Origin of the sequence: Onishia taeanensis (genome assembly GCF_003268885.1) — a bacterium.
Lineage (GTDB): Bacteria > Pseudomonadota > Gammaproteobacteria > Pseudomonadales > Halomonadaceae > Onishia > Onishia taeanensis_A.
Genome location: NZ_QLSX01000003.1, coordinates 169,289 through 396,228 on the forward strand (window position 1 = coordinate 169,289; position 226,940 = coordinate 396,228).

Below are 226,940 nucleotides of genomic sequence, written 5' to 3' on the forward strand. Positions count from 1 at the left end.
CGCCGCGAAAGTCGACGATGAAATGACGGCGACTCCTGGGCGGAGGATCGTCCTGGCCGGGTACGCCTCCCCAACCCTGGCGGGTATGCACCACACCGGCACGCTCGAGAGTCGGCGGATAGGCGCCGAAGGTCGAAGTGCGGTAGCGGTAGGTTCGTGACTCGCCGGCCTTGAAGGGCGCATCGGGCACCCAGTAGGCGATGATATTGTCGTTGGTCTCGTTCTCGGTGGGAATCTCTACCAGTTCCACACCGCCGGACCCCCAGTCACCGCCCTGTGGCGTTACCCACTGGCTGGGGCGCAGATCATAGCGCGCTTCCATGTCCAAATAATCGTCGAATGCACGAAGGCGTTGCACCAGGCCGAAGCCTTGGGGCGTGTCGTCGCGCAGTGAGGAGATATGCAGCTGCGAGGGATTGCTCAGCGGACGCCAGATCCACTCCCCCTTGGCGGTGTGCATCGACAGGCCGTTCGAGTCATGGACGCGGGGCCGATAGTCATCGTCGTGCACGCGCTCCAGACTCCCGTGCCAGAACATGCTGGTCAGCGGGGCGATGCCGAGCTTCTTCACGTCCTCGCGGGCAAAGAGACGTGCCTGAACATCGACGGTACTGGACTCGCCAGGGGTGATATCGAAGCGGTAGGCGCCACTGACCGAGGGACTGTCGAGCAGTGCTAGCACCTGGATATGCGTGGCGTCTGGTGCCGGCTGGACCAGCCAGAAGTCCGTGAACGCCGGAAACTCCTCGCCCTGTGGCGAGGCGGTGTCGATGGCCAGCCCGCGCGCCGATAGGCCGTAGCTCTGGTCGCGGCCGATCAGACGGAAATAGGACGCGCCGAGGAAGACCATAAATTCGTCGCGGTAGTCGCCGTGGTTGAGCGGGTAATGCAGGCGAAAGCCCGCGTAGCCGATATCGTTCCGGGCCTGGTCGTCGCTGGACTGTTTGGCCAGCGCCTCGCCGATGGGGGCCGCCGCATCGTCATAGCGGAAATACCCCTGATCGAAGGGCAGCGGTGACACGTCGACCTGGCCGCTGTTGTCGAGCGACTCGACCAGGTTCAGGCCTACCGGCTGGTTGTAGAGAAAACCGGTGTGGAATAGCTGCACCTCGAAGAGAGACTGATCGCGCCACAGGGCCTTTTCGGGACGGAAGCGAATCTGTCGGTAACGGTCATAATTTATGTCCTGCAAGGCTTCCGGCAAGGCGTTATCGTGAGCCTCGAACGGGGCCTGAGCGAGCTGTTTGGCCCGCGAGGTGACCTCGGCATACAGCGCGTCCAAAGACGCCATGCTGGTCTTGGCGCCGGTAGCTGACTGGCTTGTGGTGGCGTCGGTGGCTGCGGTGTCACTGCTCTGGGATTCCAGGCCCTGGGCGCCAGGGCTCTGCTCATCAGGGCTCTGAACATCGGAGCTTTGCGCATCAGAGCTTTGCGCATCGAGATTGGCATCTGCCGATGCATCGGCTGTCGGCGCTTCGGCCCAGGCCGGCGTTGCTATGCCGAGTCCAAGCCCAAACGAGGCGAGCCCCGTCCAGAGCAGGGTGGTGGTCAACAGGGTCGTCGCAAGACGTCCTGCCTGATCCGGGCGAGCATGGCTGGCTCGCCCTGACATCCCGCGTTGTATCAGCATTCCATGGCTCCAAGCGGTTCGGGTATAGGTAACAACGATGTTCGTTGTGTATCACGTCGTGCAACACGTTGTAGGCGGTTGGCTGAGGCTTGGCCACTACGAGAGGCCTCGCTAGGCGGCGTCGTGCCGAGGGGCGGCGAAGGTCTGTTCCGGCATTTCGCCGGGTAGCTCCTGCGGAGGTGGCCAGGGCTGCTCGCCATCTGGCACTTCTTCAGACGAGGACTGCGCTTGCAGCACAGCGGGCGGGCAGGTCTCGCTGGGCACCAGCAGCAGGCCGGCGCGGCGCAGGCTGCGGCCAAGCGTGAGGCTGCTGCTGAATCGGATCAGTGGCGCGGCCAGCATCAGGCCCAGCCACACAGGAGTCAGCCACCAGAAGAACACTGGGGTGTACCACCAAGTGACGCCGGCCCAGGCAAGTCCGACCAGACTGGCCTGCCAGGTATGCCGCCACGCCTCTCGCCACGCCACGGCGCGTCCTTCTCGGGATTGAGGGTCCCAGGCCACGGTGCGCCCGCTCAGTACGTTGATCACGAACAGGCTGTGGAACACCATCATCAGAGGCGCGATAAGCATCGCGAACAGGCTTTCGAGCACCACGCTGACGGCCAGCCGTGTGCGACCGCCGAAGGCGCGGGGACGGCGAGCCATCGCCAGACACATGCCCAGCACCTTGGGCATCAGCAGCATGGCCAGGGTGCCGCCCAGCAGGGGCATGATCAGGGGCGGTGGCGCAATCGGCCAGTCGGGAAACAGCTGGGCGTTGGAAGTGAAAAAATTGGGTTCGGCGATGGCGCGGATCAAGGCGTCGGCGGTGCTGATCACCAGGATCGACAGCCAGACCAGTGAGGAGATGTAGGCAAAGGCCCCGAACAGGAAGTGCAGCCGGCTCAGCGGGTGCAGGCCATGTCCGCCCAGCAGGCGCAGGTGCTGCAGATTGCCCTGCACCCAACGCCGGTCCCGTTTGGCGTAGTCGAGGATATGGCTGGGCATTTCCTCGAAGCTGCCGTCCAGGTCGGTCTGCATCTGCACCTGCCAGCCGCCACGCCGCATCAGTGCCGCCTCGACGAAATCATGGCTGAGGATGTCGCCTCCCAGCGGCGGCGATCCGGGCAGCTGCGGCAGACCGCAGTGGGCCATGAACGCTTCGGTGCGCATGATGGCGTTGTGGCCGAAGTAGTTGGCGGCGTCGGCATGCCAGAAGCTCAGGCCGGCGGCGAGCATCGGCGAGTAGAGCGAGGCGGCAAACTGGTTGGCTCGACCGAACAGGCTTTGCTGGTGCACAGGAATGGGGACAGTCTGCAGCAGGCCCAGCCGCGGGTTGGCCTCCATGGCGTCGATGAGCGCTGACACTGTGCTGCCGCTCATCACGCTGTCGGCATCCAGCACCAGCATGAAGTCGTAGCGCTTTCCCCAGCGACGGCAGAACTCCCCGAGGTTGCCGGCCTTGCGGCCGCTGTTGCTGTCCCGGTGGCGATAGTGCAACTGACAGGCGCCGTTCAGGCGACGCTGCAGGGCACCGATCGCAAGATGCTCCTGATCGACAATGGCATCGTCGGTACTGTCGCTCAGGACAAAGACTTCCAGCTGGCGCTGAGGCGTGTCGCCGGGCAGGTCGCGGCAGGTCGCCTCCAGCCCGGCGATGACCCCGCTGATGTTTTCATTGTGAATTGGCATCACCAGCGCGGTTTTCGATTGGGCGTCGCTGGGCGGTTGCGCTGGCTGGAGGCGGGCCAGAGTCACCGGATCGCGGCGGCACAGGCTCAGCACGAAGCCGATCACGGCACTCCAGAAGGCAATGATGATCCAACTGAACGTCAGGGCAAACAGCCCCAGGATGACCAGCTCCAGCGGCGTGATGCCGCCGACATAGAGGATCTGAAACATTGCCCAGATGCCCAGCGCGGCGGTGCCGGCGAACAGTCCGGCAAACAGGGCACGCCGGCTACGTCGCCAAGGGGGCCTGAACTGACGGCGGTTGGCGTGGGCAGAGGAACTGGGCGTCGTCGGGGCGCTGCGAAGTTCGTCAAGAGAACTCATCGGCGTACCACGCTGCGCTGCAGGAGACGGCTAGGGCTTGACTGTTCGTAGGCAGATGGCCTGGGCCGACCGACCCATGACCGACGGCGGCGCTGAGGTGCGCTGCGCGTCGAAAGTCTGGGTGCTGGGGCACCTGCTGTCCGGGGCGTACCTGCGCCGCACAGCGGGTGTTGTGGAGTCATCATCACTTCCAGTGGTTCTCCATTAGCCCCCGCCGGCAGTCCCTGCGCAATCCGGGGAGGAGATTTAAGTAAGCATCGGGGCGAGCTGTGGCATTAGGTGCGCTGTTCTTGTACTGCCCAGATGCGGATCTTGGTCTTGCCATGGTCGCGACAAACAGCGCGATTTGACGCTGAGCGAACGCAAAAAGCTTATCGGTGCTGCCTTTACCTGGGAAGCCAGTCAGGCGTGGCCGGTTCGCTCTGGCGTGGTGATGGCAACGCTCAGTGCATGTCGGACCTTCTATATTGGGCTCGTTACATCGAGCTCTGTATATCGGCTCTGTATATCGGCGCTATATCAGGATCAGGCTCGGTATAAACGCGTCTTTGTAAATAGCTTACGATCTATATTAGACGGAATCCGGCGCCGCATGTTCCCCATGCGGAGGCGTTCCAGGTGGACCCCGTTCTTCAGCACGCTCACTAAAGCCGTTTCACCACAACCACGTGCTGGGCTTGGCCGGTGCCTGGTCGGCGCGCACGGCCTTGAGGCCGATCACGCAGCGCAAGATCAGCCACAGCGCCAGCAGCGGCATGATCAGAAAGCCAATACCGATCACCCCGAGCAAAAAGGCGATGCAGCCGTAGAGAGCCCCGATCCAGAAGGTGCGGATCAGGTAGCGATAGTGTTCACGCAGCCAGGGTGAGGCATCGCCGCGGTAGACATAGGCCATGATGGCGCCGATCAGCGTGGTCACGCTGCCGGTGATCAGGCCGGCCAGATAGAGGACATAGATGATTTGAGTGACACGGGTGTCCTGCTCGGGCAGATAGGTCTGAGTCATGAGCTCTCTCGGCGTCAGTAGATGCGCGCACGGCGGAAGTCCGGGTCGCCGGCGGCTTCCTCGGGCGTCTTGCGGTAACGCTTGTATTCCCACTGGTACTGGGCTGGGTCCAGGGCGATGGCGGCCTCGACGCTTGCGTTCACGCCACTGGCCGAGGCGGTCTCGTCGGTATCAAAGACCCGTTCATCGGCGGCCAGGAAATGAAGCGCGAAGCCGCGCCCGGGGAGACGCCTGGCGACCCCGGTGACCACTCGCGCCTGGGTGCGGGCCACCAGTTTCGGCAGTAGGGTGGCGGTGTAGGCGGGGCGGCCATAGAAGGGGGCGAAGACGCCGCTGCCCCAGTCAGGCTCCTGATCCGGCAGGATACCGACGGCTTCGCAGCGCTTTAGCGCCTTGAGCAGTGCTGCCACACCGCGCGGGTTGGTCGGCACCAGCTGGGCGCCGCGCCGTTCGCGGCCATGGCGAATCACCGGGTCCAGCGGGGCGATTTTGGGCGGTTCGTACATGGCGGTGAACGGAAAGTGGCCCGAGAGCCAGAAGTTCAGCACCTCCCAGTTGCCAAAGTGGGGCGCCAGCACAATGACTCCTCGCCCCTCGGACCGGGCCTCATCGAGCAGTTCGCGGCCATGCACTTCGACGATCGATGCCTCGACCCGCTCGGGGTCGCCCATCCAGGCAAACCCCAGTTCGAGCATGGTGGCGGTGGAGTGGGTAAGGCTCTCGCTTGCCAGCCGGCGTCGCTCGGCGTCGCTTGCCTGGGGATAGACGACCGTCAGGTTGGTCTCGGTGATCTGGCGCTCGCGCTTGCTGAAACGGTGCACCAATGGGCCTGCGAACGTCGACAGCCGCCACAGGGTGCTCAGCCGGCGCCCGGCCAGACTACGCCACAGGGCGGTGATGGCGGTGGCCTGGAGGCGGTTGCGGCGGGAGGTGTCTTCACTCATCGACAATTCAGACCAGCCAGGTGGTGATATTGGCGGGTGGGCGTTGCTCCTGCAGGCCCTTGAAGCCCTTAACACAGCGGATGATCATCCACACCGCCAGAGCGATCAGCAGCGGGACGCCGATCACCACCAGCGTCAGGAGCGTAGCGATTAGGCCGTACAGCAGGCCGATCCAGAAGGTGCGGATCTGGTAGCGATAGTGTGCCTCGAGCCAGTCAGGCCCCTTGCCGCGGTAGACATAGGCGATGACCACGCCAATAAGCGGCGTGAAGCCAATCACCATGCCAGCCAGTAAGAGGCCGTAGACCACCATGGCCATGGTGGTGTCTGCCTGTTGAGGGGAGGGAGGCATCTCGGAAGGAGGCGTCTCGGGTGCGGGCGTCTGGGGCATGACATCGTCCTTGAATGAAACGGTTTGAGTGGAAATAGGCGAAAAAGCGAGCCTGGGCAATATGATACCTGCCCAGACAGGTGTTGCCATCACCGACGCGGGCGGGTGATCTCCAGCAGGTTGCCTTCCGGGTCGCGCAGATAGAGCGAGTCCACCGGCCCCTTGCCGCCAGCCCGGGCCACTGGACCAAGCTCCACTGGGATAGAAAGGGCGGTCAGGTGGCGCTCGACCTCGTCGAGCGGCAGGCGACTGGCGAAAGACAGCTCCATGCCGCCGGTGGCGGGCGTCGCTGCCTTGGGCGCAGCGGCGCTATCGGTGAGCTGCAGGCGCAGGGTCAGGTTGCCGAGGTGCAGGTCGGCATGGCCGGCGTCCTGCTCCTTGGCGTCCATGTCCAGGACGCGGCTGTAGAAATCCACGGCTCGCGGTAAGTCATCGACGTACATCACCAGGTGATCCAGAGCTGACAGCATGGGGTTCCTCCTTGGGTCGCCTGGGCGATCAGAGTAGGCTTGGCGGCGAATATTTTCATGAGCATACGACGATGACCCAGCCTCTGTCCTGCCCGCTGTGCGACGCGCCTGATGCGGTGGCCTACCATCGGGATGCGCGGCGCGACTACCTGCAGTGTCAGGTCTGCACCCTGGTCTTCGTGCCGCCTCATCAGCATCTGGATGCCGATGCCGAGCGTGCGGTCTATGACCAGCACCAGAATTCGCCGCAGGATGCCGGCTATCGACGCTTCCTGTCGAGGCTGCAGGCGCCCCTGCTTGCGCGGCTGACGCCCGGCGCAGAGGGACTCGATGTCGGCAGCGGCCCGGGGCCGACGCTCTCGGTCATGTTCGAGGAGGCGGGTCATCCGATGGCCATCTTCGACCCCTACTACGCTCCGGACCCGGCGCCGCTGTCACGAAGCTTCGATTTCATCACCGCCACCGAGGTGGTCGAGCACATGGCAGCCCCCGGTGACGAGCTCATCCGCCTGGCCGGGCTGCTGCGTCCAGGCGGCTGGCTGGGGCTGATGACCAAGCGGGTCACCAGCCACGAGGCCTTCGCCGGCTGGCACTATATTCTCGATCCCACCCATGTCTGCTTCTTCAGCGAAGCGAGCTTTAGCTGGCTCGCCGAGCGACTCGCCATGGACGTGACCTTTCCCGACCATGACGTCGTTCTCCTAAGGCGGTCTTCTAAGACTCTCTTCTAAGAATCTCTACTAAGACGTATTGATCAGGCGCACTGCTGAAACGTGCTGATTAAGCGTGTTGCCTCGGCGCCATGATCGTGCATGAACGAAGACGCAAATAGCGCTTGGCGACGAGCCGGGCCAAGCGTATATTCGCCGCGCGATTGCCCACATTGCGCCGGTGATGGCCGGCTTCTAGCCTGATGACGAGGTGGTGGAAACTTCCCCGCCGGCAAGATGATTATCGCGACTCACCCGCCGGGAGCGGCGGTGTTTCCCTCTCGTAGATGCGAGGCATGTCATGTCCCGGCAATTGCTTTCCTTGGCCCTTGCGCCCCTGCTGGGGCTCTTCATTCTCTGCATCGGCAATGGCTTCCTGGCCTCCCTGATCACCCTGCGCCTGGACGCGGCGGGTGAGTCCGCCGTGGTGATCGGCTGGGTGTCGTCAGCCTACTTCATCGGCTTGGCGCTGGGGGCGCTGTTCAATGACCGCCTGCTGCTTCGCATCGGGCACATCCGCGCCTATGGCTGCTTTGCTTCGCTGGTCGCGGTCACGGTGCTGCTGCAGGGCCTGTGGCTCGACCCTGTCAGCTGGTTCGCACTGCGCCTGATTGGCGGCTGGGCCACGGTGGGGGTCTATCTGGTCATCGAGAGCTGGCTGCTGGCCAGTGCCGATACCAAGGTACGTGGTCGCCTGCTAGCCATGTACATGATCTCTCTTTACGCCGCCGGCGTGATTGGTCAACTGCTGCTCGGCGCAACCAACGCCATGAGCGATGCCGCGCCCTTCATGGTGGTGGGCATGCTGGCCTCGCTGTCGGTGCTGCCCATGGCGATGATTCCGCGGGTATCGCCGCTGATCGAGCACGCCGAGCCGCTGTCACCGCTGCGGCTGATCACGCTGACGCCCACCGGGGTGATGGGCTGTTTCGGCTCGGGACTGGTCGTGGCAGCGGTTTATAGCCTGCTGCCCCTCTACCTACAGCGCAGCGGTCTGGGTGTCGCGCAGATCGGACAGATGATGGCGGTGGTGGTACTCGGGGCCATGCTGCTGCAATACCCGATCGGGCGCTGGTCGGACAAGCACGACCGTCAGTTGGTGCTGATCATCATCGGCGCCAGTACGGCGGGGCTGTCGATGGCGCTGCTGATGGTGCCGGGGGAGTCGTGGCTGACGGGCGGGCTGCTGTTCCTGCTGGGTGGTGGCGTCTTTTCACTGTATCCGGTCGCGGTCAGCCATGCTGCCGACCGGGCCCCGGCCGGTGCCCTGGTGCGCATGAGCCAGGGCTTGCTGCTGATCAATGCGTTGGGGTCCACGGTCAGCCCGCCGTTGATCACTCCGGTGATGGCAGCGTTCGGCGACGGAGGCCTGTTCTGGTCGATGGGCGCCGTGGGGCTTGGTCTGGTCGGCTTTTTCGTCTGGCGACGCAGCGTCCGCCCGGCGCCGCTGCCCATGGCGCCCTTCGTGGCCACCCAGACTCAGACCCTGGCAGGGGCTGAGCTTGGCGTCACCGACGCGCAGATACAGGGAGCCGTCGAGCACGAATACCTCGAGGACCTTTCTTTGGCAGTGCCGGATGTCGCCGTCGCCGAGCCTATCGTCGGCCCGCCGCCGGCCGATGAGGCGCATATCGCCTACTACGACGATGCCGACCCGCAAGATGTGTCGGAGGAAAAGCCGCATGGGATGTCCGGTGATGGCGGGCCGATCCGCAGTGAGACCGCGTCGAGCTCGCATTGAGATCAACGACTGAGGTCGACTATTGAGATCAACGACACGAGGCCAACGACAGTCGCTGCGGCTTTCGCCTAATGGCTTAGGTCCCGGTCGCCAACCTACTATCGCGGTTAACCTTTTCTCAAGAGATGCCCGCGATGACGCCCTATCACGCTCCGCTGCGCGACACCCGTTTCGTGCTCGAGGAACTCCTAGAGCACACCTCTCTCGACCTGCCCGGCTTCGAGGACACCAGCCCCGAGCTGCTCGATGCCGTGCTTGACGAAGCCGCTCGGCTGGCCGGTGAGGTCTGGGCGCCGCTCAACCTGCCCGGTGATCGCCAGGGCTGCCGCCGCCAGCCGGATGGCAGCGTGACGGTACCCGATGGCTTCATCGAGGCCTATCAGGCCTATGCCGAGGGCGGTTGGAACGGCATCGGCGTCGCCGAGGCCCAGGGGGGGCAAGGGCTCCCCGAGGTGGCGGCCAGTGCGGTGCAGGAAATGCTGCATGGTGCCAACATGGCGCTGGGGCTGTGTCCGATGCTCACCGCCGGTGCTATCGAGGCACTGTCGCATCACGGCAGCGAGGCGCTCAAGGCGCGCTACCTGCCGAAGCTGATCGAGGGCGTCTGGACCGGCACCATGAATCTCACCGAGCCTCAGGCGGGCTCGGACCTGTCTCGGGTTCGCACCAAGGCCATTCCCTGTGCTGACGGTGAGGGCGACCACTATCGCCTCCACGGCCAGAAGATCTACATCACTTGGGGCGAGCACGAGGCGGCCGAGAACATCATCCATTTGGTGCTGGCGCGCACCCCGGATGCTCCTGAGGGCAACAAGGGCATCTCCCTGTTCCTGGTGCCCAAGTTCCTGGTCGATGATAACGGTGCGCTGGGGGCCCGCAACGATGTCACCTGTGCGTCTATCGAGCACAAGCTCGGCATCCACGGCTCGCCCACCTGCACCCTGAGTTTCGGCGAAGGCGAGGGGGCTATCGGCTATCTGGTCGGTGAGCTCGGCCGCGGGCTCAATCATATGTTCACGATGATGAACGAGGCCCGCCACAAGGTCGGCATCCAGGGCATCGGCGTCGCCGAACGCGCCACCCAGCAGGCCTTTGCCTACGCCGCCGAGCGCAGCCAGGGCCGTGCGCCTGGTTCGCGCGGCGGCGAGTCGGCCGCGATCATCGACCACTTCGACGTGCGCCGCATGCTGCTGTCGATGCGCTCGCGCACCGATGCCCTGCGCGCTCTGGCACTTTATTGTGCAGCGCAGATGGATGTTGCCCGCCATCACGGCGATGCGGCGACCCGCGATGCCGCTCAGGCACGGGTCGACGTGCTGATCCCGGTGGTCAAGGCGTTCTCCACCGACCAGGCCGTCGATATCGCCTCGCAGGGGATACAGGTGCATGGTGGCATGGGCTATGTGGAAGAGACCGGTGCCGCTCAGCTGTGGCGCGACGCCCGCATTGCACCGATCTATGAGGGCACCAACGGTATCCAGGCGCTGGATCTCGCCGGGCGCAAGCTGGCCCGGGATGAGGGGGCCGCCCTTGCGGCTCTGCTCGATGAGGTAGAAGCCACCGCCGGGCAGCTCGCCGATAAGCTGGCGCTCAGCGCCCAGGGCGCCGCGCTGAAAGCCGGTGCCGATGACCTGCGAGCCGCCACGGCAGTAGTGCTGGCCGCCGGTCGCGATCCGGCTCAGGGCGCGGATGCCGTTCAGGCCTACGCGACTCCCTTTCTGCAACTGACGGGGCATGTGCTGTGCGCCTGGCAGATGGGACGCGCAGCGCTGGCCGCTGAGGCCGCGCTTGCCGCGGGGTCTGACGATCAGGCCTTCTATCGCGCCAAGTTGGCGAGTGCCGACTTCGTCCTGCGCCACTGGCTGCCAGTGGGGCGAGCCAACCGGGCGGTGATCGAGGCGGGGCTCGAGAGCCTGGCGATGGTGGGGCTCGATCACTGAGCACCTGCAGCATTTGGCACTGCAGCATTTTCCACAGAGAGGTAGGCTAGAGAGGATTGGGCGATGTGAGGCGCGTCGCCCGCCTTCTTGTTCCTGTCGGCGCCTCTGGCAGCAGTCGCTGCCAGCGGGGCGGCATCACGGAGACCCTCAACATGAGCATTTCCCGCATCGGCGTCGTCGGCGCCGGCACCATGGGCCAGGGCATCGCCCAGGTGCTGATCACCAGTCACCATCAGGTCGCGCTTTATGATGTCAGCGATGATGCCCTGGCAAATGCCAAGGAGAAGATCGGCAAGGGCCTGGCCCGGCTGGTCGACAAGGAAAAGCTAAGCGACGAGGATCGCCAGGCGGCGCTCGATCGCCTTACCCTGACCACCAGCCTCGACAGTCTGCATGATCGCGAAGTGATCATCGAGGCTGCCCCGGAAGACCCGGCGCTCAAGGAGAAGCTCTTTGCTGATCTGAGCCATCTGAACCATGAGGCGATTCTCGCCTCGAACACGTCTTCGCTGTCGCTCACTCGTCTCGCGGCGGTATGCGAGCGCCCCGAGCGGGTAGTGGGCATGCACTTCTTCAACCCGGTGCCGGTATTGGGGCTGGTCGAGGTGATTCGCGCCGAGCAGACCAGTGACGCCACCGTCGCGAGGATCGAGCAACTGACCGAGGCGCTGGGCAAGACGCCGGTGGCCATCGCCGACTCACCGGGGTTTGCGGTCAACCGCCTGCTGGTGCCGATGATCAACGAAGCCGCCTTCCTGGTGCAGGAGGGCGCCGCCAGCCCAGAGGCCATCGACGAGGCCATGCAGCTCGGTGCCGCTCACCCCATGGGCCCGCTGAAGCTCGCTGACCTGATCGGGCTGGATGTATGCCTGGCCATCATGGAGGTGCTGCAGGAGGGCTTTGGTGATCCCAAGTACCGCCCCTGCCCGCTGCTCAAGCGGATGGTGGCCGCGGGCTATCTGGGCCGCAAGAGCGGTCGCGGTTTCCACGTCTACGAGTAGGATGATGGTGATGCGCGCTTGCCGGGCCGCCTGAGGTCGGCTCGGCGCAACCTGCGGGGCTTCAGTAGCCGATTTTTCGCTTGCACAAGACCTTGTTCAAGACAAAGGTGGGATCGTTTGCCAACCGAGCGCTTGCTAGGTTGGACAGCATCGGCCCTCGGTGCCCGGGGGCGAGTCCTACCACACAGGAGTCATCATGAACGACGCACCGATCCATCTGGCCATCGACGCCGGTATTGCACGCCTGACCATGAACCGTCCCAAGGCCCTCAATGCCCTCAATTCGGCGTTGCTCAGCGAGCTTGCCGGCATCCTCGATGACCTGGAGGCCCGCGATGACCTGCGGGCGGTACTGATCACCGGCGAAGGCGAGAAGGCCTTTGTGGCCGGTGCCGATATAGCCGAGATGCGAGACAAGACCCCTGATGAAGCTCGCGCCTTCGCCAGCCAGGCGCTGACCACCATCAAGCGTCTGGAGCGTCTGCCGGTGCCGGTAGTCGCGCTGGTCAACGGCTTCTGCCTGGGCGGCGGCTGCGAGCTGGCGCTGGCTTGCGACTGGGCGGTGGCCAGCGACAACGCCGTGTTCGGCCAACCCGAAGTGTTGCTCGGCGTGATTCCCGGCTTCGGCGGCACCCAGCGCTTGCCGCGCCGGATCGGTCCTGCCATGGCACTGGATCTGGTCACCACCGGGCGCAAGATCGATGCTCAGGAAGCCCTGCGCATCGGCCTGGTCAATCAGGTGATGCCCCAGGCCGAGCTCGAGCAATACGCCGAGACTCTCGCCAAGCAGCTCGGCGGCAACGGCCCGCAGGCCGTGCGCAGCGCCAAGCAGGCCGTACACGACGGGATGGACCAGGATCTCGACAGCGCCTTGGCCCTGGAAACCAGCCTGTTTGCGCTGGGCTTTGCCGGTAGCGAGCAGAGCGAAGGCATGAGCGCCTTCCTCGAGAAGCGCAAGCCGAGTTTCTAGGCGGCAAGCGCCTTCCAGCAAACGTTAACGGCCGTGGTGATAACACCACGGCCGTTTTTTATGCGCTGGGCATTATTTTTGCCACGTTATGCCATGCCTGCGTCGATCACGGCTTTTGGGGGGCGGCGGGCCGCTTCCAGCGGAGCATACGCGTTGCAATGGCGGTGCCGATCAGCGTGATCGCCATGCCGGCCAGTATTTGCAGGCTGAGTACCCCATCCAGCAGCAGATAGCCCCATAGCAGCGCACTCACCGGCACCAGAAAGGTGACGGTCGACGTCGCGGTGGCCCCGGCACTCGACAGCAGGCCGAAATACAAGAGGAAGGCCAGCGTGGTGCTGAAGGCCGCCAGTGCCAGGCCGTTGCTCCAGGCCACGGCGCTGATCGGCTCTGTTGGCCACAGCAGCAGTCCGGGAACCAACAGTATCAGCGCCGACATGGCGGTACTGCCCGCCGCCAGCACGCGCACCGGAAGGTGAGACAGATAGGTCTTCGAATAGTTGGTGGCGACCCCATAGCAGAAGGTCGCACCCAAAGCCGAAAGGATGAACCAGCCATCGCCGCCCAGGGCGAAATCCAGCCGATTCGCCGAGAGCACATAGACGCCGAAGAAGGCCAGGGCCAGGCCGAGATACTGCTGGCGCTGCACGGGCGTGGTGAAGAACAGCGCGCCCAGCAGGGCGGTGAAGATCGGCGTGGTGGCGTTGATCAATGAGGTGAAGCCTGCCTCCAGCCGGGTAGTCGCCAGGGCTAGCAGGCAGAACGGCAGCACATGATTCACAAGTCCAAGCAATAGCAGGCGGCCCTTGTTCTCCCACACCAGCTTCAGGTAGCCCACCCCTAGCAGCAGCGGCACCAACAGCAGCGCGCCCACACCCATGCGCACCAGAATCAATGGCACCGGACCGAATTCCGGCACGGCTACCCGCATGAAGATGAATGACATGCCCCATAGGGTAGAGAGAAAGACCAAGCGAAGCGTATCGGCGGGTGACATCCAGCATCCTTGTGTCGGCAGGGGGAGGCAGCAGGTTACGGCCGATAGGGGGCTAACGGAAGTCTGTTTCGACCAAAGCGATGCTGGCGGTGGAACGCCGGATGACCTAGCGTAATAAGCTGATGGACAACATTCGACTATCCGGCAGAGGCGGCGACGCCTCTGCCTTTTTTTGTTGCTGAATTCATGCATGATCTGGCCATGATCATGAATGCCACGCTAACCATAGCCCATCGCAATGCAACGAGTGGCCCGGCTTTGCATTGACGCCTTGTTACCCCTTACGTCTGTCCCTTTCTCCTGGCGATATATGTCTACGCCTCTTATCCCCGCTCCATCAGGCGTTTGAGATCGCTGACCATCGAAGGAATCGGATCACTGTTGCGCATCAGCAGGCGAGCGTCGCCTTGTTCGTTGAAGACGAAAATGCCGCTTGAGTGCGAGACGTCATAGTTGCCGTTTTCGTCCTTTTCGCCATAGCCGTAGCTGACCCGGTAGCGGTTGGTCAGCGCATCGAGTTGGGCGGTGCTGCCGGTAAGGCCGATGAACTGTGGCCCGAATACGTCGGTGTATTGCCGGAGCCTCGCCGGGGTATCGCGCTCCGGGTCTACGGAAACGAACAGCACCTGTATATCGTCACGAGCGGGTTCATCAAGCTTCTTGATAGCAGCCGTCATCCGCGCCAGGGATGTGGGGCAGACATCCGGACAGTGCGTGTAGCCGAAGTACAGCAGGGTGGTCTTGCCGGTATAGGCGTCTTCTTCGACCTGCTGGCCGTTCTCGTCCATCAGGCTCAAATCAAGGGCCGGCATGATGTCGGAGATATCCGAGGTGTGCCAGTTGGGGTCTTCGCAACCTGCCAGCAACACTGACAAGAGGATCGGAGAAAGCCACTTGAGCATCAGGGGGCTCCTGGACGTGGTCAGTGCATGGTCACGGGGGAAACGACCTCAAAAGTGGCAGGCAACTGCTGGCCGTCTGCGAAGAGCAGCACCACCTCGACGTCATCACCCACTTCCAAGGGGGCGACGCGGTTCATGAACATAAGGTGATAGCCTTTCGGCGCAAACTCAAAGCTTTTACCGGCGGCAATGTCGATTGCCGGCACGGCCTGCATGCTGGCCATCCCGTCCTTTTCCATGCTCATGTGAATCTCGGTATTTTTGAAGGCGTCGGTCTGAGCGCCCACCAGCGTCACGTCTTCAGCGCTATCGTTTTGCAGGCTGAAGTAGCCGGCGCCTGGCATATCGCCCGGCAGAAGGCTGAGCCGAGCATCCTGAAGGGAAAGCTCTTGTGCGTGCGCCATGCCGCCGGTCAGCAGTAGTGCCAACAGTCCGCAGGCCCACTTGCCACGCGCGTGTGTCAGAGCACGGGTTCTTTGCTTGTTCGCCATCAGGATGTTCTCCGCTGGGGTGGTGTCAACGCCATGCCATGATGATACGGCGCTTCAGGGGGATCTCGCCGATCCAGACCTGACCGACCACTGTGAAGGTTTGGACCGGCAGGCCGGACAAGACAAGCGTATGTCGTGAAGCCGGGTAGTCGTTTCTTGATCAGCAGATAGCCGACAGGCCACAGTTCGAGGTGTATTCGCGCGAGTTCACGTCGAGCGTGAGGCGCTTACGACTGGTGTCGTAGAAAAAGGAAGCATAGCCGTCGTCGTCTGCCGTCTTGTAGGCGCCGCAGATGCCATAGCCGTACTGCACTTCCTGCAGGTTTTGCAGTTCGATCGCGCTGGAGGTATCGAGGGAGGTGGCCAGCGCCTGCTGGATTTCGCCGTCCACACTGTCGTCAGATATGGCTTGGCCGCCAAAGATCAATGCTGCGAGGGCAATAGTGCCGATCACAGGGACGATGATCATGAGTAAAAACGGGCGTGAAATAGTCATGACGAGCATTTTATGGAGAATCCAGCAGGCCGGGCAAGCGGGCCGCTATGCGGCGGATTGTCCTACCTGACGTTCGGCCATGACAGGCGCCGGTCGACAAGGGTAGCGTGGAGCTCTACGTCTTAAGCCCTAAGCCAGGAGGCGATGATGAACCATCCCGAACTCGACATGGACGACGTGCAGCGTCGCTTGCTGGAACAGCGTAAGCAACTGGTGGAAGAGAGCGATGCCAGCGCCGATAGCCGCGATACGGTGGCGCTTGACCAGACCAGCACCGGGCGACTGACGCGTATGGATGCGTTGCAGACACAGGCCATGGCGCAGGCTGCCCAGCGGCGTCGTGAGGCGGCGATTCGCTTCATTGACCTGGCGCTCAAGCGTATCGACGACGACTGCTTTGGTGAATGCATCGAATGTGGTGAGTACATCGCGACCAAGCGACTGGGGCTGAATTACGCCACCCTGAAGTGCATCGACTGCGCTGAATAGCGCGCTGCGCCTGGGCAACGACATGGCGTCAATGATTCAATAGCGCCTCTGGATCGCACTTCTGATCGCGTTGCTGACAGAAATGTTGATCGCGCTTTGGTTTCAACCTCTTCAGGACGCTTCTCATGCCTATTCCTCCACCTTCCAAGCCCGGTAGCGACGAGACTGCTCGCACCATGTTGCGCCTGCTCGGCGGTTTCGCTGCGCCGGCGGCCATCTATCTGGTTGTCTGGGAGGCTGTGGCACGCTGGGTGTTGCCCAATATTGCCGCAAGCGGCAAAGGCTTCGTTATCGACCTGTCTAGCGTGTTGATTCCCTGCGTCGGCGTGCTGGCAAGCATCTTCATCACGGGCGTAAAGGCCGGCCGGATGCTGGGCGGCGGCGTGATGGCGGTGTTCTTCCTGATCCTGTATTTCTCGTCCGGCGTGGCGTTCAGCTGGTCGCCGGTCGGCCTTACCTTCGCGGGCATCGCGTTGGCATGGGGGCTTGCTCGCTTCTGCCCGACGATGAAGCCTGATCTGAGCACCGCGTTTGGCTAGTCCGGGCCTCAATCCGCTATTTCCAAGACACCTACACGACAATCTCAACACACGCCCAAGCACGCATCAGACCCTCCTGGCGCCGGCAATCAGCTGCTCATCTAAGTATCTAAGTATCTAAGTATCTAAGTATCTGAGCAGCTGGGCACCATGCATCATGGCAATCAGCGGCGTTGGCAGGACGGTAACGCTCGCGCCGTCATTGCTCTTCGCGAACGGACGCCAGTCCCTCAGCGGAGATATAGCCGTGCGCCTTGGCATGCTCGGCCATGCTGAGGCTGCTGTCGGCGAGGACCAGCGTGCAGCCGGTATGGCTGACCTCGGCGGCCAGCCGCTCGATTGCGGCATCGCGTTTGGGGTCGTTATCCACCTTGCGGATGTATATCGCTAACACTCGCTCGGGGTGCTCCTTGACGATCTCGGTGTAGACCTCGGGGTCTCGCTGACCGCTATCACCGATGAGAATGAACGGCAGGTCGGCGTAGAGCGAGAGCATGTTGCGAATGACGTCCGACTTGTGGTCCTCGGCCTTGCGGGGCCACGGGCGCGAAAGGCGTAGTCCCCATTCGCGCAGGAACAGGATCGGCCCCACCGGTATCCGGTTGAGGTTGAAGAACAGGTCGAGCATTTCATATATGCACCAGGGGCCTCGCGACACGTAGAGCATCGGACGCTTGCGGTTGCCTTCGACGCCCCCATAGAGTGCCTGATAGAAGGCGGCGACCCCGGGAAAGGCCGTGCGTCGCTGCGCTTTTTCCATGAACAGCCGGTAGAGCATCTTCAGCTTGTTGGCGACGCCGGTGTGCATCACCGTGTCGTCGATATCGCTGATCACGATCAGGTCGGCGTTGGCTGGCGGGATATAGACCTGCGTCTGGGTGCTGATGGCGTCTTTTTCCGAGAGCACCTCCAGGCTGGCCGTATGCCAGACCCTGTCAGTGGGCAAGGAATGATTGATGTCGATGTGGGCGTAAAAGTAGCCATCCCGGTCGGTAGTGACGATGGTCTTGGCATCGCCAAGACGCATGATGATGCGGGCATCGCGCACACCGCGACGAATGATGCGTCGAGCGACATCCACCAGGTCCCGCGTGGTACCGCCTTCCTCCCACCGTTTGCCGGTGCTTGGCTGACGAAAGACCCGCCCCATGACGAAGGCTTCCTTGCGGGAGCCGTAGCCGCGATAGGGCTGGACGATGACGCCACCGCGGCCCTTGTCTCTTTTCATCGGCCGTGTGAACAGGCGCACCAGTTTTTTCGTGAAGTGCAGCAATTGGGCGATCAACAGGCGCCTCACTAGTGGTCTGAATAAGCACGCTATCGTGGCGGGAACTGACGGGATATCGGCGACCCGGGCAGGCCGCTGGGCTCATTATGCGAAGTGCAGGGCTATCCTGCAAAAGTCTGACAGCGAAAAACCCATCGCCGGGGCAGCGATGGGCCTAGAGAAGTGAACCTGCGTGTAGCGCGTCAGGTCAATCAGGCGTGCTGGTGGCTATGACGCCCTTCAGCCATTTCCTCCAGCAGCTTGCCATTGAAGGCATCGAGGTCTACCGGCGTGCGGCTGGTGACCAGGCCGCTATCGACGACGACCGGTTCGTCCGACCAGTGAGCGCCTGCGTTCTTCAGGTCTTGGGCCACCGAGGGTACCGATGTCATACGGCGGCCTTCGACGACGCCTGCGTTGATCAGGATCCAGGGGGCGTGGCAGATCGCGGCCACTGGCTTGCCGGCCTCGAAAAAGGCCCTGACGAAGCTGAGTGCCTGTTCGTTGAGGCGCAGCGTGTCCGGGTTGAACAAGCCACCTGGCAGCACCAGCCCGTGATAGTCCGCGTGATGCACGTCCTCGAGGCGTTTATCCGCGGCGTAGGTATCGCCCCAATCGGTTTCGGCCCAGGCACGGATGCCGTTGCCGTCAGGGGTGATGACATGCACCTCCACGCCTTGGCCTTGCAGTGCCGCCCTCGGCGAGGACAGTTCCGATTCTTCGAAACCGTCGGTGGCGAGAATGGCGACGCGTTTTCCGTTCAGTTGCTGAGCCATCGTGACCTCCAGGTCGTGATGTTGCCGTGAATGACGAGCCGATGGGCTATCCCGGTCCATCTATTGGCCTACTCATGACCTTGGGATAGCTCGCCGCCAGTTCAAGGGAGCCCTGGCGAATGATTAGAGCGCCATAGGCTGGGTGTCAGGCGCTGGCAGTCTGGCGCTCGCGTCGTGCGTTGCTCAGGTAAATCAGGAACAGCGCCCCGGCAAGCAGCACGATGGCAGCCAGACGTGACGGGTCCAGCGGCAGGCGGTCATTGTCGAGCCAGCCGAAATGATCGACCAGCAGGCTCATGATCAACTGCCCGGAGATTACCGCCACGGTAGCGGCCGCAGTGCCCACGCGCGGCACGGCGAAGACGATTGCCAGCATGTACACCACGCCGAATAGCGCCCCGGTAAGCTGCCACTTGGGGACGCTGAACAGGGTGGCTGAATGCGCCGGCTCAAAGAAGAACACCAGCAGGAAGGTGACGACCGCGCCGATGACGAAGGTCAGCCAGGCGCTGGCCAGCACCCCGACCTTGGCCCCGAGGCGACCGTTGACGGAGGACTGTGCGGCGAGCACGGCGCCGCCGAGCAAGAGCAGCGGGAATACCAGAGTGAGCATCATCCTGACCTCCTTAGTAGATCAACCAGAGTGCGAGAAAAATCAGCGCCAGTGCCAGCAGGCGATAGCCATCGATGGCGCGGCGTTCACTGCCGAGCAGGCCAAAATGGTCAATGATCAGGCTGGCGCCGATCTGCCCGCACAGGATGCCGACCATGGTCATGCCGACACCGACAATGGGGGTGGTCAGGGTCAGCACGACCACATAGATGGGGCCCAGGAGTCCGCCTGTGAGTAGCCAGCGCGGTTGCTTGAACAGCGTGGTCAGCGGCGGCCGTCCGATGAAGACCATGGCGAGAGTCAGTAGCAGCCCGCCGACCAGGAAGATCGAAAGGGTGGCCGATAAGTGTCCGACCTGCTCGCCCAGGGGGCCAAGCAGGCCCGCCTCCACCGATAGCCCCATACCCGCGCATAGAACGAAGAGAAGCGTGGCAATTTGCTGCATCGTGTTTCCTTCGATGTGAAAAGCGGCCACAGTACTGCTGTGCTATAAAAGGCACAATGGCGGTTTATGGCAAAGGTTTATTGCGATATGAGCAATTCTGTCACCCTGATTGCACTGCGACTCTTCGTGCGGGTGGCCACTTCGGGAAGCTTCGCCGAAGCGGCGCGCCACTTCGGCCTGCCGGCGTCGTCGGTCTCACGGCGGATTGCCGGCCTCGAAAAGGCCCTCGGTCATCGCCTGTTGTATCGGCACACGCGAGCGGTGCGGCTGACCGAGGTCGGCGAGGGGTACCTCCATCAGGTTCGCGAGGCGCTGGAGAGCCTGGACATGGCGTCCGAGCAGGTCAGCGGTGCCGCGACCCACCCGCAAGGCCTCTTGCGCGTCAATGCCCCGGTGGCCTTTGGGCGTCTCCACGTGGCGCCGCTGCTGGCGAGCTTCCAGGCGCTGTATCCCGACATCGACATCGAACTGACCCTCACTGATGCCTTCGTTGATCCGGTGCAGGAAGGGGCAGACATCGTCATTCGCATCGGGGCTCTCGAAGATTCGAGCCTGGTGGCCCGCGAACTCGCTACCCAGCGTTTTGTGGCCTGCGCCGCCCCCGGCTATCTGGCCGCGCATGGCGAGCCGCAGAGCCCAGATGATTTACCCGCGCATAACTGCCTCGTCTACAAGGGAACCCGCGGCGTGCAACCCTGGTTTTTTCGCGCCGCTAGTACCACGCCGTTTCGGGTCGTCGAGGCTAGGGGGAATCTTCGCAGCAACAATGCCGAGAGCCTCGTCGAGGCGGCGCTGCAGGGTCAGGGCATCGTGCTGTTTCCCACCTGGCTGCTGCAGCAGTATCTGAAGGCCGGCAGTCTGGTACCGGTGCTTAATGACTGGGAAGCGGCCGGAGAGCCGACTCTGCAGGGCATTCACGCCATCTACCCGAGAATCGGCTTCGCTCCTCAAAGGTCAGCGCCTTCCTCGAGCACCTTCATGATCATTCACAGTCCCTGACGGACGGGGCTTAGAGGCTGCTTGGTTCAACTGACTTATTCTACTGAATTGCTCAACTGACTCGTTCAATTGACCAAGCTGAGTGATCAGCTCGATCAATTGGCCAGGCTGCGTGATCAGCTCGATGGCTGTATCGGCTGCGGCTGTTTGTCTCTTGCCAGCTGTCCGCTTCGAAACCCCGGCGACGTCTTGGGAGAGGTCGCGGCGGATGGGCAAGATCAGCCGTGAGGGCATGGTCTGGGGAAGACGCTGGCGCCCGCCTGTCTGGCGGGCGCGTGTGATCATTGCCCCTTGCCCACGAAAGCCGCTACTCAGGCGTTAGTGGGGCGGGTTGCGCTGAAGCTCTCTCTGGCCAGAATGCGCTCTAGCCAGCTTGCCAACTGGGGGTGGGCCTGGTGCCAGGCGATCTCCGGCAGGCGGAAGGCCAGGTAGTCCAGCGCCACGGCGATGACGATGTCGCCAAGGGTTGGCTGTTCGCTGGATAGACTCGTCACCTGGCTTTCGAGGCTGTCGATGGTGCGCAAGACGGCGTCGTGGCGGCGCTGAACCAGGGATTCGGTGTTGGTGCTGTCGGAGTGAAACTTGTGAAGCATCACCGTGTGGAAGGCGGCATCCATGAGTCCCTGACCGAGGCCGGCAAGCGCCAGCACCTCGGCTTGCCGTGGTTCGGGCACCCGCGATGTCGTTGGTGCCTCCGCGATTCCCTCCAGGTAACGCGCGATCAGCAGCGATTCGGTGAGGGTTTGGCCGTCGTCGGTGACCAGCGCCGGCACTCGGCTGAGCGGGTTGGCCGTCAGCAGGGCGGGGTCGGTGCTCCACGGGTCGACCCGAGAGAAGGTGATACGATTCTCCAGGCCTCTTTCTGCGACCACCACGCGCACGGTGCGTGCGTAGGGGGACGTGGGGCTATATAGCAGCGTCATCATGGGCGTTTTCCTGGTTGCCGGTTGTTGCTGAGTGGATACGGAGTCATGCGTTGATTTGGCCTGCGCGGCGCCATGCCGCAGGCGGCGAGTGGGGCCTTGGGTGGAGTGGCGGCGCCAAAACGGGTAGGCTTGCCGGCCTTCGTGCCTCTCGGCGGTATAGCGAAAGGGATATCTCAGTGGGGCGCGACCCCACCTGATGACCAAGCTCTATTTGCCAAGTTCTATCTACCAAGCTCTATTAACCAAGCCCTAGCGATAAGCCTTTTCTAAACCTTATTTGTTGAAGCCCCACACGACCAGGACTGAATCATGAGTGATCTTCCCAACTGCCCGTCATGCGATGCCGACTACACCTACGAGGACGGCGCCATGTTTGTGTGCCCGGGCTGCGGCCACGAGTGGGCCCAGGACGCCGCAGCTGATGCCAGCGATGACTCGCCGGTCTATCGCGATGCCAACGGCAACGTGCTGGAAGACGGCGACAGCGTGACGGTGATCAAGGATCTCAAGGTCAAGGGCGCTTCTTCAGTGGTCAAGGTCGGTACCAAGGTCAAGAACATCCGCCTGATCGAAGGCGACCACGACATCGACTGCAAGGTCGATGGCATTGGCCCGATGAAGCTCAAGTCCGAGTTCGTCAAGAAGGCTTGAACGTCTGCTGGATGAGGTATCTGGGCTTGGCGGCCGGCGGTGATTCGCATCAGCATAGCCCGCTAACTTGGTCTGCCAACATGGTCTGCCAACCTAGTCAGCTCACATAGCCTGCATAAAAAACCGGCCGGGTCCGTAATGGCCCCGGCCGGTTGCATGTTAGCCAAGCGGCAGCCGCGAGGGCTTAGAGCTTGACCAGCATCTTGCCATGGTTGGCACCTTCGAAGAGCTTGAGGAAGGCATCGGGGGTGCGCTCCAGGCCTTCTTCGATGGTTTCCTCGTAGTCGATCTGGCCATTTGCGACCTGCGGGCCGACTTCTTCGAGGAAGGCGGGATAGTTCGCCCAGTGATCGAAGACGATGAAGCCTTCCATACGGGCACGGCGGATCAGGATCATCGCCAGGTTGCCCGGACCGGCGCTCGGCGCGTCCTCGTTATAGCGGGCGATCATGCCACAGACGGCGATCCGCGCACCCACCCTCAAGTTGTTCAGCGCCGCTTCCAGGCAGATGCCCCCGACGTTTTCGTAGTAGACATCGAAGCCCTCGGGGCAGGCCTCGCTGAGCGCTTCGGTCAACTGGGCGGCGCTCTTGCCCTTGTAGCTGACCGCCTTCACGCCCTTGGACTCAAGCCAGTCAAGCTTTTCCTGGGACCCGGCGATGCCCACCACGGTGCCACCCTTGGCCTTGGCCAGCTGCACGGCGAGCGAGCCCACTGCGCCGGCGGCACCGCTGACCAGTACGTTGTCACCTTCCTGCATCTCGGCGATGCGGTTGAGGCCGGTCCAGGCGGTCATGCCCGGCATGCCGAGCACGCCAAGGTAGGCCTGATCCGGCACCTCGAAGGCGGGCAGCGGCTCGAGCTGATTGCCCGGTAGTTGGGCAATATCGCGCCAGCCTGCCATGTGGCGAACTTTGGCGCCCACCGGGAAGTTCGGGTCGCGAGATTCGATGACCTCGCCCACCGCGGCGCCTTCCAGTGGCGCATTCAGCTCGAACGGATCGATGTAGGTCTTCACACCGCTCATGCGACCGCGCATGTAGGGGTCGACTGACAGCCAGGTGTTGCGTACCCGAACCTCACCATCGGCCGGGGCCGCAAGCTCGGTCTCGTGAAGTTCGAACAGATCCCGCGCCGGGGTGCCCTGTGGATGGTCAGTGATGGTGATATAGCGGCTTTGCATCGGCTGTCTCCCTGAAAGCTTGTCGTTAAAGGGTAATGAACGTTGAGTGGCAAACCCTTGCCGGGCTGCACCGAGGAATGGGTACAGACTAGTGCACTATCGTCATATCAATCCAATGCATGTTGCTTAATCGTGCTATGCGTTTAAGTGATAGTGTTTGCCCTTGAAGCCCGGAGCGTCGTCTCCAACACCCTTTTCGGAGTTTGCATGCACCTCGCTGATCTCGCCCGTCATGACCTCAATGCCCTGGTCACCCTGCATGCGCTTCTGGATTCGCGAAGTGTGTCGCGGGCCGCCGAGCGGCTCAACCTGAGCCAGCCGGCAGTATCGCGGACCCTGGCCAAGCTGCGCCAGGCCTTTGATGACCCTTTGTTCGTTCGCACCCACCGCGGCCTGCGCCCCACGGCCCGTGCCGAGGAGCTTGGCCCGCCGCTGGCAAGGCTGCTGCAGGAGCTGGGTGCGCTGCTGGCGCCGCCGACCTTCGATCCGGCCAGCACCACCCGGCGTTTCAGCCTGGCCAGCACCGACTATGGTATGCATGCCTTTCTGGCACCCCAATGGCGGGCACTGAAGGAGGAGGCGCCGCATCTGCGCCTCGAGATCGAGAGTTATCGTGGCAGCATCGAGCACCAGTTGGACGAGGGTGGCCCCGAGCTTGCAATCAGCGTGCCCGGCGAGCGGGTGCCGGCGAGCGTGCATGGCCGCGAGATCGGCGCTGATCGCTTCGTCTGCGTGATGCGCGAGGATCATCCTCTGGCCGCCAAGGAAGCGCTAGGCCTGGACGATTTTCTGGCCGCCGATCATCAACTGGTCAGCATGGGCGGCGATGACCGAGGCGCGGTGGACCTGGCGCTGGAGCGCGAGGGGCTAGCCCGCCGGGTAAGCCTGCGTCAGCCGCACTTCCTGGCGAGTTTCTCCACCACCCAGCACAGCGACCTGCTGCTATGTGTGCCGGGCTGCCTGGCGGCTAGCGTGATCGATCACTGGCCCCTTGCAGTGCGCGCTCTGCCGGTCGCGGTACCGGCGTTCTCCTATTGGCTGGTCTGGCATGAGCGCCATCACGCCGATGCAGGGCATGCCTGGCTGCGCGAGCGGCTGTTTCATGGCCTGACGGCGCGGCACCGAATGCTCAGCGAGCGCCTGGCAGCGTGACAGGCGCGTGCCGATTTTCCGACTCACTCGATTCAGACACACTCGACCGACAAGGACACCCCATGATCAAGCACATCGTGCTCTGGACCCTGCATGAGCAGGCCGAGGGCCGCACCAAGGCCGAGAATGCCGCGCAGGCGAAGCGTCAGCTGGAGGCGCTGAACGGACGTATCGAGGGCCTGCTGAGCCTGGAGGTTGGCATCGACCTGCTGCACACGGACAGCTCGGCAGATCTGTCGCTTCTGGCGACGTTCGCCTCCCTCGAAGCCCTGGAAGCCTATCAGCGGCATCCCGAACACAAGGCGCTGATGCCGTTCATGGCCGCGATCCGCTACGACCGGCGCGTCATCGACTACGCCTTGTGAGGCCGCTCCCGGTTGCTCAGAACGTGGTCATCGGGCCGGGTCGACCAGGCCGTTGAGAGAGGCGTTGCGTCGGAACCAGCCGGCGATGCTGGCCCGCGGCCGTCGGGTCGGCAGTACTTCGTGTGGGACCGTTTCCGAGAGAAAGCAGACGAAGGTGCCGGCCTCGGGGCGGATGCGCGTAAGCTCGCGCTCCGGCTTGGCAGGATCAAATACCGCCATTTCGCCACCGCCGTCGTCGGGCCAGTCGCTGTTCAGGTAGAGCACCGTCGAGACCACTCGGTTGGCGCGGCCGCGGAAGCTGTCGACGTGTTTCTGGTAGAAACTGCCCGGCGGATAGTGGGCGAAATGCGCCTCAAACTCGAATAGCCCCAGGTAGAGCTCGATATTCAGGGCGCGTTGCAGGGTGTCCATGGCGGACAGGTACTGGCGTTGCGGCAGACTTTCCCGGTTGAGCCAGTGGATGGCATCACCGCGGATGTCGCGGCGCAATTCGTGAGCCTCGCCGCGGCCGATGCCGGCGGCGCGCAGCGCGTCGCGTGCCGCCAGGTCAGTGAGCTCGCGTTGTAGGGCAAGGCACAGGGCAGGATCGATGAAGCCCTCGGCCACGCACCAGCCGTGCTCGACCAGGCCATCGACCAGATGTGTCAGACCGGCCGGGTCGAGCAAGGGAGTGTCGGAAATCATGGCGCCCTCATACGACGTTCGGGCCGGTAGCATAGCTCTCCCGCCGGGCGCTCGAACAGGCTGATCGGCATCGCGAAGCCTTCCGCCAGCAGCTCCACCAGCATCATCGCCGAGAGCCCCCAGATCACGTGATCATCGTCTTGCGGATTGCCCTCCTGACCCTGAGTGCCCTGGGTGTTGGGCATCCCGTGGTGGGGCACCCTGTCGCTAGGCCCGCTGTTAGGAACCCGGTAGCTAGGAACATAGTAATCGCGGCCGTCGACCCGGATCACGTCGGTATGGGTGCGCTTGTCATCGAGAAAGTGCGTCAGCGGCACCTCGAAGATGGCATTCAGCTCGCCAAGCTCCGGGACTAGCGGCAGGTCGGCGGGAATCAGCCCCACATAGGGGGTGACGCGAATGCCGTGCAGCGAGATGACATCGCTGAGCCGTCCCAGCAGCTGTACCCGATCAGGGGGCAGGGCGATTTCTTCTTCGGCCTCGCGCAGGGCGGTATCCAGCAGGTCGTCGTCGCCGTGTTCCCACTTGCCGCCGGGGAAGGCGACCTGGCCGCCGTGCTGCTTGAGATGATCGGCGCGGCGGGTGAACAGCAGCGTAGGTTCGGGACGATCCACGATCGGCAGCAGCACCGCGGCGCGGGGCATCTTGAGGGTAAGCCGTTGCGGGACATGTGCTTGCAGGCGATCGCGAAGATTCTCTAACATGGGTCTTCCACAGGGTTTATATCCTTGTAACCAGCCCCCGTAAGAGCGTCAAGTGGGCATCCCACAGGCCGCGTGAGGACCGTCATGAATTTCTGCAGCCAGTGCGGGCAAAATGTCCGTTTTGCCATCCCCGAAGGCGATGACCGCCCACGCTTCCTGTGCGATGCCTGCGGTACCATCCACTACCAGAACCCGCGCATCGTCGCCGGCACCCTGCCGGTGAGCGGCAGCAAGGTGCTGCTGTGTCGGCGTGCCATTGCACCGCGCAAGGGCTACTGGACACTGCCGGCTGGGTTCATGGAAAACGCCGAGACTACCGTCGAGGCCGCGGCCCGTGAGACCCGCGAGGAGGCCTGCGCCGAGGTCGAAATTCACGATCTCTATACCATGATCAACCTCCCGCACATCGACCAGGTATTCATGATCTTCCGCGCCGATCTCACCGGCGGCTTCGGTGCCGGCCCCGAGAGCCTGGAAGTGGCGCTGTTCGAAGAGCACGAGGTGCCCTGGGAGGAACTGGCCTTCCCGACGATCGAGCGCACCCTTCACCACTTCTTCAACGATCGGGTCGGTGCGCACTACCCGCTGCATATCAGCGATATCACGCCCGAGGATCGTGAACGTTACTTTGGTAGCGCCTGATTCTAGACATGGCCTGATACAGACAGCGCCTGATGAAGTACCCCGCCTGAATCCATGGCCGACCTTGCAGTCGGCCTGACCCGATTTTCGCCCCGGCGCTTTTCTAGCGAGCCCCTCTTCCCGCTCGCCTGGATGCGCCTTGCTCTCTAGCTGGGCCAGTGCAGCAGCAGCGCGATCACCGCGAAGTGCCCCGGATACCAGGCAAGCCATAGCCGCCGTGGCATCGCGTAGATAACTCGTGGCACCCAGCGCCAGGCACCGGCGGCCAGCATCACCAGGGTTAGACTGGTCGCCACGGTGAACCCCTTGGCCATCTCGGAGCTGTTCATCAGGCCGGCGTTGAGCAACACCGGCAGTGCGGATGCCGCCGCTGCCAGGCCTGTCAAACGGCCTGTGCCGGGATCGCCTAGCCCCGCGAAGGCCAGCATGTAAAGCGGAATCATCGCCAGGCCAAGGTGGCCATATTCTACCCAGTTCCCCAGCACCCACCAGGCCAGGCCGAGCATTATCAGGCTGGCGATCGCAAGACCAGGGGGCGCCAAGGCTTTCCGGGGCTGATCGAGTGGCCTGTCGTGGTGGGGATGGTGCTGAAACGCCCCGCGGTAAAAAGACCGGTCCCGAAACACCAGATCACGTAGCAAGATGCCGGCAGCAAGCCCCGCCGCCAGCGTGAAGCAGATGTTAAGCTGAAAGCCGTCACGCGGCATGGTCATGTAGGGCAGCTGAGCGATCAGGCCGATGATCAGGATGCGCTTCGCGTAGCGCAGCGGGCTTCTGGTATTGAAGAGGCCGTGCCAGGCGACCATGGCAGAGAACAGCGGGAAGGCAATGCGGCCGATTGACGAGCTGGCCCAACCGGCATCCCAGCTGTCGGGCAGCAGGTAACGGGTGATGTGATCCACTGTCATGGTGATCAGCGCCAGCCACTGGCCCCAGCCGGTCCAGTGAGACATCGTCGCCCGCTTGGAAGGTGGTCGCCTGGTGCTGCGCTGGCCGGCCGCTTCCCGACCGAACCGCTCAGGCACGGTGCCGCTCATCGTCGAAGACCTCCATCAACTCGCTGCGAACATCGTCGACCCAGGCACCGGGTTTCATGTAGACCCAGGCGCTGTGCCGCTGGCCCTGATCGTCGGTGATGGCCAGGCGGCGACGTCGATAGCCGTCGTGGTCATTGATGCGTTCGAGTCGATCGAGAGCATCGAGGGTATGGCTGTCGACCCGGTAGAGCTCCCCCGCCACGAGGTAGCCCTGGCCCCTGGCTTCGACCAGCACCGGCCGAAAGTCCTCACCATGCAGCACCAGCGGATAGGCATCGCAGGTCGTGCCAATATCGACGAACTCGGCGTCGGCGAGATGGTCGGCATGATTCGCGAACCCTCGCTTCAGGGTGCCGTAGACGAACATCAGATGAGGCATGGTAGCTCTTCCTTGTGCGTGGCGGTGCTGCACCAGCAGCTTTCTTTCCATCACGATATCACACCACCACACAGCGCCCGCCACTCAGATCAGTCGCCAGGGCTACTCGAAAGGATCGTCCTTGATATGACCGTCCTTGATACGACAGTTCTTAATATCAAAGTGCCCGGCCATCGCGTTGCTTCTGCTGATGGCCGGGCACCGTCACCTTCTTGCTGCCTGCAAATCGTCGGTTCTTCAGGGTTTGCCGGCGCGCAGCAGGCGCAGCCCGTTGGCTACCACCAGCAGGCTGGCCCCCATGTCGGCGAACACTGCCATCCACAGGGTCGCCTGACCGGTGAAGGCCAGCGCCATGAAGATGCCCTTGAGACCGAGGGCGATGGCGATGTTCTGGATCAGTACGCTTCGGGTGGCCCGTGACAGCTTCAGGAAGGTGGGCAGCTTGCCCAGGTCATCGTCCATCAGCGCCACATCGGCGGTCTCGATCGCCACGTCGCTGCCGGCGGCGCCCATGGCGAAACCGATGTCCGCTCGGGCGAGCGCCGGTGCATCGTTGATGCCGTCACCTACCATGCCAGTCACGCCATTTTTCGAGTGGGCCTCGATGGCGGCCAGCTTGTCTTCGGGGAGCAGTTCGCCTCGGGCTTCGTCGATACCGGCTTCGGCGGCGATGGCGGCAACGGTATGGCGATTGTCACCGGACAGCATCAGGGTGCGCACCCCGAGCTCATGCAGCCTGCTGATGGCTGCGAGGCTGGTGGGTTTCAGAGGGTCCTGAACGGCGAACAGCGCCAGCACGCGAGTCGTGTCGCCGAGCATCACCACGCTGGCACCCTGACGCTCCAGAGTCTCGAGGCGCACTTCGAGGGCGTCGCTTGCCAGGCCGTGTTCGGTCAGCAGCCGGCGGTTGCCAAGCCATAGCGAGGTGCCTTCTAGCTCACCTTCCACTCCCATTCCCGGGCGTTCGCGAAAGGCATCGATATCCTGTTCTCCGACGCCTGCTGCAAGCTCGCCATGAATGGCCCGGGATACGGGGTGCGTCGAGCGTGCGGCGAGGCTGGCTGCCTGGCGGGCCAGCCGTGACCGGTTGGCGCCGTCCTGTTCGTCATTCGACTCTTCACCCAAGCCGTCATCCAGAGCGGCCCAATGCGTCAGGCGAGGCTGTCCTTGGGTCAAGGTGCCGGTCTTGTCCAGCGCCAGCCAGCTAAGTTTTCGGCCCTGCTCGAGAAAGCGGCCGCCTTTGATCAGGATGCCCGATCGGGCCGCGGCAGAAAGCCCGCTGACGATGGTCACCGGTGTGGAAATCACCAGCGCACAGGGGCAGGCAATCACCAGCAGCACCAGTGCCCGGTAGACGCCGTCGAGCCAGGCGACCTGCATTGAGGTGAAGAGCCCCAGCAGTGGCCAGGCCAGTGCGGTGAGCACGGCGATGGCCAGTACGGCCGGGGTGTAGTAGGCGGCGAAACGGTCAATGAAGCGCTGGGTGGGCGCACGGCTGGCCTGCGCTTCTTCCACTGCATGGATGATGCGGGCCAGGGTGGTGTCATTGGACGGCCGAGTGGTGCGATAGTCAAAGTCACCATGGCGGTTGATGGCACCGGCGAAGACCGTCTCGCCGGGCCCCTTGTCCCGGGGCAGGCTTTCGCCGGTGATCGGTGACTCATCCAGCGTCGGCTGGCCGCGGACGATCTCGCCGTCCAGGGGCAGGCGCTCGCCGGGCAGGACGCGAATCACTTGACCCACGGCGACGGCCTCGGCGGCCACCGTCTCCCATTCGCCGTTTGGTGCCTGACGCCGTGCCTTGTCGGGGGCGGTATCCAGCAGGTCGCGGATGGCTCGGCGAGCGCGGTCCAGGGAGCGGGCCTCGATGCGTTCGGCCAGGGTAAACAGCACCATCACCATGGCCGCTTCGGACCAGTGGCCGATCAGTATCGCACCGGTCACCGCCACGCTCATCAGGGCGTTGATGTTGAGACTACGATGGCGAAGCGCAACCCAGCCCTTGCGCCAGGTGGGTAGGCCGACCAGGCCAATGGCAGCAAGCGCCAACAGCGGCGAGAACCAGGTCGCGGCGGTTGGACTGATCCAGCCCGTAAGCTCAGCCCCCAGCGCCAGAGCCGCGGCGATTAGCAGCTTGCCCCAGCGGGCGGCGAAAGATTCTGGGGCGCTTTCCGAGCCCTCTGTGGCACCGTCGGCATCCAGGGGCTGGGGTGTCATTCCTAACTCACGAACCCGCGCTGCCAGGGCATCAGGGTCGCCATCGACATGGTGGATGCTCAGTACCCGCCCCATCAGGTCGAAGTCCAGAGCGGCTACTCCGGGGGCTTCGGCCAGTCCCTTGCGCAGCAGGGCCTCCTCGGTGGGGCAGTCCATTTCTTCGATGCGCAGGCGCAGGGTCTTGCTGCCTGGCGGCGCACCCTTGGGCTGTTTGCTGCCTTGATCCACTGACGACGCCCCGCAGCAGCCGCCAGCGGCATGGTCGTGTCTATCGTCATGGCTGGGGGCATGGCTATGGTCGTGCTTGTGATCATGAGCAGGGTGGTGAGAACTGTTTTGAGAACGATCGTGAGCGTGTTGGTGGGCGTGCTCATGTACGTGATCACCGGACATCGTGAACTCCTTGGGTCGTATCTTGCCCCATGACAGACCCTATAGGCAGTATAGGGTCAAGCCGTGTAGGAAAGTCCCTCATCCCGGCCCTTCATTCAAACCCTTCATTCCAGCCCCAGGAGAACGCGACCATGAAGATCGGTGAACTGGCGAAGCGCAGCGGCTGTCGCGTCGTCACCATCCGCTATTACGAACGCGAAGGACTGTTGCCCGAACCCGCACGCACGGTGGGCAACTACCGGCTCTACGGCGAAGCCCATGCCGAGCGGCTGGCCTTCATCCGTCATTGCCGGGTGCTGGACATGACCCTGGACGAGATTCGTGCCCTGTTGGAGTGCCATGACCACCCGGACCAGCCTTGCCACGAGGCCGATGCCCTGATCGATGCCCACCTGACCCATGTGGCGGACCGCATTGCCAAGCTGCAGGCCCTCGAACAATCGCTCGTGGCACTGCGGGCACGCTGTCAGGGGCAGCGCCCTGCCAGTGAATGCGGGATTCTCAAGGAGTTGGCTCGGCCCGCGGGGGACGAGGCCGGTCTGGTTTCGAGGGAGGAGGGCGGTCATGTGCCGGGGGTGCATCCGCCCGGGGTGCACCCGCGGGTCTGAATGGCCAGCCGAGAGACCGGCCGCTGGCAGATGTCGATACAAAGGCAAACGGCCCCGAGCGTATCGGGGCCGTTGTCATGCCAGGCAATAGGTGAGGCTCTCGCGTCGAGGCTTACTTCCCGCCGAAGTAGTCGTTGTAGATGTCTTCGTAAGTGCCGTTGTCCTTCAAGGTGGACAGGGCCTCGTTGAAGGCGTTGGCCAGGTCTTCGTCGCGCTGGCGGAAGGCCATGCCGAAGCCGTCACCGAAGTATTCCTTGGGCTCGGTGATCATCTCGCCGATCACCTTGTAGTTGCCGGCATTGCTGTCGATCAGCGTGGCCTTGCCGACCGGGAAGTCGAGGAAGACGATGTCCAGGCGGCCGGCATCCATGTCCAGCACCATGTCGTCGGCGGTGGCATAGCGGTTCACGTCGGCCACGTCGCCGAAGTTGTCGGTGACGTAGTTGTCTTGCAGGGTGCCGCGCTGGACGCCGATGGTCTTGCCTTCCAGGGTCTGCGGGTAGGGCACTTCGATGTCGCTTGCGACCGGGGCGAACCAGGCGGACGGCGGTGTGAAGTACGGATCGGAGAACAGCACTTGCTTGCGGCGATCGTCATTGATGGTCATGGACGACATGATGGCGTCGTACTTGCGGGCCATCAGACCGGGGATGATGCCATCCCAACCCTGCACGACCCACTCGCACTGAATGCCGACTTCGGCGCAAAGCGCATTGCCAAGCTCGATGTCGAAGCCGGTTAGCTCGCCATCGGGCGTGCGGAATTCCATCGGCTCGTAGGGGACGTCAACGCCGATGCGGATGTCGCGGACGTCGGCGTTGGCGCTGCCGGCGAAGAGGGTGGCGCCGATCAGGCTGATGCCGAGGACTGTCTGGATCTTCATGGAGGATGTCTCCGTTATTGTATTGAATCACCTTGTGGGTGATGGTCCGCCACCCAAGATAGCGCACCCCGGGAGCGGCCGGAAGGGGAAAGCAGGCCTTATGCTGCCCTGCTTTCCAACGCTTGTTTGACGCTAAGCCGTTATTGACTCGACGGTTTGAGGTGTGCCAGCAGGCGCTTCTCGAGATAGCGGAACAGGAACAGGATGGTGAACGTCAGGCACAGATAGATCGCTGCCACGAACAGGAAGGCATCGAAGGGCGCGTAGAAGCGCGCATAGACGAAGCGCGCCGCCCCGGTCAGGTCCATGATCGTGACCACGCTGGCGATGGCGCTGGCATGCAGCATGAAGATCACCTCGTTGCCGTAGGCCGGCAGGGCACGACGGAAGGCGCTGGGCAGCACGATGCGTCGCATCATCAGCCACCAGGACATGCCATAGGCGCGGGCCGCTTCTATCTCGCCGCGGGCGGTGGACTTGATGGCGCCCCGGAAGATCTCGGTGGTATAGGCGGCAGTGTTCAGCGTGAAGGCAATCAGCGCCGGCACGAAGGGTTTCTCGAGCAGCACCCACAGCCAGGTGTCCTGAATGCCATCGATGAACACCACGCCGTAATAGATCAGATACAGCTGCACCAGCAGCGGCGTGCCGCGGAACACATAGCAGTAGAAGAAGATCGGCATCTTGATCCACTGATGCTTGGAGCCGCGACCGATCGCCAGCGGTACCGCCAGCACCAGACCGATGATCAGCGAGAGAAACACCAACTGGACGGTGGTCGTCAGGCCTTCGCCGTAGTAGGAGAGGGTCTGCAGGGTGAAGATGGTATTGTCGGCCAGCAGCCCCTCGATCCAGGTCGTGAGCGATTCCATTAGTTGGTCTCCCCGAAGCCGACGTCATAGCGTTTCTGCAGCCGTGCGAAACCCCATTCGGAGACACTGGCGATCAGCAGATAGATGCCGGCGACGATCAGCATGAAGGTAAAGGGCTCGCGGGTCGCCTTGGAGGCCTCGGCGGCCACGCGCACCATATCCGACAGGCCGATTACCGATACCAGAGCGGTGGTCTTGAGCAGCACCATCCAGTTGTTCGACAGGCCCGGCAGAGCGTGGCGCATCATCAGCGGGAAGCGGATGCGCCGGAACATCAGCCAGTTGGTCATGCCATAGGCGCGACCGGCCTCGATCTGGCCGTTATCTACCGCCATGAAAGCACCGCGGAAGGTCTCTCCCATATAGGCGCCGAAGATCAGGCCGATGGTCAGTACGCCCGCCACGAACTCGTTGACGTTGATGAAGATGTCAATATTGAACTGGTAGTAGAGCCAGTCGGTGACCTGGTTGATGCCGATCTGGCCGCCGAAGAACAGCAGCATCATCAGCACCAGGTCCGGCACGCCACGGATGATGGTGGTGTAAAGGGTGCCGATGCGGTGCAAAAGCCAGCTGCGCGACATCTTCGCGCTGGCGGTGAGCAGGCCGAGTATCACCGAGAGGATCAGCGACAGCACCCCCAGCTGAATGGTGATCATGGCGCCTTCGAACAGGCGCGGGCCGTAGCCATGCAGGTCGATCATGTGTCTCTCCTTGTCCCGAGGCGGCGCATCAGTGCTTGGGCGCCAGGAACTGCTTGAGGCGCTCGGACTTGGGATTGCCGAGTACCTCATCGGGCGGCCCGGCTTCTTCGACCTGACCCTGGTGCAGGTAGATCACTTCGGTGGAGACATCGCGGGCGAAGGCCATCTCGTGGGTGACCACGATCATGGTGCGGCCTTCCTTGGCGAGATCGCGCATGACCTTGAGCACGTCGCCGACCAGCTCCGGGTCCAGCGCCGAGGTCGGCTCGTCGAACAGCATCACTTCCGGGTCCATGGCCAGCGCCCGGGCGATGGCGCCGCGCTGCTGCTGGCCGCCGGACATCTGCGCCGGGTAGTAGTCGGCGCGCTCGGCGAGCCCTACGCGCTCGAGCAGCTGCTGGGCGTGGGCGATGGCGTCCTGACGGGACTTGCCGAGCACATGCACCGGTGCCTCGATGATGTTTTCGAGCAGCGTCATATGGGCCCACAGGTTGAAGCTCTGGAAGACCATCGACAGCTTGGCGCGCATGCCCACCACCTGTTTCCAGTCAGCCGGCTCTCGCCCGTGCTTGGTCATCTTGAAGCGGATGTCCTCACCGTGGACGACCAGGTCGCCTTCGTCGGGCTGTTCGAGCAGGTTCATGCAGCGCAGGAAGGTGCTCTTGCCGGAACCGGAGGCACCTATCAGGGTGATGACATCGCCCTTCTTGGCCTTGAGCGACAGGCCTTTCAGCACTTCGGTGTCACCGAAGCGTTTCTTGATGTTACGTACTTCCAGGGGAATAGGCGTAGCGGCCATGGATTCGAGCTCCAGTGCAGGGGGCCTCGTGCCGGGGATGACGGCAGGGCGGGGAGTCAGCGTGGCTGGCGCGAAAAAGGGGCGATTCTATCAGCCCAAGAACGGCGTTTCAGAATCGATCTTAGGTGGTGCGCTACGACTTTTGTCTAGATGGGAAAGGTGGGGAGACATGGAAGATTCCTTTAACTTGTTGTTTTAATGAATGTAATTCTAATGATTCTGAATCAGATGTTTATTTTGTAGTCTATCGGTCGTCGTCGACAGGCGTCGGATTCCTGGTGGTGTTGATCCTTCCGCCGGGCTCATGTCGGCGGCACCACCTCGACGACCAGCAAGGCGGCCCGCGCGCCGATCTCTACCTTGGCATTGGGGAAGACCACCCGCTGCGGGTGCTGTCCGACCACGTAGTCACCGGCCTTGGCGTCACGGGCGAGGCATTCGCCGGGGGAGAATTCGTTGAAGTTCGGCGTGGCCTCATCGAAACACAGGGCGAAGTCCTCGGACTCACGCATGAGTTCATGCTCGACGCGAAAGAAGCTCATGGCCTTGGCCGGCGCCCCCGGCGGCTCATGACCTTCGGACAGGGCCTCCAGCAGGGCGCGCATGGGGCGCAGGGCGCTCAGGTCATTCTCGCCGAACGGGGCGACGCGACCAAGCTCCAGAGTAAACGCCTGAGCGCCATGATAGTGGCGCGAGTAATGAGAGAAGGTCCAGCTATGACAGTGCTGATGGAGCACCGCCTGGATGCCGGCCCGGGACAGCCACTGCCACTGCGCGGGCTCCGTTGTCACCTGTTCGGTGTAGGGCTCGACCGCAAAGCGCGGATAGCGGCTGTCGCGGATCGCCGTATGCAGATCAAAGTGCAGCGGTGGCAGCGTCGCATGGCGGGTGAAAAAATCATCCACAGCGCTCATCAATGTGCGGGCCCGATCCGGCTCCTCGCCGCTCGCGGTCAGGTCGCGCTGGAACAGCCGGTTGAGGTTGGTGGTGATGAAACGCTCGCCAGCCCGCAGTGCCGGCGGGTTGCCGATCAGCACCAGCACCGGTGCGCCGAGGCGAACCAGGCCGGCCTCGAGCCGAGAGAGCAGCTCGCCGACGAGCTCCACCGGCGCCGTCTCGTTGCCATGCACCGCTGCCGACAGCACGCAGGCCCGGGCGCCGGGCTGCGTCTGATTGGGAATAAGCTCGAGGATGCCGGGCCCGTGCAGCCGATAATGGCCGAAGGGCAGGCGGCCGTGGTCGCTTGATGGCGTGACGTCATCAAGCAGTTGGTCGAGCCAGTTATCCAGCATGTGGGGATCCAGCATGGTCAGCATGGCTGTCGGTAAGGACGGTGATCGCGGTCAGCAGCGGCTGACAATAAGAAGCGGGAGCGTGCGAGTGGAAAGTCATGAAGACGCCTGCTTGTCGGATTGTTGTCATGATGGCCGTCATAAGAGGGTCGCCGGACGACAGTTGATGACTACCTTCCGAATCCATTGCGGTGGCGACAAGGCCAGACGTCGAGCTGATGAAAATGATCGGTGCGATCGTGAAAGCCAGGGCAGGTGGTGGTGGGGCGAGATGGGCAGGCAAAAAAGCCGGGCATCCGATGCGGAGTGCCCGGCTTTGGGGTCATGGCGCTTTCGGTGGCATGACCGGCGTCACGTTCAGATGCCGCGGGTGCCGGTATAGATCGTATAGATCGATTGACTGGCGGTCATCAGCAGCCGGTTGCGGTCATCGCCAACAAAGCAGACGTTGGCGCAGACTTCCGGAAGCAGAATGCGACCGATCAGCGCCCCATCCGGAGCGAAGATGCTGACGCCATCGACTCCTTCCCCGCCAGATGTGCCGACCCACAGGTTGCCATCCATGTCGACCGTCATGCCGTCATAGCCTTCGCTTTTACTGGCCACCAGGCGATGTGCGTTTTCGAGACGCTTGCCGTCGTCGGCGAGGGTGAAGCGGTTGATGGTGGCGGGCTGGTCGGGATAGTGAGAAGGCGCCGTATCGGTCACATATAGCGTTTTACCATCCGGCCCCAATGCAATGCCATTGGGCTTGTAAAGCTCCGTGGTCAGCACCTGAGGCTGGTCCATGCCGTCTTCCCAGTAGTAGACGGCGGTATCGAGCTCCAGTTCGCGGCGATGTCCCTCGTAGTCGACGTGAGCACCATATCCCGGATCTGTGAAGATGATACCGCCACTTTTCAGTGCCACGAGATCATTCGGAGCGTTGAGACGCTTGCCGTTAAACTGGTCGGCCAGCACGCTGACGCTGCCGTCCCATTCGTAGCGAACCACCCGCGCGGGTGAATGCTCGCAGGCCACCAGCCGCCCCTGGGCATCGAAGGCATTGCCGTTGGAATGACCGACCTCGTGGCGCAATACGCTGACCTGGCCGGTGGCCTCGTCCCAGCGCATTTGGCGAGCCCTGGGGATATCGCTGAACACCGCATAGCGCCCCACGGCGTTCCAGGCCGGCCCCTCCAGCCACAGCCCACCGCTCCAGTGGCGTTCGAGTGGCGAATTGAACAGCATGTAGCGGTCGAAGCGGTCGTCGAGAGATTGCCAGGCTTCGACCGGATAGCGTGATGGCGGGGCACCGGTAAGGCCTCCTGCCAATAGGGTCGGGGCGGTCATGGCCGCGCCGAGGGCGGCCGAGGTGGCGAGAAACTGACGTCGTCCAAGTGTCATAAGCGAATCCTTTGCTATGAATGGGCCGAGCATGCCGGCGCCATCACTAGCTTATGTTGGATACAGGTCTTCGTATGTTATACATTTTGCCTAGTCGGTAGTCGCCGAGGAGGAGATAAGCCGCCGTTGTCCTCTTTTCCGCCCTCTTGCGGTGGTCTGCTCGGCGGTCGCGGCGTCGACCTTCAGGCCTTTCCCGAGTGGGCTCCCAGGCCCAAGGCCTCAGGAAGCCGAGACGCGTCAGGTACCTTGGCGATAGGGAGCACAGGCCCGGTCCTGCTCGACCTCGATCAGGTCGTCGACGGCAAAGTCGAGCTCGGCTACGCGGTCCACCAGCGCCTGGTAGGTGTCGGGGGCCATCGTTGGGGTGCGGGCCAGGATCCACAGGTAGTCGCGATTAGGGCCGACCACCAGGGCGTGCTGGTAGTCGGGGTCGAGTTCCAGCACGTTGTACCCCCCATAGAAGGGGCCGAAGAAGCTGACTTTCAGACGGGCAACGCTCGGTTCATCGATGAAGTAGGCCTTGCCTTCGGCCACGCTGGGCTCGCCGGTCTCGAGGTTCACCCCTGCGTTGATCACCTTCACCCCGCCGTCATCGCGCATGGAGTAGTCGGCGGTAACGCAGTCGAGCCCTTCTTCGAAGCTGTGATCGAGGCGCGCGATCTCGTACCACTGACCGAGATAGCGATCCAGGTTGAAGTCTTCGACTGCCTGGGTGCCCTCGGGGATGCCGGTGCATCCGGCGAGCAGCCCCGAGGCAACGAGGGGCAGGGCAATGGTGAACGGGTGACGCGAGGGACGGTGCGCCGGGCGATGAGTCAGATCACGAGGCGGCATGGCGGCTCCTGGACGGTAGGTAATGAATCTTCATCATAAGCGATTCATGGTATGGCGCCAGGGCCGCCGGATGCCTTGCTCGTATCAACCGGCGGCGATCCTCGCGGCAATCGCCTGGCCCAGCGCCTGGGTTGAACCTGAGCCGTTAAGGTCAGGTGTCAGTACTGTGGTATCTCCCTCGGCGAGGACGGCCTCGAAGGCGGCAACGATGGCATCGGCGGCCTCCTTGTGGCCCAGGTGTTCGAGCATCATGGCGCCGGACCAGATCTGGCCGATGGGGTTGGCGATATGCTTGCCGGCGATATCCGGGGCGCTGCCGTGAACCGGCTCGAAGAGGCTCGGGAAGGTGCCTTCCGGGTTGATGTTGGCCGAGGGGGCCACGCCGATGGTGCCGGTGCAGGCCGGGCCCAGATCGGAGAGGATGTCGCCGAACAGGTTGCTGGCCACCACCACGTCGAACCAGTCCGGGTGCAGCACGAAATTGGCGGTCAGGATGTCGATGTGGAACTGATCGACGTTGACGTCGGGGTAGTGCTGGCCCATGGCTGCCACGCGCTTGTCCCACCAGGGCATGGTGATGGCGATGCCGTTGGACTTGGTCGCGGAGGTCAGCTTTTTTCTGGGGCGGGTGGCGGCCAGGTCGAAGGCGTACTTGAGTACCCGGTCGACGCCGTGGCGGGTCATCACCGTTTCCTGGATCACCACCTCGCGGTCGGTGCCCTCGAACATGGTGCCGCCGACGCTTGAGTACTCGCCTTCGGTGTTCTCGCGCACTACGTAGAAGTCGATGTCACCCGGTTCACGGCCTGCCAGCGGGCTCTTGATGCCGGGCAGCAGGCGGCAGGGGCGCAGGTTGACGTACTGATCGAACTCGCGGCGAAACTTGAGCAGTGAGCCCCACAGGGAAATGTGGTCGGGCACCTTGTCCGGCCAGCCGATGGCGCCATAGAAGATGGCGTCGAACTGGGCGAGGGTCGCGTGCCAGTCGTCCGGCAGCATCTGGCCGTGTTCGAGATAGTAGTCGCAGCTGGCGAAGTCGAACTGCTCGAGCTGAAGCTCGATGCCGAAGCGCTTGGCGGCAGCTTCGAGAGCGCGCACGCCCTCGGGCATGACTTCGGTGCCGATGCCGTCACCGGCGAGTATGGCGATGCGATGGCTCATGGGTGCCTTCCTTGAATGGGTTGAGTGGCGATGCCTTCAGTCTACCCGCTCCAGTTCGTTGCATAATCAGGCTATAATGCAAGTTATTGTTGCGTTTAAGTAGAGAATCTCATTGTGGCCCAGCTCGATGACCTGGCGTTCTTCCTGCGGTTGGCGCAGTGCGGCAGCTTGACCGCCACCGCACGCGAGCTGGGCCTGTCGCTGTCGGCGGTAAGCAAGCGCCTCAAGCAGATCGAATCGCGCCTGGGGGTGGAGCTTGCCACCCGCACCACGCGTCGCCTGACGCTGACCGCCGAGGGCGAGCTCTATTGCCGGCGCGGTGCCCTGATTCTCGACGAGCTCGGTGAGCTGGAAGAGACCATCGGCGACCGGCGTGCCGATCTCTCGGGTCGCCTGCGTATCAACGCCACTTTCGGCTTCGGTCGCTGTCATGTCGCCCCCCTGCTCTCGTCGTTCTGCCAGCGTCACCCGGCACTTTCCGGTTGGCTGGAGCTGACCAACTTTCCCATGAACCTCAGCGACCAGGGCTTCGACATCGGCATCCGGGTGGGAGAGCCGCCGGATTCGCGACTGGTGGCGCGGCGAATTCTCGCTAATCGTCGACTGCTGTGCGCGGCACCTTCCTATTGCGAGGCCATGCCGCGGCTCGAGACGCCGGCGGATCTGGGGCACCACCGCTGTCTGGTGATCCGCGAGAATGACAGCGACTTCGCCCTGTGGCGCTTCGAGCCCCGCGGCGAGGCGGGGCAGGCGCGCAGCGTGAAGGTCAGCGGCGAGATGGCAAGTAACGACGGTGAAGTGATCACGCAGCTGGCGATCGATGGTCATGGCGTGATGCTGCGTTCCTGGTGGAACGTGCATGAACACCTTGCGGCGGGGCGGCTGGTTGAGTTGATGCCCGGCTGGCAGGGCGTCAGCGCCGATTTTTATGCCGTCTTCGACCAGCGCCGCCATGTGCCCCAGCGGATTCGCACCTTCATCGACTATCTCGAGCAAGCGATGGCCGGGCGGGTGCCGCCACTGCCCGAGCACCCTCAGATGCCACCGATAGGTTCCCTTGCCCTTGAGGGCGCGGCGTTGCCATGATCGATGTCATGATTCCCGCCTGTTCCTGACGCTTGCTTAGGCAATGGCGAGTGCGATCAGGTTCGTATGGGGTGTATGATCTGCGCCGTCGTGTGCCGTCTGGGTTTTCTTACAGCATCGCCTATCTTGAGGAAGGCGAGGCCATGCAAGGATAGGCGGCCGGCGCATCCAGGAAACGCTGACGAGGGAGTCTATGGCGTGAATGTGCTGATGTTCACCAACACTTACTGTCCAATCGTGGGCGGGGTCAGTGAGTCCGTTCAGCGTCTGAAAACACGGCTGCAGGCCGAGGGGCACCGGGTACTGGTAGTGGCCCCCAAATTGACCGGGCAGCCAGAGGACGAGGACGACGTGGTACGCGTCGCCGCCGTCCAGCATTTCAATGGCAGCGACTTCTCGCTGCCGGTACCGATTCCCGGTCAGCTCTATGAGGCCATCGAGGCCTTCGACCCGGATATCGTGCATTCGCATCACCCCTTTCTGCTCGGCGATACCGCCGCGCGGGCCGCCGAGACCTACGGGCTGCCGCTGGTGTTTACCCACCACACCCTGTACGAGCACTACACCCACTACGTGCCCGGCGATTCGCCGCGCATGCAGCGCTTCGCCGTGGCCCTTTCCACCCAGTACACGCGGCTTTGCGAAGCGGTGATCGCGCCCAGTGAAAGCATCCGCGAGCTGCTCTTCGAACGGGATGCCAATCCGCATGTCTGGGTGGTACCCAGCGGCGTCGATACCCGGCGTTTCGCACAGGGTGACGGTGCCGCGCTTCGCCGTGAGCACGGCATTCCTTTGGACGCCTATGTGGTGGGGCATGTGGGGCGGCTCGCCAAGGAGAAGAACCTGCCCTTCCTCACCGAGGCGCTGGCACGGATGCTAGAGCAACTGCCCGAGGCACATTGCCTGGTGGTCGGTGATGGCGATGCCCGGGAAGCAATGAAGCAGGTCGCCGAGCGCTTTGGTGTGGCCTCACGTCTGCACTTCACCGGACGCCTGCAGGGTCAGGCGCTGATCGATGCCTACCATGCCATGGATGTCTTCGGCTTCGCCTCGCATAGCGAGACTCAGGGCATGGTGGTCGTCGAGGCCATGGCCACCGGTTTGCCGGTAGTGGCCGTGGCTGCCCCCGGCGTGCGCGAGGTGCTCAAGGATGGTCGCAATGGCAGGCTGCTGCCCAACGATGACCGCGAGGCAGTGGCCGACGCCATGGTGGCGCTTGCCGATACTGAGTGCCGGTCGGCGATGGCCGAGGGGGCTCTGGCCACCGCCCAGGCCTTCGATGAAACCGCTTGCGCTCAGCGCTGTCTGGACGTTTATCGTCAAGCCATCGCCGTGGGTGGCCCCTTCAGCCACGCCGATGACGGCACCTGGGATCGAGTGCGCAGCCGCCTGGGCGCGGAGTGGCACATGCTGCGTCACCGTGGCCGGATACTGCGCTCTATCTTGCAGGATGAGTGGGAGCATGCTGACTGGCAGCCGCTGATCGGGCGCGGCCACGAGGACGACGAGGCGGAGTCGAAGGAAGTCACTCCCAAGTAGCAGTCCTGACGCTTGAAGGTCAAAAGCCGGTAGCCGGAATCACCGGCCAGTAGAGCGGAACACATAAGCGGGCACCGACCTCAGCAGAGGCCGGTGCCCGTTGGCGCTAAGGCATGAGAAGGCGCTTTATGAGTTAGCCGAGTCGCCCTGTTCTTGTGGCCTGGTTGGCGCGTCCGGGATGTCTGCTTCTTCTGGGGGGCGCTGTGCGTGAGCAGGGCGGGCCGGTTCTCGTTGCTGGCGGCGCGTGGCATAGCGCTTGAGACCGACCAGCACCAGCACCCCGAGGGCAATGCCGCCCAGCGAGATGGCGATTTCGCCTTTGTTGTTGGCGGTGACCAGTTGCCCCAGCTGGCTACCCAGCAGCGTGACCCCGACAAGCCCCGGCACGATACCGATGACCGAGCCGATCAGGTAATCGCGGAAACGCAGGTGAAAGGCGCCGGCCAGCATATTGGTCAGCGTAAAGGGCGCCAGCGGCAGCAGGTTGACCACCGTCATGGTGCGAATGCCGCGACCTGCCAGATAGCGCGACAGCCCCTTGAGATGCCGGCCGCCATAGCGCATCAGCGCCTCGCGGCCAAGCCGCCTTCCTACTCCGTACGTCAGGATCGACGCCGCCAGCGTGCCCGCCAGGGCGTAGCCGAAGCCCCACCATGGCCCGAATAGCAGACCTGTCACCGCTACCAGCAGGCTCAGCGGGAACATCACCAGTGACGCCGCTGCATAGACTGCAACCACCACCAGAATCGCCCAGGGGGCCTGTGTCCAGGCCACCGAACCCGCCGCGATAGCCTGTAGACGTGCCACCGTCAATACATCGTGCATGGCCAGCCACTGCCACAGGCCTCCCATCGCCAGCAGGGTGACGAGCAGGAGCAGAATCATCAGTAGAGGGCGGGGCATGCGCACAAGATCCTTGCAGGTGGTGGTCCAAATGACGACACAGCATACGACAACGCGCCCGGCGGCCAAAGCGGCACGCCGGGCGCGACGGTCTATCCTGCGCCGCGCTTAAGGAGTTGAGCGCGGGCCAGGCCGAGGGCCGTTACAGCGCCAGAGCATCCTGCACTTGGGGCCAGGCTGGCTTGCCGTCACGGTCGGTCACGCCCTCAAGCATGGCCTGGATACGCTCGGGATGATCCGCTATCCACTGTTGGGCAACGTCTTCTACGTCTCGTTCCTCCTGGCCGTACTCGTTGATCATCCAGCTCTGCTGGTCAGCGCTGAAGGTGAACTGAGTGAAGAAGTGCTCAAGGTTGGGGTGGGACTCGGCGTAGCCCGTCCGCATCAGGGTTAGCACCTCGCTCTCACCATTGTTCTTGCCGAACAGGTCTTTGGGGTCCTCGAGGTAGCGCATCGGCAGTTCGAGGTTCATCCAATGGGGCGTCCAGCCGACCCAAACGATGGGCTCCTCGCGGCTGATGGCGCTGCGTGCCGCACTGAGCATGCCGACGACGCTGGTATCCACCAGTTCCCAGTCGCCGAGCCCCCAGGCGTCCTCGTCGATGGCCTGATGAAGAATCTCGCTGGCGGCGGAGCCGGCGCCGAAGCCATAAATCTCGCCATTGAAGGCCTCGCGCTGCGCGTCCAGGTCAGCGAAGCTGGTGATGCCCTGCTCGTACAGATACTCCGGGACCGCCAGCGTCATCTGAGCGCCATCGACGTTGTTGGCCACTCGCTTGAGGCTGCCATCTTCCACGCGCGGTGTGTAGAGATCCTCCTGGGCTGGCAGCCAGGCGCCGAGGAAGAGATCAACGTCGCCGCTCTGCATGCCCTGGTAGATGACCTGCATGCCAAGTGATTGCACTCTGGTGTCATAGCCCAGCGGGCCGAGCAACTGGCTGGCGATTTCTGTCTTGACGGTGATACCCGGCCAGGCGGGAACGCCGAAGTCCAGGGTCGCATCGTCGGCCTGGGTCGGCAGGGAAAGCGTCAGTGCGGCAGGAACCGACAGTGCGGTAAGCGTGGTGCGCAGTACGGTGTTCATGAGCATCTCCTTGCGTGGTCTATTGTTTGGGCGGCCGTCGCTCCGCCTATTGGGTGAGCCGTGGCGCTGCTTGTGCAGTCGGGCTGTGGCGTCGCCACGGCGTCAGGGGAAAAGGAGGTCAGTCGGGGCGAGACAGCACCCGCAGACGCGATTCCAGCATGTCCAGATCCAAGTAGGTGCCCTGCAGGTGGCGCCGACCGGTGCTCGGGTCGAAGGCGCGGCGGCCATGCAGCACCCGGCGGTTGTCGAAGGCGACCATCTGCCCAGGGGCCAGGGCGAAGTCGAGCTGGTGCTCCGAGGAATGCAGCAACTGCCAGAACTGGCGATAGGCGTCGTACCAGGCATCGATGACGTGGGTCGGCAGGCGCAGGCTGTCGCGAATCCAGTTGTTGAAGCGCACCTCGATCAGCTGGCCGTCGTGATCAAGCGACAGCACCGGCGCGCGGGTGCTGATGTCCTGCTCCTCGTCCTGGAAGCGGAAGTCGATCGGCGTTTCGCTGAGGATGCGGAAGGCCTCGGGATTCTGCTGGCGCAGCGTTTCGGCCGCCGCGAAGCCGTCGGCAAAGATCGATTCGCCACCCTCGGCTTCATTCTCCAGGCAGTAGAGCAGTTGAATGTCCGGCGGCTGTCGCCAGTTGGGCAAGTCGGTGTGCAGCGCCAGGCCGATGGCGGTGTAGGCGGCATTGTTGGGGTTGGGCTTGGAGCGTACGTCGAAGCGGGCCCCGAAGTTGGTCGGACGCATCGGGCCGATGCGTTCGGCCAGGCGGCTGACTTCCTCATCGGCCAGCGGGCCTGCGTCGAGCAGCACCAGGCCGTCGCGCAGCAGGGCCTCGAGCCAGGCACGCTCGCCGGCGGCGTTGCCCACGAAGTCGGCATGGGCGACGCACTCGGGGGCATAATCGGCTGCCCAGGGGCGACGCGCCGGGATGACTGACGCCGGCTCCTGGCCGGGGCGGCGCTGATGCAGCCAACCGGCATCGAAGTCGCTCACATGGCCATCCTGCCAGGTCAGGGTCAGGTTGCCGTCGTGAAGTGTGGCCTCGGGGGCGGCGGTGACCGGCGTCAGGGGGACGTAGAGGCGCTCGCGGGTGACCGTGTGGCGACAGGCCTCGCAGGGGCAGTTGTCGCGCAGCCAGGTGAGCGGGAAGTGAGCCTGGGCGCCATCGCCCCAGCTGAGGGTGACACGGGCGCCGCTGGCCAGGGCATCGGTGAGTGCCGGCGCATTGGCATACGCCGACAGCTCGCCCATCGCGATGACGGTGCGTTGCGTTGCGGGGGCGGAAAGCGTGGTGTCGGTCATGGGGCACTCCTGCTGGCCAGTGGCCTGTGACGAGAATATGCCGCCTATGCTGGCGATTGCGCCGCCCCGCGACAAACGATTAATCTGGCCCCATTGCCCTAGCTGTACTTATCACAGGGTTTTTCATTAAGGCGTTGTCATCAGGCGCTTGGTAGGAAGGTTCTGACATGCAGGTTTTGACATGAAGGGGCTGCCCCCGCTGATCTGGCTGCAGGCATTCGAGGCTGCCGCCCGCACCATGAGCTTCACCGCCGCCGGCCAGGAGTTGGGCGTGACCCAGGCGGCGATCAGCCAACGCATCCGACTGCTCGAGGATCGCCTGGGTCAGAAGCTGTTCGTGCGCCACCCGCGCAGCCTGAGCCTGACCCCGGCGGGCCAGGCTTGGCTGCCAAGCGTGCTTGAGGCCTTCTCGCGGTTGGCCGAGGGCACCGCCGAGGTGTTCGGGCCAAGCCCCCATGCGCCAGTGACCCTGCGTACCACGCCGGTGATGCAGCAGAACTGGGTAGCGCCCCGGCTGCTGGCTTTTCATCGTGCACATTCGGCGGTGGCGGTGCGCCTGGTCAGCGCGATCTGGCCGGAGGATTTCGGGCCGGAAGGCGCCGATCTCGAGATTCGCTACGGCTCGGGGGACTGGACGGGAATGGAGGCTCTGTCGCTTGGCGATGAGGCGATGGTGCCGGCCTGTGCGCCAGAAGTGGCCGCACGGCTTGAGGCACCCGGGGATATCGCCGGTGAAACGCTGCTGCACGCGGCGGGGTTTGCGGTGGGCTGGCCGGCCTGGCTGGAGCGGGCGGGCATCGCCGGGATCGAGAGCGATTGCCCGACGCTGATCTGCGATACCCAGGTCATGACGCTGACACTGGCTGCCGCCGGGGGAGGGATCGCCCTTACCCATCGTCGGCTGGTCGAGAGCCGCGAAGACCTGGTTCAGCCGTTTGTGCTGTCGGTCCCCAGCGCTGAGCGCTTCTGGCTGGTTCGCCCGGCCAACCGTCAGCCGCGGGAGGCGGCCGAGGCGCTGTGGGCCTGGCTATCGGACGGGCTTGAAGAGCGCTCTGTCGGTGACTCGGCGTAGAAGTCCAGGTACCAGTCGACAAAGGACTGGACGCCTTCCTTGACCGGGGTTGAGGGCGTATAGCCCACCGCTTGTGCCAGCGCCGAGCTGTCGGCGAAGGTATCCGCGGCATCGCCGGGTTGAAGCGGCAGCAACTCGCGGATCGCCGCTTTGCCCAACGCTTCCTCGATGGCGGTGATGTAGTCGCCAAGGCTGGTCGGCGCCTGGTTGCCGATATTGAAGATCCTGTAGGGCGCATCGCTGCTGGCCGGTGCCGGGGCATCGCTGTTCCAGTCAGGGTCGGCGCTGGCGACCTGGTCGCTGGCTCGAATTACCCCTTCGACGATGTCATCGATATAGGTGAAGTCGCGGCTGTGGTGGCCGTGGTTGTAGACCTGGATCGGCTGCTCGGCCTGGATGCTGCGGGTGAACTTGAACAGCGCCATGTCCGGCCGGCCCCAGGGCCCGTAGACGGTGAAGAAGCGCAGCCCCGTGGTCGGAATTCGGTAGAGGTGGCTGTAGCTGTGGGCCATCAGCTCGTTGGCACGCTTGGTGGCGGCGTAGAGCTGCAGCGGATGATTAACGCCCTGATCCTCGCGGTAGGGCATCTGGGTGTTGGCCCCATAGACGCTGCTGGTGCTGGCGTAGGTAAGATGGGCGACCTGCTGGCGACGACAGGCTTCGAGCAGCACGCAGAAGGCGGTCACGTTGCTCTCGACGTAGGCCAGCGGCGCTTCCATGGAGTAGCGCACCCCGGCCTGCGCGGCTAGGTGGATGACCCGGTCGAAGGCGTGCTCAGCGAAGCAGGCATCAACCGCTTCGACATTCGCCAGGTTGTCGCGCACGAAGTGATAGCTGCCGGCGCTTTGTGCGGCCACGGCATCGAGGGTCGCGAGTCGGGCCTCCTTGAGCGCCGGATCGTAGTAGTCGTTCACGCTGTCGAAGCCCACGACGCTGTCGCCGCGCTGCAGCAGGGCTCGCGCCACATGGAAGCCGATAAAGCCTGCGTTACCCGTGACCAGCACCTTCATTTGCCTTCCTCCTCTGGCGCTTCTGACACGCCATCCTGACCGGGGCGAGTACCTGGCTGGGGCCCGGCTGATACGGGGCCCTCAACCGTGGTCGGAGCCACGAACAGCGGCGCTGCGGCGGTATCTCCCTCGCAGGACGCGAAGGCCGGCCCCGGGATCAGCCACCAGTGTTCATTGTTCTGCAGGCCAAGGTCCCTGGCCTGGTTCAGGTCGGCACAGGCGATCTGATCTTCCTTGCGCTGAGGCACTAGCATCCAGCGCTCGTCAGGAGCCTGGGCGAGCCAGTCAAAGGCCTTCAGGAACTGGGCATCCTGATCGGTGTGAAAACCAAAATGCACGCTGGGCTGTTGCGCCTGGAGCAGGAATTCTTCATCGAAGTCGGGTTGGGCCAGCCAGGCCGAAGGGCCGGTAATCTGGACCACCCGCTGCATCATGTCCCTGGGCGAACGGGTCTGGTCGAGCTGTTGGTAGCCAAAGGTGGACCACAGCGCCCAGAACACCGCCAGCCAGGCAGCCAGGCCCAGCATGCCGCGGCGCGGCCGCAGCCAAATGAGCAGCCCCGCCGCCGAGACACCGAGCAGGATCCACCAGGTCCAGGGCATGACGTCATACTTGGCGGCAAGCTCAGTCAGCGCCGGCAGTCCGAAGGCGCCCAGCAGGCCAGCAATGAGGAAGATGCCGCCGAGCAGGGCCAGCAATCCGGTGGCAAGCCAATGCAGGCCCCGCTTGCAAAGCAGGCCGGGCAGCAGCGGTGCCATGGCCAACACCAGCAGCGGAGAGGTCGGCAGCATATAGACGCCGCGCTTGCCCGGGGACAGCGAGAAGAATACGACGACCAGTAGCGTGCCGCTGAGTGGTAGCAGCACTCGGGCATCCATGCGGCGGATACGATGCCACCAGGACGGCACCACCCAGGGCAGCCCCAGTACCAACGGCAGCCAAGCCCAGGGCAGCACCGAGACAATGTAGTAATGCCAGGGTTTGACATGGTGCCAGGCGGTGGCCAGGCGCTTGCCGGTCTGCTTGAAGAGGATGTTGTCGCGATACGCGGTCATCCCCGGTTCATCGCCGAAAGTGGTAATCAGCGCCATCGGCACCACCCAGAGTGCCGCGACGCCCAGAATCATCGCCAGGCCGAGCCCCAGTTCCTTCAGGCGCAGCGGCGTGGCCTGGCCGCGCCAGGCCAGCAGCGCCCAGGCAGGCACCATCAGCAGCGGCAGGAAGCCGACCCCCTTAGTGATGATGCCAAGTCCCATCGAAGCGCAGCCCAGATACCACCAGCCTCTCGCCGGACCGAGCAGCGCATGTCGCATCAGTCCGTAGGCACCCAAAGTGATCCACAGCGTGACCAGCATGTCGATCTGGGCGGTCTTGGCCTGCAGCGCGAACTGCACGGTCGACAGCAGTGCGGCGCCGGACAGCAGCGCTATCCGGCGGCCATAGAGGCGATTCGTCAGGTCGGTGACCAGCGCCAGGGTGCCCAGCGCGGCAATTAGCGAAGGCAGCAGAAAGCCGAGCCGTACCGAGCCGGTGATGGCGATCGATACGGCGGTGGCCCACATGAAGATCGGCGGCTTGTCAGGATAGAGCTCTCCGCCGCGATGCGGCAGCCAGAACTGGCCGGTCTTGAGCATTTCTAGGGCGTTGAGCGCGAAGCGCGGCTCATCGGCGGGCCAGGGGTCTCGCAGGCCAAGGCCGAGAGCCAGCAGGCCCAGGGCCACTAGGGCTAGCCACCAGAACCCGTGACGGTAGGTGGCATGCAGGTAAGCAGGACGTTGCATCGAGGAACTCGCGGCAGATATCGAAACGAAAAGACGTGGTTCAGGACTGGGCAGACTCGGACTCGGACTCGGACAGAACCTTGGCCTCACGACGGATCAGCATCAGATTGCGGGTATAGATCAGCAGGCCAGCGCCCTGGCCGGCGATGAATACCGGGTCTTTGCGATAGATGGCGTAGGCCAGCAGCGTGACGCCACCGGCAAGGCTGAAGAACCAGAACGCCAAGGGAACCACGCTGCGCTTGGCCCGCTCACTGGCCAACCACTGCACAAGAAAACGCCCCGAGAACATTGCCTGCCCAAGAAAGCCGACGCCGATCCACAGCCATTCGGTGTTCATCGTGAGGCTTCCCGCGCTGAGGTGGGTGTCGGGGCCTCGGCAGAGTCAGCGCCCGAGCTTTGATCGCTTGAACTATCAGGGGTCAGCTTGGAAACTGCGGCTGGACTCGCCTCGAAGGTATCCAGCGGTGCCGGCAGGCGAGTGCGCTTGCGCAGCCACATCACCCCGAGGATATCGAGCAGGCCTGCCCACAAACGGTTGTTGAGGCCGTAGTGGGACTCGCCGGCGCCGCGAGGACGATGGTTGACCGGTACCGACACACAGCGACCGCCCTGTGCCAGCACGAGAGCCGGCAGGAAACGGTGCATGTGATTGAAGTAGGGCAGTGCCAGGAAGGCTTCGCGATGGATAACCTTGAGGCCGCAGCCGGTATCCGGTGTGTCATCCTTGAGCAGTGCCGAACGCACCTTGTTGGCCACCCGTGAGGATAGCCGCTTGAGCCAGTCGTCGCGGCGAGTGGTGCGGTGGCCGGCCACTAGCGTGACATCGCCGCGCTGAGCGCGTTCGAGCAGATTGGGCAGGTCGGCAGGGTCGTTCTGACCGTCGCCGTCGAGCGTGGCGAGCCAGGTGCCCCGGGCTGCACGAGCGGCCTGCCAGACGGAGGTGCTCTGGCCGGCGCTCTTGTCATGGTGCAAGGGTCGCAGGCGGGGGTCTTCGGTGGCGCGACGAGTCAGCATGGCCCAGGAGCCATCCTGGGAAGCATCGTCCACGACCAGCACTTCGTAGTCGGTGCCGACGAGAGCTGCGTCGACCTCGTCGAGCAGCGCAGGCAGGTTGCCTGCTTCATCCTTGGCAGGAATGACGATCGATACCAGCGGTGTACTCAAGATGATGTCTCTTTGCTTCCGTAATGTCTTAGCAGCAGGCCGCGTAGCCTGCACTCTTTTCCTTAAGGGAGCCTTAAGACTACAGACAGTTGGCTCAATAGTGAATGTGACGTGGGGCGCAGGGTCCCTCAATCCATGGGCAATCCAATCTTATGACTTGGGCCCTCAATGAGATCCCGTCTCACTTTATGAGGCTAGAAGCTGCACGGGGGTTTGGCCAGCAAATAGGCGCCGTTGTGATGCATGAACGGCTGTCAGGGTAGTGCTATCTGGCATGCTCATGGCCATTTTTCAGGACGCTTCTCAGGACGTTTCTCAGAGCTTTTATCAGGGGTTATTAGAGTTTTCCAGGAATTTTCACAGGACTCTTCCAACCCTTTACCCCTGAATTCAGGACCAAGGGCTCTTTTCAGGACCTTGCCGAGACTCTTTTAACGGCGTTTTCCGGGCCGTTTTCTAAATGCGTTTTAGAATGCCTGGAAGGACGCTATTTAAATCACCCTTCATGACGCTTTCCTGGATACCTGTGAGGCGTCAATTGAGACCCGTTTGGGCTCTCGTGGGAAACGCCTTGTGAGCCTCTCGATGACATGATGGTAGCACCGATCAGGGCTGAGAGGGCACCGGTAGGCGTGCTAGCGGATCTTGTTGGAAGTAGCGGGAAAGCAGCGAGTAAAGCGCCGGATAGGCCTTGTCTAGCAGGTCCGGCGCGCTGAAAAAATGCTCGCAGCAGACGGCGAAACATTCCCCGGGGTGGCTAGCCGCATAGTCGTCAATGGGAGTGTCCTCACCGCGCTCCAGGTGCGCCTGCAGGTCGTCCCAAACCGCGGTGAAGACTTGGTGCCATTCACTGGCGGCCATGTCCCGCGGCAGCGGCGGGAAGCCATCGGCATCCCGTGAGTTGCCCATATCGAGCTTGTGGGCGAGTTCGTGGATCAGCACGTTGAAGCCACTGAAGTCGCCACTTGCCATCAGTTCCGGGTAGGCCACCACCACCGGCCCTTGAAAAGAGGTCTCGCCGGCTCGCTGATCGGCATACTCGTGCATCACCCCTGCTTCATCCATTTCTTCGACCTGGCGCGCGAAGGCACCTGGCAGGATCAGGATCTCGTGCACATTGGCGAAGGCTTCCTGATGCTCGGCCTGCGACCAGCCCAGGGTCAGCAGACACGCCTGGCCGGCCAGTGCCAGCCGCGCCGGTTCGTCAAAAGGCATATCGGCCAGGGCAGGGTGCAGCGACAGACGTTTGTCATGCACAAAGGCCCAGGCTCGCTGGCCCAGGCGCTCGGCGTCTTCATCGCTCAAGGCGGCAAGCAGGGGCAGCCGAGCCCGAGCCTCGCGCCAGGTGTCGGCGGGAAAGGGATGGCGGGCGTTAAAACGGGCGGCCCGCCAACGCCGCCAGCGTTCGAGCATGGATCAGTTGTCTTCCTGGCGGGACCCGGACTTCCATGACCAGTCGCGCCAGCGCAGGTCGAAGAGATCCTTGCGGCGGTCCTTGAGATTGGTCACCGAGCCTTCGTTGCGCAACACCGTGAGTCGCTTCAGGTCGAGATCCGAGAACATGATCATCTCGGTGTTGGGTGTGGTCTCGGCCAGCACGGCGTCATGGGGAAAGGCGAAGTCAGAGGGTGAGAACACCGAAGACTGGGCGTACTGGATCTCCATGTTCTCGATGGCCGGCACGTTGCCGACGCTGCCACACAGCACGACGTAACACTCGTTCTCGATGGCGCGGGCCTGGGAGCAATGGCGTACACGCAGGTAGCCATTCTTGGTGTCGGTCCAGAAGGGCACGAAGAGGATGTCCATGTCCTGATCGGCGAGCAGGCGCGATATTTCCGGGAACTCGACGTCGTAGCAGATCAGGATGCCGATTCGGCCGGCATCGGTGTCGAATACCTGGAGGTCATCGCCCCCCTCGATGATCCAGTCACGGCGCTCCTGGGGGGTGATGTGCAGCTTGGCCTGGGCTTCGATGTCGCCGTCGCGGTGGAAGAGATAGGCGATGTTGTAGAGGTGGCCGTCTTCCCGCTCCTCGATCATCGAACCGGCGACGATGTTGATGTTGTAGGACACCGCCATACGCGACAGCTCGGTCTTGAAGCGTTCGGTGAAACTGGCCAGGAAGCGGATAGCCTCGATCTGATCCTGCTGGGCGGCGCGGTCCTGCAAGCCCATCAGCGGTGCGTTGAAAAGCTCCGGGAATACCGCGAAGTCACTCTGGTAATCTGACAGCGCATCGACGAAGTATTCGGCCTGCTGCAGAACCGCTTCCACCGAGGAGAATTCGCGCATCTGCCACTGCACTGCACCCACTCGTACCTGGGTCTTGCGGGTGTCGAGCACCGATTCAGCAGGCTCAAAGAGGATGTTGTTCCACTCGAGCAGGGTCGCGTAGCCCTGAGACTTTTCATCTTCCGGCAAATACTTGCGCAGCAGTCGCTTGACCTGGAAGTCGTTGGCCAGCTGGAAGGAGAGAATCGGGTCGTGAATCTCCTTGCGCGAGACCTGATCCAGGTACTCGGCCGGCGCCATCTCGTGTGCGTACTGGTGGTAGTTGGGGATTCGGCCGCCGGCAAGAATCGCTCGCATATTCAAGGATTTGCAGAGATCTTTGCGAGCTTCGTAGAGGCGCCGGCCAAGCCGATACCCCCGGTAGGCCGGATCGATCAGCACGTCCAGACCGTACATGGCGTCGCCTTCGGGGGCGTTGAGGATGATCTCCCGCTGATCCATCAGGTCGTCGTAGCGGTGCGGGTTGGAAAATTCCTCGTAGTCGACCCGGGCCGTCAGGGCCACGCCGATGAGGGTCTCGTCGTCCTCGATGACGATCTGACCCTCGGGGAATTCGCTGATCAGCCGCTCGATGGTGCGCTGTGGCCAGGCGCCGCCGATGTCGTGATAGACGCGGTCCATCAGCGTCTTGAGCTGAGAATAGTCGTCCAGGGTGAGGTTGCGCAGCGTCAGGTGGAGATCTTCTAGGGACATGTGTGCCGGGGCTCCCGCCAAGAGTAAATCGTTGCAGTCTAACATGGGGCCGACCGGCGCATGATGCAACGGTGCGGCAGAGCGACACCAGGGCTTATTCCCGCCAGTGTCGGCAACGATGATTCCCTTGGTTTCTACATATTAAACGCCGGGCCCCTCCATGCCCGCGTGATGACTATTCCATCAACACGTAGCGCCCGGGCGCATCGTCTAGCGGAGGATAGTCGTCCGACCCCATCGACGGCGGCGCCTGGGGATCGCCTGAATGTGCCGCCAGCCACTCCTGCCAGGCCGGCCACCAGGAACCCGCGGTCTCCGGGGTGCGCTCAAGCCAGGTCTCCGGGTCGACATAAGCATCGCCCTCGCTGGCGGTGGCCATGCGGAAATGGTGCCGGGTGTCCGTTGGCGGGCAGACGATGCCTACATTGTGGCCGCCGCTGGTCAGCAAGAAGGTGATCTCCTGGGTGTCGGCGAGCAGATGGATCTTGTAGGTCGAGCGCCAGGGGGCGACATGGTCCCTTTCGGTGCCCACCGCGAAGATTGGCACACGGATGTCGCTGACCGTTATCGGACGGCCTTCGACCTTGAAGCGGCCCTCGGCGAGATCGTTGTCGAGGAACAGCTGGCGCAGGTATTCGCTGTGCATACGATAGGGCATGCGAGTGGCATCGGCGTTCCAGGCCATCAGGTCGTTGATGGGGCGGTGCTCACCCAGCAGATAGTCGTTGATGAGGTGCGACCAGATCAGATCGTTGGAGCTCAGCAGCTGGAAGGCGCCGGCCATCTGCTTGGTGTCGAGCACGCCCTGTGTCCACATGGTGTCCTCGAGGAAAGAGAGCTGCTTGTCATCGATGAACAGCATCAGCTCGCCGGCCTCGCGGAAGTCGGTCTGGGCGGCGAGCAGCGTCATCGAGCCCAGGCGGTGATCGCGATCTCGCGCCATGGTTGCCCCGGTGATAGCCAGCAGCGTGCCGCCAAGACAGTAGCCAACGCTATGTACCGGTGCTCCGGGGCAGACCGACCCGATTACCTTGAGGCTATCCATGATGCCCAGGTGCTGGTAGTCATCGAGCCCGAGGTCGCGGTCCTCTCCCGTGGGGTTGCGCCAGGAGATCATGAAGACCGTATGGCCCTTGCCGACCAGATAGCGCACCAGCGAGTTATCCGGTGACAGGTCGAGGATGTAGTACTTCATGATCCAGGCGGGCACGATCAGTACCGGTTCGGCATGCACCTCGTCGGTTGACGGGGCGTACTGAATCAGCTCGATCAGGTCATTGCGATAGATCACCATGCCAGGCGTCAGTGCGACCGCCTGCCCGGGCAGGAACTGCTCGGCTCCGGCCGGCTTCTGGCCCGTCATCTGGCGCTGCAGGTCGTCGATGAACTGTTGGACACCCTTCATCAGGTTGGCCCCGCCGGTCGAAAGCGTCTTGTCCAGCACCTGCGGGTTGAGGAGCGGGAAATTGGCGGGGGAAACCATGTCGAGTAGCTGGCGCGCGCCGAATTCGAGCGCCTGTTCGTGATGTGGGGACAGGCCGGCAAGGCCGGTGGTGGCATTGCACCACCATTGCTGCTGCAGCAGGAACGACTGGTAGATCAGGTTATAGGGAAAACGCTGCCAGGCCGGGGCGCGAAAGCGCCGGTCCTGGGGCAGGGGCTCGATGCAGGGCGCCGCCTCGGCGTCGAGCGCCGAGCGGCCGGCCCACATCGCCAGCCTCAGCTGTTTGTCCATCGCCTTGCGCGCAAGGGTTGCCTGCTTGCCCGGTGACATCGCCACGCTGGTCAGCCAATCGACGTAGGTCAGAACCACCGCCGACGGCGAGACGCCGGATGTCAGCCGTGCCAGCGACGCCCGCATCAAGCGGTCGGTGCTCTCCTCGAGGCTGGTTTCCGCACGGGTCGGGCTGGTGCTACTTATGCTGGGGTCAGGCTTGATCATCGCGGTTTACCTAGAGTCGGCGGGGCGTGCTCGGCGGGCAGTGGTCGGGGGGCGTCTTGGTCGGTTCGCCCTGCGTGGGCACCCACTTTTCCTTAATCCCTGCTGGCTGATTTTCTTCCACATCTTCCGCCACCTTTTCTGCGCCCTCTTGCAGCTTGATGGCCGGGAATTCGTCGGCGGTCAGGGTTTCGCGTTCGAGCAGCAGGGTCGCACCTTCTTTCAGGGTGTCGCGGCGCCTGATGAGAATGCGTTGTGCCTCGCCGTAGGCCTCCTCGATCAGCGCGCGCACCTCCAGATCGATTTCCCGCGCGGTGGCCTCTGAATAGCTTCGCGGGCTCAGCGTGCCGTAAGTGTCACCGAGGAAGGCCTGGCGCTGTTGCTCGTAGACCACCTGGCCGGTGTCTGCGGTCATGCCGAAGCGAGTCGTCATGTGGCGAGCGATCTCGGTGGCCTTGGCCAGGTCGTCGGCGGCGCCGGTGGATATTTCGTCGAAAATCAGCCGCTCTGCGGCCCGCCCACCCATCAGCACCGTCATGCGGTCCTTGAGCTCGCCGGTGGTCTGCAGGAAACGATCCTCGGTTGGGCGCTGCATGGTGTAACCCAGCGCCCCCACGCCGCGGGGAATGATCGACACCTTGTGTACTGGGTCCATACCCGGCAGCGCCGAGGCTACCAGGGCGTGTCCCATCTCATGGTGGGCCACCACCTCGCGCTCGTGGACATTGAGCAGTCGGCTCTTCTTCTCGAGTCCCGCCACGATGCGCTCGATGGCATTGGTGAAGTCCGCCATGCTGACCTGGTCGCTGTCGTGGCGCGTGGCCAACAGCGCCGCCTCGTTGACCAGGTTGGCGAGATCGGCCCCGGTGAAACCTGGGGTTAGCGCGGCGATATGATCCAGGTCCACGTCTGGCGCCAGGTGCTGCACCTTGCCGATATGCACCTCGAGGATCGCGCGGCGCCCCACCCGCTCCGGTCGGTCGACCAATACCTGACGATCAAAGCGGCCGGCGCGCAGCAGCGCCGGGTCCAGTATCTCCGGGCGGTTGGTGGCGGCCAGCAGCACGATGCCCTCGGAGGGGTCGAAGCCGTCGAGCTCCGCCAAGAGCTGGTTCAACGTCTGCTCTTTTTCGTCCTGGCCACCCATCATGCTGGGCCCTCGCGCCCGGCCCAGCGCATCCAGCTCATCGATGAAGATGATGCAGGGCTTGGCCTTGGCGGCCTGCTCGAAGAGGTCGCGGACCCGGGCGGCGCCGATGCCAACGAACATCTCGACGAACTCAGAGCCCGAGATCGAGAAGAAGGGCACGCCGGCTTCCCCCGCCACTGCTCGGGCCAATAGCGTCTTGCCGGTGCCCGGCGGTCCGACCAGCAGGATGCCCTTGGGAATGTGCGCGCCGAGGCGGCCATAGCGCTCCGGGTCGCGCAGGAAATCGACGACCTCCTTGAGCTCGGCCTTGGCCTCGTCGACCCCGGCGACATCTTCGAAGGTCACCTTGGTTTCGGTCTCGACGTACACCTTGGCCTTGGACTTGCCCAGCGTCATCATTCCGCCGAGCCCCTGGCTGCCGGACATGCGGCGAATCACGAAGCTCCAGATCAGAAAGAAGAACAGCAGCGGCACCATCCACGACAGCAGGATGCTCAGGAAGGTGTTCTTGGCCGCCCCGGTGTAGGTGACATCGTACTGGGCAAGCTTGTCGGCAAGGGCCGGGTCGACGGGGCGGGTGCTGAAGCCCGTACTGCCATCGTCGTGCGGATTCTGATAGGTGCCGGTGATACGATCCTCGCCAATTTCCACCGAGGCGATCTCACCGTTATCCAGCATTTGCATGAACTGCGAATAGGGGATCGACTCCGTGGTGCGCTGGTGGCTGATCAGGCTCTGGAAGGCCATCACCGCCAGAAAGGCGACGATCACGTAAGTCAGGTTGATCTGGTGCTTCTTTTCCATGCGACACCCCGTCACGCCGTGCGGCTCGCAAGGCAGCCTGCCTCGCGATCCGGCCGATGTTTCTCAGTGTAGCCATCCCACGCTGTGTCACGGCGCAACCGGCTTGATCCAGCGCAGGGTTTTACTCGACGGATGCCCGCCATTCCCTTTGCAATCCATATTCGGGTTCGCTTAACTGGCCTTTCATGCACCTAGGCGCCCGACTGATGGCCAATAGTGCTCGAGTGTTGTCGCGGCTTGGCGGCAGGCGTGATGGGTGTAACCCCTGCTGCGCAGGCGTTTATTCTTGAATCCACAAGAGGTCTCCCAATGCCCCTGCACCAAGGGCTTTCTTATCGCCAGCAGGGCCTGCTGCTGACGGGCGGCGGGGCGCTGGTCATGTCCCCGGATGCGCTACTGATCAAGCTGATCGACCTGCCGGATGCGCAGATGCTGATGTGGCGAGGCCTGGTCTCGGCGCTGGGATTTCTGCTGCTGGTAGTGGCGCGACACGGTCGCAATACGTTGGCGGCCTATCGACGCTGCGGCGGCACCGGCATTGTGGTGGCGCTGCTGTTCAGCCTGACCACCTGCGGCTTCGTGCTCGGCAATCAGTACACCCGCGCCGGCAATGTGCTGATCATTCTCGCCTCGTCGTCGATCATCGCGGCGGGGCTCTCCTGGGTGATCCTCAAGGAGCGCCTGCCGCGTCGCACCTGGCTTTCGATCGGGTTGTGCATGACAGGCATCACGATGGTCGTGGCGGATGACGCTGGCGCCGGCTCGCTGGTGGGCAATGGCTTTGCCCTGCTGGCGGCCACGACCCTGGCGCTGAACTTTACTCTGTGTCGCCGCCGGCCGGGGGTCGACATGAGCCCGATGCTGACCTTCGCAGGGCTGATCGTGGGGCTGGGTGGGGCCCTGGTAGCGAGTGCCGGGGGCGAGCTTACGCTGCCGGATGGCGAGCGCTTGCTGATGATCGTGGGGCTGTGTCTGGGTATCGTGCCGTTGGGCGTGACGCTCTTGCAGCGCGGGCCGCTGTACCTGCCCGCGGCCGAGGTAGGGCTGCTGTTATTGCTTGAGGTGGTGGTGGGCACGCTGTGGGCATGGGGCATTCTCGGCGAGCGCCCCACGCCCATCGCCTTCGTCGGCGGAGCCCTGGTGCTGGGCACTCTGGTAGCTAAGGGGCTCTATGAGCGGCGCCTTGAGCTCAGGGTGCAAAAGGCCACGGCAGGCGAGGGCCGATAGTAGACGTAGTTGGCTGCCTTGCCGCGTGTGTTGCTCGAGCCTCTAGCGAAGCTGGCTGTCCTTGCTGCCACGGCGGTTATAGCCGCTGACCGCAGAGCGGTGCTTGTCGCGCTCGCTCTGGCAGTTGATGCACAGGCGCACGCCCGGCACCGCCTCGCGCCGCGCCTGTGGAATCGCTTCGTCACATTCCTCGCAGTATGCAAGGCTTTCCCCGCGGGGGAGCTCGCTGCGTGCCCGTTCCAGGGCGTCTTCTACCGTGCTGTCGATCTGCTCTTGCACGGCGCCATCTTTCGACCATCCACCGGCCATGCTCTTCTCCTTCGGCGCGACTGCGCCGGCCTGGTGTTTCGCTCGCGCTCTATCGACTTCTTCTCTGGTCTTCTCGGGCTGTTCTCGGCTGCTGCCTCATCTCCGATGTTCGTTCAGTCTGGTGCATCGGCGGGCGGCGCGCCATGGGCTGGCGGGTCGTCTCTTTTCCTGCACGACCTTGCGCACGACTGCCGGGCTGGCAAACGGGGGCGCTGTGAGGCGCGAGACATTATCCCGGGCGATGCATCTCGAAGCGCTGCTCGGGAGTGATCTCGAAGTAGTCCGCAGGACCGCCGCCGCGCAGGATGGGGCCGGCGTCGGCTGTCTGGTAGACGCCATCCTTGAGGAGGGTCTGATCGATGTGCACGCCGACTACCTCACCGAGCACCAGCCAGGTGTCGACGGCATCGCCTGCGGCGGAGGTGAGCTGCAGGAGCTGGCTTAGCCGGCACTCGAAGACCACCCGTGCCTCGGCGACGTGGGGGACGCTGACCACGCGAGAGTTCGCAGGAGTGAGGCCGGCCAGAGTGAATTCATCCACCTCGGCGCCGACCGCCGAACAGCTCTGGTTCATGGGCTCGGCCAGTTCGCGAGTTGATAGCTGCCAGCAGAACTCGCCGGTTGCTTCGATGTTCCGCACGCTGTCCTTGTAGCCGACGCTTGCGAACCCGATGATCGGCGGCGTGTAGTTGAAGGCATTGAAGAAGCTGTAGGGCGCTAGATTGCGGGTGCCATCGGCGCTCTGCGAGGAAATCCAGCCGATGGGTCGCGGTCCGATGATGGCATTGAAGGGGTTGTGGGGCAGGCCGTGGCCGTCATCAGGGCGGTAGAAATGCACGTTGTCGGGCATGAAACCTCTCCGGGCGTTGGCGGGTGGTGTATAAGGCGAGTCGTCAGTATGCCGCCGGATGGTCAAGGCTGGCAAAACGAAAAAACCCCGGCATGGCCGGGGTCCAACGTATCAGCAAGGGGGCTGAAACTTAGTTTTCGTTAGCGGAATCTACGCCGCTATCCGGGGCGACTTCGCCATCTTCCAGCGTCGCATCGCTATCTTTCATCTCGATGTCGTTGGCGCTGTCATTGCCGCCTTCTTTGACCATTTGGCCATCTTCCAGTTTTGCATCACTCTCAGATGACATATCGCTGACTTCATTCGCTGAGTCGACGCCGGTCGGGTCGGCCATCTTGTCTTCATGGTGCTCAGCGAGAGCGGCGCCTGACATCATCATCATCAGTGTCAGGGCTGAAGCTGTGGTCACAATGCGTTTCATAGTGTACCTCTCGTCCAGTGAATGGCACTTCAATGCATTCATGTGGCTGTACGAATGCTATACACAACTTATTCAATAATTAGGTAGCATGCAACCATTTCGTGCATGACGGGTTTTTATAATCGGAATTGCACACGGTAATGGCGCTCGGCGTCACACCGTCTAAGACTAATAGAGCGGGTGAGAATTCCACCATCAAGGGGTGGCCAGCGAAGACTCTTTGTTCGGCGCGACGTCCTTGATCAGCGCACAGTCATGCCTTGAAGCGCGAGGAGGCGATCATGAGAGACATGCTAAGCAAGGGGAGCTGTACGTTAGGCGGCGCGGTGCTGCTAGGTGTCGGCTTGGGCCTGTATTTTCTGGAGCAGTCGGGGCTGGCGTTTTTGGGCGCCTTGATGTCGGGGTTGGGGGCCGGGCTAATGCTCATGGCTGGTGGATCCAGCGGGAGTGATTGACGCGTAAGTTCAGTATCTCGACAGCATCGTATCGATTGCCACTATGTGGCGGGCGGCCGGTGCTCATTGTCGAGACAAGTCGCCAGCAAGGCGTGATCTTGCAGCAGGGCAGACAAGCGGTGGCGTATATCAGCGGTGTAGTAAAAGGCGCGACGAAAAAGGGCCCCGCAGCTCTAGGCTGGGGGCAAGGGGAGAACCGGAATAACGTGTTGGCGGTGCGTGCTTAGCCCAGGGCGGCGATGCCTGCCTTGGCGACCTGTACGTCCTGATCCGGCTTGACGCCGGAGACGCCCACGGTGCCGGCGATTTGGCCGTCGTGTAGTACCGGGACACCGCCTGACAGGGTGGCGGTCAGCGGGGCGGACAGGAAGGCGGTGCGGCCGTTGTTGATCATGTCCTCGAAGGCCTGGGTTTCCTTGCCGCCCAGCGCGGAGGTGCGGGCTTTCTCGGAGGCCACTGAGGGAGTCATCGGCGCGGCGCCATCGAGGCGGCGCAGGGCCAGTAGATGGCCACCGTCATCGGCAACAGCGATGGTCACGGCCCAGCCGTTGGCTTCCGCTTCTTTCTGTGCGGCGTCGAGAATGATGTTCGCATCTGCGAGGGTCAGTACGGATTTGGTCTGCATGGAATGCTCCTATGGGGTGTGGGACATGTGGTGGTTGAGCGGCGCCAGCCAGATAGGGCTGGCGCCTGCATGAATCGCGCGGTGACGCTCCTTCATTAGGTACGTCATGTCAGCGCCTCATCGACGATTTCGATCCAGTGGCGAACCGGCGTGCGGCCAGCCCCGGCCAGGTGGGCCTGACAGCTACATGCGTGAGCGCCGTGACGATCCTCTGTCGAGTGCATCACGTCAGCGCCTCATCGACGATTTCGATCCAGTGGCGAACCGGCGTGCGGCCAGCCCCGGCCAGATGGGTCTGACAGCTACATGCGTGAGCGCCGTGACGATCCTCTGTCGAGTGCATCACGCCAGCGCCTCATCGACGATTTCGATCCAGTGGCGAACCGGCGTGCGGCCAGCCCCGGCCAGATGGGTCTGACACCCAATGTTCGCCGTGACGATCATCTCCGGGTCGCCGGCTTCCAATGCGTCGAGCTTGTTGTCTCGCAGCTGGGTGGCCAGTTCTGGCTGGGTGATCGAATAGGTACCTGCCGAGCCGCAGCACAGGTGGCCATCCTGAACCGGGGTTAGCGAGAAGCCCAGCCGGCTGAGTACGCCTTCGACGCTGCCCGCTAGCTTCTGTGCATGCTGCAGCGTACAGGGGCAGTGAAAGGCCAGCCGCTTCTTGTCCTGAATGCTCAGGGCGTCCAGGTCTTCGTTGGCCAGTAGTTCGCCGAGATCCTTGGCCAGTGCGCTGACGCGGGCGGCTTTCTCGGCATAGGCCGGATCGTTGGCCAGCGCTTCGCCATATTCCTTGACCATGGCGCCGCAGCCGCTGGCGGTCTGAACAATGGCTTCACAGCCCTCTTCCAGGTGCGGCCACCAGGCGTCGATATTGGCGCGCATGCGCTCTCGCCCGGCGTCCTGGGCATTCAGGTGGAAATCGATGGCGCCACAGCAGCCGGCCTCGGGCGCTGGGGTCAAGCCGATGCCGAGCTTGTCCAGCACTCGGGCGGTGGCGGCATTGGTGTTGGGCGATAGGCCAGGCTGTACGCAGCCTTCGAGAATCAGCATCTGGCGAGCATGGCGCCTGCCCTCGGGGCGCTTGCCGGCATCCACCGGCGCCGGCGGCATCTTGCTGCTGAGCCGGCCCGGCACCAGTGGCTTGAAGGCAGTACCCAACGCGAGCAGGGCCTTGAAGCGGGCGGGCTCGACCAGCGCCTTGCGCAGCCCGAAGCGCAGGGTTCGCTCCGGCAGGCTTCTCGGCACGCGGCGCTCGATTTCGGCGCGGCCGATGTCGAGTAGCTTGTGGTACTCGACGCCGGAGGGGCAGGTCGTCTCGCAGTTGCGGCAGGTCAGACAGCGGTCCAGGTGCAGCCGAGTCTCCTCGGTGACCCGGTCGTCGTCATCGCGGCTCTCCAGCAATTCCTTCATCAGGTAGATGCGACCGCGGGGCCCATCGCGCTCGTCGCCGAGCAGCTGGTAGGTCGGGCAGGTGGCATTGCAGAAGCCGCAGTGCACGCAGCTGCGCAGTACCCGGTCGGCCTCACGGATATGCGGCTTCTTGAGATCGTCTTGGCTGAAATGAGTCTGCATCGGGCTCTCTCTTCGGGCTATCTCTTCAGGCGTTCCCGTCGTGCTGCTCTTTTGGGAGTTCCCTTCGAGCTGTTACCGAGCTCAGAAGTCGCCGTAGAGGCGGCCAGGGTTGAAGATCCCGTTTGGGTCGAGTTCGGCCTTGAGCCGACGGTGGTACTTGGCGATGACCGGGGCCAGCGGCGTGAAGGGCTCGGCTGTTCCGGGCGTCAGGCAGCTGGCGTGGCCACCGGCGCTGCTGGCGGCGGCGCGAATCTCATCGGGATCGGCATCGCTCTTCAGCCAGCGCTGGGCGCCAGCCCAATCGAAGAGCGTTTCTCCGGCCAGTGAAAGCGGCGGGGTATGGTTGGGCAATGACAGCCGCCACAGCGGGCGTGAGTCTTGGTTAAAGAAGGGCAGGTTCAGGTCGCGCAGCGCCTGCCAGAAGCCGTCCTTGAGCTCGTCGCCGCCGAGGCGCTCGCGGGTCGCGGCCACCGAGCTGGCGCCGCCCTCCAGGCGCAGGTGCAGGGCGCCGGCTGCGTAGGCCGCAGCGGTGATCGGCAGCGGCTGGCGGCCCCATTCGGTGAGCCGGTCCAGGGCTTTCTCCAGCGGCATGTCCAGGTGCAGGCTGGCACTTGCGGCGGGCTTGGGCAGCACCTTCATCGACACCTCGCTGACGACACCGAGGGTGCCCTGGGCACCGACCATCAGCCGCGACAGATCGTAGCCGGCGACGTTCTTCATCACCTCTCCGCCGAAGCGCAGCTCGCGGCCGGCGCGATCGATCACGCGGGTGCCGAGAACGAAGTCGCGCACCGCGCCGGCCCAGGGACGGCGCGGGCCGGATAGCCCGGTGGCGATCATGCCGCCGACGGTGCTTCCCTCACCGAAGCGAGGCGGTTCGCAGCCGAGCATCTGGCCTTCTGCTTCAAGCGCTGCCTCTAGCTCCGCGAGCGGCGTGCCGGCACGTACCGAAACGACGAGCTCGACCGGGTCATAGTGGGTGATACCGCGATGGGCGGCCAGCGACAGTGGCGTGCCGTCCATCGTTCGGCCGTAAAAACCCCGGGTGTCGCCACCGACGATTCTCAACGGCGAGCCAGCGGCATCTGCCTGGCGGATCTGCTCGCCAAGTTCTGCGCTCGCGTCCTGATAGCGGGGTGATACGTATTTCTCAGACATGATGAATCCTTCTGGGTCTCGCCAGCTCCGCGGCGGCCTCTAGCCGCCGCGGCCGCCTTGATCAGAACCGTGGAAGCTCTCGATTAAAACCGCGGAAGCTCTGGATGCGGCAGCTCGTTGTTGTGGACGTGCATGGCACCGAACTCGGCACAGCGCTGCAGGGTCGGGATGTTCTTGCCCGGGTTGAGCAGTCGCTGCTCGTCGAAGGCTGCCTTCACCGCATGGAACGCTGTGATCTCATCGGGCTGGAACTGGGCGCACATCTGATTGATCTTCTCGCGGCCCACGCCGTGCTCGCCGGTGATGCTGCCGCCGGCCTCCACGCACAGCTCAAGAATCTTGCCGCCGACTTCTTCGGCAAGCTCAAGCTCGCCGGGCTGGTTGGCATCGAACAGGATCAGCGGATGCATATTGCCGTCACCGGCATGGAAGACGTTGGCAACACGCAGGCCCGATTCCTCGGAGAGCCGGGCGATGCCCTTTAGCACGCCTGGCAGGGCCCGGCGCGGGATGGTGCCGTCCATGCAATAGTAGTCCGGAGACATGCGCCCCACGGCGGGGAAGGCATTCTTGCGACCGGCCCAGAAGCGCGCCCGCTCGGCCTCGTCGCGGGCCTGCTGGATATCTGTGGCGCCGGCGGCTTCAAGCACGCGGCGCACCGTCTCGCAGTCGTCGGCCACGTCGGCTTCCACGCCGTCGAGCTCGCAGAGCAGAATGGCTTCGGCATCTACCGGGTAGCCGGCCTTGACGAAGTCCTCGGCGGCGCGGATCGCCAGCTTGTCCATCATCTCTAGGCCGCCAGGGATGATGCCCGCGGCGATGATCTCGCCCACTGCGCGGCCTGCCTTCTCAACGTCGTCGAAGCTTGCCATCAGCACCTTGGCGGTCTCGGGCTTGGGCAACAGCTTGACGGTGATTTCGGTGATCACGCCGAGCATGCCCTCGCTACCGGTGAACAGGGCCAGCAGGTCGAAGCCCGGCGCGTCGAAGGCCTCGGAGCCCAGGGTCATGCGCTCGCCTTCGATGGTAATCACCTCGACCTTGAGCACGTTATGCACCGTCAGGCCGTATTTCAGGCAGTGCACACCGCCCGCGTTCTCGGCGACGTTGCCTCCGATCGAGCAGGCAATCTGCGAGGAAGGATCGGGAGCGTAATAGAGACCATGGGGCGCGGCGGCTTCGGAGATCGCCAGGTTGCGAACACCGGGCTGCACTCGCGCGACGCGGGCCTCGGGGTCGACGTCGAGGATGCGCTTGAAGCGCGACATCACCAGCAGCACGCCCTGCTCTAACGGCAGGGCGCCGCCGGAAAGGCCGGTGCCGGCGCCGCGCGTCACAACCGGCACGCCCAGGGCGTTGCAGCGGCGCATCAGCGTCTCGACCTGATCAAGGGTCTCGGGCAGCGCCACCAGCATTGGCAACACCTGGTAGACCGACAGGCCATCGCACTCGAAGGGTCGCAGGTCTTCCTCGTGGTGCAACAGGGTCATGCCCGGAATGGCCCGACTCAGGTCAGCGAGCACGTCGGCCTTGTCATGGGGCGCAATCGCGCCGTCGAGATGTTCATCGTAGAGGATGTTCATGGTCGTGCCTCAACTGGGTCGTGGCCACGGGCCACGGCAAAAGCTAGTCCTCCAATCTGCGCAATCCTTGGAAGCCTGTAAAGCCTCTTGGGACGATGGTATGACCAATGGATGAGATAAAATGGAAATATTTTCCATCTTTTCATTGTGTCCGGGTCATTGTGTCCAAGGGCATGGCCGGTTGCCCAGCGACGAATGACGCATTCATACGCCGAAAGCAGTCAGGAAGTGGCTTGATAGAGGCAGGCAATAACGAAGGGAGCAAAGCAAGATTAGAAGGAGCGCAGTACAAGGGCCAGTAAGCACGACGCCCGGCTGGGCGCGGGCGTCGTGATGATGGCTTAGGGTGCCGGCCCCTTTAGCCCAGGCCGAGCAGGCCGTCGCTGATATTGAAGCCGTAAAGCGCTATCAAACCGATTAGACCGGCGGCGGTCACGTAGTAGATCGTCGGCAGGATCGTCTTGCGCAGGGTGATGCCTTCTCGACCCAGCAGGCCGACGGTTGCCGAGGCTGCGACCACGTTGTGAATGGCGATCATGTTGCCGGCGGCGGCGCCGACCGCCTGCAGGGACACCATCATGGCGGTGGATAGCCCCAGCTGCTGCGCGACGTTGAACTGGAAGTCCGACAGCATCAGGTTCGACACGGTATTGGAGCCGGCGATAAAGGCCCCCAGGGCGCCCACTGCCGGTGCAAACAGCGGATAGACATGGCCCATGCTGTCGGCCACAAACTGCGCCATGGCGACCGGCATCGAGACCAGGTCTGCGGTATTGACGCCGGAGTTGATCAGGATGCGCACCATGGGAATGGTGAACAGCAGCACGAAACCAGCGCCCAGCAGGGTCTTGGACGACTCGTGGACGGCGGCCTTGACCTCTGCAATACGCATGCGATGCAGGGCGACGGTGACCAGCACGACCGCGATCAGAATGCCGCCAGGCAGGTAGAGTGGCTGGATGCTGCCCGACACGCCGGCCTCGCCAAGAATGTTGCTCCAGGACAGGCTGAGCGAGGTCAGCGCCTGCTTGAGCGGCTCGATGGTGCGCGAGGCGACTAGGAAGATGGCCAGCAGCACGTAGGGCACCCAGCCCATGAAGGTAGACATCGGCGCTTTGCCGCCGACGTTATCGAGCTTGATCTCGAGCTTGCCGATCCACTCGTCAGGCCAGGAGCTGGACTCGGGGAAATCCCAGGTGTCTTTCGGGATCAGGAAGCCACTGCGAGCGGCCGGCACGACGATGGCAAGGCCTACCATGGCGCCGATCATCGACGGGAACTCCGGCCCCAGCAGCACGCCGGCCAGCATGTAGGGCACCACGAAGCAGGCACCGGCGAAAAGGGCGAAGGGCGCAATCGACAGGCCTTCCTTCCAGGAGCGATTGGCGCCGAAGAAACGCACCATCATTAGCACCAGCAGCAGCGGCATCAACAGACCGATGATGCCGTGAATGATGGCCACCTCAGAGGTGATCAGCCGAAAGTACTCGAGCCAGGTGCCGCCGCCGGCGGTCAACTGCTCGGTGATGCCGGCCTTGTCCAGGCCACCGCTAACGCCGACCACGATGGGCGTGCCCACGGCACCGAAGGATACCGGCGTGGACTGGATCATCATGCCGACCATCACCGCGGCCAGCGCCGGGAAGCCGAGCGCTACCATCAGCGGTGCGGCTACGGCGGCAGGCGTGCCGAAGCCCGAAGCACCTTCGATGAAGCAGCCAAACAGCCAGGCGACGATGATCGCCTGAACCCGGCGGTCCGGGCTGATGCCCGAGAAGCCGTTGCGGATCGCTGCGATGCCGCCGGAATGCTTCAAGGTGTTGAGTAGCAGGATGGCGCCAAAGATGATCCACAGGATCGCCACCGTTAGCATCAGACCCTGCAGGGTCGAGGCCAGAACGCGGTTGGCCGTCATGTCCCAGGCAAACAGGGCGATGGCGGCAGTCACCACATAAACGATGGGCATGGCCTGACGCGCCGGCATACGAAAGCCGATCAGTAACACGCCAGCCAACAACAGTGGCATGAAGGCGAGCAGGGCGAGTAGGGTTTGACTCATGAGGCAGCAATCCTTGTTTTCATTGGGTGGAAGGGAGGTGCCGAGGACATAAGGTGGTTAGGTTAGTAACCGATACTACGGCTTGGCACCATAAGGTTGGATTGATGCTTTGGCTATCGGTGGATAATTGGTATGACCATTGGTGTTATGCTAAATAAGATTCTCCATCTCTTTGATATACAAGAATTGTTAGCGCCAATATGGCCCCTTTTTACGAAAGTTCGTGGTGTTTTGGGGCGCAATTTTTAGACTAATGGACAGGTGAGGAGACCACATGAGCCGAGTGCTTTATGAACTGTGCGGGATTGATGACGAGCTGCTCTTTTCGCCCTTCTGCTGGCGGGTGCGCTATGCGCTTGCGCACAAGGGGCTTGATGCCGAGACACGGCCGTGGCTCTTTTCCGAGAAAGACGCCATCGCCTTCTCGGGGCAAGGGCTGGTGCCGGTGTTGGTCGACGGCGATGAGGTGGTCAGCGACAGTTTCGAGATCATGCGCTATCTGGATCGGGTCTATCCCGACAAGCCGCTGCTGGGAAGCCCGGAAGCCGAAGCGAGGGCTCGCTTCTTCAAGCACTACGCCGAGCGTTCGCTGGCGCCGGGCATGATGCGCACCATCGTCATGGATCTCTACAATGCGATCCATCCCGATGACCGGGAGTACTTCCGTACCACCCGCGAGAAGCGTTTCGGCCGCACCTTGGAGGAAATGCATTCGCCGGCCAAGGGCCTGAGCATGCTCGACCAGGCGCTGGCCCCGTTGCGGGGGCGCCTTGAGGAGAGCGACTTCATGGATGGCGAGACCCCCGGTGCCGCGGACTACCTGCTGTTCGGCAACTTCATGTGGGCACGCACGGTGTCGACGGCGGACCTGCTGTCCAACGCTGACCCCGTGTATGGCTGGGTCGAGCGCATGCTCGATGCCCACGCCGGTCTGGGCCGCAACGCCAAGCGTATCGTCGATATCCAGGGCGCCTACGACAAGTGATGCTGTCATGAGCGCCAGACGACGTCTTCGGCGCCGCATCGCCAAGCAACGTTAGCTGGCTTGCATAGAAAACGCCCCGCTCTGATGAGCGGGGCGTTTTCATGTGCGAGGTGTCAAATGTCAGCTTAGAACGTCAGGCCGACGTGGGTCTGAAAGCTGGTGTGCCACTGATCGTCGATCGGCGAGCCAAAATAGTTGAGGCCGTTCTTGTTGGTAACGATATCGAACCAGGCGTAGTAGGGCCCAGCGGTGAGCTTCATGCCCAAGTCGTTGACCACGGGGTTATCCCGGTCGCCAAAGCCGCCGTTGGCCGGGGTGAAGTCGCCTGACGGATCGATCATGCTTAGATCGTTGTAGAAATAGGCATTCTCTACCGGACCCCAGTTGACGTCCATGCTGTAGGCTAGGCTTGCCGAGTACATTTCACCTTTGGCGGGGATCAGGTAATTGAAGTTGAACGCCCCGATCTGCATGACATTGTCAGAGATTTCGGAGGCCGATTCCGCCGGATTTTCCGCATTGTATGCGTAGGTGGTGGCCTGCAAGCGGGTCATCCAGCTGCCGTAGTTGCCACTAAGGCCCACGGCCGCCTGCCAGTTGTCGCCGCTCTCACCAGTCTTGGTGTTGTAGAGCTGTCCGCCTTTGGCCGACAGGTTGACTTCGGTGGTGTAATCGCTGCCTTGGCCGAGGGTGTAGGCGACGCGAGCGGCAAGCTGGTTTTCTTCGCTGTTGCCCTGAGCGCTGCTGCCAACGGCATTGGCGCCGTAGTGGGCGTTATCGTCGCCGAGCTGGTCGCTCTTGAAGAAGGCAAGCGACGTGTCCCAGGCGCCTTGGCTGTGATCCCACTTGATACCCGCATTCTGGTTGTCGTTGAAGCCAGCAATGTAGGGCAGGGTGCCGTACCAACCCAGGTAGCCGTAATCCATGTTACCGAACGGAGTCTGTACCAGGCCAAGCTTCAGACTGTCGTTTTCTGATACGTCATAGCCCATCCAGCCGTGCTGGAGGAAACGATAGCCGTTGTAGAAGCGATACTGGAAGGAGTAGTTGAAGGCCCCTTCGCCGCCGCTGATGCCAAGATTGAACTTGCCGAAGTCGAAGTCGCCGACGGTGTCCTTGTCGCGCTGATCCCAGTCGTTGAATACCGAGCCGAATTCAAGCTGGCCGCTGATGGTGGTCTGCTGGGCGGCTTCGATGAGGGTGCGGTTTTCTTCGGCCAGCTCGCGTGTTTCCTGGCCGCTGGCATCCTCGGCCTGTGCTGATGTGCTCTCTTGTTGCTCGAGCTGATTCTGCAGTTGCTGCATTTCGTCGCGCAGGGCGTCCAGTTGGCGCTGGACGTCTGCGGTATCTTGGCTGTCCTGAGCCAGTACCGGGGTGGCAACGGCGAAGAGCCCCATGGTCAAGCCAACGGCCTTGAGTGATCGCTTGCTCACATTTTCTCCTTGGTAAAGATGTCAGGAAGAAAACAGGTGCTACCTGTCTTTTTTGAAGTGATTGTCGCTTTTTGGCGACAGCACACTATCAAAAATAACGACAGGTTAGAAATTTGGACGTGCAATCAACTTAAGAGGGCTTACTGGCAAGTCGCGTGGGGTGGTCGGCCATCACCTCGGCCTGGCGCTCGAGGGTCAGCGACAGGCGCTCGACCAGTCCTTCGAGCAATACGTGCCAGTCCCTGGAGATACCGCCGTGGGTGGCGAGGGCGTCATCCAGTGCCTGGCTCGCCTCGCGAATGCCGCGAGGCGACTGGCCCCGAGCGCTTTCCTCGAAGGCCTTGGCAAGCACTGCCAGCAGCTCATGCAGGGCCTGGCGGACCGGGGGTGCGGTATCGTCGAGGCGATGGCGCAGACGCAGGCAGGAGCGGCCGAGGTCGAGGCCATTGAGGCCGATCATGAACAGGTGTCGTTGATCCTCGGGCAGCATGTTGTCGTGGCGGCCGAGCTGCAGCAGGCGATCCGCCATGCGGCCGCTGAACGTGGCCTCTGCTTCGTGTAACGGTGGCGTACCGATGTCGCGCAGGTCTCGGCTGATGGCGCTGACCAGACGGCGGCGCTGAACGGGAGCCCCTAACCCGGGTATCAGCCGAAATGCCATCACGACCGCACTCAGACCGATAATCACGGCAATCGCGCGGTTGGCAAAGCTATCGAAGGAGAAATCCATGCCGTTGCCGGGCATGGTCAGCAGGATATTGAAGATGGTGAAGGCCAGGCAGTAGCCCATCAGCTGTGGCTTGGCGGCCCCCAGAAGCCCCAGGAAAAGCGGCGTGAAGAGCAGCATGGCCAGCATCGGAAAGCCGTTGGCCTGGGAAAGCAGTACATGGCCGAACAGGAAGGCGCTGGGCAGGGCCACCAGCATGCCTTTGAAGAACATCATGCAGATCGTGACCGGGTTATCGCGGCTGGCGAAGAACGTCGAGAACAGGGTGCCCAGCAGCATCGCGACCTGGCCGTTGGACCAGTGCGTTTGTAGCCAGAAGGTCGCCAGACAGGAAAACACCAGCCCGGCACGCCCGGCATTGAGCAGTGCCGCCAGGTGGTCCCGGTGCCAGGAGAGGGCGCCGGCACGCAGGCGCTTGCGGCCGGGGTGGGCGATGGCTTCTCGGGCGTCGAGCATGATCATGGCGCTGCCCAGCACCTCGCGCAGGCCAAGCAGCAGGCGGCGCTGCAGGGGGGCGAGATCGGCGTCCGGGCAGGCATGGGCCTGATGGCGCAGGGCCTGCAGACGCTCACGGGCGGCTGGTACCCCGCTGACATCCGCGGCATCGCGAAAGGCCTGGGCGCTCTCGCCGGCGAGCTGTCTCAGCGGTGCGTTGATCTGGCCGGCCTGGTTCTGCAACAGCTGATGCAGCGCGCTCAGGGTGGCAAAGAAGCGGAGCGTGCGCTTGGTCAAAAGGTGAGTCGCGCGGACGCGGCCGGCACTGCCCGGGCCCTCGTAGCGTGCCGATTGGCTGTCGATTTCGAGCGTCATCAGCGGCTCGAGGCTCTGGGTCAGCGATTGCTGGAGCTCGCTCATATCGTCGCTGGCATTCAGCCGCTGGGCGGCATGGGTAAAGGCCTGATTGACGACGCTGTCGGCCTGACGAGCCAGGTGTTCCTTGACTGGCGTGGGCCATAGTAAGGCGTTGACCAGGGTCGCACAGATCGCCCCCAGGCCGAGCTCTGAGAGCCTGGCCACTGCGATGTCGAAGACACCGCCGGGCTGGCTGTGTCCGATGACCACCACCAGCATCGCGGTCACGGCGCCCATGATGCAGCCGTAGGAAAAGTTGTTGCGCAAAAGGGAGCTTGCGTAGGCGCACAGCATCAGCCAGAGCGTGAGGGTGATCAGCGCCGGCACCCTCGCCTGTGAAAACAGGGCCATGATTCCGATGCCGACCAAAGCACCGATCAGGGTGCCGCCGATCTGGCACAGGCCTTTCTCGATCACCATACCGCTCATCGGCCGAATTTGCAGGAAGGCGGCCGAGATCAACGCCCAGTAGGGGCGGTCGAGATCGAACAGTAGCGCCACATAGAGCGCCAGCACCATGGCGAGCGTGGCCTTGGTGGCAAACTTGAGGGCGGATCGAGACGGCGTCAGGTAGGCATCGATCCAGGGTGACAGGCGGCTCAAGGCGACGGTGCCTCGAGGATGCGCACGGTTGCAGTCATGCCGGCACTCAGCAGGGTGTTCTCGGGGATCTCATCGAGTTCGATGCGCACTGGGATACGCTGCGCCAATCGCACCCAACTGAAGGTCGGTTCGACCTGGGGCAGCAGCTGGTCGTTGGATGAGGTATTGCTGTCGGCGATGCCACGGCCGATGCCGGCAACATGGCCTTCAAGCGGGGTGTCGCCGCTCATCAGGGTGACGCGGGCGGGATCGCCGAGGGCGATGCCCGGCATCTTGGTCTCCTCGAAATAGCCGGTCACGTAGTAGGAATCTGCCTTCACCAACGCCATCACCGGGTTGCCGGTATTGACGTAATTGCCTTCGCTGAGCTTGAGATTCAGGACGTGGCCATCGGCCGGCGCGGTCACCGTGGTGCGTTCGAGGTCGAGCTGCGCGCTTTCAAGCTCGGCCTGGGCCTGATCAAGAGTGGCCTTGGCACTGCGGGTCTCAAGGTGTGCGAGATCCAGATCCTCGTCGCTGATCGCCTGGTTGCTAAGGCGGCTGCGGCGGGTCTCTTCATGCTGCTTTGACTGCCACTCTGCCTGCCTTTGTGCGACCACCGCCTTGGCCTGCTCAACGGCCGTTGCATAGCGCTGGCGGTTGATCTGGAACAGGACATCGCCCTTGCCCACTGCCTGAGTATCCTCGATAGACAGCTCGCTCACCCAGCCGGAGACATCCGGTGCGATGGTGATCACCTCGGCCCGTACCCGGCCGTCCCGGGTCCAGGGCGTATAGAGATAGTAATGCCATAGCCAGGCACCTGCGGCGAGGGCCAGGGCCACGATCACGAGCGTGGTCAGCATGCGAAGCAGTTTGCGCATCATAACGATCCGGTAGCAGAAGAAGAGAGAAAGGCGATGGCTGCGGTGATGATCACGAACAATGCCGCGTCGAACCAGGCTTCATACCAGAACACCCTCGAGCCCACCAGGCGATGCAGCAGGGTGCGGACGAGCAGTGCGCCGAGAAAGCCCAGCAGGGCGTATAGCAGCAATGGGCTTACGTAGATGCCGCCGAGGGCGATTTCCTTGAGGTCCATGCTGTCTCCCTTTGGTCGGCAGTCGGGCACTGGTGGGTAAACGCAATATGTTAGCACGCTATCAAAATAGTTACATGTGGCCCCTCTGGGCGCTGTTCGAGAAGCCCGCTGGCACCGTTGACAGGATTGCGCTCAGACATTTTGTTTAATGTTTAGGCTACGCTTATGCTGCGATACAAGGGCCTTCACGATGTCAGTGTCGCGCTCGCTAACGGACTGTCAATAATGAACAATCAAGGTCAGCAACAGGAGACGTTTACCATGATCGTCAAGAAACCATTAATCGGGGCCATTTCCGCCATGGCGATGGCGACAAGCCTCGCGGCCACCGCCGAACCGCTGAACGTTGGCGTGCTGGTGCCGCTGACCGGCGACCTGCAGAGCTATGGTGAGCCGTCGCTGCGCGCGGCTGAGCTGGCGGTCAAGGAGATCAACGCCGACGGCGGCGTGATGGGTGAGCCGATGGAAATCAGTGCCGGTGACACCCAGACCTCGCCGCAGCCCGGCGTGGCAGCGGCTCAGAAACTGGTCAACGTGCAGGGCGTGCATGCCATCTTCGGCGCGCTGTCCAGCGGCGTGACCATTCCGGTGGCTCAGAGCGTATCCAAGCCCGAGCAGGTGCTGCAGATCTCCAACGCCTCTACCTCGCCGGTGATCACTAGCCTGGATGACGACGACTTCCTGTTCCGCACCGTGCCATCAGACGCCTTCCAGGGTGTGGCGCTGTCCGAGATCACCGCTGCGAAAGGCTACAAGACCGTCAGTGTCATCTACGTGAACAACGATTACGGCAAGGGCCTGACCGATGCCTTCAGCAAGGCCTTCGAGGCCCAGGGCGGCACCGTGGCAGCAAGCGTGGCCTACGAGCAGGGCCAGGCCGCCTATCGCGGTGAACTGCAGCAGGCCGATACTGGTGGTACCGAGGCACTGGTGCTGATCGGCTACCCAGAGAACGGCGAGACCATTCTGCGCCAGGCCCTCGAGGGCGGTTTCTTCCGCGACTTCGTGTTCACCGATGGCATGAAGGCGCCGGAACTGGTCGATAACCTTGGGGCCCAGGCCGTGGAAGGCGCCATCGGCACCGTGCCTCAGGCTCGCGGCGATTCGCCGGGTGCCCAGCACTTTGCCAGCGCCTATGACGGCGAATACGGCGAGGTGCCGCCCAAGCCCTACCTGGATACCGCCTACGATGCACTCTATGTCATCGCGCTGGCTGCCGAGCAGGCCGGTTCCACCGATCGTGTGGCGATCCGTGACAGCGTTCGCATGGTCGCCAATCCGCCGGGCGTGAAGGTCGGCCCGGGCGAGTTTGCCAAGGCCGTAGAGCTGATCGCTGCCGGTGAGGACATTGACTACGAGGGCGCCTCGGGTTCGGTGAACTTCGACAGTAACGGCGACGTGCCGGGCACCTTCGGTGAGTGGACGTTCAAGGATGGCGAGATCATCACCAACCGCATCTTCGAGCCCACCATGCCCGAGTGATGCCCTGTCCGCTGTGAGATAGCTCCAAGTAACCGCCCCGGCCGCGCGCCGGGGCGGTTTTTTTTTGCGGGCGACGTATCGGCGGCCGGTAGGCGAGGTTGCCCGGCGGGGCGAGCGGGCCTGTGCCTTGGGGCAGCCTCGTCGCTATGGAGACGGAGTCCTAAAGAAAGCCCCGGCGCAAGGGCCGGGGCGGTGGGAATATGAGCGGGAGCGTGCCCGCCCGTCTCGTCGAGGGTTACTTCTTGCGGGCGATCAGCTTGGGTGGCTTCTCGGGCAGAATGCCCTGCGGCCGAGTGACCAGTATGACCTGCAGAAGCACGCCAATCAGCAGCACCCGCAGGGCGGCGGCCTGAGTGGCGTACTCGGTGGGCAGCAGGTCGGTGGCGAGCTCGGTCAGCGTCCACACGCCCCACACCACCACAGCGCCGAGGATCGCGCCGCGGTTATTGCCGCTGCCACCGGCGATCAGCATCACCCACACCAGGAAGGTGCCGTAGAGCGGCATGAAGGCCTCAGGGCTCAGGAAGCCGAAGAAGTGAGCATAGAGGCCGCCGCCCAGCCCCATGATGGCTGCACCAAGCACGAAGGCCTGCAGGCGGAAGCGGGCGATCGACTTGCCCGCCGCGGCGGTCGCCGGTTCGTTCTCGCGGATCGCCCGCAGCACCCGGCCCCAGGGCGAGGCATAGGCGCGTTCAAGCAGGAAGTAGACCAGCACCACGAAGGCCACCACCACCAGCAGATAGCCGAAGGGGCTGTCCAGCGGTGTGCCGGCGAAGGGGCGCTCGATGCCGGCGATGCCGCGCACGCCGTTGGTCAGCCAGTCTTCGTTCTTGATGAACAGGCGAATCATCTCGGCGATGCCAATGGTGGCGATGGCCAGGTAGTCGGTGCGCAGCTTGGCGGTGATGCGCCCGATCACCAGGCCGATCAGCGCCGAGGCAAGCGTCGCCCCAATCAGGCCGACCAGGAAGGGCATGCCCAGCCCGCCGAGATAGGCGGGGCTTTCCGGGGTAGTGAGAATGGCGCTGGTATAGGCCCCTACAGCGAAGAAACCGGCGATGCCGATGTTGAACTGACCGGTGAAGCCCCATTGGGTGTTGAGGCCCATGGCCAGCACCGCATAGATGCCGGCGAAGGTCAGAAACGAGACCAGGTAAGCGAACAGGCTGGCGAGTTCCATCACAGTGTCCCCTTGAAGATGCCCTGAGGCCGGAAGATCAGCATCACCACCATGATGGCGAAGGCCACGGCCGGCTTGTAGGCGGCAGAGATAAACAGTGTCGACATCTCCATCGAGATACCGATGATCATGCCGCCAACGATGGCCCCATAGGGTCGCCCGATGCCGCCGAGAATGGCCGCGGCGAACACCGGCAGCAGCGTTGTCCAGCCCATCACCGGGTGTAGGCGAGTATCGATGCCGAGGAACACCCCGGCTGCCGCCGCCAGGGCGCCGCCGATGATCCAGGTGACGATGATGACCCGCTCGGCCGGAATGCCGCTGACCAGCGCCAGGTCCATGTTGTCGGACATGGCGCGCATCGCCTTGCCCATCCGGGTGCGCGTCAGGAACAGATGCACGCCGGCCACCAGGCCCAGCGAGATCAGCACGATCCACACATGATCAGGCTTGATGCGCAGACCGCCGAGCACGTCGAGGCGCCAGGGGAACTGGATGCCACTGGCGTAGGTCTGGTTTTCGGAGCCCCAGATCAGCTGGATCAGGCTGCGCAGGATCAGCGCCATGCCGAACGAGGAGATCAGTAGAATGACCGGTTGGGTGCGGCGGATGCGCCGGTAGAGCAGTTGGTCGATGACCACGGCGACCACGGCCATGCCGACCATGGCTGCTGGTAGGGCGAACCAGGGGCTTAGCCCCATCACCCCGATGAAGGTCAGGCCGATATAGGCGCCAAGCGTCATGAAGTCGCCGTGAGCGAAGTGTGCGAAGCGCAGGATGCCGAAGATCATCGACACCCCGATGGCGCCCATGCTGAGCACGCTGCCCAGCACCATGCCGTAGATCAGGATCTGTATGATGTCATTCATGGCTAGCCCCCCAGGAACATTTCAGCGACTTCCGGGTTGGCCAGCAGATTGGGCCCGGTGTCCTCATGGCGATTGGCGCCGGTGGCAAGCACATAGCCGCGGCTGGCGATAGCCAGCGCCTGCTTGGCATTCTGCTCGACCATCAACACGCCGATGCCCTGGGCGTTGATCTCCTTGATGCGCTCGAAGGTCTCGTCGATCAGCTTCGGTGACAGGCCGGCAGTGGGCTCATCGAGCATCAACAGTTTAGGGTCGACCATCAGCGCACGGCCCATGGCGACCAGTTGGCGCTCGCCGCCGGACATCAGTCCGGCAGGCTGGCGGCGGCGCTCGGCGAGCTTGGGAAAGAGATCATAGATCATCTCCATCCGCGGCCCGAGATCGCCGGTCATCAGATAGCCGCCCATCTCGAGGTTTTCCTGTACGGTCAGCGAGGGGAAGACGTTCTGCTCCTGAGGTACGTAGGCGATACCCCGGCGCACCATCTGTTCCGGCTTGGCGTTGGTGATGTCCTCGCCCTGAAAAAGGACCTGGCCCGTGCGGATCTTCACCAGACCGAAGATGGCCTTCATGGCGGTGGACTTGCCGGCGCCGTTGGGGCCGACGATGACCACGATTTCGTCTGCGTTGGCGCGCAGGTTGGTGCCCTTGAGGATGTCGGCACCGCCATAGCCGCCGTAGATATCGCGGGCATCCAACAGGGTGGTGGTCGAGCTGCTCATGCGTCTTCCCCCATATGGCCACTGACGCCGCCACCCAGGTAGGCCTCGCGGACCTCGGCATTCTGGCGAATCTCGTCCATTGGGCCAGAGGCGATCAGCTCGCCGTTGGCCATCACGTGTACCGGGTCGCAGAGTTGCGAGATCAGGTCCATGTCGTGCTCGATCAGACAGAAGGTATAGCCCCGCTCGGTGTTGAGGCGACGAATCGCCTCGCGGATCTTGCCGAGCAGGGTGCGATTGACGCCGGCACCGGGCTCATCCAGCAGCACCATCTTGGCGTCGGTCATCATGGTGCGCCCCAGATCGAGAAGCTTCTTCTGGCCACCCGAGAGATTGCCGGCTAGCTCGTCGGCGACGTGCGAGATTTCGAGGAAGTCGAGCACTTCGTCGACCCGCTCGAGTACCTTGGCATCTTCCTTGCAGACCTGGCCCCAGCGCAGCCAGCTGTTGAAGAGGTTTTCACCGCTCTGTTCAGGGGGCACGACCATCAGGTTCTCGCGCACCGTCATCTGCGAGAACTCATGGGGAATCTGGAAGGTGCGCACCAGGCCACGGTGGAAGAGCTCGTGGGTAGGCAGGCCGGTGATGTCCTGGCCGTCGAGCACGATGCGGCCGCTAGTGGGCGGGAAGAGGCCAGCGACGATGTTGAACAGGGTGCTTTTTCCGGCGCCGTTCGGGCCGATCAAGCCGGTGATGCTGCCCTGGGCAACCTCGAAGGACACGTCCTTCACCGCCTGCAAGCCGCCAAAGGACTTGGAGACGTTTTCGATTCGGATCAAGGTGGGAGCTCCTGCCTTGAGATTGTTCTTGAAATTGTGGTGGAGCGGGCAGCGCTCGCCCGAAGGCAGGCTCGCCCAATGCAACGACAGTATCGCCGTGCACGAGGCGCATCAAGGCGCTGATCAGACGCGGTTTAAACGCTTGAATCAAAGTGTGGTCATCTGACCGGAATCTGTTCGTCAGCAGCGGTTCAATGCCCCGCACCGAGGCTGACGGATGGGCGTCAAATAGAGACACACAAGAAGCATGAAATCGATGTTGCGGCGCAGCAAGTGCTTTGCTATGTTGCAATGCAGCGAGGGGCAGGATGCCTCTCCATTCGAAACCGTTCGCTAAGAGGTGGACCATGAGCAGCACTAATTTTGATCAAGTCACCCAGCAGTTCGAATCCATGTTCTTCGGCCCGGCTCGCGCCTATGCCGCGATGAGCCTGGACTACTCCGAAAAGCTGATGGCCGCCCAGTTTGATGCCGCCAAGGCCTACAGCGATCTCGGCCTCAGCCAAGCGCGCGCCGCCCTGAACGTCAAGGATGCCGAAGGCCTGCGCACCTACGTCGAAGGTCAGCAGAAAGTGGCCAAGGACGTCGGTGAGCGCGTCAAGGCCGATGCAGAGAAGGTAGTCGCCATGAACCAGGAAGTGGTTCAGCAGGCACAGAAACTGACCGAAGAGAGCGTCAAGAGCGCCTCCAAGGCCGCGACTACCGCGGCCAAGCCGGCTGCCAAGTAACGGGAAAAGTAACGCCACTTGGCGGGTCGTCGGCAGGGCGTTTCCCTCGCCGACGAGCTAGATTAGCCAAACGCCGCTGCCCCTTGGGGCGGCGGCGTTTGGCGTTGGGGCATGGCTCTGGAGCATAGAGCTGGTGCGAGATCAGGGGGCTTCCGTGCCTCCTGCTTGGTCCTGCATATAGCGCCACAGGGCTCGGGCCTCGGGAGCGGCGCTGTCGCGCAGCCCGGCTGCGACTCCGGCCTGGTCGGCGGCGCTGCGCTGCTGGCCGAGCTTGGCCTTGCCCTGGAGCGAGGCGATGGGGAGCCGGAAGCCGACGATGCCGGCCAGCAGCCGGTCGCGGAAGGCGTCGTCGAGCGTCACCTTGTCGTTGAGCAGGCCGGGTTCGAAATGGGCCAGGCTGCGCTTGATCAGCGCGGCGGTGGCGGCCCCGTCGAGTCGTTCGAACCGCCCCTCGGCGTGCACGGCGGCATAGTTCCAGGTCGGTACGGCCGGGCGGGTGGCGTACCAGGTGGGCGACACATAGGCATGGGGACCGCTGAAGATCGCCAGCACTCGGCGACCCTCCAATGCCTGCCAGTGCGGGTTGGCTCGGGCGAAGTGGCCGTAGAGAGTGCCGAATTCGCCTTCGTCGCGGCTCAGCTGCAACGGCAGGTGGGTTGCCTGCAGGTCGTCGCCAACCAGCACGCCGAAGGGATGCGCCTCGATCAAGGCCTGGGCCTTAGGCGTGGACATCCGCAGCGCGGGGGATACGTACATCGAGTGACTCCTCGTCGTGACAGGGATCAGCCGTGTCTTTAGGTGGCCGCCAGCGCCGCCTCGGTCAGTTCGCGGAGGGAGCGGTGCTGGCGGCCCCGGGCGTCGAAGTTGTCGGGAGCGAGCCAGCACGCGAAGGCGCGCTCCAGTGCCGGCCAGTTACCGTCGAGCACCGAGAACCAGGCCGTGTCGCGGTTGTGGCCCTGCACCACCCGGTGCTGGCGGAAGATGCCCTCGAAGCGAAAGCCCAGCCGTTCGGCGGCGCGCCGCGACGGCGCGTTGAGGGCGTCGCACTTCCATTCGTAGCGCCGATAGCCCAGCGCGAAGGCGTGTCCCATCATCAGCACCATCGCCTCGGTAGCGGCGGCGGTGCGCGCGAGGCGCGGCGAGAAGTGCAGGTGGCCGACCTCTAGGCTGCCGTGTTCGGGCACGATATTCAGGTAGGCAGCGATGCCCAGCGCCTGGCCGCTGGCGGCGTCGACGATGGCGTAGAAGCATGGATCAGCACTGGCCGCTCGGTCGGCCAGCCAGGCGTGACAGCCGGGGCCGTCGTCGAAGGGCCGCCCACCCAGATAAGTCCAGCGTGCCGCCAGGGCGTCGCGCGTTTCCGGTGCCGCGTTGGGCGCTTGCCAGGCCGTGAATAGGGCGTCGGCGTGGCGGTCGGCGTCGAGGGGCTCGACGCGCACCCTTTGGCCCGTCAGCGTGATGGGGCTGAGGCTTGCAGCGCCCTGCCAACCCGGCACGGGCCGGCCCACCGGCTGGTTATAGGCATTGGTCGTCGTCATTCGGTGATCCTCTCTTTAAGCGCCATCTCCAGGTGCTATACAGGTGCCATCTCAGCGAGCCGGGGCGGTCGGCAGCGACAGGACGTAGTGATCGAAGGCGTCGTCGCGGCGCCAGCCCAGCGAGGCGTAGAGCGCCTTGGCACTGTGGTTCTCCACCTGCGTCTGCAGCCGCAGCTGGGCGATGCCGTGAGATTCGGCCAGGCCGCGGGCGGCGTTCATCAGGGCCTTGGCGACGCCCTGGCGGCGCGCCTCGGGGGTCACGAAGAGATCGCCGAGGATCCAGCGCGGGGCCAATTGCACCGTCGACAGGGTCGGGTAGAGCTGCACGAAGCCCCGCAGCGTGCCGTCGGGGCCGGCCTCCACCAGCAGATGCGAATCGCCGAGCGCCAGGCGGCGCGCCGCGAAGTCGGTGGCGGCAGCGAGGTCCGCCGCCTGGCCGTAGAAGCGGCGGTAGCCGTCGAGTAGCTCGGCTAGGGCAGAAAGGTCATCGTGGGTCGCGGGACGCACGGGCATGGCGGTTCTCCTGAGGTTTGGGGTGACCGAATGCCAGTCTGGCGGCATAGTGGTTCCAGAATAAGAACCGGTTTTGGGGAAAATCATGGAACCGCTTTCATCGCAGGCCGCGCTGGACTGGGTCATCGATGCCCTCGCCATGGAACTCGCCGAGGCCGCATCGGGGCCGCTCAGTCGGCGGCTCTATCTCGGGCTGCGCGAGCGCATCCAGGCGGGACGCCTGGCCCCGGGCAGCCTATTGCCGTCCTCGCGTCGCCTGGCCAGGGAGCTGTGCCTGGGGCGCAATACCGTGCTGGCCGCCCTCGAGCAGCTGGTCGCCGAGGGCTTCCTGGAGACGCGCCCCGGCGCCGGGACCTTCATCGCCGATCTGCCGCGACTGGCCGGGTCTTCGCCTGCATCAGGGCTGGCATCGGCGCCGGCCTGTGCGGCCCCCGGGACGGCAACGGCCGTCGCGCTGTCGTCCCGGGGTACGCGTCTGCTTGGTTACAGCCCCGGTTCAAACGTGCGTCCCGGCGTCTTCACGCCCGGGTTGCCGGCGCTGGATCGCTTCCCCCAGGCGCTATGGCAGCGACTGATAAGACGGCATTTGCATCGGGCGCCCACTGACTGGCTGGGCTATCAGGCCCAGGGCGGCGTGCCGGCGCTGCGCGAGGCGCTGTGCGACTACCTGCGGCTGTCGCGCTCGGTGCGCTGCCGGCCCGAGCAGATCCTCATCGTCCAGGGCGCCCAGCAGGGGTTCGAGCTGATTGCGCGGCTGCTCACCGACCCTGGTGACCGGGTCTGGGTCGAGGAACCCGGCTACGGCGGCGCCAAGGCCTGCTTCGAGGCCGCCGGGCTCGAGCTATCCCCGGTGCCGGTGGATGACGAAGGCCTGCGAGTGGCAGCAGGTCTACCCGCGCCGCGGCTGATTCAGGTCACGCCTTCGCATCAGTATCCCAGCGGGGTGACCATGACCCTGGGGCGGCGCCTGGCCCTGCTCGAGGCCGCCGAGCGGCATGGGGCCTGGATCGTCGAGGACGACTACGACAGCGAGTTTCGCTATGGCCAACGGCCCATCGCCGCGCTCCAGGGGCTCGATAACGGCGGGCGGGTGCTCTATGTAGGCACCTTCAGCAAGGTGCTCTACCCGGGGCTGCGGCTGGGCTATGTAGTGCTGCCCGAGCTCCTGGTGGACCCGTGTCGGCGGGCCAACGCCCGGCTGCATCGCGAGGGGCAGTACGTGGTGCAATCGGCGCTGGCCGAGTTCATCGCCGCTGGCCACTTCTCGCGCCATGTGCGGCGCATGCGCGACTGCTACCGCGACCGCCAGGCGCGGCTGCGAGAAGCCTTGGCGCCGGCGGTCAGTGGGGGGCTTGAGCTGTCGGAGGGGCAGGCCGGCATGCACCTGGTGGCCTGGCTCGACGACCACGCCACCGAGGCGGCGCTGGTGGCCCGCGGCGTCGACCAAGGCATCGGGCTGTCGCCGCTGTCCACGTATTACCTTACGCCACCCGGCCGGCCCGGCCTGGTGCTGGGCTACGCCGGAGCAAGCGAGGCGGAGATCGCTAGGGCCGGCGGCTGGCTGTGCCGGGAGTGGCTGGCGCTCAGGGAAGAACGAGGCGTTAGGGACGCCAGCGGGCCGGGTGCTCGGGCTTGAGCACACCGTCCTCGTCCCAGTCGTCCCATCCCGCGAAGGCGATCGGGGTATCACCGTCAAGTGACTTAAGGCGACTCACCCAGCGCGCCTTGTCGGCTTCCAGCTGGTCGCGAAAGGTGGCCTCGGACTGGTAGCTGAGCCCACCGCCCTGAATGCCGTAGTTGAGTTGGGGCGGCAGTACCTCGAGGCCAACGTAGTAGAGCGAGCAGTGGATGGGCCACATCAAGGCGGCGATATCCCCGCCGCGGCCATCCCGCGAGAATGCGGGCGCCGGCGAGCCGGTGGTCACCGAGCATAGGACCCGTTTGCCGCGCAGGCGGCCCCGATCGTAGCGCATGCGGCCGCTGTAGATTCCGCCGTAGACGAAGACGCGATCGAACCAGCCCTTGAGCATCGCGGGCTGCGCATGCCACCACAGGGGGAACTGCAGGATCACCAGGTCCGCCCGTTCGAGGCGCGCGATCTCGCGTTGCACATCTCGTGGCAGACCGCCGGTCTCAACGGCATGTCGCTGTTCGTCGAGAGGCGCGAACCGCTCATCGTCGCGCCGCGCGGCGAAGTGCTGGGGGCGTTCCACCGGATCGAAGCCCTCCGCGTAGAGGTCGGCGACTTCTACCTGGTGGCCGAGCCCCTCCAGGGTGTCGACGGCGATGTTGGTGAGGGCCGCGTTGAAGGAGCGGGGTTCGGGGTGGCAGTGGACGATCAATACCTGCATGGCGTGTCTCCTGGGGTGACGTTAGGGTCAGGAGTAGCCTAGGCTTTGCACTGATGAAACAACATTCTCCATAACTGATAGATAACTTTGCATGGATGAACAGAACGTCCGCTGGGACGACCTGCGGGTCGTATTGGCCATCCACGCGGCGGGCTCCTTGTCTGGTGCCGCACGCCGCCTGGGACTCAGTCACGCCACGGTGTTTCGCCGCCTGGACGGCATCGAACGGCGTCTTGGCGTCAGCCTCTTCGTGCGCGGTCGCCGCGGCTACACGCCGACGCCGGCCGGCGAGGACATGGCCGCCACCGGCGCCCGTGTCGAGCGAGAGGTGCTGGGGGCCGAGCGCCGAGTCGCGGGGCGTGATTTGAGACTGTCCGGCACGCTGCGGGTGACGACCACGGATACCTTGCTCGCCGGTCTGTTGGCGCCGCTATTGGCGGACTTTCGCCGGATGCATCCGGATATCGTGCTAGAGGTCGCCGTCTCCAATCAGTTGTACAACCTGACCCGACGCGATGCGGATGTGGCGGTGCGGCCTTCGTCGACGCCGCCGGAGATGCTGGTCGGGCGCCGTATTGGCGAAATTGCTCAGGCCGTATATGGCTCACGTGAGTGCCAAGCCAATAACGCCGCTGAGCAGGATTGGCATGGCTTGGACTGGGTGGGGCCCGATGCCCAGTTGGGCTATTCGGCGCTGGAGGCCTGGATGGAGCACCAAGCGGTGGCGGCGACTTGTCGCTACCGACTCGACAGCATGCTGGGCATGTTCAGTGCCGTTCGCGAAGGCGCCGGTGTGGCGGTACTGCCTTGCTATCTCGCCGATGCCGATTCACGGCTGGTAAGGCTCAGCGAGCCATTGGCGGAGTTGAGTACCGATTTGTGGCTGTTGACGCACCCCGACTTGCGCCGGGTGGCCCGGATTCGCGCCTTCCTGGATTTCATCGCCGAAGCGGTGATTGAGCGCCAAGAACGGATGAGCGGAAAGAACGCTTGATCGGAAAGCACGGTTGAGCGGGCAAAGCTAGTGCGCTGAACTGCTGCGCCGTCGGCCCGGCCATTCAGCCAGCCTAGCCCTTGGGCGTGCTGAGTCGATCCAGTCGCAGCCGCTCGCGCTCATCGAACAGACGTCGGCTGGTGGCGGCAACGGCGGCCAGCGTGCCGAAGCCGGTGCCGGCGGTGATGATGAACATGACCAGGATCTGATATTTCACCGCCAGGGCCGGGGCACTGCCGGCGAGTATCTGGCCGGTCATCATGCCCGGCAGGCTGACGACGCCGGCGGCAGCCATGGCGTTGATGGTGGGGATCATGCCGCTGCGCATCGCCTCACGGCGCACGTCACCGATGGCTTCCTGCCAGGGCTGGCCCAGCATCAGCCGATTCTCGATCACGCTGCGCTGCTGCCAGACGTTCGTGGTGAGACGGTCCATCGCCAGCGACACGCCGGTCATGGTGTTGCCGAGCAGCATCCCTAGCAGCGGGATGGCGTACTGGGGCGCGTACCATGGCTCGGGCCCGACGATTACGGTCAGGGTCAGCACCGTGACGCTGAAGGAGGACAGAAACATCGCCAGAGTGCTGATCCCGAAGGCCCAGCCGCCGCGCAGTCGCCGTCGTTGGCGCGTCATCACCTCGCGCCCGGCGATCAGCAGCATGGCCACAGCCATCATCGCCACCCACTGAAAGCGTGCCGAGGCGAACAGCGCCTCCAGCACCAGGCCGATCAGCGTCAGTTGCACCGCCGTGCGCGCCGCGGCGATCAGCAATGGCCGGCCGATTTCCAGGCGTGCCAGCGTGGTGCAGGTCGCAAGGGCTACGACCATCAGCGCCGCTAGGCTCAACTGCCACCATTCCAGGGCGATCACGTTCATGGGGTCGTCTCCAGGCGGGAGCCTGTGATCCGGACATGATGCTGGGCGACTCGCTTGATCTGCTCCGGGTCATGGGCGACCCACAGCATCGGCATGCCGAATTGGCGGGCCTGTTCGCCTAGCCAGGCCTCGCAGGAAAGGGTGGTGGCGTGATCCAGGTTGGCGGTGGGTTCATCCAGCAGGAGAGCACGAGGCCGTCGGGAGAGGGCACGCAGCAGGGCGAGCCGCTGCTTTTCGCCGGAAGAGAGCCGCGCTACCTGCCAGCCGAGGGTTTCCGGAGAAAGGCCTAGAGCCTCGAGACCTGCTTGGCAGTCGCGGTCGAAATGCGCCCCGACATCCTCTGCCCACCATTGGCTTTCCGCCGGCACCAGCATCACCGCCCGGCGCCAGGCGTGGCCGGGCAGCGTCGCCTGAGCTTGATCACCGAGTCGGATGTCGCCTTCGTGAGGTTCGAGGTCGGCAATGGCGCGCAGCAGGCGGCTCTTGCCACTCCCGCTGGGGCCGGACAGACAGGTGATTTCGCCCGGGGCGAGCTTAAGGGAAACATCTTCAAGGGCGCCAACGGCGACGGCCTCGAGGCTCAGGGACGTCGCTGCCTGAGTGTCGGGTGGGGCTGGCATCCGGTAGGTACTCGCTGATGGTTGGACAAAGACGCGGCCCTCGATCGGCGGCATCCTGCGCATCGATCAAGAGCCGTTCATGTCGTCCAAAGCGTCAAGCATAGCCGATGCAGCGTTGTGAACGCGTGACTGTCCGCAGGTTAGCCGTAGACGCCCTGGCTCTTCAGGTAGTCGTCATAGCTGCCGCTGAAGTCGACGATCTTGTCGCCGCTCATATCGAGGATGCGCGTGGCAAGCGATGACACGAACTCGCGGTCGTGGCTGACGAATACCAGCGTGCCCGGATAGTGATCCAGGGCCAGGTTGAGGGCCTCGATGGATTCCATGTCCAGGTGGTTGGTAGGCTCGTCCATCAGCAGCACGTTGGGCTTTTGCAGGGCCAGCTTGCCAAACAGCATGCGGCCCTGTTCGCCACCGGAGATGACCTTCACCGACTTGCCGATATCGTCGTTGGAGAACAGCATGCGACCGAGCGCGCCACGGATCATCTGCTCGCCGCCGTCGGTCCATTGCGCCATCCACTCGTAAAGCGTCGCCGGGTTGGCGAAGTCGTCGGCATGATCCTGGGCGAAGTAGCCGATCTCGGCGGCATCGGTCCATTTCACTTCGCCGGCATCCGGGGCCAGGTGGCCACTGAGGCAGCGTAGCAGGGTGGTCTTGCCGACGCCGTTGGGGCCGATGATCGCCACTCGCTCGCCAGCCTCGATCTGCAGGCCCAGCTTCTCGAACAACGGGCCTTCATCGAAGCCCTTGGCCAGCGACTCGACCTGCACCGCACCGCGGTGGATCTTCTTGTTCTGCTCGAAGCGAATGAAGGGGCTGACGCGGCTGGACGGCTTGACCTCTTCGAGCTGGATCTTGTCGATCTTGCGTTGACGCGAGGTGGCCTGCTTGGCCTTGGAGGCGTTGGCCGAGAAGCGGCTGACGAAGGCCTGCAGATCGGCGATCTCGGCCTTCTTCTTGGCGTTGTCGGCGTGCAGGCGCTCGCGGGCCTGAGTGGCCGCGGTCATGTAGTCATCGTAGTTGCCCGGGAACAGCTGGATCTCGCCGTAGTCCAGGTCCGCCATGTGGGTGCAGACGCTGTTGAGAAAGTGGCGGTCGTGGGAAATGATCACCATGGTGCTGCTGCGCGCGGTGAGCACGCCCTCGAGCCAGCGGATGGTGTTGATATCCAGGTGGTTGGTGGGCTCGTCGAGCAGCAGCACGTCCGGGTCGGCGAACAGCGCCTGAGCCAGCAGTACGCGCAGCTTCCAGCCCGGCGACACTTCGCTCATCGGGCCGAAGTGCTGGGCCTCTGGGATGCCGAGCCCCAGCAGCAGCTCGCCGGCGCGGGCCTCGGCGGTGTAGCCATCGAGCTCGGCGAAGCGGGTCTCGAGATCGGCAACGCGCATGCCGTCCTCTTCGCTCATCTCCGGGTTCGAGTAGATGCGTTCGCGCTCGTCGGCGACCTCCCACAGCTCGGTGTTGCCCATGATCACGGTGTCGATCACTCGGTGCTCTTCGTAGGCGAACTGATCCTGGCGAAGCTTACCCAGGCGCGTCCCGGAATCGAGCATTACCTGCCCGCCGGATGGCTCGAGATCGCCGCCAAGGATCTTCATGAAGGTCGACTTGCCGCAGCCGTTGGCGCCGATCAGGCCATAGCGGTTGCCGTTGTTGAACTTGATCGAGACGTCTTCGAACAGGGGCTTGGCCCCGAACTGCATGGTGATGTTGGCGGTGGAGATCAAAGGGGGGTCCAGTCGAAAGGGCTCAGCGTGCGCCGAGCGTGGGAGTAAGCAACGTTTCGGGCGCGCATTGTAGCGCCTAGCTCGTTCCTTCCCAACCGCTGTCAGTGGCGTCGGCGCTCGATCAGCAGGTTATTGCCCGATACGCGCTTGGCATGACACTTGAGCTCGGAGAGTCGGTCGGCGATGGTCAAGGCGCTATTGAAACGACCGGGCTTCACCGGCAGTGCGGCCAGCGTCAGGCTGATGAAGGGAAAAAACTGGCGGTTACCCTGGCGGTCTTCGCCGCAGATGCCACCGGCCGCCTGGTCGGCGGGTCGGTAGAAGCCGGGTGCCATGGCCTCAAAACGGTTCAACACCTGCTCACAGTGGGCCTGCCAGTCGTCACCGCTCAACAGCAGCATAAAGTCGTCGCCGCCGATGTGGCCGACGAAATGACCATGCTCAAGCAGGGTGTCCTGCAGCAGGTTCGCCACGGCGATAATGACCTCGTCGCCATGGGCATAGCCGTAATCGTCGTTGTAGGCCTTGAACTGGTCCAGATCGCAGTAGGCGGCGACGAAGTCGCGTCCCTCGGCAAGGTGAGAGGCCAGCGCGTCGTTGATCAGGGCATTGCCTGGCAGGCCGGTCAGGGGATTGGCATGGCGGGCCTGGCGCACTCGTTGAGAGGTGATTTCACGAAGCAAGTCGATGATATTGCCCATGCCCTGGTAAAGCCCGTCCTCATCAACAATCACGAAGTCTTCGTGACGGCCGCCATCGGCTTCCGTGACCCACTGGCTCAACTGTTCGAGGGAGGTGTTACTCCGTGCCACGATCATCTGCCGGTCGGCGAGCTCTTCCAGGCTGCTCTTGGCGTACAGGGAGTGAGCGAAGGGGTTGGCGAATAGCGTCAGGAAGTCGTTGCGACGAATGACGCCGACCGGGCGGCCTTCACTCACCAAGGCCACGCAACGCAGCCCGAGATCATGCTTGAACCGATCGAGTAGCGTTGGCAGCTTGCACTTGGTATCGATAGCGGCAATGGGATGGCTGATCGAGGCGGCGATGTGGCTTGCCGCGGGCTGGCGCTGCGGAGTGTACCTGAGGTTGTCAATGTCATGCGGGGGCGTTTCGCTGGGGCGTGCGAAATGATAGCCCTGCAGGTAGGTCAATTGCATTTCCCAGAGGGCGTGATATTCCTCGCGGGTCTCGATACCCTCTGCGATCAACTGGCAGCCCAGGTTACGAGAAACGTCGATGATCGAGCGCAGAAACTGCTGCTTGAGGCAGTCCGTGTCGATGCTCTCGATGAAGTGGCGGTCGATCTTGACGAAGTCCGGGCGCAGCTCGGCCCAGTGGCGTAGCCCGGAGTAGCCTGCGCCAAGATCGTCCAGCGCCACCTTGAAGCCCATGTTGCGATAGTGGCTAACCGCTTTACGCATCAGTTCGTAATCATGGATCGGCGCGTGCTCGGTCAGCTCGATTACCACCCGGTCTGGCGAGAGGCCTGCGTGTTTCAGATACTCGATGGTGGCTCCTTCGCGGAAGTCCCATTCGAGGATGGTGGCCGGCATCACGTTGAGAAACAGGCGCGCCGGCAGCGCTAGTTCAGCGAAGCGCTGGATTGCCAGCCGACGACATAGCAGATCGAGTTCGACTAAGCGTCCTTCGTGCTCGGCACTGCCAAATAGCTTCAGAGGAGAATGTAGCGGGGAGTCTGAAGGGCCACGGACCAACGCCTCATAGCCAAAGATCAGCTGGCTTTCGCCATCGACAATGGGTTGAAAAAGCACTGTCAGGGCGTTGGCCTTGATGATCTCATCAAGCCACTGGGCATCGCTTTGCTGCATCAGGGTCTGCGTGGAGAGCGGCATTGTGTGAAAATCAGCCTCGTCGGGGATGGCGCCATACCATTTAGACTGAATCAGTATCATTGCACTGATGTGACATCTTGGCATGTCGCCGGGATAGGAGGCCGCCTGCTGCGTTGCCGGCCCAGGTAAGCGGTGATGATATGCCCCTCCTGCACCTTTGATTTTTTGGGTATACGGATTTAATGGTTGATGGGGCACCTTCACCCCATCAATCTGATACCACCCTCAGATGGTTGATAGATCGACTCCGTAGTTGAGTTCCTCTGCGAAGTCCGGCAGTCCGTAACCGATGGTTTTCTTGTAGAAAGGAGAGACCTTCGCAGTCGGTGCCTTCTTCTTGTGCTTCGTGGTGTAGAGCATTCGTGCCCGCATCACCTCGAAGGAGTAACCGCGCCCTTCACGGTTCTTGTCCTTGGCCAGTCGGTTGATGGACTCCGTGTAAGCGTTGGTGACGGGCATGTCCGTCTCGAAGTAGGTCATGGTCTCTTCGCGCCAGTTTCCCACTGCCCTGACCAGATCGCTCCAGACTTCCTTTTGGCCCTTCGGGATGGTGGCTATCCACTCGTCCAGGGCGGCTTCTGCCTGGAGCCGTGTGGTGGCGTCCCAGATGCCGTAGAAGCGCTCCTTGTGCTCGTAGGCGGCCAGCAGTTGCGGGAACGCGCCTGTCCAGGTCTCCATGATGAGGCGCTCCCGGTCTGAGACTTCGTGAGCGCGTTTCAGCAGGATTTTCCGGTCTCCCTTGAGAGTCCGGCTCTGGGACGGTTTCAGCTCCTTTCTGAGGCCCTTGCGCACTCTCTCTAGGGCATCGTTGGCCATGCGCACCACATGGAACTTATCGACCACGATACGGGCCTGGGGCAGCACAGCCTTGACCGCTGCCCGGTAGGGGTTCCACATGTCCATGCTGACGATCTCGACCTTCTGCCGGTCTTTCAGCTTCATCAGGTAGTTGGTCACCACGTCCTGGCGGCGGGTGGCCAGCAGGTCGAGCAGGGTTCGCTCCTCAATGTTGGTCAGAATGCAGCGGTAGCGCTTGTTCAGGTATAGCTCGTCAATGCCCAGGATGCGGGGCGTCTCGAAGCGGTGCCAGCGCCCCAGGAACTCGGCGCGGGCGTTGAAGATGTCGCGCACCGTCTTCTCGTCCAGGCCGGTCTGTGCCGCCACAAAGGTGTAGGGGTGGTTGAAGGATTCCTTCTCCACGTACTCATGCAGCCGCAGTGTCATACGGAATCCGTCCACCATCTCCGGTAGCTGGGGCCTGAATGTTGTCTTGCAGGCCCGGCAGGTGTATCGGCGGCGGACCACCCAGAGAGTGACCCGCTTGCCGTGGATGGGCAGATCACGATAGGGAACGTCACGCTTGCCGAACCGTACGAACTCACCCTGCACGCCGCATTCCTCGCAGGCGATGGGATCGGGCACGTCCACCTGGAAGTGCATTTCGTCGTCGGTTGATTTGCAGCCCAGTACTTGGTATTGCGGCAGGTGAAGGATGTTGTCGGGAAGTTCGGTCATGGTGTTGTATAGGCGTAGGTGTCAGTCAGATCCATCCGGCTCGGCATTGGTGTTTGCTTTTTTACCCAACAAGCTGCTGGAAACGAAAAGTAAGGCACCGAGGACAATTGCAATATCAGCCAGGTTGAAGGCCGGCCAATGCCAGTCTCGCCAATAGAAATCAAAGGAATCCACAACATAGCCGCGAAAGACCCGGTCAATCAGGTTGCCCATGGCGCCACCGAGGATAAGACTGTAAGCGATGGCTTCTCCTTTATGACGATTTTCAAGGATCAGCTTGATCAGAAAAATCGAGACCACTACCGCGATTCCGATAAAAAAGTAGCGCTGCCAGCCTCCACCATTCGCAAAAAGACTGAATGCGGCACCGGTGTTCCATAGGTGCACCCAGTTAAAGAACGGGGTCACCGAAACATACTCGCCATAGGCCATTGATTGCTGCACCAGCCACTTTACAGCCTGATCAGACGCTGCCAGCAGGCCCGATATGGACAATAGGGCATACGGCGAGAGCTTTTTGCCAATAATGAGCATTATTTAACCCTTCAACGCCAAAATGCGTCTGGCACCGTTAAGTACAATGCCCCCCGCGATGGTGCCGATAATCAGATCCGGATAATTGGAACCGGTCCACGCGACCAGGGCGCCGGCGGTGATGACCCCCAGGTTGATCACCACGTCGTTGGCCGAGAATATCCAGCTTGCCTTCATGTGCGCCCCGCCTTCCCGATGTTTGGATATGAGCAGCAGACAACTGGTATTGGCAATCAATGCGACGAATGCGATAGCCATCATCACCAGCGATTCAGGCTCACTACCGAATACAAAGCGTCTCACCACCTCTACGAGCACGCCCACAGCCAAGATCAGTTGCAGTACACCAGCAAGATGCGCGGCACGTACCTGCATTTTCACGCTATGTCCAACCGCATAAAGGGCAAGCCCGTACACCGCCGCATCGGCAAAATTGTCCAGGGATTCTCCAATCAGGCCGGTGGACTGGGCGATCAGACCGGCAGTCATTTCCACCACGAACAGAAGTGCATTGATGCCGAGCAACCAGCGCAGGGTCCCGGATTCTTGCTTAGCAGAAGCTGCCGAAAACTCGGCGGCCTTGATGGTCTCCGGATTTGCAGCGACGGTTTCCTGAAGCGAGGCGCCTAGCCCCAAGGTCTTCAGTTTCGAGGTGACGGGCTCGACCTCACCGTCATGCACGACCTTCAGCCGGCGGTTCGACAAGTCGAAGGACAGCGCCCGAATCTCCTCAAAGCCGTTCAGGGCTAGGCGAATCATTCGTTCTTCTGATGGACAGTCCATCTTCGGCACGGCATAAACACTGACCCATCTCCCTGGCGCCTCGGAGGAGGCCTGTATATCGGTATCCGCTGCGGACGTTGCATCACCGCCACAGGCGCCACCACAGGATTTGCTCATGATACGACTCCACTTGAACAATGTTGTGGTACCATTTAAAACTATAAAGCTACTATAAGGTCAATAGAGTAAAGAATCCGTTGGGGAGGAGGCTGATGCGCATTGGTCAGTTGGCGCAGTTGGTAGGGGTCGAAACACAGACGATCCGCTTCTATGAACAGCAGGGCTTGTTGCCGCCGCCTGATCGGCAGGACAACGGTTACCGTGTCTATACCGAGAAGCATGGTGAGGGGCTGGCCTTCATCCGTCGCTGCAGAATCCTGGGCCTGTCACTGGCTGAGATTCACGAACTACAGAGCTATCAGGACGACCCTCATCAGCCTTGTACCGCCGTCAACGCCTTGCTCGATGATCACATCTCTCATGTGCGGTCGCAGATAACCGCTCTGCAAGCGCTTGAGAAACAACTCGTTTCACTGAGAGCGAGTTGCAACGATGACCGGGAAGTTGAGGCGTGTGGGGTTCTTGCTGGAATTAGCGAAGGAAACATGCACCAGCAGTAGGTGAAGCATCAACCAGATAATCCGATGAGATGCCGGTCTGTCTCACTCTCATGCAAAGGTAAGATCAACCATTTAATCCGCTTACCCGATTTTTTGATCTCTATTTTCAGACAAGGATTTCGCTATGCGAGTGTTGTCTCGCCAGCTTGCCCAGTGGCTGCTGGTCCTAGGCCTGGCTGTCGCGCCAGCCGTCATGGCCGCTGACGTGCCCCGCATTGCCGTGGCGTCGAGCCTGCAGTTCGCCCTGACCGAGATCGCCAAGGATTTTCATAACGCCAGCGGCCGTCAGGTCATCCTCAATATGGGCTCGTCCGGCAACTTCCGTCGTCAAATCGACCAGGGCGCGCCCTTCGAGCTGTTTCTCTCGGCCAATGAGGGCTATGTGCAGGCGCTACATGAGGCCGGCAAGACCCGTGATGCCGGGGTGCGCTACGCCCGGGGGCGGCTGGTCTGGCTGCAGCGCAAAGGCTTAGAAGAAGGAAGGGAAGGCGAGGAACGTCCGGACAGCCAGATGAAAGAGCAGTCCTCCTCTAATGCGCCGCTGGCCGCCGTGAAGGCGGCTGTGCAGGCCTGGCAGGCCGATGGCAGCCGGGCTCGCTTCGCCTTGGCGAACCCCGAACATGCGCCTTATGGCGTGGCGGCGCGCCAGGCACTGGCGCATGAAGGCCTGTGGGACACCAGCCAGCCCCTGCAGGTGCAGGGTGAAAACGTCGCCCAGGCGGCTCGTTTCGCGCTGTCTGCCGATACTCGCGGCGGCCTGGTCGCTTATTCACTGGCATGCTCACCGTCGCTTGCAGGGAAAAGCCGCTATGTGCTGATTCCCGAGGCCTGGCACGCGCCGCTCCACCAGCGCATGGCCTTACTGCCGGGCGCCGGGGAAACGGCTGAGGCCTTCTATGCCTACCTGCAGAGCCCGCCTGCGCGGCAGGTGTTTCGCGACTATGGCTTTGCCGTGCCGGCTTCGGACGCGCCCTGATGGACTGGAGCGCCCTGTTCGTTTCGCTGCGACTGGCGTTCGGCACCTGCCTGATCCTGCTGCCGGTGGGGCTTTGGCTGGGGCGGCGCCTGGCCCGGATGCAACGGCGTCGGGCGCTTGTCGAAGCCCTGGTGGCGCTGCCACTGGTGATGCCACCCACGGTGCTGGGCTTCTATCTGATGCTGGCCTTCGCCGGGGACGGTCCCGTGGGAGGCTTCTGGGCCTCGTTGACCGGTACCAGCCTGAACTTTTCCTTCACCGGCATCTTGCTCGCCTCGCTGGTGGTCAACCTGCCCTTCGCCGTCCAGCCGATTCAGCGTGCCTTCGAGGCGGTGCCAGAGACCCTGCGCGAGGCGGCCTGGTGTAGTGGCTTGTCGACTCGTCAGACCTTCTGGCGCATCGAGCTGCCGCTGGTACGCTCGGGCGTGGTGTCGGCGTTGGCGCTGACCTTTGCTCATACCCTTGGCGAGTTCGGGGTCATTCTGATGGTGGGCGGCGCTATCGACGGCGAGACCCGCACTCTGGCGATTGCGATCTATGACCGCGTGCAGGCTTTCGACGAAGCCGGCGCCGGCCGCATGTCGGCGCTGCTGTTGGGCATCTCGTTTCTGACCATCGGTGTGGTCTATGGCCTCTCCAGGCGAGGAGGGCGCCGCCATGGTTGAGCATGGACACGTCGGTTTCCCCGACCAAGGGCTGGATGCACAGGCGCGTGACGCCGAAGGGCTGAGCGTCTCGCTGCATCAGGCCGGGCCGATTCCGCTGGCGGCTGACTTTGCCTGCGCGCCCGGTGAGCTTCTGGGCCTGGTCGGCCCCTCCGGCAGCGGCAAGACCACGCTGCTCCGGGCGATAGCGGGCCTGACTCGGGTGGCCAGCGGGTATATTCGCTGTGGCGGACAGAGCTGGTTCGATGCCGCGCGCGGGCACTCGCTCAGCGTCCAGGCCCGGCGCATCGGCTTCGTCTTTCAGGACTACGCCCTGTTTCCTCACCTCAGCGCTCGGGACAACGTGCTGCTGGCGGTGGAAGGTGAGAGCGGGGAGGAGCGGCGCACCACGGCGGAGGCCTGGCTGTCGCGGGTGCGTCTCGAAGGGCTCGAGGAGCGTCTGCCTCATCAGCTCTCGGGCGGCCAGCGTCAGCGGGTGGCGGTGGCTCGTGCGCTGGCGCGCAAGCCCCAGGTGTTGCTGCTCGACGAGCCTTTCTCGGCGGTGGATCAGGTCACCCGTCGGCGCCTGCAACGCGAGTTGGCGCTATTGCGCGAAACGCTGACCATTCCCATGGTGCTGGTCACTCATGACCTGGAAGAGGCCAGTGCCCTGGCCGATCGGCTGTGCGTGCTGCATGGCGGCAAGACCCTGCAGAGCGGCACGCCGGAGACCCTGTTTCGCACCCCCGATACGCCACAGATTGCCCGGTTGCTGGATCGGCATAATGTCTTCAGCGGTGAGGTGGTCGCAGCGCATGGCGAACGGCGGCTGGCCTGGGGGCCCTATCGACTGGAGGTCGGACAAGGGCTTGCGGCATTCGCACCCGGTCAGTCGCTGCGTTGGTATCTGCCGCCCTCCGATGTGGTGCTGCACCGGCGTGGCAGGCCGTCGAATGGCGAACGCGAAAATCCGGTCGAAGGCCGGGTGCGGGAAATGGTGGCCATGGGCGGTGTGACCCAGATCACGCTGGCCTTCGATCATGGTACGGAGACGCTACGCTTCGAGATCACCACCCACGCCGCCCGTCGCAATGCGCTGGCGCGAGGGGAGGTCGTACAGGTCTCGCTGCTGGCCGACGCCATTCATCTGATGCCAGGCGCATCCTCATGACTCGAGAGGTTTACCCATGAAGACTCCCCTAAGTCTGAGCCGCCGTCGTGTTCTTTCAGGCCTGGCCGCCGTCGGCAGTGTCGCAGGCGCCATTGCCTGGCTGCCGTTGGCCGCTTGGCCGGCAAGCACAGCCCGCGCAGCCAAGCTTCACTTCGCGTCCGCGACCCTGGCCATTCATGGCGATCAGGGGCCATCGCGTCTGGAGGTGGAACTGGCCGAGAGCCCTCAACAGCGCGCGACCGGGCTGATGGGGCGCGAACAACTGGGGGCGGAGGCCGGCATGCTGTTCGTGTATCAGCGGCCTCAGTCGCCGGACAGCGGCTTCTGGATGTATCGCACCCTAATCCCGCTGGATATCGCCTTTATCGACCGCAACGGGCGCATTGCTGCCATCCGGCAGATGACGCCCTGTGGCTCTGATGTATCAGCGGATTGCCGCGCCTATAGAGCCGGTGTCGCCTATATCGCGGCACTGGAGGTCAATGCCGGGTATTTCGCCGCACGCGGCATTGAAGTGGGTGACTGCGTGAGCCTGCCCGGTTCGGTAGCCCCGCAGAGGGGGCAGTGCGCGCCGTGATGCGTTACTGGTATGTGGCCTGAGTGGCGCGGGTAGCGGCCAGGCGGTGCTCATCCAGCTCAAAACCAAGACCAGGTGCCTCGGACAGGGTCAGCCAACCCTCGCCATCCGCCAGCAAGGGCGTCGTCAGCGGGAAATCGCGCTTTTCGGGCGTCCATTCGGGCGGGTCGAACGGGTATTCCAGATAGGGGGCGCCGGTCGGCCCGACCGCGCCCGCAGTCAGGTGCAGGTTGGCGATCACGCCGATGCCGTTGCCCCAGGTGTGAGGCGTGAAGAGTTTGCCGGCGGCGACGATCTCGCGGGCCAGTCGGGCCAAGCCCAGCATGCCCACCGAACAGACGGCATCGGGCTGGTAGACATCGAGGCAGCCCTGACGCAGCATTTCTCTGAACTCGTAGGGCTCGCGCGTCATTTCGCCGCCAGCGATCCGCACTTCAGTCTCCTCAGCGAGCTTAGCCATGCCGGCGTAGTCGCCGCGATATAGCGGCTCCTCCATCCAGTAGACATCCTGGCGCTCGAGTTCCCGGACCACCTCCAGTGCATGGGCATACTGCCAGGGTGTCTTGACATCCCAGGGCATCCGCCAGCCCTGGTTGCAGTCGACCATCAGCTCGAGTCGATGACCGACGGCCTGGCGGACGGCACCCAGTACAGCCAGGTCATCTTCCAGGCGCGGGCGCCCGAAGCGCAGTTTCAAGGCCGGGATGCCGGCATCTTGTACCTGCCTGGCCAGGGCCACCACCTCCTCCAGAGGGCGATGGGTGCCACTGGAAGCATAGGCGCGCAGGCGGTTCGATACGCCGCCCATCAAGCGCCACACCGGGGTATCGAGGATCTTGCCGGCTAGATCCCAAAGGGCCACCTCCAGCGGCCAGCAGCGCCCGGCATGAAAGCCGATGTTGTCGATGACACCGGCATGGCGCTCCAGGTCCAGCGGGTCTTTGCCGATGAAGAGGTGACGGAAGTCATCAAAGCCGTACATCACGTCGCCCGAGCCAACACCCTCGCGTCCTTCGCTGTCGATCACCCGGACCAGTGTCGCGGGGAACTGTCGGCGCGGCTGGCTATCCCAGGCGGCGGGGAAGGGCGGATCGAGCTCGAATTGATGATGGCTGATCTCGATGCGGGCGATGTGGCTCGCTTGGCCGGGATCTGAGAACAGCGGGGTACGTTCGTCGTTCAACGGTGCCGTCATGCCATTGCCCTCTCTTGCGTGGTTGACCCGGCTCGCAGGCCTGCCTGGCGATGCTGGAAGGTGGCCACGGTGAGCTCCGCCAGATGTTGCCAGTCGTCTCCCTCGGGGATGCGGGCGGCATTGTTGGCCATCGGGGCGTTCTCTTCGGCCTGCATCACTTCGGCTAGGGCCGTGGCGTCCATCTCCAGGTTGGCGAACGGCGCCAGGGCCTGGTCGAAGGCGCTGGCATCTGCAAGCTCGGTGACCAATTCAGGGAGCGCTTTCGCCTCGCTGCCGGCCATCAGGGCATGGGCGCTGGCGGCGAAGGTGGCCTCATGGCCTTCGATCGACCAGGCCAGCGAGGCCTCGACGGCGATCGCCACGGCCACGCCGTGCGGCAGGTGGTAGAGGCTGCCGAGGGCATGGCCGATGTTGTGAGCGATACCGGTGCCGCCGTTATCGATGGCCATGCCGGCCAGGCAGGCGGCTTCCTGCAGCTGTTGGCGAGCCTCGAGGTTATTCGGTGTCTGGACCGCCTCGGGCAGGGCCGCGCCAACCAGGCGAATCGCCGCCAGTGCCTGGCTCTCGATCAGCCGGTTGCGATTGCGTCCGGTGGTGGCCTCCAGGGCATGCACGAAGGCATCAAGCCCGGTGGCGGCGGTCAGTGGTGCCGGCAGCGAGCGAGTGAGTCGCGAGTCCAGCAGAACAGCCTCGGGCAGGAGTTCATCACCCCAGGCCCATAGCTTGCGACCCGTCTCATCGGCGAGGATTGAGGTCCGGGTGACCTCGCTGCCGGTGCCCGATGTGGTCGGGATCATCACGGCGGGTGCCTTGCCGACCCAGGGGGTGCGTGCCAGCAGGTAGGCCTCCATCGGACCCGGGCTTTCGGCCAGCGCCGCCACTAGCTTGGCGATGTCCAGAGCGGTGCCGCCGCCGATGCCAAGCACCAGCGGGGCTTGCAGTTCGCGGACCACCTGCGCTGCCTGGTCGACGGTTGCCACGCTGGGTTCGCCGGCGGGGGCAATGAAAGGGACGATGTCGGCATCCTGCTCCAGTTCGGCCAAGTATGGCTTAAGCAGGCCGCTGGCCTCGAGGCCGGCATCAGTGATCAACAGGTAGCGTTCGGCGCCGTGCTGCCGGCGCAACTCCGGCAGGCGCGCCAGGCAGCCTGGGCCGGCAATGACGGGGGCCTGGCGGCCAGTCTGGTAGTCCTGGTGCATGCTTGGCTCCTCAGATTTCGATCCAGGTCGTCTTGAGTTCGGTGTACTTGTCGAAGGCATGCAAAGACTTGTCGCGGCCCTGGCCGGATTGCTTGAAGCCGCCGAAGGGGGCATTGATGGAGGTGTGGTCGTAGCAGTTGACCCAGACAGTGCCAGCCCGTAGCGCCCGAGCGGCACGGTGACCATCGCTCAGGTTCCGGGTCCAGATGGCAGCGCCGAGGCCGTAATCGGTGTCGTTGGCGATGGCGAGTGCCTCGTCCACCTCGTCATGGGTGAGTACCACCAGCACCGGACCGAAGATCTCCTCGCGGGCGACACGCATGTCGTTGGTGACCTCATCAAGTATTGCTGGGGTCATGTAGTAGCCACCGCTCTCGTGGCGGGCACGCTCGCCGCCAAAACGCAGCCGTGCGCCTTCGCGCTGCCCGTCGGCCAGGTATTCACGAACCTTCTCCAACTGAGGCTCTTCGATCATCGCGCCGATCTGGGAATCCGGGGCAAGAGGGTCGCCGGGTTGGAGCTTTTCCGCCCAAATTTCCAGACGTTCCAGCAGCGCTTCCTTGATCTGGCGGTCGACAATCAGGCGGGTACCGGCATGGCAGGTCTGACCCTGGTTGTACCAGACGCCATAGGCCACGTTCATGGCGATTTTGTCCAAGTCCTCGACGTCGCGGGTGACGATATGCGGGCTCTTGCCGCCACACTCCAGGCCGATACGCTTCATGTTGGATTCCGCCGAATAAGCGAGGAAGCGCTTGCCGATCTCGGTGGAGCCGGTAAAGCCCACGGCGTCGATGTCCATGTGCCGGCCCAGCGCTTCGCCAGCCTGGTGGCCGAGCCCGGTGACCACCTGGAAGGCCCCCTCGGGAATGCCGGCTTCACGGGCCAGGGCGGCGACTCTCAGGGTGGCCAGGCTCGACTGTTCGGCGGGCTTGATGATCAGCGAGTTGCCGGCGCCGAGTGCCGGACCGATCTTCCAGCCAGCAATGATCAGCGGGTAGTTCCAGGGCACTACGGCGGCGACGACGCCGACCGGTTCGCGGTCGATCATGCACACGCTGTCGGGACCATTGGGTGCCGTTTCGCCGTAGAGCTTGTCCAGCGCTTCGGCATAGAACCGCAGGCCGCCGATCAGTCCTGGCACGTCGATGCTGGTGGTCTGAGAAATGGGCTTGCCGGTCTCGAGGGTCTCGAGCAGAGCGATCTCGTCCAGGTGGTCTTCGATAAGCGCAGCCCAGTCGAGCATGCGCGCCTTACGCTCTGTGGGTGCCAGGTCGCGCCAGGTGCCGGCGTTGAAGGTGCGGCGGGCCAGGGCCACGGCGCGATCGACATCCTCGGCCTGGCAGGCAGCAATATGCGTCAGCACTTCGCCGGTTGCCGGGTTCTCTGCGGCGAAGGTCGCGCCGCTGGCGGCGTCGCAGAATTCACCGTTGAGGTAGGCCTGGTGCGGCAGTGTCAGGTTGGCGGCGTACTGCTGCCAGTCGGATAGAGTGCGATCTGTCATGAGGTCAGTCTCCGGTAATGGGCACCAATTTGCGCAAAGCCTAGGGCGGACCGGGACGCGACAACAAACGAGGATTATGCACCTGTGGTATTCGTAAAAGTCATGCGGCATGCTGCCTTGGCAGGCTAGAACCGGCGTATTGCCCCAATACCACGATATTTTCTACTTGAGAGATTCGATGCCACGTTCATTGCCTCCACTCAATGCGCTCAAGGCCTTCGAGGCTGCTGCAAACTGTGAGAGCTTTACCCTGGCCGCGGAGCGGCTCTGCGTGACGCAAAGCGCAGTGAGTCGCCAGGTCAAGCTGCTCGAAGAGCAGCTCGGCGTCACCCTCTTCGAGCGTGGCGCCGGCCGGTTGCGACTGACCGATGCCGGACGGCGCCTGCAGCCGGTGTTGCGTCAGTCCTTCGACCGGATCGCCTGGACCGTGGGCGGGCTTCGAGATCATGAGGCCTTTCCCCGCTTGACCATCAATGTCCCGCCCACATTTGCCAGTCGCTGGCTTGTGCCACGGTTGGGGCGACTCAATGCCCTATACCCGGATCTCGAGCTCACCGTCACTACTCGCGCCGAGGATGACCTGACTGCCTACAGCGACCTGGACTGCGCGATACGTTTCGGGGACGGGGAGTGGCCCGAAGTCGAGGCCACTCTGTTGATGCAAGAGAGTCATGTGGCCGTCTGCGCCCCGCAGTTGCTGGCGGGGCGGCGTGGGCGCGAGGTGGATTTGACCCGTCATACCCTGCTGCATGTGCTGCGCGGCGAAGACCGTTTCCATACCTGGGAGCACTGGCTGTCGGCGGCCGGTCTCGAGGGGGTGGAGACCCGTGGTGGCATGGAGTTCGATGTGCTGGAGCTGGCCATTCAGGCTGCGATCAATGCGGTGGGCGTGACTATCGCCGATCGTCAGATGATCCAGCGGGAGCTGTTCCGCGGTGACCTGGTTCAACTGCTCGACGTGGAAGTCACCGGCCATCAGTCCTATTGGCTGGTGACGAGGCCGGGTCAGACCGAGTCGGCGAACCTTGGCTTGTTTCGCCGTTGGCTGACGCAGGAGATCAATGACCCGCCCGGCTAGTCCGCGTCGGTCGCTTCGGACTCGGCTACGATCAGCTCACCCAGCAGGGTGATCAGGTCGTCCCCGGCTGGGTGCTGAAAGCTGGGTGAGCGATGCAGTTCCAGTTGAGCCGGTGGCAAGGGGGGCAGGCCGTCTGCCTCACCCAGGATCCGCCAGTCGGCGGGCAACGTGCGGCGATCGGCGACGGTCACCGCATTGCGCTGATTGACCGCCATGCGCAGGCCGGTGGGGCTCTGGCTGGTGTACTGCAGTGACCACTGACGGCCTTGGCGGGTCAGGCTATCCAGGGCGCGTTGACGGTAGGGGCAGTGGTCGGGAAACAGGGCCAGGGGCAGCGCTACCTTTGGATCCTGGCAGAAATCGCGATGGGCGGCCCAGACCAGCGTCTCGGCTCCCAAGGGCTCGCCATTGCCATGGTTGGTGTGGCGCACCGTCATCGCCAGGTCGAGCTCACCGCCTTCCAGTGCCTCGATCAGCTCACTGGACATCCGGCAGTGAATATGAGGCCGAATGCGCGGATGAAGCCGTGCGAAGCGATCGAGCAGGCGGGGTAGCCAGGCTTCAGCATAGTTTTCCGGCAGTCCAAAACGAATCACCCCCTCCCGGTCGCCATTTCCCAGTGCGCTGATCGCTTCCCGCTGCAGTTGAAGCAGACGACGCGCGTAGACAAGGAAGGTCTCTCCATCCGCCGTCAGGCTCACTTGGCGGCTGGTGCGATGCAGCAGTGACACCTCGACCCGCTCCTCCAGCGTGCGGATGCGCTGGCTGATCGTCGACTGCGTCTTGTGCAGTTGGCGGGCCGCTGCCGTGAACCCGCCGTTTTCTATGACCGCGACGAATGCGCTGAGCAGTTCGGTGTCGAGGATCGGCAAGTTAGTGCAATCGGGTTTGTCGATGGAATTCATCGGAACGAATCGTTTCCTCGATGCTTCAGGGTTCTCCACTATGCCGCCCATTACGAGACGAGACCAGCATTGGCTGGTCGACGCCGTTCCGTGCCGACTGAGGAGTTCCTATGTTGACTGCCATGCAACTTGCCGATGCCGAGCGTCATGACCTTTCCGGCTTGGTGGATACCGAGCGTTATCCGCTTGACCGGCCCGATGATTCAACACTGCTGGCGACGATTGAGCAGGCCCGAGCCGATCTGGATCGGGAAGGCTGTGCAGTGTTGCGTGGTTTCCTGCGCGAGGATCGCCTGACCCAGCTGCGAGAAGAGTGTCAGGAACTGGCGAACAAAAGCTTCTTCAACACCCGAGAGGTCAACGCCTATTTCACTGCAGATAACCCCGCCTTGCCCGAAGACGATCCGCGTCGTCTGTTCATGACTCGCACCAGTGGTTTCGTGACCCGCGACATGATCACTGCCGACCGCATCATGCAGCGGCTGTATGTCTCGCCGGCCATGAAGTCGCTGGTGGCTCGCTGCCTGGGTGAGAACCAGGTCTACGAATATGCGGACCCTTACGCTGGGCTAGTGCTCAACGTGCTACCCGAAGGCACCGAGCAACCCTGGCACTACGACACCAACGAATTCATCGTCACCATGATGACTCAGGACGCTGAAGAGGGCGGGAGCTTCGAGTATTGCCCCGATATCCGCACTCCCCAGGACGAGAACTACGCAGGCGTCGGGGCGGTGCTGCGTGATCAGGACCGCGACCGTGTTCGTCACCTCAGCCTTCGTCCCGGCGATCTGCAACTGTTCAAAGGCCGTTTCAGTCTGCACCGGGTGACCCGTGTTAAGGGCGATACTCCCCGCTTGACCGCCATCTTCGCCTACTCCCAGACCCCGGGTGTGGTAGGGCGACTGGAGCGCACGCGTCAGCTCTATGGGCGGGTATCCGAGCAGCACATCCAGGCCGAGGAAGGGCGGGCAGAGCGCGCCGATGGCCTGATCGACTGAGGCTTGAACCTGCCAATTTACCGATACGGAGAACCCCTGATGAACATGGATCTGGACGCGCTGGGCATCCTGGCCCCGACCCATCGCCCCGAAGACTGCGAGCCCACAAACGCCGAGATCGAGCAGGTCCTTTGCGACCGGCTGGCCCGCGTGCGCGCCGAACTCAGAAAACGCGACATCTCTGCCGCCGTGCTATTCGACCCGGCACACGTGCGCTATGCCACCGGCTCGCGCAACATGCAGGTCTACAGCTCCCGCAACCCGGCGCGTTATGCCTTCGTGCCGGCCGAGGGACCGGTGGTGTTGTTCGAGTTTTCCGGGTGCGAACACCTGGCCGCGCATCTGCCGACCATCGACGAGATCCGACCGGCCAAAGCCATCTCGTACTACTTCAACGAACGAAACACCCATGCCGTGACGGAGGCCTGGGCCGACGAAATCGACGATTTAATCCAGCGGCAGTGCGGTGGTGGCGCCAAGGTGGCACTGGAGAGCGCCACTCCTCAGGCGGCCTTAGTCCTGCAGGAGCGCGGCTATCAGGTACTGGATGCTCAGGAGCCGGTGGAGCAGGCCCGGGCCTACAAAGTTGACAACGAAATCAAGATGATCCGTTCCTCGCTGCGCGCCGTCGAGAATGGCGTTCACAAGCTGGAGGCCGCCATCGTCCCGGGCGTGACCGAGAATGCTGCCTGGTCACGGCTTCATCAGCACATCATCGAAACCGATGCAGATTTCGTCGAGACGCGCCTCATGAATTCTGGGCCGCGTACCAACCCCTGGTTCCAGGAGTGCTCCGACCGTTGCATTCAAGCCGGGGAGCTTGTGGCACTAGATACCGATGTCGTCGGGCGCTATGGCTACTATGCCGATTTCTCACGCACCTTCCTGTGCGGTCGAGACGAGCCCACCCGGACCCAGAAGGACCTGTATCGCATGGCCTACGACCAGATCCGCACCAACATGGAGAACCTCAAGCCTGGCGTGAGCTTCAAGGAGTATGCCGAGCGCGCCTGGCAGATTCCGCCTGCTTACAAGTCGCGCCGCTACTTTGCTCTGGCCCATGGGGTGGGGATGAACGGTGAGTATCCCTATATCGTTCACCGCGAAGACATCGACGACAAGGGCTACGACGGGATCATCGCGCCGGGCATGACGTTCTGCGTGGAGAGTTTCATCGGTCATGAGTCCGGTGGCGAAGGTGTCAAGCTCGAGGAACAGCTCTATGTTCGCGATGACGGTCAGGTCGAGCTGCTGTCCGATTATCCTTTTGATGCCCGGCTCCTCGGTTAGGCGATTCTGCGCCATCGCAGGGGAGCAGATATAGGGTGACGGGGATCGTTCGTCAGCTTTGCCTCGCCACCTAGGTATTCTTTTATCTCATGTCGTGCATGAGAAATGGTGGCCAAAAACCGGCGAAGGGTCATGCTAGGCTGACCTTTCTGAATTGCGCGAATAAAAACTCAGGGAGATTGACCATGAAGACTTTACCCTCAGTGCTGCTGGCGACGGGCTTGATTACCGTGGGCGGCCTGGCGCAGGCCCAGGACAAATCATTGGTCGTCGGGACCAATAACTGGGCCGAGAATATCGCTGTTGCCAATATGTGGAAGATCCTGCTCGAAGAAGAACACGGCTATGACATCGAGCTTTCCAATATTGGCAAGAGCGTGCTCTACAGCGGCCTGTCCAACGGCGACTTCGACCTGTCGTTCGAGATATGGTTGCCCACCACCGATGCGCCCTTCCTCGAGCCGCACCGTGACGAGATTGACGTGCATGATGTCTGGTACGACGGCACCGGCCTTGGCCTGGTGGTTCCAAGCTATGCCGACATCGACAGCATCGACGAGCTGCGCGATCAGGCCGGGCGCTATGAGTATCAGGGGCGTCCGTCGATTCTGGGCATCGACTCCGGTTCGGCGATTGCTGGGTTGACTGAGGATGCCATCGAGGCCTATGAGCTGCCGCTCAATCAGGTCAACAGCTCAGGCCCGGCAATGATGGCGGCACTGGACAGTGCCTATCAGCGTGAAGAGCCTATCGTCGTGACCCTGTGGAGCCCCCACTGGGCCTTCGCCGAGTATGACCTCAAATACCTCGAAGACCCGCAGGGCGTCTATGGCGAAAACGAGAGCATTCACTGGATGTCGCGTAAGGGACTGGCCAATGAAGACCCCTGGCTTGCCAGCGTCCTGGATGCCTGGAAGATGGACGACGACAGTCTCGGAGGCCTGATGGCGCGGATCGAGAAAGTCGGTGATCCGGTCGAGGGGGCCAAGGCCTGGATCGAAGATAACCGCACACTGATCGATAGCTGGTTCGACGCGGCCGAGAGCTAAGGCGATTTACGCCAAATCACGTCAAGGCAAACCAAGTCCTGTTGCGGGGCGCGATCTTATTGATAAGGTCGCGCCCCGCGGCGTTCTGGCCTCAGGTGCCTGCCTGCTGGCGGGGCGGCTGAAGAATGATCAGTGCGAGCCCAGCCAGTACCAGCCCGCCGCCGGCCAGTTTGTAAATGTTCAGGCTATCGCCGAGCAGCCAGGCGCCAAGCAGCACCGCGCCCACCGGCATCAACAGCGTCAGCGGTGTGACGCGGCTCACCGGATGGCGGCGTAGCAGGCCGTACCAGATGCCGTAGGCGACGATCGATGACATCACTGCTGTGTAAACCACCGCGCCCCAGCCCGCCCAACCGGCGTTCTTGAGCGCCGCGAGATGATCCGTCTCGAACCACCATGAGCCCAGCGCCACCTGAGGCACCGAGAACAGCGCGATCCAACCGGCCAGTGCCAGTGGTGGAATCTTGGGGCCGCGCTTGATCAAGAGCTGCGAGATGGCCCAGCCCAGAGCGCTGAGCAGCAGCAGCGCCAGTGGCAGCGGCGCGGGCAGGGTAGGGCCGCCAGCCAGGACCATCACGCCACCGAACGACAGCAGCAGGCCGATCAGGCGTCTGGCGTCCAGATGTTCTCTCAGGAATATGACCGCCAGCACCGTGGCGAAGGGAGTGCCCATCTGCACTAGCAGGGCGCCGGTGCCGGCCTCCGCCTGGCCGAGGCCGATGAACAGCAGGGCAAAGTGCAGGCTGCCAAAGGTCAGCGATAGCAGGAGCAGGAAAGGCAGCTGGTGTCGATGAACCGGATGAAAGGGCACCAGCAGGACGGCCACCAGTGCAAAGCGCAGGGTGGTCAGCAGCAGCGGCGGCAGGTCGGCTACCCCAAGCTTGATAACGATGATGTTCAGCGCCCAGATGGCGATGACAAAGAGGCCCAGTAGCAGGTCGCGAAGTGGCACGGCTCGTCCTTCAGGTTGGTCGATGGGCGAAAAGGTTAGCAGCATAGCAGTTTGTTGGTGCGATGATCCCGCCGATAGGCTGGCGCGATGCTTCCGCATGCAGATAGGGATGTCACAGCCGCCCCACTCATACCTTGGTTTGGCATCATTTACGTTGTGTTCTCATTACACTGCTACAGGATCTGCTGATTGATCGATTGCCATATCCACATCGATAGCCCTAGCCATACCAATAACGAAGGCCTAGCCCCTTGGACTGACCATCGGGTGATATAGCGCCTCAACAAGGACACGCAATGATGACGTTTCGTTTTTCCCGTTTGACGACGATTCTGGCCGGAACCGCCCTCCTGTGCACGGCACTGTCAGCACAGGCTCGCGAGCTTTCGGTCTCGACGGTGCTGTCGGATGCCTTCCCCTGGGGCCAGGCGGCGGAGAAATGGGCCGAGCTGGTTGAGGCCCGCTCCGATGGCCGCCTGACGCTGCGGGTCTACCCCAATGCCCAGTTGGTAGCTGGCGATCAGACCCGTGAGTTCTCGGCCATGCGCTCGGGGCTGATCGACCTGGCGGTGGGGTCGACCATCAACTGGTCGCCGCAAGTGCCGGAACTCAACCTCTTTTCGCTGCCGTTCTTCATGCCCGATTATGCAGCCGTCGATGCGGTGACTGGCGGAGCGGCTGGTGAGCAAGTCTTCGCAGCCATCGAGGCGGGCGGTGTGGTGCCGCTAGCATGGGGGGAGAATGGCTTTCGCCAGCTTTCCAACTCCAAGGGGCCCATCGATGAACCGAGCGACCTGGAGGGGTTGAAAATCCGTGTGGTGGGCTCGCCCTTGTTTCAGGACACCTTCGAGGCCCTGGGGGCCAACCCGACCCAGATGAGCTGGGCGGATGCCAAGCCGGCGCTGACCACTGGCGCCGTCGATGGCCAGGAGAATCCCCTCTCGGTCTTCGACGTGGCGCGCATCGATCAAGTTGGTCAGACGAACCTGACGCTGTGGAACTACATGAACGATCCCTTGGTGTTTGCGGCCAACCAGCGTGTCTGGGGCTCGCTGTCTGCTGAGGATCAAGACCTGCTGCGCCAGGCCGCCGTCGACGCCGGCGAGTGGGAGATCGCCATGACCCGCGATGAAGAAGGCAAGCGCCGCGCGGCCATCAAGGAACGCGGTGTCGATATCGTGGAGCTGACCGAGGCGCAGCATATGGCTTTTGTGCAAGCCACTCAGAGCGTCTACGCGACCTGGGTCGATAAGATCGGCGAGTCGTTGGTGAAGGCTGCCCGAGATGATATGGCGGCTGACTGAGTATAAATCCCTGTCAGCTGAAGCAGCGAACGCCTGTGTGACGAAAGCTTGTGTAAATTGTGCTGGTACTGATTGACCGGCCCTAAAGGGGCCGGCTTTTGACGTTTGAGGACTCCATGAAGAGCCAACCCGATGCCAGACCCGAGCGGGTGCTGGCGACCCTTTCGCTGGTAATCATCGCGTTGATCAGCCTGGCGAATGTCGTCGTGCGCTACATCACTGATGCTTCCTTCGCCTTTACCGAGGAGTTTTCGGTCTTCCTGCTGGTGGTGCTGACCTTTGCCGGTGCCTCGGTGGCGCTGCGCCGCAATGGGCATATCCGTATCAGCCTGCTGGAGCGTGCCTTGCCGGCAGGGCTGCGGCGCATATTGATCGTTTTTCAATGGCTCTGCGGTGCCACGGTGCTGAGCCTGGTCATATGGTTTGGTGGCAAGCTGGCCTGGGAGGAATATCAATGGCAGTCGCTGTCGCCGGGGCTTGGCCTGCCCCAGTGGTGGTACATCGCTTGGCTGCCGGTGCTCGCTGCGTTGATGCTGTTGCGCCTGAGCCAGCAGTGCCTTGATCGCCTGCGCGGGGGCCTTTCCGATGAGCCCTGATGTGTGGATGATTCTGGCCTTTGCGGGGCTGTTGATCGCCGGTGTACCGGTGGCGTTTTCGCTGGGGCTCTCTGGGGCGGTGGGGATCGTGATGGGCCTGCCGGCGACGATGCTGGCGACCCTGGGCACCAACACCTACAACAGCGTCGCCAAGTATCCACTTATCGCCATTCCGCTATTCATCCTGACCGGGCTGATCTTCGAGCGTGCGGGGGTTGCGGCTCGGCTGGTGCGTTTCGCCCAGGCGCTGATCGGGCCTCGCCATGGCGGGCTTGCGCTGGTCGCAGTGCTGGTCTGCATGATCATGGGCGGGATGAGTGGTTCGGGTCCAGCAGATGCGGCGGCGGTGGCCATGGTGATGCTGCCGAGCATGACCCGTGCCGGCTACCCGAAGCCTTTTTCGGCAACCTTGATCGCGGCATCTGCCTCCACGGCGATCCTGATTCCGCCGTCGGTGGCGCTGATTCTGTACTCGATCGTGGTGCCCGGGGTCGATCTACGTGCGCTGTTTGCCGCCGGGCTTTTTCCGGGCATGCTCGCCGGCGCGGCCCTGCTGGTGCCCGCCTGGTGGCTGTCACGGCGCTACGGCTGGGAGTCGCCGCAGAGCGTACCGCGCCCGGCGCTGGGAGAGAGCTTCCGTCAGGCGCTGCCAGCACTCTTCGCGCCGGTGCTGATCCTGGGTGGACTGCGCTCGGGATTGTTCACGCCCACCGAGGCGGCCGTGGCGGCGGTCACCTACGGAGTCATCGTGGGGATCTTTCTCACCCGTGAGCTGAACTGGCGGGAGCTGTGGCGATTGTTCGGCGAGGCGGCGGTGATCACCGGGGTGGTGATGCTGATCATCGCGCTGGCGGGGATCTTTGCCTGGGCCGGCACCATGCTGGGCACTTTTCGGCATCTGGCCGAATGGATCATCGGCCTGTCCGACAGCGGCGCATTGCTGCTGTTGCTGATCATGCTGGCGGTGCTGCTGGCGGGGATGGTGCTGGACGCGATTTCGATCTATCTGATCATGATGCCGATTCTGATCCCGGTCATGGACCATTTTGGTTGGCATCCGGTGTGGTTTGGCATTCTGCTGGCCATGAATATCGCCATCGGCCAATTTACCCCGCCGGTGGCGGTGAACCTGATGGTCACCACGGAAGTGGCGAAGATTCGTCTCGAGCAGACCGTGGGGTGGGCACTGGTCTTCGTGGTGGCCATGGCCGCTGCCCTGGCGCTGGTGGCGATCTTTCCGTCGATCGCCCTTTGGTTGCCGGGCCTACTGGGCTATAACGTCTAGCCAAACGAACAGGCATGGTTCTAGGGAACACGGTCTGGGAAATAGCCGCTAGGAAATAGGGCCAGGTAATAGACGGCAGTAATTTCCCGCAAGACAGCCGTCGAATATCAGCAACCACAGGGAAGTGGCTTGGATGAACGTAGTGAAACCAGCGGCGTATCTGCGCCATGCAACGAAGCAGTATGCGGTCCTGAACCGCCTGGGGGTGTGCCTGGTGCTGGCCGGTTGGGCAGTGGCCGCTCAGGCAGAGATCTATTCCTGGCAGGATGAGACGGGCCAGTGGCATTTCGCCGATCACTCTCCCGAGGGTGGCGGCGGCGAGCCACGCACCCCCGATGAGCTGTCGGATATCAATAGCATGCGACCGCCGGGGGCCTCTCCCTATCGCCCCTTGCCGTCGGCGCGATCTTCGCGTTCCAGTGGCAACGTACAGCGCAATGCGAGTGGGTCGAACCCGCGTTGCAATAGGCTCGAGCAGCGCCTCGAGTCCATTCAGCAGCAGTTAAGGGCGGGATACGAAGAGCCTCGTGGCAATCGGCTACGCGCCGCTCGGCGGGAGCTTACCGCGGCCTATCGCCGCGAGTGCCGAAACTAGATGCGGGTTTACTGAGTCGGCTTCCTTCAGGCCGCTATCGGGTTCATCAGTCTGTCGGGGTGCGGTCTAGCGCCGGCTGGTTGAATTCGGTGACCGCAACCGTGAAGCGGCTAGATTAGATCAGTTGGCTGGCGGCACGATGCAACTGGGCGTGGCGCTGGGCCAGCGCCTCGAGATCCCGGTCGTAGCCGCCGCCGATCACCGCTGCCACCGGAATCTGGGCGTCGCGACAGGTTGTCAGCACATAGTGGTCCCGGGCGAACAGTCCGTTATCCGTCAATTCCAGGTGGCCCAAGCGATCATCGGCATGCACGTCGACGCCTGCGTCATAGAGCACCAGGTCAGGGGCGAACTGCACCAGCAATGGCGGCAGGCTAGCCATGAGCTGATAAAGGTAGGCGGCATCGTCCGTGCCCCGGGGCAGGGCGATATCCAGATCGCTATGCTGCTTGCGGGCCGGGAAGTTCGCTGCGCCGTGCATCGAGAAGGTGAATACCCGCTGATCGTGGCGAAAGAGGCGTGCGGTGCCGTCGCCCTGATGTACGTCCAGGTCGAGGATCAGAATGCGATCGGCCCAGCCGTGGGCCAGGGCATGAGCCGCGGCCACCGCCAGGTCATTGATCAGGCAGTAGCCGCTGGCGGCATCCGCATGAGCATGGTGGGTGCCGCCGGCGGTGTTGCAGGCAAGCCCGGTGGCCAGCGCCGCTTCGACGGTCTCAAGCGTGCCGCCGACCTCGAGCAGGGTGCGCGCGACCAGCGCCTCGGACCAGCGGAAACCACTACGTCGTTGGGCCGCCTCACTCAAAGAGCCGCCGAGAAAGGCCCGCAGGTACGCTGGTGTATGGATGCGAGCCAGGCTTGTCTCGTTGGCCGGTTGCGGGGTGATCCACTCAGCACTAATCCCGGTCTCTTCGACGGCCAGGATGTTGCGCAGCACGCGAAACTTGGCCATCGGGAAGGGGTGGCGTGGGGGCAGTGCGATGGTGTAACCGGGATGGTGGATCAGCGGCAGCGGCATGGCGGGCGTTAGGGTCATGAGCTGTGGGTGAGAAAGGCCTCACTCTACCCGCCGGCTGGGCCCGCGGCCACCGCAGACCGACTCAGGGCGATGCCGCGTTCTCGAGCAAGGTCAGGGTCTGACGATAGAGCGTCAGGCTCGCGGCATCGTGGAGGACGAAACGTACCCGGCGCAGGTGGCGGCAGTGCGGGACCTCCGTCAGTACCGTGGTCAGGGCCACCCGGGTGGCTTCGTTCATGGGGTAGCAGAAAGCGCCGGTGGACAGAGCGGGAAAGGCGAGAGAGGCGAGCCCGTGACCCTCGGCAAGGGCGATGGCCTCTCGGTAGCAGGTGGCAAGCAGCATATCCGATGGCTCGTCGCGCCCATAGACCGGCCCCAGGCAGTGAATCACGTGTCGGTTGGGAAGCCCATGGGCGCCGGTTATCACCGCCTGGCCGGGGCGAATCGGCGCCAGCCGGTGACACTCCTCGGCGAGGCTTGGGCCGGCGGCTTGGTGCAGGGCGCCGGCGACCCCGCCACCCGGCATCAGCTGCGCATTGGCAGCGTTGACCACAGCGTCCATGTCGGGTTGATGGGCGATATCGCCCTGACGGCATTCGATCTCGACGGTGGGTGTCATGTGGTCCTCCGCTCGCTGGGTCCCTTCCTTTCAAGTCTATCCGCGATGCTCGTAGATATCAGGCTTCGTCGGTACATGTTGACCGATGCCAACATGTTTCAACGGCAAAGAGGACTAAGATGTTGGTCGTAAATAGCTGAATCGTACAGTTGTTTTGATCTAAAGTAGTGCATAATCATATGCTGTAGGAGTCAGTGGAACTGAACGCTGAAAGCGCAACGTCGCCAGACCCGCACAGGCAAGCTATACCTGATACATCGAATGCGATGATCAAAAAGGGTACATCGTCATTCTGGGTATGCGCGCCGACGCAAGACGGGCGACGATGTCGCAGAGGTGGCAATGCCACCCAACATCAACAATACCAAGAGGTGTCTGAATGAAACGCCATGCAATCACTGCTGCAGCCGTCTCCGGCATGCTGATGGGTGCCGCCATGTTCTCCTCGCCGGTCGTGGCGCAGGAGCGCTTCATCACTATCGGTACTGGCGGTCAGACCGGCGTCTATTATGTCGTCGGTCAGTCGATCTGCCGTCTCGTGAACCGTCTCGAAGACTCAGATATCAAGTGTAACGCGCCGTCCACCGGCGGTTCTGTGGCCAACATCAACGGCATCAAGTCCGGCGAGCTGGACATGGGTGTGGCTCAGTCCGACGTGCAGTACCAAGCCTATAACGGTACCGGCAACTTTGCAGGCGACGCCTATCCCGAGCTGCGTGCGGTCTTCCGCGTGCACGGCGAGCCGCTGACGCTGCTGGCTCGCGCCGACTCCGGCATCGAAACTCTCGATGATCTGGAAGGCAAGCGCGTCAACATCGGTAACCCGGGTTCCGGCCAGCGCAACACCATGGAACAGGTCATGGAAGCCAAGGGTTGGACCGAGGACACCTTCTCGCTGGCGTCTCAGCTTGATGCCGCAGAGCAGGCTGCCGCCCTGGCCGACAACAACATCGACGCGATGGTCTATGTGGTGGGCCACCCCAACGGTTCCATCCAGGAAGCCACCACAACCGTGGATGCCAAGCTGATTCCGCTGGATGGCCCGGCTATCGACGGCCTGGTCGAAGAGTATCCGTATTACTCCAAGGTGTTGATCCCGGGTGGTCTCTACAAGGGTAACGACGAGGACGTGACCACCTTCGGCGTGGCAGCGACCTTCGTGACCAAGGCCTCCGTGGATGAGGACATCATCTACCAGACCGTCAAGGCGGTGTTCGACAACTTCGATCGCTTCAAGCGTCTGCACCCTGCATTCGCTAACCTGAAAGAGGAAGAAATGGTCACCCAGGGGCTGTCGGCTCCGCTGCATCCGGGTGCGGCTCGCTACTATCGCGAGCGTGGCTGGATCGAGTGATCCCGGTCTAAACGGAGTTCAAGGCTCCTGACTCGATGCGCGGCCGTTCCAGTAGGAAGGTCGCGCATTATGGTTTCTAGCCCCGGGGTATGGCCCGGGAGCCCAGGCTTTTCCGGCGATGGATGGCAAGCAGGATGATTTCATGAGCGAAGACAAAACAAGGACCTCAGCCTCGAGCGTCGATCTCGAGGACATGGTGGCGTCCTCGGACTCCGGGGCGCGAAAGCCGCCCGGACTGCCTGGCAAGGTGCTGGTGATTACGGCAGCGGTCTGGTCGTTGTTCCAGCTGTGGATCGCTTCACCGCTACCCTTCGTGCTCGAGTTCGGGGTGTTCAATGCCACCGAGTCGCGCTCGATTCACCTGGCATTTGCCCTGTTTCTGGCCTACATGGCCTATCCGGCTACCAAGAACTCCCCGCGGGACCGTATCCCCATCCAGGACTGGGTGCTTGGCCTGCTGGCGGCACTTGCCGGTGCCTACATGTTCATTTTCTACGAGCAGCTGGCCCAGCGCCCGGGGGCACCGATCATGCAGGATGTGATCGTCGGCGTCATCGGCATTCTGCTGCTGCTCGAGGCCACGCGCCGGGCGCTTGGCCCGCCGCTGATGATTGTGGCTCTGGTCTTTATCGGCTATTCGCTGGCCGGGCCCTATATGCCGGGCATTCTGTCCCATCGGGGGGTCAGCGTCTCGGGCTTGATCAACCACCAGTGGCTGACCACTCAGGGGGTGTTCGGCATCGCGCTGGGGGTATCGACCAGCTTCGTGTTTCTGTTCGTGTTGTTTGGTGCGCTGCTCGATAAGGCTGGCGCCGGTAACTATTTCATCAAGGTGGCTTTCTCGCTGCTCGGCCACTACAAGGGCGGTCCGGCCAAGGCGGCGGTGGTTGCTTCAGGCATGACTGGGCTGATTTCTGGCTCCTCTATCGCCAATGTGGTGACCACCGGTACCTTCACCATTCCGATGATGAAGCGGGTCGGCTTCTCCGCCGAGAAAGCGGGGGCCGTTGAGGTCGCCTCATCGGTGAACGGTCAGATCATGCCGCCGGTGATGGGCGCTGCGGCCTTCCTGATGGTCGAGTACGTGGGCATCTCCTATGTGGAAGTCATCAAGCATGCCTTCCTGCCGGCGCTGATTTCCTACATCGCACTGGTCTATATCGTCCACCTCGAGGCCCTCAAGGCCAATATGCAGGGGCTTGAGAGCAGCAACCCGCCGAAGCCGCTGGTACGCAAGGTCATTGGCTTCCTGGGCGGTCTCTTGCTGATGATGATCACCGCCCTGGTGGTCTATTACGGCTTGGGCTGGCTCAAACCGGTACTGGGCGAGGCAACCCCCTGGGTGGTGGCTGCGGGGCTGTCGGTAATCTACATCGCCTTGCTCAAGGTTGGCTCCAGCTACCCTGAGCTCGAGACCGATGATCCCAATGCACCGGTGGTCAAGCTGCCCCAGACGCGCCCGACCGTGATGGTGGGTCTGCAGTTCATCCTGCCAGTGGTGGTGCTGGTCTGGTGCCTGATGGTCGAGCGACTGTCGCCAGGGCTGTCGGCCTTCTGGGCCACGGTGTTCATGACCTTCATCATTGTCACCCAGCGCCCGATCATGGCGATCTTCCGCGGTCAGAGCGATTTTACCGCAGACATCAAGGCAGGCTTCCTCGACCTGTGGGATGGCCTGGTCACCGGTGCCCGCAACATGATCGGCATCGGTATCGCCACTGCCACTGCCGGCATCATTGTCGGGGCCGTATCGCAGACCGGCGTCGGCCTGGTGCTCGCCGACGTGGTCGAGATCCTGTCGATGGGCAACCTGATGCTGATCCTGATGCTCACCGCGGTGCTGAGCCTGATCCTCGGCATGGGCCTGCCGACTACCGCCAACTACATCGTGGTCTCGGCGCTGCTGGCGCCGGTCATCGTGACCTTGGGTGAGCAGAATGGCCTGCTGGTGCCACTGATCGCCGTGCATCTGTTCGTGTTCTATTTCGGCATCATGGCCGACGTTACGCCACCCGTGGGGTTGGCATCCTTTGCTGCCGCTGCCGTATCGGGGGGGGACCCGCTGCGTACCGGTTTCCAGGCGTTCTACTACAGCCTGCGGACTGCTGCGTTGCCTTTCCTGTTCATCTTCAATACTGACCTGTTGTTGATCGACGTGACCTTCCTGCAGGGCATTCTGGTCTTCGTGGTGGCGACAATCGCCATGCTGATCTTTGCCGCGGCGACCCAGGGCTTCATGCTCACCCGCAACCGCTGGTACGAAAGTATCCTGCTGCTGCTGGTGGCCTTCACGCTGTTCCGTCCGGGCTTCTGGATGGACATGATCCACGATCCCTACCAGTCGATACCGCCGAGCCAGTTCGTCCAGGCCTTGGGTGAGATGGATGATGACAGCACGCTGCGTGTGCAGGTGGCGGGTAAGGACGCCTATGGTGATCCACTGACCACCTACATGACACTGCCGGTGCCGGAAGGCGAGACGGGGGAAGAGCGCCTGTCCAACTTCGGCCTGGAGCTACTGGTCAAGGATGAAAGCCTGGTCGTCGATATGGTCGCCTTCGGCAGTCAGGCCGAGAAACTTGGCTTCGACTTCGATCAGAAGATCATCGAGGTGCTGGCGCCTGTGGATCGCTGGTCCAAGGAGTGGATGTGGATTCCGGCCCTCGGGGTCTTTGCGTTGATCGTGCTTATGCAGCGGCGTCGCCGCGATGGCTCGGCCAAACCGGCGTCCGCCTAACAGAGGGTTAGACCATGTATCAGAAAATCCTGCTGCCGCTGGATCTCAACGAGGAGGCGTCCTGGGAAAGGGCGCTGCCCACCGCCTTGGCCTTGTGTCACACCTTCGGCGCCTCGCTGCACCTGGTGACCGTGCTGCCTGACTATCGCATGCCGCTGGTCGGGTCCTATTTCCCCGCTGACTTCAGTGAGAAGGCACACAAGGCGCTAACCGATGCTCAGCACGCGTTCGTGCAGCAGCACATACCCAGCGATATCAACGTGCAATGTGCTATCGCCGAGGGCTCGCCCTGGGAAGCGATCATCGAGACCGCCAAGAAGCTCGATATCGATCTGGTGGTCATGGCCTCGCACAACAAGCGCAAGTTCGCCGACTACGTACTCGGCCCCAATGCCGAACATGTGGTGCATCACAGCAAGATGTCGGTGATGGTCGTGCGCTGATTCATCGACGGACACGCCGCTAAGCAAGTCGCCAACCCCCGAACGGTTCTGCCGTTCGGGGGTTGGCGTTTCTGGGACCTGCCAGGCACCCGTGGGTCGACCCTGATCGAGGATAAGCGCCGGTAGGGGCAACTCTTCACCCCCTCGTCTACATTGAAAAAAGCACTATTGAAAAAACGTTAGGAGATCTTGCCTTGCAGGCCAGTGCGCTCCCGTGGACGTCGCCGGGTGCGGCGCCCGGATAAGGCTTGAGGGTGACCATCTTCGCGACCGGTTGAGGGGTATGCCATGAATGCAGCTGCCACGAAGGGCCCCAAGCCTTCCGACTACAGCGTCAAGATCAGCATCAATCCGGTGGGCATGGATAGACCTAGAGCCTGGCTGGTTTCCGGTTTTCAGGACTTTCGCGATGCCACGGTCGTCAGCTTGGCCTATGGCATGTTCTGGGTGGGCCTTAGCCTGGCGACGACCCTGGCGGCGTTTACCCTCGACCTCTGGCACTGGCTGCTGCCGTTGGTGGCCGGCTTCATGTTCCTTGGCCCCCTGGTGGCGGTAGGTGCCTACGGGATCAGTCGTGCCCTCGAGGAACACCGGACACCGACCATGGGCGATGCCTTCGGTGCCTGGAGCGCCCATACTGGGCAACTGGCGATGATGGGCCTGATGATGATGATCTTCTTCCTCGCCTGGATTCGGCTGGCGACGCTGCTGTTCGCGCTTTTCTTTGGTTTCGAAGTGCCAAGCCCCGATACGCTCTACACCTCCTTGCTGACCACCTCAGAAGGGCTGAGCATGCTGCTGGTCGGCACGGCGGCGGGTGCGGTACTGGCCTTCGGAGCATTCTCGATCAGTGTCGTCGCCATTCCGACACTGATGGATCAGGACCTGACCTTCATGGAGGGCATCGAGGCCAGCCTCAAGGCCGTGGCGCAGAATTTCCGTCCCATGCTGCTATGGGCGGCGATTCTTACTGGCAGCGTACTGCTTGGCGTGGTGACCTTCTACATAGGCCTGGCCGTGATCCTGCCGGTGCTGGGTCATGCCAGTTGGCATGCCTACGAAGACCTGGTAAAGGTCGAGATCATCGAGCCTCCGACCCCCTGAGTGTTTAGGCAACTGGCCCAACATTGGCGGTCTTCGGTAAGCTATGCAGGCGAATCTCGTTGACGATGTCGTGTGGCGTCGAGCGTAGAGCGCTCCACGCCATGCTTACTCCTGCCAGCAAGGACTGCTTGCCATGACCACCTCTTCCCTGCGTTTGTCTGCTCTTTATCGCTATCCGCTCAAGTCTTGTGCTGGAGAGGCGCTCGAACGTGCCCAGGTGCATCAGGAAGGAATTGTTGGGGATCGGCGCCTGATGTTGGCTCGGCCCGATGGGCGCTTCATCACGGCACGGACGCATCCCCGACTGGAGCTGATGCAGGTTCGGCTAGGTGAAAGAACAGTGGTGCTGCGTTTCCCCGGGCATCAGGATATCGAGCTGGTCCGGGCGGATTTCGCTCTGGCACCATTTGCGACCGAGGTATGGGGTGACCGCTTCGAAGCGCTGACGACCTCGCAAGAAGCCGATGCCTGGTGCAGTGAGGTATTGGGTGAGGCGGTCCAGCTGCTATGTATCGGCGAGCGTTCACCGCGCTATCGCCAATCGATCGACCAGCGGGTCGGGTTCGCCGACGGCTACCCGCTGCTTCTGATCGGTCAAGGGTCACTTGCCGACCTTAATGCCCGCCTGGCTCATTCACAGGGAACGTCAGAGGGTAAGCCTCACATCATGGCCCAGTTTCGTCCCAACCTGGTGGTGGCAGGTAGCGATGCCTTTGCCGAGGATGGCTGGCAGCGGCTGCGTATTGGGGAGGTAGAGCTTGGCGTTGCAGAACCCTGCTCGCGTTGCGCGATGATTACCGTCGATCCGGCCACTGGGACCTTTTTGCCTGGCAAGGAACCGCTCAAGACGCTGGCGACCTATCGACGAGGTGAGAAGGGAAAAGTGCTGTTTGGTCAAAATCTGGTGGTGCTGAAAGAAGGCCGTTTGGCGCTCGGTGACGAGGTCGAAATCCTGGCATGATTCGGCCCCTGACCCGCGTGCAACGATCGCGTAGGGTGGGAGCATGCATTCTGGACCGTCGGAGGTTTTGTATGAATCCGATCGCCCACTCCCTGGCCTGGTGCCTGCTTGCAGGCCTTAGCGTTCTCCCCGCTCACGCCGATCCACTGTCCTTGCCCAAACCTGAAGGAAAGGTGCTGCTCGAAATCAGCGGCGACATTCGCTACACCAACGCCGGCGACAAGGCCCGCTTCGATCGAGAGATGCTTCGTGCGCTGCCTAATCGGGTCGTGAGTACCCACACACCCTGGACCGACCAAGAACGGAAATTCCGTGGCCCGCTGATTCGGGATCTGTTGTCCCGTATAGGCGCTCACGGCGACCAGCTGCGAGTCGAAGCCCTGAACCATTTCTCGGGACAGATACCGGTCAGTGATGTTCAGGATTACGCTGTGATCCTGGCCATGACCATGGACGGTGAGCCATTGGCGATTCGCGACTTCGGGCCACTCTTCGTGTTATACCCCTTCGATGAGAACCCTGAGCTCAATACCGAGAATATCCGCTATCGAAGTGTATGGCAGGTTGCCAAGATCCATGTCCACTGAGCAGTATCGATACCCTCCATCCCAACGGCATTCGGCGTCATGCTTCGCTACCCGCTACGCCTGAAACTCGGCGCCGCCGCGGTGCTGGTATTCTTCATGGCCGCGGTGGTCGTTGCCGGCATGGTCGTATGGCGACAGGAAGGCCTGGCCGCCAGCGTAGGCGGGGATGCGACCTGGGCAGCCTACAAGCTGGACCGGGATGCTATCCAGCTACGCGATCGGCTCAACGAAGCCGAGGATCTCGAGTCGTTACACGTCAAGTTCGAGCTGCTCTATAGCCGGCTCAACCTTCTGCAACGCGGTGAGATTAGTGAGCTTTTTAGGCGTATCGACGACCAGGCGGGCCTGGTACCTGCCATCGCAACCCAGATGGATATTCTGGACCTGCAGTTTGGCGGTCTAGAGCGCCTGGACGAAGCGTCGCGTCGGTCGCTGCAGGCAGCGCTTGATCCCTTGATCGATCTCAGCCAGCAGCTGGTAATTACGACCAACACCTATCTGGCTGACGCCAAGCAGCAAGAGCGAAAAGCCCTGCAGCTGCTTCACTGGGTGCTGCTTGTCATGCTGGGGTTGATGAGCCTTTCGATCCTGATGGTGACGCGGTTTCTCTTTCGCGAGGCCCGGGAGAATGCGGCGTCTCGGCGCGACCAGGAAGTGCTGAGACGCCGTCTCGAGGAGGCGGCGCAAAAGTCTCAGGCTGCTAATGAAGCCAAATCCGAGTTCCTGGCCACCGTCAGTCACGAGATTCGCACGCCGCTCAATGGCGTGATCGGCATGAGCGAGATGCTGCGCGGCCGACCACTGGATCCTTCCTCGCGACGCTATGCCGAGATCATCCATGACAGCGCTGACAAGCTTCTCGTATTGATCAATGACATTCTCGACTTCTCCCGCATCGAATCCGGTCGGCTCGAGCTCGAGCAGGTCGATTTTTCGCTGCAGGAGCTGATCGATTCAGCCGTTCGCCTCTTCGAGCCGCGGGCCACCTACAAGAACATCATCCTGACGGCTCGGCTTGCCGAGGACGTGCCCGAGCGGCTGAAGGGCGACCCAGGTCGGCTTCGGCAAGTGCTCCTCAACCTGCTTTCCAATGCTATCAAGTTCACTGAGCAGGGCGAGGTCTCGGTGCTGGTGGCCTACTCGTCTTTGCAAGAACGACTGCATGTATCGGTCAGCGATAGTGGCCCAGGGATTCCCAGCAGCCAGCAGCATCGCCTGTTCGAGCCCTTTCGGCAGGGCGATGCCTCCACCGCGCGCCGCTTCGGGGGCAGCGGTTTGGGGCTGGTGATCTGCAGGCGCCTGGTGAGCGCCATGGACGGAGAAATAGACTTCGTCAGCCGAATTGGCGAGGGTAGCTGCTTCTGGTTCAAGGTGCCATTGCCGCGCGTCCCTGTGCCTGAGGGTGCGAGGGAAAAAGACACCCAGGAGGTTTTGCCCGCCTTGCCACCTGGCCAGCGGCTGCTAGTCGTCGAAGATAACGAAATCAATCAGCAGGTGGCGCATATCATGCTGTCGCGTCTGGGGTGTCAGGTCGATATTGCCTCGTCGGGTGATGAGGCGCTCAGAATGACCCAGGCCGAGCCCTATGCCTTGATTTTTATGGATGTGCAGATGCCGCTGATGGACGGGCTTGAAGTGACGCGACAGTTGCGCAAGCGCCGCGACTGGTGTGCCGAGGTGCCGATCGTTGCCATGACGGCCGGCACCTTTGGTGACGAGCGGTCGCGCTGTCTGGAGGCGGGCATGAACGACTATATGGTCAAGCCGCTTGCCAGTGCTCAACTGCTCAAGACGCTGCATCTCTATATTGGCCAGTCAGCCGAGCCCGCGACGGGGCAGGCGGATATTGAGGATGCCAGCGAACAGCCTGTCAACGAAGCGGCTGATCCAATTGATGCTAACGCAGAAGGCCATCATTGGCTGGCACTGGAGGCACTCGATGAACTGCTCGAGCACATCGAGATAGAGGGCGCCAGACAGTTGGTGGGCATCTATCGTCGCCAGTTGCCGGATCGCCGGGAGGCCCTGTTGACGGCTGTCGGCGATGGACAGGCCGAGCAAGTCATGCAGCTTGCGCACTTGATGAAGGGCGAAGCGCTCAGCCTTGGCCTGGTGCAGGTCGGGGAGCGGGCCAGGGCGCTTGAAGCCGCGGCAAAGGAATCACGGCACGTTGAGATGCCAACGTTACTGCTCGCGCTTGATCACTGCCTGGCTCCTTCGCTCGCCGCCTTGGATGCCTGGCTTGACGGCATCGACAGCCGCCAGTCGTCAACCAGCCAGACCAGTTCGCCGAGGGGCGGTAATGAACCGACCTGAAGTCGGAAGTCTGAAGCGGGAAATGTCACCAGCATTGGCCTGAAGGGCGTTCGTGTCGCTCACCCGCCGGGCGGCAGCCGCCGGCGCAGGGCGCGTTCCACCACCACCTGGCCGGGGTGATAGTCGCCATGGGCGGCGGCGATGGCGCGATCGAGCGTCAGTTCGGCGATCCGGTCATGCTGCTGAGGCAGCGAGTTAACCGGCAGCGGCAGGAAATCCAGCAGTCGATCATCGCCGAAGGTGGCCAGGCGCAGCGACGGCGGCAGGCCACCGCTCTCCAGAAGCTCATCCAGCACGCCATCGAGCAGCGTATAGGAGGCGGTGACCAGCGCGTCCGGCATGCCCTCCTTGAGCAGCTCGCGCATCAGCCGCGCGCCTTCCTGGCGGTCATAGCGGACCGCGCTGCGGGTCATGGCCTGGCAGTGGTGGCCCTCTAGGGCCTCGTGGAAGCCCGCCAGTCGCTCGGTGCTGATCGATAGTTGAGGTACGGCGTCGAACCAGGCAACTCGCTCGAGCTCCGGGGTGAGAACCGAGCGGGTCAGCGCCTTGGCAGCCGACTGGTTGTTGCTGACCACGCTGACGAAGCGTTGCGGATCCAGCGCACGATCGACGGCGATGACCGGCAGGCCGCCGTCCATCAGCTCAGCATAGAAGGGGTCGTCCATCGCCAGGCAACTGGCCACTATCAGCACCTCGCAACGCTGGGCACGCAGGGCGCGAGCCAGCTCGCGTTCGCTTTCCGGATTATCTTCGGAGCCGGCGATCAGCAGCTGATAGCCCCGGCGTCGCGCCCCTTGTTCTAGGCGCTTGGCGAGCAGGGCGTAGCTCGCATTCTCCAGGTCGGGAATGATCAGCCCAATGGTGCGACTGGCGCCGCGGCGCAGCGCCGCGGCCTGGGCATCGATTCGGTAGTGGTGCTGCTCGACCACCGCCATGACCCGGTCGACGGTCTCCTGACTGATGCGTCGTTCCTTGGCCTTGCCGTTGATGACATAGCTTGCCGTGGTCCGGGAAACGCCGGACAGGCGAGCGATTTCTGCGAGCGTCATGGTGATCCCTTGTGTGCGATGCGGCTCATTCTACTCCAGCCCTTGGCATCACCGGCTACGCCCAAGGTCGTAGCCGATCCTGCTTGATAAATGGCCTGACTCGATCCAGCATTGTACGAAACCTTAGGTGACACGATTCAGCCATGGGAAAGCAAGGTTGGCAAGGCCAGGTGCACCGGCCGCCAGCCAGCGGCCGGCACTCTCGCTGCCCGCCCCCAGGCACAGGAGGCTAGTATGTTGACACTCGGACAGGACGATATCCTGCTCGACCGCAAGGCCGATGACTGGCGCGCGGCTCTCGATCAGGCGTCTTCGGCGCTGGTTGAGGCCGGCCTGGTGGCGCCGGGCTATCGCGATGGCCTGCATGCCCGCGAGGCGCAGTCATCCACCTTTCTCGGCAACGCCATCGCCATTCCCCATGGCACGCCTGAAAGCCGTACTCACGTCAAGCGCACCGGCGTGCGGGTGCTGCAGTTCCCCAAGGGCATCGACTGGCACGACGGCAACCGGGTGCATGTGCTGGTGACCATCGCGGCTCAGAATGATGAGCACCTGGACATCCTGCGCCAGTTGACCCACGTGCTGGACCGCGAGGGCGTGTCCGAGCGACTGGCCGCCGCCGGCTCCCGCGCCGAGGTGGCCGGGCTGTTGTCGAAGGCCGTCGTCGAAGCGCGCCTCGATGACGATACCCTCTGCCTCAATTTCCCCGCCCGAGACCGGCTCGAGCTTGCCCTGGCCGCTGCCGCTCGACTGCGCCAGGCGGGCTGCGTCGGGAATGACTTCGTTTCCGACATCGCCTCTCAGTCGCCGCTGTCGCTGGGCCAGGGGCTCTGGTTCGCGACCAGCGCGAAAGATGTGAAGGCCCCGGCGCTGTCGCTGGCCACCCCGGAGGTCGTCATCGGCCAGGGCGATAGCGCGGTCAGCGGCGTCTTTTGTCTGGCTGCCCAGGGCGATGCGCATCGCAGCCTGCTGGAACGGTTAACGGCCCTGCTCGAACGCGGTGAGGGCCATGATCTGCATCAGCTGTCTGCCGAGAACGTGCTGGCGCGCCTTTCCGGCGAGTCGGCCAGTGCCCAGACCGCACGTGCCCGAGTGCTAAACGCCCACGGCCTGCATGCGCGTCCGGCCAAGCAGCTGATTCAGGTAGCGCGTCGTCAGAGCGTCGCGGTCCGGGTGCGCCTGGCCGATGGCAGTGGCGAGGCCGTGTCTGCGGCCAGTCTGACCAAGGTTATTGGTCTTGGCGCCCGGCGTGGCCAGCAATTGGTGTTCTCGGCAGAAGGCGAGGGTGCCAGCCAGGCTCTGGACGCCATGTGTGAGGCCATGCTGGACGGCCTGGGTGAAGTGGTCCAGCCCTTCGAGGAAGGCCGTGAGCACGTGGCCAGCACGCCTCCCGAGGGCGCCAAGCCGCCGGAGCCGCTGCCGGCCGATACCGCCTATCAGGCGGTTGCCGCCTCCCCGGGCATGGCCATCGCGCCGCTGTTCGTAATGCGCGCGCCGCGCTTCGAGTACCCCGAGCGGGCCGGCGATGCCGGTGAACAGAAGCGCCGTCTGGATGCGGCCATTCGTGAAGGCGCCGAGCAGCTTGAGGCGCTGGTGCAAAGTGCCCAGGGTGGCGAGGTCGCCGAGATCCTGTCGATGCACGAGGAAATGCTCGACGACCCGGAGCTGCACCAGGCCGCCCGCGAAGGCATCCAGGAAGGCTATTCCGCCGAAGCGGCCTGGTGGACCGCTATCGAGACCGCCGCCCGGGCCCAGGAAATGCTTGCCGATCGCCTGCTTGCCGAACGCGCGGCCGACCTGCGAGACGTGGGCCGGCGGGTGTTGGGGATCCTGTGCGACATCAGCCTGCCCACGCCGCCGGATCATCCCTACATCCTGGTCATGGACGACGTCGGCCCCTCCGATGTGGCCCGTCTCGATACCAGCCGCGTCCGCGGCCTGCTGACCGCCAGAGGCGGTGCGACGGCCCACAGCGCGATTCTGGCCCGTGCGCTGGGCATCCCTGCCGTCGTGGGGGCCGGCGAGCGAGTGCTGACGCTTGAAGATGGCGTTGAGATGATCCTCGACGGCGAGCGCGGGCGCATCACGCCTGCGCCGTCTACCGAGCGCCGCCAGCGCGCCGAACTGAGTCTCAAGGAGCATGAGCGCCTGGAGCGTGAAGCCTGGGCGGCACGCTTCGAGGAAGGCCGTACCCGCGACGGTCATCGCGTCGAGGTCGCCGCCAACCTGGGCAACACTGCCCACACCGCGGACGCCGTCGAACGTGGTGCCGAGGGCGTGGGCCTGCTGCGTACCGAATTCATCTTCATGGCGCATTCCGAGGCGCCTGACCTCAAGACCCAGATCGGCGAATACAAGGAGGCCATGGATGCCCTCGATGGTCGTCCGCTGGTCGCTCGTACCCTGGATGTGGGCGGTGACAAGCCACTGCCCTACTGGCCGGTGCCTCAGGAAGACAATCCCTTCCTCGGCCTGCGCGGGATTCGTCTGGCCCTGACCCAGCCCGAGGTGCTCGAGACCCAGCTGCGCGCTCTGCTGATGGCCGCTGCGGGTGGCGACAATACATCGGGTCGGCCGCTGCGCATCATGCTGCCGATGGTCAAGGATATCGCCGAGTTCCGGGCCGCCAAGGCGATTTACGATCGTTTGCTCGAGGAGATCCCGGCCGAAGAGCGCGCCACCGACGTGCAGCTCGGCGTGATGATCGAGGTGCCCTCCTGTGCGCTGCTGGCGCCGACGCTTGCCGCCGAGGTCGACTTCTTCTCGGTGGGCACCAACGATCTGACCCAGTACACCCTGGCCATCGACCGCGGCCACCCGGCGCTGTCCGCTCAGTCCGACGGCCTGCACCCGGCGGTGCTGCGCCTGATCCAGATGACCGTTGACGCCGCCCATGCCCAAGGCAAGTGGGTCGGGGTATGCGGCGAGCTGGCCTCGGACGCCCAGGCGGTGCCGGTGCTCGTTGGCCTCGGTGTCGATGAACTCTCGGTCAGTGCCCGCCAGGTGCCGATGGTCAAGGCGCGGCTGCGCGATTTCGATCTCGCCGAAGCCAAGGCCCAGGCCGCGCTGGCACTGGCCCAGGCGACCAGCGATGACGTAAGAAACGCGCTGGAGGTGCGCTGATGGCCAGGGTGCTGACGATCAGTCTCAATCCGGCGCTGGATCTGGCGATCGGCCTGCCGACGCTGACCCTTGGCGAGGTCAACCGGACCGATGCCACGCAGCTGAGCGCCGCCGGCAAGGGCGTGAACGTTGCCCGGGTGCTGGCGGCACTGGGGCATGAGGTCGTGGTCTCCGGGTTTCTGGGGGCAGACAATGATGGCCCCTTCCGGCGCGCCTTCGAGGACATGGGCGTCGAGGATGGCTTCCGACGCGTGCCCGGCGAGACCCGCATCAATGCCAAGCTCGCCGAGCACAGTGGCCGCGTCACCGACGTCAACGGTCCTGGCTTGGTCATCGATGCTGCCACCTTCAAAGACCTTCTGGATGATCTGGAGGCGCTGGCGGCCGACCCCAGCCGACGTCCCGATGCGGTGGTGATCGCCGGCAGCCTGCCGCCGGGCATCGACGCCGACGATCAGGCCGCGCTGATCACGCGCCTCAAAGCGCATGGCCTGCCGGTATGGGTCGATACCAGCGGTCCGGCGCTGACCCGCGCCATTGCGTCTTCCCCAGCGGCGGTCAAGCCCAACGAGCTGGAACTGGCCGAGTGGGCCGGCGAGGCCCTGGACAGCGACGCTCGCCGGCTGGCGGCGGGGCTTCGCCTGCATCAGGCCGGCATCCAGGAGGCGCTGATCTCTGCCGGTGCCGACGGCGTGCTGTGGGTCAGCCATCGCGGGGCCTGGCACGCCACGCCGCCGAAGATGACGGTCGCCAGTACCGTGGGTGCTGGCGATACCCTGCTCGCCGGTATGTTGCACGGCGTCCTCGAGGGCCATGCCCCCGATGCGGCGCTGCGCTTCGCGACGGCCTTGTCCGCCGAAGCCGTACGCCATGTTGGCGTGGGCAATCCCCACGCCGATGACTTCCCTCACCTCCAACAACAGACCCGCGTGCGTCGCCTGAACGACGTGGACGCAGGGGGAGCGCTCGCATGAATGTGATCCTGATTACTGCCTGCCCGAGTGGCATGGCCACCACCTTCCTCGCCGCGCGGCGCCTTGAGCAGGCGGCCAGCCGGCTGGGCTGGTCCACCACGGTAGAGATGCACGGTGAACTGGCGCCGGTGGAACCGGCTTCTGCCGAGTCCATCGCCGCGGCTGATCTGGTGGTGGTGGCCGCCGATGCGGTGCCCAGTCCACAACGCTTTGCCGGAAAGTCGCTTTACCAGGCCCCGATCGCCCAGGCACTGCCCGATCCCGCCGGCTTTCTCGAGCGGGCTCAGGCTCAGGCAGCCGCCTATACGCCGCCTGCCGATGATGCCAAGCCGGCGGTAGCCGATACGGCCGGCGCCAAGCGAATCGTCGCCGTGACCGCCTGTCCGACCGGGGTGGCACACACCTTCATGGCTGCCGAGGCCTTGAGTGAAGCCGGGCGGGCGTTGGGTCACCAGATCCGCGTCGAGACCCAGGGCTCGGTGGGCGCCCAGGACAAGCTGACCGAAGAAGAGATCGCTGCCGCCGACGTGGTGCTGCTGGCCTGCGACATCGAGGTCGACCCGACCCGCTTCGCCGGCAAGCGCATCTATCGCACCTCCACCGGCAATGCGCTGAAGAAGCCTCGTCAGGCCATCGAGGCTGCCCTTGCGGAGGCCGATGTGGAATCGGCCGGCAGTGCTGCCAGTGGCGGCGAGGCCAAGAAGAGCGTCAAGGACAAGGGCGTCTACAAGCACCTGCTGACCGGGGTGTCCTTCATGCTGCCGATGGTGGTGGCCGGGGGCCTGTTGATCGCCTTGTCCTTCGTGTTCGGCATCGAGGCCTTCAAGGAAGAGGGCACCTTCGCCGCAGCACTGATGCAGATTGGCGGTGGGACCGCCTTCGCGCTGATGGTGCCGGTACTGGCCGGCTATATCGCCTATTCGATCGCCGACCGGCCGGGCATCGCCCCGGGTATGATCGGCGGCATGCTGGCCTCGAACATCGGCGCCGGTTTCATCGGCGGTATCCTCGCCGGTTTCCTTGCCGGTTACGTCGCCAAGGCGGTCGCCCAGTACGTCAAGCTGCCCTCGAGCATCGAATCGCTCAAGCCGATTCTGATCATCCCGCTGGTGGCGAGCCTGATCACCGGTCTGACCATGATCTATGTGGTCGGCGAGCCGGTCGCCGCCGTACTTTCTGCGATGACCAACTTCCTCGAGAACATGGGCTCTGCCAACGCCGTGCTGCTGGGTATCCTGCTTGGGGCCATGATGTGCTTCGACATGGGCGGGCCGGTCAACAAGGCGGCCTACACCTTCGGCGTGGGCCTGCTGGCCTCCGAGACCTATGCGCCGATGGCTGCCGTCATGGCCTCAGGCATGGTGCCGGCGATCGGCATGGGTATCGCCAGCTTCGTTGCCAAGTCGAAGTTCTCCGAGCCTGAGCGGGAAGCCGGCAAGGCGTCCTTCGTGCTCGGCCTGTGCTTCATCAGTGAAGGGGCGATTCCGTTTGCCGCCAAGGATCCGCTGCGCGTGATTCCCGCCTGCATGGTCGGCGGGGCGATCACCGGTGCCATCTCGATGCTGGTGGGTGCCAAGCTGATGGCGCCGCACGGCGGCATCTTCGTGCTACTGATTCCCAACGCCATCACGCCGGTGTTCCTGTACCTTGCCGCCATCGTCATCGGTTCGCTGGTCACCGGTCTTGGCTACGCGCTGATCAAGCGTGGCAGTCAGGAAGTGTCGGTGGCCGCTAACGCGTGATCGCCGACGGCTGACCCGTCGCCAAAAAGCCCCGGTATCCTCGCGGATATCGGGGCTTTTGCATGTGGGCGAGTGTGGCCGGGTAAAAACGCCGTGGAAGTTGAAAGATGCCCTTGAGATGCGACCTGGAGTAGCAGGTTAGCGAAATGAGTAAGCGAAACGCATTAGAGAATCGAGTTAGAGCGACGAGTTAGAGACAAGCCTATGAGGCTTGCCTTTCGGGCTCTCCCTCACGCTGGCGCTGCGGGTCCTTGATCCTGAAAACGGCGGCTTCTGACGGCGCCAGAAGCGCTCGTCTTAGGATATGATCGGCGGCTTTCTCGGCGATCATGATGGTCGGGGCATTGATATTGCCGTTGGTCACGGTGGGCATGATCGAGGAGTCGACCACCCGCAGTCGTTCGATGCCACGAACGCGGCACTCGGGGTCGACCACCGCCATATCGTCAGTGCCCATGCGACAGCTGCCGCAGGGGTGATAGGCGGTTTCGGCGCTGTTGGCGACCCACTCATCGACCTGCTCGTCGCTGACGACGTCTTTCCCGGGCGATAGCTCATCGCCGCGATAGGCATCTAGGGCCGGCTGGGCGAAGATTTCACGAGTCAGGCGCAGGCCGTCCCGATAGGCCTGCTTGTCTTCTTCCTCGTGCAGGTAGTTGAAGAAGATCTTCGGCGGTGCGGCGGGGTCGGAGGAGGCAAGCTTTACCCAGCCGCGACTCTTGGGCTTGTTGGCGCCCAGGTGTACCTGGAAGCCGTGCCCCTCGGCGGCGCTGGAGCCATCGTAGGCGATGGCACCGGCCAGGAAGTGATACTGCAGGTCGGGCCATTCAAGGCCCGGGCGGCTGCGGATATAGCCGTTGGACTCGAAGTGGTTGGTGGCACCGAGGCCTGACTTGAATGCCAGCCAACGCAGGCCGATCAGCGCCTGGCCGATAGGGTTGAGCCAGCCGTTGAGGGTGATCTTCTGCTTGCAGCTTTGCTGCACCCAGACCTCGAGGTGATCGTGCAGGTTCTGGCCGACTCCGGGCAGGTCGTGGACGACCTCGATGCCGTGTTCCTTGAGGTGCTCGGCAGGACCGATGCCGGAGAGCATCAAGAGCTTGGGTGAGTTGAAGGCGCTGGCCGAAAGGATGACTTCACGACGGGCCTGGACCCTAAAGGTCTTGCCACTCTGTGTGTATTCAACGCCGACGGCCCGCTTGCCCTCGAACAGAATCCGCGTGGTCAGAGCATGCATTTCCAGCTGCAGGTTGTCGCGGCTGAGGGCGGGTTTCAGGTAGGCATTGGCGGTCGAGCAGCGCACCCCGTCACGCACCGTCATGTCCATGCGGCAGAACCCTTCCTGGCGATAGCCGTTGTAGTCCTGAGTCTCGCCGTAGCCTGCCTGGCGGCCTGCCTCGATGAAGGCCTTGTACAGCGGGTTCTGCATGTTATTGCCGTTGCACACGCCAAGCAGGCCGTTGCCGGAGCGGTAGTCATCATCGCCATACAGGCAGCCTTCGGCACGCTTGAAGTAGGGCAGTACGTCGGCATAGTTCCAGCCGACGGCGCCGAGTTCGGCCCATTCCTCGTAATCGCCGGCGCAGCCCCGCACATAGGCCATGCCGTTGATCGAGGATGAACCGCCGATCACCTTGCCTCGCGCCTGGTGAAGGCTGCGCTCGTTTAGGCCCGGCTCCGGCTCGGTGTGAAGCCCCCAATCGAAGCGTGGCTTGTTCAGCGGGATCGAGAAGGCGGTCGGCATCTGGATGAAGATGGAGTTGTCCTTGCCGCCGAACTCCAGTACTAGCACCTCCAGGTCGCTCTCCGCGCTGAGGCGGTTGGCCAGCACCGAACCCGCTGAGCCGGCGCCGACGACCACGTAGTCAACGCTGCGGTCGAAGGATTGTTCACTCATTTCATCGCTCCTAGGGCATAAGGCCTTTAGTGGCGTGATACTTAGTGCCGAGATCATTGATGTCGCGATCAGTGATGTCGGGCGTGACGGTCAGCGTCCTGCGGAAGCCGGGTCGTCGGGCATCTCGGTGTGGGTGCCGGGCTGCTCGCGCTGAATATGCAGGAACAGCAGGTGGCGCTCGTACTGATCGAGAATATCGGCGATCAGCTGCTCCTGGGTGTAACCATAGATGTCATAGCCCTGGCCCCCTTCGATGATGTGAACCTCCAGCCGATAGTAACGGGTGCCGGCGTGGGTGTCGCGAATCGAGAAGGCCGGCATGGCGCACTGGCGGGGCCAGACCTGATAGGTAAAGTCCTGTTCGCTGCCAAGGCCCACGTTCAGCGCCAGGTGCTCATCTGCCTTTTCACCCTCGACGATCTCCACGGGGTAGCCCTGCTCGCTCAAGACGCTGCAGATCTCTTCCATGGCCGGTTTGACGACGTCACCGAGGAAGTGACTCACCTGCTCACGCTTGGGGAAGCTCACGGCGCGGGACAGCCGCTGACGCCAGTTGCGATTCGCGCTCTCGCCGGGCAGGGTGCGCCCCGAAAGATGGCCCGCCATGCTGCGTTGCAGGCTGTCTTCCTTGAGGCCCTCTACTTCCAATGCCTTGTAGAGCCCCAGCATCATCAGAAACAGCACGAAGGCGAAGGGCAGGCCCGTGATCACTACCGCGCTCTGTAGCGCTCCCAGGCCACCGGCCATCAGCAGCGCCAGGGTCAGCACGCCGATGATCGCGGCCCACAGCACTCGCATCCAGGCCGGGGCATCATGGTTGGGATCGCGCAGAATCGAGGTCAGGTTGGACAGCACCAGCGAGCCCGAGTCGCCCGAGGTCACGAAGAAGACGATCGCCAGCAGGGTCACGACCACCGTGGTCAGGCCGACCCAGGGCAGGCTCTGAAGGAACAGGTAGATCGCCGAACCGGGGTTATTCATGGCCTGCTCACCGAAATCGGCCACTCCGGTACCGTTCATCACCATGTCGATGGCGCTGTTACCCATGATCGACATCCACGCCATCATGAAAGCCAGGGGCAGGATCAGGGTGCCGGCGACGAACTGGCGGATGGTGCGCCCACGCGAGATGCGTGCCAGGAAAAGCCCCACGAAGGGCCCCCAGGCGATCCACCAGGCCCAGAAGAACACCGTCCAGCCGTTCAGCCAGTCGGTGGGCGGGTCGAAGGCATAGGTGTTCATCGACAGAGAGACGAAATGGGTCAGGTAATCGCCTACGTTCATCACCAACGCATTAAGCAGGAACACGGTCTTGCTGGTGAACAGCACGAACAGCAACAGCAACAGGGCCAGCAGCATGTTGAACTCGGAGAGCCTGCGGATGCCCTTGTCGACCCCGGTTACTGCGGAAATCGCGGAAAAGATCACGATCAGCACAGCCAGCACCGCCTGGGTGGTCGTGTTCTCCGGCAGGCCGAACATGTAGCTCAGACCGAAGTTGAGCTGGATAATGCCGATGCCGAGGCTGGTGGCGATGCCGAACAGGGTGCCCAGGACGGCGGCGATGTCCACGCTATGGCCGATGGCGCCATGGATGCGTTTACCAAAGATGGGGTAAAGCGCGCTGCGAATGGTCAGCGGCAGGCCGTGGCGATAGCTGAAGAAGGCCAGTGACATGCCCACCAGCGTGTAGACGCCCCAGCCGGAGAGTCCCCAATGCAGGAAGGTCAGTTCCATGGCGCGACGTGCCGCCGCGACGGTAGAGGGATCGCCGTCGGGTGGCGCCAGGAATTGGGTCACCGGCTCGGCGATGCAGAAGAAGATCAGATCGATGCCGATCCCTGCGGAAAACAGCATGGCGGCCCAAGTCACGACGTTGAAATCCGGCGTGGAGTGCGCCGGGCCGAGTCGCAGCTTGCCCAAGCGAGAGGTGGCGATGGCGATCACGAATACCAGGTAGGCCACCACCGCGACGAAGTAGAACCAGCCGAAGGTATCCGAGATCCAGCCCAGCACGGCATTGATCGCCGCGCTGGCGGAGTCGGTGAAGACCATCGTCCATAGCGCAAAGGCCACGATACCGATGGCCGAGCCATAGAAAACGACGGGATTGATGCGGTCCTTGTGCAGATCTGTCTGCAAGTCATCCTGGGCGGTTGCCATGCTCAACTCCTGGTTGAAGAGGGAACGCCTTTCAATAGCGGCGGCAGTGCAGCATCAGTAACGGTTCAGTACCGGTTAACAAGCCTTGTTGCGGCAGGGGTGGCGGGAGAGATGGCCGATGAACGCAACGCGTGCATCACCAAAACGGTGATGATCCTTGCAGCAGTGGTCGCTATGTCTCCAAGACATCGGGACGTTATGAGGTATAGATGTTTGCGAGTAAGTACGTACAAACGCTGTCACCCTGGTGTTTCAACGTTACTCGCAGGTGCCTTTCATCGGCAGGGCCGTGCCTCCTTTGCGTGTCGCGACCCAATGTGGACGATGCCTGACGGTGTGCTGTGGTGATGCCGTATCATGCTCAAACCTCAGGAACCTCGGCAGACAAGGGAGCGTCATGATTGATTTGTTGCTTTTGGTGGTGGTCACCTTGATGGCGGGCCTGGCCATGCCGTTGGGGGCCTACTTCGCCCGCATCGAACATATCCACTCAAGTTGGCTGGAGCAGGAGCTTCGCCATAGCGTGCTGGCCTTCGGCGGCGGAACGCTGCTTTCCGCGGTAGCGCTGGTACTGGTGCCCGATGGCATTGAGATCACGTCGCTGCCGATGGCTGCGCTATACCTGTTGCTGGGCGGGGGGATATTCATGCTCGTCGACATGGCGATGGTGCGCTGGCAACTGCCGGCCAGTCAGTTCCTGGCCATGCTGTTGGACTTTATCCCGGAGTCCATCGTCGTCGGCGCTATCTTCGCCATCCGGCCCGAAGAGGCCATGCTGATTGCCGCGCTGATCGCCTTGCAGAACGTTCCCGAAGCGTTCAATGCCTATCGGGAGTTCCTGCAGTCAGGGCACTTCGGTGCCAGTCGGGTCATCATGAGCTTTTCTCTGATGGCGTTGCTGGGCCCGCTGGCGGGTCTTTCCAGCCACCTGTGGCTTCGGGACGATGAGGGCATCGTGAGCGCCATCATGCTGGTGGCCTCGGGCGGCATTCTCTATTCCATCTTTCAGGACATCGCCCCAGGGGTGAGGCTGGAAAAACACTGGGCGCCGCCGATGGGCGCGGTGCTAGGCTTCGTGTTCGGGGTGGTCGGGCTGATGGTGATCGGCTGAATCTACTGGGCATGACGGGCGCTTTTGGGCGGGCATTCCATGGGCTGACATATTTATATCGCCCGGTGATTCATAAGGAGGTGAAAAACGTCATGTCCATGATGGCGAGCGTGACCGAAAGGATTCGCCAGTGGGGGCGGGGTTGGGCGCCGGTATTTAAGGTCATGGCGGTGCTGTGGCTGGTGTTGGCCGCCTTCATGACGGTGCCTTGGGTGGTGCTGCTGTTCGAGCAGGACCCTGACGCCGAGGCCTTTGCGCTGTCGATCGGCATCGTGCTTGCCATTGTGGCGGTGACGGGCCTGGCGACCCGGCACACCCAGGTGGCTCTCAAGACCTGGCAGATGTTCGTGGTGACGACCCTGAGCTGGGCCTCTATCAGCGGTCTGGCGAGTCTGCCGCTGGTGCTGGGGGCGCCACAGCTGAGCTTTACCAACGCGGTCTTCGAGTCGGTCTCGGCCATCACCACCACGGGCTCGACGGTGCTGGTGGGTATCGAGGGGCTCTCCGATGGTCTCAAGCTGTGGCGCGGCATCATGCAGTGGCTTGGTGGCATCGGCATCATCGTGATGGGCATCGCCATCCTGCCTTTCCTCAAGGTCGGTGGTATGCGGCTGTTTCACACCGAGTCTTCCGACTGGTCGGAGAAAGTCATGCCGCGCACCGGTGGCATCGCCAAGGCGACGCTGGGTATCTACTGCGGTTTTACCCTGCTGGCCGTGGTCAGTTACTGGCTGGGGGGCATGTTGCCGGTGGATGCGGTGGTCCATGCCATGTCGTCGATGTCCACCGGCGGCTTTGCTAACTCCGATGCGTCCTTCGGAGCCTATGCCGACCAACCGCTGCTGCTGTGGATGGGAAGCCTGTTCATGCTGTGCGGGGCGCTGCCGTTCGTGCTCTATATTCGCGCCTTGCGTGGCATGCCCATGGCGATGTGGCGGGATCAGCAGGTGCGAGGCCTGCTGGGCTTTCTGGCCATCGTCATCCTGATGCTGACCGCCTGGCGAGTGTGGGTGGGCGCGCCGCTCTTCGAATCCCTGACCCAGGTAGCCTTCAACGTGATTTCGGTGGTCACTACCACCGGCTATGCCTCGGATGATTATACCCAGTGGGGGCCGCTCGCCGTGGTGGCCTTCTTCTACCTGACCTTCGTCGGCGGCTGCAGCGGCTCGACCAGCGGCGGGCTCAAGATCTTTCGCTTTCAGGTGGCAAGCGTGATGCTGCGCAACCAGCTGCGCTTCCTGACCCATGCCAGCGGCGTCTTCGGCTCCCGCTACAATGGCCAGGTGCTGACCGATGACATCACCCGCGGCGTGGTCGCCTTCTCGTTCTTCTTCTTCCTGACTATCGCCGGGCTGGCGCTGGGGCTTTCCCTGCTGGGCCTGGATCTGGTGACGGCGCTCTCCGGGGCGGCGACGGCGGTGGCCAACGTCGGGCCGGGGCTTGGCGACATCATCGGCCCATCGGGTAACTTCGCGTCCCTGCCGGATACCGCCAAATGGCTGCTGTGCCTGGGTATGCTGATGGGGCGCCTGGAAATCCTTACCGTACTGGTGCTGCTGACGCCGCTGTTCTGGCGTGGCTGACCTGGTAGACCTAGTAGAAAGCCTGACGGAAAACGGGACGAATGCGTCCGGGCCCGTGGCAGTGCTTGGCATTCGGGTATACCTTTTGCATCTTCAAGGGCGTAGGGCCTTACCGGGCCCGAGCTCATGTCGGCATACCCTACCCGGGCAGCCGCGTATCAGGAGATAACCCATGTCTACCGAACCCGTCACCCTGATGGTGGCGCGCCGCGTGGCTCGCGGCCGTTACCGTGATTTCACCGCCTGGCTCGACGAGGGCCGCGAACTGGCCTGCGATTACCCAGGCTACCTGGGCTCCGGGGTGCTGGCGCCTCCCCATGGCGACGATGAATATCAGATCATCTTCCGATTCGAGGATGCCGAGACCATGCGCGCTTGGGAGCATTCTGCATCGCGCCGCGCCTGGCTTGGCCGTGGTGAGGGGCTCTATGAAGCGCCCCAGGAATACCGGGCCACCGGGATTGATCGCTGGTTCCAGGATGCTCAGGGCAATACCCCGCCGCGCTGGAAGCAGGCGGTGGCGATCTGGCTGGCTTTCTTCCCGGTCTCGCTGATGTTTCAGCTGTTGTTTGGGCAATTGCTGGCCGGTCTGCCGCTGGTGCCGCGGGTGCTGGTCAGTACCCTGATACTGACTCCGGTGATGGTGTTCCTCTTCATTCCGCTCTCCACGCGCTTGCTGGCCCCCTGGCTGCACGGTGAGGTGACCATAATGGCGCGGCTGGCCCGCCTGTTGCCCCATCACCGTGCATGAGGCGCGCCATGCTGGGCGAGTTTTCGCGTTGTGAGCCTGGCCAGGCGCGGCATACACTCGGTGTATTATTGACCGACGAGTGCCTGCCATGTCCGAAGTGCCTAGCTCTGTTGCCGAGGCGCGCCCCCGGCCCGCCAAAGATGAACCTCTGCGGGTCGCCTACAGTGAGGCCGATGATCCGTGTGCCGTCGCCGGGGAACTGGCGGCGGCCCTCTGTCATCCGCAACTGGGTTGCGTGCTGTTCTTTTGCAGCGCGGAGTATGATCTCGGCGCTCTGGGGCGGGCACTGGATGAGGCCTTCGGCGCGGTGGCCATGGTCGGCTGTACCACCGCCGGTGAGATCACACCTCTGGGCTACGGGCGGGGCTGCATCGTGGCGATCGGCTTCGATCAGCGCCATTTTTCGGTATCGCAGGCGCTGATCAGCGACCTCGAAGGCTTCGACCTGATTGGCGCCCAGCGCTTGACGGCTAATTTGCTGGATGACTGCCGGCGCCAGGCCTTGGCGCCAGTCGGCGGGCACTGCTTTGCGCTGACGCTGCTCGATGGGCTGTCCAGCAGCGAGGAGCAGGTGCTGGCGAGCCTGGACGCAGCGCTGGGCAGTATCCCGAGCTTTGGCGGCTCCGCTGGGGACGACAATCGCCTGGCGCATACCTACGTCTTCTACCAAGGGCAATTCCACAGTCAGGCGGCAGTGGTGGTAATGATCAACACCAGGCTGCCGTTCGAAGTCTTCACCACCCACCATCTTCGGCCGCGACGCGAGAAGCTGGTGGTGACCCGCGCCGATCATGAGCGTCGTCAGGTCATGGAGCTCAATGCCGCCCCGGCCGCCGAGGAATACGCACGATTAGTCGGGTGTGCCGTCGAGGCTCTCGACGAGCAGGTTTTCGCCCGCGTGCCCTTGGCGGTCCGGATCGGCGATGCCCACTACGTACGCTCGATCCAGCGGGTCAACGCCGACGGCAGCCTGACCTTCTACTGCGCGGTGGAACACGGCATCGTGCTCACCGCCATGCAGCCGGCGCCGATTCTCGAGGACCTGGATGCGGTGTTTGCCGCCTTGCAGGAGCGCTTGGGTAAGCCGCAGTTGATCATCGGTTGCGACTGCTTCCTGCGTCGGCTCGAGATCGAAATGCTCGACCAGACCGCCTTGGCCTCGCAAAGGCTGCGTGAACAGCGGGTGATTGGCTTCAATACCTACGGGGAGCAGCACCATGGCATGCACGTCAACCAGACCTTCACGGGGGTTGTCATTGGGCGACCCGGAGGAGCCCGAGGCGCTTGAGGCCGCCACGCCGCGTGAGCGGGCGCTAGCCGAGGAGAATGCGCGCCTGCGCAAGGTCTGTAGCGCGCTGATCGAGCGGGTGGAGTCCAGCGGGGCCGCCGGTGGCGCGCCCTATGCCGCCTTCGAGCATGCGGTGCTACTGGCCGAGCAGGTGCGTGAACGCACCGAAACCCTGCACCGCACTCTAGATGAGTTGGGCCAGGTCAATCTCCAGCTGCGCGACGAGATTGCGGTGCGGGTCGAGGCCGAGCAGCGCTTGCGCGAGTCCAAGCGTGAGGCGGAAGCGGCGAATCTCTCCAAGACCAAGTTCCTCGCGGCGGTCAGCCATGATCTCATGCAGCCGCTGAATGCCGCGCGTCTATTCACCAGTGCCCTTGGCGAGCAGGCGGTGCCAGAGGCCTCCCAGCGGCTGGTGGGCAATATCGGCCGTTCGCTGCAGGACGTCGAGGCCCTGTTGGGCACCCTGGTCGACATCTCACGGTTAGATGCCGGAGTGCTGAAGCCGGATGTCGCCGCCTTCCGCGCCGCCGATCTGCTTGACGTGATGGCCGAGGAGTACCGTCAGATCGCCGCGTCACGGGGGCTGACGCTGCATTACGTCGGCACCAGCGCTGTCATCGAGTCGGATTTGGCGTTGCTGGCACGAGTGGTGCGCAACTTCCTGACCAATGCGATTCGCTACACCCGCCAGGGCCATCTGCTGCTGGGCTGTAGGCGCCGCCCGGAAGGGTTGGAGATCCTGGTGGGCGATACCGGAGCCGGTATCGCCGAGTCACAACGCGAGGCGATCTTCGTCGAATTCCAGCGTGCCGAGAGTGGACACGATGCCCAGGATCGCGGGCTGGGTCTGGGGTTGGCTATCGTCGATCGGATCGCCTCCATGCTGGATCATCCGCTACGACTGGCCTCTCAGCCGGGGCGCGGTTCGCTCTTCTCGGTGCGGGTGCCCTATGGGCGGCTACCGGCGTCACCGACGCGCCCCTCGACCGCGGCGTCTTCCTCGCAGAGTGACGTCCTGTCGGGCATGCGGGTATGGGTCATCGACAATGACCCCGGAATCTGCGAGGGAATGGCGGCGCTGCTGGAAGGGTGGGGGTGCCGGGTAAGGACCGCGATCTCCCTGGCTGCCCTGGAGGCCGACCTGGACACTCAGGCGGCCATTGAGACCGCAGACGTGCTGTTGGTCGACTATCACCTGGACGCGTCGAACCCCGATGGACTGGCCGTGGCCGCGCACCTTCGGCGTCGCCAGCCCGGCTTGCCCGTGGTGATGATCACCGCCAATCACGACGCGGCGATCAAGAGCTTGGCCCGCCAGCTGGGCTACGGATGTCTGCTCAAACCCCTGAAACCGCTGCGGTTGCGCATGCAGCTGGTCGGCTTGTTGGGCGACGGCTCAACGTGAGGGTTCGTGCCGCTCGGTCAGCAGGGCGTCGAGGTCAACCGAGCCGGCGGCGAGGATCGCCTGGACCCGCCCAGTCACTCCGAGCTTGCGCAGAATCGCCGAGACATGGGTCTTCACCGTGGTCTCGGCAATATCCAGTTCACGGGCGATCACCTTGTTGGAGGCGCCGTGGGTCAGGCGGATCAGCACCTCCAGTTGCTTGCCGGTGAGCTCGGAGAGGCGCCGCCTGATGTCCTCGTCTACAGGCGGTGTCCGCTGAGCCTCGGACGGGGGACGACGCATGATGTCTGGGGGCAGGTAAAGCTGCCCCTCCAGAATGCGTGTCAGGGCGGCAAGCAGGTCTGGGCGCGGCGTCGATTTGGTGATGTAGCCCACCGCGCCCAGGTCCAGGGCGTCGAGGATGGTGCGTCGGTCCTGATCGGCGGAGATAATCGCGACCGGCAAGTCGGGGCGCCGCTCGCGTATTTGCCTTAGACCCGAGAGCCCTTCGGCGTCTGGTAGGCCAAGATCAAGCAGAACCAAGTCGACTTCCTCGTGTTCCTCCGCCTTTAGCAGGGCGCCTTCCAGGCTATCGGCCTCCAGCAGCAAGCTGTCGGGTAGTCCGGAGGCGATCACCGCGCCGATGGCCTCGCGAAAAAGCGGATGGTCATCGGCGACCATCAGGGTGTACATGGGCAATACCTCGTGGAATCGTCTCGTCTCCTACCGAAGAAGGAGGTCGTCTCCTGCTATCAGAGTATGTCGCAGAAGGTCTCGCTGACCAAGACTGGAGAGTGCGCCGCTACAACGACATCACTCTCGCGGCCGATAAAAAAGGAGATTCGACATGGAAGCAACGATGAGAGCCGCCGTGGTACGCCAGTTTGGCGAACCGCTGACCATCGAGGAGGTCCAGACGCCTCGGCCCAAACGGGGAGAAATCCTGGTCAAGGTGGCGGCGTCGGGTGTCTGCCATACCGATCTGCACGCCGCTCATGGTGACTGGCCGGTCAAGCCTGAGCCCCCCTTCATTCCCGGTCACGAGGGCGTGGGCCATGTTGTGGCGGTGGGCGAGGGGGTCACGCACGTCAAGGAAGGGGACCGTGTTGGGGTGCCTTGGCTGTACTCCGCCTGCGGTTGTTGCGAGCACTGCCTGGGCGGCTGGGAAACGCTATGTGAATCGCAGCAGAATACCGGCTACTCGGTCAACGGCGGTTTTGCCGACTACACCCTGGCGGATGCTGGCTATGTCGGACGCCTACCCGATAACATTGGCTTTATCGAGATCGCCCCGGTGCTGTGCGCCGGCGTCACGGTCTACAAGGGGCTGAAGATGACCGACACACGCCCCGGCCAGTGGGTGGTGATCTCCGGGATCGGCGGTCTGGGTCATATGGCCGTGCAATATGCCAAGGCCATGGGACTCAACGTGGCGGCCGTCGATATCGATGACGGCAAGCTGGCATTGGCGCAGCGGCTGGGTGCCACGGTAACGGTCAATGCGCTGCAAACCGACCCGGCCGCTTTCCTCAAACGCGAGATTGGCGGTGCCCATGGCGCGCTGGTGACGGCGGTTTCACCCAAGGCCTTCGGTCAGGCCCAGGGCATGCTGAGGCGCGGCGGCACGCTGGTGCTGAATGGATTGCCGCCAGGGGATTTCCCACTGCCCATCTTCGATACCGTGCTCAATGGCATCACCATTCGGGGCTCTATCGTCGGCAGTCGTCTGGATCTTCAGGAGTCGCTGGACTTCGCCGGTGACGGCAAGGTCAAGGCGACGGTGAGCACCGACAAACTGGAGAACATCAACGATGTCTTCCAGCGCATGATCGAGGGCCAGATAGAGGGTCGCGTGGTACTCGACATGACGACCTGAGCCGCCCGCTAGACCACGGCAAGGCGCGATGCGAATCGCGCCTTTTTTTATGCGGGTTAGGGGGAGTGTTACTCGCGTTCTTGGCGGTAGCGCCTCGCCTCCTACCGAAGGAGGAGGGCGTCTCCTGCCATCGATGTATGTCGCGCCCGGCATAACTGGCCAACACTGAGAGTACGGTATTCACGATCCGTCCATAACGATGATTCGTCCATAACGATAATAGTCAATTCAGGAGTCACGCCATGATCTATGCCAACCCCGGTAGCGCCGATGCGCTGGTATCGTTTGCCGAGCGCTACGGCAACTTCATCGACGGCGAGTTCGTTGCCCCTATCAAGGGGCAGTATTTCGATAATGTCAGCCCGGTGAATGGCGAGGTGTTCTGCCAGATCCCGCGCTCCACGGCCGAGGACATCGATCTGGCGCTGGATGCCGCTCACCGTGCGGCCCCGGCCTGGGGGCGTAGCTCGGCGGCCGAGCGAAGCAACATTCTTCTGAAGATCGCTGATCGCATCGAGCAGAATCTAGAGGCTCTGGCCGTGGCCGAGACCTGGGACAACGGCAAGGCGGTGCGCGAGACCCTCAACGCCGATTTGCCGCTGGCGGTGGATCACTTCCGCTACTTCGCTGGCTGCATCCGCGCCCAGGAAGGCACCGCTGCGGATATCGACAACAACACCGTTTCCTACCATTTCCACGAGCCGCTGGGGGTGGTGGGGCAGATCATTCCCTGGAACTTCCCGATCCTGATGGCCACCTGGAAGCTGGCTCCGGCGCTGGCCGCCGGTAATTGCGTGGTGCTCAAATCGGCCGAACAGACGCCGGCCTCGATCCTCAAGGTGATGGAGTTGATCCACGACCTGTTGCCGCCAGGCGTGGTCAATGTCGTCAACGGCTACGGCGCCGAGGCCGGTCAGGCGCTGGCCAGCAGCAAGCGCATCGCCAAGATCGCCTTTACCGGCTCCACTCCGGTTGGCTCGCATATCCTAAAGTGCGCCGCCGAGAACATCATTCCCTCCACCGTTGAGCTCGGCGGCAAGTCGCCGAACATCTACTTTGCCGACATCATGAATGCCGAACCCGCCTTTATCGACAAGGCGGTGGAAGGGCTGGTGCTGGCCTTCTTCAATCAGGGCGAGGTCTGCACCTGCCCCTCTCGGGCGCTGATTCAGGAGAGCATGTACGACGACTTCATGGCGAAGGTCATGGAACGTACCCTATCCATCAAGCGCGGTAACCCGCTGGACACCGAGGTTCAGGTGGGCGCTCAGGCCTCCAAGGAACAGTTCGACAAGATCCTCTCCTACATGGAGGTGGCCCGCGAAGAAGGCGCCGAGTTCCTGACCGGTGGCCATGTGGAGCATGTCGAAGCGGCGTTCGACAAGGGCTTCTACATCCAACCGACCCTGCTCAAGGGCCACAACAAGATGCGGGTCTTCCAGGAGGAGATCTTTGGCCCGGTGGTGGCAGTGACCACTTTCAAGGACGAAGAAGAGGCGCTGGCGATCGCCAACGACACCGAGTTTGGCCTTGGCGCCGGGGTGTGGAGCCGCGACATGAATGTGGCCTTCCGCATGGGCCGCGGCATTCAGGCCGGGCGGGTGTGGACCAACTGCTATCACCAGTACCCGGCCCATGCCGCCTTCGGTGGCTACAAGAAGTCCGGTGTCGGCCGTGAGACTCACAAGATGGCGCTCGAGCACTATCAGCAGACCAAGAACCTGCTGGTCAGCTACGATATCAACCCGCTGGGCTTCTTCTGAGGCCATGCGCCGGGCCAGGAGACCCGGCTGCCCTCGTTGCCGATCTTGGCGCACAGGTGCAGCTAAAGAGAAAGGGGCGCGACATCGGTCGCGCCCCTTTTTCTGTGGCTGAACCATATGTCTGGCAAGTGCTGCTACAGACGGTCAGGGTCGTCAGGCCACCTACGCCTCCTTCTCAGGCCAAGCCTTGATGCACGTCATGGCTGCGTTAGGCAGCGCGGCTATCCTTGTAGTAGCGGGCGCATCATGGGGCCCATTCGAGCGGTGACAGCCGGGCCACGTCTTGGGCCCGCAGGAGAGGCGATCATGAAACGACAAGAGCGGCGCCGCTGGACGCCCTGCCTGCTGGCACTTGCATCAGCACCAGTACTTGTAGTGGCGCTGGGCGTGGGCAGTGCGTTTGGTCATGGCGGGGGAGAGGGTGTGCGAGATGATGGGACAGAGGGCGTGCACCACGGCATGATGGGCGGAGGTTATGGTCAAGGGTATCGCCAAGGTCATCGCGAAGGTCATGGCGAAGGCTATGGCATGGGGCCCGGCATGATGGGCGGTCGTCAAGGTGACCAAGACGGCGGTTACTATGGCGGCCGGCATGGCGACATGATGGATGACATGGGGCCGGGGCTTGGTATGGGTCCCGGTATGATGTCTGGCATGCCGGGGGGCATCTTCTTCGATGGTTTGAGCGCCGAGCAGGTGAAACAGGTTCGCGAGCTGCTGCGCGCGCATCGCAGCGCCCAGTTCGCGCGCATGGAGGAAATGGCCGAATTGCGTCTGGACCTGAGTTTACTGCTGCAGGATCCTCGCCCTGATCCCGACCAGGCCCGGACCCTGAACCAGCGGCTGGCCGAGCTGCACGGGGCCATGCTTGAGGAGCGGCTGCGGTTGCACAATGCCCTGCAGGACCTGCTGACGGCCGAGCAGCGCGAGCAACGGGGTCTGCCGGATTCCTGAGGGTCGCTGGAGCGAGTGATCCGCCTGTGGTGGCTAGTTCAGCCGCGCAGCGCTAACCAAAAAAACGGCGACTCCGTAGAGTCGCCGTTTGGCGTTCTGGGGCTCGAGGTTCATGACGCAGGGCCCCGGAGGATCATGCCGTGCTTGCGCTGGCGCCTTAATTGGCGCTGGGCATGGTCTCCATGTCGCCGATCGAGCCCGGCATTGCCGGCACAGCACCGGCTTCTCCGGCCGTGCTCAGGAACTGCAGGTGGCGCTCGTACTCGGCGAGCACGTCATGCACTACCTGATTGCGGGTGCAGCCGTTGAGATCCTGTCCCAGGGCACCTTCGGCCAGATAGACGTCCAGGCGCAGGTAGTAGTCGTCGTCCACCTGGAGGAAGCTCGGCGTGCGCAGGCGCTGGGAGCGAACCTCGTAGACAAAGCTCGGTGCTTCTTCGAGGTCGACCTGCAGGGTCACACGTGGCAGCGGTTCGCCATCGATCTGAGTCTCGCTGACGTAAGCGGCCTGGCCACGGCTCTTGAGCTCCTCGGCGAGCTGAGTCAGCGCCGGACGAATGGCGTGCTCAATGGTTGCCGCGGTACCAGCCCGGTTCGAGGTGTCCAGTGCCCGGTCGAGGCGCTCGCGCCAGTCGCCCTGAACGGCGCCACTGCCAACCTGCTGGCGGGCGTCGGCCTTGTGGGTCTCCAGACGCAGGGCGCGGGTCAGGCCGGCCATGATGGCGAAGATCACCAGAGAGAAGGGCAGGGCGGTGATCACCACGGCACTCTGCAGTGCATCGAGACCGCCGGCCATCAGCAGGGCGATGGTGATCAGGCCGATGACCGCGGACCAGAAGATACGCAGGCGGATCGGCGCATCGTGGTTCACGTCCGACAGGATGGTGGTGAAGTTCGCCAGCACCAGAGCGCCGGAGTCGGCGGAGGTGACGAAGAACACCACGCCCAGCACGGTGACCACCGAGGCGGTGATGCCGATGTACGGATACTGCTCGAGGAAGGTATAGATGGTGGTCTGTGGGCTGTTCAAGGCCTGTTGACCGAGTTCCACCAGCCCCTGGTTGGCGACCATATCGATACCGCTGTTACCGAAGATCGACATCCAGGCCATCATGAAGCCGAGCGGGATCAGGAGGGCACCGGTGACGAATTCACGGATGGTACGACCGCGGGAGATGCGTGCCAGGAACAGGCCGACGAACGGCGTCCAGGCGATCCACCAGCCCCAGAAGAAGATCGTCCACCAGCCCATCCACTGCTGGGCATCTTCGCCGGCAAAGGCGTAGGTGTCGAAGCTCTTGGCAAGGAAGCCACTCAGGTAGTCACCGGCATTCAGCACCAGCGCGTCGAGCAAGTGCAGGGTCTGGCCCTGGAAGAGCACGAACAGCAGCAGCGCAGTGGCCAACAGCATGTTGAACTCGGACAGGCGACGGATACCCTTCTCGACGCCGGTTACCACGGAGATGGTGGCGAGGATCACGACCAGCACGATCAGAATGATCTGGGTGGTCAGGCTCTCCGGCACGTCGAACAGGAAGGTCAGGCCGTAGTTGAGCTGGATGACGCCGATGCCGAGGCTGGTGGCGATACCGAATACCGTGGAAATCACGGCGGTGATGTCGACCGCGTTACCGATCGGACCATTGATGCGGTTGCCGAGCAGCGGATAGAGCGCGCTGCGGATGGCCAGCGGTAGGCGATGGCGATAGCTGAAGTAGGCCAGTGCCATGCCCATCAGCACATACATGCCCCAGCCGGTCAGGCCCCAGTGGAAGAAGGTCTGGGGAACGGCTTGACGTAAGGCAGCGGCACTCTCGGGCGCCAGGTCGGGCGGCGTGAGATAGTGCGACAGCGGCTCGGCTACGCAGAAGAACAGCAGATCGATGCCGATGCCCGCGGCGAACAGCATGGATGCCCAGGAGACCAGCGAAAATTCCGGGCGCGAGTGGTCAGGGCCCAGGCGGATCGAGCCGGCCCGTGAAAAGCCGATGACTACCACGAAGACCAGATAGGCCACGGCGGCCAGCATGTAATACCAGCCGAAGGTATCGTTGATCCATGCCAGGCCCGCATTGAAGATGGCGCCGGCTTTTTCGGTGAAGGTCATGGTGAAGATCAGGAACAGCAGGATGCCGGCTGCTGACCCCATAAAGACGACGGGGTTGAGGCGATCTCGTCGTTCGGTGGCTTTCATGTCTTGCGCCATAGTGGGCAGACTCCCTTGTGTCGTTGAAGAAGGTGCTTCATTTATTTTGATTGAACGACCAATCAATAAAATAACGATAAACGTGACGCATCGCACACCGCGGATGAGGCGGGGCGCGTTCTGAGCTGTTTTCGCCATGGTGATGGTGACATGCCATGACGGCTTTTTATTGATTGACCGTTCAAATAAAATACAGGCTTCTGAATTAACCTTCAACCGTTGACGGCGATTGGCTTGGGAAATGGCGCCTGATCCTTGCGTGGTGCTTGCGTGATAAGAGCAAGGCGCCATGTGGCCACAGACACGGTGTCGGCGGGAGTGGGGGCCTTGCAGTGCTGGGATCCAGGAAGGGGCAGGAGGTGGGCTGAAACGTGAGGGTGGGGCTGGGCCAGGCGCGGGAAAGACATTTCGAAGTCGCGGCCTGGTTCTGAGGTTGGTTCTGAGGTGAGTTGGTCAGATGTGCGATGCCCGGCAAGGGGCCGGGCATCAATATCAGCATCCAAACGTCGAGCGTGGTGGTATCGGGCCGGTTTGCACCTGTCGACTGCTAGCGAGGATCAGCCGTTGCCGTTGGCCTCGGCGGTCTGCCGGGGTTCTCCCTGGTAGCTGCCTTTGTGTTCACCATGCCGCTCATGACGATGCTCACCCCCTTCGCCACCAAGGTGGTCGCGCGAGAGTTTGTCGTGGTGGGGCATCATGAATACGACCAGAGCGTGACGCTGTGCTTCGTTGAGTACGTCGGCCAGCGCCGCTTGATGTTCCTGGCGCAGGGCCTCGACGGCGGCACGCTTTTCCTCGCGGCTGTCGTATGTCGCATCGTGCAGGGCACGCATCTTGTCCATCAAGGCCTGGCGTGCGTCGTTCAGCGTAGCGCGATCTTCATCGCTTAGTGACCAGCTGTCGAGCAGTGCATCAAGCCTTACTTGCTGACGCGCCTGGCGCTGATCATGGCGCGCTGCACCGTGATGCCGCTCAAGGGTTGCCGACAGGCTGGCGCGCTGCTCCTCGGTGAGGATGTCGTCGATGGCGGTGCGTTCTTGCTCGCGCAGTGCCTGATGCTCTTGCCGGAAGGTTTGACGTGTTTCCTGCAGGGCATTGCGCTGCTCATCGGTCAGGTCGAGCTCTGCCATCATTTCCAGGCGCGGCCCCTGATGCGGGCCCATCTCTTTGAGCGTATTCGATGGCATGCCGGCCATGGCGGTCAGCGGCAGGGCGAGGCTTGAGACCAGGCTGATAGCGAGCAGGTGGCGTTTGAAATGGTTCATGCGGACACTCCTGTCTTGATGCTTGGCGTTCCGGGCCGACGATCGACCGCGGATAAGAAGAGTATCCGCCGGCATTGTGGCGCCGTTGTGCAGCGATCAAGGCGCAAATCAGCATGATGGTGCCCCGGTTCTGACTGCTGTACGTCAGTTGCTGGTTTCAGCGCTTGGGTGTCAAGCCTAGTTTCAGTCCAAGGGCTCGGGCTCGTACTTGTAACCCACGCCATAGATCGAGCGGATCACCTCACGCTCGGGCCAGACACCAGCAATCTTCTTCCTGAGCTTCTTGATGTGGGAATCCACGGTGCGCTCGGACACGATGCGATGGTCGCGATACATGTGATCCATCAGCTGGTCACGGGAGAAGATGCGCCCCTGGGCATCCATCATCACCTTGAGGAGCTTGTATTCGACGGCGGTCAGTGCCAGGTCCTGGCCGTCGGCCAGCGCCTGCCAGCCATCCTCGTTGAGCACTAGTGCACCTTGAGTTCCGGGTGCGCCGGGTCTGTCCTGCGGCAGGGCCTGGCTGCGCCGCAGCACCGCCTTGATGCGGGCGACCACTTCGCGAGGGCTGAAGGGCTTGCAGATGTAGTCGTCGGCGCCGAGCTCGAGGCCCAGCAGGCGGTCGACCTCCTCGACGCGGGCGGTCAGCATGATCACCGGCAGCTGCGGCCAGCGGTCGCGGATCTGGCGGCACAGCACCAGGCCGTCGGTGCCGGGCAGCATCAGGTCAAGCAGTACCAGGTCGGGCTGCTGATCGTTGAGCCAGGGCATGACCTCATCGCCATGGTCTAGGTGGTGTGGCATGTAGCCGCTGCCGGTAAGGTAGTCGCCGATCAGGCGGGCGATCTTGGGTTCGTCTTCGACGATCAGGATGCGGCTGGGGGAAGCCTCAGTCATGCCGATGTCTCCGGGGATTCCGTGGGTTCAGTGGGGCCTGGTTTTCAAGTATCAGTATTCAGGTATCAGTTTTCAGGCATTAGGTGTCAGGCATTAGGCATCAGGGGAAAGTCGATGGTCCAGCATAGCCCGCCAAGGGGGGAAGGCGTGGCATGCAGGGTCCCACCGTGGGCGCTGACCAGCGCCGCGGCGATCGAGAGCCCGAGTCCCGAGCCGCCGCTCTTGCGGCTGCGGGACCCTTCAACGCGATACAGCCGCTGGGTAAGCCGCTCAAGTTCCGCCTCCGGCACGTCGGGTGCGCTGTCTTCCCAGGTCAGACGTGCCATCTGGCCTTGCCTCTCTAGTGTGACCCGAAGCTGTCCCGGCGCCGTGGTGTAGGCCAGGGTGTTATCGATCAGGTTGCTCCACAGCTGGCGCAGCCGCTGGGCATCGCCGCGAATCATCATGGGGGGGGGGATGTCGCTTGCAAGGGTGATGTCGTGCTCGGCGATCCAGCCCTTGGCATCGTCCAGGCGCCCCCTGAGGCTGTCGGCCAGGTCCAGAGGGGCCAGCGAGACCTCCAGGGCCCCGGCATCGCTTTGGGCGAGTAAGCGCAGGTCGCCGACCAGGCGTTCGAGCTGGCCGACTTCCTGGGATAGCGAGTCCAGATTGTCCTGGTCCAGCGGGCGGATGCCGTCCTGCATGGCCTCGATCTCGCCGCGCAGCACCGCAAGCGGGGTGCGTAACTCGTGGGCGATATCCGTCACCCAGCGCTGTCGCGACTCGCGGTTGGCTTCGAGGGTCGCGGCCAGCACGTTGAAGTCCTGGGAGAGGCGCGATAGCTCATCGCGACCGCGTTCGGTGAGGCGAGCGCCATAGTCGCCCTGGGTGAGGCGGCGGGTGGCCAGCGCCATGCTCTGGGTGCGTCGACCGAGCCACCAGGACAAGCCGCCTGCCAGGAGCAGGGAGGCCAACACCAGTGAGGCGACGATGATCCCCAGGTTGCGCTGCTGCTGATCGAGGAAGAGCTCGTCCAAGTGTTCCATCAGTTGGTCTGGCGGCACATAGCCCAGTGTGCCGACTTGGCGACCCTCATAGCGGATCGGCACCCACTCAAGCCTCGCCGGCAGTCTGTCACGGCGAGGAGGCAGGCCGATCACCGGCAGCCCGTTCTCGTCATGCAGCACGAAGTCCCGGTCCCGGGCCAGATCGCGCTTGATGCCGATCTGAGGTGGTCGGCCATCCGGCCACAGCTGACGGCGCACCAGTTCTCGCCAGCCTCGCGGATCGGTGCGCAGCCACTGCCAGTTGCCATGGCGTCCCCACTCTTCGCCGAGGGCGTTGGCGAGGTTATTCACCAGCTCAGCCTGAGTGGTCTCTAGATAGTCGATGAAGCCGTTATTGATGCTTCGCGACACGCCGACGAAGACCAGCCCGGAAATCGCCACGTTGACGATCAGGATAATCGCGAACAGCTTGAGGCCCAGCACCGAGAGAGCCGGGCGCGCCAGGCGGCGTTTTGCAGGCAGAGCGTCATCAGTCATGGCGACTCCAGGTAGGGGGTTTCTCCATCAGGAGACTGCGCGCTGTGGTCGTCCGTATCGTGCTCGTCTGCTTCAGTGCGCCGAGGCATGCCCAGGGTTCGGCGGGCATCCTCGATCAGCAGGTACAGCGAGGGAACCAGCAGCAGCAGGATCAGGGTAGCGAACAGGATCCCGAAGCCGATCGAGATCGCCATCGGGATCATGAAGCGCGCCTGACGGGAAGTCTCGAAGATCATCGGCGCCAGACCGAAAAAGGTGGTGAGCGTCGTCAGCAGGATCGGGCGCAGCCGGCGCAGGGCGGCCGCGGTCACCGCACTGCGCGGATCTTGCCCGGCCCGGCGGTGCCGGTTGGCGGTGTCGATCAGCACCAGGGCGTCGTTGATGACGATCCCCGATAGCGCCAGCATGCCGAGCAGGCTGATCACCGACAACCCATAGCCCATCAGCAGGTGACCGATCACCGCGCCGATCAGGCCGAAGGGAATCGCCGCCATGACCAGCAGCGGCTGCAGGTAGCTGCGAAAGGGAATCGCCAGCAGCAGATAGAGCGCGGCGAGGGTGAACAGCAACGACGTCTGGAGGCTTTTCAAGTTGTCGCTGGTCTCCTGCTGTCGACCGCCAAAGCCAATGTTAAGTCCGGGTATGTCGGCGCGTAATTGGGGAAAGACCTCCTCTTCGAGGCTTGTGATCACTTGATTGACCGCCGTCGGCGGAGTGGCGTTGGCGGTGACGTCGATGACCCGCCGCCCATTGATGCGGGTAATGGTCGACGCGGCGGTGTCGGTGATGATCTGGGCGACCCGCGACAGGGGGACCTCGACGCCGTCCGGCGTCAGCACGCTGAGCCCCTCGAGCTGGGCGAGGCTGGTTCGGTCGCTCTCGGGCAGCAATACCTTGACCTCGACCTCATTGCGGCCCTGCTGTTGCTTGAGGGCGGTAGCGCCTTGCAGGGGGCCGCGCAGCTGGCTCGCCAGGTCGCTACCATCTAGCCCCAGGGCACGGCCGGTGGCGGTCAACGACAGGCGCAGCTCACGCTTGCCATTCTCAAGGCCGCTGTCGATGTCGGAGAGCGGCTGGTAGTCGGCGAGCCGCTCGGCAACACGCTTGGCGGCCTTTTCCAGCGAGGCGCTGTCAGCGGCAGAAAGACGTATCGTCAGGCCGGCGCCACTGCCGGGGCCGCCCACGTCGGATTCGAACAGCAGGGTGTCGGCGCCGGTCGGGTGGCCGACCTCCTCACGCCAGGCGCGGCTGAGTTGGCCGGTAGACCAGTTGTCGTCGACCTCGGTATCGAGGAAGGCCACTACGCTGAGGCTATCGGCATCGATGGTGGCGCTGCTGGCAGCCAGTACCGGGCCATCGTCACGCTGTTCCACCCGTTTGAGGGCGGCCAGCAGCTGGTTGCGCAGCGCCCGGTCGTCGGTGATCGGGCTGCCCGCCGGCAGGTTGGCGGTGACGCCGGCCTGGTGGGATTCTACCCGCGGCATGAGGGTAAAGCCGAGTCGGCCACTGCCCAGCCAACCGAGCGCCAGGACCAGCATTGCCATGGCCAGCGCCACGGTCAGGCCGCGGTAGTCGAGGCTTCGTTCCAGCAGTGAGCGAAAGGGGCCCTGCGTAAAGCGGTCGAGGCTGCCCTGTACCCGGCGACGCAGTCGGTCAAGCGGAGCTAGCAGGCGGTTTGGCGCGCGACTCGCATGGCTCAGGTGGGCGGGCAGAATGAACACCGCTTCGATCCAGCTCAGGGCGAAGATGCAGATCACTACCATCGGAATGATGCCGAAGATCAGGCCGAGGAAGCCGGGCAGAAACAGCAGCGGCAGGAAGGCGACGATGTTGGAGAGAATCGCGAAGGCCAGCGGCACGGCGATCTCACGGGCACCGAGGATCGCCGCCTCCCGGGGGCTAGCGCCACGCTCCCGGTGGGCGTGGATGTTTTCCCCGACGATGATGGCGTCGTCGACCACGATGCCTAGCGCGATGATGAACGCGAACATCGAGATCATGTTGATCGAGACATCCATCAGCGGCAGAAACAGCAGAGAGCCCAAAAAGGCGGTGGGAATGCCCAGGGTGACCCAGAATGCCAGACGCGCCTCGAGGAAGAGCCCGAGCAGCACCAGCACCAGCGCCAGCCCCAGCCAGGCGTTCTTGAGCAGCAGTTCCAGGCGGTCCTGATAAATCTCCGAGTCATCGTCGGCGACGCTCAGCGAGAGTCCCTCGGGCAGGCTTGCGCGCAGGGCCGGCAGCAGCGCCCGGGTCACGGCCGAGAGTTCGGTCGGGGTCTGGTCGCCGACCTGATAGATATCCAGACCGATGGCGGGTTGGCCGTCGTAGAGTACTTCGCTGTCGCTGTCGGCGAAGCCATCCTTGATGGTGGCGATATCGCCGAGGCGGATCACGCTGCCATCCTGGGTCGACATTACCGGCAGCCGAGCGAAGTCCGCGGCGCCCTCGCGGCGTGCCTCGTAGCGCACCATGTATTCGCCGTCCCGGGTGTCGAGGCTGCCGCCGGCGAGGTTCAGGGCCTCGTTGCCGATGCGGGTTGCCAGGTCGCCATGGTCGAGGCCGTAGCGGCGCAGCGCCGTCTGGTCGAGGGTCACCTGCACCTGTCGGTCCCGAATGCCGGATAGCTCGACCTTGGTGATGCCGTCGCCCGACAGCAGTTCGCTGCGCAGCCGTTCGCCCACGTCACGCAGTGTCAAGGCATCGGTGTCGCCGTGCAGCATCAGTTCTATGACCGAGCGGGAATGACCGCTGAGCGAATAGCGTGGCGCCTCGGCCGCGTCGGGCAGGGTGGTCAGGCCATCGATGGCCTGCTGGATATCCTGATAGGCGCGCATCGTCTCGATGCCGTCCTGCAGCTCGATCGACAGCGAGCCGCTGCCTTCTCGGGCGGTGGCGGTGATCTTGTCGGTGCCCTCGACATCCTGCACGGCCGATTCCATGGCCAGCAGCAGGCTCTGCTCGACTTCTTCGGGCGTCGCGCCCGGGTAGCTCACCGATACATTGACGTTTTCCAGCGTGAAGCGTGGGAAGACCTCCTTGGTGATCAGGGTCGAGCTCCACAGGCCGCCGAGGATCAGACACAGCATCAGCAGATTGGCGGCTACGCCGTGATCACGCATCCAGGCGATAGGGCCGCGGATGCGACGGTGATCAGGGGTCTGGCTCATGCGTTGCCCTCCTGGTGGGGCGTTGCTGCTGCGTCGCCGGAGGGGCTGTCTGTGGATTCGGCCATCTCGCTGTCACGGGCCTTCAACGCCATGCCGGCCTCGGCATTGGCCAGGTTGCCCAGTATCACACGCTCGCCGTCGTTCAGGCCCGACTCGATCAGCGCGACTTCGTCGCCTCGATGGGCGAGTTCGACATCACGCATTCTCAGGTGGTTGTTTTCATCGAGCAGCCAGACCCTGCGGTTGCCGCGCAGCGCCGAGACCGGTATGCGGATCAGTTGGCGGGTCTGCGCGGGATACAGCCGTGCTTCCAGCAGGTCACCCAGGCGCAGCGCCGGAGCGCCTTCATGTTCGAGTGCCAACGGGTCATCCACCGCCACCATCACTTGGGTCATCAGGCCGCTTTCCTCGAGGCTCGGCAGCACACTCCACACTTCGCCCTCACGGATCTGGCCGTCGGGCCAGGCGGGGCTGTCGAGCTCCACGCGGCTGCCGTGGCCGTCGGCAGTGTGAGTGTCAAGCCAGGTCAGCGCCTCCTGAGGCAGGTTGAGGCGCACCCAGAAGCGCTCGATGCCGACCAGGCTGAGGATGTCGGCATAGGCGCCAAGCCCGGCCCCTTCGCCGACCAGCTTCTCCTGAATCACGGCATCGAAGGGGGCGGTAACCTCAGTGCGTGCCAGGTCGGCCTGAGCGCGGTCGCGCTGGGCGCGAGCGGTTTCCACAGCGGCCTTGGCCGCCTTGAGCTGGGGCTCGCGCAGTACCAGGGCTCGCCTGGCCGGGGGAAGGTCGCGGCCAAAGGTCCTGTACTCGGCGGCGGCGCGGATCTGCTCGCCCTGTTCGGAGGCAAGATCCGACTCGGCGCTGGCAAGCGACGCCTCTGCCTCGCGCAGGGCCAGTTCGTAGTCGGTGCGCTCGAGCCTTGCCAGCCACTGCCCCTTGGCGACCCGGCGGCCCGGTTCGACCTGCGGAGCGAAGGCCTCCAGGCGGCCGTTGATAGAGGTCGACAGAGTCGTTTCCCGGGCGGCCAGCACGCGGCCATGGGCGTTCAGCACCGGTGCCTCGGCCTGGTGCTCGACCGTCATCACCTCGACGCGCGGCACCGGGCGTTCGGCTGGCGCGCGTTTGGGCGCCTGGGGACGATGCGTCAGCCAGTAGCCAGCCACGGCGACGGCGAGCGCCAGTATCGCGATAGCAGACAGCCGCGCCAGCCATGGGCGGCGAGGAGGATGAGATGGTGAGGCAGGAGGGGCAGACATGAATACTCCAATCATCGGGGCGCTGAGAGAACCCAGCTCACAGAGCTTCTTTTCTAGAGCTTTAGTCCCAGAGCTTGGTTTCCAGGGCTGGGATGCTAGGACCGGGTTGCTAGAACCTGGCTTCCAGAGCAATGCTTTTTTAACGTCCCTAAAGAGCTCTGTTGAAAGAGACGTGCTGTCAGAGGGAGGCTCTTCTGTAAGAGGTGTTGCAATACGAGTAACGGCAGGTGGCCATGATCGCATGTCGGGCATTGGGGAAGAGGGGAAAGAACGTGCAACCCTGGCAGTCTCGCAAGAGGTGACGCGGTGGCTTGAGGGAGCCGAGAAGTGCGAAGCGTCTTGTGTCCAGAACTAATCAAGAACCATCCAAGAACCTCCAAGAACTAGCCAATAACCTAGCCAATAACCTAGCCAATAACCTAGCCAAGGCCCTAGTCATGGCACTGAGAGGGCAGCGCTCTCTAAGGCCGGGCTCTCCAGCGTCTCGTTATTAAGGTCAGCATTTTTACGGGCAGGTGTCGCCGAGAATCAGCTCGGTGTGCAGCATGCAGTCTTCCCGAGGCGCCAGCCCCAGGATCATACGTGCGGCGATGCGGCCCTTCTCATGGCTGTCCTGGCGGATGGTGGTCAGCCGCGGATCCCGGTTCTGTCCCTCGGCGATGCCGTCAAAGCCGGTCAGGCGCAGGTCTTCGGGAATGCGCAGGCCCCGCCGCTCGGCGAGGGTGAGCACGGTCAGGGCGATGCGGTCGGACATGCATAGCAAGAGGTCGGGACGTTCGTCGTCGGGGAGGTCGAGAATCTCACCGATCACTGGGGCGCAGACATCAAAGGTGTTCTCCTCGATGTTCCACATCGGCACCGTGGCCGGGTCAAAGCCCTGCCCCTCAAGGGCGCGATGAAAGCCGGCCAGCCGCGAACGGGTGATGGTTTGGCCGGCGGCCAGCAAGGTGTGCTCGGCGGTGACCCTGCCGTTGCAGGGCGATTCTGTCAGGCGCAGGTTGATGATCCCGGGGCGCTTGGGGCGCGCGGTCAGAGCATGGCTGGCAACGGCATAGCTGGCGGGTTCGTTGTCGACATGCACGCTGGGACGCGACTGGATATTGAAGTCGACCGCCACCATAGGACGCTGGGCCGGTATGTCGTTCAGCACCTTGAGGCTTGGCATCAGGCCATAGACGATAAAGCCATCGGCGATGTTGGCCGAGCCGGGGGCCTGGGAGACATGCTGTCGGCCCGAAAGCAGCAGCAGCGTATGACCGTGGACGTCGAGCACCTCGGCGATGCCGGCCAGCAACTCGCTTGCCACGGCGTCATTGAGGCTGTAGGTCAGGGTTTCGGCGAGCACCACGGCGATGATCCGCGAGCGACCGGTACGCAGGCTGCGCGCCTTGGCATCGGGGCCTGAGTAGCCGAGTCGCTGTGCCTCGCTGAGAATGCGTTCGCGCAGCTTGGGCGACAACTGGTCGGGGCGGTTGAAGGCGTTGGAGACGCTGGCCGTTGATACGCCAAGCTCCCGAGCCAGGTCTTTCAGGGTGATGCGGGGTGGGGCAGCACTCACAGGCGGTTCCATGACGATAGGATCTCGGCTCGATGATACCGCTCGTGACAGGCTGGTGACAGACCGGTGAAAGGAGTGCCCGCCACCGTCAGCCGGTGGCGGGAGCGCTATGGGATGTCGGGGTCTCAGGCGGCCGCAGCGGCCTTGGCGAGCCCCAGGGCCCGGTCGCTTGAATCGAACAGGTGCACGTGTTCGAGCTGTGGTACTAGGGCGACCTGCTGGCCAACCTGCCACTGGCTGGGGGCTTCGCTGCGATGAATCAGCAGCGCCTCGCCGGCCTTGGGCTCGAGATAGACATAGACCTCATTGCCCAGGTACTCGACGTTGACGATCTCGAAGCGGTTGTCGCCCTGGGCCTCGGCGAGGCTCAGATGCTCGGGACGCACGCCAAGGGACAGGGCAGCCCCCTTGGCCTGAGCGCTTGCGTCCTGGGGCAGGGCCAGCTCACCCAGTCCCTCGGCGCGTACTCGGCAGCCCTCGTCGCCGCCCGAGACCAGCTCGGCGGGCAGGAAGTTCATGGTTGGCGAGCCGATGAAGCCGGCAACGAACTTGGTGGCGGGTTGCTGATAGAGCGTCTGGGGGCTGCCGACCTGTTCGATGCGACCGTCCCTCAGCACCACGATCTTGTCGGCCAGCGTCATGGCTTCGACCTGATCGTGGGTGACGTAGATCATGGTCGAACCCAGCCGATGGTGCAGCCGGGCGATCTCGTTGCGCATCTGCACGCGCAGCGAGGCATCCAGGTTGGAGAGCGGCTCATCGAACAGCAGGATGCGCGGCTCGCGGGCCATGGCACGGCCCATGGCCACGCGCTGACGCTGGCCGCCGGAGAGTTCCTTGGGCTTGCGCTGCAGTAGCTCCTCGAGCTGCAGGATGCGGGCCGTTTCCATCACCCGTTGCTCGATGCTCTGCTTGTCGGTCTTGGCGAGCTTGAGACCGAACGCCATATTCTCGTATACCGTCATATGCGGATAGAGCGCATAGGACTGGAAGACCATGCCCACGCCGCGCTCCCGGGGCGGCAGGTCATTGACCAGGTCGTTGGCGAAGTGCATGTCGCCGTCGGTGATCGACTCGAGCCCGGCGATCAGGCGCAAAAGGGTCGACTTGCCACAGCCCGAGGGGCCGACGAAGACCACGAACTCACCATCGCCGACCTCAAGATCAAGGTCCTTGATGATGTGGGTGCTGCCGAAGATCTTGTTGATCTGTGTGAGGTTCACGCTTGCCATCTTGCGACTCCCTGCCGGCGCCTCAGGCGCCAGCATATGAAAAGGGGTTAATCGAGCGAGATAAAGGCGGCCTGATAGGCCGGCAATGTCAGCTGCGATGCCTCAAGGCCCGCCTGGAAGCCGGGGCCGTCGAGCAGCCGGGCGTGCTCGCCGAGAGAGGCCGGCAGGGTGGTCTCCTGGGGCTTCCCGGTCAGGTTGAAGACGCATAGCAGTCGTTCGCCGCCTGCCCGTTCGTCCGCCTCGCGGATGAAGCCGAGCAGATCCTCGCCGACCTCGACCAGCGACAGCTCGCCGTCGATCAGCGCCGGATGATCGCGCCGGAAGGCCAAGATCGCGCGGGTAGCGTTGAGCACCGAGTCGGCGTCATCCTGCTGACGGGCTACCGAGAGCAGCAGGTGGCGAGTCTCTACCGGCAGCCAGGGCTCGACCGGGGAGAAGCCGCCTTGGAGGTCATCGCTCCAGGGCATCGGCGTGCGGCAGCCGTCGCGACCCTTGAATTCCGGCCACAGCACCTTGCCATAGGGGTCCTGGATACGCTCGAAGGGCACGTCGGCCTCCGGCAGTCCCAGTTCCTCGCCTTGGTAAAGGCAGACGCTGCCGCGTAGCGACATCACCATGGAAAGCGCCACCTTGGGGTAGGCGATGGGGTCCTCGTCGGCGCCCCAGCGGGTCGCACTGCGCATCACGTCATGATTGGACAGCGCCCAGCACGGCCAGGCATCGCCGGCCAGGCGCTGGAAGCGTTCGATCACCTCGCGGATATAGCCGGCCGAATGCGGGGCATTGAGCAGATCGAAGCCATAGGCCATGTGCAGCTTGTCGCCGCCGGCGGTGTATTCGGCCATGCGCTCAAGCGGGTTGTCGTCGCCGATCTCGCCCACCGTGGTAGTACCGGGGAACTCGTCCATCAGGGCGCGCAGGTCCTTGAGGAAATCAAGATTCTCCGGGCGGCTCAGGTCATAGACGTGGCGCTGCCAGGTGTAGGGGTTGGTGGCCGGCGCCCCCAGGGTCTTGGCCTCGCCCGCCGGTACCGGCGGATTGTCGCGAAGCTCGAGGTCATGGAAGTAGAAGTTGACGGTGTCGAGACGGAAACCGTCGACACCGAGCTTGAGCCAGAAGCGCATGTTGTCGAGCTGGGCCTGGCGCGCCGCCGGGTTGTGGAAGTTCACGTCCGGCTGGCTTTCCAGGAAGTTGTGCAGGTAGTACTGCTGGCGGCGCGAATCGAAGGTCCAGGCCGAGCCGCCGAAGATCGACAGCCAGTTGTTGGGCGGCGTGCCGTCGGGCTTGGGGTCCGCCCACACGAACCAGTCGGCCTTGTCATTGGTGCGGTCCTGGCGGCTCTCCTGGAACCAGGGGTGCTGATCGGAGGTGTGGCTGATCACCTGGTCGATCATCACCTTGAGACCCAGCGCATGGGCACGCTCGAGCAGCGTCTTGAAGTCCTCGAGGGTGCCGAACATCGGGTCGACGTCGCGGTAGTCGCTGATGTCGTAGCCGAAATCGAGCATCGGCGAGGTGAAGAAGGGCGACAGCCAGATACCATCGACGTTCAGCGAGGCCACATAGTCGAGCTTGTCGGTGATGCCCGGCAGGTCGCCGATACCATCGCCGTTGCTGTCCATGAAGCTGCGCGGGTAGATCTGATAGATGACGCCGCCGCGCCACCAGAACGTTGATTCTTGCATCTTGGATTCCATCGATGACATGAGCGTTATCCTTTGACGGCGCCGGCGGTGAGGCCGGAGACGATGCGGCGCTGGAAGATCATCACCAGGATGACCAGCGGCACGGTGACGGTGACCGACGCGGCCATGATCGGCCCCCAGGGCAGCTCATGCTGGCTACCGCCAGAGATCAGCGCGATGGCGACCGGCACGGTGCGCTGGCTGTCGGTCAGGGTGAAGGTCAGGGCGAACAGGAACTCGTTCCAGGCGGCGATGAAGGCCAGCAGGCCGGTGGTCGCCATGGCCGGCCACATCAGCGGCAGGAACACCTTGGTGAGGGTCACCCAGGGGGTGGCGCCGTCCATGATGGCGGCCTCCTCGAGCTCCATCGGCAGCTGACGCATGAAGGTGGTCAGCACCCAGACGGTGAACGGAAGAGTGAAGATGGTGTAACTCAGGATCAGGCCGCCGGGGCTGTTGTACAGGTTCAGGGTGCGAATGACCTCGAACAGGCCCGAGAGCACCGCGACCTGCGGGAACATCGACACGCCGAGGACCACCAGCATCACCGTGGTGCGGCCGCGAAAGCGCACCCGCCCCAGGGCATAGGAGGCGGTCACACCCAGCAGCAGGGCAATGAACACCACGCTGATGGCGACCAGAATCGAGTTGCCGATGGCCTGAATGAAGCTGTCCTGGGAGAAGATCTCTGCGTAGTTGCCAAAGTCCACCGAGGACAGCCAGTAATCGACCTGGAACAGCTCGCTCGAGGGTTTCAGCGAAGTGATCACGGCGTAATAGAAGGGGAAAATGGCGTAGACCATGATCACGGCGATCAGGGCCCACTTGCCGACCTGCTTGGCGAGCTTGATCTGCTGATAACGGTTCATTCGTCGACTCCCAACTGGCGGCGGCCCAGATACAGATAGAGGATGGTCACCAGCGCGATGATCAGGAACAGCAGGGTCGAGGCGGCGCTGCCGTAGCCCACGTCCTGGAACTCGACCAGTTGCTGACGGGCGTAGATCGACATGGTCATGGTGTTGGTGGAGTTCGAGGTCAGCACATAGATGACGTCGAACACGCGCAGGGCGTCGAGCAGGCGGAAGATCACGGCGACCAGCAGGGCCGGGGTGATCAGCGGCAGGGTGACCCGGAAGAACACCTTGACCGGGTGGATGCCGTCGACCTCGGCGGCTTCATAGCAATCCTTGGGCAGCATCTGCAGCGCGGCCAGCACCAGCAGCGCGACGAAGGGAATGGTCTTCCAGACGTCGACCATGATCACCGCCCACATCGACAGGGTTGCATCGGCGGTCCAGGCCAGGGGCGCATCGATCAGGCCCATGGCCATCAGCAGGTGGTTGATGATCCCGAACTGGTCATTGAGCATCCAGGCCCACATCTTGGCCGAGACGATGGTGGGGATGGCCCAGGGAATCAGCACCGCGGCACGCACCAGCATGCGGCCCTTGAATTCGGCGTTGAGCAGCAGGGCGACGATGATGCCGAACACCACTTCGAGGGACACCGATACCACCGAGAAGAACAGGGTGTTCCACACCGACTGCCACCATACCGGGTCGGTGAGGATGCCGTACCAGTGGCCATCATCGAAGACCAGGTAGTTCTCGATGCCGATCCAGGCGGCACCGGCGGTATCCGACAGCGAGGCGTCGGTGAAGCTGAAGTAGAAGGTCCGCGCCAGCGGCCAGCCGGCGACAAGCGCCAGGGTGATCAGCATCGGAATCAGGAACATCCAGGCGGCGCGAACCCGCTGGCGGCGGACCTTGGTGCCTCGATAGCCCGCCTTGGTAGAGCGCGCCCCCACCCGGGAGGCGCTTTCGGTTGCAGGAGTGGACATGACGACCTCCGGTTACCAGCGACGACGCTTGATGCGCGACAGCTCGCTATCCAGCTGGGAGACCGCCTCGGCGCCGGTCTGGTTACCAGACAGCACGCTGTGTGCGGCATTGAAGAAGCTGTTGCTGACGCGGCCGTAGTTGTCCCCGGTGGGGGCAGAGGGGCGGGCGACGGCATTGGTGAATGTGTCGTAGAGCGTGCCGAAGAAGGGCACGGCCGCCAGTACTTCCTCGTCGTCATAGAGGCTGGCGATGGTCGGGTTGTAGGCGCCCTGGATGGCGCGGCGCTTCTGCTCGGCCTCGCCTGTCAGGAAGGCCACCAGCTCGGCCGCAACCTCGGGGGACTCGGTGTACTTGGAGACCGCCAGGTTCCAGCCTCCCAGAGTCGCGGCGCTCTGGTTTTCGCCGCCCGGCCCCGCGGCGTTTTGGCCATCGGCCCCGCGGGGCAGCTTGACCACGCCGACCTGATCGCGCACGTCGCTGTCCTCGCTCTGTGCAAGCGACCAGGCATAGGGCCAGTTGCGCATGAAGACCGCATTGCCGGACTGGAAGACCCCGCGGGCCTCTTCCTCGGTGTAGTTGAGGGCGCCTTCCGGTGAGATGTCACCGATCCAGCTTGCCGCCAGGTCCAACGCTTCGGCGGCCTTGGCATTGTCGATGGTGATTTCGCCGTCGGCATCGACGATGGTGCCGCCGCCGTTGCTCGCCACCCATTCCAGGGCATTACAGGTCAGGCCCTCATAGGCGCGGCCCTGAAAGACGTAGCCCCACATGCGCTCGTTGCCGGCGGCCCGCTCGGCGTCCTGGATTTCCTCGGCGATCGCGGTCATCTCTTCCCAGGTCTCGGGCGCCTCATGGCCGTATTTTTCGAGCAGATCCTTGCGGTAGTAGAGCACGCCGGCGTCGGTGAACCAGGGCATGGCCACCAGGCGGTCGTCGATGGTGTTGTTGGCGACGATGGTGTCGAAGTGGCCGGCGGCGGCGTCCTCGCCGAGGACTTTTTTCAGGTCGAGCAGGTGGTTGGCGAGTAGGCCTGGCCAGACTACGTCGATCTGCATCACATCGATGTCGCTGGACTGGGCAGACAGAATCTGCTGATAGAGCGAGAGACGTTCGGTAGAAGAGTTGGGCGTCGAGACGATGTTGACGGTGTGGCCGGTTTTGTCTTCCCAGGCCTTCACGCCTTCCTCGCACAGGGCCAGTTCGGCGCCGACGGCACCGCAGGAAATGGTCAGCTCAGCGGCCTGAGCCTGGGTGGTGGCGGTGCCAGCGATGCTGGCCAGTGCGATGGCGGGAATCAGTTTCTTGATCATCAGGCATTCCTTGTCGTGTTGTTGTTGTCTGAATGGGCGAATCCTGGTGGCAAACCAGGGCGACTGGCGGTGATTAAATGCAAACTTAATCGTTTAAGTTGGATGATAAGGAAACACTAGCCCCGGCGTTGGTTGCCATCAACCTAGACTTTGGGTGTACCCCCGGCGGTCGGGCTTCTGGGTGGATATGACGCTGCTTTGGTCATGCAGGTGCTTGCCAGGGAATACCCAGAAAAGATACGGCAGAAGGTTGATGGATGCGGCTGGCTGAAATTTCCTTCAATACGAAGCACTGGTGGTTAGCCAACATGGGGCCATCGTGTCTCGTGGAGTCGTCCCATGTCCTTGTCGGTATCTTTATTAGTGTCCATGTCTGCCTTCGCTGTGGCGGCGTCCGTTTCTCCTGGTCCGGTGAATCTGCTGGTGCTATCAACGGCCATTCACGTAGGTTGGCGCGGTGCTATGCCGCTGGTAATGGGGGCCAGCGCTGGTTTCACCCTGCTGCTGTGGTTGATTGGGATCGGCATGGTGGAACTGTGGCAGCAATGGCCGTTGCTTCGCCATCTGGTGCGCCTGGGCGGGGTGGCCTTTCTGATCTGGCTGGCCTGGAGGCTAGCGCGTAGCGATGGTGAGCTCGACATGGATCGGGTAGCCGAGCCGGCGGGGGCGTGCACTGGCGCTTTTATGCAATGGATAAACCCCAAGGCCTGGTTGGCATCCGTTGCGGGAATGGGGGCCTTCGCGGCAGATGGCGATCCGGCGCTGGTGACAGTATTCGCCGTGCTGTGGGGCAGCCTGTGCGCGTTATCGATCAGTCTGTGGGCGCTGGCGGGGGGGCAGTTGAACGGTTGGGTATCGTCGCCCCACCGAATGCAGTGTATCAATCGTGGGTTAGCGGGACTGCTGGTGCTAAGCGCAGGTCTTGTGTTGCTGGGTTGAGGGGGCAGCGGCTAGCGGCGTCCCAGATAGTGCCCCGGTGTTGTCGCCAGCAGACGCTTGAAGGTGCGTTGCAGGTGAGCCTGATCAGCGAATCCACAGGCCTGGGCGACGTCTGCGATGGAAGTACCCAAGCGCAGTTGTTGGCGCGCATGGCGCACCCTCAGGTCGATCAGAGCGGCGTGGGGTGTCAGGCCGTGATGCCGGCGAAAGGCGGCGATCAGACTGGTGGCGCTGCACTCGGCGGCCTGGCATAGCTCTTTGAGTGTCAGGTCTCGGTGCCAATCGGTTGCCAGTAGGTCCAGTGCACGAGCCAAATGTACCGGCGGGATAGGCGAATGGCGCTGGGGATGGAGTACTTCCTGTATGCGCTCTGCCATGAGTTCGGCGCGGCTTTCTCGTTCCATGCGGGGAGTATCATGATCGGCGAGAGCAAAACCCAGCGCGATGATGGCCTGGTGGAGGCGAGGGTCACGGCTGACCCGCGCGGCGAACATCGGCACGTCCGCCTGGTCATCAGCGTGCAGTGAAGGACAGCGTGCGGCCAGCCATTGGCTATCCAGATACAGCATGTGATAGCCCCAGGACGTGTCTTGAACAGCATTGCAAGCGTGGCGGTCCTCTGGGTTGATGACCACCACATCGCCAGCACTGACCTTCTGACCCTGGCCACGGCTCCAGTAGTGCGAGCATCCCGAGGTGATGGCGCCGAAGGAGTGACAATCGTGACTATGGAGAGCATGGCTCAGGGCATTGCCATCAGCCACCAGGCGCGCCTCAATGAAGGGGAGCGCCGGATCACGGAGAAAGCAGGAAGAAACGGGGGCAATGGTGCTCATGGTGACTCACTTCCAGCAATCCCCCACGGCCTGGACGGGGGCATTTTTCAGGCTGATGCGAATAGCCTACGCTACCTTTTGGGAAAATCACCTCGGTAGTATTGTGACATATCCGCTTCGGTTAAACGCCCGTCCTCCCTCGCTCTTGGGAGAATTTACAGTGACAGCAGGAACAGGATCAGCGGCGGTGAAAGCAGCGATAGGATGAAGCCGCTGACCACGGCGATGGGCACGCAGGCCACGCCGCCATGCTGCTGGATGACCGGCAGGGTGAAGTCCATCGAGGTAGCGCCGCCATAGCCGATGGCGAGCGGTGTGGCGCGATGAATGACCAGCGGGATCAGAATGAAAGCCATCAGTTCCCGGGCCAGGTCGTTGAAGAAGGCCACCCCGCCGAGTAGCGGACCCAACTGGTCGCCGATCAGGATGCCCGACAGCGAATACCAGCCGAAGCCGGCGGCCATGGCCAGCCCCTCGTTCCACTCAAGCGACATCAGCGGGGCGGCGATCAGGCCAGCAGCCAGTGAACTGACCGCGACCGTGGCGGCGATCGCCAGGCCGTGGCGGTTGAGCAGGATCTGCCTGAGCGACATGCCGGAGTTGCGCAACTGGCAGCCGATCAGGGCTAACAGCACATAGAGCACCCACTCGGCGAGTGTTTCGGCGCCGCCATGCAGACCGTCGATGGCCAATGCCTTGCCGGCCAAGCCTAGCAGCACCCCCGCGATCACCACTGCGACCAGCAGCAGCGAGCCACCCATGGCCGCCAGCTTGCTGGTCGGTGCCCCCTTGACGACCGTTGCGCCGTTAGCATGCAGGGCGCTGCGTCGTGACAGCCACCACAGCGCAGGCAGATTGCAGGCGGCGGTGATCAGGAACAGCAGCAGGGTCTGGCCCCCCAGCCGTGACAGCTGCCCGCCCAGGTTATCCAGGCCGGCGAGGCCAACGCCCATCAGTAGCAGGATGACGTAGATGGCGCCGTTGACGGCGCGGTTGACCGCCGCCAGCAGGCTTTCATGTTTCAGCGGCACCAGGTAGCCGAGAATCAGGGGCAGCAATACGATAAGCAGGCCGGACAGCATCGGTCCTCCATTAACCAGCGGGTCGCCGATGTGGCGACCAGGAGGCGCTACTGTAACCAGACTCTTATATGAGGAGAAATGATTTTCGCTGATGGGGAATCAGCGAACGTAATGATCGTGAGCGTTGCTTAGCGGGATTGTCTCTCTGTAGCTGGCCAGCCCGAGTTGGCCGCTCCTCAGTTGGCCTTGGCCAGGTCGTTGAAGCGCAGCCTTCTCAAACGCAGGTGGCTCGTGCGTTCGCCGTTCTTGAAATAGTCGGCCGCCAGCAGCAGGCCCGGCACCTCTGGGCTGAAGGTCAGGCGAAGATCGCGATCGGGATGTTCGCCGCGCCACAGGGCAATGGTCACCGCCGGGAAGTTGCCGGCCGGCAGGTCGAGGGTGGTGGTCTCGAGGCGGCGGTAGTGAAAGCTCTTCGTCTCGCCCTTGTAGTTGGTATATCTCAGGGTGCAGGGCGCTACCTGAGGGTGCCAGCAAGAGACCTGGTCGGCCTGTCGCGAGAGCTCGAACAGTGCCGCCTGGCGGTCGGGCCAGGCGGCAAGCTCACTCTGGCCCATATGGTAATCCTCGCCGATGCCGAGCAGCGAATAGCCGCCGGCGTATTCGCTACTGGTTACTCCGTCGTCACCGAGGGTGAAACGGCCACGCTCCCAGCCATTGGCCACGGCAACGGAGGCGCGCATCTCACTGACCCAGGCCCCGCCCTGACGCTTCAGGCTGTGGCTGATGTCGGCATCCGGCCAGCCGTCGATTTCCAGACGGTAGGTGGCCTCGAAGGTGCGCGGCGCGGCCGCATCGTCGGCCGCAAAGGCATTGAAGGAGGCGATGAGCAGTAGAGCGAACCCTGATAGTAGTCTCATCAGGTGTCGTTGGCGCCTCGGTGTGGCGAGGTTCATCTGCATCTCTCCCGAGTCGGGGCTTCAGGGGTGGTAGTCGAGCCGTCATGCTGAAATCATCATGGTTGTGATAGGTGGTGGGGGGAAAGGTTCCGCGGCTATCGTTGTAATGAATTGCGCGCTAACCTGATTCCTCAGCACCGCCGACGGCTGCGCGTGTCTGCGGTTGCTTGATGCCCCGTCACTTATGGATAAGAGGATGCTCTCTATGGCCAAGCTATTGTTGATTGCCGGCGACTTCGTCGAGGACTACGAAATCATGGTGCCCTTTCAGGCCTTGCAGGCCATGGGGCATCAAGTCGACGCCGTCTGCCCGGACAAGCGTGAGGGCGATAGCGTCAAGACCGCTATTCACGACTTCGAGGGCGACCAGACCTACACCGAGAAACCGGGACATAATTTCGCGCTTAACGCCACTTTCGCCGAGATCGACCCCGCCGACTACGACGGTCTGGTCGTGCCGGGCGGTCGGGCGCCGGAATACCTGCGTCTCGACGAGCGAGTGCTTGAAGTCGTGCGCCACTTCTTCGATACCGACAAGCCGGTGGCGTCGATCTGCCACGGTGCCCAACTGCTGGCAGCGGCGGTGTCTCTCGACAAGCGGCGTGTCTCCGCCTACCCGGCCTGCGCTCCCGAGGTTCATCTGGCCGGTGGCGAATTCGCCGATATCGCGGTGACGGATGCCATCACCTGCGGCAAGCTGGTGACCGCGCCGGCCTGGCCCGCGCACCCGGAATGGATCAAGCAGTTCAACGCCCTGCTGTAAGCACGTCACCCTCGGGCCACACTTTATGACCAATCCCGCCCCGCCGGCGCCTGCTGCCGGGGCGGTTCGTATCTCCCGGTTCCCACCTTCCCGGTGCCTTGCGTATCATGATCTTGTACGGTCTATCTGTGCTGTCCGCTTTTGGACAGTTTCCCCTGTTTCATCCTTTCATGACTGCCCGTTCGATGACCTCCAAGCATGCCACTACCCGCGACACCCTGATTCAGGTCGGCGCCGAGCTGATTGCCGAACAGGGCTACCACGCCACCGGCATCAATGCCGTACTCAAGGCATCAGCGGTGCCCAAGGGCTCCTTCTATCACTATTTCTCGAGCAAGGAAGATTTCGGCCTTGCCGTGATCGAGGCCTTTGCCGACACCTATGAGCAACGCCTGGACGAGCTGCTCGACGATGATCGCCCCCCGCTTGAGCGGCTGCAGCGCTTCTTTGCTGCAGGGCGTGCCGACATGGCCGACTGCGACCACAGTCGTGGCTGTCTTATTGGGAATCTGGGCCAGGAACTGTCGGCGCGGAACGCGCTGTTTCGCGAGCGGCTGGACGGCATTCTCAAGGAGTGGGAGCGTCGGCTGGCTGTCTGCCTGGAGAAGGCCCGGAGCGCAGGCGACATTGCGCCAGACACCGATAGCGAGGCCCTGGCGAGCTTCATCCTGGCCGGCTGGCAGGGGGCGCTGCTGCGGGCCAAGACTCTCAAGTCGGTGACGCCCATGCAGCACTTCGAGGATATTCTTTTCGCCCGAGTGCTGCGCTGACCCCTATGTTTCTTGGCGCCCGTTTCTAAGCCCCCGTCAGGCCGATAGTGACCTTCAGCTTATTTTCGTTCAGGTTCTTGGACGGGGTCGCCGCTCTGGCTCAGTAGCCCGCGGCGGGGTCGACGCTTGGCACCTGTTCGCCGGCCTGCCAGGCCTTGAGGGTGTCTATTACCTGCTCAAGGGCTGCATCACGCGGCGTGGGGGCGGCCATGTGCGGGGTAATCAGTACGCGCGGGTGTCGCCACAGCGGGCTATCGGCAGGCAGCGGCTCGTACGCAAAGGCGTCCAGCACCGCGCCCCGTAGCCGTCCGGTGTCGCCGTTTCCGTCATCTTTTCCGGACCTGGTCTCGGCGTCGACGGGCCCCAGCGCTTCAAGCAGGGCGGCCTCGTCGATCAGGCTGCCGCGTCCGGGGTTGATCAGGCTGGCGCCAGGGGGCAGGGCGGCCAGGGTCTCGGCGTTGATGATGTCCCGGGTCGCTGGCGTGTTCGGCAGCAGGGTGACGAGGCTCTTGACCTGGCCAAGCAAGGTCGCGAGGCCTTCCTCGCCGTGATAGCAGCGGATGCCGTCCAGCGCCTTGGGGCGGCGGCTCCAGCCGTGAACCGGAAAGCCATCGGCAGCCAGCGTCTGTGCCACTCGCGCGCCGATAGCGCCAAGCCCCAGTACGCCGATGCCCCATTCGGCCTTGGGGGCCAGTGGCTGTTCCTGCCATTGGATGCGTGCCTGCTGGCGAGCGTAGCGGTCGAAATCGCGCTGGAAGTGCAGCACGGCGTAGCGTACGTAGTCGATCATCGGATCGGCCATGCCGGCATCGCGCAGCTTAACGATCGGTACACCCGCCGGCAGGGCCGGGTTGTTGAGCAGGGCGTCCACGCCAGCGCCGAGGTTGATGATGCCCTTGAGCCCTTTCTGCTCCTCGAACAGCCAGCCGGGTGGCTGCCAGGCAACCAGGTAGTCGGCGTTATGGCGTGCCTCCAGGGTGACATGGCTGGAGATGACCGTGGCCGTTGGCAGAGCCTTGGCGATGGCTGTTTGCCACTGCTCGGCATCGGCGGAGTGGATGAGAATCTGCATGGCAATCGGCTCCTGTGCGGTGGCTCTAATGCGGGGCTTGGGCGGGCTTTTACGATCCGGCAAGAAAAGACAATAAAGCCTTTGACGGAGGGCTCAACGCCGGTGCTAGTATCAGCACTAGGTCAATGACCGATGATTGTCATAATCGAGTGTCAAGCACTTGATAGCAATCACTGTTTGTCAGTAGCAACGACATGTTGGTGGCGATAACACGCCCTATGGTCCCGGCCTTGGTCAGCAAGGCCGGTTTTGGTGATTCTTTGATGGCGAATGGCCCATGATTCAGGTATCCCTGCCCTTCACCCGTGAGGAGTACGCAAGCCGGCTGTGGAAGGTGCGTGCCGAGATGGCCAGCCGTGGTATTGACGTAATAATCGTCAGTGATCCCTCCAATATGGCTTGGCTAACCGGCTACGATGGCTGGTCGTTTTATGTGCACCAGTGCGTGCTGGTAGGGCTCGAGGGCGAGCCGGTCTGGTATGGCCGGCGAATGGACGCCAACGGCGCCCTGCGGACCTGCTGGATCGATCCGGAAAATATTACCTACTACCCGGATTACTACGTGCAGAATCCGGATATGCATCCCATGGACTACCTGGCTCAGACCATCCTGCCGTATTACGGCTGGCATCAGGGCGTGGTGGGCATGGAGATGGACAACTATTACTTCTCGGCCAAGGCCTACCAGAGCCTGCTGCGCGAGCTACCTCACGCCCGCTTCATCGATGCCAATGCGCTGGTCAACTGGTGTCGGGCCATCAAGTCGCCACAAGAAGTCGAGTACATGCGCGTGGCGGCGCGGATCGTCGAGGGAATGCACTCACGTATCCTCGAGATGATCGAGCCGGGGTTGCCCAAGAGCAAACTGGTCTCCGAGATTTACCGGGTCGGTATCGAAGGCTGGCGCGATGACCAGGGCAAGATCTTCGGCGGCGATTATCCGGCCATCGTGCCGATGTTGCCGACGGGCAGCGATGCCGCAGCACCGCACCTGACCTGGGACGACACCCCCTTTCGCAAGGGGGAAGGCACCTTCTTCGAGATCGCCGGTGTCTTCAAGCGCTATCACGCGCCGATGTCGCGTACCATTTATCTGGGCACACCGCCGCGTGACTTCATTCGCGCCGAGTCGGCATTGCTCGAGGGCATCGAAAATGGTCTGGCCGTCGCCAAGCCCGGCAACCGCTGTGCGGACATCGCCATGGCCCTGGGCTCGGCCATGGACAAGTACGGCTTTGACCGTGGCGGCGCTCGCTGCGGCTACCCCATCGGCATCAGCTATCCGCCGGACTGGGGCGAGCGGACCATGAGTCTGCGCCCGTCTGACGAGACCATTCTTGAGCCTGGCATGACGTTCCATTTCATGCCGGGGCTATGGGATGAGAACTGGGGCCTGGAAATCACCGAAAGCATTCTGATCACCGAGACAGGCTGTGAAACGCTGGCCGACTTCCCACGCCAGCTGTTCGTCAAATAAGGAGACCTTCATGAGCATGTCAGCCAGCCGAGTGCGGCCAAGCCCCATTTCCGCCACGGTCGACTTCGAGGCCGAGGGCGTTCAACACGGTTTCCTCAAGCTGCCGATCTCCAACGACGAGTCGGCCTGGGGCGCGGTGATGATCCCGATTACCGTGATCAAGCACGGAGAGGGCCCCACGGCGCTGTTGACCGGCGGCAATCATGGCGATGAGTACGAGGGCATGACCGCGCTGATGAAGCTGGCCAACGGGCTGGATGTCGAGCAGGTCCACGGTCGGGTGATCATCGTGCCGATGATGAATACCCCGGCCGCTCAGGCCGGCCGACGGACCTCGCCAATGGACAGCGGCAACCTCAATCGCAGTTTCCCGGGCAATCCGGATGGCGGAGTGACCGAACAGATCGCCGACTACTTCACCCGCTATCTGGTGCCGATGTGCGATGTGGTGCTGGACCTGCACTCGGGGGGGCGCACCCTGGACATCGTGCCCTTCGCCGCCTCGCATCAGCTCGAGGACCAAGACTTGCAACGCCGCGCCCTGGATGGCGCCAAGGCCTTCGGCGCGCCCACGGCGATGATGATGTTCGAACTGGACGCCGAGAAACTCTTCGACACGGCCGTGGAACGCCAGGGCAAGGTGTTCGTCGCCACTGAGTTGGGCGGTGGCGGCACCACAACGCCGGAGCGCCTGAAGATCGCCGAGCGTGGCGTCAACAACTTCCTGATTCACTTCGGTCTGATCGATGGCGAGCTCGAGGGGCCGGCCGAGCCTCAGGTCTACGTCGATATGCCGGATGCCTCCTGCTACGTGCAGAGCGAGCATCAGGGGCTGCTGGAACTGACGCTGGCGCTGGGTGAGCCGGTCCGCGAGGGCGAGGTAATCGCCCGGGTCTATGACATGAGCCGCACCGGCACCGCGCCGATCGAGTACCGCGCCGAGCGCAGCGGCCTGCTGGTGGCGCGTCGCTTCCCGGCCCAGGTGTGTATGGGCGATACCATCGCGGTCATCGCCGATATCGTCGACGCCCTGGACGGATGAGACCACGATGAAGCTCGATCGTTATGATCTGAAGATCCTCGAGATCCTGGCCGAGGACGGCCGCATTACCAAATCGCGACTGGCCGAGGCGATCAATCTTTCGGTCAGCCCCTGTTGGGAGCGGGTGCGGCGACTGGAGAAGGCCGGCATCATCGAAGGGTACGGCGCGCGCCTCAATGCCCGGATGGCGGTGCGCCGGACGCCGGTCTGGGTGCAGATCGAGCTCAAGTCGCATCATGCGGGCGATTTCCAGCGCTTCGAGGCAGAGGTCATGGCTACCCCCGAGGTCACCGAGTGCGTGGCCGTGGGGGGTGGTGTCGATTATCTGATCAAGGTCGAAGCAGAGACCATCGATGCCTATCAGCGGCTGATCGACGGCTGGCTGATGTCGGAGATCGGTATTCAGCGCTATTTCACCTATATCGTCACCAAGACCGTCAAGCATACGGCCCCACCGATTGAGCTTGCGTCTGATTAAATGGCGCCCGTGTAAATCTCGTGGATTCCACTTCACGCAAAACTGACATAAGCTGGAAACGTAGCGAGCAGTTTGGCGATATCGCCTACTACGAGGGTGATTGGCGCACAAGGCGACCAATCGTTTTTAGGCTATCGCAATGCAGAGGTTCGCATGTCTTATTTTACGATTGCAGGGGTTCAGCTCCAGGCACCCCACCACGGTGACAACACCGATGCTATGCGCGCTCGCATCGAAATGCTGGTGGCGCGCTTCCCCCATGTTCAGATGGTGGTGTTCAGCGAGCTGATGGCTCATGGCGCTTCCCCACTGAACGCGCAGCCCATGCCCAGCGGTACCGAGGCCATGTTCTGTGAGCTGGCCGAGAAGCATCGCCTGTGGCTGATTCCAGGCTCGATGTTCGAACAGGTCGGTGAGCTGGTCTATAACACCCTGAGCGTGATCAATCCCCAGGGGCAGGTGGTCAATCGTTTCCGCAAGATGTTCCCCTTCCGTCCCTACGAGGCAGGTGTTGAAAGCGGTACCGAGTTTGTGGTGTTCGACGTGCCTAACATCGGTCGCTTCGGCGTCTCGATTTGCTACGACATGTGGTTCCCGGAAACCACGCGTACCCTGGCAGCCATGGGCGCAGAGGTGATCCTGCACCCGACCATGACCGACACCATCGATCGTGATATCGAACTGTCCATCGCGCGCACCAATGCGGCGGTCAACCAGTGCTATTTCTTCGACATCAACGGTGCTGGTGCGCTGGGTAACGGCCGCTCGATTGTGGTCGGGCCGTCGGGGGATGTCATTCACCAGGCGGGCATCGGCGAAGAGGTCATGCCGATCGAGATCGATATGACACGGGTGCGTCGCGAGCGTGAGGCGGGGCTGCGGGGACTGGGTCAGCCACTCAAGAGCTTCCGTGACCGTCAGGTGGACTTTTCGCTGTACCGGAGCGAGACCCGTTCCACTCCCTTCCTCGACACTTTGGGCCCGCTTGCGAAGCCAGCGCGTCAGGATATCGAACCATACTGATCGCCTCTCGCGTTGATGGGCGGCGTGTACTGAAAAGGAGTTCATGGTGGTAACCCCTATTATTCAAGGTTTACGACGTCTGTTTTCTCGCCTGATGAGTCACAAAAGCGCCGCCCAGAGTGGCGGCGCTTCACCCTCCGCCTCGCAAGCAGCGCAGGAACGTCACCCAAAAGGAGCCAGCTCCATGACAACAACACTAACCAGCATCTCCGATGTGCGCCGTTTCTTTCATAACAACAAGGAGCCGGTCTACTTCATTTCGGCGACCAACTTCAACCTGCTGGGGATCGGCGACTGGGTGGGTAATTTCCGCCACATCAATTACATCAACTGCTTCGATGACAAGCAGAAGAACGTTTTCGTGCCCAAGGAGAAGTTCCCGCGCGACTTCGAGAGCATCGAGGACATCAACAACTATCTGCTCGAGCATAAGGAAGTCATCGACTATATCCGTTCTCGTGGCGAGCAGGGGGTGGCTGCCTTCCTGATGTTCGACGAGCACACCGAGGAAATCTGCGAACAGCTGGGGCTGCGGGTGGCCTTCCCGCCGGCCAAGCTGCGTTCGCGGATGGACAACAAGATCGAAACGGTGCGTATCGGCAACAAGGTTGGCGTACCCAGCGTGCCCAACGTGCTGGCCAAGGTCGACAGCTATCAGCACCTGATGGAAGTCAGCAAGGAGCTGGGCACCAACGATCTGGTCATCCAGTCGGCCTATGGCGACTCCGGCCATACGACCTTCTTCGTTTCCAATGAAGACGAGTACTACCGCCACGCCGAAGAGATCGAGGCCGAGGAAGAGGTCAAGATCATGAAGCGCATCAACTGCCGCGGCTCGGCCATCGAAGCCTGTGCGACGCGCTGTGGCACCGTGGTGGGCCCACTGATGACCGAACTGGTCGGCTTCAAGACGCTGACACCCTACAAGGGCGGCTGGTGCGGCAACGAGATGTTCGCCGGTGCCTTCACCCAGGAAGTGCGTGACAAGGCCCAGGAATACACCAACAAGTTTGGCGAGGCGCTGCGCGAGGAAGGCTATCGTGGCTACTTCGAACTCGACTTCCTGATCGACATGGACACCAACGATGTCTATCTGGGCGAACTCAATCCGCGGGTTACCGGTGCCAGCTCGTTGACCAACGTGGCTGCCTTCGCCCATTCGGATGTGCCGCTGTTCCTGTTCCACCTGCTTGAGTTCTCGAGCCAGGATTTCGATATCGACATCCAGGCCGTCAACGATCGCTGGGCACACCCTGATAGCATCGATAGCTGGAGCCAACTTGTGATCAAGCACACCGATGAAACGGTGGATCTGCTGACACAGGCGCCGCAGTCCGGCGTCTGGCGCATGGCGGTGGACGGTAGCATCGCATTCGATCACTACGATTCCCACCCACATGCCGCCGAGAGCGAGCAAGAGGCCTTCTTCATGCGCATCAGTGGCGTTGGCGACTTCCGCTATGAGGGCGCGGACCTCGGCATCCTGATCACCCGTGGACGACTGATGGATGATGACTTCCAGCTCACCGAGCGCGCCAAGGCCTGGATCGATGCCATTCGTGGGCAGTATGCCGGTCAGTCGGTGCAGGATCCGGTGGTGGAGCAGGTGGCCGTGAATCATGCGGTAGGCGGCGGCAACTTCAAGATCCTTTGATGATGGATTCCGCTATGGGACGGGCCGGACGCCAGTGGGGCGCTGACGCGGTCAAACAGCTGGCCTTTCGCACCGTCCATGAACCGCAGGCTGGCGCGAAGTGGCAATCGCTGTTTGAACTCCACTGGCCGGCTTATGAGCGCTGGTTCTTGTCGGAAGGCGAACGGGAGCGGCCAGGGTACCTGGCCGGCTTCAATGCCATGCGACGCCACATGCCCGAGCTGCTGCCGACCTACGAGCGTTTGTGTGAGCTCGCTGGCGGCGGTGATCTCTCCTCGCGCATGCTGAGCCTCTATCGCCCGCCAGCCTATATCACCGGTTGTTCACAGGCTGTGCTTGCCAACGGCAACAGCAATCTGCTGGTGCGCAACTACGATTACCCGCCCGAGCTGTGCGAGGGCACCATCCTGTCCTCGTGCTGGAACGGGCGGCAGGTGATCGCCATGACCGACTGTCTGTGGGGTGTGCTTGACGGCATGAACGACAGCGGCCTGGCGGTGTCGCTGGCCTTCGGGGGGCGGACCGTGGTTGGCGACGGCTTCGGTGCGCCGATGATCCTGCGCTATATCCTCGAGTTCTGTGATACCACCCCCGAGGCGGCCGAGGTGTTGGCGCGGGTGCCGACGCACATGGCCTACAACATCACCGTCGATGATGCCCAAGGGCGTTACATCACGGCGATGATTGCGCCGGATCGCAAGGCCACCATCAAGCGCGTGCCGGTGGCGACCAACCATCAAAAGAAGATCGAGTGGTATGCCCACGCGTTGGCGTCGGAAACGCTGATCCGCGAGCGCCAGCTCTCGATCCTAGTTGATGACGACGCCACCACCGAGGAGCGTCTGGTTTCTGCGTTCTTCGCGCCGCCGCTTTACCGTACCGACCACCGTCGCGGATTGGGCACCGTTTACACCTCGGTGTACCGGCCCTTACAGGGGCGCGTGCAGTTTCATTGGCCGTCGCACGACCTCGACCTGAGCTTCACGCACTTTCCCGAGACCAATTTCATCATTCACTACGGGCCCCGGCACCACGGTGCCGGCTAGCCTATCGATTACGCTGCTTGCGGGCAGAATGCCCGTGGCAGTTGCATAATGACAAGCAGCACTGCTGGGGACGCACCATGAGCGATACGATTGGAACAGACACGCCGTATACGGCCCTGGGGTTCTACCATAAGATCTCCCAGCTTCGTGCCGATACCTGGAATGCTCTCAAGCGAGATCTTGGCAAGCTGATTCACCTCAAGGACGACGCCCAGTCCCGTAATTTGGTCAAGGCCGTCGACATCAAGCTGACCCGCCTGGAGATCATTGAGGACTATCACGCTTTCCCCTCCAAGGAAGACTTTCGCCACCTTTGGCACCTGTTCAACCGCCAGGAATATTCGCTGCTCGAGAAGGTGGTCAAGCGCCTGGTGCGGGCGATGATCAGCGAGTCCTACCGTCGTCGCCAGGTCGATCTCAGCGAGACCGACGCCGATGCGGAAGACCTTGAGACCCTGGATGCCCTGGCGCAGCTGCGTCGCGGTCACCCGACCTCCAACAGCTCCTCGCAGCCCTACTTCGAGGTGTTGATCGTCGATGCCATGTCGCTGCAGGAAGAGGAAGTGGTGCGCGAAGCGTTCCATAACCTGCGGCGCCCCGAGGACAAGTTCGTCTACGATGTGGTGACGGTGCGCAGCTTCGAGGATGCGTTGATCGCGATCCTAGTCAACCCGAACATTCAGGCCTGCCTGATTCGCTACGAATTCCCCTACAAGTCGAAGTACAATCTGAGCGCGCTGCGCAACTATCTCGAAGGTATCTCCGAAGTCGAACTCGAGACCAAGTCCGAGGCCGAACGCAGCATTCTGCTGAGCTCAATGATTCGCGAGATTCGCCCGGAGATCGATCAGTTCCTGGTCACCAGTGGCGATGTGGAAGTCACCGCCAGCCGAGATATCCGTCACTTCAACCGGATTTTCTACCGCGAAACGGACTATATCGAGCAGCACCACACCATCCTGCGTGCCATCGACAACCGCTTCCGCACGCCGTTCTTCGATGCGCTGCGGGAGTATAGCCGCAAGCCCACCGGGGTCTTCCATGCCATGCCGATCTCCCGGGGCAAATCGATCACCCGCTCCCACTGGGCGGGGCAGATGATCGACTTCTACGGCATCAATATCTTCCTGGCGGAGACCTCGGCGACGTCCGGCGGGCTGGATTCCCTGTTGCAGCCCTATGGGCCGATCAAGAAGGCCCAGGAGTACGCGGCCCGCGCCTTTGGTTCGCGGCAGAGCTTCTTCGTCACCAACGGCACCTCGACGGCCAACAAGATCGTCGTGCAGGCGCTGGTCAAGCCGCGCGACATCGTGCTGGTCGATCGCGACTGCCACAAGTCGCACCACTACGGCATGGTGCTGAGCGGCGCTCACGTGGCCTATTTGGATTCCTATCCGCTCAACGATTATTCGATGTACGGCGCCGTGCCGCTGCGCGAGATCAAGAAGACCCTGCTGGAATACAAGCGTTCGGGGCAGCTCGACAAGGTCAAGATGCTGCTGCTGACCAACTGTACCTTCGACGGCGTGGTCTACAACGTGCGTCGGGTCATGGAAGAGTGTCTGGCCATCAAGCCTGACCTGGTCTTTCTGTGGGACGAGGCCTGGTTTGCCTTTGCCACCTTCAACCCGACCTATCGCCCGCGCACCGCGATGCATGCCGCGCGCCATCTGCGCGACCGCTATCGCAGCGAGGAGTATGCGGCGGAATATGCCGCCTGGAAGGAAGAGTTTGATCAGCTGGATCCGGATGACGATGCCACCTGGCTCGATCGGCCGCTGATGCCGGACCCGGAAACCGTGAGGGTGCGTACCTATGCTACCCATTCGACCCACAAGACCCTGACGTCACTGCGCCAGGGGTCGATGATTCACGTCTACGATCAGGACTACCGCCAGAAGGTCGAGGCGCCGTTCCACGAAGCCTACATGACCCACACCTCGACCTCGCCCAACTACCAGATTCTGGCCTCGTTGGACGTGGGACGCATGCAGGCTGAGATGGAAGGTTTTGAGCTGGTGCACTCCCAGGTCGAGGCGGCGCTATCGTTGCGCGAGCAGCTCTATACCAACCCGTTGTTGAAAAAGTATTTCGAGGTGCTCAAGAACAGTGATCTGGTGCCTGCCGAGTTCCGCCAGTCAGGGGTCGAGACCTACTACGACCCCAATGCGGGCTGGAACAAGATGGAAGAGGCCTGGGCCCAGGATGAGTTCGTGGTTGACCCGACGCGCATCACCCTGTCGATCGGCAAGACGGGTATCGACGGCGATGCCTTCAAGAACGACTACCTGATGAACCAGTACGGTATTCAGATCAACAAGACCTCGCGCAATACCGTGCTGTTCATGACCAACATCGGCACCACTCGCGGCGCGATCGCCTATCTGCTGGACGTGCTGATCAAGCTGGCCAAGTCTTTCGACCGTCGCTGGGAGGAAAGCAGTCGCCCTGAACGCAAGATCATCGAGCATCAGGTCAAGTCGCTGACCCACGACCTGCCACCGCTGCCGGACTTTAGTCGCTTCCATGATGCCTTTAGGCCGCATGTGGAGGCTGGCACGCCGGATGGCGATATTCGCCGTGCCTACTTCCTCAGCTACGATGAGGAAAACACCGAGTACCTGCGCTTCGACAATGGCGAACTGCAGCGTGCCATGGTGGCGGGTCGCGACGTGGTCTCGGCGAGCTTCGTGATCCCCTATCCGCCGGGCTTCCCGGTGCTGGTGCCGGGTCAGGTGATCAGCGAGGAAATTCTCTACTTCCTGCAGGCCCTCGATGTGAAAGAGATCCACGGCTATCGCCCGGAGCTTGGCCTGATCGTGTTCACCGAAGAGGCGCTGCTGGCGACTTCCGAGGGTGCCGACTGACGCCTACTGATCGTTCTTAGACCCACCACTGACTGCCAAGCAACGCCTTCGCCCCGGCCATTCGGCCGGGGCGAAGGCGTTTCTGGCCCCCCCTTTTTTGCCCGGCGTATGTCCGCCTCTGTTGCCCAAGAGAGTATCCAACAGAAGATTCTGCTGCTTTCGTCCTTAACACGAAAAAAACCTGGCGCTGACGGCAGTCCAACAAAAAGTCTCGTCCTCCTCTACCCCTTACGCTGTAGGCATCAGGCGGCGGCTGCCGTCCGACCCTATTGCATGCGTTAGCGCCATGGGCGCTGCTTTTCCAGGAGGTGTTTCATGAAAGTGTCCACGACGGTGACTCAGCGACTCGACGATCCCCGCCTGTTCCGCCAGTACGCCTATGTCGACGGCAAGTGGACCCATGGTGATGGTGGCCGCGAAGAGGCCGTGACCGATCCGGCCACTGGTGAGGTCCTGGGCCATATCCCCTGGCTGGAAGCCGACCAGATTCGCGGCGCAGTGGATGCCGCCGAGCGTGCCTTCGTCCAGTGGCGTGCGCTGCGTGCCGACGAGCGCGCCGACCGTCTGCTGGCCTGGTACGACCTTCTGCAGGCGCACCGCGAAGACCTGGCCATCCTGATGTCCATGGAGCAGGGCAAGCCGCTACCGGATGCCCGCGGCGAAGTGGAATATGGCGCCAGCTTCATCAAATGGTTCGCCGAGCAGGGCAAGCGTACCTTCGGTGAAACCATTCCGAGCCACATTCCCAATGCGGCCCTGGGCACCATCAAGGAGCCGATCGGTATCGCCGCCCTGATCACGCCCTGGAACTTCCCGCTGGCGATGATCACTCGCAAGGCGGCTGCCGCCATGGCCGCCGGCTGCCCGGTGATCGTCAAGCCGGCCGGCGAGACGCCGTTCTCGGCGCTGGCGCTGGCCGAGCTTGCCGAGCGGGCCAGCATTCCCGCGGGTATCTTCAACGTGGTACTGGGCGAGCCTGCCGAGGTGTCCTCGATTCTGTGCAAAGAGGAGCGCGTCAAGGCGCTGTCCTTCACCGGCTCCACCCGGGTTGGGCGGCTGTTGCTCGAGCAGAGCGCCGGCACCGTCAAGCGTGTCTCGCTGGAGCTTGGCGGCAACGCGCCCTTCATTGTCGGCCCGGATATGGACCCGCATGAGGCCGCCCTGGCAGCGGTTGCTGCCAAGTTTCAGACCGCCGGCCAGGATTGCCTGGCGGCCAACCGCATCCTGGTACACGAGTCGATCCATGACGCCTTCGTCGAGCACTTCGCCGAGCGCATGGCGGCGCTGACCGTCGGCAACGGCCTGCAGAGCGAGGTCGATCTCGGCCCGCTGATTCACGGCCAGGCGGTCGAGAAGGCCTCGAGCATTGTCGACGACGCCATCTCCCGGGGCGCGACCCTGGTGGCCGGCGATCAGTCGGCGGCGCCCGGACCCAACTTCTTCATGCCGGTGCTGCTGACCGGTGTGACCCGCGAGATGAAAGTCTGGCGCGAAGAGAACTTCGCCCCGGTGGCCGGCATCACCGCCTATAGCGACGACGATGAAGTCATCGCCATGGCCAACGACACCGAATACGGCCTTGCCGCCTATGTCTACACCCACGACATCCGCCGCATCTGGAAGCTGATGCGGGCGCTGGAATACGGCATGGTCTCGGTCAACTCGGTCAAGATGACCGGGCCGCCGATTCCCTTCGGTGGCGTCAAGCAGTCAGGGCTTGGGCGTGAAGGCGGCGTCAGCGGCATCGATGAGTACCTGGAGACCAAGTACTACTGCCTGGGCGCCCTGGGCTCAGTGTCAGGAAGCTAGCCAGGCCATCGAACGCACAGCACTCAAGACACAGCTCTCAAGACAGAGCTCCCAAGATTAGTGGTCTTGAATAATTGATCTGAACCTTCTCCCCGGTGGGATGCCGGGGAGCACGAGAAAAGAGAGAACGAAATGAGCCAGCAGCACCAGGAGCTGATCGATCGCGACCGCAAGGTCACCTTCCATGCGTCCACCCACCTGCGTGACTTTGCCCATGGCGATGCGCCGGGCCGAGTCATTACCGGTGGCAAGGGCATCAATATTGTCGATATGGATGGTCGCGAGTTCATCGACGGCTTTGCCGGCCTGTACTGCGTCAACATCGGCTATGGCCGCACTGAGGTGGCTGACGCCATCTACAAGCAGGCCCTGCAGATGTCCTATTACCACACCTATGTGGGGCACTCCAACGAGGCGCAGATCGAGCTTTCCGAGAAGATTCTCGAGCTGGCCGGTCCCGGCATGTCCAAGGTCTACTACGGCATGTCAGGCAGCGATGCCAACGAGACCCAGCTCAAGCTGGTGCGTTATTACAACAACGTGCTCGGCCGCCCGCAGAAGAAGAAAGTCATTTCGCGGATGCGTGGCTATCACGGCTCCGGTATCGCATCGGGTTCACTGACCGGTCTGAAGGCGTTTCACGATCATTTCGACCTGCCGATCGATACCATCCGCCACACCGAGGCGCCGTATTACTACCACCGTGCCGCCGAGCAGGAAGGCATGAGCGAGCAGGAATTCTCGGCCTACTGCGCGACCCGGCTCGAGGAAATGATTCTCGCCGAAGGCCCCGACACCGTGGCCGCCTTCATCGGCGAGCCGGTGCTCGGCACCGGTGGCATCGTGCCGCCGCCGGAAGGCTACTGGGCAGCGATCCAGGCGGTGCTCGACAAGTACGACGTGCTGCTGATCGCCGATGAGGTGGTCTGTGGTTTCGGGCGTATCGGCACCAACTTCGGCAGCCATCACTACGGCATCAAGCCGGACCTGATCACCGTGGCCAAGGGCCTGACCAGCGCCTACCAGCCGCTGTCCGGGGTGATCGTCGGCGATCGGGTATGGAAGGTGCTGGAGCAGGGCACCGGTGAATACGGCCCGATCGGCCACGGCTGGACCTACTCAGGTCATGCGCTGGGCTGTGCGGCGGGACTTGCCAACCTCAAGATCATCGAGCGCGAAGGCCTTACCGCCAACGCCGCCGAGACCGGCGCCTACCTGCAGCAGCAGATGCAGGCGACCTTCGGGGACCACCCGATCGTCGGCCAGGCTCGCGGTGTGGGCATGCTGGCCTCGCTCGAGTTCTCCGCCAATCCGGCCAAGCGCGCTCACTTCGATCCGAGCCTCAAGGTTGGCCCGCGGATCGCCGCGGCGGCCTTCGAGGAGAACCTGATCGCGCGTGCCATGCCGCAGGGCGATATCCTCGGTTTCGCGCCGCCGCTGATTACCACTCCCGACCAGGTCGACGAGATCATCGCGCGCGCCAAGCGCGCCGTGGACAAGGTGACCGACGAACTCACCGCATCGGGCGATCTGCGCTGAGCGAGGCCAGGTCAGGCAAGCGCCGACTGAGAACCAAGCGCGCCGCCCACTGGGCGGCGCGCTTGGTTATGACGGTTGCTATGACGCTGGTTATGATGGCGGTTACCGCTATGGTTATGGTCATCCGGTGAAGGATGAAAGGATAAAGGAAGAGCCCATGTCCCACCCCATTCATGGCGTTACCCTAGCCGAGCTCTATAAGGCTCGCAAGCGCATCGCCGGCCAGGTGGTGCGCTCGCCGCTGGTGCGCTCGGCGCCCCTCTCGCGGCGCTTCGAGGCCGAAGTGCTGCTCAAGCTCGAGACCTGCCAGCCCACCGGCGCCTTCAAGCTGCGCGGCGCCACCAACATGATTGCCGCCCTGATCGAGCGCCATGGCCGCGAGGCGTTGGCCCGCGGCGTCACCACCGCGTCTACCGGCAACCACGGCCGGGCGGTGGCCTTCGCCGCGGCACGCCTGGGCGTGCCGGCGACCATCTGCCTGTCGACTCTGGTGCCGGCCAACAAGATCGCCGCCATCGAGTCCCTGGGCGCCACTGTCACACGCATCGGCGCCAGTCAGGACGAGGCCTTCAAGGAAGTGGCGAGGCTGGTCGACGAGGAGGGTATGACCCTGGTCCCGCCCTTCGACGATCCGCTGATTGCCGCCGGTCAGGGCACCATCGGCCTCGAGCTGCTGGAAGATGCCCCCGGTCTTGATCGGGTCTTCGTCGGGCTCTCCGGTGGCGGCCTGCTCGGCGGCATCGGCGCGGCCATGAAGGCCATTCGCCCCGAGGCCCAGATAACCGGGGTCAGCCTCAGTCGCGGGGCGGCGATGTGGAAGAGCCTGGAAGCCGGCCATCCGGTGACGGTCGAGGAGGCCGAGAGCCTTGGCGATTCGCTGGGTGGCGGTATCGGCCTGGATAATCGCTGCAGTTTTGCCCTGGTCGACGAGGTGATGGACGATCACTATCAGGTCTCCGAGGCCGCCATCGCCCATGCCATGGTCGACATGCTCGAGAACGAGAAACTGCTGGTCGAGGGCGCTGCGGCGGTCGGGCTGGCGGCGATCGAAGAGCACCACATCGATATCCGTGGCCAGACGGTTGCGCTGATCGTCTCCGGCAACGGGGTGTCACTCGAGACCCTTGATCGGGCCCGGCGTCTCGTAGGACGCTAGTGCACTTGATTCCCTCATCACGACATTCCCTCATCAGGAGAGGCTCATGCAGCTATTCGACCGGGCGGCGATCAGCGCGGCCGTGACGCTGGATCAGGACGCCCTGAGCGCCGTGGAAGCGGGCTTTGCGGCCCTGGGGCGCGGCGAGGCGGTGCAGCCGCCGATCCTGTCCATGGCCATCGAGGAGGCCAACGGCGAGGTCGACGTCAAGACCGCGCATATTCGCGGCTTTTCCCGTTTCGCGATCAAGGTAAGCCCCGGATTCTTCGATAATCCCAAGCGAGGGCTTCCCAGCCTCAATGGTCTGATGATGGTGTTCTCGGCCCAGACCGGCTTGGTCGAGGCGGTGCTGTTCGACGAGGGCTATCTGACCATGGTGCGTACCGCCCTGGCAGGCGCCATTGCCGCCAAACACCTGTCGCGGACCGACAGTCGCCGGGTCGCGGTGCTGGGAGCCGGTGAACAGGCTAAGCGGCAGGTCGAAGCGCTGCGTCTGGTGCGCGATATCGAGGCCGTTGATCTCTGGGCGCGTCGGCCGGAGGCGGCGAATGACTGCGCCGAGCAACTGCGCGCCATGGGGCTTGCGGTGACGGTGCATGAAAGCGTCCGGGCCGCCTGCGCCGAGGCCGACATCATCGTCACCACCACACCGTCCCAGCAGCCGATTCTCAGTGCGGCGGACCTGCCCGAGGGTGTGCACGTCACCGCCATGGGCTCGGACAGCCCCGAGAAACGCGAACTCGATGCCAGCGTGCTGACCCGCGCCGATGCCTTCGTTTGCGACAGCCGAGCCCAGAGCGAACGTAACGGCGAGCTCAAGGCCTTCGCCGGGTCCGCTGATGGACCTTCGGCCGGGAGCGGGGCCGATGGAGAGTTGCCTTTCAAGGTCTTCGAGCTGGGCCAAGTGATTGCCGAGGGCCAGCGCCTGAGACTGACGCCGGCGACCATTACGGTCTGTGATCTTACCGGCACCGGTGTGCAGGACACCGCCATCGCGGATTTCGCCCTCAGTCGCTTAACCTGAGCCGTCTGGGCTTAGCCGTTTGGAATGAGTCCAGCGCTGGGGATATCTGCTAGGCCTTGGCTTGTCGCCAAGACTAAATGCTACCAAGCTGTTGATCCGCTATTGATGCTGAACGGTTCTTCAGGACGCTTCTTCAGGTCGCTTTCTTAGTATTAAGTACAAGTTCTAAGGTCTCTTTTTAAGTACTAGACACAAGGATGCACGATGAGCAAACGCGTATTGGCCTTCGACGTCTATGGCACCCTGATCGATACCCACGGCGTGATCGCTGAACTGGAAGAGGCCCTGGGTGAGCGGGCAGCGGCCTTCTCTCAGCGCTGGCGTGACAAGCAGCTGGAGTACAGCTTCCGGCGAGGGTTGATGGGGGCCTATGCGCCTTTCTCCGACTGCACTCGTGAGGCGCTTGAGTTTACCGACCGTGCTCTGAGCGCTGGCCTTAGTGAGGGGCAGAAGGATCGCCTGATGGCTACCTACGGCAAGCTGCCGGCCTTTCCCGACGTCGCCGAGGCTCTCGAGCGCTTCACTCGGGCCGGGGTGACCTGCGTGGCCTTCTCCAACGGCACCCGCGAGGCGGTCGATGGGCTGCTGAGTCAGGCCGGGCTGCGCGATCACTTCGACGACATCGTAAGCGTCGATGAGATCAAGCGATTCAAGCCCGATCCTGCGGTCTATTCCCACCTGCGCGACCGCATGGAGAGCGAGGCCCAGGACACCTGGCTGATTTCCAGCAATCCCTTCGACGTGATCGGGGCCCGCCATGCCGGCCTGCATGCCGCCTGGATAAGGCGCAGCGCCGAGGCACCCTTTGATGCCTGGGGCGGCGAGCCCGACTTCACGGTCGGCGATCTCTGGGAATTGGCCGATCGGCTTATCTAGGCGTCATGCAGCAACGACCGCCCCGGCCTCGCGCCGGGGCGGTCGCTCAGGCTAGCCGTCAGCCATCGACGATGGATCAGCGCCGGGTTGAGGTGTCGTCACCTTCGTCCGCGGGCGGCTCATCGTCGAAGCGACGGCCGGCCTGGTGCAGCAGGTCGAACTGGGCATTGCAGTGGCGACAGGCACGACACATGCCCAGGTGAAAGCGCAGCGAAAAGCGCTCGCCAAGGCTGAGTGTGGCGTCCAGACGCTTGGACATCAGCCGGGTCGCTTCCCGGCACATCATCACCTTGATCATTTTTCTTGCTCCGACAGGCCGTGCTCCGAGAGATAGCCGCGCTCGATGCAGGCCCGCAGGCGCAGGCGAGCACGGTGCAGGATCACCCAGCAGTTGTTCTCTTTGAGCCCGGTCTCCTTGCAGATGTCCGCGGTGGAAAGTCCCATCAGTTCGCGCAGCGAGAAGACGCGGGCGATGTTCTCCGGCAGGGCAATCATGCAGGTGTCAAAGACCCGCCAGAAATGCTCGTTGGCGAAGGTGGCTTCCGGGTCGCCCCAGTCCGAGGGGCGGGCGGCGAGCTGCCAGTGCCCGCTCTGTTGAAACTGCCGGTCGATGGCCTCGTCGTCGCTTTCGTCGTCGAAGGGCTGCCACTTGCCCTGGCGGCGCTGGGCGCGCAGGGCATCTAGGATCTTGTACTTGAGGATGCCGAACACCCAGGTCTCGTAACCGGAACGCCCCGCGAAGTCGTCGTCCTTCTCGATGGCTGTGGCCAGCGCTTCCTGCACGGCATCCTCGGCCAGTGCCGGTTCCCTGAGCTGCAGCCGTGCGAAGGACACCAGCCGAGGCCGCACGGCCGCCAGGCGCTGCATCCTTGCGTTGGTGTCTTGCGTTGTTCCCGCCGCCATGTCATCCCCTGTCGTCGATCGCTCTTCGTAGCATGATCCGCCGATGCGAAACATCAAGGCGAGGTGTCTTGGTTCTGCCAGCGGGCCACATCTTCGGGCCGATCGACGTCCCATACCTTGGCAGGCTGCGCGAGTCGCCAGCCCAGGCTGTCGGCTCGGGTCAGCGTCTGGGCAAGCACTCGATCACTGCCCCAGGCGATATCCGTGAAGAATGCCTGACAAGGCGCCCGCAGCCCCACCAGTGCATAGCCGCCGTCCTCGGCGGGCAGTAGCACGCCGTCATGGTGGGCCAGTGCCGCGTGACAGTCGGCCAGCAGTTGAGGCGCCAGCACCGGGCAGTCGCTGCCCACCAAGAGTCCCGGGGCGCCCATGGCCTCGAGCGCCGTGAACATGCGCACGCCTAGGTCGCCCTCAGGCTGGGGGCGCAGGCTGATGCCATGGCGCTCGGCGAATTCCACGAACAGCGGGTGGTCATGCTCGAGGCTGGTCCACAGCACGATGCGGTGGGCCGGAGTGGCGGCCAGTGCGACCTTCAGGGTCTGACGTAGCAGCTGCTCGTGCAGCCTGGCCGCGGTCTCGGGGGCGAAGGTAGGGGTCAGCCGCGTCTTGACCCGTCCCGGCACGGGGGCCTTGGCGAGAATCGCCAAGGGGAAGCCGTCGTTAAGCGGATCAGCGTGCATGGCGGTACTCCTCGGCCAGCCGTTGGCAGTCCTCGCCGCGCCAGTAGCGATAGCGCAGCCGCCACATCAGCAGCATGGTGACCCACAGGCCGTTGTTCTCCCAGCGTCGCCCGGAACTCACCACCCGCGCGCGCAGGCAGGCCGGCCTCGATAGGTGTTTCAAGCGTTTGCTGATCTCGATGTCCTCCATCAGCGGTTGATCGGGATAGCCGCCCACGGCCTCGAAGGCGGCGCGGGTCATGAACAGGGCCTGGTCGCCGGTGGCGATGCCGGTGAGTCTCGAGCGCCAGTTCATGCAGAAGGCGATGACACCCAGCATGCTCTGCTCACCTGATAGGCGAATGTCGAAGCGCCCCCAGCAGCGTGAGCCAGACAAGGCCTTGGCGATCAGTCGGTCGGCACGGCGGGGCAGTTTCGTATCGGCGTGCAGGAACAAGAGCTGCTCGCCACGACTGGTCCGGGCGCCCAGGTTCATCTGCCTGGCGCGGCCCGGTTCGCTGGATAGCACTCGGCTGGCGTGGCGCTTGGCAATCGCCACGGTGTCGTCCTGGCTGCCGCCATCGACGACGATCAGCTCGACGCCGCACACCCACAGGCCGAGCAGGGCGGTCAGCTGGCTTTCGATGCTGGCCGCCTCGTTCAGGGTGGGAATGATGATGCTCAGGCGCGGGGGGCGGGAGAGGACTATGGATACGGGCATGGTCACTGGCTTGGACGAGGCATGGATAGGGTCAATGCATGGATGGGGTCAAGGCTGGGCTCCCAGCTCGATGACCGGACCGCCGGCGGCCTTCGCATCGGCCGCATCGTGGGTCACCATCAGCGCCGGGAGGCCAAGGCGCTGCACCCGCGTGAAGACCAGCGAACGCATTTCTTGGCGCAGCGAGGCATCGAGCTTCGAGAAGGGCTCATCCAGCAGCATGGCACAGGGCTTTGAGAGCAGCACCCGCATCAGCGCCACCCGTGAGCGCTGGCCGCCAGATAGCGTGGTCGGGTCGCGGTCGGCGAAGCCGGCCATTCCGATTTCTTCGAGCGCTGCCTCTATTTTCTCGTGTCGTGCCCGCCGAGTCTCTTTCCGGGACCCTTTCCCGGATGCATTCAAGGACTCCTTCCGGGGCATGCCGAAGGCCAGGTTGCCGCCGACGCTCAGGTGGGGGAAGAGCAGCGGGTCCTGAAACAACAGGCCCAGCTGGCGCGCCTCGGCCGGCAGGCGAGTCAGGTCGCTGTCATTGAGCAGCACCCGCCCCTGGCCGGTGAAGGCGGGCGCCAGGAAGCCGGCCAGGTAGGCAAGCAGGGTCGACTTGCCGACGCCTGACGGGCCCATCAGCGTCAGCACCTCGCCCGGGGCGATGCGGGCATCCAGCGATAGCAGCGGGCGGCCGCCCTGGTCGATGCGTATGTCCTCGAGGATCAGGGCATGCCCGGTGGAAAGGCGGCCGTCTGACGTGCGCTCAGCGCTCGTATGGATAGCCCCGCTAGGGGAAAGGGTATCGAGAGGGGTCACGGATTGAGTACTCCACTTCGGTGACGCATCAGCAGGCGGGGCAGGGCCAGGGCCAGGGTGAAGCCCAGGGCCGGCAGCAGCAGCTGCATCAGTGCATAGACGGCGGTCAGGCGGCGGTCGCCACCGCTTGCCAGGCTTACCGCCTCGGTAGTCAGCGTGGACAGGCGACCGGCGCTCATCAGCAGAGTCGGCAGATACTGGCCGACGCTTACCGAGAAGCCGACCGCCGCGGCGGTCAGGATCGGAACCGTCAGCAGCGGCAGGCGTACGCGCACAAAGAGGCTGGCCGGGGAATGGCCGAGGCTCGCCGCCACCTGTGCCCAGCGAGGGTCCAGACGCCGATAGCTCTCGGCAAGCGACAGGAAGACATAGGGCAGCACGAAGAGGCTATGGGCCAGAATCACGGCCAATGCTCCCGGGGCCAGGCCGGCCTGAACCTGCAGCTGGACCAGACCGAACAGGAAGGCGACCGGCGGTACGACTAACGGCAGATACAGCACCAGTTCTGCCCAGGCGGCCATGCCACGGTTGCGCAGATGCTCGGCCTCCAGAGCGCCGACGGTCAATACCAGCGACAGCCCGGTGGCGGCCAGGCCGATCAGCGCCGTCTGTGCCAGCGGGTCCTTGAGGCCGGGCAGCGCCCCCTGCCAGGCGTGCAGGCTCAAGGGGTTTGGCAGCGCTGCCGGGAAGGGCCACCAGGCGGCCAGTGACCACAGCACCAACCCCACGAGGCTGCCGCCGAGCAGCAGGACGGCCAGCAGGGTGGTGAGCCCGCCGGCGCCGGCCCACAGACGGTCGCCGGCCTGGCGGCGGCCGCTGGTCAGGGCGGTCCGGGTCAGGCGTGCGACCAGTCGTTCGCCGAGCCACCACAGGCCGAGCGCCGCCAGGGTCACGCCGAGCTGCAACAGGGCCGCCGCCGAGGCGACGAAGCGCATGGAAAGGTCCGGGTCGTTGATCCAGCGCACCACCGCCACTGCGAGCGGCGGCGGGGTGGTGGGGCCGAGGATCATGGCCACTTCGACATTGGCGGAGGCGAAGGCGATCACCGCATAGATCGGCAGGCGAATCAGTGGGTAGAGCCCCGGCAGCACCGCCTTGGCGAAGGCGGTGACTGGCGCATAGCCCAGCGAGCGGGCCAGCCGCAGCCGTGCCTGGGCCTGGCACTGGGGCAGGGCGGCCAGGCTCATCAGTAACAGAAAGGGCACCTCCTTGATGACCAGGCCGATGGTGAGGCCCAGGCCCCAGGGGTCGCCGGGGAAGAGATAGTCCGGCGGCGTGTCCCAGCCGCTGGGCCAGGGGGAGATCATACGGCTGGCGAGCCCCGAGGGGGTAAGCAGGAAGGCAATGCCGATGGCGGCAGCGGCATGTGGCACCGCCAGCAGGGGCGACAGCAGTCGTCTCACCAGGGCCAGGGCCCGTGTCTCGGCGAAGGCGCCGAGAAACAGCATGACGATGGCCAGCGAGATCAGCGAACTGGCAAGCCCGGCGCTCAGGCTCAGGCGCACCATGTCGGCAAGTCCCGGCGTCGCCACCAGGGTCCGCCAGTGCTCAAGGGTCAGTTCATCGCCGCCGAGTGCCGGCAGCCAGCCCAGCGCCGGGGCTAGAATCCCGGCGAGTCCCCCGGCCACCGGCAGGCTGAGCAGGGCCATGGCGAGCCAGGGGATGGTGCGGATGGTCGGTGAGAAGAGGCGCATCGGGTCACTGGCTGCCGTAACGCTCGAGCCAGGCCGCCTCGAGGCGTTCCATCCAGCTCGGGTGCGGCTCGGGAAGCGTCTTCGACAAGGCGCCGGCGGGCAGGGCGGCCGGGTTGTCACTGTCGTCGATGAAGGTCGCGCGCACCTCGTCGCTCACTGCGTCCATATCGAGTACCGTGCGATCGCCCCACACGGCCGGGTCCTGCTTGTGTGCCTGGGCTTCCGGCGAGAGCAGGAAGTTGGCGGTCACCAGGGCGCCGGCCTTATGGCTTGCATTGAAGGGAATGGCGACGAAGTGCACATTGCCCAGGGTGCCAGCGTCGAGCACGTAGCTGCGGGTGGTGGGCGGCAGCTGGAAGTCGGCCACGGCCGCGGCCGGCTCGGAGGGGATGAAGGTAAAGGCCAGGCTCAGCTCGCCGTCGCCCATCAGGCGCTTCATTTCGGGGCCGCTGGTCGGGAAGTTGCGTCCCTCGCGCCACAGATAGGGGTGCAGAGCGTCGAGATAGTCCCACAGCGGGGCAGTGACGGTGGCGAAGTCGCTCTCCTCTACCGGCTGATAGAGCGGCGCGGTGTCCGGGGTCAGCTCGATCAGGGCTTGTTTGAGGAAGGTGCTGCCGGTGAAGTCGGGCACCAGGGGATAGGTGAAGCGACCCGGGTGGGCGCGTGCCCAGTCGAGCAGTTCTGCCATGGAGCTCGGCGGGGTCTCGACGCGGGCGCTGTCGTAGTAGAAGGTCAACTGCGCCTTGCCCCAGGGCGCCTCGAAGCCTTCGGTGGGCACCGTGAAGTCGACGCGCACTTCCGGGTTGGCATCGGCACGAGTCAGGGCGTAATGAGGCAGGGCCTCGGCGAAGGGGCCAAACAGCAGGTCGTTGTCCTTCATGGCGGCGAAATTCTCGCCGTTGATCCAGATCAGATCGATGGCACCCTCATCGAGGTTGCCTGCGGCCTTCTCCGCGATGACCCGCGAGACCGCCGTGCCGGTATCGCTGAGCTTGACGTGTACCAGTTCGATGTCGTGGCGTGCCTCGAGCTCGTCGGCGACCCAGGACAGGTAGTCGTTGGTGCGGCTATCTCCGCCCCAGGCGTTCCAGTAGACCGTCTGTCCCTGGGCGGCCTGTTCGATGGCGGTCCAGTCATCCAGCGCCAGCGCGTCGTCCTGGGCGAGGCTCGGCAAGGCGGTGGCGAGGGCAGTGGCAGATAGAGTAGCCACGGCAATCGAGCGGCCGAAATAGCCAGTGAACGAGCGCGAGCGGGCAAGGGGGGCAATCCGGTGCATGGCGAGAGTCCTTGTGTTGAACTGATACGGCGATGATCTTTTACGGTGATGAGCATTGCACAGTAAGGCGCTTGGTCAGGCGCTTGAGAAGGCGCGTCAGGCCAGGCCGCTGTCATCGGCCAGTGCCCGCCACTCATGCCGAACCCGGGCAATGACATCTGGCGACAGATAGTGCTCGACCCGGTCGGCGACATGGGCGATCAGCGCTGGATCACTGAGTTCCGATGACCAGTCTTCACCCGCAGCGCTGGCGTCTCGGGCCCTTCGCTGCTCGGCCTGCCACTTGGCGCACCAGGTCACCGACCACAGCCACATGGCGCGGCGACACTGCAACAGCTCGTCGGCGTCGATGCGGGCGCCGTGCTCGGCCATGGCGGCAGCCCAGGCACGGTGGAAAGCGCGCACCTCGCCAAGGCTCAGTTCGGCATGGCTGTGCGGGTCCCAGGTGGTCGAGGTGTAGAGGCTCGCATGGGCCAGGTCGAAGCCGGGCAGGCTGTAGCGGCATTTTTCCAGATCGACGAGCATCGCGCGGCCGTCGTCCTGGATCAGGAAGTTGCCGGGGTGGGCATCGAAGCTGATCAGCGACTGACTGGCTGGCGGTGCCCGGCGGCGCCATTGCTCAAGGTCTGCCAGATCATCAGAGAGCTGACGGCGAACCTCGGTGGTGATCTTGGCTCGATCAAGATACGCCGCCTGCTGATGAAGTTCCGTGAGCATGGCCGCCCAGGGGTCGGTCGGTGCCTGCAAGGGTATCCGCTGAGAGGCCGGTGGCAGCGGCTGTGCATGCAGGCTGGCCAGGGCCTTGGCGATCGCCGGCAGGTCCTCGGGCAGCCGGGCGTGGCGGCCGCGGATCGCCGACACCAGCAGGCCGCCTCGCGGCAAGGCGTCGCTTACGGGGAGCACGGCCTTCAGGGCCGGAGTGTGGCCGCCCTGGCTCGCCCGGGTGAAGCAGGCCGCCTGATAGGCGAGGTTGTCATCGGCGGCAAGGCGCATCTGGCTCTGCTTGGGCAGCCGCGCCACCCAGTCCTCGCCGTTCTGGCGGGAGAGCCACAGGTGGGCGTGAGCCAGGCCGGTGTCGGCCATCGGGGTCAGCGCCGTTAGCTCACCATCGAGGCCCGCCTCGATGAGCGCCTGACGCAGCGGCTGGCACAGCGAGGCGATGGCCTGTGTCGAGGCAGCGGTGTCCGTGTCGAGCATAGCGGTCTCGGGTCAGGAAAAGAAAGGGTAATGGCACTTGGTCGGCCGTCGTCGGGCAAGCTTACAATCTTTTTGTCACAGGACCTTACCCCATGCCAGCGGAGTGGATCACATAATCTTGGCGCCGTCTGAGGTGAGCCCCGGACTGGTGTTGTTCACGATGCTTGCCGGGCGATGCGGGAAGGCCCGCTGGTCGTGGATAGGTAGTGGTGGGCAGTGGTAGGTAATGTAGGTAGTGGATAGGTAGTGGATAGAAGACAGTGAGCGATCACCAGACCGCAGGACAGCGCGGTCGTCCTGCATAGAAAACCGCTGCATGAAAATCCGGCGCATGGAAATAAGCGCCGCGACGGCATGATGATCCAAGCTTGAGCCGCGTGAAGCGACTAAGGTAATGGCATCACCCCCGGTTCATGGATGTCGCCATGTCGTCTGTCTCTTCAGTGTCCTCACTACCTCACGTTGCCGTTGCAGATGATCGCGCGCTGGCCTTTCAGCGCTATAACCGACCGGAGCTTTTGCGCATCGGCCTGGTACTGCTCGATACCGACTACACCCTGGAGCGTGACTGGCATCGGCTGGTCGGTGACGACATGGAGCTGTTCTGCACTCGCATGCCCACCCACGCCGAGGTTACCCCAGCCGCCCTCAAGGCGCTCGAGGCGGGCATTACCCCGGCGGCGGCGACTCTGGTGCCGGGGCTGCCGCTGCACACCCTGGCATTTGGCTGCACCTCGGCGGGGCTGTTGATTGGCGATGTGCCGATCGCCGAGCGCCTGCATGCAGTGCGCCCGGAAGTGGCTGTTACTCATCCCTGGCTCGCCATCCGTGCCGCCCTGGAGGCCCTGGAGGCCCGACGCATCGCCGTGCTGACGCCCTATGTGCGGGAGGTCGATGACGCCTTCCTTGACGCCTTCACGGCGCTGGGAATCGAGGTCGCGGCCATCGGCGGTTTCCGTCTTGATCATGATCCGGACATTCCGGCGGTGGACCCCGCCTGCCTGGGCGATGCCCTGGCGACGCTGCTCGACGGCGCGGGGCCAGTAGATGCGGTGGTTCTGCCCTGTACCAACCTGCGCGCGCTGGATGTGCTCGACGAACTCGAGCAGCGCTTCGGCGTGCCCTGCGTCTCAAGCAATCAAGCGCTCTATTGGCATGCTCGATGGATCGCCGGCCGGCCTACCTGCCAGGCGGGTTTCGGCCGGCTTTTGGCTGGAGTTTGAAAGTAGGGATATGGAAGTAGGGATCTGAAAGCAGGGTTATGAAAGTAGATGAAGGCGAGGCTATGAGGATGAGTCTATGCAAGAGAGAGGCATGAGGACGGCGGGCATCGCGCGGCTCTGAGCCTGACTATTCGGCCCGGGTCGGGGTTATCTTGACTATGTTGTAAGGGGGCTAGCCGGATGTGCGGTACAGGCAGACGGTGAAGGAAGCCTTCGCCTGGACCGGAGCCGCTGGATGCCAGGGAGCAGGGAAGGGGGCAGGTGTCATGCAGGTCATTACATCCCATCGCATACGACGCCGTTGGCTGTGGCCGAGCCTCACGGCTCTGCTGCTCGGGGCGATGCTTGCCTGGCTGGGGCCGGTTCTTGCCCAGCAGGATGTGCGTGATCGTCTGGGCCTGGTGATGACCCTGGATGGCGCCGTTGGTCCCGCCACCGCCGACTACTTCATTCGTGGCCTGCACCGGGCCCGGGATGCTCAGGCGGAGCTCGCGATTCTTATCCTGGATACGCCCGGTGGGCTCGATGCTTCGATGCGCGACATGATCAGCGAGATGCTCGCCTCACCGGTCCCGGTGGTGGTCTATGTCGCACCCGACGGCGCGCGAGCGGCCAGTGCCGGCACTTATCTCTTGTATGCCAGCCATGTGGCGGCCATGGCGCCCTCGACGCATCTGGGGTCGGCCACTCCGGTGAGTATGGGCGGTGGCGGTCTGCCCGGCCTTGGCGACGAGGCCCCCGCGACCGGTGAGGAAGATGCAGGGAATGCGGCGCCGGACAAGACCAAGGGTGGCGAGGCCGCGACGAGCGCCGGTGCGTCGGGCGGTGCCGGCGCTGCCAAGAGTGCCGATACTCAGGTTTTAGACGCCCGGGCTTCAGACTCTCAGGCCTCAGGCTCTCAGGGCTCAGGCTCTCAGGGCTCAGGCTCTCAGCCGGCAGAGGACTCCGCCGCCGACGCCCCGAAACGACGGGGCACCACCGCCATGGAACGCAAGGTGCTCGAGGATGCGGTGGCCTATATCCGCAGCCTCGCCGCGCGACACGGGCGCAACGCCGACTGGGCCGAACTCGCCGTGCGCGAGGCTCGCACCCTGACCTCCCAAGAGGCTCTCGAGCAGGGCGTGATCGATGTGCTGGCCCGCGACCTCGACGACCTGCTGGTGCAGATCGATGGTCGGACCGTGGTCATGGCCAACGGCGAGCGGGTGCTGGACAGCGCCGGCCTGACCCTCGAGCGCTTTGATCCGGACTGGCGTACCGAGCTCTTGTCGGTAATCAGCGACCCCAACGTTGCCTACTTCCTGATGATCATCGGCTTCTACGGGCTGATCTTCGAACTCGCCAACCCTGGCAGCCTGGTGCCAGGCACCATCGGCGTGATCTCGCTGTTGCTGGCGCTGTTCGCCTTTCAGGTGCTGCCGGTCAACTTTGCTGGCCTGGCGCTGATCCTGGTTGGTCTGGGGCTGATCGCCGGGGAGGCGCTGATACCCAGCTTCGGCATTCTCGGCATCGGCGGCATCGTGGCCTTCGTGATTGGCTCGGTGATTCTGATGGATGCCGAGAACCTGAGTGTTTCGCTGCCGCTGATCGGCGGTGTGGCAGGGCTCGCCGCGGCCCTTTTGCTGTGGATGATGATCCATTTCATGCGCCTGCGCCGGCGCCCTGCGCGGACCGGAAGGGAAGAGATGTTGGGCGCCGAGGCCAGCGCGCTGGAGGACTTCGATGGCGACGGTCATGTGTGGCTGCATAACGAACGCTGGCGGGCTCATGCATGCGAGCCGGTGCGTAAGGGGCAATCGCTCAGGGTGGTGCGCCTTGACGGCCTGACCGTTGAGGTCGAGCCGATCAAGGAATCATCACCCGAGACCTAGGTGTCGTCTGAAGGAGCGTCGAGCCTAGGCATTCATCAGATGGAGCCGAGCCATTGGGGCCGGTTTCATCCAAGGAGGTGTGAGCCATGTGGATTTCTTATCTAGTACCGGTGGTGCTGCTGATCATGCTGCTGGCGGCATCGATTCGCATCCTGCCGGAATACAAGCGTGGTGTGGTGTTCTTCCTGGGGCGCTTCCAACGGGTCATGGGGCCGGGGCTTTTATTCATTATCCCCGCCGTCCAGCGGATGCAGGTGGTCGATCTTCGGGTGATCACCATGGATGTGCCGGAGCAGGATGTGATTTCTCAGGACAACGTCACCGTCAGGGTCAATGCGGTGCTGTACTTCCGGGTAGTCGATCCGGAGAAGGCCATCATCCAGGTCGAGCACTATGTCAATGCCACCAGCCAGCTGGCCCAGACCACCCTACGCTCGGTGCTTGGCAAGCACGAACTCGACGAAATGCTTTCCGAGCGCGACAAGCTCAATAAGGACATTCAGGAGATAATCGACAGCTCCGCCGAGGGGTGGGGCATCAAGGTCGCCAACGTCGAGATCAAGCACGTGGATCTCGACGAGAGCATGATCCGCGCCATCGCCCGCCAGGCTGAGGCGGAGCGCGAACGGCGCGCCAAGGTCATTCATGCCGAGGGCGAACTGCAGGCCTCGAAGAAACTGGTCGAAGCCGCCAATGTGATGTCTGAAAACTCGGCAGCGTTGCAACTGCGCTACCTGCAGACCATGAGCGACATGAGCAACAAGAATGCCTCGACCATCTTCTTCCCGCTGCCCATGGATGTCATGCAGGCCTTCCGGGACATGGGTGAGTACCGGAAGCCCCCGGCACCGCCCCGGTCCGACTAAACAAGCGAGGTCGGCAGTCAGTGAGTGGCGGGCAAAATTTTGAGCAAGTGTTGAGTAGGTATTGAGTAAGTGTTGAGTCAACCGTGAGCTAAGCGGCCGGTGTGGCGAGCCCCCCGGCTGTCACGTTAGCCCAGGTCGTCACCTCTCCCAGGGGTGCAGGTCGCGCAGTCAGCTGGTAGAATCCGCCGCTTGTCAAAAGACGTTGATAACACCAAGGTCGAGGGTCGCCGAGACGGTCCTTGCCTGCGAGTGACGGGATGATTCACTGTGACAGCAGATACGATAGTTACTACTTGGCATAGCCTGCCAGTCACTGGCAGCACCCCGCCCTAGCGTTCCCTTTCCCATCCTGTCGCTGTCTTCATGGCAGCGTCATCGCTTGGCGTCATCCTGACGCCAACCGTGCTGATTAGCGACACGCTTCGCCGCGTCTCCGGTCTGCCCTTGCTGGCAGGCCGAGTTTAGCGTCGCGCTTCAGGCGGCTCCCATATCTCGACGTCATCGCGCGCCACGCGCTCCGCGCCTTCGGGCATGACATGGACCCACGACTGGACCGCAGAATGATCCGATCAATCAAGCAAGACTGGTTTTCCAACATCAAAGGCGATTCGCTATCAGGAATCGTGGTGGCGCTGGCGCTGATTCCGGAGGCCATCGCCTTCTCGATCATCGCCGGCGTCGACCCCAAGGTCGGCCTCTACGCCTCCTTCTGTATTGCCGTGATCATCGCCTTCACCGGCGGTCGGCCGGGCATGATCTCGGCGGCGACCGGCGCCATGGCGCTGCTGATGGTGACGCTGGTCAAGGAGCATGGCCTTGAGTACCTGCTGGCGGCGACCCTGCTGACCGGGGTGCTGCAGATCGTGGCCGGCTATTTACGGCTCGCCGATCTGATGCGCTTCGTGTCGCGTTCGGTGGTCACCGGCTTCGTCAACGCCCTGGCGATCCTGATCTTCATGGCGCAGCTGCCTGAGCTCACCGACGTGACCTGGCATGTCTACGCCATGACGGCCGCGGGGCTCGGCATTATCTACCTGTTCCCGCTGATCCCGATGATCGGCAAGACCCTGCCGTCCCCGCTGGTGTGCATCCTGGTGCTGACCGTGGTGTATATGGTCTCGGGCATGGATATTCGCACCGTCGGTGACATGGGGGATCTGCCGGATACCCTGCCGGTGTTCCTGTGGCCGGACGTTCCGCTGAACCTCGAGACGCTCTGGATCATCCTGCCCTACTCGGTGATGCTGACCGTGGTGGGTCTGCTCGAGTCGATGATGACCGCCACTATCGTCGATGACCTGACCGATACGCCTTCCAACAAGAACCGCGAGTGCAAGGGCCAGGGTATCGCCAACATCGGTGCCGGCCTGCTCGGCGGCATGGCGGGCTGCGCGATGATCGGTCAGTCGGTGATCAACATCAAATCCGGCGGGCGTGGGCGCCTGTCGACGCTGGTGGCCGGCGTGGTGCTGTTGATGATGGTGGTCTTCCTGGCCGACTGGGTCTCCCAGATTCCCATGGCGGCGCTGGTGGCCGTGATGATCATGGTCTCCATCGGTACCTTCAGCTGGACCTCGATCCGTGATCTGAAGAAGCATCCGCTGAGCACCAATATCGTGATGCTGACGACCGTGGTGGTGACCGTCAGCACTCATAACCTGGCGATGGGGGTCTTCGTCGGTGTGCTGCTGGCCTCGCTGTTCTTCGCCAACAAGGTCGGCAACATTCTCTACATCGGCTCCGAGGCCACCGAAGACGGCCGCGGCCGTCGTTATCAGGTCGTCGGGCAGGTGTTCTTCGCCTCCGGCGAGCGCTTCATGGACGCCTTCGACTTCAAGGAAAGCGTCGAGCGCGTGGTGATCGATCTATCTCGGGCACACTTCTGGGATATCACCGCCGTCGAGGCGCTGGACAAGGCGGTGCTCAAGTTCCGCCGTGAAGGCACCGAGGTCGAGGTGATCGGCCTCAATGAAGCCAGCGCGACCATCGTCGACCGCTTCGCGGTCCACGACAAGCCGGACGCCGTCGACAAGCTGATGGGCGGCCACTGAGCCGCGAAGTGCGCCGGTCCTATTCAGCGCCGGCGCATTGCGGTAGAAAGGCGATAAGCCAGACGCCACACACCTGCCAAGGACCTGCACCATGACCGATCAAGTGATGGCAGCCATCGACGGCTCTCACTTCTCCACTGGCGTATGCGATTACGCCGCCTGGGCGAGCCTTGCCATGGCTGCGCCGCTGACTTTTCTGCATGTGGTCGACAATCACCCGCAGGTGGCGGAAGCCAACCTGACCGGCAATATTGGCCTGGGCTCTCGGGAGCACTTGCTCGAGGAACTGACGAGCCTGGATGAACAGCGTGCGCGGCTGGCCCAGGAGCACGGCCGTGTGACACTCGAGGCCGCCAAGGCCCGCGCCGTCGAAGACGGTGTGACGGAGCCTTCCTCACGCCAGCGCAATGGCGAGCTGGTCGAGACCCTGACCGAGCTCGAAAACGACATCCGCCTGCTGGTGATTGGCAAGCGCGGCGAAGCCGCCCATCAGGCGCCCGAGCACCTGGGGTCCAACCTCGAGCGGGTGGTGCGCAGCCTGCATCGCCCGATTCTGATGGTGCCCGATGAGTTTCGTGCCCCCAAGCGCGTGATGATTGCCTTCGATGGCAGCAAGACCACCCGCAAGGGCGTTGAAATGATCGCCCAGAGCCCGTTGTTCAAGGGCATCGACTGTCACGTGGTGATGGTTGGAGCAGAGGTGGCCGATGTGCGCTCGCAGCTCGACTGGGCCTTGAAGACTCTCTCGGATGCTGGCTTCGAAGCCCACGGCGAGATTCGCGCCGGTGAGGTGGAAGCGAGCCTGCGCGGCTACGCCGAAGAGCATGACATCGACATGCTGGTGATGGGCGCCTATGGCCACTCGCGGGTGCGCCACCTGCTGGTGGGTAGCACGACTACCACCATGCTGCGCCGGGCCAGCCTGCCGGTGCTGCTCTTGAGATAAGCTGATAGATAGCCCTTGGAGATAAGGATTTCCAGATGGGCTCTGCAGCCGAGATCGGCGCAGAGCTCAGGATGCGTGGTGGTCAGGCTAGTGGCTTGGCCCCGACAGGATCTGGCCCCGCCCCGGCGGGGCCATTCACGTTCTGAGTCGCTAACCGGAGGCCGCATGAGCTACCGCACCCTTCTGAGGGACCATCGGGGACTGCTCGGCATCGCCTTTTTGGCCATGTTCTCGTCGAGCCTGGGGCAGAGCTTCTTCATTGGCCTCTTTCAGGTTCCCATCAGCGAACGTCTGGGACTGTCCACCGGTGAATTCGGCACTGCCTATTCCCTGGTCACCCTGGCCAGCGGCTTCGCTATGCTGCGTTTCGGCCCCAGTATCGACTGGGTGGCGCCACGTCGCTTCGCCCTGACCATCCTGGCGGCACTTCTCACCGGCATCCTGCTGCTTACGCTGTCGCCCTGGTGGCTGGTCGGCCTGCTGGGGCTGGGTCTGGTGCGCCTGTGCGGCCAGGGCATGATGAGCCACCTGGGCAATACGCTGGCGGGACGCGAGTTCACCGCACTGCGCGGTCGGGCCTTGGGGCTTGTCGGCCTGGGGCTGATGCTTGGCGAGACGCTGCTGCCCCCCATGGTGGCGGCTCTGCTGGTGTGGTTCGGCTGGCGCGAGCTGTGGTGGAGCCTGGGCGCGGTGATCGCCCTGGCGTGGATGCTGATGCTGATAGGTGCCCCCTGGCCGCCGTCGCCGCGCTCGCGGCGAGACCAGCAGGCGATCGATGATGGCCCGCGTCCCTTCCGCGAGGCGCGCTTCTGGCGACTCCTGCCGTTGCTGATGGTCCTGCCGGTCACCATGACGGGGCTGTTCATCTACCAAGCGCAACTCACCGAGGCCATGGACAGTTCGCTGGCCATCTATTCCCTGGCCCTGACCGGCATGGGGCTCGCCAAGCTGCCCGGGGCCCTGCTCGGCGGTCACTGGGTCGACCGGCTGGGCCCGGTGCGCCTGGCGCGCCTCTATCTGCTGCCCTTCGCCCTGGCCCTGCTGCTGGCCATCACCTTGGGCGGTCACCTGGCGGTGTTAGCCCTGATGACGGGGGGAGGGCTGGCGATGGGGGCACAGGAGTCCATTGCCACTAGCTTGCTGGTGCGCCTGTGGGGCGCCGAGCACTTGGGTGCGGTCCGCGCGACCCTCAGCGCAGCCATGGTGTTCTCCACCGGTATCGCTCCGGCGATACTGGGAATGGCGCTTGACCTGGGCGCCTCCTTCTCCCTGGTGCTGGTGGGCATGCTGGCGTTGCTGGTCGGCAGCTGGCTGCTGGCGCAGCCGGTGTTGGGCAGCCCTGAGGCCCGGGGCGCCGGTTGTTAGGCAGAGGGGGGGACGTCACCGCGAGTGAGTCGTGAGCGTTGCAGCCAGACGGACAGCAGCTGGTCCAGCGATAGTCGTCCGGGGCCGCGCAGCAGCAGGGTCAGTAGCCCGCCGGCCCAGAGCCCATGGGTCACCCAGGCATCGGGATAGACGAAGGTCTGGATCGCCAGCGTCATGACGAGCAGCCCCATGGCGGCCAGTCGCGTGGCCAGTCCCGTCCAAAGCAGCAGCGACAGGCTGAACTCGGTGAGCGTGGCCAGATAGGCCGCAAGCACCGGCGGCACTAGCGGTAGGGCATACTCGTGCTCGAACAGGAAGAAGGTGCTCTCGCTGATCGAGAGCCCCTCCACCTTGGTCAGCGCCGAGAGGAAGAAGACGCTGCCCAGAATGCCTCGCAGCAGAAGCGCCACCGGGTCGAAGGGCAAGCGGTCCAGGCCTGGCGTCAGGCGTTGGTAATAGAGTTCCAGAGGAAACAGCAGCTTCTTCATGGGGCCTTCTCCTCGGTAGTGGTGAGTGGCCGGCGCGAGGTGACTCGACTTAGCGCTCCCTGGCCGAGCAAGCTGCCGAGGGCGTCGGCGGCTCCGGCCTCGCCATGGGCCTCGGCAATTACCGTCAGTGCCTCGCCGAGGTTTGTCTTGCCCGTCAGGGCCCGATAGAGCCCGCGCATCGCCGGGGTGGCATGGATCGGTCTGATCTGGTGTCCCTGGCGCACTACCAACCAGTCGCCGGGCCCGCCCTCACCGATCCGCGTAGCGGTCTCGCCTCGCTCGAGAGCATGCCAGAGGGGCTCGATGTCATGGCGGCAACCGACCAGGCGGGTCGCGGCCCTTGGTGCGAGGACCAGGCCCTCCGGGTCTGGGTGACCGGCCAGTTCCTCGGCTGTGACGGGTGACTCCTCGCGGGCATGGCTGACGTCCAGGCGTGCCCGTTCGAGGCGACAGATATCGCCGACATAGGGGTAGTCGGTTACTGGGGGCAGGCGCTCCAGAAAGTCGGCGAAGCCCTGGCCATAGTGCATCAGGCGCGGATCGGTAGGGGGGTGTTCGCCCGCATAGTCGCCGGCCGCGGCGGCAAAGTAGCGCGCGCCGAGCAGGGTTCGGGTATGGGGAAAGGCCGTGGCGAGGGCTTCGATCAGGCTCTGGCGGATGTTGTTGCGGTAGACATTGAGGCCGTCGACCCGGCCGAGGTCGGTGTCCGTCTCGGTCTCGGTCTCGGGCCGGCGCATGGCGGTGATGAAGCGCCTTTGCCACTCGGCGAGAGTCTCCATGGGGGCCTCCTGGCCGTCCAGGCTATGCCTGATAAGTGCCTTCGATCGGCAATCCTGCGTTAACAATCAGGCGAAGAGCCGTCGTTTACGGCTTGTATACGTGCGTCTTGTAAAGGCCGCTTTTGCCACTGATTGTTGCCTTGTCCAGCCTCTGCTCGTCGAATCTCCGCCACAGCCTAGTCGTCGACGGCAGCGCAGGTCGTCTCGCCTCGATAGGCCCTGGCCCGCTCGACCTCTTCTAGCCAGCGAGACAGGGAGGGGACACGGGTATCCCACTCGATCAGGGTAGGCACATCCGGCTGCTGGCGGGCGAGCTGGGCGTAGAGGGACCACACGGCCTCGCATACCGGCCCGCCGTGATCATCGATTCGTAGCGGTGGGTCCACGGCCATGTCGAGGCTGTGGCCGGCCAGGTGAAATTCGCCAATGGCCCCCAACGGCAAGCCGGCCAGGTAGTCGTCGAGGTCGCGGCCGAGGTTGAAGGCGCTTATAAAGGCGTTGTTGATGTCGAGCAGCAGTCCGCAATCGGTGCGCTCCACCAGCGCGGCGAGGAACGCCGCCTCGTCGATGGTGTTAGCGTCCAGACCGATGTAGAGGCTGGGGTTTTCAATCAACAGGCGGCGGCCCAAGGCCTGCTGCACGATGTCGATGTTGCGTGCCACCAGCGACAGGCTCTCCTCGGTGAGCGGGACCGGTAGTAGGTCGTTGTAGTAGTCGCTGTCCAGTCGGCTCCATGCCAGGTGCTCGGAGACCAGTGTCGGGGTAAGTTCCCCCACTAGGCGAGCAAGCCGGCGCAGGTGGGCGGCATCAGGGCGTTCGGCACCGCCCAGCGACATTCCCACGCCGTGTACCGAGAGAGGGTAGCGTGCGGCGATGGCGTGAAGCCGTTCGCGCTCTGGCCCCCCGGGTCCCATGTAATTCTCGGCGTGGAGTTCCAGGAAGTCTACCGGCCGGTTAGCCGTGAGCAGCGTCTCAGCATGCTGGTGCTTGAGGCCGATGCCCAAGGCACCGCGAGCAAGAGAAAGAGGCATGGTGATCTCCTCGACGGGGCGGCCCGCCGGCCGGCGGGCCGGGAAAGCCTCAGGGACGATCGATCTCCGTCAGACTGCCGTTGCCGTGGGGCGTCTCGATGCTGGTGCAGGTGCCTTCCGGAACCAGTTTCCAGGCATTGCCCTGATAATCCACGGTGGATGTGCCGGCGCAAGTGGTGCCCGGTCCCGCCTTACAGTCGTTTTGGCCGGCCAGGGCGACGCCATAACACTTCTCCATCGCCTCGCCATCCGCAGCCTGAGCGGTGGCCATGGCGCTGGCCTGTGCCAGGGCGGTAGTGAGGACGGCGGCCATCATGGTGGAACGCTTCATGGTGTTTCTCCTGTTGTTGGCTGGGCTGCGATACCGACGTGCATCGTGTCGATGCGTCGATATCTCTTAATGAGTCGAACGGCGTCGCGAATGCTTACAGGCGTCGCGAAAAATTCGTCATCCCCGATGGGAGAGTCCATGAACCATCCCACGGTGAGGAGGTTGTCGCGCATGAGTGCCCTCAAGGGCCAGGGCAAGACCAAGAAAGAGTGTCGTACCCTGTCTCTGACGCGCGTCGCTGCGCCCTTGGCGCGGATTATAAGCATGGCGAGAAGGGAGAGGAAGAAGAGCAGAGAGAGTGTATTGCCTGTGGCGAGGAGATCGATGCCCGGCGCCTGTCGGGAGATCCTGTGGCATGGACGTGTACCGACTGCGGCGAAGAGATTGCTCATATCATCGGCTTTCCCCCCTTATGATGGGTTATCATTTTGCCCCATTTCCAGCCAGGAGACGTACCGATGACTATTGTTCGACACGATACCAAGACGCGCATGAGCCGCGCGGTGATTCATAGTGGGGTGGCCTATCTGTGTGGTCAGGTGGCCGGCCCCGAAGCACGTCACGGCGATATCGCCGAGCAGACCCGCAGCATGCTAGAGCGTGTCGAAGCGCTGCTCGAGGAAGTTGGTTCCAACCGCGAGCACCTGCTCTCGGCGACCATTTATCTCAAGGAAGGCCACGATTTTGCCGCCATGAACGAGGTCTGGGACGCCTGGGTGCCCGAAGGGCATGCCCCGGCGCGGACCTGCATCACCGCACCGATGCCAGCCGATGAGCTCAAGGTCGAGATCACCGTTACCTGCGCCATCAAGGGCTGAGCGACATCCCACCCTTCCGGGGAGCGTCTTCTTCGCTCCCCGCCTTGTCCTCCTGCTCCATTGCCGAACCGGTCGCGGTATCCTCCAGGGGTTCCGAGGCGGGCGTTTGCCCCGTTGCCAGGGGCTCGTCGGTTAGCCAGTTCACCAGCCAGGGCACCAGGCTTTCGTTGACCACTTCCTTGGCATCAGTCAGCCGAATGGTGAGGGTGTCGCCGCTGGTGATGGCCATGTCCAGGCGCTCGATTCGCTCGCCGCCAGAAAGGGTCAGGGTTGTCAGCGGCAGCTCCAGGCCCAAAGCCCTAGGGTGAAGCGATACTTGCCATGCGTCGCTGTCACCGGAAAGGTCGAGCCGGTAGTCCTCATCGAGCGCTGAAAAGTGCCCGCCGATTAGATCGACCATGTGGCGCTGAAAGGTCTCGCGCTCGGGTAACAGTGCCTCGATGTCGGTTTCTACGTCGTTTGCGTCGGCAGTTGGCCCATAAGCCACCTGGCCCGGCGTGAAGCTCAGTACCTGACGACTGGGCGACTCGAAGAGCCAGATCAGCTGTCGGTCACGCTGATACAGGAAGCGGCCTTGGCTGTGCAGGCGGACTTCTCGTTCGGCCAGCCAGTGGAGTTGGCGAAAGTGGCCTTGCATCCGCTCGGGAGTGGCCAGACGTTTCTCCAGTTCATCGAGATCGAAGGCATGAGCCGGCAGGCTTGCAAGCACCAGAGGCAGCAGCAGGGCGAGCACTCTGGCGTTCATGATCTCTTCCGGGGCGCGGCGTAGTTCATCGGGCGTTCTCTTGCGTCTGTATGCGGGAGGGCCGTCAGTGTAACGCAGCACGTGACCGACAGCCGCCCTCGGCTACTGCAGGCGTTCCGTGCAGCCCTCAGGATGCATCCGAATCGGTCGGGAAGCGGGTCGGCTGCAGGCTTTCCTTGATCTTCTTCAGGTGGTCGAGGAAATCCTCGCCGCGGCGCAGGGTCACGCCGGTGGCCAGCACGTCGATCAGTGCCAGGTGGATCATGCGCGAGGTCATCGGCATGTAGACATCGGTATCTTCTGGCGTCGTGACCTCAAGGGTCTCGGTGCATTCCCTGGCCAGCGGCGAGTCAGGGGCGGTGATACCCAGCACCACGGCGCTGTTGTCACGGGCCAGCCGGGCGATCTCGACCAGCTCTCGGGTACGTCCGGTATAGGAGATGATCACCACCACGTCGCCGGTATGGCAGGAGGCGGCGACCATGCGCTGCATCAGCACGTCCTCGTAGGCCATCACCGGCAGGTTGAAGCGAAAGAACTTGTGCTGGGCATCCTGGGCCACCGGCCCCGAGGCCCCGAGGCCGAAGAAGTGAATCTGCTTGGCCTGAATCAGGTAATCGACGGCTCGCTCGACGCGCTTGGCATCCAGCTCGCGGCGGGCCTCGTCGAGGGCGGCGATGGTGGCGCCGAAGATCTTGTCACCGTAGTGGGCGGCATCGTCGTCGCGCTCGACGTTTCGACTGACGTAGGGTGTACCACCGGCCAGACTCTGTGCCAGCTTGATCTTGAAATCCGGGTAACCCTTGGCCTCGAAGTTACGGCAGAAACGGTTGACGGTCGGTTCGCTGACCGAGGCCGCTTGTGCCAGGGTGGCGATGCTCATGCCGGTGGCAGATGCCGGGTCCTGCAGGATGACGTCGGCCACCTTGCGCTCGGAGCGATTGAGCTCGTCCAGGCGAGCGCGGATGCGGGCGATCAGATCGTGACTGGCCATGCTGAGGGAAAGTCTCCGTAGCGACGAACATGACGAGGCGGCATGATGGGCAGGCTGTGCCGCACTGGCGGAGCGATCCGCGGCGCGGTCCCCGTCATGTAGTGATTTAACTACATTATGCAGGATATGCTAGCGTGAGCGGCAGGTGTGCGCCAAATCATCGCCATTGCCATGCCGAGTAAGTGGTAAAGTTACTTATAAATATTGCTTTTTGTCGCGCGAATAACGTATTTTGTGCGTAAGTTAACCATATTTCAGGGAGCGAGGCATGACCCGCGATACCCGTTCTCAGAACACTGGCCACCTGGATGTCGACCTGGCCCTGTTCGGTGCTTTGGGCGATCTGGCCCTGCGAAAGCTGTTTCCAGCGCTTTATCAGCTTGATCGCGAAGGGCTGATGCCCGCCGATACCCGCGTGCTCGGTCTGGCGCGTCACGAGCTGGATGTCAGCGACTTTCGCGACAAGGTGGCCGAGGCCCTGAAGAAACGGGTCAAGCCCAAGGAGCAGGACGCCGAGAGTCTGGCTCGCTTCCTCGAGCGTATCGACTACGCCAAGGTCGACTTCGCCAAGCCCGACGATTATCAGGCCGTGCGCGCCTGGCGAGAGGGGTCGCCACGGCCGATGGTGGTCTATCTGTCGGTGCCGGCGAAAATCTATGGCGACATCTGCCGCAACCTCGACACCAGCGGCAGCCTCGATGACGAGTCGCGGGTGGTGGTCGAAAAGCCGATCGGCTATGACCTGATCTCGTCTCAGGAAATCAATGACGTCATCGGCGAAGTGTTCCCGGAATCGCGGATCTATCGCATCGATCACTACCTGGGCAAGGAAACCGTTCAGAACCTGATCGCGCTGCGTTTCGCCAACCCGCTGTTCGGCACCCAGTGGAACCAGAACCATATCTCCCACGTCGAAATCACCGTGGCCGAGGAAGTGGGTATCGAAGGGCGCTGGGGCTACTTCGACCAGGCAGGCCAGCTGCGCGACATGGTGCAGAACCACTTGCTGCAGCTGCTCTGCCTGACGGCCATGGATCCGCCCTCGAATCTTGACGCCGATGCTATCCGTGACGAGAAGGTCAAGGTGCTCAAGGCCCTGAAACCCTTCACCCATGAGTCACTGGACAGGGACGTGGTGCGCGGTCAGTACACCGCCGGCACCAGCGCCGGTCAGGCAGTGCCTGGCTATCTCGAGGAAGAGGGTGCCAACACCGAAAGCCATACCGAGACCTTCGTGGCCATGAAGACCGAAGTGGCCAACTGGCGCTGGGCAGGGGTGCCGTTCTATCTGCGCACCGGCAAGCGCTTGCCAGACAAGCTGTCGCAGATCGTCATTCATTTCCGCCAGCAGCCGCACTATATCTTCGACCCCGACCAGCGCAGCTTGGCAGCCAACAAACTGGTCATCCGCCTTCAGCCTGAAGAAGGCATTGCCCTGCAGGTGCTGACCAAGGATGCCGGGCTCGACAAAGGTATGCGCCTGCGCACCGGCCCGCTGCACCTGGATTTCAACAGCGCCTTCCCCAAGACGCGGATTCCCGACGCCTACGAGCGCCTGCTGCTCGAGGTGATGAAGGGCCAGCAGTACCTGTTCGTGCGTCGCGACGAGATCGAATATGCCTGGCGCTGGTGCGATCAACTGATCGCCGGCTGGGACGATCGTGGCACGCCGCCCCGCCGCTACCCGGCGGGCTCCTGGGGGCCGGTGGCCTCGATCGCCATGATCACCCAGGACGGCCGTAGCTGGTACGAAGACTATTGACCCGGTGCCCCGCGAGCGGGGCGCCATGTTAACTGCACGAGGATGCAACATGAGCACCAGTCGCGAACATTTGGCCCAGCAGTTGGCTGAGGCCGTGGCCGAAGCGCTGCGCGCCGATCTCGCCCATCAGGACAGGGCCTTGCTGGTGGTCTCCGGCGGTTCCACCCCGGTGCCGTTCTTCCATGCGCTGGCCGCCAAGTCGCTGCCGTGGTCGCGTATCGATGTGACCCTGGCCGACGAGCGCTGGGTCGCCGAGTCGGCCTCCGACAGCAATGCCCGGCTGGTGCGTGAGCACCTGCTGACGGCAGAAGCGGCTGCCGCCAATTTCGTGCCTCTGACCACCGACGATGCCAACCCTGAGCAGGGCGCGGCGGTCGTCGGCGAGCGTCTGGCGGGGCTTAGCTGGCCGGCGAGCATGGTCATTCTCGGCATGGGCGACGATGGCCACACGGCCTCGCTGTTCCCGGATAGCCAGGAACTGCCGCTGGCGCTGAGCACCGAAGCGACGGTCGTTGCGGTGCGCACTCCCAGCCAGCCCCAGGCGCGGATCACTCTGAGCGCCGATCGGCTGCATCAGGCCAAGCGCCATGTGCTACATCTCAACGGCGAGGGCAAGCGTTCCAAGCTGGCCGCAGCCCTGAGCGGCGATGACGTGCAAGCGCTGCCGATTCGCGCCTTCCTTGCCTGTCCGCTGGCGATCTACTGGGCGCCCTAGGAAACACTGGATGAATGCCTGCGCGTTTCAATCACTGCGTTGCGCGGTGCTCGGAATCCTCACATATACCGCATATGCTCCGGTTCCTGTGCTCCGTGCGCCTTGTGCTTGAACCGCTCGACGATTGATTCAGCGCTTCCTTGATTTTTTGGAGACCATCATGACCATTGACAAGCAGCTGCCTTCCACCCGCACGACCGAACTCGACAGCATCTGTCTCAAGGCCGAGGTGATCCCGGTGATCACCATCGAACGCATCGAGGATGCCGTCCCTCTGGCGCGTGCTCTGGTCGAGGGTGGCCTGCCGGTGCTGGAGATCACCCTGCGTACCGACTGTGCGCTTGAGGCCATCCGTCGCATGCGGGAAGCCTTGCCCGGCGCTAGCATTGGCGTTGGCACCGTGCTGACGCCGGCTCAGTACCGTCAGGCCGAACAGGTCGGGGCCGATTTTGTGGTGACACCCGGGGCGACCGAGGCCCTGTACCGCTATGGGGTCGAGAGCCCGGTGCCCATGCTGCCCGGTATCTCCACCATCTCCGAGCTGATGACCGGCTGGCAGTATGGCTATCGTCGCTTCAAGTTCTTCCCGGCGGAATCCAGTGGCGGTGCCAAGGCCATCAAGTCCTTCGGCGGCCCGATTCCCGAGGCGCGCTTCTGCCCGACCGGCGGCATCACCGTCGACAATGCCGAAGACTACCTCAAGCTGCCTAACGTGATGTGTGTGGGCGGCTCCTGGCTGACGCCCCAGGCGCTGGTCGAGGCCGAGGACTGGGACGGCATCCGCGAGCTGGCACGCCAGGCCGCCGAGCGTTTCCACCACTGAACCGGCCGCCGGCAGAGTGCTTCATCGCTAAACGTTTCTCTCTCGACAGCTCTGCTGTTGTTCGACCCGCCGCTGGCGGGTCTTTTTTTACCTGCCGAGTCGCTTCCCATCGCTATCGCTACCGGCGGTACTCCCTGCCGTAAGGCTATCTGGGCAGGCGCTAGGCCATCGCCGCTTGCTGCTGGCGATGCCAGTCGGCGAAGGCCTCAGGCGGCAGCGGGCGGGAATAGTAGTAGCCCTGAGCGGTCTCAAAGCCCAGCTCGCGGAGCAGGGTCGCCTGGGAGGCTTGCTCGATGCCTTCGGCGACCACGTCGCAACAGAAGCTGTGCGCCATGGCGATGACGGTGGCGGCCAGATTGCGGTCCTCTTCGCTATCCGGAAGAGGACTGACGAAGGCGCGATCAATCTTCAGGGTGCTGACCGGCAGGGTCTTCAAGTAGGCAAGCGACGAGTAGCCGGTGCCGAAGTCATCGATGGCGATACGAGTGCCGGCGCGAGCGAGGATGGTGAGCTGCTCGCGGGCCAGGCCGACATCCACCATCAGCCCCGATTCGGTGACTTCGAGTCCCAGGCTGGAGCCGGGCAGGTCGTACCAGCGCAGACGTTCCAGCAGCCGCTCGGCGAAATCCTGTCGCGACAGTTGGCGGGCCGCCACGTTGATGGCCAGGTGGAAGTCCTCATTGATCCAGGCTTCCTGGCGCCACGCCTTGAGCTGATCGAGCGCCGCATCGATGACCCAGTCGCCGATGGCGAGGATATCGCCGCTGGCTTCGGCCAGAGGGATGAAGTCGGCCGGCGAGACCGTTCCGAAGTCGGGATGATGCCAGCGCAGCAGCGCCTCGGCACCGACTGCTCGTCCGCTGGCAAGATCGACCTTGGGCTGGAAGGCCAGCTCGAGCTCGCCCCGTTCTCCTGCACCGCGCAGAGCCTGTTGCAGCCTTAGGCGACGGCGCTGTTGCTGCTCAAGGGTCTCGGAATAGTACTGCACCATCGGCGAGTAACCATGAGGAAGGGCCAGTGCGGCCTGGTGGATCAGACGCTCGGGTTCGAAGCGGCTGGCCTGGCAGATGCCGACTCGCGCCTTGATGGACAGCAGCAGGTCGCCCACGGGGTGGTCCTGATGAATCAGGCGACACAGACAGTTGGCCAGCTCAACGAGGGTTGCGGTATCCACGGGATCGGGGCAGATCACCAGCCACTCAGTGCCTCCCCAGGGACCGACGACATGCGAGGGCGGCAGCTTGGCCGCGAGTCGCTGGCCGAGCTGTTTGAGCAGCCCTTCGATGGCGCTGTAGCCATGCAGGCGCACGATGTCATCCAGCTCGTCCAGGGCGATGAAGAGGATGCCGGTGGGGTCGCTAAGCGTTGCGCGCTGTTCTAGCACCTCACTCAATCCATGGCGGTTGGGCAGATCGGTCGTCGGATCGGTGCGCGTTTGGCGTTCGAGCGCCTGGGTGCGCAATGACACCAGGTGTTCGAGGGCTTCCGCCTGCTGATCTCGGACCTCGAAGCGGTGTTGCACCGAAAGGACATTATTGATGCGCTGCAAGACCTCATCGTGGCGAAAGGGCTTGGTCAGGAAGTCACGCGCGCCTAGAGACAGGGCTGTTTGCCGGGTCTCATGATCGTGCTGGGCGGTGAGCACGATCACCGGTGGCGCCTGGGAGTCGAAGCGTTCCGTGAGAGCACTCATGACGCCATGGCCGTCAAGGCCCGGCATGCGGATGTCGAGGAGGATAAGATCCGGGCAATCGGCCTCGCAGAGCGACACCACGCGACTGCTGTCGCTGGTGCTGGTGACGTTTTCGAAGCCGTGATCGTCGAGCAGATCGAGCAGCAGCTCGACGTTTGCCGGATTATCGTCAACCACCAGCAGGCGCTTATGGGTCAGGGCGGTGTCATCCGTCAACGTAGGGCTCCTTGAATCGCGGGCATCATGTGAGCATCAGGTATCGAGCATCAGGACAGCAGGCGAGCCAGCGTCTCGCTAAATGTGCCTAGATCTAGCGGCTTGGTGAGATAGGCATCGAAACCGGCCTTTTGGCCGGGTTGCTGGTCGCAGGCCATGGCATTGGCCGACAGGGCGATCACCGGCAGATCGGCATGCTCGGTGGATTGGCGCAGCACGGCCAATGCCTGATAGCCGTCCATGCCCGGTAGGTGCAGGTCCATTAGCACCAGATCCGGAGGGCAGTGGCGGATCAGCTCGAGGCCGACTTCAGCACTGGGCACCACCTGCAGGCTGAAACCTTCGAGATCCTCGATGATGTCCTCCATGAGACGCTGATTGGCGGGGTTGTCTTCGATGTAGAGCAGTCGATGACCCGTCAGGCGGGTGTTCGTCTCATTTGCATCCGGCGAGGCGTCATGTTCCTTGGCTGCGCCATTAACGGCCAGCGGCAGTTCGAACCAGAAGTCGCTGCCTTCGCCGGGGGTGCTGTCGACGCCGATGGAGCCCTGCATGTGCACAACCAGCTCGCGGGTGATGGCCAGGCCAATTCCGGTGCCCTCGATAGCACTGTGTTCGGCGGTAAGTCGTTGAAAGGGCTCGAACAGCTCTGCCTGATGCTCGGTAGGAATTCCATGGCCGGTGTCACTGACGGTGACGCGCACGCGAGAGTCGATTAGCGTGACGTACAGCTTCACGTGCCCGGCTTCACGGTTGTACTTGATGGCGTTGGACATCAGGTTCAACAACACCTGCTTGGTGCGGGTATAGTCGGCAATCACGGCAATATCCGGCTCGGGTGACCTGGCCATCAGTTTGATCCCGGCATTCTCGGCGATGCCTGCCAGGGTGTCTCTGGCATCCACGATAAGGCTGCCCAGCGACAGGGGTTCCAGGGATAGCTGCAGGTGTCCTGCTTCGATCTTGGCGAGATCCAGTACTTCATTGATCAAGCCGAGCAGATGATGGCCGCTCTTTTCGATCTGGTGGACCTGACGCTGCTGGCGTTCGTTGAGCGGCGCTTTGCGGCTATTGGCAAGCAGCTGGGCGAAGCCGAGAATCGCGTTGAGCGGGGTGCGCAGTTCGTGACTCATCGAAGACAGAAAGTCGCTCTTGGCCAAGTTGGCCTTTTCAGCCTGGTCCCGGGCGGTTGCCAGTTCGGCGATGATGTTCTCGCGCTGTGCTTGCTGGCGATAGAAGTTGATCAACAGCGCACAGGTCGCCGTAAAGGGCTCGAGCCAGTCGAGCAAGGCCTCATCGAAGCGCTGGGGGCTGTTGGCGATGGCATACATGCCGATCACCTGGTCGCCGTCGTGAATCGGCACGCCGAGATAGTTGTGGATGGCGGGATGACCGGAAGGAAAGCCGCCGCGATGAGGGTGCGAGGCCAGGTCATTGGTCATCACCGTTTCGCCGTGGGCGAACACCCGGCCAAGCAGGCTGTTGGGATTATCCAGCGTCATGTCGCCACTGCGCAGACGCAACATCAAGGCCTTGGATTCCTCGCTCCAGCTCAGATCGGTGATGGCGTGGATCTTCAGCGCCGGATGCTTGTCGACCTTGATGACTTCGCCGATCAGCGCATAGTCGCTGCCGGTGAGTTCTCTTAGGCCATCCATCAGGAACTCCCAGAGTCGCTCCCCCGACATTAGCGCCTGGTAGTCGGTGATGCCCTGATGAAGCACCTTGAGCAGCGCTGCCTGCCGCTGAGCGGAGGTGATGTCGTGGGCGACGCCGACGGTGCCGCGAATGGTGCCCTTTGCATCGCGCAGTGGCGATACGGTTACATCAAACACGGTGTCGTTGAGCGGTGGCAGGATGAAGCGCTCGGGTTCGCCCTGGCGCATGACTGACTGCTCGGCGGCAGCCAGGCGCTCGGCGATTGGTGTGGGGAGATGAGCCTCGATGTCTTGAGGATCCTTGGGAGGCGCATAGAGCCCCAAATGGGCGAAGCAGGCGCTATTGGCGGTCAGGTAGCGCCCGCGCGTGCTGCGAGCATAGATGGGATCCTTGCTGCCATCGAGAATGGCGCGAAGCAGTGCGCGCTCGCGCACGATATCCTGGCGAACCGAGTGGATCTCTGTCAGGTCGGTGAGTATGCCGAGGAACTCGCTGATCTCGCCTTGCTCGTCGTGCAGCACGTTGACCGCCAGGTGCACCGGAATGGCATGGCCGTCACGATGCTGGGCCTCGACCTCGCGGCCGATGCCGACGATTCTCGGCGCCCCGCCGGCGAGGTAGCGAGCGAGGAAATCGTCGTGTTGATGGCCAGTCGACGAGGCCATCAGGCAGGCCACGTTCTTGCCGATGATGGCCTCGTGAGCATAGCCAAGCAGCGACAGTGCGAAGGGATTGACCTCCTGGATGATCCCCTGGCGATCGATGCGCACGATGCCCGTTGGTGCTTCCTCGACCAGCGCCTCATAGCGTCGCGCGATTTCTTCAAGCTCCGTCAGGCGCCGTGCGTCGCTATCGGGGGAATCGGGGTGCGTCATTGTCTCTCCGTGATCGCTGGCCTGCGCCAAGCGTCTGTTGGGCAGGCGGTCAACGTATCATGGAGTATCGGCTGAATATCGCCCGGCTTTATCCCTACGCGCTAGAAGGCTGCCAGCTCGTGGGCGGTGGGCAGGGCCGCATAGGCGCCGGGGCGAGTGACCGCATGGGCACCGCAGCGGCAGGCGACGTCCACGGCACGACGCAGCAGGGCCTCGTCGTGCCACCAGTCGTTGCCGGCTTGTTGGGCAGACAGGTCCTGGTTGGCAAGAGTGGCCAGCAGACCCCCGATGAAGGCATCGCCGCCGGCGGTAGTGTCTACCGCGGTGACGCGAGGCGGGGTGACCGTGAAACAGCCATTCACGGTGCGCACTTCGACCGCGCCAGGACCATCGGTGATCAGGATCAGGCGTACGCCGGCGGTCAGGCGCTCGGCCAGCCAGTCCTCGGCGGGGTGGTCCCCGCGCAGGAAATCGAGTTCCTCGCGGGCCAGCTTGAGCAGGGCGGCACGCTCGATCAGCTGCGTCACCGGGCCGATCTCGGCCTGACCGGTCGACCAGAGGTTGTGTCGCAGGTTGGCATCGACGCTGACCAAGCTGCCGCTCTTGGCCGCCATGTCGGCGAGACTCAGGGTAGTCTCGGCGATGCCGTCTTCGGTCAGGCTGTTGCTGCACAGGTGCAGGATTGCCGGAGTCTCGAAGACCCCGGGCGGCAGGTGCTCGAGGCGGTACAGCAGGTCCGCCGCCGGTGGCCGGTAGAAGTCGAAGGTGCGCTCGCCCGCCGCATCACGAGACACGAAGGCCAGCGCCGTGCGCGCTTCGCGGGTGCGCACCACGCCCGAGGTATCGACCCCATGAGACTCGAGCTCTGCGGCCAGGAAGTCGCCGAAGTGGTCATCGCCGAGCATGCCGAGAAAGCGGCTGGGCACACCCAGACGGGCGCAGGCCACGGCGACATTGGCCGGCGCTCCGCCGGCGTAGGGGGTGAAGGTCTCGGGGCCCTGGGCATCGTCGCCCAGGCGGCTGGAGAGCATGTCGACGAGGGCCTCGCCGAAGGCAATGATGGGTGTCATGAGGAAGTATCCTGCTTGGCCGGTGACTGGGTGGCTTTGGCCTTGGCGGTATTCTTCTTGGTGCCTTCAGCAGCCTTGGCCTTTGCGGCGGTACCGCTCTGGCGCTCGCCGAAGTGGCCGCGTACCAGGGCCAGCAGCCCCTGGGTCGAGGCATCGAAGTCCTGGCTGTTCTCGTCGATGCGCTCGCTGATCTCGCCGGCGATGCGCTTGCCGAGCTGAACGCCCCACTGATCGAAGGAATTGATGTTCCAGATCACGCCCTGCACGAACACCTTGTGTTCGTAGAGCGCGATCAGTGCGCCCAGGTTCTTCGGCGTCAGTTCATCCAGCAATAGGGTGCTCGACGGACGGTTACCCGGGCAGCTGTAGGGGTCGAGCTGGCTGCTGTCCTGGCTGCCTTCCATGAAGGCATTGGCCTGGGCGAGCATGTTGGTCAGCAGCGCGAAGTGGTGGTCTTCGAAGCCGGACTCGGGCTTCAGCGAGCCGATGAAGTCGATCGGTACAAAGCGTGTGCCTTGGTGCAGCAATTGGAAGAAAGCGTGCTGGCCGTTGGAACCGGTCTCGCCCCAGACGATCGGTCCGGTCTTGTAGTTGACCGGCTGGCCGAAGATATCCACGGATTTGCCGTTGGACTCCATGTCGAGCTGCTGCAGGAAGGCGGGCAACTGATGCAGGGCCTGATCATAGGGCACGATGGCCTGCGTCTCGGCACCGTGGAAGTTGATGTACCAGATGCCGATCAGTGCCATCAGCACCGGCATGTTCTCGGCGAAGGGGGCCTCGATGAAGTGCCTGTCCATCTCTTGGGCGCCCTCGAGCAGCTCGATGAAGCCCTCGAATCCGATGGACAGCGCGATGGGCAGGCCGATCGATGACCACATCGAATAACGCCCGCCGACCCAGGCCCAGAACTCGAAGACGTTTTCTTCGCGAATGCCAAACTCCATCGCTGCCTTGCGATTGGTCGAGGCAGCGATGAAGTGAGCGCCCACGTCGGCGTCTTCGCCGGCACCATCCAGGAACCAGCGCCTGGCGGTCTTGGCGTTGAGCAGCGTCTCCTGCGTCGAGAACGTCTTGGTCGAGACGATGAACAGCGTGGTCGCCGGGTCGAGGCGCTTCAACACCTTCTGGATATGGGTGCCATCGACGTTGGAAACGAAGTGGAAGTTGAGCTCGGGATGACGATGCTTGAGCAGCGCCCGACAGGCCATGTTGGGGCCGAGATCCGAGCCGCCGATGCCGATGTTGACCACGTCCTTGATGCGCTCGCCGCTGTAGCCTTTCCACTCGCCGCTGCGCACCTCTTCCGAAAAACGCTTGATCTGCTCGCGGGTCTGGTGAATCTCCGGCATCACGTTCTTGCCATCCACGTAGACCGGCTCGTCGCTCAGGTTGCGCAGGGCAGTGTGCAGCACCGGGCGGTCTTCGGTGACATTGATGATGTCGCCGGAGAACATCTGCGCGCGGCGCTGCACTAGGGCGGAATGGTCGGCAAGCTCGATCAGCGTCTTGAGCACCTCGTCGGACACCTGATGCTTGGAGTAGTCGAGGAAGAGTCCACCGACGCGCAGGCTCATCTTCTCGAAGCGCTCGGGGTCAGCCGTGAAGTAGTCGCTGATGCGATCATTGGCGGTCTGCTGGTGCAGGCGCTCGAGGGCCTGCCAGGTGACGCTGCGGGTCAGTTGGAACATGCCGTCCTCCGGGATCGTGGGTGGCGTCATTGTTGTGGTGGTTGCTTGTTATCATGGTCGTCGATTGGATGAATCGAGTCACCCGTGGCGGATGTTTCTCTGTCAGCGCTCGTATCGGCACCCAGACCGCTCAGGCGACGCGGTGGCTGCGAGCCTCCTCGAGCAGGGCAAACCAGGTGGGGCGCTCCAGGTTCAGGTTGGCGCCGGTCAGCAATTCATCGATGCGGCTGGGCCTCAGGGTGCCAATCACCGGCACCGGGCGCTGGGGCAGGGCCCTGAGCCAGGCGAGGGCGAGGCCGGCGGAACTGGTCTCGAGGTCCTCCGCGATCCTTGAGAGCGATTCGCCGAGAACGTCCTCGAAGACGATGCCTCCGCCCAGCGGCGACCATGCCATGGGCTGCAGGTTATCGGCGATCAGAGCGTCATAGCGTCCGTCGAACAGCGGGTCAGGGTAGGCCAGCGACAGCTGCAGCTGGTGGCCGACCAGCTTGTGCTGCATGGCGTGCTGCAGTCGACGCCACTGTTCGGGCAGGAAGTTCGAGACCCCAGCGGCGCCGATCTTGCCGGCGTCAATGGCGGCGTCCAGTGCGCGGGCGGTGTCCTCGGCATTCATCAGCGGGTCGGGGCGGTGGAGCAGGAAGTGCTCGAGGCGCTCGACGCCGAGACGATCCAGGGCGTCGTCGATGGCCTGGGTGATGTACTCAGGCGAGCTGTCGTAGTGCTTGACGCCCATCGGCGAGAGATCGCGCCCGGGGGTGACGATGCTTGCCTTGGTGACGATCTTGACTCGCTTGGCGAGCTCCGGGCGGGCGCGCAGCGCCTGCCCGAACAGGGTTTCGCCCTGACGGTCGCCGTAGATGTCGGCATGGTCGAACCAGTTGAGGCCCTGGTCGAGGCGCGCCTCGATCCAGTCGGCCATGGCGTTCGGCTGGTGCAACGCCTCGTCTTCATGCAACCGCATCATGCCCAGCAGGAAGGGGGCATCGCGAAAAAGCTCGGTGCTCATCAATCGCTCTCCGCACGTGACAGGGTAGTGCCCAGCAGGTGCTGGGCACCGGGAACCAGCCAGACCGGATCGAGGCGCGTGAAGGCTGACTCGACGCACAGGAAGTGGCGACCGGCCTGCGCTGAGGTGTCGGCCGGCAGGTCATCGCCCGGATGCCAGACCACCGTCGAGTCGCTGCCCTGCTTGGCGATAGTGAGCTGGCGCTCGCCGTCATCCAATACCAGTGGCCGGTTGGAATGATAGATGCGATCCAGAGGACCACGGATGCCAAGCTCGCCCTGCTGCTCACGTTCGGCGAAGCCGGCGCGTTTGTCGAGATAGCGAGCACCCGCAAGGCCAGTAAGGCGGCAGCCCTGTACGTTGGCCACGGCCAGGTAGCTGTGCAGGGCGGCGGTCAGCTTGACCGGCGTTTCACCGACATGCTCGCTGATCAGCTCCACGTGCAGGCGCTGGGCATTGGCCTGGATCACCGCTCGCACCAGCAGCTGAGAGTGCAGGCGCTGAGTAGGCGAGAGGTGCAGCTCGACGCCTTCCTCATGCTCGTCCACGGCGTCCAGGTGCCAGTCCGTCAGGCGTGCCGGGCCATGCATGGGGCCGGAACGGTCCGGCGACTCATCGGCGGTATGCTCGTCGGCGAACCAGGGCCAGCATAGCGGGATACCCCCGCGAATCGCGCCCGGCCGCTGCTGTGGCGTAGGGGTGACCCAAAGCCAGCCACCGGGCACAAGGCCGCTTTCATCGGCGTCCGCCGCCGGAGATTCCGCTGCTTCTAGCGCAGCATCGGGCGTCTGAGTGGCGGGCGCTTTTCGTGCGGCATTGGGCGCGGGTGAAGCGCCTGCGGCTCGCCCGGTTTCGGGCGTCTGAGTGGCGGGTGCTTTTCGCGCGGCATCGGGCGCGGTTAAGAAGTGCAGCACCTGGGCGCCTTGCAGCGATACCACAAGCTCCCCCCAGGGCTCACGGGCCAGCCACAGGGTGCGCCCCTGCCATTCGGCTTGGCGCTGTCCATGAGTGGAATCCAGCAGTTCGCGCAGGGACCTTGGAATCATTCGACCTCCTCGTTGTGCAATGCCTCGGCGGCGCCCAGCAGCCCCGTCCAGGGTGCGGTCACCACCCAGCTCGGGATGTCGGCATTGTAAGCGCTCATCCGGCCCTTGTCGGCAAAGGCAGCACGAAAGCGGCTATCCGGCAGCCAGTCAATCAGCCGTGGCAGGATGCCACCGCACAGGTAGACACCGCCACGGGCACCGATGGTCAGGGCCGCATCGCCGCACACGTCTCCGAGGATCTTGAGGAAGCGCTGCACGGTGTCCACCGCGATGGCATCGCTTTCGGCGGCACCGGCCGTGACCTCGGCGGGGCTCTGATAGTGCGGGTTGACGCCCTTCAGGGAGGCATGGGCGCAGTAAAGGTCCAGAAGCCCCTGCCCGCAGAGGATGCGCTCCACCGAAACGCGGCCATAGCGTGAATGGAAATAGCGCAGCAGGTTCTGTTCTCGCTCGTCGGTGGGCGCGAAGGTCACATGTCCCCCCTCGGTAGGCAGCGGAATCCAGGCGTGCTGACCGGGGAAGACCCCGGCTACGCCGAGGCCGGTGCCGGGGCCGATCACCAGGCGGATGCTGTGTGCCTGGGCCGAGCCGCCGCCCACCGGGACGAGATCCTCGGTGGCGACATGAGGCACGCCCAGCGCCTGGGCGGTGAAGTCGTTGATGACTTTGAATAGCTTGAGGTTGAGCGACTGCTGTACCTCGGCTTTCGAGAAGGCCCAGGCATTGTTGGTCATCTTGACCCAGTCGTCGTGTACCGGGCAGGCGAAGGCCAGGCAGGCTTCCCGCGGGGCGCGCTCGCCACCATGGCCGACCCGCACCAGATAATCATCGACGGCGTCCACCAGGCTCGGATAGTCGGCGCAGGGCAGGCTCAGGATGTCGTGGGGCGCGAAACTCCCCGGCGTCACCAGCGCAAAGCGTGCGTTGGTGCCACCAATATCACCAATCAGGGCAGGGCGGGTCATGTATCTGCCTCCGGCGTTCGAAAAAGGGCGCCGCCGCTTTCGGCGGCGGCACCCATCAGAGCGGGGCGGGTCACTAGGCGTCCTCTTCCTGAATCTGCTGTTGCTGGCGCGCCAGGTCGTCGGCTTCGAAGCCGCCGAACACGCCGGCACCTTCTTCGGCGCCCATGGCCAGATGGCGGAAGCCGGCAAAGAGCTCGCGGCCAAGCCCAGAGTGGTAGTGCTCCAGGTTGGCGTCAGCCAGGGAGCGCTTGGCCCACTCATCGGCCTTGACGAGTACGCTGAGCTCGCCGCGGTTGGCGTCAAGGCGCACCACGTCGCCTTCCTTGAGCTTGGCCAGTGGGCCGCCGTCGATGGCTTCCGGAGTCATGTGGATGGCCGCCGGCACCTTGCCCGAGGCGCCTGACATGCGCCCGTCGGTGACCAGGGCGACCTTGAAACCACGATCCTGCAGCACGCCGAGGAAAGGCGTGAGCTTGTGCAGTTCCGGCATGCCGTTGGCCTTTGGCCCCTGGAAGCGCACCACGACCACCACGTCTCGGTCGAGCTCGCCGGCTTCGAAGGCGGCCTTGAGCTGATTCTGATCATCGAAGATCCGCACCGGCGCTTCCACCAGCCGGTGCTCGGCTTCCACGGCAGAGACCTTGATCACCCCGCGGCCCAGATTGCCGTCAAGTACGGTCAGGCCGCCGGTCGGGGCGAAGGCCTCAGATACCGGACGCAGCACATCGCGGTCGAGGCTCTCGGTGGGGCCCTCGTGCCAGACCAGCTTGCCGTCCTCGAGGAAGGGCTCCTGGGTGTAGGCGCTCATGTCGGTGCCGAAGACGGTAGCGATATCCTGGTGGATCAGCCCGGCGCCGAGCAGTTCGCGAATCAGCAGGCTCATGCCGCCGGCGGCCTGGAAATGGTTGATGTCGGCCTGACCGTTGGGGTAGATGCGCGTCATGCTCGGCACCACGGCGGAAAGGGCAGTGAAGTCGTCCCAGGTGATGGTCAGCCCCGCCGCGGCGGCCATGGCCACCAGATGCAGGGTGTGGTTGGTCGAGCCGCCGGAGGCCAGCAGGCCGACCATGGCGTTGACAATCGCCTTCTCATCGACTTGCTTGTAGAAGGGACGATAGTCGCCGCCGGCCTCTGTGTTGCGGATCGTCTGTTCGGCCGCGTAGCGGGTCAGTGCCTCGCGCAGCGGGGTGCCCGGGTTGATGAATGAAGCGCCGGGCAGGTGCAGACCCATGATCTCCATCATCAACTGGTTGGAGTTGGCAGTGCCATAGAAGGTGCAGGTGCCCGGGCCATGGTAAGAATCGGACTCGGCCTGCAGGAGATCTTCGCGGCCGACTTTGCCTTCGGCGAACAGCTGGCGGATACGGGCCTTTTCCTTGTTGGGGAGGCCACTGGTCATAGGGCCGGCCGGCACGAAGGTCGACGGCAGGTGGCCGAAGCGCGCGGCGCTGATGAACAGTCCTGGCACGATCTTGTCACATACACCGAGGAAGATCGCACCGTCGAACATGTTGTGCGATAGCCCCACGGCGGCGGCCATTGCGATCACCTCGCGGGAGTAAAGCGACAGCTCCATGCCAGGCTGGCCCTGTGTGACGCCGTCGCACATGGCCGGTACGCCGCCGGCGAACTGGGCGGTCGAGCCCATGGCGCGGGCGGCATCCTTGATGGTTTCCGGGAAGGATTCCAGCGGCTGGTGCGCCGACAGCATGTCGTTATATGACGAAATGATGCCGAGGTTGGCACTGTTCATCATCTTGAGCCGACCCTTGTCGGTATCGCCGCACGCGGCGAAGCCGTGAGCCAGGTTGCCGCAGGACAGCTCGCCGCGATGCACACCGCGGCCATGCTGGTCGGCCATGCGGCGTTCATAGAGAGCCCGCCGCTCCTGGGAGCGTTCGCGAATGCGTTCGGTGACCTGGCGGACGACGTCGTTCAGAGGGGTATCTTGTGTAGCCATGGGCAGCCTCGCTGAGGGGTGGTGGGTGGCAATGTTTGTAAATTTAGCAAAAAATTGCCTTGAATGTCGTCATGCTTTGGGCCAAATTGGGGCGCAAATGTAAGATTATTTCACTGGGGGTCGCGGCGGTATTTCGACCGTCTCTCGTATGCTTCGGGCAATGTTCCTGCATATGACCCTCGATTCAAGCAGACGCCAGCAGAATCAGCGTGAGGATGCCGTCATGACGTTACGAGTAGCTATCAATGGTTTCGGCCGCATCGGCCGCAATGTGCTGCGAGCACTCTACGAAAACGGTTACAGCGACCGGATCGAGGTCGTTGCCATCAATGACCTGGGCGATCCGTCGCTCAATGCTCACCTGCTCAAGCACGATAGCGTGCATGGGCATTTCCCGCATCGGGTCGAGCACGATGACGAGAGCATCAGCATCGATGGTCAGCGCATCAGCATCTACGCTCAGCGAGATCCGGCACAGCTGCCGTGGAAATCCCTGAACGTCGATCTGGTCATGGAGTGCACCGGTCTTTTCGTCAAGAAGGCCGATGCCGGCAAACACCTTGAGGCCGGTGCCGGTCGCGTGCTGATTTCCGCGCCGAGCCCGGATGCCGACGCCACCGTGGTGTTTGGCGTCAACGACGACGTGCTGACTGCCGAACACAAGGTCGTGTCCAATGCCTCCTGCACTACCAACTGTCTGGCGCCGGTGGCCAAGGCCCTGAACGATGCTGTAGGCATCGAGAACGGCCTGATGACCACCGTTCATGCCTATACCAACGACCAGAATCTGTCTGACGTCTACCACAAGGACCCGTACCGGGCGCGCAGCGCGACCCAGTCGATGATCCCGACCAAGACCGGTGCCGCTGCGGCGGTGGGACTGGTGCTGCCGGAGCTCGAAGGCAAGTTCGACGGCCTGGCGGTGCGCGTGCCGGTGATCAACGTGTCGCTGGTCGATCTGGTGTTCAACGCCAGTCGCGACACCACCAAGGAAGAGATCAACGAGATCGTCGCCAAGGCGGCGGAAGGCTCCAAGGTGCTGGCCGTCAACGCCCAGCCGCTGGTGTCGATTGACTTCAATCATGATCCCAATTCCTCCACCTTCGATGCCAACCACACGCGGGTCAACGGTCGCCTGGTCAAGGTGATGGCCTGGTATGACAACGAGTGGGGCTTCTCCAATCGCATGCTGGACACAGCGCTGGCCATGCACGCCGCCTCCTGAGGCGGTAAAGGGTACGGACATCGCGTCATCCTGCGGTTCCGGCGATCTCACGGCTCCGCTCGTGTTCGCAGGCCGGCGGGATGTCCTACTTGCAGCAGAGGGTGCCGATAGGCACCCTTTTTTGTTGCCTTTCTTCATGACTTGGCGCTAATGGGGTCTCGCACTGGCGGCTTAGCTGCTAAGCTCTCACTTATCAAGGTCAATCATCTTCCTCAGCTTCAGGAAGCCAGCCATCATGGACAAGGCAGTAGCAGACACACATTGCCTCTTGGGGTCACAGCTGCGTGATCCGGACAGCGGGCGCCTGGGGCGTATCGTGGGCATCGATCAGTCCCGCGAGGCCCCGGCACTGCTGGTCAACTGGGGCCAGTCGGGCGTAGAACGAGTGGCGCTCAGCGTCACCGAGCTGTCTGATCTGGTAACGGCAAGCCTTGCCCATGAGCGCAATGTGCGTGAAAACGTTCGCGAAGACAGGACCGTCTCGGAACGCCAGCCTTCCCGCGCCGCTGAGCAGGCCCACGAGCGCACGCGCAGAGACCAGCCAGCGGGTCGCGCTCGAGATGACGAAGCTGCACCCAATGTCTCCTCATCGGCAGCGACCGGGGCGGTCGACTATCGCCCCCTGGCGACCGGCAGCGATGGTCGCCGCTGAGGACAGGGCTGCTTAGCCGTCACCTGGGTGAGAGTGGGCGTTGACTGCCGCCGGGTTTAATCGTAGTTATTTATCGTATTTTGAGTCAGAAATATTTGAGTCGGGCACGTTGAGCGCGCTTGATTCTAGGTTTAATTTTAGTTCTAGCTATTAGATCTGGACGTCAGATCCAAGTGTTGGCGTTGGCCATCAGGTTCAGGTATCAGCGACGCAAGCTCGTCCACGCCTGAGTCATCCGCTCAATGGCCTTCCAGTCGTCCACTCGTCACTCTTTTGATCTCTGAGGTCGCGATGACCGCTCCTTCCCGGCCCGATCAGACGGGTCTGTCGATTTCCTGTGTCGATGCCGTTGCCGCTATCCCGCGTGATGAGTGGAATGCCCTGGTAGGGGATGATCATCCCTTCCTGCGTCACGAGTTTCTGCATGCCCTGGAAGCCAGCGGCGCGGTGGCGCCTGACACCGGCTGGGCGCCCAGGCACCTGACGCTATGGCGGGGCGGCGTGCTGGTCGGCGTGCTACCCAGCTATGACAAGACACACTCCTACGGGGAGTACGTCTTCGATTGGGGGTGGGCGGATGCCTGGGAGCGTGCCGGCGGGGAGTATTACCCCAAGGCGCTGTCGGCCATTCCCTTTACGCCGGCTCCGGGCCCTCGGCTGGCCCTGGCGCCCGGCGAGGATCGGTTGGCGGCCATGCAGCTGCTGGCGGGCAGTTGGGAAGGTCGCGACATTCTCACCTGGCACCTGCTGTTTGCCGAAGACGCCGAAGTCGATGACTGGTGCACCGCTCGTCCCGGGCTCATCGAGAGACGGGGCGTGCAATTCCAGTGGCAGGACGCGGGCTACGGGGACTTCGACGGTTTCCTGATGGCCATGACGTCGCGCCGGCGCAAGGAGATTCGCCGCGAGCGTCGCATCGTTGCCGATCAGGGGCTCAGCCTGCACCGCCTGGAAGGCGAGGCTATCGACGCGGATGCCCTCGAGCACTTCTATCGCTGCTACCAGATCACCTACCTGGAGCGTGGCCGACAGGGCTATCTGAATGTCGAGTTCTTCCAGCGCCTGCGGGAAAGCCTGCCCGAGGCTCTGGTGCTGATTCAGGCCCGGTTACAAGGCAAGCCGGTAGCGGCAGCACTCTGTCTGCAGGGGCGTCATACCCTCTACGGGCGCTACTGGGGGAGTGAGGTCATGGCTGACTGCCTGCACTTCGAAGCCTGCTACTACCAGGGCATCGAGCACTGCCTGGAGCGAGGGCTCAGTCGCTTCGATCCCGGCACCCAGGGTGAGCACAAACTTACCCGGGGGTTCTCGCCGCGCCGACTGCGCTCGCTGCATCACATCGCTGATCCTCGCCTGCATGATGCCGTGGCCCGCTTCTGCCACGAGGAAGGCGCCCAGGTCGAGGCCTACTGTCAGCAGGCCGAGGCGTCGCTGCCGTTCAAGCATTGATCACCGTAGACGGATGGCACCGCTCGCCGCTGGTCGAGAGATGATGGCATAATGCGTGCCATCGAAATCCCCTGACAGGACCCTTCATGCTCAAGTGGTTGGCCATCGTGCTGGTTGCCCTGATTATGCTGCTGCAGTACCGGCTGTGGTTCGGCGAGGGCGGGCTCAAGGAGTACTCTCAGATCCGCGCTCGAGCCGATGCCATGGAAAACGAGAACCAGCCGATGCGGGCGCGTAACGAGCGGCTTGCCGCCGAGGTGGTCGACCTCAAGAACGGTCTCGATGCCATCGAAGAGCGAGCGCGGAGCGACATCGGTATGGTGCGTCGCGACGAGCAGTTCTACTGGGTGCCGGATGTCAACGCCGACAAGGAGAGCCCATGAGCCGTCTGTGGCTGATCGTGCCGGCCGCCGGCCAGGGACGGCGCATGGGGGCCGACCGCCCCAAGCAGTACCTGGAGCTCGGCGGTCGTCCGGTATTGGCACACACCCTGTCACGCCTGTATCAGGCCTTTCCCGAGGCCGGCCTCTGCCTGTGCCTGGATGACGATGACCGCTGGTTCGATCCGGCCTGGGTGCCCTTTGCCGACTGGCGACGCAGCTCGGGCGGCGCGGAGCGGGCCGATACCGTGAGCCGGGCGCTTGCTATGCTCGGTGAGCAGGCCGGCGACGATGACCTGGTGCTGGTGCATGACGTGGCCAGGCCCTGTGTGTCCCTCGGGGATCTAGCGCGGTTGCGGGCTGCTATCGAGGAAGAACCGGCAGGAGCGCTGCTGGCGACGCCGGTGGCCGACACCATGAAGCGCGCCGATGCCGCCGGGCGGGTCGCCACCACCGAGCCACGCAGCGGCCTGTGGCATGCCCAGACGCCCCAGGGCTTTCGCGTCGGTCTCCTGCGCGAGGCCCTTGAGGCAGCACGCTTGCAGGGCGTGGCCGTCACCGACGAGGCTTCCGCCGTCGAGGCACTGGGCTTCGCGCCGTGCCTGGTGGTGGGGCGTCGCGATAATCTCAAGATCACTCATCCCGAAGACCTGGCGCTGGCGGCTCATGTGCTGGCCGCCCAGGCCGCGTCTTCGCAAGCTTTCGGGAATAGCACCACATGACGCTGCGGATCGGCCACGGTTTCGACGTTCATCGCTTCGGCGAGGGCGACCACCTGATGCTAGGCGGGGTGCGGGTTCCCTTCGAACGCGGCTTCGTCGCCCACTCCGACGGCGACGTGCTGCTGCATGCCGTTTGTGATGCCCTGCTCGGCGCCTGTGCCCTTGGCGATATCGGCCGCCACTTCCCCGACACCGACCAGGCCTGGGCGGGGGCCGACAGTCGTGCGCTGCTGCGCCACGTGATGCGTCTGGTGCAGGGCAAGGGCCTGCGGGTCGGTAATCTGGACGTCACGCTTATCGCCCAGGCGCCGAAGATGGCGCCTCACCTGATGGCCATGATCGAGCACCTGGCCGCTGATCTCGAGGTCGCGTCAGGCGCCGTCAACGTCAAGGCCACCACCACGGAAAAGCTTGGCTTTACCGGTCGCGGCGAGGGCATCGCCGCCGAGGCGGTGGTGCTGCTCGAGGCGCGTCCACCGTTGGGAGCCCGCCATGACGGCTGAAGCGACACCCTGGCCCCCGGCCTGGCCGAGGGCACTGGGCTTAACATCGGACATGGCACCGGACAGGGTGTCGGGCATGGGATCACACGAGGCGCTGCCGGCCGGGGATTACCGGGCCGTGCCCGAGGATTTCGTGGTCGAGGAGTGTCTGGGGTTCAGCCCGGAAGGCAGCGGTGAACATCTCTGGCTGTGGGTCGAAAAGCGTGCGCTGACGACTCACGAGCTGGCCCGGATGCTGGCCCAGGTGTGCGGCGTGCGGGAGCGCGATATCGGCTATGCGGGCATGAAGGATCGCCAGGCGGTGACACGCCAGTGGCTCTCGGTGCATCTTCCTGGCCGTGAAGCCCCCGAGGATATCCAGGCGGCGCTGGATGCACGGCTTGCAAGCGATGATGCCCGCTCGGTGCGCCTGCTCGATCAGGCCCGCCACCCGCGCAAGCTCAAGCGGGGCGTGCATCGGGGCAACCGCTTCCTGCTTCGCCTGAGCGGTGATGTCGTCGACGATCCCGGGCTCGAGTCGCGCTGGCAGAGGCTGATCGAAGGCGGGGTGCCCAACTATTTCGGCCCGCAGCGTTTCGGTCCCGAGGGGCGCAATCTGGCCAGGGCGCGAGCGCTGCTGGCGCGGGGCTGGCGCAAGCGGGACGATCGCCAGGGCATGTTGCTGTCGGCGGCGCGCAGTTACCTGTTCAACCAACTCCTGGCCGCGCGCATCGTGGATAATAGCTGGGCCACTCCGCTGCCGGGCGAGCTTGTCATGCTCGAGGGCACCGCCAGCCAGTTTCTGGTCGATGACGTCGACGACGAGCTGCGGGAACGTGCGGCGCGTCTGGATGTCCATCCCAGCGGCGTGCTGTGGGGTAGTGGCCGCCTGGCCAGTCAGGACCAGGCGGCAGAACGGGAGCGTGCAATGATCGCCTCCGAGCCCGAGCTTGCTGCCGGGCTCGAGGCGGCCGAGGTGCGCATGGGGCGCCGCCCGCTGCGTCTGCGTCTCGACGCGCCGCGCCTGACCCGGGATGGTCATGAGCTTCGGCTGGCCTTCGGCCTGCCGCGGGGCGCCTTCGCCACCGCGGTGCTGCGTGAGTTGATGACACACCCGACCCTATAGGGCGGGCCATAGAACAGGGGCAGCCGTTGGGCGGCTGTCCTTCCGCCGGCGATTGCCGGCCGGATGTTGGGAAGGCAAGGAGATCGGATGCACCGTTTGTTGCTGTCCAATGATGATGGCGTCCATGCCCCGGGGCTTCGGGCGCTGTATGACGCCCTGAGTGATCATGCCCACCTGCGGGTGGTGGCGCCTGACCGTGACAAGAGCGGGGCCAGCAATTCGCTGACCCTGAATCGGCCGCTGATGCTGTCGGGGCTGGATAACGGTTTCTACAGCGTTGATGGCACGCCAGCCGACTGCGTCTACCTCGGCGTCAATGGGGTCTGGGAAGAGCGTCCGGACCTGGTCATATCGGGCATCAACCATGGCGCCAACCTGGGTGATGACGTTCTCTACTCCGGCACCGTAGCCGCAGCCATGGAGGGGCGCAACCTGGGCATGTCGGCGATCGCCATGTCGCTGGTCGGTCAGCGCTATTTCGAAACCGCCGGGCGCGTGGCGGCAAGCCTGGTCGGTGCTGCGTCCTCCCTGTCACTGCCGCCCCGCAGCCTGCTCAACGTCAATGTGCCGGACCTGCCCTGGGACCAGATCCGTGGCTTCAAGGTCACAAGGATGGGTTATCGTGGCCCCGCCGCCAAGCCGATGAAAGTGCTCGACCCGCGTGGCCGCGAGCGTTATTGGATCGCCGCCGTTGGTGAGAACGCCGATGATGGCCCGGATACCGACTTCGCCGCCGTGGAGGCGGGGTTCGTGTCGATCACGCCATTGCAAACCGACCTGACGCGCCATGCCGCGTTGGGAGACGTACAGGGGTGGCTGGATGCCTTTGCGTGAGTTGAAAGATCCGGCGTTGATCGGTGTCGGCATGACCTCTCAGCGCACCCGGGATCGTCTGGTAGGGCGCCTGGAAGAGGCCGGCATCGCCGATGAGCGGGTGCTGGATACCCTGCGCCGGGAGCCTCGTCACCTGTTTCTCGACGAGGCTCTGTCGCATCGGGCCTACGAGGACAGCTCTCTGCCGATCGGGCATGGCCAGACCCTGTCTCAGCCGTGGATAGTGGCGCGGAT

At 63.4% G+C, this 226,940-nt stretch carries 204 protein-coding genes and 1 pseudogene (2 of these 205 running past the window's edge); 88 read left to right on the plus strand and 117 right to left on the minus strand.

What is annotated here, in order from left to right; all coding sequences use genetic code 11:
• From BCL93_RS05600 to BCL93_RS05625, 6 genes are all read right to left on the minus strand, one after another.
• A protein-coding gene (locus BCL93_RS05600; protein ID WP_258396000.1) for a glucan biosynthesis protein crosses the window boundary here: on the minus strand, positions 1–1,630 show its 5' portion. Its footprint begins 236 nt before the window's first position; the window shows 1,630 of its 1,866 coding nt (coding positions 1–1,630); the start codon lies at positions 1,628–1,630; its stop codon lies beyond the left edge, outside the window.
• 111 nt (positions 1,631–1,741) lie between these two features.
• The gene (gene mdoH, locus BCL93_RS05605) at positions 1,742–3,667 is read right to left on the minus strand and encodes a glucans biosynthesis glucosyltransferase MdoH (RefSeq protein WP_112054125.1); all 1,926 of its coding nucleotides are present in this window, start codon (positions 3,665–3,667) and stop codon (positions 1,742–1,744) included.
• 655 nt (positions 3,668–4,322) lie between these two features.
• Entirely contained in the window at positions 4,323–4,673 is a 351-nt protein-coding gene (locus BCL93_RS05610) for a DUF4870 family protein (RefSeq protein WP_112054126.1), read from the minus strand.
• Between the two features lie 14 nt (positions 4,674–4,687).
• Positions 4,688–5,617 (minus strand): lysophospholipid acyltransferase family protein, encoded by a 930-nt coding sequence (locus tag BCL93_RS05615; protein ID WP_112054127.1) that lies wholly within the window; start codon positions 5,615–5,617, stop codon positions 4,688–4,690.
• A gap of 7 nt (positions 5,618–5,624) precedes the next feature.
• On the minus strand, positions 5,625–6,008 hold the full coding sequence (locus BCL93_RS05620; protein ID WP_258396001.1) for a DUF4870 family protein: 384 nt from the start codon (positions 6,006–6,008) through the stop codon (positions 5,625–5,627).
• Between the two features lie 89 nt (positions 6,009–6,097).
• Positions 6,098–6,478: a VOC family protein gene (locus BCL93_RS05625; protein WP_112054128.1), complete on the minus strand. Its 381-nt coding sequence runs from the start codon at positions 6,476–6,478 to the stop codon at positions 6,098–6,100.
• A gap of 71 nt (positions 6,479–6,549) precedes the next feature.
• Here BCL93_RS05625 and BCL93_RS05630 point away from each other — a divergent pair, with 71 nt between their 5' ends.
• From BCL93_RS05630 to BCL93_RS05650, 5 genes are all read left to right on the plus strand, one after another.
• Positions 6,550–7,209 (plus strand): class I SAM-dependent methyltransferase, encoded by a 660-nt coding sequence (locus BCL93_RS05630; protein ID WP_112054129.1) that lies wholly within the window; start codon positions 6,550–6,552, stop codon positions 7,207–7,209.
• A gap of 280 nt (positions 7,210–7,489) precedes the next feature.
• Positions 7,490–8,929, plus strand: coding sequence for an MFS transporter (locus BCL93_RS05635; protein ID WP_112054130.1), 1,440 nt, complete (start codon positions 7,490–7,492; stop codon positions 8,927–8,929).
• 134 nt (positions 8,930–9,063) lie between these two features.
• Positions 9,064–10,869 carry an acyl-CoA dehydrogenase gene (locus tag BCL93_RS05640; protein ID WP_112054131.1) on the plus strand — a complete coding sequence of 602 codons (1,806 nt, stop codon included), beginning with the start codon at positions 9,064–9,066 and terminating at the stop codon, positions 10,867–10,869.
• A gap of 152 nt (positions 10,870–11,021) precedes the next feature.
• Complete coding sequence (locus BCL93_RS05645; RefSeq protein ID WP_112054132.1) at positions 11,022–11,870, plus strand: 3-hydroxybutyryl-CoA dehydrogenase; 849 nt, start codon at positions 11,022–11,024, stop codon at positions 11,868–11,870.
• Between the two features lie 196 nt (positions 11,871–12,066).
• The gene (locus tag BCL93_RS05650; protein ID WP_112054133.1) at positions 12,067–12,840 is read left to right on the plus strand and encodes an enoyl-CoA hydratase-related protein; all 774 of its coding nucleotides are present in this window, start codon (positions 12,067–12,069) and stop codon (positions 12,838–12,840) included.
• Between the two features lie 106 nt (positions 12,841–12,946).
• On the opposite strand, the gene BCL93_RS05655 is transcribed toward BCL93_RS05650, so the two are convergent.
• From BCL93_RS05655 to BCL93_RS05670, 4 genes are all read right to left on the minus strand, one after another.
• Positions 12,947–13,837 carry a DMT family transporter gene (locus BCL93_RS05655; protein WP_112054134.1) on the minus strand — a complete coding sequence of 297 codons (891 nt, stop codon included), beginning with the start codon at positions 13,835–13,837 and terminating at the stop codon, positions 12,947–12,949.
• A gap of 323 nt (positions 13,838–14,160) precedes the next feature.
• Positions 14,161–14,739 (minus strand): SCO family protein, encoded by a 579-nt coding sequence (locus tag BCL93_RS05660; RefSeq protein WP_112054135.1) that lies wholly within the window; start codon positions 14,737–14,739, stop codon positions 14,161–14,163.
• Between the two features lie 20 nt (positions 14,740–14,759).
• Positions 14,760–15,230, minus strand: a complete 471-nt coding sequence (locus tag BCL93_RS05665; RefSeq protein ID WP_112054136.1) for a copper chaperone PCu(A)C — start codon at positions 15,228–15,230, stop codon at positions 14,760–14,762.
• A 160-nt stretch (positions 15,231–15,390) separates the two neighbouring features.
• A complete protein-coding gene (locus BCL93_RS05670) occupies positions 15,391–15,735 on the minus strand; it encodes a hypothetical protein (protein WP_258396002.1) in 345 nt (114 codons plus the stop codon).
• Positions 15,736–15,873: 138 nt separating this feature from the next.
• Between BCL93_RS05670 and BCL93_RS05675 the strand changes: the two genes are divergently transcribed.
• Positions 15,874–16,215, plus strand: coding sequence for a TraR/DksA family transcriptional regulator (locus BCL93_RS05675; protein WP_112054137.1), 342 nt, complete (start codon positions 15,874–15,876; stop codon positions 16,213–16,215).
• A gap of 176 nt (positions 16,216–16,391) precedes the next feature.
• Positions 16,392–16,754 (plus strand): hypothetical protein, encoded by a 363-nt coding sequence (locus BCL93_RS05680; protein WP_146742465.1) that lies wholly within the window; start codon positions 16,392–16,394, stop codon positions 16,752–16,754.
• A gap of 199 nt (positions 16,755–16,953) precedes the next feature.
• Here the strand turns inward: BCL93_RS05680 and BCL93_RS05685 are convergent, their stop codons facing one another.
• The 4 genes from BCL93_RS05685 to BCL93_RS05700 form a co-directional block, all read right to left on the minus strand.
• Positions 16,954–18,039: an App1 family protein gene (locus tag BCL93_RS05685; RefSeq protein WP_309251215.1), complete on the minus strand. Its 1,086-nt coding sequence runs from the start codon at positions 18,037–18,039 to the stop codon at positions 16,954–16,956.
• A 194-nt stretch (positions 18,040–18,233) separates the two neighbouring features.
• Positions 18,234–18,797, minus strand: a complete 564-nt coding sequence (locus tag BCL93_RS05690; protein ID WP_112054139.1) for a type 1 glutamine amidotransferase domain-containing protein — start codon at positions 18,795–18,797, stop codon at positions 18,234–18,236.
• A gap of 145 nt (positions 18,798–18,942) precedes the next feature.
• Positions 18,943–19,413, minus strand: coding sequence for a DMT family transporter (locus BCL93_RS05695; protein ID WP_181463037.1), 471 nt, complete (start codon positions 19,411–19,413; stop codon positions 18,943–18,945).
• 10 nt (positions 19,414–19,423) lie between these two features.
• Complete coding sequence (locus tag BCL93_RS05700) at positions 19,424–19,855, minus strand: DMT family transporter (RefSeq protein ID WP_112054140.1); 432 nt, start codon at positions 19,853–19,855, stop codon at positions 19,424–19,426.
• Positions 19,856–19,942: 87 nt separating this feature from the next.
• On the opposite strand from BCL93_RS05700, the gene BCL93_RS05705 reads away from it, so the two are divergent.
• Together BCL93_RS05705 and BCL93_RS05710 are read left to right on the plus strand one after the other, a co-directional pair.
• Positions 19,943–20,854, plus strand: a complete 912-nt coding sequence (locus BCL93_RS05705) for a LysR family transcriptional regulator (protein ID WP_258396003.1) — start codon at positions 19,943–19,945, stop codon at positions 20,852–20,854.
• Positions 20,855–20,953: 99 nt separating this feature from the next.
• Positions 20,954–21,082, plus strand: a pseudogene (locus tag BCL93_RS05710) (redox-sensitive transcriptional activator SoxR); the annotation flags it as partial.
• Positions 21,083–21,165: 83 nt separating this feature from the next.
• On the opposite strand, the gene BCL93_RS05715 reads toward BCL93_RS05710, so the two are convergent.
• Entirely contained in the window at positions 21,166–21,780 is a 615-nt protein-coding gene (locus BCL93_RS05715; protein ID WP_258396004.1) for a glutathione S-transferase N-terminal domain-containing protein, read from the minus strand.
• Between the two features lie 309 nt (positions 21,781–22,089).
• On the opposite strand from BCL93_RS05715, the gene BCL93_RS05720 reads away from it, so the two are divergent.
• Complete coding sequence (locus BCL93_RS05720; RefSeq protein WP_112054141.1) at positions 22,090–22,431, plus strand: zinc ribbon domain-containing protein YjdM; 342 nt, start codon at positions 22,090–22,092, stop codon at positions 22,429–22,431.
• A 184-nt stretch (positions 22,432–22,615) separates the two neighbouring features.
• Here BCL93_RS05720 and BCL93_RS05725 read toward each other — a convergent pair whose 3' ends face one another.
• Positions 22,616–23,614, minus strand: a complete 999-nt coding sequence (locus BCL93_RS05725; protein ID WP_112054142.1) for an NADP-dependent oxidoreductase — start codon at positions 23,612–23,614, stop codon at positions 22,616–22,618.
• A gap of 207 nt (positions 23,615–23,821) precedes the next feature.
• Here BCL93_RS05725 and BCL93_RS05730 point away from each other — a divergent pair, with 207 nt between their 5' ends.
• Positions 23,822–24,766, plus strand: coding sequence for a LysR family transcriptional regulator (locus BCL93_RS05730; protein ID WP_112054143.1), 945 nt, complete (start codon positions 23,822–23,824; stop codon positions 24,764–24,766).
• A 62-nt stretch (positions 24,767–24,828) separates the two neighbouring features.
• Positions 24,829–25,131 (plus strand): Dabb family protein, encoded by a 303-nt coding sequence (locus BCL93_RS05735; RefSeq protein WP_112054144.1) that lies wholly within the window; start codon positions 24,829–24,831, stop codon positions 25,129–25,131.
• A 27-nt stretch (positions 25,132–25,158) separates the two neighbouring features.
• Here the strand turns inward: BCL93_RS05735 and BCL93_RS05740 are convergent, their stop codons facing one another.
• Together BCL93_RS05740 and BCL93_RS05745 are read right to left on the minus strand one after the other, a co-directional pair.
• The gene (locus tag BCL93_RS05740) at positions 25,159–25,815 is read right to left on the minus strand and encodes a 2OG-Fe(II) oxygenase (RefSeq protein ID WP_112054145.1); all 657 of its coding nucleotides are present in this window, start codon (positions 25,813–25,815) and stop codon (positions 25,159–25,161) included.
• Positions 25,812–26,519, minus strand: coding sequence for a CoA pyrophosphatase (locus tag BCL93_RS05745; protein WP_112054146.1), 708 nt, complete (start codon positions 26,517–26,519; stop codon positions 25,812–25,814). Before BCL93_RS05745 ends, BCL93_RS05740 begins: the two co-directional genes overlap by 4 nt.
• Positions 26,520–26,603: 84 nt before the next feature.
• On the opposite strand from BCL93_RS05745, the gene BCL93_RS05750 reads away from it, so the two are divergent.
• Positions 26,604–27,161 (plus strand): NUDIX hydrolase, encoded by a 558-nt coding sequence (locus BCL93_RS05750; RefSeq protein WP_112054147.1) that lies wholly within the window; start codon positions 26,604–26,606, stop codon positions 27,159–27,161.
• 146 nt (positions 27,162–27,307) lie between these two features.
• Here the strand turns inward: BCL93_RS05750 and BCL93_RS05755 are convergent, their stop codons facing one another.
• The 3 genes from BCL93_RS05755 to BCL93_RS05765 form a co-directional block, all read right to left on the minus strand.
• Positions 27,308–28,114, minus strand: coding sequence for a TraX family protein (locus BCL93_RS05755; protein WP_112054366.1), 807 nt, complete (start codon positions 28,112–28,114; stop codon positions 27,308–27,310).
• A gap of 64 nt (positions 28,115–28,178) precedes the next feature.
• A complete protein-coding gene (locus BCL93_RS05760; RefSeq protein WP_181463038.1) occupies positions 28,179–28,577 on the minus strand; it encodes a gamma-glutamylcyclotransferase family protein in 399 nt (132 codons plus the stop codon).
• A 237-nt stretch (positions 28,578–28,814) separates the two neighbouring features.
• A complete protein-coding gene (locus tag BCL93_RS05765) occupies positions 28,815–31,187 on the minus strand; it encodes a heavy metal translocating P-type ATPase (RefSeq protein ID WP_112054149.1) in 2,373 nt (790 codons plus the stop codon).
• Between the two features lie 131 nt (positions 31,188–31,318).
• On the opposite strand from BCL93_RS05765, the gene cadR (BCL93_RS05770) reads away from it, so the two are divergent.
• Entirely contained in the window at positions 31,319–31,795 is a 477-nt protein-coding gene (gene cadR / locus BCL93_RS05770) for a Cd(II)/Pb(II)-responsive transcriptional regulator (protein WP_112054150.1), read from the plus strand.
• Positions 31,796–31,907: 112 nt separating this feature from the next.
• Here the strand turns inward: cadR (BCL93_RS05770) and BCL93_RS05775 are convergent, their stop codons facing one another.
• From BCL93_RS05775 to BCL93_RS05810, 8 genes are all read right to left on the minus strand, one after another.
• Positions 31,908–32,678: a transporter substrate-binding domain-containing protein gene (locus BCL93_RS05775; protein ID WP_369700288.1), complete on the minus strand. Its 771-nt coding sequence runs from the start codon at positions 32,676–32,678 to the stop codon at positions 31,908–31,910.
• Positions 32,679–32,818: 140 nt separating this feature from the next.
• Entirely contained in the window at positions 32,819–33,550 is a 732-nt protein-coding gene (locus BCL93_RS05780; protein WP_112054151.1) for an ABC transporter permease, read from the minus strand.
• A complete protein-coding gene (locus BCL93_RS05785) occupies positions 33,550–34,254 on the minus strand; it encodes an ABC transporter permease (protein ID WP_112054152.1) in 705 nt (234 codons plus the stop codon). Before BCL93_RS05785 ends, BCL93_RS05780 begins: the two co-directional genes overlap by 1 nt.
• A gap of 28 nt (positions 34,255–34,282) precedes the next feature.
• A complete protein-coding gene (locus BCL93_RS05790; RefSeq protein WP_112054153.1) occupies positions 34,283–35,053 on the minus strand; it encodes an ABC transporter ATP-binding protein in 771 nt (256 codons plus the stop codon).
• A 302-nt stretch (positions 35,054–35,355) separates the two neighbouring features.
• Positions 35,356–36,345 carry a succinylglutamate desuccinylase gene (locus BCL93_RS05795; protein ID WP_112054371.1) on the minus strand — a complete coding sequence of 330 codons (990 nt, stop codon included), beginning with the start codon at positions 36,343–36,345 and terminating at the stop codon, positions 35,356–35,358.
• 357 nt (positions 36,346–36,702) lie between these two features.
• Positions 36,703–37,731 (minus strand): SMP-30/gluconolactonase/LRE family protein, encoded by a 1,029-nt coding sequence (locus BCL93_RS05800; RefSeq protein WP_112054154.1) that lies wholly within the window; start codon positions 37,729–37,731, stop codon positions 36,703–36,705.
• A 237-nt stretch (positions 37,732–37,968) separates the two neighbouring features.
• A complete protein-coding gene (locus tag BCL93_RS05805) occupies positions 37,969–38,565 on the minus strand; it encodes a lipocalin family protein (RefSeq protein WP_112054155.1) in 597 nt (198 codons plus the stop codon).
• A gap of 84 nt (positions 38,566–38,649) precedes the next feature.
• Complete coding sequence (locus tag BCL93_RS05810) at positions 38,650–39,726, minus strand: tartrate dehydrogenase (protein ID WP_112054156.1); 1,077 nt, start codon at positions 39,724–39,726, stop codon at positions 38,650–38,652.
• Between the two features lie 114 nt (positions 39,727–39,840).
• On the opposite strand from BCL93_RS05810, the gene BCL93_RS05815 reads away from it, so the two are divergent.
• On the plus strand, positions 39,841–40,812 hold the full coding sequence (locus BCL93_RS05815) for a LysR family transcriptional regulator (RefSeq protein ID WP_112054157.1): 972 nt from the start codon (positions 39,841–39,843) through the stop codon (positions 40,810–40,812).
• Positions 40,813–41,010: 198 nt separating this feature from the next.
• Positions 41,011–42,351 carry a glycosyltransferase gene (locus tag BCL93_RS05820; protein ID WP_258396005.1) on the plus strand — a complete coding sequence of 447 codons (1,341 nt, stop codon included), beginning with the start codon at positions 41,011–41,013 and terminating at the stop codon, positions 42,349–42,351.
• A 126-nt stretch (positions 42,352–42,477) separates the two neighbouring features.
• Here BCL93_RS05820 and BCL93_RS05825 read toward each other — a convergent pair whose 3' ends face one another.
• From BCL93_RS05825 to BCL93_RS05835, 3 genes are all read right to left on the minus strand, one after another.
• A complete protein-coding gene (locus BCL93_RS05825) occupies positions 42,478–43,254 on the minus strand; it encodes a TVP38/TMEM64 family protein (RefSeq protein ID WP_112054158.1) in 777 nt (258 codons plus the stop codon).
• A gap of 142 nt (positions 43,255–43,396) precedes the next feature.
• Positions 43,397–44,338 carry an ABC transporter substrate-binding protein gene (locus BCL93_RS05830; RefSeq protein ID WP_112054159.1) on the minus strand — a complete coding sequence of 314 codons (942 nt, stop codon included), beginning with the start codon at positions 44,336–44,338 and terminating at the stop codon, positions 43,397–43,399.
• Positions 44,339–44,456: 118 nt separating this feature from the next.
• Positions 44,457–45,638, minus strand: a complete 1,182-nt coding sequence (locus BCL93_RS05835; RefSeq protein WP_112054160.1) for a TauD/TfdA family dioxygenase — start codon at positions 45,636–45,638, stop codon at positions 44,457–44,459.
• 181 nt (positions 45,639–45,819) lie between these two features.
• Between BCL93_RS05835 and BCL93_RS05840 the strand changes: the two genes are divergently transcribed.
• On the plus strand, positions 45,820–46,710 hold the full coding sequence (locus BCL93_RS05840; protein WP_112054161.1) for a LysR substrate-binding domain-containing protein: 891 nt from the start codon (positions 45,820–45,822) through the stop codon (positions 46,708–46,710).
• Here the strand turns inward: BCL93_RS05840 and BCL93_RS05845 are convergent.
• The 8 genes from BCL93_RS05845 to ftsH form a co-directional block, all read right to left on the minus strand.
• A complete protein-coding gene (locus BCL93_RS05845; RefSeq protein WP_112054162.1) occupies positions 46,629–47,720 on the minus strand; it encodes an NAD-dependent epimerase in 1,092 nt (363 codons plus the stop codon). The genes BCL93_RS05840 and BCL93_RS05845 overlap by 82 nt on opposite strands.
• Entirely contained in the window at positions 47,717–49,501 is a 1,785-nt protein-coding gene (locus BCL93_RS05850; RefSeq protein ID WP_112054163.1) for an ArnT family glycosyltransferase, read from the minus strand. Before BCL93_RS05850 ends, BCL93_RS05845 begins: the two co-directional genes overlap by 4 nt.
• Before the next feature lie 40 nt (positions 49,502–49,541).
• Entirely contained in the window at positions 49,542–49,841 is a 300-nt protein-coding gene (locus BCL93_RS05855) for a lipid-A-disaccharide synthase N-terminal domain-containing protein (RefSeq protein WP_112054164.1), read from the minus strand.
• The gene (locus BCL93_RS05860; protein ID WP_112054165.1) at positions 49,838–50,668 is read right to left on the minus strand and encodes a glycosyltransferase family 2 protein; all 831 of its coding nucleotides are present in this window, start codon (positions 50,666–50,668) and stop codon (positions 49,838–49,840) included. Before BCL93_RS05860 ends, BCL93_RS05855 begins: the two co-directional genes overlap by 4 nt.
• A 606-nt stretch (positions 50,669–51,274) precedes the next feature.
• Complete coding sequence (locus BCL93_RS05865) at positions 51,275–52,081, minus strand: zinc-dependent peptidase (protein ID WP_112054166.1); 807 nt, start codon at positions 52,079–52,081, stop codon at positions 51,275–51,277.
• 3 nt (positions 52,082–52,084) lie between these two features.
• Positions 52,085–53,656 (minus strand): carbon-nitrogen hydrolase family protein, encoded by a 1,572-nt coding sequence (locus BCL93_RS05870; protein ID WP_112054167.1) that lies wholly within the window; start codon positions 53,654–53,656, stop codon positions 52,085–52,087.
• A gap of 175 nt (positions 53,657–53,831) precedes the next feature.
• Positions 53,832–55,598, minus strand: coding sequence for a PHA/PHB synthase family protein (locus tag BCL93_RS05875; RefSeq protein WP_112054168.1), 1,767 nt, complete (start codon positions 55,596–55,598; stop codon positions 53,832–53,834).
• A 10-nt stretch (positions 55,599–55,608) separates the two neighbouring features.
• Positions 55,609–57,549, minus strand: a complete 1,941-nt coding sequence (gene ftsH, locus BCL93_RS05880; protein ID WP_112054169.1) for an ATP-dependent zinc metalloprotease FtsH — start codon at positions 57,547–57,549, stop codon at positions 55,609–55,611.
• A gap of 309 nt (positions 57,550–57,858) precedes the next feature.
• On the opposite strand from ftsH, the gene BCL93_RS05885 reads away from it, so the two are divergent.
• Positions 57,859–58,776, plus strand: a complete 918-nt coding sequence (locus BCL93_RS05885; RefSeq protein ID WP_112054170.1) for a DMT family transporter — start codon at positions 57,859–57,861, stop codon at positions 58,774–58,776.
• A 42-nt stretch (positions 58,777–58,818) separates the two neighbouring features.
• On the opposite strand, the gene BCL93_RS05890 is transcribed toward BCL93_RS05885, so the two are convergent.
• The 8 genes from BCL93_RS05890 to BCL93_RS05925 form a co-directional block, all read right to left on the minus strand.
• Positions 58,819–59,085, minus strand: a complete 267-nt coding sequence (locus BCL93_RS05890; protein ID WP_112054171.1) for a DksA/TraR family C4-type zinc finger protein — start codon at positions 59,083–59,085, stop codon at positions 58,819–58,821.
• A 229-nt stretch (positions 59,086–59,314) separates the two neighbouring features.
• Positions 59,315–59,935, minus strand: coding sequence for a flavin reductase family protein (locus tag BCL93_RS05895; protein WP_112054172.1), 621 nt, complete (start codon positions 59,933–59,935; stop codon positions 59,315–59,317).
• A 130-nt stretch (positions 59,936–60,065) separates the two neighbouring features.
• Positions 60,066–60,356 carry a hypothetical protein gene (locus BCL93_RS05900; RefSeq protein ID WP_112054173.1) on the minus strand — a complete coding sequence of 97 codons (291 nt, stop codon included), beginning with the start codon at positions 60,354–60,356 and terminating at the stop codon, positions 60,066–60,068.
• Between the two features lie 678 nt (positions 60,357–61,034).
• Positions 61,035–61,436 (minus strand): GlcG/HbpS family heme-binding protein, encoded by a 402-nt coding sequence (locus tag BCL93_RS05905; protein ID WP_112054174.1) that lies wholly within the window; start codon positions 61,434–61,436, stop codon positions 61,035–61,037.
• A 342-nt stretch (positions 61,437–61,778) separates the two neighbouring features.
• A complete protein-coding gene (glcF, locus tag BCL93_RS05910; protein WP_112054175.1) occupies positions 61,779–63,011 on the minus strand; it encodes a glycolate oxidase subunit GlcF in 1,233 nt (410 codons plus the stop codon).
• A gap of 81 nt (positions 63,012–63,092) precedes the next feature.
• Positions 63,093–64,169: a glycolate oxidase subunit GlcE gene (gene glcE / locus BCL93_RS05915; RefSeq protein WP_112054176.1), complete on the minus strand. Its 1,077-nt coding sequence runs from the start codon at positions 64,167–64,169 to the stop codon at positions 63,093–63,095.
• Between the two features lie 83 nt (positions 64,170–64,252).
• A complete protein-coding gene (gene glcD / locus BCL93_RS05920) occupies positions 64,253–65,752 on the minus strand; it encodes a glycolate oxidase subunit GlcD (protein WP_112054177.1) in 1,500 nt (499 codons plus the stop codon).
• A gap of 358 nt (positions 65,753–66,110) precedes the next feature.
• Positions 66,111–67,811, minus strand: coding sequence for an L-lactate permease (locus BCL93_RS05925; RefSeq protein WP_112054178.1), 1,701 nt, complete (start codon positions 67,809–67,811; stop codon positions 66,111–66,113).
• A gap of 274 nt (positions 67,812–68,085) precedes the next feature.
• Here BCL93_RS05925 and BCL93_RS05930 point away from each other — a divergent pair, with 274 nt between their 5' ends.
• Positions 68,086–68,796 carry a glutathione S-transferase N-terminal domain-containing protein gene (locus BCL93_RS05930; RefSeq protein WP_112054179.1) on the plus strand — a complete coding sequence of 237 codons (711 nt, stop codon included), beginning with the start codon at positions 68,086–68,088 and terminating at the stop codon, positions 68,794–68,796.
• Positions 68,797–68,921: 125 nt separating this feature from the next.
• On the opposite strand, the gene BCL93_RS05935 is transcribed toward BCL93_RS05930, so the two are convergent.
• From BCL93_RS05935 to BCL93_RS05950, 4 genes are all read right to left on the minus strand, one after another.
• The gene (locus BCL93_RS05935) at positions 68,922–70,229 is read right to left on the minus strand and encodes a hypothetical protein (protein WP_112054180.1); all 1,308 of its coding nucleotides are present in this window, start codon (positions 70,227–70,229) and stop codon (positions 68,922–68,924) included.
• A 130-nt stretch (positions 70,230–70,359) separates the two neighbouring features.
• Positions 70,360–72,411 carry an FUSC family protein gene (locus BCL93_RS05940; protein WP_309251216.1) on the minus strand — a complete coding sequence of 684 codons (2,052 nt, stop codon included), beginning with the start codon at positions 72,409–72,411 and terminating at the stop codon, positions 70,360–70,362.
• A complete protein-coding gene (locus BCL93_RS05945) occupies positions 72,408–73,274 on the minus strand; it encodes an efflux RND transporter periplasmic adaptor subunit (RefSeq protein WP_112054181.1) in 867 nt (288 codons plus the stop codon). The genes BCL93_RS05940 and BCL93_RS05945 overlap by 4 nt, the downstream gene beginning before the upstream one ends.
• A complete protein-coding gene (locus BCL93_RS05950) occupies positions 73,274–73,492 on the minus strand; it encodes a DUF1656 domain-containing protein (RefSeq protein WP_112054182.1) in 219 nt (72 codons plus the stop codon). The genes BCL93_RS05945 and BCL93_RS05950 overlap by 1 nt, the downstream gene beginning before the upstream one ends.
• Before the next feature lie 261 nt (positions 73,493–73,753).
• On the opposite strand from BCL93_RS05950, the gene BCL93_RS05955 reads away from it, so the two are divergent.
• On the plus strand, positions 73,754–74,974 hold the full coding sequence (locus BCL93_RS05955; RefSeq protein ID WP_112054183.1) for an ABC transporter substrate-binding protein: 1,221 nt from the start codon (positions 73,754–73,756) through the stop codon (positions 74,972–74,974).
• A 235-nt stretch (positions 74,975–75,209) separates the two neighbouring features.
• Here the strand turns inward: BCL93_RS05955 and BCL93_RS05960 are convergent, their stop codons facing one another.
• Genes BCL93_RS05960 through BCL93_RS05975 form a run of 4 tightly spaced genes read right to left on the minus strand, consistent with a single transcriptional unit; the run spans position 75,210 to position 78,524 of the window.
• Complete coding sequence (locus BCL93_RS05960) at positions 75,210–76,154, minus strand: branched-chain amino acid ABC transporter permease (protein WP_181463039.1); 945 nt, start codon at positions 76,152–76,154, stop codon at positions 75,210–75,212.
• Positions 76,154–77,023, minus strand: coding sequence for a branched-chain amino acid ABC transporter permease (locus BCL93_RS05965; protein WP_112054184.1), 870 nt, complete (start codon positions 77,021–77,023; stop codon positions 76,154–76,156). Before BCL93_RS05965 ends, BCL93_RS05960 begins: the two co-directional genes overlap by 1 nt.
• A 2-nt stretch (positions 77,024–77,025) precedes the next feature.
• The gene (locus tag BCL93_RS05970; RefSeq protein WP_112054185.1) at positions 77,026–77,745 is read right to left on the minus strand and encodes an ABC transporter ATP-binding protein; all 720 of its coding nucleotides are present in this window, start codon (positions 77,743–77,745) and stop codon (positions 77,026–77,028) included.
• The gene (locus BCL93_RS05975) at positions 77,742–78,524 is read right to left on the minus strand and encodes an ABC transporter ATP-binding protein (RefSeq protein ID WP_112054186.1); all 783 of its coding nucleotides are present in this window, start codon (positions 78,522–78,524) and stop codon (positions 77,742–77,744) included. The genes BCL93_RS05970 and BCL93_RS05975 overlap by 4 nt, the downstream gene beginning before the upstream one ends.
• Before the next feature lie 347 nt (positions 78,525–78,871).
• On the opposite strand from BCL93_RS05975, the gene BCL93_RS05980 reads away from it, so the two are divergent.
• Positions 78,872–79,252 (plus strand): phasin family protein, encoded by a 381-nt coding sequence (locus BCL93_RS05980; RefSeq protein WP_112054187.1) that lies wholly within the window; start codon positions 78,872–78,874, stop codon positions 79,250–79,252.
• 141 nt (positions 79,253–79,393) lie between these two features.
• Here BCL93_RS05980 and BCL93_RS05985 read toward each other — a convergent pair whose 3' ends face one another.
• The 3 genes from BCL93_RS05985 to BCL93_RS05995 are packed head-to-tail and all read right to left on the minus strand — an operon-like array spanning position 79,394 to position 81,303.
• Positions 79,394–80,008: an FMN-binding negative transcriptional regulator gene (locus tag BCL93_RS05985; protein WP_112054188.1), complete on the minus strand. Its 615-nt coding sequence runs from the start codon at positions 80,006–80,008 to the stop codon at positions 79,394–79,396.
• Positions 80,009–80,046: 38 nt separating this feature from the next.
• Positions 80,047–80,790 (minus strand): GNAT family N-acetyltransferase, encoded by a 744-nt coding sequence (locus BCL93_RS05990; protein ID WP_112054189.1) that lies wholly within the window; start codon positions 80,788–80,790, stop codon positions 80,047–80,049.
• 51 nt (positions 80,791–80,841) lie between these two features.
• Positions 80,842–81,303 (minus strand): GNAT family N-acetyltransferase, encoded by a 462-nt coding sequence (locus BCL93_RS05995; protein WP_112054190.1) that lies wholly within the window; start codon positions 81,301–81,303, stop codon positions 80,842–80,844.
• Positions 81,304–81,388: 85 nt separating this feature from the next.
• On the opposite strand from BCL93_RS05995, the gene BCL93_RS06000 reads away from it, so the two are divergent.
• On the plus strand, positions 81,389–82,939 hold the full coding sequence (locus tag BCL93_RS06000) for a PLP-dependent aminotransferase family protein (RefSeq protein WP_112054191.1): 1,551 nt from the start codon (positions 81,389–81,391) through the stop codon (positions 82,937–82,939).
• Here the strand turns inward: BCL93_RS06000 and BCL93_RS06005 are convergent.
• The gene (locus tag BCL93_RS06005; protein WP_112054192.1) at positions 82,905–83,654 is read right to left on the minus strand and encodes an NAD(P)H-dependent oxidoreductase; all 750 of its coding nucleotides are present in this window, start codon (positions 83,652–83,654) and stop codon (positions 82,905–82,907) included. The two genes, BCL93_RS06000 and BCL93_RS06005, sit on opposite strands and share 35 nt — an antisense overlap.
• A 91-nt stretch (positions 83,655–83,745) precedes the next feature.
• Here BCL93_RS06005 and BCL93_RS06010 point away from each other — a divergent pair, with 91 nt between their 5' ends.
• Positions 83,746–84,648, plus strand: coding sequence for a LysR family transcriptional regulator (locus tag BCL93_RS06010; protein ID WP_112054193.1), 903 nt, complete (start codon positions 83,746–83,748; stop codon positions 84,646–84,648).
• A gap of 73 nt (positions 84,649–84,721) precedes the next feature.
• Here BCL93_RS06010 and BCL93_RS06015 read toward each other — a convergent pair whose 3' ends face one another.
• The 7 genes from BCL93_RS06015 to BCL93_RS06050 form a co-directional block, all read right to left on the minus strand.
• Positions 84,722–85,525 (minus strand): ABC transporter permease, encoded by an 804-nt coding sequence (locus tag BCL93_RS06015; protein ID WP_112054194.1) that lies wholly within the window; start codon positions 85,523–85,525, stop codon positions 84,722–84,724.
• On the minus strand, positions 85,522–86,145 hold the full coding sequence (locus BCL93_RS06020) for an ABC transporter ATP-binding protein (RefSeq protein WP_112054195.1): 624 nt from the start codon (positions 86,143–86,145) through the stop codon (positions 85,522–85,524). The genes BCL93_RS06015 and BCL93_RS06020 overlap by 4 nt, the downstream gene beginning before the upstream one ends.
• 140 nt (positions 86,146–86,285) lie before the next feature.
• Positions 86,286–87,875: an ABC-F family ATPase gene (locus tag BCL93_RS06025; RefSeq protein WP_112054196.1), complete on the minus strand. Its 1,590-nt coding sequence runs from the start codon at positions 87,873–87,875 to the stop codon at positions 86,286–86,288.
• A gap of 101 nt (positions 87,876–87,976) precedes the next feature.
• Positions 87,977–89,728 carry a bifunctional diguanylate cyclase/phosphodiesterase gene (locus BCL93_RS06030; RefSeq protein WP_258396007.1) on the minus strand — a complete coding sequence of 584 codons (1,752 nt, stop codon included), beginning with the start codon at positions 89,726–89,728 and terminating at the stop codon, positions 87,977–87,979.
• Positions 89,729–89,953: 225 nt separating this feature from the next.
• Positions 89,954–91,243, minus strand: coding sequence for an ISL3-like element ISPpu12 family transposase (locus BCL93_RS06040; protein ID WP_004574636.1), 1,290 nt, complete (start codon positions 91,241–91,243; stop codon positions 89,954–89,956).
• 21 nt (positions 91,244–91,264) lie between these two features.
• A complete protein-coding gene (gene lspA, locus BCL93_RS06045; RefSeq protein WP_004863699.1) occupies positions 91,265–91,777 on the minus strand; it encodes a signal peptidase II in 513 nt (170 codons plus the stop codon).
• Positions 91,778–91,780: 3 nt separating this feature from the next.
• Positions 91,781–92,677, minus strand: a complete 897-nt coding sequence (locus BCL93_RS06050) for a cation transporter (RefSeq protein WP_004574643.1) — start codon at positions 92,675–92,677, stop codon at positions 91,781–91,783.
• A gap of 95 nt (positions 92,678–92,772) precedes the next feature.
• Here BCL93_RS06050 and cadR (BCL93_RS06055) point away from each other — a divergent pair, with 95 nt between their 5' ends.
• From cadR (BCL93_RS06055) to BCL93_RS06075, 5 genes are all read left to right on the plus strand, one after another.
• Positions 92,773–93,180, plus strand: coding sequence for a Cd(II)/Pb(II)-responsive transcriptional regulator (gene cadR, locus BCL93_RS06055; RefSeq protein WP_004364961.1), 408 nt, complete (start codon positions 92,773–92,775; stop codon positions 93,178–93,180).
• A gap of 124 nt (positions 93,181–93,304) precedes the next feature.
• A complete protein-coding gene (gene modA, locus BCL93_RS06060; protein WP_112054197.1) occupies positions 93,305–94,156 on the plus strand; it encodes a molybdate ABC transporter substrate-binding protein in 852 nt (283 codons plus the stop codon).
• Positions 94,156–94,821, plus strand: a complete 666-nt coding sequence (modB, locus tag BCL93_RS06065) for a molybdate ABC transporter permease subunit (protein WP_112054198.1) — start codon at positions 94,156–94,158, stop codon at positions 94,819–94,821. The genes modA and modB overlap by 1 nt, the downstream gene beginning before the upstream one ends.
• Positions 94,814–95,971, plus strand: a complete 1,158-nt coding sequence (locus tag BCL93_RS06070; protein WP_112054199.1) for an ABC transporter ATP-binding protein — start codon at positions 94,814–94,816, stop codon at positions 95,969–95,971. The genes modB and BCL93_RS06070 overlap by 8 nt, the downstream gene beginning before the upstream one ends.
• 16 nt (positions 95,972–95,987) lie before the next feature.
• Positions 95,988–96,548, plus strand: a complete 561-nt coding sequence (locus BCL93_RS06075; RefSeq protein WP_112054200.1) for a DUF192 domain-containing protein — start codon at positions 95,988–95,990, stop codon at positions 96,546–96,548.
• 4 nt (positions 96,549–96,552) lie between these two features.
• Here the strand turns inward: BCL93_RS06075 and BCL93_RS06080 are convergent, their stop codons facing one another.
• From BCL93_RS06080 to BCL93_RS06090, 3 genes are read right to left on the minus strand one after another with little or no spacing between them, the layout of a single operon-like run.
• Positions 96,553–97,743, minus strand: coding sequence for a mandelate racemase/muconate lactonizing enzyme family protein (locus BCL93_RS06080; protein ID WP_258396008.1), 1,191 nt, complete (start codon positions 97,741–97,743; stop codon positions 96,553–96,555).
• Positions 97,740–98,942, minus strand: coding sequence for an iron-containing alcohol dehydrogenase (locus BCL93_RS06085; protein WP_112054201.1), 1,203 nt, complete (start codon positions 98,940–98,942; stop codon positions 97,740–97,742). The genes BCL93_RS06080 and BCL93_RS06085 overlap by 4 nt, the downstream gene beginning before the upstream one ends.
• 10 nt (positions 98,943–98,952) lie before the next feature.
• The gene (locus tag BCL93_RS06090) at positions 98,953–100,446 is read right to left on the minus strand and encodes an aldehyde dehydrogenase (RefSeq protein ID WP_112054202.1); all 1,494 of its coding nucleotides are present in this window, start codon (positions 100,444–100,446) and stop codon (positions 98,953–98,955) included.
• Between the two features lie 178 nt (positions 100,447–100,624).
• On the opposite strand from BCL93_RS06090, the gene gcvA reads away from it, so the two are divergent.
• Positions 100,625–101,524: a transcriptional regulator GcvA gene (gene gcvA, locus BCL93_RS06095; RefSeq protein WP_112054203.1), complete on the plus strand. Its 900-nt coding sequence runs from the start codon at positions 100,625–100,627 to the stop codon at positions 101,522–101,524.
• Here gcvA and BCL93_RS06100 read toward each other — a convergent pair.
• Positions 101,521–102,429 carry a LysR substrate-binding domain-containing protein gene (locus BCL93_RS06100; protein ID WP_112054204.1) on the minus strand — a complete coding sequence of 303 codons (909 nt, stop codon included), beginning with the start codon at positions 102,427–102,429 and terminating at the stop codon, positions 101,521–101,523. The two genes, gcvA and BCL93_RS06100, sit on opposite strands and share 4 nt — an antisense overlap.
• Positions 102,430–102,539: 110 nt before the next feature.
• Between BCL93_RS06100 and BCL93_RS06105 the strand changes: the two genes are divergently transcribed.
• From BCL93_RS06105 to BCL93_RS06115, 3 genes are all read left to right on the plus strand, one after another.
• A complete protein-coding gene (locus tag BCL93_RS06105; protein ID WP_112054205.1) occupies positions 102,540–103,430 on the plus strand; it encodes a HalD/BesD family halogenase in 891 nt (296 codons plus the stop codon).
• A gap of 39 nt (positions 103,431–103,469) precedes the next feature.
• Positions 103,470–104,720 (plus strand): M24 family metallopeptidase, encoded by a 1,251-nt coding sequence (locus BCL93_RS06110; protein WP_112054206.1) that lies wholly within the window; start codon positions 103,470–103,472, stop codon positions 104,718–104,720.
• Positions 104,721–104,905: 185 nt separating this feature from the next.
• Complete coding sequence (locus BCL93_RS06115) at positions 104,906–105,769, plus strand: glycine betaine ABC transporter substrate-binding protein (RefSeq protein WP_112054207.1); 864 nt, start codon at positions 104,906–104,908, stop codon at positions 105,767–105,769.
• A 91-nt stretch (positions 105,770–105,860) separates the two neighbouring features.
• On the opposite strand, the gene BCL93_RS06120 is transcribed toward BCL93_RS06115, so the two are convergent.
• Positions 105,861–106,721: a DMT family transporter gene (locus tag BCL93_RS06120; protein ID WP_112054208.1), complete on the minus strand. Its 861-nt coding sequence runs from the start codon at positions 106,719–106,721 to the stop codon at positions 105,861–105,863.
• 296 nt (positions 106,722–107,017) lie between these two features.
• On the opposite strand from BCL93_RS06120, the gene BCL93_RS06125 reads away from it, so the two are divergent.
• The 4 genes from BCL93_RS06125 (at position 107,018) to BCL93_RS06140 (ending at position 110,501) form a co-directional block, all read left to right on the plus strand.
• A complete protein-coding gene (locus BCL93_RS06125; RefSeq protein WP_112054209.1) occupies positions 107,018–108,025 on the plus strand; it encodes a DctP family TRAP transporter solute-binding subunit in 1,008 nt (335 codons plus the stop codon).
• A 116-nt stretch (positions 108,026–108,141) separates the two neighbouring features.
• The gene (locus tag BCL93_RS06130; protein ID WP_112054210.1) at positions 108,142–108,621 is read left to right on the plus strand and encodes a TRAP transporter small permease; all 480 of its coding nucleotides are present in this window, start codon (positions 108,142–108,144) and stop codon (positions 108,619–108,621) included.
• Positions 108,611–109,906 (plus strand): TRAP transporter large permease, encoded by a 1,296-nt coding sequence (locus BCL93_RS06135; RefSeq protein WP_112054211.1) that lies wholly within the window; start codon positions 108,611–108,613, stop codon positions 109,904–109,906. The genes BCL93_RS06130 and BCL93_RS06135 overlap by 11 nt, the downstream gene beginning before the upstream one ends.
• Before the next feature lie 133 nt (positions 109,907–110,039).
• Positions 110,040–110,501 carry a DUF4124 domain-containing protein gene (locus BCL93_RS06140; protein ID WP_112054212.1) on the plus strand — a complete coding sequence of 154 codons (462 nt, stop codon included), beginning with the start codon at positions 110,040–110,042 and terminating at the stop codon, positions 110,499–110,501.
• Positions 110,502–110,616: 115 nt separating this feature from the next.
• Here the strand turns inward: BCL93_RS06140 and BCL93_RS06145 are convergent, their stop codons facing one another.
• Together BCL93_RS06145 and BCL93_RS06150 are read right to left on the minus strand one after the other, a co-directional pair.
• Positions 110,617–111,537 (minus strand): histone deacetylase family protein, encoded by a 921-nt coding sequence (locus tag BCL93_RS06145; protein ID WP_258396011.1) that lies wholly within the window; start codon positions 111,535–111,537, stop codon positions 110,617–110,619.
• Positions 111,538–111,601: 64 nt separating this feature from the next.
• The gene (locus BCL93_RS06150) at positions 111,602–112,138 is read right to left on the minus strand and encodes a macro domain-containing protein (protein ID WP_112054214.1); all 537 of its coding nucleotides are present in this window, start codon (positions 112,136–112,138) and stop codon (positions 111,602–111,604) included.
• Positions 112,139–112,517: 379 nt separating this feature from the next.
• Here BCL93_RS06150 and BCL93_RS06155 point away from each other — a divergent pair, with 379 nt between their 5' ends.
• The 7 genes from BCL93_RS06155 (at position 112,518) to BCL93_RS06185 (ending at position 121,640) form a co-directional block, all read left to right on the plus strand.
• Positions 112,518–113,492 carry a TAXI family TRAP transporter solute-binding subunit gene (locus tag BCL93_RS06155; protein ID WP_112054215.1) on the plus strand — a complete coding sequence of 325 codons (975 nt, stop codon included), beginning with the start codon at positions 112,518–112,520 and terminating at the stop codon, positions 113,490–113,492.
• Positions 113,493–113,634: 142 nt separating this feature from the next.
• On the plus strand, positions 113,635–116,229 hold the full coding sequence (locus BCL93_RS06160) for a TRAP transporter permease (protein WP_112054382.1): 2,595 nt from the start codon (positions 113,635–113,637) through the stop codon (positions 116,227–116,229).
• 14 nt (positions 116,230–116,243) lie between these two features.
• A complete protein-coding gene (locus tag BCL93_RS06165) occupies positions 116,244–116,672 on the plus strand; it encodes a universal stress protein (protein WP_112054216.1) in 429 nt (142 codons plus the stop codon).
• Between the two features lie 288 nt (positions 116,673–116,960).
• Positions 116,961–117,776 (plus strand): DUF2189 domain-containing protein, encoded by an 816-nt coding sequence (locus tag BCL93_RS06170; protein ID WP_112054217.1) that lies wholly within the window; start codon positions 116,961–116,963, stop codon positions 117,774–117,776.
• A 133-nt stretch (positions 117,777–117,909) separates the two neighbouring features.
• Entirely contained in the window at positions 117,910–118,737 is an 828-nt protein-coding gene (locus BCL93_RS06175; RefSeq protein ID WP_112054218.1) for an MOSC domain-containing protein, read from the plus strand.
• A gap of 71 nt (positions 118,738–118,808) precedes the next feature.
• Complete coding sequence (locus BCL93_RS06180) at positions 118,809–119,324, plus strand: molybdopterin-dependent oxidoreductase (RefSeq protein ID WP_112054219.1); 516 nt, start codon at positions 118,809–118,811, stop codon at positions 119,322–119,324.
• 39 nt (positions 119,325–119,363) lie between these two features.
• A complete protein-coding gene (locus BCL93_RS06185) occupies positions 119,364–121,640 on the plus strand; it encodes an ATP-binding protein (protein WP_112054220.1) in 2,277 nt (758 codons plus the stop codon).
• A gap of 59 nt (positions 121,641–121,699) precedes the next feature.
• Here the strand turns inward: BCL93_RS06185 and cra are convergent, their stop codons facing one another.
• A complete protein-coding gene (gene cra, locus BCL93_RS06190) occupies positions 121,700–122,689 on the minus strand; it encodes a catabolite repressor/activator (RefSeq protein WP_112054221.1) in 990 nt (329 codons plus the stop codon).
• Between the two features lie 234 nt (positions 122,690–122,923).
• On the opposite strand from cra, the gene ptsP reads away from it, so the two are divergent.
• The 3 genes from ptsP to BCL93_RS06205 are packed head-to-tail and all read left to right on the plus strand — an operon-like array spanning position 122,924 to position 128,528.
• Positions 122,924–125,812, plus strand: coding sequence for a phosphoenolpyruvate--protein phosphotransferase (gene ptsP, locus BCL93_RS06195; RefSeq protein ID WP_112054222.1), 2,889 nt, complete (start codon positions 122,924–122,926; stop codon positions 125,810–125,812).
• Positions 125,812–126,786 carry a 1-phosphofructokinase gene (gene pfkB / locus BCL93_RS06200; protein WP_112054223.1) on the plus strand — a complete coding sequence of 325 codons (975 nt, stop codon included), beginning with the start codon at positions 125,812–125,814 and terminating at the stop codon, positions 126,784–126,786. The genes ptsP and pfkB overlap by 1 nt, the downstream gene beginning before the upstream one ends.
• Positions 126,783–128,528, plus strand: a complete 1,746-nt coding sequence (locus BCL93_RS06205) for a PTS fructose-like transporter subunit IIB (protein ID WP_112054224.1) — start codon at positions 126,783–126,785, stop codon at positions 128,526–128,528. Before pfkB ends, BCL93_RS06205 begins: the two co-directional genes overlap by 4 nt.
• Positions 128,529–128,730: 202 nt before the next feature.
• Here BCL93_RS06205 and betA read toward each other — a convergent pair whose 3' ends face one another.
• Both betA and betT (BCL93_RS06215) read right to left on the minus strand, forming a co-directional pair.
• Complete coding sequence (gene betA / locus BCL93_RS06210; RefSeq protein ID WP_112054225.1) at positions 128,731–130,425, minus strand: choline dehydrogenase; 1,695 nt, start codon at positions 130,423–130,425, stop codon at positions 128,731–128,733.
• A gap of 90 nt (positions 130,426–130,515) precedes the next feature.
• A complete protein-coding gene (gene betT, locus BCL93_RS06215; RefSeq protein ID WP_112054226.1) occupies positions 130,516–132,588 on the minus strand; it encodes a choline BCCT transporter BetT in 2,073 nt (690 codons plus the stop codon).
• A gap of 397 nt (positions 132,589–132,985) precedes the next feature.
• Between betT (BCL93_RS06215) and BCL93_RS06220 the strand changes: the two genes are divergently transcribed.
• The 5 genes from BCL93_RS06220 (at position 132,986) to BCL93_RS06240 (ending at position 138,726) form a co-directional block, all read left to right on the plus strand.
• Positions 132,986–133,699 carry a ZIP family metal transporter gene (locus BCL93_RS06220; RefSeq protein ID WP_112054227.1) on the plus strand — a complete coding sequence of 238 codons (714 nt, stop codon included), beginning with the start codon at positions 132,986–132,988 and terminating at the stop codon, positions 133,697–133,699.
• A 101-nt stretch (positions 133,700–133,800) separates the two neighbouring features.
• Positions 133,801–135,282, plus strand: coding sequence for a TrkH family potassium uptake protein (locus tag BCL93_RS06225; RefSeq protein ID WP_112054384.1), 1,482 nt, complete (start codon positions 133,801–133,803; stop codon positions 135,280–135,282).
• 172 nt (positions 135,283–135,454) lie between these two features.
• On the plus strand, positions 135,455–136,033 hold the full coding sequence (locus tag BCL93_RS06230; RefSeq protein WP_181463040.1) for an antibiotic biosynthesis monooxygenase: 579 nt from the start codon (positions 135,455–135,457) through the stop codon (positions 136,031–136,033).
• 88 nt (positions 136,034–136,121) lie between these two features.
• Positions 136,122–137,321, plus strand: coding sequence for a nitric oxide-sensing protein NosP (gene nosP / locus BCL93_RS06235; protein WP_112054228.1), 1,200 nt, complete (start codon positions 136,122–136,124; stop codon positions 137,319–137,321).
• On the plus strand, positions 137,251–138,726 hold the full coding sequence (locus BCL93_RS06240) for a hybrid sensor histidine kinase/response regulator (protein ID WP_112054229.1): 1,476 nt from the start codon (positions 137,251–137,253) through the stop codon (positions 138,724–138,726). Before nosP ends, BCL93_RS06240 begins: the two co-directional genes overlap by 71 nt.
• On the opposite strand, the gene BCL93_RS06245 is transcribed toward BCL93_RS06240, so the two are convergent.
• Entirely contained in the window at positions 138,718–139,398 is a 681-nt protein-coding gene (locus BCL93_RS06245) for a response regulator (protein WP_112054230.1), read from the minus strand. The two genes, BCL93_RS06240 and BCL93_RS06245, sit on opposite strands and share 9 nt — an antisense overlap.
• Positions 139,399–139,552: 154 nt before the next feature.
• Here BCL93_RS06245 and adhP point away from each other — a divergent pair, with 154 nt between their 5' ends.
• The 3 genes from adhP (at position 139,553) to BCL93_RS06260 (ending at position 143,298) form a co-directional block, all read left to right on the plus strand.
• On the plus strand, positions 139,553–140,581 hold the full coding sequence (gene adhP, locus BCL93_RS06250) for an alcohol dehydrogenase AdhP (RefSeq protein ID WP_181463041.1): 1,029 nt from the start codon (positions 139,553–139,555) through the stop codon (positions 140,579–140,581).
• A 242-nt stretch (positions 140,582–140,823) separates the two neighbouring features.
• Positions 140,824–142,344 (plus strand): acetaldehyde dehydrogenase ExaC, encoded by a 1,521-nt coding sequence (gene exaC, locus BCL93_RS06255; RefSeq protein WP_112054231.1) that lies wholly within the window; start codon positions 140,824–140,826, stop codon positions 142,342–142,344.
• 306 nt (positions 142,345–142,650) lie between these two features.
• Entirely contained in the window at positions 142,651–143,298 is a 648-nt protein-coding gene (locus BCL93_RS06260; protein WP_181463042.1) for a periplasmic heavy metal sensor, read from the plus strand.
• Between the two features lie 157 nt (positions 143,299–143,455).
• Here BCL93_RS06260 and betT (BCL93_RS06265) read toward each other — a convergent pair whose 3' ends face one another.
• The 12 genes from betT (BCL93_RS06265) to BCL93_RS06320 form a co-directional block, all read right to left on the minus strand.
• The gene (betT, locus tag BCL93_RS06265; protein WP_181463043.1) at positions 143,456–145,492 is read right to left on the minus strand and encodes a choline BCCT transporter BetT; all 2,037 of its coding nucleotides are present in this window, start codon (positions 145,490–145,492) and stop codon (positions 143,456–143,458) included.
• A gap of 569 nt (positions 145,493–146,061) precedes the next feature.
• Complete coding sequence (locus BCL93_RS06270; RefSeq protein WP_112054234.1) at positions 146,062–146,769, minus strand: Spy/CpxP family protein refolding chaperone; 708 nt, start codon at positions 146,767–146,769, stop codon at positions 146,062–146,064.
• Positions 146,770–146,952: 183 nt separating this feature from the next.
• Complete coding sequence (locus BCL93_RS06275; protein WP_112054235.1) at positions 146,953–147,666, minus strand: response regulator; 714 nt, start codon at positions 147,664–147,666, stop codon at positions 146,953–146,955.
• Between the two features lie 86 nt (positions 147,667–147,752).
• Positions 147,753–149,189: an ATP-binding protein gene (locus BCL93_RS06280; RefSeq protein WP_112054236.1), complete on the minus strand. Its 1,437-nt coding sequence runs from the start codon at positions 149,187–149,189 to the stop codon at positions 147,753–147,755.
• Positions 149,186–152,359 carry an efflux RND transporter permease subunit gene (locus BCL93_RS06285; protein WP_112054237.1) on the minus strand — a complete coding sequence of 1,058 codons (3,174 nt, stop codon included), beginning with the start codon at positions 152,357–152,359 and terminating at the stop codon, positions 149,186–149,188. Before BCL93_RS06285 ends, BCL93_RS06280 begins: the two co-directional genes overlap by 4 nt.
• On the minus strand, positions 152,356–153,615 hold the full coding sequence (locus BCL93_RS06290; RefSeq protein WP_181463044.1) for an efflux RND transporter periplasmic adaptor subunit: 1,260 nt from the start codon (positions 153,613–153,615) through the stop codon (positions 152,356–152,358). The genes BCL93_RS06285 and BCL93_RS06290 overlap by 4 nt, the downstream gene beginning before the upstream one ends.
• Before the next feature lie 505 nt (positions 153,616–154,120).
• Positions 154,121–155,173: a LacI family DNA-binding transcriptional regulator gene (locus BCL93_RS06295; RefSeq protein ID WP_258396016.1), complete on the minus strand. Its 1,053-nt coding sequence runs from the start codon at positions 155,171–155,173 to the stop codon at positions 154,121–154,123.
• Positions 155,174–155,298: 125 nt separating this feature from the next.
• Positions 155,299–156,405: an ABC transporter ATP-binding protein gene (locus tag BCL93_RS06300; protein WP_112054239.1), complete on the minus strand. Its 1,107-nt coding sequence runs from the start codon at positions 156,403–156,405 to the stop codon at positions 155,299–155,301.
• 47 nt (positions 156,406–156,452) lie between these two features.
• Entirely contained in the window at positions 156,453–158,090 is a 1,638-nt protein-coding gene (locus BCL93_RS06305; RefSeq protein WP_112054390.1) for an alpha-glucosidase family protein, read from the minus strand.
• Positions 158,091–158,116: 26 nt separating this feature from the next.
• A complete protein-coding gene (locus BCL93_RS06310; protein ID WP_112054240.1) occupies positions 158,117–158,959 on the minus strand; it encodes a carbohydrate ABC transporter permease in 843 nt (280 codons plus the stop codon).
• Positions 158,956–159,933 (minus strand): carbohydrate ABC transporter permease, encoded by a 978-nt coding sequence (locus BCL93_RS06315; protein WP_112054241.1) that lies wholly within the window; start codon positions 159,931–159,933, stop codon positions 158,956–158,958. Before BCL93_RS06315 ends, BCL93_RS06310 begins: the two co-directional genes overlap by 4 nt.
• A gap of 12 nt (positions 159,934–159,945) precedes the next feature.
• The gene (locus BCL93_RS06320) at positions 159,946–161,241 is read right to left on the minus strand and encodes an ABC transporter substrate-binding protein (RefSeq protein ID WP_112054391.1); all 1,296 of its coding nucleotides are present in this window, start codon (positions 161,239–161,241) and stop codon (positions 159,946–159,948) included.
• Between the two features lie 372 nt (positions 161,242–161,613).
• Here BCL93_RS06320 and BCL93_RS06325 point away from each other — a divergent pair, with 372 nt between their 5' ends.
• A complete protein-coding gene (locus BCL93_RS06325) occupies positions 161,614–162,183 on the plus strand; it encodes a LysE family translocator (RefSeq protein ID WP_220086244.1) in 570 nt (189 codons plus the stop codon).
• Positions 162,184–162,194: 11 nt separating this feature from the next.
• On the opposite strand, the gene BCL93_RS06330 is transcribed toward BCL93_RS06325, so the two are convergent.
• The 3 genes from BCL93_RS06330 to BCL93_RS06340 form a co-directional block, all read right to left on the minus strand.
• Entirely contained in the window at positions 162,195–163,019 is an 825-nt protein-coding gene (locus tag BCL93_RS06330; protein ID WP_112054243.1) for a helix-turn-helix transcriptional regulator, read from the minus strand.
• Between the two features lie 155 nt (positions 163,020–163,174).
• Complete coding sequence (locus BCL93_RS06335; RefSeq protein ID WP_112054244.1) at positions 163,175–164,101, minus strand: lysine exporter LysO family protein; 927 nt, start codon at positions 164,099–164,101, stop codon at positions 163,175–163,177.
• Between the two features lie 176 nt (positions 164,102–164,277).
• Entirely contained in the window at positions 164,278–164,958 is a 681-nt protein-coding gene (locus BCL93_RS06340; protein ID WP_112054245.1) for a hypothetical protein, read from the minus strand.
• Between the two features lie 244 nt (positions 164,959–165,202).
• Between BCL93_RS06340 and BCL93_RS06345 the strand changes: the two genes are divergently transcribed.
• On the plus strand, positions 165,203–165,760 hold the full coding sequence (locus BCL93_RS06345) for a DJ-1/PfpI family protein (RefSeq protein WP_112054246.1): 558 nt from the start codon (positions 165,203–165,205) through the stop codon (positions 165,758–165,760).
• Between the two features lie 185 nt (positions 165,761–165,945).
• Positions 165,946–166,530 (plus strand): TetR/AcrR family transcriptional regulator, encoded by a 585-nt coding sequence (locus BCL93_RS06350; RefSeq protein WP_112054247.1) that lies wholly within the window; start codon positions 165,946–165,948, stop codon positions 166,528–166,530.
• Between the two features lie 100 nt (positions 166,531–166,630).
• Here BCL93_RS06350 and BCL93_RS06355 read toward each other — a convergent pair whose 3' ends face one another.
• Positions 166,631–167,602, minus strand: coding sequence for a 2-hydroxyacid dehydrogenase (locus BCL93_RS06355; RefSeq protein ID WP_112054248.1), 972 nt, complete (start codon positions 167,600–167,602; stop codon positions 166,631–166,633).
• A gap of 277 nt (positions 167,603–167,879) precedes the next feature.
• Between BCL93_RS06355 and doeA the strand changes: the two genes are divergently transcribed.
• The 12 genes from doeA to BCL93_RS06420 all read left to right on the plus strand — a co-directional run bounded on the left by doeA (position 167,880) and on the right by BCL93_RS06420 (position 183,593).
• Positions 167,880–169,079 carry an ectoine hydrolase DoeA gene (doeA, locus tag BCL93_RS06360; RefSeq protein WP_112054249.1) on the plus strand — a complete coding sequence of 400 codons (1,200 nt, stop codon included), beginning with the start codon at positions 167,880–167,882 and terminating at the stop codon, positions 169,077–169,079.
• Between the two features lie 10 nt (positions 169,080–169,089).
• A complete protein-coding gene (gene doeB, locus BCL93_RS06365) occupies positions 169,090–170,121 on the plus strand; it encodes a N(2)-acetyl-L-2,4-diaminobutanoate deacetylase DoeB (protein WP_112054250.1) in 1,032 nt (343 codons plus the stop codon).
• Positions 170,122–170,128: 7 nt separating this feature from the next.
• Positions 170,129–170,599, plus strand: a complete 471-nt coding sequence (locus BCL93_RS06370; RefSeq protein WP_112054251.1) for an Lrp/AsnC family transcriptional regulator — start codon at positions 170,129–170,131, stop codon at positions 170,597–170,599.
• 153 nt (positions 170,600–170,752) lie between these two features.
• Positions 170,753–171,622, plus strand: coding sequence for a carbon-nitrogen hydrolase family protein (locus BCL93_RS06375; protein WP_112054252.1), 870 nt, complete (start codon positions 170,753–170,755; stop codon positions 171,620–171,622).
• A gap of 184 nt (positions 171,623–171,806) precedes the next feature.
• Positions 171,807–173,276: a biotin carboxylase gene (locus BCL93_RS06380; RefSeq protein WP_112054253.1), complete on the plus strand. Its 1,470-nt coding sequence runs from the start codon at positions 171,807–171,809 to the stop codon at positions 173,274–173,276.
• Positions 173,276–174,322 (plus strand): C45 family autoproteolytic acyltransferase/hydolase, encoded by a 1,047-nt coding sequence (locus tag BCL93_RS06385; RefSeq protein WP_258396020.1) that lies wholly within the window; start codon positions 173,276–173,278, stop codon positions 174,320–174,322. The genes BCL93_RS06380 and BCL93_RS06385 overlap by 1 nt, the downstream gene beginning before the upstream one ends.
• Before the next feature lie 77 nt (positions 174,323–174,399).
• On the plus strand, positions 174,400–177,189 hold the full coding sequence (locus BCL93_RS06390) for an aminotransferase class I/II-fold pyridoxal phosphate-dependent enzyme (RefSeq protein ID WP_112054255.1): 2,790 nt from the start codon (positions 174,400–174,402) through the stop codon (positions 177,187–177,189).
• A gap of 315 nt (positions 177,190–177,504) precedes the next feature.
• Entirely contained in the window at positions 177,505–178,998 is a 1,494-nt protein-coding gene (locus tag BCL93_RS06395) for an NAD-dependent succinate-semialdehyde dehydrogenase (protein WP_112054256.1), read from the plus strand.
• 132 nt (positions 178,999–179,130) lie between these two features.
• On the plus strand, positions 179,131–180,537 hold the full coding sequence (locus tag BCL93_RS06400; RefSeq protein ID WP_112054257.1) for an aspartate aminotransferase family protein: 1,407 nt from the start codon (positions 179,131–179,133) through the stop codon (positions 180,535–180,537).
• A gap of 157 nt (positions 180,538–180,694) precedes the next feature.
• Positions 180,695–181,693, plus strand: coding sequence for a hydroxyectoine utilization dehydratase EutB (eutB, locus tag BCL93_RS06410; RefSeq protein WP_112054259.1), 999 nt, complete (start codon positions 180,695–180,697; stop codon positions 181,691–181,693).
• Positions 181,694–181,739: 46 nt separating this feature from the next.
• Entirely contained in the window at positions 181,740–182,717 is a 978-nt protein-coding gene (locus BCL93_RS06415) for a cyclodeaminase (RefSeq protein ID WP_112054260.1), read from the plus strand.
• Between the two features lie 204 nt (positions 182,718–182,921).
• Positions 182,922–183,593, plus strand: a complete 672-nt coding sequence (locus tag BCL93_RS06420; protein ID WP_112054261.1) for a haloacid dehalogenase type II — start codon at positions 182,922–182,924, stop codon at positions 183,591–183,593.
• Between the two features lie 76 nt (positions 183,594–183,669).
• Here BCL93_RS06420 and BCL93_RS06425 read toward each other — a convergent pair whose 3' ends face one another.
• The 8 genes from BCL93_RS06425 to BCL93_RS06460 form a co-directional block, all read right to left on the minus strand.
• Positions 183,670–183,891, minus strand: coding sequence for a zf-HC2 domain-containing protein (locus tag BCL93_RS06425; protein WP_258396023.1), 222 nt, complete (start codon positions 183,889–183,891; stop codon positions 183,670–183,672).
• Positions 183,888–184,496 (minus strand): sigma-70 family RNA polymerase sigma factor, encoded by a 609-nt coding sequence (locus BCL93_RS06430; RefSeq protein ID WP_112054262.1) that lies wholly within the window; start codon positions 184,494–184,496, stop codon positions 183,888–183,890. The genes BCL93_RS06425 and BCL93_RS06430 overlap by 4 nt, the downstream gene beginning before the upstream one ends.
• A gap of 53 nt (positions 184,497–184,549) precedes the next feature.
• On the minus strand, positions 184,550–185,176 hold the full coding sequence (locus BCL93_RS06435; protein ID WP_112054263.1) for a TIGR04282 family arsenosugar biosynthesis glycosyltransferase: 627 nt from the start codon (positions 185,174–185,176) through the stop codon (positions 184,550–184,552).
• Positions 185,166–185,876, minus strand: coding sequence for a TIGR04283 family arsenosugar biosynthesis glycosyltransferase (locus tag BCL93_RS06440; RefSeq protein WP_112054264.1), 711 nt, complete (start codon positions 185,874–185,876; stop codon positions 185,166–185,168). The genes BCL93_RS06435 and BCL93_RS06440 overlap by 11 nt, the downstream gene beginning before the upstream one ends.
• Positions 185,877–185,924: 48 nt before the next feature.
• On the minus strand, positions 185,925–186,590 hold the full coding sequence (locus BCL93_RS06445; RefSeq protein ID WP_258396039.1) for an ATP-binding cassette domain-containing protein: 666 nt from the start codon (positions 186,588–186,590) through the stop codon (positions 185,925–185,927).
• 86 nt (positions 186,591–186,676) lie between these two features.
• Positions 186,677–188,374 carry an ABC transporter permease gene (locus BCL93_RS06450; RefSeq protein WP_112054265.1) on the minus strand — a complete coding sequence of 566 codons (1,698 nt, stop codon included), beginning with the start codon at positions 188,372–188,374 and terminating at the stop codon, positions 186,677–186,679.
• Positions 188,375–188,378: 4 nt separating this feature from the next.
• A complete protein-coding gene (locus tag BCL93_RS06455; RefSeq protein WP_112054266.1) occupies positions 188,379–189,650 on the minus strand; it encodes an ABC transporter substrate-binding protein in 1,272 nt (423 codons plus the stop codon).
• Between the two features lie 96 nt (positions 189,651–189,746).
• A complete protein-coding gene (locus BCL93_RS06460; protein ID WP_112054267.1) occupies positions 189,747–190,847 on the minus strand; it encodes an aminoglycoside phosphotransferase family protein in 1,101 nt (366 codons plus the stop codon).
• Positions 190,848–191,272: 425 nt separating this feature from the next.
• On the opposite strand from BCL93_RS06460, the gene BCL93_RS06465 reads away from it, so the two are divergent.
• The 6 genes from BCL93_RS06465 (at position 191,273) to BCL93_RS06490 (ending at position 199,169) form a co-directional block, all read left to right on the plus strand.
• Entirely contained in the window at positions 191,273–192,070 is a 798-nt protein-coding gene (locus BCL93_RS06465) for a maleate cis-trans isomerase family protein (protein ID WP_112054268.1), read from the plus strand.
• Between the two features lie 266 nt (positions 192,071–192,336).
• Positions 192,337–193,941 carry an NfeD family protein gene (locus BCL93_RS06470; protein WP_112054269.1) on the plus strand — a complete coding sequence of 535 codons (1,605 nt, stop codon included), beginning with the start codon at positions 192,337–192,339 and terminating at the stop codon, positions 193,939–193,941.
• Positions 193,942–194,027: 86 nt separating this feature from the next.
• On the plus strand, positions 194,028–194,807 hold the full coding sequence (locus BCL93_RS06475; protein ID WP_112054270.1) for a slipin family protein: 780 nt from the start codon (positions 194,028–194,030) through the stop codon (positions 194,805–194,807).
• 560 nt (positions 194,808–195,367) lie between these two features.
• Positions 195,368–196,858 (plus strand): SulP family inorganic anion transporter, encoded by a 1,491-nt coding sequence (locus BCL93_RS06480; RefSeq protein WP_112054271.1) that lies wholly within the window; start codon positions 195,368–195,370, stop codon positions 196,856–196,858.
• A 91-nt stretch (positions 196,859–196,949) separates the two neighbouring features.
• Positions 196,950–197,804 carry a universal stress protein gene (locus BCL93_RS06485; RefSeq protein WP_092522021.1) on the plus strand — a complete coding sequence of 285 codons (855 nt, stop codon included), beginning with the start codon at positions 196,950–196,952 and terminating at the stop codon, positions 197,802–197,804.
• 165 nt (positions 197,805–197,969) lie between these two features.
• Positions 197,970–199,169 (plus strand): MFS transporter, encoded by a 1,200-nt coding sequence (locus BCL93_RS06490; RefSeq protein ID WP_112054273.1) that lies wholly within the window; start codon positions 197,970–197,972, stop codon positions 199,167–199,169.
• Here the strand turns inward: BCL93_RS06490 and BCL93_RS06495 are convergent.
• The 5 genes from BCL93_RS06495 to BCL93_RS06515 form a co-directional block, all read right to left on the minus strand.
• On the minus strand, positions 199,166–199,657 hold the full coding sequence (locus BCL93_RS06495) for a DoxX family protein (protein ID WP_112054275.1): 492 nt from the start codon (positions 199,655–199,657) through the stop codon (positions 199,166–199,168). The two genes, BCL93_RS06490 and BCL93_RS06495, sit on opposite strands and share 4 nt — an antisense overlap.
• The gene (locus BCL93_RS06500; RefSeq protein ID WP_112054277.1) at positions 199,654–200,436 is read right to left on the minus strand and encodes a DNA-binding domain-containing protein; all 783 of its coding nucleotides are present in this window, start codon (positions 200,434–200,436) and stop codon (positions 199,654–199,656) included. Before BCL93_RS06500 ends, BCL93_RS06495 begins: the two co-directional genes overlap by 4 nt.
• 176 nt (positions 200,437–200,612) lie before the next feature.
• Positions 200,613–201,467 (minus strand): DUF692 domain-containing protein, encoded by an 855-nt coding sequence (locus tag BCL93_RS06505; RefSeq protein WP_258396026.1) that lies wholly within the window; start codon positions 201,465–201,467, stop codon positions 200,613–200,615.
• 49 nt (positions 201,468–201,516) lie between these two features.
• Complete coding sequence (locus tag BCL93_RS06510) at positions 201,517–201,798, minus strand: DUF2282 domain-containing protein (RefSeq protein ID WP_112054281.1); 282 nt, start codon at positions 201,796–201,798, stop codon at positions 201,517–201,519.
• Entirely contained in the window at positions 201,795–202,190 is a 396-nt protein-coding gene (locus tag BCL93_RS06515) for a hypothetical protein (RefSeq protein WP_112054283.1), read from the minus strand. The genes BCL93_RS06510 and BCL93_RS06515 overlap by 4 nt, the downstream gene beginning before the upstream one ends.
• A gap of 66 nt (positions 202,191–202,256) precedes the next feature.
• On the opposite strand from BCL93_RS06515, the gene BCL93_RS06520 reads away from it, so the two are divergent.
• A complete protein-coding gene (locus BCL93_RS06520) occupies positions 202,257–202,616 on the plus strand; it encodes a RidA family protein (RefSeq protein WP_112054284.1) in 360 nt (119 codons plus the stop codon).
• On the opposite strand, the gene BCL93_RS06525 is transcribed toward BCL93_RS06520, so the two are convergent.
• Both BCL93_RS06525 and BCL93_RS06530 read right to left on the minus strand, forming a co-directional pair.
• Entirely contained in the window at positions 202,606–203,361 is a 756-nt protein-coding gene (locus BCL93_RS06525; protein WP_112054286.1) for a LolA family protein, read from the minus strand. The two genes, BCL93_RS06520 and BCL93_RS06525, sit on opposite strands and share 11 nt — an antisense overlap.
• Before the next feature lie 127 nt (positions 203,362–203,488).
• A complete protein-coding gene (locus tag BCL93_RS06530; protein WP_112054288.1) occupies positions 203,489–204,355 on the minus strand; it encodes a MurR/RpiR family transcriptional regulator in 867 nt (288 codons plus the stop codon).
• 268 nt (positions 204,356–204,623) lie between these two features.
• On the opposite strand from BCL93_RS06530, the gene zwf reads away from it, so the two are divergent.
• The 3 genes from zwf to BCL93_RS06545 all read left to right on the plus strand — a co-directional run bounded on the left by zwf (position 204,624) and on the right by BCL93_RS06545 (position 207,655).
• The gene (gene zwf, locus BCL93_RS06535; RefSeq protein ID WP_112054290.1) at positions 204,624–206,117 is read left to right on the plus strand and encodes a glucose-6-phosphate dehydrogenase; all 1,494 of its coding nucleotides are present in this window, start codon (positions 204,624–204,626) and stop codon (positions 206,115–206,117) included.
• Between the two features lie 49 nt (positions 206,118–206,166).
• Positions 206,167–206,832 (plus strand): 6-phosphogluconolactonase, encoded by a 666-nt coding sequence (gene pgl, locus BCL93_RS06540; RefSeq protein ID WP_112054291.1) that lies wholly within the window; start codon positions 206,167–206,169, stop codon positions 206,830–206,832.
• Between the two features lie 160 nt (positions 206,833–206,992).
• Positions 206,993–207,655 carry a bifunctional 4-hydroxy-2-oxoglutarate aldolase/2-dehydro-3-deoxy-phosphogluconate aldolase gene (locus tag BCL93_RS06545; protein WP_112054396.1) on the plus strand — a complete coding sequence of 221 codons (663 nt, stop codon included), beginning with the start codon at positions 206,993–206,995 and terminating at the stop codon, positions 207,653–207,655.
• A 160-nt stretch (positions 207,656–207,815) separates the two neighbouring features.
• On the opposite strand, the gene BCL93_RS06550 is transcribed toward BCL93_RS06545, so the two are convergent.
• The 8 genes from BCL93_RS06550 to edd form a co-directional block, all read right to left on the minus strand.
• Positions 207,816–209,564, minus strand: a complete 1,749-nt coding sequence (locus BCL93_RS06550; protein WP_258396027.1) for an EAL domain-containing response regulator — start codon at positions 209,562–209,564, stop codon at positions 207,816–207,818.
• Between the two features lie 50 nt (positions 209,565–209,614).
• Positions 209,615–212,098 (minus strand): PAS domain S-box protein, encoded by a 2,484-nt coding sequence (locus BCL93_RS06555; RefSeq protein ID WP_112054292.1) that lies wholly within the window; start codon positions 212,096–212,098, stop codon positions 209,615–209,617.
• A 101-nt stretch (positions 212,099–212,199) separates the two neighbouring features.
• Positions 212,200–213,168 (minus strand): carbohydrate kinase family protein, encoded by a 969-nt coding sequence (locus BCL93_RS06560; RefSeq protein WP_112054294.1) that lies wholly within the window; start codon positions 213,166–213,168, stop codon positions 212,200–212,202.
• Positions 213,165–214,859 (minus strand): glucose-6-phosphate isomerase, encoded by a 1,695-nt coding sequence (gene pgi, locus BCL93_RS06565; RefSeq protein ID WP_112054296.1) that lies wholly within the window; start codon positions 214,857–214,859, stop codon positions 213,165–213,167. The genes BCL93_RS06560 and pgi overlap by 4 nt, the downstream gene beginning before the upstream one ends.
• Positions 214,860–214,989: 130 nt before the next feature.
• Positions 214,990–215,865, minus strand: a complete 876-nt coding sequence (locus BCL93_RS06570; protein WP_112054298.1) for an aldo/keto reductase — start codon at positions 215,863–215,865, stop codon at positions 214,990–214,992.
• Entirely contained in the window at positions 215,865–216,911 is a 1,047-nt protein-coding gene (locus BCL93_RS06575) for a D-hexose-6-phosphate mutarotase (protein ID WP_258396028.1), read from the minus strand. The genes BCL93_RS06570 and BCL93_RS06575 overlap by 1 nt, the downstream gene beginning before the upstream one ends.
• Positions 216,908–217,876 (minus strand): glucokinase, encoded by a 969-nt coding sequence (glk, locus tag BCL93_RS06585; RefSeq protein ID WP_112054300.1) that lies wholly within the window; start codon positions 217,874–217,876, stop codon positions 216,908–216,910. The genes BCL93_RS06575 and glk overlap by 4 nt, the downstream gene beginning before the upstream one ends.
• 73 nt (positions 217,877–217,949) lie before the next feature.
• Positions 217,950–219,836 carry a phosphogluconate dehydratase gene (gene edd, locus BCL93_RS06590; protein ID WP_181463047.1) on the minus strand — a complete coding sequence of 629 codons (1,887 nt, stop codon included), beginning with the start codon at positions 219,834–219,836 and terminating at the stop codon, positions 217,950–217,952.
• A gap of 223 nt (positions 219,837–220,059) precedes the next feature.
• On the opposite strand from edd, the gene gap reads away from it, so the two are divergent.
• From gap to BCL93_RS06635, 9 genes are all read left to right on the plus strand, one after another.
• Positions 220,060–221,061 (plus strand): type I glyceraldehyde-3-phosphate dehydrogenase, encoded by a 1,002-nt coding sequence (gap, locus tag BCL93_RS06595; RefSeq protein ID WP_112054400.1) that lies wholly within the window; start codon positions 220,060–220,062, stop codon positions 221,059–221,061.
• Positions 221,062–221,296: 235 nt separating this feature from the next.
• Entirely contained in the window at positions 221,297–221,713 is a 417-nt protein-coding gene (locus BCL93_RS06600) for a hypothetical protein (RefSeq protein WP_112054303.1), read from the plus strand.
• Positions 221,714–222,004: 291 nt separating this feature from the next.
• Entirely contained in the window at positions 222,005–223,162 is a 1,158-nt protein-coding gene (locus BCL93_RS06605) for a GNAT family N-acetyltransferase (RefSeq protein WP_112054304.1), read from the plus strand.
• Positions 223,163–223,248: 86 nt separating this feature from the next.
• Complete coding sequence (gene ftsB, locus BCL93_RS06610) at positions 223,249–223,545, plus strand: cell division protein FtsB (protein ID WP_112054305.1); 297 nt, start codon at positions 223,249–223,251, stop codon at positions 223,543–223,545.
• Positions 223,542–224,264 carry a 2-C-methyl-D-erythritol 4-phosphate cytidylyltransferase gene (gene ispD, locus BCL93_RS06615; RefSeq protein ID WP_112054307.1) on the plus strand — a complete coding sequence of 241 codons (723 nt, stop codon included), beginning with the start codon at positions 223,542–223,544 and terminating at the stop codon, positions 224,262–224,264. Before ftsB ends, ispD begins: the two co-directional genes overlap by 4 nt.
• 2 nt (positions 224,265–224,266) lie before the next feature.
• Positions 224,267–224,767, plus strand: a complete 501-nt coding sequence (ispF, locus tag BCL93_RS06620; protein ID WP_112054402.1) for a 2-C-methyl-D-erythritol 2,4-cyclodiphosphate synthase — start codon at positions 224,267–224,269, stop codon at positions 224,765–224,767.
• Between the two features lie 76 nt (positions 224,768–224,843).
• The gene (gene truD / locus BCL93_RS06625; RefSeq protein WP_258396031.1) at positions 224,844–225,872 is read left to right on the plus strand and encodes a tRNA pseudouridine(13) synthase TruD; all 1,029 of its coding nucleotides are present in this window, start codon (positions 224,844–224,846) and stop codon (positions 225,870–225,872) included.
• Between the two features lie 87 nt (positions 225,873–225,959).
• Positions 225,960–226,706 carry a 5'/3'-nucleotidase SurE gene (gene surE / locus BCL93_RS06630; RefSeq protein WP_112054311.1) on the plus strand — a complete coding sequence of 249 codons (747 nt, stop codon included), beginning with the start codon at positions 225,960–225,962 and terminating at the stop codon, positions 226,704–226,706.
• On the plus strand, positions 226,693–226,940 hold the beginning of the coding sequence (locus BCL93_RS06635; protein WP_112054313.1) for a protein-L-isoaspartate(D-aspartate) O-methyltransferase. The gene runs 433 nt beyond the window's last position; 248 of the gene's 681 nt are visible here — the first part of the coding sequence; it begins with the start codon at positions 226,693–226,695; its stop codon lies beyond the right edge, outside the window. Before surE ends, BCL93_RS06635 begins: the two co-directional genes overlap by 14 nt.

What these genes read in the sequence shown, in the direction of transcription:
- mdoH (WP_112054125.1), bottom strand. Translation starts at nt 3,667, where the DNA reads ATGAGTTCTCTTGACGAACTTCGCAGCGCCCCGACGACGCCCAGTTCC.
- BCL93_RS05610 (WP_112054126.1), bottom strand. Translation starts at nt 4,673, where the DNA reads ATGACTCAGACCTATCTGCCCGAGCAGGACACCCGTGTCACTCAAATC.
- BCL93_RS05615 (WP_112054127.1), bottom strand. Translation starts at nt 5,617, where the DNA reads ATGAGTGAAGACACCTCCCGCCGCAACCGCCTCCAGGCCACCGCCATC.
- BCL93_RS05620 (WP_258396001.1), bottom strand. Translation starts at nt 6,008, where the DNA reads ATGCCCCAGACGCCCGCACCCGAGACGCCTCCTTCCGAGATGCCTCCC.
- BCL93_RS05625 (WP_112054128.1), bottom strand. Translation starts at nt 6,478, where the DNA reads ATGCTGTCAGCTCTGGATCACCTGGTGATGTACGTCGATGACTTACCG.
- BCL93_RS05630 (WP_112054129.1), top strand. Translation starts at nt 6,550, where the DNA reads ATGACCCAGCCTCTGTCCTGCCCGCTGTGCGACGCGCCTGATGCGGTG.
- BCL93_RS05635 (WP_112054130.1), top strand. Translation starts at nt 7,490, where the DNA reads ATGTCCCGGCAATTGCTTTCCTTGGCCCTTGCGCCCCTGCTGGGGCTC.
- BCL93_RS05640 (WP_112054131.1), top strand. Translation starts at nt 9,064, where the DNA reads ATGACGCCCTATCACGCTCCGCTGCGCGACACCCGTTTCGTGCTCGAG.
- BCL93_RS05645 (WP_112054132.1), top strand. Translation starts at nt 11,022, where the DNA reads ATGAGCATTTCCCGCATCGGCGTCGTCGGCGCCGGCACCATGGGCCAG.
- BCL93_RS05650 (WP_112054133.1), top strand. Translation starts at nt 12,067, where the DNA reads ATGAACGACGCACCGATCCATCTGGCCATCGACGCCGGTATTGCACGC.
- BCL93_RS05655 (WP_112054134.1), bottom strand. Translation starts at nt 13,837, where the DNA reads ATGTCACCCGCCGATACGCTTCGCTTGGTCTTTCTCTCTACCCTATGG.
- BCL93_RS05660 (WP_112054135.1), bottom strand. Translation starts at nt 14,739, where the DNA reads ATGCTCAAGTGGCTTTCTCCGATCCTCTTGTCAGTGTTGCTGGCAGGT.
- BCL93_RS05665 (WP_112054136.1), bottom strand. Translation starts at nt 15,230, where the DNA reads ATGGCGAACAAGCAAAGAACCCGTGCTCTGACACACGCGCGTGGCAAG.
- BCL93_RS05670 (WP_258396002.1), bottom strand. Translation starts at nt 15,735, where the DNA reads ATGCTCGTCATGACTATTTCACGCCCGTTTTTACTCATGATCATCGTC.
- BCL93_RS05675 (WP_112054137.1), top strand. Translation starts at nt 15,874, where the DNA reads ATGAACCATCCCGAACTCGACATGGACGACGTGCAGCGTCGCTTGCTG.
- BCL93_RS05680 (WP_146742465.1), top strand. Translation starts at nt 16,392, where the DNA reads ATGTTGCGCCTGCTCGGCGGTTTCGCTGCGCCGGCGGCCATCTATCTG.
- BCL93_RS05690 (WP_112054139.1), bottom strand. Translation starts at nt 18,797, where the DNA reads ATGGCTCAGCAACTGAACGGAAAACGCGTCGCCATTCTCGCCACCGAC.
- BCL93_RS05695 (WP_181463037.1), bottom strand. Translation starts at nt 19,413, where the DNA reads ATGATGCTCACTCTGGTATTCCCGCTGCTCTTGCTCGGCGGCGCCGTG.
- BCL93_RS05700 (WP_112054140.1), bottom strand. Translation starts at nt 19,855, where the DNA reads ATGCAGCAAATTGCCACGCTTCTCTTCGTTCTATGCGCGGGTATGGGG.
- BCL93_RS05705 (WP_258396003.1), top strand. Translation starts at nt 19,943, where the DNA reads ATGAGCAATTCTGTCACCCTGATTGCACTGCGACTCTTCGTGCGGGTG.
- BCL93_RS05715 (WP_258396004.1), bottom strand. Translation starts at nt 21,780, where the DNA reads ATGATGACGCTGCTATATAGCCCCACGTCCCCCTACGCACGCACCGTG.
- BCL93_RS05720 (WP_112054141.1), top strand. Translation starts at nt 22,090, where the DNA reads ATGAGTGATCTTCCCAACTGCCCGTCATGCGATGCCGACTACACCTAC.
- BCL93_RS05725 (WP_112054142.1), bottom strand. Translation starts at nt 23,614, where the DNA reads ATGCAAAGCCGCTATATCACCATCACTGACCATCCACAGGGCACCCCG.
- BCL93_RS05730 (WP_112054143.1), top strand. Translation starts at nt 23,822, where the DNA reads ATGCACCTCGCTGATCTCGCCCGTCATGACCTCAATGCCCTGGTCACC.
- BCL93_RS05735 (WP_112054144.1), top strand. Translation starts at nt 24,829, where the DNA reads ATGATCAAGCACATCGTGCTCTGGACCCTGCATGAGCAGGCCGAGGGC.
- BCL93_RS05740 (WP_112054145.1), bottom strand. Translation starts at nt 25,815, where the DNA reads ATGATTTCCGACACTCCCTTGCTCGACCCGGCCGGTCTGACACATCTG.
- BCL93_RS05745 (WP_112054146.1), bottom strand. Translation starts at nt 26,519, where the DNA reads ATGTTAGAGAATCTTCGCGATCGCCTGCAAGCACATGTCCCGCAACGG.
- BCL93_RS05750 (WP_112054147.1), top strand. Translation starts at nt 26,604, where the DNA reads ATGAATTTCTGCAGCCAGTGCGGGCAAAATGTCCGTTTTGCCATCCCC.
- BCL93_RS05755 (WP_112054366.1), bottom strand. Translation starts at nt 28,114, where the DNA reads ATGTCTCACTGGACCGGCTGGGGCCAGTGGCTGGCGCTGATCACCATG.
- BCL93_RS05760 (WP_181463038.1), bottom strand. Translation starts at nt 28,577, where the DNA reads ATGCCTCATCTGATGTTCGTCTACGGCACCCTGAAGCGAGGGTTCGCG.
- BCL93_RS05765 (WP_112054149.1), bottom strand. Translation starts at nt 31,187, where the DNA reads ATGTCCGGTGATCACGTACATGAGCACGCCCACCAACACGCTCACGAT.
- cadR (WP_112054150.1), top strand. Translation starts at nt 31,319, where the DNA reads ATGAAGATCGGTGAACTGGCGAAGCGCAGCGGCTGTCGCGTCGTCACC.
- BCL93_RS05775 (WP_369700288.1), bottom strand. Translation starts at nt 32,678, where the DNA reads ATGAAGATCCAGACAGTCCTCGGCATCAGCCTGATCGGCGCCACCCTC.
- BCL93_RS05780 (WP_112054151.1), bottom strand. Translation starts at nt 33,550, where the DNA reads ATGGAATCGCTCACGACCTGGATCGAGGGGCTGCTGGCCGACAATACC.
- BCL93_RS05785 (WP_112054152.1), bottom strand. Translation starts at nt 34,254, where the DNA reads ATGATCGACCTGCATGGCTACGGCCCGCGCCTGTTCGAAGGCGCCATG.
- BCL93_RS05790 (WP_112054153.1), bottom strand. Translation starts at nt 35,053, where the DNA reads ATGGCCGCTACGCCTATTCCCCTGGAAGTACGTAACATCAAGAAACGC.
- BCL93_RS05795 (WP_112054371.1), bottom strand. Translation starts at nt 36,345, where the DNA reads ATGCTGGATAACTGGCTCGACCAACTGCTTGATGACGTCACGCCATCA.
- BCL93_RS05800 (WP_112054154.1), bottom strand. Translation starts at nt 37,731, where the DNA reads ATGACACTTGGACGACGTCAGTTTCTCGCCACCTCGGCCGCCCTCGGC.
- BCL93_RS05805 (WP_112054155.1), bottom strand. Translation starts at nt 38,565, where the DNA reads ATGCCGCCTCGTGATCTGACTCATCGCCCGGCGCACCGTCCCTCGCGT.
- BCL93_RS05810 (WP_112054156.1), bottom strand. Translation starts at nt 39,726, where the DNA reads ATGAGCCATCGCATCGCCATACTCGCCGGTGACGGCATCGGCACCGAA.
- BCL93_RS05825 (WP_112054158.1), bottom strand. Translation starts at nt 43,254, where the DNA reads ATGCCCCGCCCTCTACTGATGATTCTGCTCCTGCTCGTCACCCTGCTG.
- BCL93_RS05830 (WP_112054159.1), bottom strand. Translation starts at nt 44,338, where the DNA reads ATGAACACCGTACTGCGCACCACGCTTACCGCACTGTCGGTTCCTGCC.
- BCL93_RS05835 (WP_112054160.1), bottom strand. Translation starts at nt 45,638, where the DNA reads ATGACCGACACCACGCTTTCCGCCCCCGCAACGCAACGCACCGTCATC.
- BCL93_RS05840 (WP_112054161.1), top strand. Translation starts at nt 45,820, where the DNA reads ATGAAGGGGCTGCCCCCGCTGATCTGGCTGCAGGCATTCGAGGCTGCC.
- BCL93_RS05845 (WP_112054162.1), bottom strand. Translation starts at nt 47,720, where the DNA reads ATGAAGGTGCTGGTCACGGGTAACGCAGGCTTTATCGGCTTCCATGTG.
- BCL93_RS05850 (WP_112054163.1), bottom strand. Translation starts at nt 49,501, where the DNA reads ATGCAACGTCCTGCTTACCTGCATGCCACCTACCGTCACGGGTTCTGG.
- BCL93_RS05855 (WP_112054164.1), bottom strand. Translation starts at nt 49,841, where the DNA reads ATGAACACCGAATGGCTGTGGATCGGCGTCGGCTTTCTTGGGCAGGCA.
- BCL93_RS05865 (WP_112054166.1), bottom strand. Translation starts at nt 52,081, where the DNA reads ATGCTCGAACGCTGGCGGCGTTGGCGGGCCGCCCGTTTTAACGCCCGC.
- BCL93_RS05870 (WP_112054167.1), bottom strand. Translation starts at nt 53,656, where the DNA reads ATGTCCCTAGAAGATCTCCACCTGACGCTGCGCAACCTCACCCTGGAC.
- BCL93_RS05875 (WP_112054168.1), bottom strand. Translation starts at nt 55,598, where the DNA reads ATGATCAAGCCTGACCCCAGCATAAGTAGCACCAGCCCGACCCGTGCG.
- ftsH (WP_112054169.1), bottom strand. Translation starts at nt 57,549, where the DNA reads ATGGAAAAGAAGCACCAGATCAACCTGACTTACGTGATCGTCGCCTTT.
- BCL93_RS05885 (WP_112054170.1), top strand. Translation starts at nt 57,859, where the DNA reads ATGCCCCTGCACCAAGGGCTTTCTTATCGCCAGCAGGGCCTGCTGCTG.
- BCL93_RS05890 (WP_112054171.1), bottom strand. Translation starts at nt 59,085, where the DNA reads ATGGCCGGTGGATGGTCGAAAGATGGCGCCGTGCAAGAGCAGATCGAC.
- BCL93_RS05895 (WP_112054172.1), bottom strand. Translation starts at nt 59,935, where the DNA reads ATGCCCGACAACGTGCATTTCTACCGCCCTGATGACGGCCACGGCCTG.
- BCL93_RS05900 (WP_112054173.1), bottom strand. Translation starts at nt 60,356, where the DNA reads ATGAAACGCATTGTGACCACAGCTTCAGCCCTGACACTGATGATGATG.
- BCL93_RS05905 (WP_112054174.1), bottom strand. Translation starts at nt 61,436, where the DNA reads ATGCAGACCAAATCCGTACTGACCCTCGCAGATGCGAACATCATTCTC.
- glcF (WP_112054175.1), bottom strand. Translation starts at nt 63,011, where the DNA reads ATGCAGACTCATTTCAGCCAAGACGATCTCAAGAAGCCGCATATCCGT.
- glcE (WP_112054176.1), bottom strand. Translation starts at nt 64,169, where the DNA reads ATGTCTGAGAAATACGTATCACCCCGCTATCAGGACGCGAGCGCAGAA.
- glcD (WP_112054177.1), bottom strand. Translation starts at nt 65,752, where the DNA reads ATGAACATCCTCTACGATGAACATCTCGACGGCGCGATTGCGCCCCAT.
- BCL93_RS05925 (WP_112054178.1), bottom strand. Translation starts at nt 67,811, where the DNA reads ATGAGTCAAACCCTACTCGCCCTGCTCGCCTTCATGCCACTGTTGTTG.
- BCL93_RS05930 (WP_112054179.1), top strand. Translation starts at nt 68,086, where the DNA reads ATGAGCCGAGTGCTTTATGAACTGTGCGGGATTGATGACGAGCTGCTC.
- BCL93_RS05945 (WP_112054181.1), bottom strand. Translation starts at nt 73,274, where the DNA reads ATGCGCAAACTGCTTCGCATGCTGACCACGCTCGTGATCGTGGCCCTG.
- BCL93_RS05950 (WP_112054182.1), bottom strand. Translation starts at nt 73,492, where the DNA reads ATGGACCTCAAGGAAATCGCCCTCGGCGGCATCTACGTAAGCCCATTG.
- BCL93_RS05955 (WP_112054183.1), top strand. Translation starts at nt 73,754, where the DNA reads ATGATCGTCAAGAAACCATTAATCGGGGCCATTTCCGCCATGGCGATG.
- BCL93_RS05960 (WP_181463039.1), bottom strand. Translation starts at nt 76,154, where the DNA reads ATGGAACTCGCCAGCCTGTTCGCTTACCTGGTCTCGTTTCTGACCTTC.
- BCL93_RS05965 (WP_112054184.1), bottom strand. Translation starts at nt 77,023, where the DNA reads ATGAATGACATCATACAGATCCTGATCTACGGCATGGTGCTGGGCAGC.
- BCL93_RS05970 (WP_112054185.1), bottom strand. Translation starts at nt 77,745, where the DNA reads ATGAGCAGCTCGACCACCACCCTGTTGGATGCCCGCGATATCTACGGC.
- BCL93_RS05980 (WP_112054187.1), top strand. Translation starts at nt 78,872, where the DNA reads ATGAGCAGCACTAATTTTGATCAAGTCACCCAGCAGTTCGAATCCATG.
- BCL93_RS05985 (WP_112054188.1), bottom strand. Translation starts at nt 80,008, where the DNA reads ATGTACGTATCCCCCGCGCTGCGGATGTCCACGCCTAAGGCCCAGGCC.
- BCL93_RS05990 (WP_112054189.1), bottom strand. Translation starts at nt 80,790, where the DNA reads ATGACGACGACCAATGCCTATAACCAGCCGGTGGGCCGGCCCGTGCCG.
- BCL93_RS05995 (WP_112054190.1), bottom strand. Translation starts at nt 81,303, where the DNA reads ATGCCCGTGCGTCCCGCGACCCACGATGACCTTTCTGCCCTAGCCGAG.
- BCL93_RS06000 (WP_112054191.1), top strand. Translation starts at nt 81,389, where the DNA reads ATGGAACCGCTTTCATCGCAGGCCGCGCTGGACTGGGTCATCGATGCC.
- BCL93_RS06005 (WP_112054192.1), bottom strand. Translation starts at nt 83,654, where the DNA reads ATGCAGGTATTGATCGTCCACTGCCACCCCGAACCCCGCTCCTTCAAC.
- BCL93_RS06010 (WP_112054193.1), top strand. Translation starts at nt 83,746, where the DNA reads ATGGATGAACAGAACGTCCGCTGGGACGACCTGCGGGTCGTATTGGCC.
- BCL93_RS06015 (WP_112054194.1), bottom strand. Translation starts at nt 85,525, where the DNA reads ATGAACGTGATCGCCCTGGAATGGTGGCAGTTGAGCCTAGCGGCGCTG.
- BCL93_RS06020 (WP_112054195.1), bottom strand. Translation starts at nt 86,145, where the DNA reads ATGCCAGCCCCACCCGACACTCAGGCAGCGACGTCCCTGAGCCTCGAG.
- BCL93_RS06030 (WP_258396007.1), bottom strand. Translation starts at nt 89,728, where the DNA reads ATGCCGCTCTCCACGCAGACCCTGATGCAGCAAAGCGATGCCCAGTGG.
- BCL93_RS06040 (WP_004574636.1), bottom strand. Translation starts at nt 91,243, where the DNA reads ATGACCGAACTTCCCGACAACATCCTTCACCTGCCGCAATACCAAGTA.
- lspA (WP_004863699.1), bottom strand. Translation starts at nt 91,777, where the DNA reads ATGCTCATTATTGGCAAAAAGCTCTCGCCGTATGCCCTATTGTCCATA.
- BCL93_RS06050 (WP_004574643.1), bottom strand. Translation starts at nt 92,677, where the DNA reads ATGAGCAAATCCTGTGGTGGCGCCTGTGGCGGTGATGCAACGTCCGCA.
- cadR (WP_004364961.1), top strand. Translation starts at nt 92,773, where the DNA reads ATGCGCATTGGTCAGTTGGCGCAGTTGGTAGGGGTCGAAACACAGACG.
- modA (WP_112054197.1), top strand. Translation starts at nt 93,305, where the DNA reads ATGCGAGTGTTGTCTCGCCAGCTTGCCCAGTGGCTGCTGGTCCTAGGC.
- modB (WP_112054198.1), top strand. Translation starts at nt 94,156, where the DNA reads ATGGACTGGAGCGCCCTGTTCGTTTCGCTGCGACTGGCGTTCGGCACC.
- BCL93_RS06070 (WP_112054199.1), top strand. Translation starts at nt 94,814, where the DNA reads ATGGTTGAGCATGGACACGTCGGTTTCCCCGACCAAGGGCTGGATGCA.
- BCL93_RS06075 (WP_112054200.1), top strand. Translation starts at nt 95,988, where the DNA reads ATGAAGACTCCCCTAAGTCTGAGCCGCCGTCGTGTTCTTTCAGGCCTG.
- BCL93_RS06080 (WP_258396008.1), bottom strand. Translation starts at nt 97,743, where the DNA reads ATGACGGCACCGTTGAACGACGAACGTACCCCGCTGTTCTCAGATCCC.
- BCL93_RS06085 (WP_112054201.1), bottom strand. Translation starts at nt 98,942, where the DNA reads ATGCACCAGGACTACCAGACTGGCCGCCAGGCCCCCGTCATTGCCGGC.
- BCL93_RS06090 (WP_112054202.1), bottom strand. Translation starts at nt 100,446, where the DNA reads ATGACAGATCGCACTCTATCCGACTGGCAGCAGTACGCCGCCAACCTG.
- gcvA (WP_112054203.1), top strand. Translation starts at nt 100,625, where the DNA reads ATGCCACGTTCATTGCCTCCACTCAATGCGCTCAAGGCCTTCGAGGCT.
- BCL93_RS06100 (WP_112054204.1), bottom strand. Translation starts at nt 102,429, where the DNA reads ATGAATTCCATCGACAAACCCGATTGCACTAACTTGCCGATCCTCGAC.
- BCL93_RS06105 (WP_112054205.1), top strand. Translation starts at nt 102,540, where the DNA reads ATGTTGACTGCCATGCAACTTGCCGATGCCGAGCGTCATGACCTTTCC.
- BCL93_RS06110 (WP_112054206.1), top strand. Translation starts at nt 103,470, where the DNA reads ATGAACATGGATCTGGACGCGCTGGGCATCCTGGCCCCGACCCATCGC.
- BCL93_RS06115 (WP_112054207.1), top strand. Translation starts at nt 104,906, where the DNA reads ATGAAGACTTTACCCTCAGTGCTGCTGGCGACGGGCTTGATTACCGTG.
- BCL93_RS06125 (WP_112054209.1), top strand. Translation starts at nt 107,018, where the DNA reads ATGATGACGTTTCGTTTTTCCCGTTTGACGACGATTCTGGCCGGAACC.
- BCL93_RS06130 (WP_112054210.1), top strand. Translation starts at nt 108,142, where the DNA reads ATGAAGAGCCAACCCGATGCCAGACCCGAGCGGGTGCTGGCGACCCTT.
- BCL93_RS06135 (WP_112054211.1), top strand. Translation starts at nt 108,611, where the DNA reads ATGAGCCCTGATGTGTGGATGATTCTGGCCTTTGCGGGGCTGTTGATC.
- BCL93_RS06140 (WP_112054212.1), top strand. Translation starts at nt 110,040, where the DNA reads ATGAACGTAGTGAAACCAGCGGCGTATCTGCGCCATGCAACGAAGCAG.
- BCL93_RS06145 (WP_258396011.1), bottom strand. Translation starts at nt 111,537, where the DNA reads ATGACCCTAACGCCCGCCATGCCGCTGCCGCTGATCCACCATCCCGGT.
- BCL93_RS06150 (WP_112054214.1), bottom strand. Translation starts at nt 112,138, where the DNA reads ATGACACCCACCGTCGAGATCGAATGCCGTCAGGGCGATATCGCCCAT.
- BCL93_RS06155 (WP_112054215.1), top strand. Translation starts at nt 112,518, where the DNA reads ATGAAACGCCATGCAATCACTGCTGCAGCCGTCTCCGGCATGCTGATG.
- BCL93_RS06160 (WP_112054382.1), top strand. Translation starts at nt 113,635, where the DNA reads ATGAGCGAAGACAAAACAAGGACCTCAGCCTCGAGCGTCGATCTCGAG.
- BCL93_RS06165 (WP_112054216.1), top strand. Translation starts at nt 116,244, where the DNA reads ATGTATCAGAAAATCCTGCTGCCGCTGGATCTCAACGAGGAGGCGTCC.
- BCL93_RS06170 (WP_112054217.1), top strand. Translation starts at nt 116,961, where the DNA reads ATGAATGCAGCTGCCACGAAGGGCCCCAAGCCTTCCGACTACAGCGTC.
- BCL93_RS06175 (WP_112054218.1), top strand. Translation starts at nt 117,910, where the DNA reads ATGACCACCTCTTCCCTGCGTTTGTCTGCTCTTTATCGCTATCCGCTC.
- BCL93_RS06180 (WP_112054219.1), top strand. Translation starts at nt 118,809, where the DNA reads ATGAATCCGATCGCCCACTCCCTGGCCTGGTGCCTGCTTGCAGGCCTT.
- BCL93_RS06185 (WP_112054220.1), top strand. Translation starts at nt 119,364, where the DNA reads ATGCTTCGCTACCCGCTACGCCTGAAACTCGGCGCCGCCGCGGTGCTG.
- cra (WP_112054221.1), bottom strand. Translation starts at nt 122,689, where the DNA reads ATGACGCTCGCAGAAATCGCTCGCCTGTCCGGCGTTTCCCGGACCACG.
- ptsP (WP_112054222.1), top strand. Translation starts at nt 122,924, where the DNA reads ATGTTGACACTCGGACAGGACGATATCCTGCTCGACCGCAAGGCCGAT.
- pfkB (WP_112054223.1), top strand. Translation starts at nt 125,812, where the DNA reads ATGGCCAGGGTGCTGACGATCAGTCTCAATCCGGCGCTGGATCTGGCG.
- BCL93_RS06205 (WP_112054224.1), top strand. Translation starts at nt 126,783, where the DNA reads ATGAATGTGATCCTGATTACTGCCTGCCCGAGTGGCATGGCCACCACC.
- betA (WP_112054225.1), bottom strand. Translation starts at nt 130,425, where the DNA reads ATGAGTGAACAATCCTTCGACCGCAGCGTTGACTACGTGGTCGTCGGC.
- betT (WP_112054226.1), bottom strand. Translation starts at nt 132,588, where the DNA reads ATGGCAACCGCCCAGGATGACTTGCAGACAGATCTGCACAAGGACCGC.
- BCL93_RS06220 (WP_112054227.1), top strand. Translation starts at nt 132,986, where the DNA reads ATGATTGATTTGTTGCTTTTGGTGGTGGTCACCTTGATGGCGGGCCTG.
- BCL93_RS06225 (WP_112054384.1), top strand. Translation starts at nt 133,801, where the DNA reads ATGGCGAGCGTGACCGAAAGGATTCGCCAGTGGGGGCGGGGTTGGGCG.
- BCL93_RS06230 (WP_181463040.1), top strand. Translation starts at nt 135,455, where the DNA reads ATGTCTACCGAACCCGTCACCCTGATGGTGGCGCGCCGCGTGGCTCGC.
- nosP (WP_112054228.1), top strand. Translation starts at nt 136,122, where the DNA reads ATGTCCGAAGTGCCTAGCTCTGTTGCCGAGGCGCGCCCCCGGCCCGCC.
- BCL93_RS06240 (WP_112054229.1), top strand. Translation starts at nt 137,251, where the DNA reads ATGGCATGCACGTCAACCAGACCTTCACGGGGGTTGTCATTGGGCGAC.
- BCL93_RS06245 (WP_112054230.1), bottom strand. Translation starts at nt 139,398, where the DNA reads ATGTACACCCTGATGGTCGCCGATGACCATCCGCTTTTTCGCGAGGCC.
- adhP (WP_181463041.1), top strand. Translation starts at nt 139,553, where the DNA reads ATGGAAGCAACGATGAGAGCCGCCGTGGTACGCCAGTTTGGCGAACCG.
- exaC (WP_112054231.1), top strand. Translation starts at nt 140,824, where the DNA reads ATGATCTATGCCAACCCCGGTAGCGCCGATGCGCTGGTATCGTTTGCC.
- BCL93_RS06260 (WP_181463042.1), top strand. Translation starts at nt 142,651, where the DNA reads ATGAAACGACAAGAGCGGCGCCGCTGGACGCCCTGCCTGCTGGCACTT.
- betT (WP_181463043.1), bottom strand. Translation starts at nt 145,492, where the DNA reads ATGAAAGCCACCGAACGACGAGATCGCCTCAACCCCGTCGTCTTTATG.
- BCL93_RS06270 (WP_112054234.1), bottom strand. Translation starts at nt 146,769, where the DNA reads ATGAACCATTTCAAACGCCACCTGCTCGCTATCAGCCTGGTCTCAAGC.
- BCL93_RS06275 (WP_112054235.1), bottom strand. Translation starts at nt 147,666, where the DNA reads ATGACTGAGGCTTCCCCCAGCCGCATCCTGATCGTCGAAGACGAACCC.
- BCL93_RS06280 (WP_112054236.1), bottom strand. Translation starts at nt 149,189, where the DNA reads ATGACTGATGACGCTCTGCCTGCAAAACGCCGCCTGGCGCGCCCGGCT.
- BCL93_RS06285 (WP_112054237.1), bottom strand. Translation starts at nt 152,359, where the DNA reads ATGAGCCAGACCCCTGATCACCGTCGCATCCGCGGCCCTATCGCCTGG.
- BCL93_RS06290 (WP_181463044.1), bottom strand. Translation starts at nt 153,615, where the DNA reads ATGTCTGCCCCTCCTGCCTCACCATCTCATCCTCCTCGCCGCCCATGG.
- BCL93_RS06300 (WP_112054239.1), bottom strand. Translation starts at nt 156,405, where the DNA reads ATGGCAAGCGTGAACCTCACACAGATCAACAAGATCTTCGGCAGCACC.
- BCL93_RS06305 (WP_112054390.1), bottom strand. Translation starts at nt 158,090, where the DNA reads ATGCAAGAATCAACGTTCTGGTGGCGCGGCGGCGTCATCTATCAGATC.
- BCL93_RS06310 (WP_112054240.1), bottom strand. Translation starts at nt 158,959, where the DNA reads ATGAACCGTTATCAGCAGATCAAGCTCGCCAAGCAGGTCGGCAAGTGG.
- BCL93_RS06315 (WP_112054241.1), bottom strand. Translation starts at nt 159,933, where the DNA reads ATGTCCACTCCTGCAACCGAAAGCGCCTCCCGGGTGGGGGCGCGCTCT.
- BCL93_RS06325 (WP_220086244.1), top strand. Translation starts at nt 161,614, where the DNA reads ATGTCTGCCTTCGCTGTGGCGGCGTCCGTTTCTCCTGGTCCGGTGAAT.
- BCL93_RS06330 (WP_112054243.1), bottom strand. Translation starts at nt 163,019, where the DNA reads ATGAGCACCATTGCCCCCGTTTCTTCCTGCTTTCTCCGTGATCCGGCG.
- BCL93_RS06335 (WP_112054244.1), bottom strand. Translation starts at nt 164,101, where the DNA reads ATGCTGTCCGGCCTGCTTATCGTATTGCTGCCCCTGATTCTCGGCTAC.
- BCL93_RS06340 (WP_112054245.1), bottom strand. Translation starts at nt 164,958, where the DNA reads ATGAGACTACTATCAGGGTTCGCTCTACTGCTCATCGCCTCCTTCAAT.
- BCL93_RS06345 (WP_112054246.1), top strand. Translation starts at nt 165,203, where the DNA reads ATGGCCAAGCTATTGTTGATTGCCGGCGACTTCGTCGAGGACTACGAA.
- BCL93_RS06350 (WP_112054247.1), top strand. Translation starts at nt 165,946, where the DNA reads ATGACCTCCAAGCATGCCACTACCCGCGACACCCTGATTCAGGTCGGC.
- BCL93_RS06355 (WP_112054248.1), bottom strand. Translation starts at nt 167,602, where the DNA reads ATGCAGATTCTCATCCACTCCGCCGATGCCGAGCAGTGGCAAACAGCC.
- doeA (WP_112054249.1), top strand. Translation starts at nt 167,880, where the DNA reads ATGATTCAGGTATCCCTGCCCTTCACCCGTGAGGAGTACGCAAGCCGG.
- doeB (WP_112054250.1), top strand. Translation starts at nt 169,090, where the DNA reads ATGAGCATGTCAGCCAGCCGAGTGCGGCCAAGCCCCATTTCCGCCACG.
- BCL93_RS06370 (WP_112054251.1), top strand. Translation starts at nt 170,129, where the DNA reads ATGAAGCTCGATCGTTATGATCTGAAGATCCTCGAGATCCTGGCCGAG.
- BCL93_RS06375 (WP_112054252.1), top strand. Translation starts at nt 170,753, where the DNA reads ATGTCTTATTTTACGATTGCAGGGGTTCAGCTCCAGGCACCCCACCAC.
- BCL93_RS06380 (WP_112054253.1), top strand. Translation starts at nt 171,807, where the DNA reads ATGACAACAACACTAACCAGCATCTCCGATGTGCGCCGTTTCTTTCAT.
- BCL93_RS06385 (WP_258396020.1), top strand. Translation starts at nt 173,276, where the DNA reads ATGATGGATTCCGCTATGGGACGGGCCGGACGCCAGTGGGGCGCTGAC.
- BCL93_RS06390 (WP_112054255.1), top strand. Translation starts at nt 174,400, where the DNA reads ATGAGCGATACGATTGGAACAGACACGCCGTATACGGCCCTGGGGTTC.
- BCL93_RS06395 (WP_112054256.1), top strand. Translation starts at nt 177,505, where the DNA reads ATGAAAGTGTCCACGACGGTGACTCAGCGACTCGACGATCCCCGCCTG.
- BCL93_RS06400 (WP_112054257.1), top strand. Translation starts at nt 179,131, where the DNA reads ATGAGCCAGCAGCACCAGGAGCTGATCGATCGCGACCGCAAGGTCACC.
- eutB (WP_112054259.1), top strand. Translation starts at nt 180,695, where the DNA reads ATGTCCCACCCCATTCATGGCGTTACCCTAGCCGAGCTCTATAAGGCT.
- BCL93_RS06415 (WP_112054260.1), top strand. Translation starts at nt 181,740, where the DNA reads ATGCAGCTATTCGACCGGGCGGCGATCAGCGCGGCCGTGACGCTGGAT.
- BCL93_RS06420 (WP_112054261.1), top strand. Translation starts at nt 182,922, where the DNA reads ATGAGCAAACGCGTATTGGCCTTCGACGTCTATGGCACCCTGATCGAT.
- BCL93_RS06425 (WP_258396023.1), bottom strand. Translation starts at nt 183,891, where the DNA reads ATGATCAAGGTGATGATGTGCCGGGAAGCGACCCGGCTGATGTCCAAG.
- BCL93_RS06430 (WP_112054262.1), bottom strand. Translation starts at nt 184,496, where the DNA reads ATGGCGGCGGGAACAACGCAAGACACCAACGCAAGGATGCAGCGCCTG.
- BCL93_RS06435 (WP_112054263.1), bottom strand. Translation starts at nt 185,176, where the DNA reads ATGCACGCTGATCCGCTTAACGACGGCTTCCCCTTGGCGATTCTCGCC.
- BCL93_RS06440 (WP_112054264.1), bottom strand. Translation starts at nt 185,876, where the DNA reads ATGCCCGTATCCATAGTCCTCTCCCGCCCCCCGCGCCTGAGCATCATC.
- BCL93_RS06450 (WP_112054265.1), bottom strand. Translation starts at nt 188,374, where the DNA reads ATGCGCCTCTTCTCACCGACCATCCGCACCATCCCCTGGCTCGCCATG.
- BCL93_RS06455 (WP_112054266.1), bottom strand. Translation starts at nt 189,650, where the DNA reads ATGCACCGGATTGCCCCCCTTGCCCGCTCGCGCTCGTTCACTGGCTAT.
- BCL93_RS06460 (WP_112054267.1), bottom strand. Translation starts at nt 190,847, where the DNA reads ATGCTCGACACGGACACCGCTGCCTCGACACAGGCCATCGCCTCGCTG.
- BCL93_RS06465 (WP_112054268.1), top strand. Translation starts at nt 191,273, where the DNA reads ATGTCGTCTGTCTCTTCAGTGTCCTCACTACCTCACGTTGCCGTTGCA.
- BCL93_RS06470 (WP_112054269.1), top strand. Translation starts at nt 192,337, where the DNA reads ATGCAGGTCATTACATCCCATCGCATACGACGCCGTTGGCTGTGGCCG.
- BCL93_RS06475 (WP_112054270.1), top strand. Translation starts at nt 194,028, where the DNA reads ATGTGGATTTCTTATCTAGTACCGGTGGTGCTGCTGATCATGCTGCTG.
- BCL93_RS06480 (WP_112054271.1), top strand. Translation starts at nt 195,368, where the DNA reads ATGATCCGATCAATCAAGCAAGACTGGTTTTCCAACATCAAAGGCGAT.
- BCL93_RS06485 (WP_092522021.1), top strand. Translation starts at nt 196,950, where the DNA reads ATGACCGATCAAGTGATGGCAGCCATCGACGGCTCTCACTTCTCCACT.
- BCL93_RS06490 (WP_112054273.1), top strand. Translation starts at nt 197,970, where the DNA reads ATGAGCTACCGCACCCTTCTGAGGGACCATCGGGGACTGCTCGGCATC.
- BCL93_RS06495 (WP_112054275.1), bottom strand. Translation starts at nt 199,657, where the DNA reads ATGAAGAAGCTGCTGTTTCCTCTGGAACTCTATTACCAACGCCTGACG.
- BCL93_RS06500 (WP_112054277.1), bottom strand. Translation starts at nt 200,436, where the DNA reads ATGGAGACTCTCGCCGAGTGGCAAAGGCGCTTCATCACCGCCATGCGC.
- BCL93_RS06505 (WP_258396026.1), bottom strand. Translation starts at nt 201,467, where the DNA reads ATGCCTCTTTCTCTTGCTCGCGGTGCCTTGGGCATCGGCCTCAAGCAC.
- BCL93_RS06510 (WP_112054281.1), bottom strand. Translation starts at nt 201,798, where the DNA reads ATGAAGCGTTCCACCATGATGGCCGCCGTCCTCACTACCGCCCTGGCA.
- BCL93_RS06515 (WP_112054283.1), bottom strand. Translation starts at nt 202,190, where the DNA reads ATGAGCAATCTCTTCGCCGCAGTCGGTACACGTCCATGCCACAGGATC.
- BCL93_RS06520 (WP_112054284.1), top strand. Translation starts at nt 202,257, where the DNA reads ATGACTATTGTTCGACACGATACCAAGACGCGCATGAGCCGCGCGGTG.
- BCL93_RS06525 (WP_112054286.1), bottom strand. Translation starts at nt 203,361, where the DNA reads ATGAACGCCAGAGTGCTCGCCCTGCTGCTGCCTCTGGTGCTTGCAAGC.
- BCL93_RS06530 (WP_112054288.1), bottom strand. Translation starts at nt 204,355, where the DNA reads ATGGCCAGTCACGATCTGATCGCCCGCATCCGCGCTCGCCTGGACGAG.
- zwf (WP_112054290.1), top strand. Translation starts at nt 204,624, where the DNA reads ATGACCCGCGATACCCGTTCTCAGAACACTGGCCACCTGGATGTCGAC.
- pgl (WP_112054291.1), top strand. Translation starts at nt 206,167, where the DNA reads ATGAGCACCAGTCGCGAACATTTGGCCCAGCAGTTGGCTGAGGCCGTG.
- BCL93_RS06545 (WP_112054396.1), top strand. Translation starts at nt 206,993, where the DNA reads ATGACCATTGACAAGCAGCTGCCTTCCACCCGCACGACCGAACTCGAC.
- BCL93_RS06555 (WP_112054292.1), bottom strand. Translation starts at nt 212,098, where the DNA reads ATGACGCACCCCGATTCCCCCGATAGCGACGCACGGCGCCTGACGGAG.
- BCL93_RS06560 (WP_112054294.1), bottom strand. Translation starts at nt 213,168, where the DNA reads ATGACACCCATCATTGCCTTCGGCGAGGCCCTCGTCGACATGCTCTCC.
- pgi (WP_112054296.1), bottom strand. Translation starts at nt 214,859, where the DNA reads ATGTTCCAACTGACCCGCAGCGTCACCTGGCAGGCCCTCGAGCGCCTG.
- BCL93_RS06570 (WP_112054298.1), bottom strand. Translation starts at nt 215,865, where the DNA reads ATGAGCACCGAGCTTTTTCGCGATGCCCCCTTCCTGCTGGGCATGATG.
- BCL93_RS06575 (WP_258396028.1), bottom strand. Translation starts at nt 216,911, where the DNA reads ATGATTCCAAGGTCCCTGCGCGAACTGCTGGATTCCACTCATGGACAG.
- glk (WP_112054300.1), bottom strand. Translation starts at nt 217,876, where the DNA reads ATGACCCGCCCTGCCCTGATTGGTGATATTGGTGGCACCAACGCACGC.
- edd (WP_181463047.1), bottom strand. Translation starts at nt 219,836, where the DNA reads ATGGCTACACAAGATACCCCTCTGAACGACGTCGTCCGCCAGGTCACC.
- gap (WP_112054400.1), top strand. Translation starts at nt 220,060, where the DNA reads ATGACGTTACGAGTAGCTATCAATGGTTTCGGCCGCATCGGCCGCAAT.
- BCL93_RS06600 (WP_112054303.1), top strand. Translation starts at nt 221,297, where the DNA reads ATGGACAAGGCAGTAGCAGACACACATTGCCTCTTGGGGTCACAGCTG.
- BCL93_RS06605 (WP_112054304.1), top strand. Translation starts at nt 222,005, where the DNA reads ATGACCGCTCCTTCCCGGCCCGATCAGACGGGTCTGTCGATTTCCTGT.
- ftsB (WP_112054305.1), top strand. Translation starts at nt 223,249, where the DNA reads ATGCTCAAGTGGTTGGCCATCGTGCTGGTTGCCCTGATTATGCTGCTG.
- ispD (WP_112054307.1), top strand. Translation starts at nt 223,542, where the DNA reads ATGAGCCGTCTGTGGCTGATCGTGCCGGCCGCCGGCCAGGGACGGCGC.
- truD (WP_258396031.1), top strand. Translation starts at nt 224,844, where the DNA reads ATGGGATCACACGAGGCGCTGCCGGCCGGGGATTACCGGGCCGTGCCC.
- surE (WP_112054311.1), top strand. Translation starts at nt 225,960, where the DNA reads ATGCACCGTTTGTTGCTGTCCAATGATGATGGCGTCCATGCCCCGGGG.